Annotated in this window: 212 protein-coding genes and 3 pseudogenes (2 of these 215 cut by a window edge); 110 read left to right on the top strand and 105 right to left on the bottom strand. The window is 70.0% G+C overall.

Annotated features, from left to right (window positions below; genetic code table 11):
- Positions 1-300, bottom strand: the start of a protein-coding gene (hrcA, locus tag ABZX61_RS40420) for a heat-inducible transcriptional repressor HrcA (protein WP_350724927.1). Its footprint begins 714 nt before the window's first position; only the first 300 of its 1,014 coding nucleotides appear in the window; the start codon lies at positions 298-300; its stop codon lies off the left edge, out of view.
- Between the two features lie 158 nt (positions 301-458).
- Here hrcA and ABZX61_RS40415 point away from each other — a divergent pair, with 158 nt between their 5' ends.
- The 3 genes from ABZX61_RS40415 to ABZX61_RS40405 are packed head-to-tail and all read left to right on the top strand — an operon-like array spanning position 459 to position 2,880.
- Positions 459-1,289, top strand: a complete 831-nt coding sequence (locus ABZX61_RS40415) for a hypothetical protein (RefSeq protein ID WP_355201839.1) — start codon at positions 459-461, stop codon at positions 1,287-1,289.
- A gap of 17 nt (positions 1,290-1,306) precedes the next feature.
- Positions 1,307-2,113: a DUF3097 domain-containing protein gene (locus tag ABZX61_RS40410; protein ID WP_355201838.1), complete on the top strand. Its 807-nt coding sequence runs from the start codon at positions 1,307-1,309 to the stop codon at positions 2,111-2,113.
- Positions 2,110-2,880: a DUF4870 domain-containing protein gene (locus ABZX61_RS40405; RefSeq protein WP_355201836.1), complete on the top strand. Its 771-nt coding sequence runs from the start codon at positions 2,110-2,112 to the stop codon at positions 2,878-2,880. Before ABZX61_RS40410 ends, ABZX61_RS40405 begins: the two co-directional genes overlap by 4 nt.
- Here the strand turns inward: ABZX61_RS40405 and hemW are convergent.
- Entirely contained in the window at positions 2,877-4,097 is a 1,221-nt protein-coding gene (gene hemW / locus ABZX61_RS40400) for a radical SAM family heme chaperone HemW (protein ID WP_355201834.1), read from the bottom strand. The genes ABZX61_RS40405 and hemW overlap by 4 nt on opposite strands.
- Before the next feature lie 67 nt (positions 4,098-4,164).
- On the opposite strand from hemW, the gene ABZX61_RS40395 reads away from it, so the two are divergent.
- Positions 4,165-5,382, top strand: a complete 1,218-nt coding sequence (locus ABZX61_RS40395) for a styrene monooxygenase/indole monooxygenase family protein (RefSeq protein WP_355201833.1) — start codon at positions 4,165-4,167, stop codon at positions 5,380-5,382.
- A 38-nt stretch (positions 5,383-5,420) separates the two neighbouring features.
- The gene (locus ABZX61_RS40390) at positions 5,421-6,668 is read left to right on the top strand and encodes a glycoside hydrolase family 18 protein (protein WP_355201831.1); all 1,248 of its coding nucleotides are present in this window, start codon (positions 5,421-5,423) and stop codon (positions 6,666-6,668) included.
- A 139-nt stretch (positions 6,669-6,807) separates the two neighbouring features.
- On the opposite strand, the gene ABZX61_RS40385 is transcribed toward ABZX61_RS40390, so the two are convergent.
- On the bottom strand, positions 6,808-7,443 hold the full coding sequence (locus tag ABZX61_RS40385; RefSeq protein WP_355201829.1) for an MOSC domain-containing protein: 636 nt from the start codon (positions 7,441-7,443) through the stop codon (positions 6,808-6,810).
- A 137-nt stretch (positions 7,444-7,580) separates the two neighbouring features.
- Between ABZX61_RS40385 and ABZX61_RS40380 the strand changes: the two genes are divergently transcribed.
- From ABZX61_RS40380 to ABZX61_RS40370, 3 genes are all read left to right on the top strand, one after another.
- On the top strand, positions 7,581-8,069 hold the full coding sequence (locus ABZX61_RS40380; RefSeq protein WP_355201827.1) for a hypothetical protein: 489 nt from the start codon (positions 7,581-7,583) through the stop codon (positions 8,067-8,069).
- Between the two features lie 1,088 nt (positions 8,070-9,157).
- Entirely contained in the window at positions 9,158-10,051 is an 894-nt protein-coding gene (locus ABZX61_RS40375; protein ID WP_355201825.1) for a histidine kinase, read from the top strand.
- Complete coding sequence (locus tag ABZX61_RS40370; protein ID WP_355201824.1) at positions 10,048-10,755, top strand: response regulator transcription factor; 708 nt, start codon at positions 10,048-10,050, stop codon at positions 10,753-10,755. Before ABZX61_RS40375 ends, ABZX61_RS40370 begins: the two co-directional genes overlap by 4 nt.
- A 10-nt stretch (positions 10,756-10,765) precedes the next feature.
- Here the strand turns inward: ABZX61_RS40370 and ABZX61_RS40365 are convergent, their stop codons facing one another.
- Positions 10,766-11,014 carry a hypothetical protein gene (locus ABZX61_RS40365; RefSeq protein WP_355201822.1) on the bottom strand — a complete coding sequence of 83 codons (249 nt, stop codon included), beginning with the start codon at positions 11,012-11,014 and terminating at the stop codon, positions 10,766-10,768.
- Between the two features lie 145 nt (positions 11,015-11,159).
- Here ABZX61_RS40365 and ccmA point away from each other — a divergent pair, with 145 nt between their 5' ends.
- The gene (gene ccmA, locus ABZX61_RS40360; RefSeq protein ID WP_355201820.1) at positions 11,160-11,783 is read left to right on the top strand and encodes a heme ABC exporter ATP-binding protein CcmA; all 624 of its coding nucleotides are present in this window, start codon (positions 11,160-11,162) and stop codon (positions 11,781-11,783) included.
- A 31-nt stretch (positions 11,784-11,814) separates the two neighbouring features.
- Complete coding sequence (locus ABZX61_RS40355; RefSeq protein ID WP_355201818.1) at positions 11,815-13,296, top strand: DUF6297 family protein; 1,482 nt, start codon at positions 11,815-11,817, stop codon at positions 13,294-13,296.
- Between the two features lie 5 nt (positions 13,297-13,301).
- Here the strand turns inward: ABZX61_RS40355 and ABZX61_RS40350 are convergent, their stop codons facing one another.
- Both ABZX61_RS40350 and lepA read right to left on the bottom strand, forming a co-directional pair.
- Positions 13,302-13,793, bottom strand: a complete 492-nt coding sequence (locus ABZX61_RS40350) for a GNAT family N-acetyltransferase (protein ID WP_355201816.1) — start codon at positions 13,791-13,793, stop codon at positions 13,302-13,304.
- Between the two features lie 31 nt (positions 13,794-13,824).
- Positions 13,825-15,651, bottom strand: a complete 1,827-nt coding sequence (gene lepA, locus ABZX61_RS40345; protein ID WP_355201814.1) for a translation elongation factor 4 — start codon at positions 15,649-15,651, stop codon at positions 13,825-13,827.
- Between the two features lie 56 nt (positions 15,652-15,707).
- On the opposite strand from lepA, the gene ABZX61_RS40340 reads away from it, so the two are divergent.
- From ABZX61_RS40340 to ABZX61_RS40310, 7 genes are all read left to right on the top strand, one after another.
- The gene (locus ABZX61_RS40340) at positions 15,708-16,700 is read left to right on the top strand and encodes a hypothetical protein (protein ID WP_355201813.1); all 993 of its coding nucleotides are present in this window, start codon (positions 15,708-15,710) and stop codon (positions 16,698-16,700) included.
- Between the two features lie 172 nt (positions 16,701-16,872).
- Positions 16,873-17,145: a 30S ribosomal protein S20 gene (gene rpsT / locus ABZX61_RS40335; protein ID WP_350724895.1), complete on the top strand. Its 273-nt coding sequence runs from the start codon at positions 16,873-16,875 to the stop codon at positions 17,143-17,145.
- 197 nt (positions 17,146-17,342) lie between these two features.
- Positions 17,343-20,396 carry an ABC transporter permease gene (locus ABZX61_RS40330; RefSeq protein WP_355201811.1) on the top strand — a complete coding sequence of 1,018 codons (3,054 nt, stop codon included), beginning with the start codon at positions 17,343-17,345 and terminating at the stop codon, positions 20,394-20,396.
- Positions 20,393-22,957 carry an FtsX-like permease family protein gene (locus tag ABZX61_RS40325; protein ID WP_355201809.1) on the top strand — a complete coding sequence of 855 codons (2,565 nt, stop codon included), beginning with the start codon at positions 20,393-20,395 and terminating at the stop codon, positions 22,955-22,957. The genes ABZX61_RS40330 and ABZX61_RS40325 overlap by 4 nt, the downstream gene beginning before the upstream one ends.
- Positions 22,954-23,871, top strand: coding sequence for an ABC transporter ATP-binding protein (locus ABZX61_RS40320; protein ID WP_192791084.1), 918 nt, complete (start codon positions 22,954-22,956; stop codon positions 23,869-23,871). The genes ABZX61_RS40325 and ABZX61_RS40320 overlap by 4 nt, the downstream gene beginning before the upstream one ends.
- The gene (locus ABZX61_RS40315; protein WP_350724889.1) at positions 23,864-24,556 is read left to right on the top strand and encodes an ABC transporter ATP-binding protein; all 693 of its coding nucleotides are present in this window, start codon (positions 23,864-23,866) and stop codon (positions 24,554-24,556) included. Before ABZX61_RS40320 ends, ABZX61_RS40315 begins: the two co-directional genes overlap by 8 nt.
- A gap of 87 nt (positions 24,557-24,643) precedes the next feature.
- Positions 24,644-25,777: an epoxide hydrolase family protein gene (locus tag ABZX61_RS40310; protein WP_355201808.1), complete on the top strand. Its 1,134-nt coding sequence runs from the start codon at positions 24,644-24,646 to the stop codon at positions 25,775-25,777.
- Positions 25,778-25,794: 17 nt separating this feature from the next.
- Here ABZX61_RS40310 and ABZX61_RS40305 read toward each other — a convergent pair whose 3' ends face one another.
- From ABZX61_RS40305 to ABZX61_RS40235, 15 genes are all read right to left on the bottom strand, one after another.
- Positions 25,795-26,856, bottom strand: coding sequence for a zinc-dependent alcohol dehydrogenase family protein (locus ABZX61_RS40305; RefSeq protein ID WP_355201806.1), 1,062 nt, complete (start codon positions 26,854-26,856; stop codon positions 25,795-25,797).
- 468 nt (positions 26,857-27,324) lie between these two features.
- Positions 27,325-28,218, bottom strand: a complete 894-nt coding sequence (locus tag ABZX61_RS40300) for a helix-turn-helix transcriptional regulator (RefSeq protein ID WP_355201804.1) — start codon at positions 28,216-28,218, stop codon at positions 27,325-27,327.
- An 836-nt stretch (positions 28,219-29,054) separates the two neighbouring features.
- Positions 29,055-30,026, bottom strand: a complete 972-nt coding sequence (gene holA / locus ABZX61_RS40295; RefSeq protein WP_355201802.1) for a DNA polymerase III subunit delta — start codon at positions 30,024-30,026, stop codon at positions 29,055-29,057.
- 278 nt (positions 30,027-30,304) lie between these two features.
- Positions 30,305-32,713 (bottom strand): ComEC/Rec2 family competence protein, encoded by a 2,409-nt coding sequence (locus ABZX61_RS40290; RefSeq protein WP_355201800.1) that lies wholly within the window; start codon positions 32,711-32,713, stop codon positions 30,305-30,307.
- Positions 32,714-33,560: 847 nt separating this feature from the next.
- Positions 33,561-33,974 (bottom strand): ComEA family DNA-binding protein, encoded by a 414-nt coding sequence (locus ABZX61_RS40285; protein WP_350724881.1) that lies wholly within the window; start codon positions 33,972-33,974, stop codon positions 33,561-33,563.
- 759 nt (positions 33,975-34,733) lie between these two features.
- Positions 34,734-36,206 carry a site-specific integrase gene (locus tag ABZX61_RS40280; protein WP_355201798.1) on the bottom strand — a complete coding sequence of 491 codons (1,473 nt, stop codon included), beginning with the start codon at positions 36,204-36,206 and terminating at the stop codon, positions 34,734-34,736.
- 1 nt (position 36,207) lies between these two features.
- A complete protein-coding gene (locus ABZX61_RS40275; RefSeq protein ID WP_355201797.1) occupies positions 36,208-36,402 on the bottom strand; it encodes a helix-turn-helix domain-containing protein in 195 nt (64 codons plus the stop codon).
- 476 nt (positions 36,403-36,878) lie between these two features.
- Complete coding sequence (locus ABZX61_RS40270) at positions 36,879-38,318, bottom strand: replication initiator (RefSeq protein ID WP_355201796.1); 1,440 nt, start codon at positions 38,316-38,318, stop codon at positions 36,879-36,881.
- A 114-nt stretch (positions 38,319-38,432) separates the two neighbouring features.
- Positions 38,433-38,675 (bottom strand): hypothetical protein, encoded by a 243-nt coding sequence (locus tag ABZX61_RS40265; RefSeq protein WP_355201795.1) that lies wholly within the window; start codon positions 38,673-38,675, stop codon positions 38,433-38,435.
- A gap of 253 nt (positions 38,676-38,928) precedes the next feature.
- On the bottom strand, positions 38,929-39,300 hold the full coding sequence (locus tag ABZX61_RS40260; protein ID WP_355201793.1) for a hypothetical protein: 372 nt from the start codon (positions 39,298-39,300) through the stop codon (positions 38,929-38,931).
- Positions 39,301-39,372: 72 nt separating this feature from the next.
- A complete protein-coding gene (locus ABZX61_RS40255; RefSeq protein WP_355201791.1) occupies positions 39,373-39,792 on the bottom strand; it encodes a hypothetical protein in 420 nt (139 codons plus the stop codon).
- 2 nt (positions 39,793-39,794) lie between these two features.
- Complete coding sequence (locus ABZX61_RS40250; protein ID WP_355201789.1) at positions 39,795-40,514, bottom strand: FtsK/SpoIIIE domain-containing protein; 720 nt, start codon at positions 40,512-40,514, stop codon at positions 39,795-39,797.
- A complete protein-coding gene (locus ABZX61_RS40245) occupies positions 40,511-41,272 on the bottom strand; it encodes a hypothetical protein (RefSeq protein WP_355201787.1) in 762 nt (253 codons plus the stop codon). Before ABZX61_RS40245 ends, ABZX61_RS40250 begins: the two co-directional genes overlap by 4 nt.
- Positions 41,269-41,661: a hypothetical protein gene (locus ABZX61_RS40240; RefSeq protein WP_355201785.1), complete on the bottom strand. Its 393-nt coding sequence runs from the start codon at positions 41,659-41,661 to the stop codon at positions 41,269-41,271. Before ABZX61_RS40240 ends, ABZX61_RS40245 begins: the two co-directional genes overlap by 4 nt.
- Positions 41,661-42,092, bottom strand: coding sequence for a hypothetical protein (locus ABZX61_RS40235; RefSeq protein ID WP_355201783.1), 432 nt, complete (start codon positions 42,090-42,092; stop codon positions 41,661-41,663). The genes ABZX61_RS40240 and ABZX61_RS40235 overlap by 1 nt, the downstream gene beginning before the upstream one ends.
- 368 nt (positions 42,093-42,460) lie before the next feature.
- Here ABZX61_RS40235 and ABZX61_RS40230 point away from each other — a divergent pair, with 368 nt between their 5' ends.
- Complete coding sequence (locus ABZX61_RS40230) at positions 42,461-42,763, top strand: hypothetical protein (RefSeq protein WP_355201781.1); 303 nt, start codon at positions 42,461-42,463, stop codon at positions 42,761-42,763.
- A 601-nt stretch (positions 42,764-43,364) separates the two neighbouring features.
- Here the strand turns inward: ABZX61_RS40230 and ABZX61_RS40225 are convergent.
- From ABZX61_RS40225 to ABZX61_RS40210, 4 genes are read right to left on the bottom strand one after another with little or no spacing between them, the layout of a single operon-like run.
- Positions 43,365-44,009, bottom strand: a complete 645-nt coding sequence (locus ABZX61_RS40225; protein ID WP_355201779.1) for a TetR/AcrR family transcriptional regulator — start codon at positions 44,007-44,009, stop codon at positions 43,365-43,367.
- A complete protein-coding gene (locus tag ABZX61_RS40220) occupies positions 44,002-44,598 on the bottom strand; it encodes a hypothetical protein (RefSeq protein ID WP_355201778.1) in 597 nt (198 codons plus the stop codon). Before ABZX61_RS40220 ends, ABZX61_RS40225 begins: the two co-directional genes overlap by 8 nt.
- A gap of 44 nt (positions 44,599-44,642) precedes the next feature.
- Positions 44,643-44,981, bottom strand: a complete 339-nt coding sequence (locus tag ABZX61_RS40215; protein WP_355201776.1) for a hypothetical protein — start codon at positions 44,979-44,981, stop codon at positions 44,643-44,645.
- On the bottom strand, positions 44,978-45,853 hold the full coding sequence (locus tag ABZX61_RS40210; RefSeq protein ID WP_355201774.1) for an SAM-dependent methyltransferase: 876 nt from the start codon (positions 45,851-45,853) through the stop codon (positions 44,978-44,980). The genes ABZX61_RS40215 and ABZX61_RS40210 overlap by 4 nt, the downstream gene beginning before the upstream one ends.
- A gap of 148 nt (positions 45,854-46,001) precedes the next feature.
- Here ABZX61_RS40210 and ABZX61_RS40205 point away from each other — a divergent pair, with 148 nt between their 5' ends.
- Both ABZX61_RS40205 and ABZX61_RS40200 read left to right on the top strand, forming a co-directional pair.
- Positions 46,002-47,279 (top strand): helix-turn-helix transcriptional regulator, encoded by a 1,278-nt coding sequence (locus ABZX61_RS40205; RefSeq protein ID WP_355201772.1) that lies wholly within the window; start codon positions 46,002-46,004, stop codon positions 47,277-47,279.
- A gap of 1,160 nt (positions 47,280-48,439) precedes the next feature.
- Positions 48,440-48,691: a hypothetical protein gene (locus ABZX61_RS40200; protein WP_355201770.1), complete on the top strand. Its 252-nt coding sequence runs from the start codon at positions 48,440-48,442 to the stop codon at positions 48,689-48,691.
- Between the two features lie 95 nt (positions 48,692-48,786).
- On the opposite strand, the gene ABZX61_RS40195 is transcribed toward ABZX61_RS40200, so the two are convergent.
- From ABZX61_RS40195 to ABZX61_RS40180, 4 genes are all read right to left on the bottom strand, one after another.
- Positions 48,787-49,599: a DegV family protein gene (locus tag ABZX61_RS40195; RefSeq protein WP_355201769.1), complete on the bottom strand. Its 813-nt coding sequence runs from the start codon at positions 49,597-49,599 to the stop codon at positions 48,787-48,789.
- A gap of 14 nt (positions 49,600-49,613) precedes the next feature.
- Positions 49,614-50,822, bottom strand: a complete 1,209-nt coding sequence (gene hutI / locus ABZX61_RS40190; RefSeq protein ID WP_350724877.1) for an imidazolonepropionase — start codon at positions 50,820-50,822, stop codon at positions 49,614-49,616.
- A 626-nt stretch (positions 50,823-51,448) separates the two neighbouring features.
- Positions 51,449-52,876, bottom strand: a complete 1,428-nt coding sequence (gene hflX / locus ABZX61_RS40185) for a GTPase HflX (protein WP_355201766.1) — start codon at positions 52,874-52,876, stop codon at positions 51,449-51,451.
- 75 nt (positions 52,877-52,951) lie between these two features.
- The gene (locus ABZX61_RS40180) at positions 52,952-53,644 is read right to left on the bottom strand and encodes a DUF4097 family beta strand repeat-containing protein (protein ID WP_355201764.1); all 693 of its coding nucleotides are present in this window, start codon (positions 53,642-53,644) and stop codon (positions 52,952-52,954) included.
- A 153-nt stretch (positions 53,645-53,797) separates the two neighbouring features.
- On the opposite strand from ABZX61_RS40180, the gene aceB reads away from it, so the two are divergent.
- From aceB to ABZX61_RS40145, 7 genes are read left to right on the top strand one after another with little or no spacing between them, the layout of a single operon-like run.
- Positions 53,798-55,375 (top strand): malate synthase A, encoded by a 1,578-nt coding sequence (gene aceB, locus ABZX61_RS40175; protein WP_355201762.1) that lies wholly within the window; start codon positions 53,798-53,800, stop codon positions 55,373-55,375.
- A gap of 27 nt (positions 55,376-55,402) precedes the next feature.
- A complete protein-coding gene (locus ABZX61_RS40170; protein WP_355201996.1) occupies positions 55,403-56,839 on the top strand; it encodes an FAD-linked oxidase C-terminal domain-containing protein in 1,437 nt (478 codons plus the stop codon).
- The gene (locus tag ABZX61_RS40165; RefSeq protein ID WP_355201760.1) at positions 56,839-58,014 is read left to right on the top strand and encodes an FAD-binding oxidoreductase; all 1,176 of its coding nucleotides are present in this window, start codon (positions 56,839-56,841) and stop codon (positions 58,012-58,014) included. Before ABZX61_RS40170 ends, ABZX61_RS40165 begins: the two co-directional genes overlap by 1 nt.
- A gap of 1 nt (position 58,015) precedes the next feature.
- A complete protein-coding gene (locus ABZX61_RS40160; RefSeq protein ID WP_355201758.1) occupies positions 58,016-59,218 on the top strand; it encodes a heterodisulfide reductase-related iron-sulfur binding cluster in 1,203 nt (400 codons plus the stop codon).
- The gene (locus ABZX61_RS40155; RefSeq protein ID WP_355201756.1) at positions 59,215-59,967 is read left to right on the top strand and encodes an IclR family transcriptional regulator; all 753 of its coding nucleotides are present in this window, start codon (positions 59,215-59,217) and stop codon (positions 59,965-59,967) included. The genes ABZX61_RS40160 and ABZX61_RS40155 overlap by 4 nt, the downstream gene beginning before the upstream one ends.
- 19 nt (positions 59,968-59,986) lie before the next feature.
- Entirely contained in the window at positions 59,987-60,199 is a 213-nt protein-coding gene (locus ABZX61_RS40150) for a DUF2277 domain-containing protein (protein ID WP_350724864.1), read from the top strand.
- Between the two features lie 58 nt (positions 60,200-60,257).
- Positions 60,258-62,159: a hypothetical protein gene (locus ABZX61_RS40145; RefSeq protein WP_355201754.1), complete on the top strand. Its 1,902-nt coding sequence runs from the start codon at positions 60,258-60,260 to the stop codon at positions 62,157-62,159.
- A gap of 1 nt (position 62,160) precedes the next feature.
- Here the strand turns inward: ABZX61_RS40145 and ABZX61_RS40140 are convergent, their stop codons facing one another.
- Positions 62,161-63,147, bottom strand: a complete 987-nt coding sequence (locus ABZX61_RS40140; RefSeq protein ID WP_350724860.1) for a helix-turn-helix domain-containing protein — start codon at positions 63,145-63,147, stop codon at positions 62,161-62,163.
- A gap of 176 nt (positions 63,148-63,323) precedes the next feature.
- Here ABZX61_RS40140 and ABZX61_RS40135 point away from each other — a divergent pair, with 176 nt between their 5' ends.
- Positions 63,324-64,004: an HNH endonuclease family protein gene (locus ABZX61_RS40135; RefSeq protein ID WP_355201752.1), complete on the top strand. Its 681-nt coding sequence runs from the start codon at positions 63,324-63,326 to the stop codon at positions 64,002-64,004.
- Positions 64,005-64,046: 42 nt separating this feature from the next.
- Positions 64,047-64,835, top strand: a complete 789-nt coding sequence (locus ABZX61_RS40130; RefSeq protein ID WP_355201750.1) for an endonuclease/exonuclease/phosphatase family protein — start codon at positions 64,047-64,049, stop codon at positions 64,833-64,835.
- A 55-nt stretch (positions 64,836-64,890) separates the two neighbouring features.
- On the opposite strand, the gene ABZX61_RS40125 is transcribed toward ABZX61_RS40130, so the two are convergent.
- Genes ABZX61_RS40125 through ABZX61_RS40115 form a run of 3 tightly spaced genes read right to left on the bottom strand, consistent with a single transcriptional unit; the run spans position 64,891 to position 67,221 of the window.
- A complete protein-coding gene (locus tag ABZX61_RS40125) occupies positions 64,891-65,226 on the bottom strand; it encodes a PepSY domain-containing protein (protein ID WP_355201748.1) in 336 nt (111 codons plus the stop codon).
- Between the two features lie 35 nt (positions 65,227-65,261).
- Positions 65,262-66,500, bottom strand: a complete 1,239-nt coding sequence (locus tag ABZX61_RS40120) for a HAMP domain-containing sensor histidine kinase (protein ID WP_355201746.1) — start codon at positions 66,498-66,500, stop codon at positions 65,262-65,264.
- Positions 66,501-66,540: 40 nt separating this feature from the next.
- Complete coding sequence (locus ABZX61_RS40115) at positions 66,541-67,221, bottom strand: response regulator transcription factor (protein WP_355201744.1); 681 nt, start codon at positions 67,219-67,221, stop codon at positions 66,541-66,543.
- 94 nt (positions 67,222-67,315) lie between these two features.
- On the opposite strand from ABZX61_RS40115, the gene ABZX61_RS40110 reads away from it, so the two are divergent.
- Positions 67,316-67,759 carry a hypothetical protein gene (locus ABZX61_RS40110; protein ID WP_355201742.1) on the top strand — a complete coding sequence of 148 codons (444 nt, stop codon included), beginning with the start codon at positions 67,316-67,318 and terminating at the stop codon, positions 67,757-67,759.
- Between the two features lie 9 nt (positions 67,760-67,768).
- Here the strand turns inward: ABZX61_RS40110 and ABZX61_RS40105 are convergent, their stop codons facing one another.
- From ABZX61_RS40105 to ABZX61_RS40080, 6 genes are all read right to left on the bottom strand, one after another.
- On the bottom strand, positions 67,769-68,527 hold the full coding sequence (locus ABZX61_RS40105) for a glucose 1-dehydrogenase (RefSeq protein ID WP_355201740.1): 759 nt from the start codon (positions 68,525-68,527) through the stop codon (positions 67,769-67,771).
- A 94-nt stretch (positions 68,528-68,621) separates the two neighbouring features.
- Positions 68,622-70,898, bottom strand: a complete 2,277-nt coding sequence (locus tag ABZX61_RS40100; RefSeq protein WP_355201738.1) for a tetratricopeptide repeat protein — start codon at positions 70,896-70,898, stop codon at positions 68,622-68,624.
- Between the two features lie 19 nt (positions 70,899-70,917).
- Positions 70,918-71,673 (bottom strand): hypothetical protein, encoded by a 756-nt coding sequence (locus ABZX61_RS40095; protein WP_350724842.1) that lies wholly within the window; start codon positions 71,671-71,673, stop codon positions 70,918-70,920.
- Between the two features lie 49 nt (positions 71,674-71,722).
- Positions 71,723-72,535 carry a diaminopimelate epimerase gene (gene dapF / locus ABZX61_RS40090; protein WP_355201735.1) on the bottom strand — a complete coding sequence of 271 codons (813 nt, stop codon included), beginning with the start codon at positions 72,533-72,535 and terminating at the stop codon, positions 71,723-71,725.
- Positions 72,536-72,544: 9 nt separating this feature from the next.
- Positions 72,545-73,450: a tRNA (adenosine(37)-N6)-dimethylallyltransferase MiaA gene (gene miaA, locus ABZX61_RS40085; protein WP_355201733.1), complete on the bottom strand. Its 906-nt coding sequence runs from the start codon at positions 73,448-73,450 to the stop codon at positions 72,545-72,547.
- A 13-nt stretch (positions 73,451-73,463) separates the two neighbouring features.
- Positions 73,464-73,976, bottom strand: coding sequence for a methylated-DNA--[protein]-cysteine S-methyltransferase (locus tag ABZX61_RS40080; RefSeq protein WP_350724836.1), 513 nt, complete (start codon positions 73,974-73,976; stop codon positions 73,464-73,466).
- On the opposite strand from ABZX61_RS40080, the gene ABZX61_RS40075 reads away from it, so the two are divergent.
- Entirely contained in the window at positions 73,975-74,889 is a 915-nt protein-coding gene (locus tag ABZX61_RS40075) for a ribonuclease Z (protein ID WP_355201731.1), read from the top strand. The genes ABZX61_RS40080 and ABZX61_RS40075 overlap by 2 nt on opposite strands.
- Here ABZX61_RS40075 and ABZX61_RS40070 read toward each other — a convergent pair.
- From ABZX61_RS40070 to miaB, 5 genes are all read right to left on the bottom strand, one after another.
- Entirely contained in the window at positions 74,865-75,515 is a 651-nt protein-coding gene (locus tag ABZX61_RS40070) for a hypothetical protein (RefSeq protein WP_355201729.1), read from the bottom strand. The genes ABZX61_RS40075 and ABZX61_RS40070 overlap by 25 nt on opposite strands.
- A 25-nt stretch (positions 75,516-75,540) precedes the next feature.
- The gene (locus tag ABZX61_RS40065) at positions 75,541-76,275 is read right to left on the bottom strand and encodes an isocitrate lyase/phosphoenolpyruvate mutase family protein (RefSeq protein ID WP_355201727.1); all 735 of its coding nucleotides are present in this window, start codon (positions 76,273-76,275) and stop codon (positions 75,541-75,543) included.
- A gap of 81 nt (positions 76,276-76,356) precedes the next feature.
- Positions 76,357-76,893 (bottom strand): hypothetical protein, encoded by a 537-nt coding sequence (locus ABZX61_RS40060; protein WP_355201725.1) that lies wholly within the window; start codon positions 76,891-76,893, stop codon positions 76,357-76,359.
- A gap of 471 nt (positions 76,894-77,364) precedes the next feature.
- Positions 77,365-77,628 (bottom strand): hypothetical protein, encoded by a 264-nt coding sequence (locus ABZX61_RS40055; RefSeq protein WP_355201724.1) that lies wholly within the window; start codon positions 77,626-77,628, stop codon positions 77,365-77,367.
- A 76-nt stretch (positions 77,629-77,704) separates the two neighbouring features.
- Positions 77,705-79,201, bottom strand: coding sequence for a tRNA (N6-isopentenyl adenosine(37)-C2)-methylthiotransferase MiaB (miaB, locus tag ABZX61_RS40050; RefSeq protein ID WP_355201722.1), 1,497 nt, complete (start codon positions 79,199-79,201; stop codon positions 77,705-77,707).
- Between the two features lie 137 nt (positions 79,202-79,338).
- Here miaB and ABZX61_RS40045 point away from each other — a divergent pair, with 137 nt between their 5' ends.
- The 11 genes from ABZX61_RS40045 (at position 79,339) to ABZX61_RS39995 (ending at position 91,363) form a co-directional block, all read left to right on the top strand.
- Positions 79,339-80,094 (top strand): amino acid ABC transporter ATP-binding protein, encoded by a 756-nt coding sequence (locus ABZX61_RS40045; RefSeq protein ID WP_192791054.1) that lies wholly within the window; start codon positions 79,339-79,341, stop codon positions 80,092-80,094.
- A gap of 33 nt (positions 80,095-80,127) precedes the next feature.
- Entirely contained in the window at positions 80,128-80,973 is an 846-nt protein-coding gene (locus ABZX61_RS40040) for a glutamate ABC transporter substrate-binding protein (protein ID WP_350724822.1), read from the top strand.
- A gap of 58 nt (positions 80,974-81,031) precedes the next feature.
- Positions 81,032-81,700, top strand: coding sequence for an amino acid ABC transporter permease (locus ABZX61_RS40035; RefSeq protein ID WP_355201719.1), 669 nt, complete (start codon positions 81,032-81,034; stop codon positions 81,698-81,700).
- Complete coding sequence (locus ABZX61_RS40030) at positions 81,697-82,614, top strand: amino acid ABC transporter permease (protein WP_355201718.1); 918 nt, start codon at positions 81,697-81,699, stop codon at positions 82,612-82,614. Before ABZX61_RS40035 ends, ABZX61_RS40030 begins: the two co-directional genes overlap by 4 nt.
- A gap of 119 nt (positions 82,615-82,733) precedes the next feature.
- Positions 82,734-83,579, top strand: coding sequence for a glutamate ABC transporter substrate-binding protein (locus ABZX61_RS40025; protein WP_355201716.1), 846 nt, complete (start codon positions 82,734-82,736; stop codon positions 83,577-83,579).
- A 50-nt stretch (positions 83,580-83,629) separates the two neighbouring features.
- Entirely contained in the window at positions 83,630-85,438 is a 1,809-nt protein-coding gene (locus ABZX61_RS40020; protein WP_355201714.1) for a prolyl oligopeptidase family serine peptidase, read from the top strand.
- A 196-nt stretch (positions 85,439-85,634) separates the two neighbouring features.
- Positions 85,635-87,461, top strand: coding sequence for an ABC transporter substrate-binding protein (locus ABZX61_RS40015; RefSeq protein WP_355201712.1), 1,827 nt, complete (start codon positions 85,635-85,637; stop codon positions 87,459-87,461).
- A gap of 14 nt (positions 87,462-87,475) precedes the next feature.
- Positions 87,476-88,483 carry an ABC transporter ATP-binding protein gene (locus ABZX61_RS40010; RefSeq protein ID WP_355201710.1) on the top strand — a complete coding sequence of 336 codons (1,008 nt, stop codon included), beginning with the start codon at positions 87,476-87,478 and terminating at the stop codon, positions 88,481-88,483.
- Positions 88,483-89,448, top strand: coding sequence for a dipeptide ABC transporter ATP-binding protein (locus ABZX61_RS40005; RefSeq protein ID WP_355201709.1), 966 nt, complete (start codon positions 88,483-88,485; stop codon positions 89,446-89,448). Before ABZX61_RS40010 ends, ABZX61_RS40005 begins: the two co-directional genes overlap by 1 nt.
- Positions 89,445-90,401, top strand: a complete 957-nt coding sequence (locus tag ABZX61_RS40000; RefSeq protein ID WP_355201707.1) for an ABC transporter permease — start codon at positions 89,445-89,447, stop codon at positions 90,399-90,401. The genes ABZX61_RS40005 and ABZX61_RS40000 overlap by 4 nt, the downstream gene beginning before the upstream one ends.
- The gene (locus tag ABZX61_RS39995) at positions 90,401-91,363 is read left to right on the top strand and encodes an ABC transporter permease (protein WP_192791045.1); all 963 of its coding nucleotides are present in this window, start codon (positions 90,401-90,403) and stop codon (positions 91,361-91,363) included. The genes ABZX61_RS40000 and ABZX61_RS39995 overlap by 1 nt, the downstream gene beginning before the upstream one ends.
- Before the next feature lie 344 nt (positions 91,364-91,707).
- On the opposite strand, the gene rny is transcribed toward ABZX61_RS39995, so the two are convergent.
- The gene (gene rny, locus ABZX61_RS39990) at positions 91,708-93,324 is read right to left on the bottom strand and encodes a ribonuclease Y (protein WP_355201705.1); all 1,617 of its coding nucleotides are present in this window, start codon (positions 93,322-93,324) and stop codon (positions 91,708-91,710) included.
- Between the two features lie 729 nt (positions 93,325-94,053).
- Positions 94,054-94,497, bottom strand: a complete 444-nt coding sequence (locus ABZX61_RS39985; protein WP_355201703.1) for a regulatory protein RecX — start codon at positions 94,495-94,497, stop codon at positions 94,054-94,056.
- A gap of 852 nt (positions 94,498-95,349) precedes the next feature.
- On the opposite strand from ABZX61_RS39985, the gene ABZX61_RS39980 reads away from it, so the two are divergent.
- On the top strand, positions 95,350-95,511 hold the full coding sequence (locus ABZX61_RS39980; protein ID WP_355201702.1) for a hypothetical protein: 162 nt from the start codon (positions 95,350-95,352) through the stop codon (positions 95,509-95,511).
- Between the two features lie 753 nt (positions 95,512-96,264).
- On the opposite strand, the pseudogene recA reads toward ABZX61_RS39980, so the two are convergent.
- Positions 96,265-97,251, bottom strand: a pseudogene (gene recA / locus ABZX61_RS39975) (recombinase RecA); the annotation flags it as partial.
- 440 nt (positions 97,252-97,691) lie between these two features.
- Entirely contained in the window at positions 97,692-98,432 is a 741-nt protein-coding gene (locus ABZX61_RS39970; RefSeq protein ID WP_355201701.1) for an SDR family oxidoreductase, read from the bottom strand.
- Between the two features lie 98 nt (positions 98,433-98,530).
- On the opposite strand from ABZX61_RS39970, the gene ABZX61_RS39965 reads away from it, so the two are divergent.
- From ABZX61_RS39965 to ABZX61_RS39955, 3 genes are all read left to right on the top strand, one after another.
- Positions 98,531-99,082, top strand: a complete 552-nt coding sequence (locus tag ABZX61_RS39965) for a TetR/AcrR family transcriptional regulator (RefSeq protein WP_355201699.1) — start codon at positions 98,531-98,533, stop codon at positions 99,080-99,082.
- Between the two features lie 495 nt (positions 99,083-99,577).
- A complete protein-coding gene (locus ABZX61_RS39960) occupies positions 99,578-100,195 on the top strand; it encodes a hypothetical protein (RefSeq protein ID WP_355201697.1) in 618 nt (205 codons plus the stop codon).
- Positions 100,196-100,269: 74 nt separating this feature from the next.
- Positions 100,270-100,542 (top strand): hypothetical protein, encoded by a 273-nt coding sequence (locus ABZX61_RS39955; RefSeq protein WP_350724795.1) that lies wholly within the window; start codon positions 100,270-100,272, stop codon positions 100,540-100,542.
- An 11-nt stretch (positions 100,543-100,553) separates the two neighbouring features.
- Here ABZX61_RS39955 and ABZX61_RS39950 read toward each other — a convergent pair whose 3' ends face one another.
- Positions 100,554-100,748 (bottom strand): DUF3046 domain-containing protein, encoded by a 195-nt coding sequence (locus ABZX61_RS39950; protein ID WP_350724793.1) that lies wholly within the window; start codon positions 100,746-100,748, stop codon positions 100,554-100,556.
- A 247-nt stretch (positions 100,749-100,995) separates the two neighbouring features.
- Complete coding sequence (locus tag ABZX61_RS39945; protein WP_350724791.1) at positions 100,996-101,382, bottom strand: VOC family protein; 387 nt, start codon at positions 101,380-101,382, stop codon at positions 100,996-100,998.
- Between the two features lie 192 nt (positions 101,383-101,574).
- Here ABZX61_RS39945 and ABZX61_RS39940 point away from each other — a divergent pair, with 192 nt between their 5' ends.
- The 9 genes from ABZX61_RS39940 (at position 101,575) to ABZX61_RS39900 (ending at position 115,330) form a co-directional block, all read left to right on the top strand.
- Positions 101,575-106,317 carry an ATP-dependent helicase gene (locus ABZX61_RS39940; RefSeq protein ID WP_355201695.1) on the top strand — a complete coding sequence of 1,581 codons (4,743 nt, stop codon included), beginning with the start codon at positions 101,575-101,577 and terminating at the stop codon, positions 106,315-106,317.
- Positions 106,318-106,700: 383 nt separating this feature from the next.
- Complete coding sequence (locus tag ABZX61_RS39935; protein ID WP_355201693.1) at positions 106,701-107,375, top strand: GntR family transcriptional regulator; 675 nt, start codon at positions 106,701-106,703, stop codon at positions 107,373-107,375.
- 90 nt (positions 107,376-107,465) lie between these two features.
- A complete protein-coding gene (locus tag ABZX61_RS39930; RefSeq protein WP_355201691.1) occupies positions 107,466-109,082 on the top strand; it encodes an ABC transporter substrate-binding protein in 1,617 nt (538 codons plus the stop codon).
- Positions 109,082-110,041: an ABC transporter permease gene (locus ABZX61_RS39925; RefSeq protein ID WP_355201689.1), complete on the top strand. Its 960-nt coding sequence runs from the start codon at positions 109,082-109,084 to the stop codon at positions 110,039-110,041. The genes ABZX61_RS39930 and ABZX61_RS39925 overlap by 1 nt, the downstream gene beginning before the upstream one ends.
- On the top strand, positions 110,034-110,861 hold the full coding sequence (locus tag ABZX61_RS39920) for an ABC transporter permease (RefSeq protein ID WP_350724781.1): 828 nt from the start codon (positions 110,034-110,036) through the stop codon (positions 110,859-110,861). The genes ABZX61_RS39925 and ABZX61_RS39920 overlap by 8 nt, the downstream gene beginning before the upstream one ends.
- Positions 110,858-111,823, top strand: a complete 966-nt coding sequence (locus tag ABZX61_RS39915) for an ABC transporter ATP-binding protein (RefSeq protein ID WP_350724779.1) — start codon at positions 110,858-110,860, stop codon at positions 111,821-111,823. Before ABZX61_RS39920 ends, ABZX61_RS39915 begins: the two co-directional genes overlap by 4 nt.
- On the top strand, positions 111,820-112,788 hold the full coding sequence (locus tag ABZX61_RS39910) for an oligopeptide/dipeptide ABC transporter ATP-binding protein (RefSeq protein WP_350724777.1): 969 nt from the start codon (positions 111,820-111,822) through the stop codon (positions 112,786-112,788). The genes ABZX61_RS39915 and ABZX61_RS39910 overlap by 4 nt, the downstream gene beginning before the upstream one ends.
- 11 nt (positions 112,789-112,799) lie before the next feature.
- Complete coding sequence (locus ABZX61_RS39905; protein WP_355201686.1) at positions 112,800-114,593, top strand: gamma-glutamyltransferase family protein; 1,794 nt, start codon at positions 112,800-112,802, stop codon at positions 114,591-114,593.
- Positions 114,590-115,330, top strand: coding sequence for a sulfite exporter TauE/SafE family protein (locus ABZX61_RS39900; RefSeq protein WP_350724773.1), 741 nt, complete (start codon positions 114,590-114,592; stop codon positions 115,328-115,330). Before ABZX61_RS39905 ends, ABZX61_RS39900 begins: the two co-directional genes overlap by 4 nt.
- Positions 115,331-115,339: 9 nt before the next feature.
- On the opposite strand, the gene ABZX61_RS39895 is transcribed toward ABZX61_RS39900, so the two are convergent.
- The 3 genes from ABZX61_RS39895 to ABZX61_RS39885 all read right to left on the bottom strand — a co-directional run bounded on the left by ABZX61_RS39895 (position 115,340) and on the right by ABZX61_RS39885 (position 118,324).
- The gene (locus ABZX61_RS39895; protein ID WP_350724771.1) at positions 115,340-116,425 is read right to left on the bottom strand and encodes a glutamate--cysteine ligase; all 1,086 of its coding nucleotides are present in this window, start codon (positions 116,423-116,425) and stop codon (positions 115,340-115,342) included.
- Between the two features lie 87 nt (positions 116,426-116,512).
- On the bottom strand, positions 116,513-117,163 hold the full coding sequence (locus tag ABZX61_RS39890; RefSeq protein WP_355201684.1) for a M15 family metallopeptidase: 651 nt from the start codon (positions 117,161-117,163) through the stop codon (positions 116,513-116,515).
- A 12-nt stretch (positions 117,164-117,175) separates the two neighbouring features.
- Complete coding sequence (locus ABZX61_RS39885; protein ID WP_355201682.1) at positions 117,176-118,324, bottom strand: ROK family transcriptional regulator; 1,149 nt, start codon at positions 118,322-118,324, stop codon at positions 117,176-117,178.
- 137 nt (positions 118,325-118,461) lie between these two features.
- On the opposite strand from ABZX61_RS39885, the gene ABZX61_RS39880 reads away from it, so the two are divergent.
- From ABZX61_RS39880 to ABZX61_RS39865, 4 genes are all read left to right on the top strand, one after another.
- Entirely contained in the window at positions 118,462-119,787 is a 1,326-nt protein-coding gene (locus ABZX61_RS39880; protein WP_350724766.1) for an extracellular solute-binding protein, read from the top strand.
- 5 nt (positions 119,788-119,792) lie between these two features.
- The gene (locus ABZX61_RS39875; protein WP_355201680.1) at positions 119,793-120,800 is read left to right on the top strand and encodes a sugar ABC transporter permease; all 1,008 of its coding nucleotides are present in this window, start codon (positions 119,793-119,795) and stop codon (positions 120,798-120,800) included.
- Positions 120,797-121,651, top strand: a complete 855-nt coding sequence (locus ABZX61_RS39870) for a carbohydrate ABC transporter permease (RefSeq protein WP_350724762.1) — start codon at positions 120,797-120,799, stop codon at positions 121,649-121,651. The genes ABZX61_RS39875 and ABZX61_RS39870 overlap by 4 nt, the downstream gene beginning before the upstream one ends.
- A gap of 65 nt (positions 121,652-121,716) precedes the next feature.
- A complete protein-coding gene (locus ABZX61_RS39865; protein WP_355201679.1) occupies positions 121,717-123,156 on the top strand; it encodes a glycoside hydrolase family 3 protein in 1,440 nt (479 codons plus the stop codon).
- 79 nt (positions 123,157-123,235) lie between these two features.
- Here ABZX61_RS39865 and ABZX61_RS39860 read toward each other — a convergent pair whose 3' ends face one another.
- The 3 genes from ABZX61_RS39860 to ABZX61_RS39850 form a co-directional block, all read right to left on the bottom strand.
- Positions 123,236-124,417, bottom strand: a complete 1,182-nt coding sequence (locus ABZX61_RS39860; RefSeq protein ID WP_355201677.1) for an ROK family transcriptional regulator — start codon at positions 124,415-124,417, stop codon at positions 123,236-123,238.
- Between the two features lie 102 nt (positions 124,418-124,519).
- A complete protein-coding gene (locus ABZX61_RS39855; protein WP_350724756.1) occupies positions 124,520-124,744 on the bottom strand; it encodes a hypothetical protein in 225 nt (74 codons plus the stop codon).
- Positions 124,745-124,785: 41 nt separating this feature from the next.
- Entirely contained in the window at positions 124,786-125,019 is a 234-nt protein-coding gene (locus ABZX61_RS39850; RefSeq protein WP_355201675.1) for a hypothetical protein, read from the bottom strand.
- 222 nt (positions 125,020-125,241) lie between these two features.
- Between ABZX61_RS39850 and ABZX61_RS39845 the strand changes: the two genes are divergently transcribed.
- Positions 125,242-125,691 carry an Rrf2 family transcriptional regulator gene (locus ABZX61_RS39845; protein ID WP_185071836.1) on the top strand — a complete coding sequence of 150 codons (450 nt, stop codon included), beginning with the start codon at positions 125,242-125,244 and terminating at the stop codon, positions 125,689-125,691.
- Here ABZX61_RS39845 and ABZX61_RS39840 read toward each other — a convergent pair whose 3' ends face one another.
- The 3 genes from ABZX61_RS39840 to ABZX61_RS39830 form a co-directional block, all read right to left on the bottom strand.
- Positions 125,692-127,593, bottom strand: a complete 1,902-nt coding sequence (locus ABZX61_RS39840) for a serine/threonine-protein kinase (RefSeq protein WP_355201673.1) — start codon at positions 127,591-127,593, stop codon at positions 125,692-125,694.
- The gene (locus tag ABZX61_RS39835; protein ID WP_355201671.1) at positions 127,590-129,500 is read right to left on the bottom strand and encodes a protein kinase; all 1,911 of its coding nucleotides are present in this window, start codon (positions 129,498-129,500) and stop codon (positions 127,590-127,592) included. The genes ABZX61_RS39840 and ABZX61_RS39835 overlap by 4 nt, the downstream gene beginning before the upstream one ends.
- Positions 129,501-129,581: 81 nt before the next feature.
- The gene (locus ABZX61_RS39830) at positions 129,582-130,781 is read right to left on the bottom strand and encodes an MFS transporter (protein WP_355201669.1); all 1,200 of its coding nucleotides are present in this window, start codon (positions 130,779-130,781) and stop codon (positions 129,582-129,584) included.
- Between the two features lie 83 nt (positions 130,782-130,864).
- Here ABZX61_RS39830 and ABZX61_RS39825 point away from each other — a divergent pair, with 83 nt between their 5' ends.
- Positions 130,865-131,461, top strand: coding sequence for a TetR/AcrR family transcriptional regulator (locus ABZX61_RS39825; protein ID WP_355201667.1), 597 nt, complete (start codon positions 130,865-130,867; stop codon positions 131,459-131,461).
- 9 nt (positions 131,462-131,470) lie between these two features.
- Complete coding sequence (locus ABZX61_RS39820) at positions 131,471-132,250, top strand: DNA-formamidopyrimidine glycosylase family protein (RefSeq protein WP_350724744.1); 780 nt, start codon at positions 131,471-131,473, stop codon at positions 132,248-132,250.
- Here ABZX61_RS39820 and ABZX61_RS39815 read toward each other — a convergent pair.
- From ABZX61_RS39815 to ABZX61_RS39790, 6 genes are all read right to left on the bottom strand, one after another.
- A complete protein-coding gene (locus ABZX61_RS39815; protein WP_185071833.1) occupies positions 132,247-132,603 on the bottom strand; it encodes a helix-turn-helix transcriptional regulator in 357 nt (118 codons plus the stop codon). The genes ABZX61_RS39820 and ABZX61_RS39815 overlap by 4 nt on opposite strands.
- Positions 132,604-132,877: 274 nt before the next feature.
- Positions 132,878-133,369, bottom strand: a complete 492-nt coding sequence (locus ABZX61_RS39810; RefSeq protein WP_355201665.1) for a nicotinamide-nucleotide amidohydrolase family protein — start codon at positions 133,367-133,369, stop codon at positions 132,878-132,880.
- Positions 133,370-133,372: 3 nt separating this feature from the next.
- Positions 133,373-133,945, bottom strand: coding sequence for a CDP-diacylglycerol--glycerol-3-phosphate 3-phosphatidyltransferase (gene pgsA, locus ABZX61_RS39805; protein ID WP_355201663.1), 573 nt, complete (start codon positions 133,943-133,945; stop codon positions 133,373-133,375).
- Positions 133,942-135,351: a 30S ribosomal protein S12 methylthiotransferase RimO gene (gene rimO / locus ABZX61_RS39800; protein ID WP_350724739.1), complete on the bottom strand. Its 1,410-nt coding sequence runs from the start codon at positions 135,349-135,351 to the stop codon at positions 133,942-133,944. Before rimO ends, pgsA begins: the two co-directional genes overlap by 4 nt.
- A gap of 60 nt (positions 135,352-135,411) precedes the next feature.
- Positions 135,412-136,182, bottom strand: a complete 771-nt coding sequence (locus ABZX61_RS39795; protein ID WP_355201661.1) for a RodZ domain-containing protein — start codon at positions 136,180-136,182, stop codon at positions 135,412-135,414.
- Between the two features lie 75 nt (positions 136,183-136,257).
- Positions 136,258-138,756, bottom strand: a complete 2,499-nt coding sequence (locus tag ABZX61_RS39790) for a DNA translocase FtsK 4TM domain-containing protein (protein WP_350724735.1) — start codon at positions 138,754-138,756, stop codon at positions 136,258-136,260.
- Between the two features lie 146 nt (positions 138,757-138,902).
- Between ABZX61_RS39790 and ABZX61_RS39785 the strand changes: the two genes are divergently transcribed.
- Positions 138,903-139,571, top strand: coding sequence for a tyrosine-protein phosphatase (locus ABZX61_RS39785; protein WP_355201657.1), 669 nt, complete (start codon positions 138,903-138,905; stop codon positions 139,569-139,571).
- A gap of 108 nt (positions 139,572-139,679) precedes the next feature.
- Positions 139,680-142,109, top strand: coding sequence for a SpoIIE family protein phosphatase (locus ABZX61_RS39780; protein ID WP_355201655.1), 2,430 nt, complete (start codon positions 139,680-139,682; stop codon positions 142,107-142,109).
- On the opposite strand, the gene ABZX61_RS39775 is transcribed toward ABZX61_RS39780, so the two are convergent.
- The 3 genes from ABZX61_RS39775 to ABZX61_RS39765 all read right to left on the bottom strand — a co-directional run bounded on the left by ABZX61_RS39775 (position 142,099) and on the right by ABZX61_RS39765 (position 144,943).
- Entirely contained in the window at positions 142,099-143,037 is a 939-nt protein-coding gene (locus ABZX61_RS39775; protein WP_355201653.1) for an aldose epimerase family protein, read from the bottom strand. The genes ABZX61_RS39780 and ABZX61_RS39775 overlap by 11 nt on opposite strands.
- On the bottom strand, positions 143,034-143,996 hold the full coding sequence (locus tag ABZX61_RS39770; RefSeq protein WP_355201651.1) for a LacI family DNA-binding transcriptional regulator: 963 nt from the start codon (positions 143,994-143,996) through the stop codon (positions 143,034-143,036). The genes ABZX61_RS39775 and ABZX61_RS39770 overlap by 4 nt, the downstream gene beginning before the upstream one ends.
- Positions 143,997-144,148: 152 nt before the next feature.
- On the bottom strand, positions 144,149-144,943 hold the full coding sequence (locus tag ABZX61_RS39765; RefSeq protein WP_350724725.1) for an NAD(P)-dependent oxidoreductase: 795 nt from the start codon (positions 144,941-144,943) through the stop codon (positions 144,149-144,151).
- A 135-nt stretch (positions 144,944-145,078) separates the two neighbouring features.
- Between ABZX61_RS39765 and ABZX61_RS39760 the strand changes: the two genes are divergently transcribed.
- From ABZX61_RS39760 to ABZX61_RS39740, 5 genes are all read left to right on the top strand, one after another.
- Positions 145,079-146,386, top strand: a complete 1,308-nt coding sequence (locus ABZX61_RS39760) for a sugar ABC transporter substrate-binding protein (protein ID WP_355201649.1) — start codon at positions 145,079-145,081, stop codon at positions 146,384-146,386.
- Complete coding sequence (locus ABZX61_RS39755) at positions 146,383-147,312, top strand: sugar ABC transporter permease (protein ID WP_355201648.1); 930 nt, start codon at positions 146,383-146,385, stop codon at positions 147,310-147,312. Before ABZX61_RS39760 ends, ABZX61_RS39755 begins: the two co-directional genes overlap by 4 nt.
- A complete protein-coding gene (locus tag ABZX61_RS39750) occupies positions 147,309-148,169 on the top strand; it encodes a carbohydrate ABC transporter permease (RefSeq protein ID WP_350724719.1) in 861 nt (286 codons plus the stop codon). Before ABZX61_RS39755 ends, ABZX61_RS39750 begins: the two co-directional genes overlap by 4 nt.
- 67 nt (positions 148,170-148,236) lie before the next feature.
- Positions 148,237-148,998 (top strand): IclR family transcriptional regulator, encoded by a 762-nt coding sequence (locus ABZX61_RS39745; protein WP_350724718.1) that lies wholly within the window; start codon positions 148,237-148,239, stop codon positions 148,996-148,998.
- A gap of 12 nt (positions 148,999-149,010) precedes the next feature.
- A complete protein-coding gene (locus tag ABZX61_RS39740) occupies positions 149,011-149,913 on the top strand; it encodes a 5-dehydro-4-deoxyglucarate dehydratase (RefSeq protein ID WP_355201646.1) in 903 nt (300 codons plus the stop codon).
- A 1-nt stretch (position 149,914) separates the two neighbouring features.
- Here ABZX61_RS39740 and ABZX61_RS39735 read toward each other — a convergent pair whose 3' ends face one another.
- Complete coding sequence (locus ABZX61_RS39735; RefSeq protein ID WP_355201644.1) at positions 149,915-150,439, bottom strand: DUF402 domain-containing protein; 525 nt, start codon at positions 150,437-150,439, stop codon at positions 149,915-149,917.
- Positions 150,440-150,842: 403 nt separating this feature from the next.
- Complete coding sequence (locus ABZX61_RS39730; RefSeq protein ID WP_355201643.1) at positions 150,843-152,312, bottom strand: aldehyde dehydrogenase (NADP(+)); 1,470 nt, start codon at positions 152,310-152,312, stop codon at positions 150,843-150,845.
- A gap of 104 nt (positions 152,313-152,416) precedes the next feature.
- Between ABZX61_RS39730 and ABZX61_RS39725 the strand changes: the two genes are divergently transcribed.
- The 3 genes from ABZX61_RS39725 (at position 152,417) to ABZX61_RS39715 (ending at position 155,686) form a co-directional block, all read left to right on the top strand.
- Complete coding sequence (locus ABZX61_RS39725) at positions 152,417-153,673, top strand: glucarate dehydratase family protein (protein ID WP_355201641.1); 1,257 nt, start codon at positions 152,417-152,419, stop codon at positions 153,671-153,673.
- Positions 153,670-155,073 carry a hypothetical protein gene (locus ABZX61_RS39720; protein ID WP_355201639.1) on the top strand — a complete coding sequence of 468 codons (1,404 nt, stop codon included), beginning with the start codon at positions 153,670-153,672 and terminating at the stop codon, positions 155,071-155,073. The genes ABZX61_RS39725 and ABZX61_RS39720 overlap by 4 nt, the downstream gene beginning before the upstream one ends.
- 133 nt (positions 155,074-155,206) lie before the next feature.
- Positions 155,207-155,686 carry a DUF402 domain-containing protein gene (locus ABZX61_RS39715; RefSeq protein WP_355201637.1) on the top strand — a complete coding sequence of 160 codons (480 nt, stop codon included), beginning with the start codon at positions 155,207-155,209 and terminating at the stop codon, positions 155,684-155,686.
- 244 nt (positions 155,687-155,930) lie between these two features.
- On the opposite strand, the pseudogene ABZX61_RS39710 reads toward ABZX61_RS39715, so the two are convergent.
- Positions 155,931-156,105 (bottom strand): annotated as a pseudogene (locus ABZX61_RS39710) (IS5/IS1182 family transposase); the annotation flags it as partial.
- 266 nt (positions 156,106-156,371) lie between these two features.
- Here ABZX61_RS39710 and ABZX61_RS39705 point away from each other — a divergent pair.
- Entirely contained in the window at positions 156,372-157,127 is a 756-nt protein-coding gene (locus tag ABZX61_RS39705) for a phosphotransferase (protein ID WP_355201635.1), read from the top strand.
- Between the two features lie 610 nt (positions 157,128-157,737).
- Here ABZX61_RS39705 and ABZX61_RS39700 read toward each other — a convergent pair.
- Both ABZX61_RS39700 and ABZX61_RS39695 read right to left on the bottom strand, forming a co-directional pair.
- Positions 157,738-158,379 (bottom strand): response regulator transcription factor, encoded by a 642-nt coding sequence (locus ABZX61_RS39700; protein WP_350724704.1) that lies wholly within the window; start codon positions 158,377-158,379, stop codon positions 157,738-157,740.
- Positions 158,376-159,572, bottom strand: a complete 1,197-nt coding sequence (locus ABZX61_RS39695; protein WP_355201633.1) for a histidine kinase — start codon at positions 159,570-159,572, stop codon at positions 158,376-158,378. The genes ABZX61_RS39700 and ABZX61_RS39695 overlap by 4 nt, the downstream gene beginning before the upstream one ends.
- A 113-nt stretch (positions 159,573-159,685) precedes the next feature.
- On the opposite strand from ABZX61_RS39695, the gene ABZX61_RS39690 reads away from it, so the two are divergent.
- The 3 genes from ABZX61_RS39690 to ABZX61_RS39680 all read left to right on the top strand — a co-directional run bounded on the left by ABZX61_RS39690 (position 159,686) and on the right by ABZX61_RS39680 (position 162,699).
- A complete protein-coding gene (locus ABZX61_RS39690) occupies positions 159,686-160,405 on the top strand; it encodes an ATP-binding cassette domain-containing protein (RefSeq protein WP_355201631.1) in 720 nt (239 codons plus the stop codon).
- A complete protein-coding gene (locus ABZX61_RS39685; RefSeq protein ID WP_355201629.1) occupies positions 160,402-161,166 on the top strand; it encodes an ABC transporter permease subunit in 765 nt (254 codons plus the stop codon). Before ABZX61_RS39690 ends, ABZX61_RS39685 begins: the two co-directional genes overlap by 4 nt.
- A 756-nt stretch (positions 161,167-161,922) precedes the next feature.
- Complete coding sequence (locus ABZX61_RS39680; protein ID WP_355201627.1) at positions 161,923-162,699, top strand: ABC transporter permease subunit; 777 nt, start codon at positions 161,923-161,925, stop codon at positions 162,697-162,699.
- 1,162 nt (positions 162,700-163,861) lie between these two features.
- Here ABZX61_RS39680 and ABZX61_RS39675 read toward each other — a convergent pair.
- From ABZX61_RS39675 to ABZX61_RS39665, 3 genes are all read right to left on the bottom strand, one after another.
- Positions 163,862-165,547 (bottom strand): ribonuclease J, encoded by a 1,686-nt coding sequence (locus ABZX61_RS39675; RefSeq protein WP_350724694.1) that lies wholly within the window; start codon positions 165,545-165,547, stop codon positions 163,862-163,864.
- A 54-nt stretch (positions 165,548-165,601) separates the two neighbouring features.
- Positions 165,602-166,519, bottom strand: coding sequence for a 4-hydroxy-tetrahydrodipicolinate synthase (gene dapA, locus ABZX61_RS39670; RefSeq protein WP_355201625.1), 918 nt, complete (start codon positions 166,517-166,519; stop codon positions 165,602-165,604).
- A 1,014-nt stretch (positions 166,520-167,533) separates the two neighbouring features.
- A complete protein-coding gene (locus tag ABZX61_RS39665) occupies positions 167,534-167,977 on the bottom strand; it encodes a GNAT family N-acetyltransferase (protein WP_355201623.1) in 444 nt (147 codons plus the stop codon).
- Positions 167,978-169,177: 1,200 nt separating this feature from the next.
- On the opposite strand from ABZX61_RS39665, the gene ABZX61_RS39660 reads away from it, so the two are divergent.
- From ABZX61_RS39660 to ABZX61_RS39635, 6 genes and pseudogenes are all read left to right on the top strand, one after another.
- On the top strand, positions 169,178-169,894 hold the full coding sequence (locus tag ABZX61_RS39660) for a GntR family transcriptional regulator (protein ID WP_350724688.1): 717 nt from the start codon (positions 169,178-169,180) through the stop codon (positions 169,892-169,894).
- Between the two features lie 685 nt (positions 169,895-170,579).
- Entirely contained in the window at positions 170,580-170,753 is a 174-nt protein-coding gene (locus ABZX61_RS39655) for a hypothetical protein (RefSeq protein ID WP_355201621.1), read from the top strand.
- A 94-nt stretch (positions 170,754-170,847) separates the two neighbouring features.
- Positions 170,848-171,039 carry a hypothetical protein gene (locus tag ABZX61_RS39650; RefSeq protein ID WP_355201619.1) on the top strand — a complete coding sequence of 64 codons (192 nt, stop codon included), beginning with the start codon at positions 170,848-170,850 and terminating at the stop codon, positions 171,037-171,039.
- 99 nt (positions 171,040-171,138) lie between these two features.
- Positions 171,139-171,795, top strand: a complete 657-nt coding sequence (radC, locus tag ABZX61_RS39645) for a DNA repair protein RadC (protein WP_350724684.1) — start codon at positions 171,139-171,141, stop codon at positions 171,793-171,795.
- 415 nt (positions 171,796-172,210) lie between these two features.
- Positions 172,211-172,315: pseudogene (locus tag ABZX61_RS39640) on the top strand (hypothetical protein); the annotation flags it as partial.
- Between the two features lie 282 nt (positions 172,316-172,597).
- Complete coding sequence (locus ABZX61_RS39635; RefSeq protein ID WP_355201617.1) at positions 172,598-172,930, top strand: hypothetical protein; 333 nt, start codon at positions 172,598-172,600, stop codon at positions 172,928-172,930.
- A 100-nt stretch (positions 172,931-173,030) separates the two neighbouring features.
- Here the strand turns inward: ABZX61_RS39635 and ABZX61_RS39630 are convergent, their stop codons facing one another.
- A complete protein-coding gene (locus tag ABZX61_RS39630) occupies positions 173,031-173,330 on the bottom strand; it encodes a hypothetical protein (RefSeq protein ID WP_350724682.1) in 300 nt (99 codons plus the stop codon).
- 110 nt (positions 173,331-173,440) lie between these two features.
- Between ABZX61_RS39630 and ABZX61_RS39625 the strand changes: the two genes are divergently transcribed.
- From ABZX61_RS39625 to ABZX61_RS39610, 4 genes are all read left to right on the top strand, one after another.
- On the top strand, positions 173,441-173,917 hold the full coding sequence (locus ABZX61_RS39625) for a GntR family transcriptional regulator (protein WP_355201614.1): 477 nt from the start codon (positions 173,441-173,443) through the stop codon (positions 173,915-173,917).
- A 41-nt stretch (positions 173,918-173,958) separates the two neighbouring features.
- The gene (locus ABZX61_RS39620; RefSeq protein WP_355201612.1) at positions 173,959-174,450 is read left to right on the top strand and encodes a GntR family transcriptional regulator; all 492 of its coding nucleotides are present in this window, start codon (positions 173,959-173,961) and stop codon (positions 174,448-174,450) included.
- Positions 174,451-175,208: 758 nt separating this feature from the next.
- Positions 175,209-175,697, top strand: coding sequence for a GntR family transcriptional regulator (locus tag ABZX61_RS39615; protein WP_350724676.1), 489 nt, complete (start codon positions 175,209-175,211; stop codon positions 175,695-175,697).
- Positions 175,698-175,736: 39 nt separating this feature from the next.
- A complete protein-coding gene (locus ABZX61_RS39610; RefSeq protein WP_350724674.1) occupies positions 175,737-176,207 on the top strand; it encodes a GntR family transcriptional regulator in 471 nt (156 codons plus the stop codon).
- Here ABZX61_RS39610 and ABZX61_RS39605 read toward each other — a convergent pair.
- The 3 genes from ABZX61_RS39605 to ABZX61_RS39595 are packed head-to-tail and all read right to left on the bottom strand — an operon-like array spanning position 176,171 to position 178,602.
- Positions 176,171-176,599 (bottom strand): ASCH domain-containing protein, encoded by a 429-nt coding sequence (locus ABZX61_RS39605; protein ID WP_355201610.1) that lies wholly within the window; start codon positions 176,597-176,599, stop codon positions 176,171-176,173. The two genes, ABZX61_RS39610 and ABZX61_RS39605, sit on opposite strands and share 37 nt — an antisense overlap.
- Before the next feature lie 10 nt (positions 176,600-176,609).
- Positions 176,610-177,632 (bottom strand): hypothetical protein, encoded by a 1,023-nt coding sequence (locus ABZX61_RS39600; protein ID WP_350724671.1) that lies wholly within the window; start codon positions 177,630-177,632, stop codon positions 176,610-176,612.
- A gap of 46 nt (positions 177,633-177,678) precedes the next feature.
- Entirely contained in the window at positions 177,679-178,602 is a 924-nt protein-coding gene (locus tag ABZX61_RS39595; RefSeq protein ID WP_355201608.1) for a DMT family transporter, read from the bottom strand.
- Here ABZX61_RS39595 and ABZX61_RS39590 point away from each other — a divergent pair.
- The 5 genes from ABZX61_RS39590 to ABZX61_RS39570 all read left to right on the top strand — a co-directional run bounded on the left by ABZX61_RS39590 (position 178,601) and on the right by ABZX61_RS39570 (position 183,539).
- The gene (locus ABZX61_RS39590; protein ID WP_355201606.1) at positions 178,601-180,007 is read left to right on the top strand and encodes a PLP-dependent aminotransferase family protein; all 1,407 of its coding nucleotides are present in this window, start codon (positions 178,601-178,603) and stop codon (positions 180,005-180,007) included. The genes ABZX61_RS39595 and ABZX61_RS39590 overlap by 2 nt on opposite strands.
- Before the next feature lie 118 nt (positions 180,008-180,125).
- The gene (locus ABZX61_RS39585; protein ID WP_192790985.1) at positions 180,126-180,734 is read left to right on the top strand and encodes a GNAT family N-acetyltransferase; all 609 of its coding nucleotides are present in this window, start codon (positions 180,126-180,128) and stop codon (positions 180,732-180,734) included.
- A gap of 16 nt (positions 180,735-180,750) precedes the next feature.
- Complete coding sequence (locus ABZX61_RS39580) at positions 180,751-181,626, top strand: 1,4-dihydroxy-2-naphthoate polyprenyltransferase (RefSeq protein ID WP_355201604.1); 876 nt, start codon at positions 180,751-180,753, stop codon at positions 181,624-181,626.
- Positions 181,627-181,636: 10 nt separating this feature from the next.
- A complete protein-coding gene (locus ABZX61_RS39575) occupies positions 181,637-182,644 on the top strand; it encodes an adenosine deaminase (protein WP_350724663.1) in 1,008 nt (335 codons plus the stop codon).
- Between the two features lie 91 nt (positions 182,645-182,735).
- Positions 182,736-183,539: an AAC(3) family N-acetyltransferase gene (locus tag ABZX61_RS39570; protein WP_355201602.1), complete on the top strand. Its 804-nt coding sequence runs from the start codon at positions 182,736-182,738 to the stop codon at positions 183,537-183,539.
- A gap of 5 nt (positions 183,540-183,544) precedes the next feature.
- Here the strand turns inward: ABZX61_RS39570 and ABZX61_RS39565 are convergent, their stop codons facing one another.
- From ABZX61_RS39565 to ABZX61_RS39540, 6 genes are all read right to left on the bottom strand, one after another.
- Positions 183,545-184,018, bottom strand: a complete 474-nt coding sequence (locus ABZX61_RS39565) for a GNAT family N-acetyltransferase (RefSeq protein ID WP_355201601.1) — start codon at positions 184,016-184,018, stop codon at positions 183,545-183,547.
- Between the two features lie 173 nt (positions 184,019-184,191).
- The gene (gene dapB, locus ABZX61_RS39560; protein WP_350724657.1) at positions 184,192-184,929 is read right to left on the bottom strand and encodes a 4-hydroxy-tetrahydrodipicolinate reductase; all 738 of its coding nucleotides are present in this window, start codon (positions 184,927-184,929) and stop codon (positions 184,192-184,194) included.
- Between the two features lie 89 nt (positions 184,930-185,018).
- The gene (locus tag ABZX61_RS39555; protein ID WP_355201599.1) at positions 185,019-186,332 is read right to left on the bottom strand and encodes a pitrilysin family protein; all 1,314 of its coding nucleotides are present in this window, start codon (positions 186,330-186,332) and stop codon (positions 185,019-185,021) included.
- The gene (locus tag ABZX61_RS39550; protein WP_355201597.1) at positions 186,329-188,680 is read right to left on the bottom strand and encodes a polyribonucleotide nucleotidyltransferase; all 2,352 of its coding nucleotides are present in this window, start codon (positions 188,678-188,680) and stop codon (positions 186,329-186,331) included. The genes ABZX61_RS39555 and ABZX61_RS39550 overlap by 4 nt, the downstream gene beginning before the upstream one ends.
- A 299-nt stretch (positions 188,681-188,979) precedes the next feature.
- Entirely contained in the window at positions 188,980-189,249 is a 270-nt protein-coding gene (gene rpsO / locus ABZX61_RS39545) for a 30S ribosomal protein S15 (protein ID WP_185071789.1), read from the bottom strand.
- Between the two features lie 201 nt (positions 189,250-189,450).
- Complete coding sequence (locus ABZX61_RS39540; RefSeq protein ID WP_355201595.1) at positions 189,451-190,377, bottom strand: bifunctional riboflavin kinase/FAD synthetase; 927 nt, start codon at positions 190,375-190,377, stop codon at positions 189,451-189,453.
- 82 nt (positions 190,378-190,459) lie between these two features.
- On the opposite strand from ABZX61_RS39540, the gene ABZX61_RS39535 reads away from it, so the two are divergent.
- Entirely contained in the window at positions 190,460-191,479 is a 1,020-nt protein-coding gene (locus ABZX61_RS39535; protein ID WP_355201593.1) for an SAM-dependent methyltransferase, read from the top strand.
- Positions 191,480-191,504: 25 nt separating this feature from the next.
- On the opposite strand, the gene truB is transcribed toward ABZX61_RS39535, so the two are convergent.
- From truB to rimP, 8 genes are all read right to left on the bottom strand, one after another.
- The gene (truB, locus tag ABZX61_RS39530; protein ID WP_355201592.1) at positions 191,505-192,377 is read right to left on the bottom strand and encodes a tRNA pseudouridine(55) synthase TruB; all 873 of its coding nucleotides are present in this window, start codon (positions 192,375-192,377) and stop codon (positions 191,505-191,507) included.
- Positions 192,359-193,414, bottom strand: coding sequence for a bifunctional oligoribonuclease/PAP phosphatase NrnA (locus tag ABZX61_RS39525; protein ID WP_355201590.1), 1,056 nt, complete (start codon positions 193,412-193,414; stop codon positions 192,359-192,361). Before ABZX61_RS39525 ends, truB begins: the two co-directional genes overlap by 19 nt.
- Positions 193,411-193,866 carry a 30S ribosome-binding factor RbfA gene (gene rbfA, locus ABZX61_RS39520; protein ID WP_350724643.1) on the bottom strand — a complete coding sequence of 152 codons (456 nt, stop codon included), beginning with the start codon at positions 193,864-193,866 and terminating at the stop codon, positions 193,411-193,413. The genes ABZX61_RS39525 and rbfA overlap by 4 nt, the downstream gene beginning before the upstream one ends.
- 39 nt (positions 193,867-193,905) lie before the next feature.
- On the bottom strand, positions 193,906-194,202 hold the full coding sequence (locus ABZX61_RS39515) for a DUF503 domain-containing protein (protein WP_350724641.1): 297 nt from the start codon (positions 194,200-194,202) through the stop codon (positions 193,906-193,908).
- Positions 194,203-194,322: 120 nt separating this feature from the next.
- The gene (infB, locus tag ABZX61_RS39510) at positions 194,323-197,454 is read right to left on the bottom strand and encodes a translation initiation factor IF-2 (protein WP_355201587.1); all 3,132 of its coding nucleotides are present in this window, start codon (positions 197,452-197,454) and stop codon (positions 194,323-194,325) included.
- A 125-nt stretch (positions 197,455-197,579) separates the two neighbouring features.
- Entirely contained in the window at positions 197,580-197,879 is a 300-nt protein-coding gene (locus ABZX61_RS39505; RefSeq protein WP_185071781.1) for a YlxR family protein, read from the bottom strand.
- The gene (nusA, locus tag ABZX61_RS39500) at positions 197,863-198,867 is read right to left on the bottom strand and encodes a transcription termination factor NusA (RefSeq protein WP_355201585.1); all 1,005 of its coding nucleotides are present in this window, start codon (positions 198,865-198,867) and stop codon (positions 197,863-197,865) included. The genes ABZX61_RS39505 and nusA overlap by 17 nt, the downstream gene beginning before the upstream one ends.
- 12 nt (positions 198,868-198,879) lie before the next feature.
- Entirely contained in the window at positions 198,880-199,365 is a 486-nt protein-coding gene (gene rimP / locus ABZX61_RS39495) for a ribosome maturation factor RimP (protein WP_355201583.1), read from the bottom strand.
- A 299-nt stretch (positions 199,366-199,664) separates the two neighbouring features.
- On the opposite strand from rimP, the gene ABZX61_RS39490 reads away from it, so the two are divergent.
- Complete coding sequence (locus ABZX61_RS39490) at positions 199,665-200,126, top strand: hypothetical protein (RefSeq protein WP_355201581.1); 462 nt, start codon at positions 199,665-199,667, stop codon at positions 200,124-200,126.
- Positions 200,123-200,596 carry a ferritin-like domain-containing protein gene (locus ABZX61_RS39485; RefSeq protein ID WP_355201579.1) on the top strand — a complete coding sequence of 158 codons (474 nt, stop codon included), beginning with the start codon at positions 200,123-200,125 and terminating at the stop codon, positions 200,594-200,596. Before ABZX61_RS39490 ends, ABZX61_RS39485 begins: the two co-directional genes overlap by 4 nt.
- A 24-nt stretch (positions 200,597-200,620) precedes the next feature.
- Here ABZX61_RS39485 and ABZX61_RS39480 read toward each other — a convergent pair whose 3' ends face one another.
- On the bottom strand, positions 200,621-201,688 hold the full coding sequence (locus ABZX61_RS39480) for a DUF5937 family protein (RefSeq protein ID WP_355201577.1): 1,068 nt from the start codon (positions 201,686-201,688) through the stop codon (positions 200,621-200,623).
- Positions 201,689-201,756: 68 nt separating this feature from the next.
- Between ABZX61_RS39480 and ABZX61_RS39475 the strand changes: the two genes are divergently transcribed.
- Genes ABZX61_RS39475 through ABZX61_RS39460 form a run of 4 tightly spaced genes read left to right on the top strand, consistent with a single transcriptional unit; the run spans position 201,757 to position 205,565 of the window.
- Positions 201,757-202,605 (top strand): hypothetical protein, encoded by an 849-nt coding sequence (locus ABZX61_RS39475; protein ID WP_355201575.1) that lies wholly within the window; start codon positions 201,757-201,759, stop codon positions 202,603-202,605.
- On the top strand, positions 202,602-203,588 hold the full coding sequence (locus tag ABZX61_RS39470) for a tripartite tricarboxylate transporter substrate binding protein (protein WP_355201573.1): 987 nt from the start codon (positions 202,602-202,604) through the stop codon (positions 203,586-203,588). Before ABZX61_RS39475 ends, ABZX61_RS39470 begins: the two co-directional genes overlap by 4 nt.
- Positions 203,585-204,064 (top strand): tripartite tricarboxylate transporter TctB family protein, encoded by a 480-nt coding sequence (locus ABZX61_RS39465; RefSeq protein WP_355201571.1) that lies wholly within the window; start codon positions 203,585-203,587, stop codon positions 204,062-204,064. The genes ABZX61_RS39470 and ABZX61_RS39465 overlap by 4 nt, the downstream gene beginning before the upstream one ends.
- A gap of 1 nt (position 204,065) precedes the next feature.
- The gene (locus ABZX61_RS39460) at positions 204,066-205,565 is read left to right on the top strand and encodes a tripartite tricarboxylate transporter permease (RefSeq protein WP_355201569.1); all 1,500 of its coding nucleotides are present in this window, start codon (positions 204,066-204,068) and stop codon (positions 205,563-205,565) included.
- Between the two features lie 477 nt (positions 205,566-206,042).
- Here the strand turns inward: ABZX61_RS39460 and ABZX61_RS39455 are convergent, their stop codons facing one another.
- Positions 206,043-207,785 (bottom strand): proline--tRNA ligase, encoded by a 1,743-nt coding sequence (locus tag ABZX61_RS39455; protein ID WP_355201567.1) that lies wholly within the window; start codon positions 207,783-207,785, stop codon positions 206,043-206,045.
- Positions 207,786-207,878: 93 nt separating this feature from the next.
- Entirely contained in the window at positions 207,879-208,550 is a 672-nt protein-coding gene (locus ABZX61_RS39450) for a hypothetical protein (RefSeq protein WP_355201565.1), read from the bottom strand.
- 132 nt (positions 208,551-208,682) lie between these two features.
- Between ABZX61_RS39450 and ABZX61_RS39445 the strand changes: the two genes are divergently transcribed.
- Positions 208,683-209,618: an acyl-CoA dehydrogenase family protein gene (locus ABZX61_RS39445; RefSeq protein WP_355201563.1), complete on the top strand. Its 936-nt coding sequence runs from the start codon at positions 208,683-208,685 to the stop codon at positions 209,616-209,618.
- A 143-nt stretch (positions 209,619-209,761) separates the two neighbouring features.
- Here the strand turns inward: ABZX61_RS39445 and ABZX61_RS39440 are convergent, their stop codons facing one another.
- On the bottom strand, positions 209,762-210,247 hold the full coding sequence (locus tag ABZX61_RS39440; RefSeq protein WP_350724614.1) for a hypothetical protein: 486 nt from the start codon (positions 210,245-210,247) through the stop codon (positions 209,762-209,764).
- A 91-nt stretch (positions 210,248-210,338) separates the two neighbouring features.
- Here ABZX61_RS39440 and ABZX61_RS39435 point away from each other — a divergent pair, with 91 nt between their 5' ends.
- The 6 genes from ABZX61_RS39435 (at position 210,339) to ABZX61_RS39410 (ending at position 217,738) form a co-directional block, all read left to right on the top strand.
- Entirely contained in the window at positions 210,339-211,406 is a 1,068-nt protein-coding gene (locus ABZX61_RS39435) for an LLM class flavin-dependent oxidoreductase (RefSeq protein ID WP_350724612.1), read from the top strand.
- 73 nt (positions 211,407-211,479) lie between these two features.
- Positions 211,480-212,517, top strand: coding sequence for a hypothetical protein (locus ABZX61_RS39430; RefSeq protein WP_355201561.1), 1,038 nt, complete (start codon positions 211,480-211,482; stop codon positions 212,515-212,517).
- 16 nt (positions 212,518-212,533) lie between these two features.
- The gene (locus tag ABZX61_RS39425; RefSeq protein WP_355201559.1) at positions 212,534-214,060 is read left to right on the top strand and encodes an AMP-binding protein; all 1,527 of its coding nucleotides are present in this window, start codon (positions 212,534-212,536) and stop codon (positions 214,058-214,060) included.
- A gap of 85 nt (positions 214,061-214,145) precedes the next feature.
- The gene (locus ABZX61_RS39420; protein WP_355201557.1) at positions 214,146-215,291 is read left to right on the top strand and encodes an AMP-binding protein; all 1,146 of its coding nucleotides are present in this window, start codon (positions 214,146-214,148) and stop codon (positions 215,289-215,291) included.
- A gap of 19 nt (positions 215,292-215,310) precedes the next feature.
- A complete protein-coding gene (locus tag ABZX61_RS39415; protein ID WP_355201555.1) occupies positions 215,311-216,612 on the top strand; it encodes an FAD-dependent oxidoreductase in 1,302 nt (433 codons plus the stop codon).
- Complete coding sequence (locus ABZX61_RS39410; protein ID WP_355201553.1) at positions 216,596-217,738, top strand: aldolase; 1,143 nt, start codon at positions 216,596-216,598, stop codon at positions 217,736-217,738. The genes ABZX61_RS39415 and ABZX61_RS39410 overlap by 17 nt, the downstream gene beginning before the upstream one ends.
- A 14-nt stretch (positions 217,739-217,752) precedes the next feature.
- Here the strand turns inward: ABZX61_RS39410 and ABZX61_RS39405 are convergent, their stop codons facing one another.
- From ABZX61_RS39405 to ABZX61_RS39385, 5 genes are all read right to left on the bottom strand, one after another.
- Positions 217,753-218,433, bottom strand: coding sequence for a copper homeostasis protein CutC (locus tag ABZX61_RS39405; protein WP_350724601.1), 681 nt, complete (start codon positions 218,431-218,433; stop codon positions 217,753-217,755).
- A gap of 244 nt (positions 218,434-218,677) precedes the next feature.
- Positions 218,678-219,280, bottom strand: a complete 603-nt coding sequence (locus ABZX61_RS39400) for a GNAT family N-acetyltransferase (protein ID WP_355201551.1) — start codon at positions 219,278-219,280, stop codon at positions 218,678-218,680.
- 208 nt (positions 219,281-219,488) lie between these two features.
- Positions 219,489-220,226, bottom strand: a complete 738-nt coding sequence (locus ABZX61_RS39395; protein ID WP_355201549.1) for a GntR family transcriptional regulator — start codon at positions 220,224-220,226, stop codon at positions 219,489-219,491.
- 1,145 nt (positions 220,227-221,371) lie between these two features.
- The gene (locus ABZX61_RS39390) at positions 221,372-221,818 is read right to left on the bottom strand and encodes an OB-fold domain-containing protein (RefSeq protein ID WP_355201547.1); all 447 of its coding nucleotides are present in this window, start codon (positions 221,816-221,818) and stop codon (positions 221,372-221,374) included.
- Positions 221,815-222,984: an acetyl-CoA acetyltransferase gene (locus ABZX61_RS39385; RefSeq protein ID WP_355201545.1), complete on the bottom strand. Its 1,170-nt coding sequence runs from the start codon at positions 222,982-222,984 to the stop codon at positions 221,815-221,817. The genes ABZX61_RS39390 and ABZX61_RS39385 overlap by 4 nt, the downstream gene beginning before the upstream one ends.
- Before the next feature lie 299 nt (positions 222,985-223,283).
- Here ABZX61_RS39385 and ABZX61_RS39380 point away from each other — a divergent pair, with 299 nt between their 5' ends.
- The 5 genes from ABZX61_RS39380 (at position 223,284) to ABZX61_RS39360 (ending at position 228,504) form a co-directional block, all read left to right on the top strand.
- Entirely contained in the window at positions 223,284-223,805 is a 522-nt protein-coding gene (locus ABZX61_RS39380; protein ID WP_350725332.1) for a flavin reductase family protein, read from the top strand.
- Positions 223,806-223,872: 67 nt separating this feature from the next.
- Positions 223,873-225,081, top strand: a complete 1,209-nt coding sequence (locus ABZX61_RS39375) for an acyl-CoA dehydrogenase family protein (protein ID WP_355201993.1) — start codon at positions 223,873-223,875, stop codon at positions 225,079-225,081.
- Between the two features lie 11 nt (positions 225,082-225,092).
- Positions 225,093-225,863, top strand: a complete 771-nt coding sequence (locus tag ABZX61_RS39370) for an SDR family oxidoreductase (RefSeq protein WP_350724592.1) — start codon at positions 225,093-225,095, stop codon at positions 225,861-225,863.
- An 88-nt stretch (positions 225,864-225,951) separates the two neighbouring features.
- Positions 225,952-227,247 (top strand): DUF2252 domain-containing protein, encoded by a 1,296-nt coding sequence (locus ABZX61_RS39365; protein ID WP_350724591.1) that lies wholly within the window; start codon positions 225,952-225,954, stop codon positions 227,245-227,247.
- A gap of 39 nt (positions 227,248-227,286) precedes the next feature.
- On the top strand, positions 227,287-228,504 hold the full coding sequence (locus ABZX61_RS39360) for a hypothetical protein (RefSeq protein WP_355201543.1): 1,218 nt from the start codon (positions 227,287-227,289) through the stop codon (positions 228,502-228,504).
- Positions 228,505-228,605: 101 nt separating this feature from the next.
- On the opposite strand, the gene ABZX61_RS39355 is transcribed toward ABZX61_RS39360, so the two are convergent.
- Together ABZX61_RS39355 and ABZX61_RS39350 are read right to left on the bottom strand one after the other, a co-directional pair.
- Positions 228,606-228,872 carry a hypothetical protein gene (locus ABZX61_RS39355; RefSeq protein ID WP_350724587.1) on the bottom strand — a complete coding sequence of 89 codons (267 nt, stop codon included), beginning with the start codon at positions 228,870-228,872 and terminating at the stop codon, positions 228,606-228,608.
- A 44-nt stretch (positions 228,873-228,916) separates the two neighbouring features.
- A protein-coding gene (locus ABZX61_RS39350) for a hypothetical protein (protein ID WP_350724585.1) crosses the window boundary here: on the bottom strand, positions 228,917-229,177 show its 3' portion. 27 nt of this gene lie beyond the right edge of the window; the window shows 261 of its 288 coding nt (coding positions 28-288); its start codon lies beyond the right edge, outside the window; the stop codon is at positions 228,917-228,919.

Below are 229,177 nucleotides of genomic sequence, written 5' to 3'. Positions count from 1 at the left end.
GACCGCACCGGCCAGGAACGTCTCGATGGCCCTGCGCTCGGCCCCGGACAGGGGCTTGACCTGCGAGAGCCGGTCGACGAACAGCCGATAGCCCTTGTCGGTCGGCACGCGGCCGGCGCTGGTGTGGGGTTGGGTGATGTAGCCCTCCTCCTCCAGCGCGGCCATGTCGTTCCTGACCGTCGCCGGGGAGACTTTCAGGTTGTGGCGCTCGGCGAGCGCCTTGGAGCCCACCGGTTCGTTGGTGGACACGTAGTCTTCGACAATGGCGCGGAGCACCGCCAGCTTCCGATCGTCGAGCACGTGCTCACCTCCTGCCTCTGACATCCGAGGAACGCAACCATCTAGCACTCTGTGTTCCTGAGTGCCAAGTGTACGGCTCTCATCCACAAGGTGCGATAACACAAGGTCGCAACCAGGCTCCTAGCTTCTTACAAGCGGCAAGTACCACACTTGCCGACATGAGCGACAACTCCCCGCCTCCGCCGTACGGGCCCCAGCCCGGCTCCCAGCCGGGTTACGGCCCGCAGCCCGGGTCCCAGCCCGGCTATGGCCCGCAGCCCGGGTCCCAGCCCGGCTACGGCCCTCAGCCCGGATCGCCGCCCGGCTACGGCCAGCCACCGCCCCAGTACGGGCCGCCGCCGCAGTACGGGCCTCCTCCTCAGTACGGCCCGCCGCCCCAGTACGGCCCACCTCCTCAGTACGGACAGTACGGCCAGCAACCCCAATTCCCCGCACGAATCGACTCGAAAGCCATCAAACCGCGACTTTGGTGGATCGGGCTCGTCTGGGGCATCGCCGTGGTCTGCACCATCGCAGGCGTCGTCCTGTTCACCACGGGCATCGTCAGCAGCGTCAGCAACATAGCCCCCACCAGGACGTTCGCGTCCGGCGAAACCGTGACGGTGCCGATCGACCCGGCGACCAAACCCGCCGTCTACCTCTCCAGCGACACCGCCGTCCACTACGAGTGCCAGATCACCAACGGAGCCAGGCTCGCCAAGACCACCGGCACGCAGACGGTCACGGCCGGGTCCGTCAAGTGGGAGCAGATCCTCGTGATCAACGCGCCCACCAGGGGCGACTACCAGCTGTCCTGCACCACCCAGGAGCAGGCCGACGTCCGCTACGGCGTGGGCCGCGAGCTGACCTCGGCCGCGGGCGGCATCGCCGGCGGGGTGATGGCGCTCATCCTGATCCCCGGGGCGGGACTGCTCATCGCCATCGCCGGCACCATCATCGTGCTGGTCCGTCGCAGCGGCGCGCGCAAGCGCCTTGCGGTCGGCGGGTGATTTGCTACGGTCCCCGTGTGTACGAGGGCGATGTGCTGGCGGGGAATTGGCGGCGGCCGGGCAAGGGCAAGATCCCGAAAGTGCCGGCCGAGCCGGACCTCGTCGTGGAGGACGCCGACAGCGGCTTCTGCGGCGCGGTGGTGGCCTGTGACAAGGAGGCCGTCACGCTCGAAGACCGGTTCGGCAGACGCCGGCTGTTCCCGCTCGCGCCCGCCGCGTTCCTGCTGGAGGGCAAGCCCGTGACGCTGGTACGCCCGTCGGCGGCCCCCGCGGGGCCCAGGCGCAGCGCGTCGGGCTCGATCGCCGTGGAAGGGCTGCGGGCGAGGGTCGCCCGGGAGAGTCGCATCTACGTGGAGGGCGTGCACGACGCCGCCCTGGTGGAGAAGATCTGGGGCCATGACCTGCGGGTCGAGGGGGTCGTGGTCGAATACCTGGAGGGCGTGGACCATCTGCCGGCCATCGTGGCGGAGTTCGGCCCGGAGCCGGAGCGCCGGCTGGGGGTGCTGGTGGACCACCTCGTGCCCGGCTCCAAGGAGAGCAGGATCGCCGCCGAGATCACCTCGCCGGACGTGCTCGTCGTGGGGCACCCGTACATCGACATCTGGCAGGCGGTCAAGCCGTCCGTGCTGCGCATTCCCGCCTGGCCCGCGGTGCCGCGCGGAGTGCCGTGGAAAGAGGGCGTCATCGCCGCCCTGGGCTGGCGCATGGAGCCCGCGGAGGCGTGGCGGCGGATCCTCGGGGCCGTCTCCACGTACACAGACCTGGAGCCGGAACTGCTCGGCCGGGTCGAGGAACTGATCGACTTCGTTACGGAGGCATCATGAGCCAGGACCCGCCGCAACCGCCGCCGCCGGACGACGACGCCACCCGCTTCGTCCCCCCGTCGAGCATCCCGCCCAGCCAGGGCTCCGCCCCCCAGCAGCCCGGATACGGCCGGCAACCCGGGTCACAGCCTGGCGCTTACGGGCAGCAGCCCGGCTCCGAGCCCCATTACGGCCAGCCGGGGTACGGGCAGCAGCCAGGATCCCAGCCCGGTTACGGCCAACCGGCGTACGGTCAACCCGGCTACGGACAGCCCGGTCCCGGCCAGCCCGGCCACGGACAACCCGGTTATGGCCAACCTGGCTACGGCCAGCCCGGCTACGGCCAGCAGTCCCAGGGTTACGGCCCTCCCCCGCCCGGTTACGGCTCCGCGCCGCAGCCGCCCGGCTACGGCTACGGATACGGCGCGCCCGGCGAGCCGTACGTCCCCGGCAGGTTCGGCCCCCGCCCGGGCACCGACGACACCACCATGGCGATGCTCTCGCACCTGCTGGGCCTGCTGGTCTCCTGGGTCGGCCCGCTGATCATCTACCTGATGAAGAAGGACGAGTCCCCCTACGTCAGGGATCAGGCGGCGGAGGCGCTCAACTTCCAGATCACGATGTTCATCGGCTACGTCATCTCGGGCATCCTGACGATCATCTTCATCGGCCTGCTCCTGCTGCCGGTCGTCTGGATCCTGTCCCTGATCTTCCACATCCAGGCCGCCATGGCCACCAACAAGGGCGAGCCGTACCGCTACCCGTTCGCCGTCCGCCTGATCACCTAGACCAGCAGATCCCTGATCAGCGCGTCGGCCAGCAGCCGCCCCTGGAGCGTGAGCACCATGAGGCCCGACCTGAACGGCCCGGGCTCCAGCAGGCCGCGCGCCAGCGCGCTCGCCACGGCCGTGCGCGCGTCCGGGGCCACCTCGGCCAGCGGGTAGCCGGACGAAAGCCGCAGCTCCAGCATCAGCCGCTCGGCCGCCCGGTCGTCGTCGCCGAGCACCTCGCGCGCGTGGGCGGGCGACGTGCCCGCGGCCAGCCGCTGGGCGTAGGCGGCCGGGTGCTTGACGTTCCACCAGCGGGTGCCGCCGACGTGGCTGTGGCCGCCGGGCCCGGCGGCCCACCAGTCGCCGCCGGTCCAGTAGAGCAGGTTGTGGCGGCAGCGGGCCCGGTCGGACGTGGCCCAGTTGGACACCTCGTACCAGTCGAACCCGGCCTGGGACAGCAGCTCGTCGGCGATCAGGTAGCGGTCGGCGGCCACGTCGTCATCGGGCATGGGCAGCTCGCCGCGCCGGATCCTGGCCGCCAGCCTGGTGCCCTCCTCGACGATCAGCGAGTACGCCGACACGTGGTCGGGCCCGGCCTCGATCGCGGCGGCCAGCGAGGCCCGCCAGTCGTCGTCGGACTCACCGGGCGTGCTGTAGATCAGGTCGAGGTTGACGTGCTCGAACCCGGCCTGCCTCGCCTCCTTGACGGCCGCCGCCGCCCTGCCGGGGGTGTGCCGGCGGTCGAGCACCTGGAGCACGTGCTCGGCCACGCTCTGCATGCCGAAGCTGATCCGGTTGAAGCCGCCCTGGCGGAGCTTGTCGAGGTAGGCCGGGTCGACGGACTCGGGGTTGGCCTCCGTGGTCACCTCGGCACCCGCGCTCAACCCGAACTCCGAGTCGATCGCGGCCAGGACCCTGGCCAGGTCTTCCGGGGGGAGCAGCGTGGGCGTGCCACCGCCGAAGAACACCGTCTCCACCGGCAGCTCGGCCGGGCCCAGGACGCGGCGCGCGAGGCGGATCTCCTCGACGACCGTGTCCGCGTAGTCCCGGTGCGAGGCGCCGGGGCCCAGCTCGGCGGCGGTATAGGTGTTGAAGTCGCAGTAGCCGCAGCGGGTCACGCAGAACGGCACGTGCACGTAGAAGCCGAACGGACGCTCGCCGAGGCCCCTCAGGGCGCTGTCGGGCAGCTCGCCCGAGGTGGGCACGGGATCGCCGTCAGGCAGGGTGGATGGCACCCCTTCAGTTTGCCCGTTGTTCGAGGGTGCTATCGAACTGCAACCCCTGAGAGGTTCACTGCTGCACATGGCGGGCATCGGCATCGTGGGCGCGGGAATCTCGGGGCTGACCCTCGCTCTGCGCCTCCAGCAGCTCGGCATCGAGGCCACGCTCTACAGCGAGCAGGACGCCGGTTCCCTGCGCTCGGGGCGGCTGCCCAACACGGTGGGCAGGATGGGGCACACCCTGGCACGGGAGCGGGAGCTGGGCTGCGAGCACTACCGGGATCCCGCGTGCCTGATGGGATCCGCCAAGCTCTCGATCAAGGGGGATCCGCCGCTGGAGTTCCTGGCCAGGATCTCCGAGCCGTTCCACGCGGTCGACTTCCGGCTGCTGCTGCCCGCGTACCTGGACGACTTCACCGGCCGGGGCGGCGAGGTCGTCGTCACCGGCGCGCCGCCGGACGCGGCGCGGGTGGATCGATGGTCCCGGGAGCACGAGCTGATGGTCGTGACGGCCGGGCGGCGCTCGGTGGCGGAGCTGTTCCCGCGCGACCCGGCGCGCTCGCCGTTCGACCGGCCGCAGCGCGTCCTGACTGCCGGGTTGTACGGCGGTCTCGACCTCGGCCCCATGTTCGGCTACAACGTCTCGCCCGGGTGCGGGGAGATCCTCCGCATGCCGATGATGACCAGGCACGGCGTGGTCTCCAGCGTGCTGGTCGAGGCGGTTCCCGGCGGGCCGCTGGAGCCGCTCTCGCACCTGCCCGCGGCCGAGGTCGCCGGGGAGCTGGCCGGGCTGCTCGCCGAGCACGCGCCGCGACTGGCCGAGCGGGTGGACGGGGGCTTGGAGCTGCTGGGTGCGGACGACCTGCTGCAAGGGGCGATCACGCCGGTCGTTCGCGAGGCGGTGGCCGAGCTGCCCGGCGGGCGGATCGCGCTGGCCGTCGGCGACGCCTGGATCACCAACGACCCGCTGACCGGCCAGGGCGCGAACCTGGGTTCGGCCTGCGCCTGGATCGCGGCCGACGCCATCGCGGCGGGCGGCCCGTACGACGCCGCCTTCGGCCGCGCCACGGCGGAGCGGATGTGGGAGGCGGCGGCGCCGGTCACCGACTGGACCAACGCGTTCCTGCGGCCGCCGGCCGCGCACGTCGTGACCCTACTGCTGGCGGCCACGAGCAGGCAGGACGTGGCGGACCTGGTCCTCGGCCTGTTCGCGAACCCGGCGTACGCGTGGGCGGTGATCTCGAGCCCCGAGGAGGTGGCGCGGATCGTTGACGGCGGCGGGCCGTCGCCCTACTTTTAGGAAAGTTTCCTATAAGTGCACCCCTCGGGAGTCGCCCCGTGAAGAAGACGATCCTCCTCGCACTCTCGCTCTTACTCGGCTGTACGGCGATCTCCGCGCCGGCCGAGGCCCGCACCGGCTTCAAACGGGTCGCGTACTTCATCCAATGGGGCGTCTACGGGCGCAACTACCACGTCAAGGACGTGGACGCCACGGGTGCCGCGGCCAAGCTCACGCACCTGAACTACGCGTTCGGGTTCGTGAACGCCGGGGGCGCCTGCTACTCGGCCGACCCGTGGGCGGACTGGCAGCGGCCCGTGCCCGCGGAGCAGAGCGTGGACGGCGTGGCCGACGCGCCCGGCCAGGCCCTGAACGGCAACCTCAACCAGCTCCGCAAGCTCAAGGCCAAGCACCCGGGGCTCAAGGTGATGATCTCGCTGGGCGGCTGGACCGGTTCCAAGTACTTCTCCGACGCGGTCCTCACCGCCGAGTCCCGCGCCGCACTGGCCCGCTCGTGCATCGACCTGTGGCTGCGCGGCAACCTGCCGGACCTCCCCGCGGGCGCCGGAGCCGGGGTGTTCGACGGGATCGACCTGGACTGGGAGTGGCCGGGCTCCTCCGGCGCCGAGGGGAACGTCGTGCGGCCGGAGGACAGACGGAACTTCACGCTGTTCGCGGAGGAACTGCGGGCGCAGCTCACCGCCTTCTCCTCAGGCGCGCAGCTCACGGCCTTCCTCCCGGCCGCGGCCGCCAAGATCGACGCCGGGTTCGAGGTGCGGCGGGTGTTCAGGGCGCTCGACTTCGCCACCGTCCAGGGATATGACCTGCACGGGACGTGGGAGGCGCAGACCGGGCACAACGGCAACCTCCTCACCGATCGGCGGGATCCGAACCCGGTGCGGTACAGCGTGGACCAGACCGTACGCGACTACCTGTCCCGCGGGGCGCCCGGCCGCAAGATCGTGGTCGGCGTACCCGCGTACGGGCAGGGCTGGACGGGGGTCACCGGCGGCGGCGACGGCCTCTACAAGCCGGCCACCGGCCCCGCCGCCGGGAAGTGGGGACCCGGGACCGAGGACTACAAGGACCTGGTCACCAAGCCCGGCAAGCGCTACCGGGACCTGCGGACCGGGGCCCTGTGGCTGTATGACGGGAACGAGTTCTGGTCGTACGACGATCCGGCGGTGCTGCTGCAGAAGGCGGCGTACATCCGCCTCAAGGGGCTGGGCGGCTCGATGATGTGGTCCATCGACCAAGACGACACCCACGCCTCCCTCACCTCAGCCCTGTACTCAATCCTCCACTGACCCCACCCCAAATGGGCGGGCTAGGAGGTGGATGGGCAGCCTCGGACGGCTGCCCATCCGAGTGGGCCGGGCGGTTGGCCCGAACGGGCGGGCCGAACGGGCAGACCGGACGAGCGGACCGGACGAGCGGGCGGGCGGTCTAAGATCGTTGGCCGCTGAAAAGGCGCTCGGCCATGCGGTCCCACTCGGCGTCGTGCCCGGGAACGGCCAGGATGCGGCGCAGCGCCTCCTCGTCCCCGTGCCGAGCCCGGAACCAGTCCCCCACCGTCACCCCGATCTCGGGCCGCGAGACGACCTCCACCTCGTCCCCGACGCCCAGCTCCCCGAGTGAGACCACTCGCAGGTAGGCCCCGGGCCGCCCCGCCGCCGTGAACCGCTTGACCCACCCCGGCTCGTCCATCCAGTTGCGGAACACCACGCACGGAATCCGGGGCCCGCTCACCTCCAGCAAGGCGCTGCCCACCCGCCACCGCTCGCCGATCACAGCCCCCGTGACGTCGAGGCCGGACGTGGTGAGGTTCTCGCCGAACTGCCCGTTACGCAGCTCCCGCCCGAGCTCCTCCTCCCACCAGTCGTAGTCCTCTCTTGCGTACGAGTAGACAGCTTGGTCGGGCGAGCCGTGGTGCTTCTTGTCGGCCCGCTCGTCACCCGCGAGCCCGTTGGCCAGTACGGCCACCCGGTGCGTGACCGCCCGCTTGTCGATCGCCGTACGCCCCAGCTTCCCCGCCCACTCAGCCTCGACCGATTGGCCCACATTTACGGAGATAACGCCCATGCTTGGACGGTAACCGAGAGCCTGCTCCCCCAGCGACCCGATTACCTCTCACCTCGATCTCCACCCCAGGGTGGAGATCCGCGCACTCAACCCTCGGGCCGATCCGGTACGCCGTGCCGATCCCTACCGTCAAACCCGTGGAACCCATACTGATCTCTCTCCTCGTCCCCCTCGCCGTGGTGTTCGTGGTCTACCGCCAGATGCAGACCCGTCCCACCGCCAAGCGGGGCATCCTCTACACCGCCGCCTTCATGGTCATCGTCGGCATCGCATCAGGCGGGATCATCGATCCCCGACAGCTCGCACTCAGCCTCGGCCTGGCCCTGGTGGAGGCCGTCGTCGCCGTCGCCCTGGGCGTATGGCGGGGGACAACCGTACGGGTGTGGCTGGACGACTCCGGCGTCTCCTGGTCGAAGGCCACGGCCTGGACCATGCTGGTGTGGCTGGCCTCGGTCGCCATCCGCGTCGGCCTGTACTTCGCCGGGGGCGCCCTCGGCCTCGACCTCTCCAGCGGCGGGATCATGCTGTTCATCGGCCTCACCATCGGCGCCCAGTCGTACGTCGTCGCCCGTAGGGGGCGTGCGCTTTCGAGCATGGACAGGCGACCGGATACCGTCGTGGGGTGATGCGTGCGCCGTACGGAATCGCCCTCGCGCTGCAGCTCGGGGTGATCGCGCTGCTGATCGCGGCCCAGCTGGGAGCGACCCCCGCGCCGGGCCTGACCGGCATCGGACTGGCGGTCACCCTCCTGACCGCCGGACTGGGCCTCACCCTGCTCACCACCCTGTTCCTGTCACTACGCGACCGCCACACCCAGCCCCACCCCACTCACCGAGAAGCCCCACGGGAAGACTCATGGTCGGCCCTGACGGAAGCCCGACGGGAGGTCCCGCTGGAGACCCACCGGGAGACCCTGCGGGAAGTCTCACGGGCGGCCCGGCAGGAGGGCCGACTGGAGGCGCGGCCCGAGGGCCAGCGGGAGGTCCGGCCCGAAGGCCAGCGGGAGGTCCGGCCCGAAGGCCAGTGGGAGGTCCGGCGGGCAGGAGGCTCGCCGACGCAGCCGTCAGCGCAGGCCAACCCATCGCAGCCAGAAGCGCCGGTGCCGGTGCCGGTGCCGGTACCGGTGCCGGGCAGCCCACCAGAGCCGTCCGCGCCAGACAGCCCGACGGACCCAGGAGCACCGGCACCGGGCAACCGACCACAACCGGAAGCCCCGGCGCCAAGCGACCTACCGCAGTCCGCATCACCCGCGCTGGGCAACCGACGGCAGCCAGAGGCCTCGACGCCAGGCAGCCGACCGCAGCCCGAGGCCTCGACGCCAGGCAGCCGACCGCAGCCCGAGGCCTCGACGCCAGGCAGCCGACCGCAGCCAGAGCTCTCAGCGTCAAGCAGCCCGACGCCGTCAGGGCCGGCAGCACCCGGCAGCCCGCCATCATCGGGGCCGGCAGCACCCGGCGATCCGACACCGTCGGGGTCACCGGCACCCGGCAGCCCGCCACCATCGAGGCCAACAGCACCCGACAACCCGATGCCGTCGGGGTCGCCGACGCCCAACGGCCCGATGTCCTCAGGACCGCCTGGGTCAAGCAGGCTGAGGATGCCGGGTGGTGGCCTGGTGGGGGCCGAAGCGGAGGCGGGGTCAGGGTTGAGGGCGGGGCCGGGGTTGGGCGCGAGGTCAGGGTTGGGGGACTTGCGGGCCTTGCGGGTTTTCGGGGTGCCTGTCGCGCTGATCGCAGTCGCCCTTGCTGTGGTCCTCTCCATCGCCCTCAGCACCCTGACCGACGGCGGCGCCGCAATCGGGGCTCTGCTCATCTGCGTCAGCCTGGCCGTCACCCGCTTCACCCTGCGCCAGGCGCTGCCCATCGGCCTGCTGGCCGTCGGGGGCCTGGTCGTGGCGGGTGGGATCGTCGGCAACCCGGCCCGGGACCTTCCCCTCATCCTCAGCACCTGCCTGATCTTCCTGATCTCGTACGCGGCCAGACAGCGCAAGGCCACCAGGGCCGCCGAGGCGCGAGAGGCCGTGCTCGCGGAACGGGCCAGGATCGCCAGGGAGATCCACGACATCCTCGCCCACTCCCTCTCGGCCCAGCTCGTCCATCTGGAGGGCGCCAAGTTGCTGCTGCGCGCGGAGCGCACGGCCGAAGCGCTCGACCGGGTCACCCGGGCCCGCGACCTGGCCAAGTCGGGGCTCGATGAGGCCAGGCGCGCGGTGCAGGCGCTGCGCGAGGACCCGCCCGCGCTCCCCGTGGCGCTGCGCACGCTGGCGGACGACTTCGAGGGCGCCGCCCACCAGGCCTGCACGCTGCGCGTCTCCGGCCCCGAGCACCGCCTGTCGCCGGAGACGGAGCTCGCCCTGGTGCGCACCGCCCAGGAAGCCCTCACGAACGTACGCCGCCATGCCCCCGGCAGCCCGGCCACGGTCGAGCTCGAGTTTGACCGGCTCTGGTGCGAGCTGCGCATCACCAATCCGGCCTCCGCCGAGAAGGGCTCGCCCGGGGGCGGCTACGGCCTCGTGGGCATGCGCGAACGGGCCGAACTGCTCGGTGGGACACTGTCGGCAGGCGAACACGACGGCGGCTTCCAGGTGCGCCTGAAGGTGCCGGCATGACCGGGGGCGCCCGGATGACCAGGGTCATCGTGGTGGACGACCAGGCCGTGGTGCGCGAGGGCCTGGTGCTGCTGCTCGGGCTGCTGCCGGACATCGAGGTGGTCGGCTCGGCCGGGGACGGCGAGGCGGCGCTGCGGCTGGTCGAGGAACGGCGGCCCGACGTGGTGCTCATGGACCTGCGCATGCCGCGCATGGACGGCGTGGAGGCCACCGGCCGCATCCGTGCCGGGTTTCCGGACACCCAGGTCGTGGTGCTCACCACGTACTCCGACGACGAGTCCGTCTTCGCGGCGCTGCGAGCGGGTGCGCGCGGCTTCCTCACCAAGGACGCGGACGCCGACGACATCGCCAGGGCCGTCGCCACGGTGAAGCGCGGCGACGCCCAACTCGACCCCACCGTCCAGCGCCGCCTCCTGGACACCATGTCGGCGCCCACGAGGCAGACCCCGGCCACAACCGGAACCATCCCTCCTCCTCCTGGCATCGTCCGTGACGGGCTCCCCGACGGGCTGACCCCGCGCGAGGGCGAGGTGCTGGCTCTCATCGCCGACGGCCTCTCGAACACCGAGATCGCCGGCCGCCTCTACATCTCGGAGGCCACCGTCAAGACCCACATCAACAACCTCTTCGCCAAGGCGGGCCTGCGGGACCGAGCCCAGGCCGTCTCCTACGCCTTCCGGCACGGGGTGGCGCGCCCGCAGTGAGCCCGGCCGATCAGGCGCGCCTGAGCTGGGACTCGCCGTCGAACCCGGCCAGTTGTAACAACGTCTCCAACGCCGCCTGCCTGGTCTCCTCGACCGAGTCACCCCGTTCGCCGAAACACTCCGCCGCCACGTCGAGCAGCGCCGCCACCACGACCGCGTCGGGATAGGGCACGTCGACGAGCACGGTGCCGTCGCCTCCCTCCTCTCCCGAAACCAGGTGGAGCCTCAGCAGCCGTCGAGCCTCCTCAGCCACAGCCACCCCCAACACGGCGGCACGCTCGAATCGCTCAGAAGCAATCACGTCACCCTCCAGTCGCACTGGTGTTCGGAATAGAAGGTAGGCGATGGCCCCGACAGAAAATCGTCGCGATCGCCTGTGCGATCGGCTGGCTAGGCTCGGATCCGTGTACGACTCGATCATCAGCGTTCACGGCCTCACGGTCGAACTCGGCGGCAACCCCGTGCTGCGAGACATGGAGCTGACCGTGTCACCGGGCGAGATCATGGCGGTCGTCGGCCCGAACGGGAGCGGCAAGTCGACCCTCCTGCGCTGCCTGGCCGGGCTCCAGTCCGCGACCTCCGGCGAGGTCAGGGTGTTCGGGGAGCCGCCGGCCGACGACGCCGCCTTCTGGCGCCGGGTGGCGATGCTCGGCGACGAGCCCGCCTGGTATCCGGGGCTCACCGCCCGCGAGCACCTGGAGCTCATGGGAGCCGTGCACGCCGAGGCCCGTATGGAGGTGGAGGCGGCGCTGGAGGTGTTCGCGCTGGTGGAGCGGGCGGACGCGCCGCCGCTGAACCTGTCCACCGGGCAGCGCCAGCGCCTCTCCCTGGCCTCCGCGCTGCTCAGGCCGAGCACGTTGCTGCTGCTCGACGAGCCGGAACGCGGCCTGGACGCCGGTTTCCGGGCCCGGCTGGCCGATCTGCTCGAGGAGTACGCGGGCGAGGGAGGCACCGTGGTGATGGCCACGCATGATCACGACCTGGCCGGGCGCGCCCGCCAGGTCTCACCGTCAGGAGTGGACGCATGAGCGGAGCCGACGTAGCCCCTGGGGTGGACGCGTGAGCGGGGACGCAGGCAGTGTGCGGGTGGTGCGGGCGTATCTCCGCTCGCGTGGCCCGGCCCGCGGTGGCCTGCTCGATCGGTACGTCGCCGGGTTCGGGCTGGCGATGCTCGCCGCCGTGCTCGGCCACCCGCTCACCACCGTGCTCCAAGGGCTGGCCGGAACGGCTGATCCCGCCCGCGTGAGCGCGGGAGCGGCCCTGCTCGCGCTGGCGCTGGCCGGTTTCCTGGCCGCGGCCCGCGCGGCGGGACCCGTGATGCTGTCCGCCGCCGACGCCTCCTGGCTGCTGCCCTCGCCGCTGAACCGGCGGCACCTGCTCGGACGCACCGCCCGGGTGCTGTTCACGGTGGCGGTGGCGGCCGGGCTGCTGCTCGGGCTGGGGCTGGTCGCCGTGCTGGGCGCCCCCGACCAGCTCGTGTGGCGCCTGCTCGGCGCCATGGTGCTGGGCGTCTCGGCGACCGCGGGCGGGATGGCCCTGGCGGTGCTCGGTCAGGCGTCCCAGTCGTGGCAGGTCTGGCTGACGTCCGCGACGGTCGCGCTGCTGGTGGCCGCCGTCGTGACCGTCAGCGGGCAGCTGCGCACGGTGCTCGCCGTCGCCGCGAGCGCTCCCTTGTCGGCGGTGGCCGTCACCGCGGCCGTCGCGGCGGCCTCCTCCGCCCTGCTGGTACGCCACGCGTGGACGTCACTCGACCGGATCCCCACCCGTACCCTCGTCACCGCCTCGACCCGGGCGGGACGCGTCGCGAACGCGGCCGTCGGCCTCGACCCCGATGCGCTCACCTGGATAGCGGAGGACAACCACTGGCGGGCCAGGAAGCTCAGCTCGCGGCGGTGGCCGGCGCTGCCCGCGCCTTTCGCACTGGCCTGGCACGACTGGCGCCGGGTGGGCCGCAGGCCGGGGCGTCTGGGGGTCATGTTCGCGATGTCCGCGTTGCCCGCCGTGCTGGCGCAGGCGGGCGGCGCGCCGGTGACGCTCGGGGCGACCGTGCTGGTGGGTTCGCTGGCCGTGGCGGCGGTGAGCGTGTCGGGGGCGCGCAGGGACGGCGACAATCCGGCCCTGTCCAGGCTGCTCGGCGTGGACCGCCGCCAGGCGCTCGCGGCCCGCGCGGTGCTGCCCCTGCTGCTGAGCGGCGCGTGGGCGACCCTGGGGCTGGCCGCCCTGAGCGCGGGCGGCGCGCTGCCGGGGGCGTGGTGGCTGTTCGGGCCGCCGGCGGCCCCCGCGCTGGCCGCGGCCGCGCTGCGGATGGCCAGGAGGAGTCCGGTCGACCACTCCATGCCGATCATCGACACCCCGGGCGGCGCGATCCCGACCGGGCCCCTGCGCTGGGCGCTCACCGGGGTGGACCTGGCCGTGCTCGGGTGCCTGCCCGCCGTTGCCGCGCTGCTGTCCCCGCCGGGCCCCCTGGGCGGCTTCCTGGCGGCTCAGGCCGTCGCGGGCGCCCTGGTGCTGGTGGGGTACGTGGTCCGCAACCGCGGGTAGGGCGCTCAGGCCACGTACACGATGCTCTCGACGCCCCCGTACGGGATCGTCCGGTCCCTGCGCATGCCCGCCCGCTCCGCCACCTTCAGCGACGCCAGGTTGTCGGGCCGGATGACCGCGACGACGGTCCCGAGCCCCTTGCCGACCCGCAGCGCCGCCTCCACGAGCTCCCCCGCGTACCCGTGGCCCCAGGCGGACGGCCGGAACCGGTAGTAAAGGTTCAGCACCTCGTCCCCGCCGACGATCGCGCGGCGCAGCCCTCCGAACCCGAGCACCTCCGACCCGCCGATCGCCCGCGCAGCCCAGTAGCCGATGCCGCGCTCGGCCCAGTCGGCGAGCCACAGGTCCAGCATGGCGCGGCTGGACACCAGGTCAACGCTGGGGCCCCCGGGGTTGTACACGTTGGTACGGGGGTCGGAGTGAAGCTCATGGACAGCGGTCAGATCGTCGAGCGTGACCCGCGAAAGGACCATGCGCGCGGTTTGCACCACTTCCATGCTTTCAGGGTAGTCGCCTACCCCGAACGCCCTACTTCTTCTTGTCGGTGGACGACTCGGTGGACAGCGCGGCGACGAAGGCCTCCTGGGGCACCTCCACGCGCCCGACCATCTTCATCCGCTTCTTGCCTTCCTTCTGCTTCTCCAGCAGCTTCCGCTTACGGGAGATGTCACCGCCGTAGCACTTGGCCAGGACGTCCTTGCGGATGGCGCGGATGTTCTCGCGGGCGATGACCCGGGCCCCGATGGCGGCCTGGATCGGCACCTCGAACTGCTGCCTGGGGATCAGCTCGCGCAGCTTCTTCGCCATGTCGACGCCGTACGTGTAGGCCTTGTCCTTGTGGACGATGGCGCTGAACGCGTCGACCGGCTCACCCTGCAGCAGGATGTCCACCTTGACCAGCTCGGCCTCCTGCTCGCCGGCAGGCTCGTAGTCGAGCGAGGCGTAGCCACGGGTGCGCGACTTGAGCTGGTCGAAGAAGTCGAAGATGATCTCGCCCAGCGGCAGCGTGTAGCGGATCTCGACCCGGTCCTCGGAGAGGTAGTCCATGCCGAGGAGCTGGCCGCGCCGCCCCTGGCAGATCTCCATGATCGCCCCGATGAACTCGGACGGCGCCAGGATTGTCGACTTGGTGACCGGCTCGTAGACCTGCGCGATCTTCCCACCCGTGGGGAACTCCGACGGGTTGGTGACGGTGAGCTCCTTGCCGTCCTCCATGACCACGCGGTAGACCACGTTGGGCGCCGTGGAGATCAGCGACAGGCCGAACTCGCGCTCCAGCCGCTCCCGCACGATCTCCATGTGCAGCAGCCCCAGGAACCCGACCCGGAACCCGAACCCGAGCGCCGCCGACGTCTCCGGCTCGTAGACCAGCGCCGCGTCGTTGAGCTGCAGCTTGTCGAGGGCCTCGCGCAGCTCGGGGTATTCGTCGCCGTCGATCGGATAGAGCCCTGAGAACACCATCGGCTTGGGGTGCTCGTAGCCCGCCAGCATCTCCTGGGCCGGCTTGACCGACGAGGTGACCGTGTCACCCACGCGCGACTGGCGCACGTCCTTGACGCCCGTGATCAGGTAGCCCACCTCGCCGACGCCCAGCCCCCGCTCGGAGACCTTGGGCTCGGGCGAGATGACGCCGATCTCGAGCGTCTCGTGGGTGGCGGCGGTGGACATCATGAGGATGCGCTCGCGCTTGCTCAGGTGGCCGTCCACGACCCGCACGTACGTGACGACGCCGCGGTAGGTGTCGTAGACGGAGTCGAAGATCAGCGCCCGGGCCGCCGCTTCGGCGTTGCCCACGGGGGCGGGGATCTCGCGGACCACGTGGTCGAGCAGCTCGCGGACGCCCTCGCCGGTCTTGCCGGACACCCGGAGCACGTCGGACGGGTCGCAGCCGATCAGCCCCGCCAGCTCCTCGGCGAACTTCTCCGGCTGCGCCGCCGGCAGGTCGATCTTGTTGAGGACGGGGATGATGTGCAGGTCGGCGTTCATGGCCAGGTAGAGGTTGGCCAGCGTCTGCGCCTCGATGCCCTGGGCCGCGTCGACCAGCAGGATCGCGCCCTCGCACGCCTGCAGCGACCTGGACACCTCATAGGTGAAGTCGACGTGGCCGGGCGTGTCGATCATGTTGAGCACGTGGCCGTCCCACGGAAGCCGCACGGCCTGCGACTTGATCGTGATGCCCCGTTCGCGCTCGATGTCCATCCTGTCGAGGTACTGGGCACGCATGGAGCGCTCGTCGACCACGCCGGTGATCTGCAGCATCCGGTCGGCAAGGGTTGACTTGCCATGGTCGATGTGCGCGATGATGCAGAAGTTGCGGATCAACGCGGGGTCGGTCTGGCCAGGCTGAGTGCGCACCGAAGTCCGTTTCGACAGGGTTGAGGTCAAGCAGTCTTTCATGGTGACATGCCCGGGTGACTGCCCGAACCGTCATCCGCCGCGGCCTGCGCCTGCTCACGCTTGCCTTGGCCATCCTGGTCGCGCTGGTCGGCCTCCTCGCCGCCGCGCTCCGCCTCCAGTTTACCGGTGCACCGGCGGCCTGGGCGAAGAGCACGGGCAATGACGCGCTCTGGCTGGGCCACGCGTGGGTGGACGGCCGCCGCACGGAGCGCGACGTCGAGCAGCTGGCGGTACGGCTGCGCGCCACGGGGATCAAGGACGTGTACGTCCACTCCGGCCCTTTCAACTGGGACGGCACCCTAAGCCCAGACAAATACCCCAACGCCGGAAATTTCGTGAAGTGGTTACGCGAGCGCCTCCCCGCGGTCCGCATCTCCGCCTGGCTCGGCCAGTCCGTCAAGAACGGCCTCGACCTCGACGACCCCAAGTCCCGCGAGAACGTCCTGTCCGGCGTCGCCGCCATCATGAAACAGGGCTACGACGGCATCCACTACAACTTCGAGCCGATCGGCGACGGCGACACCGAGTTCCTGGAGCTGCTGGAACGCACCCGCCGGCACACCGGCCTGCTGTCCACCTCCACCCCGCAGATCGAGCCGTACCCGGGCCTGCGCCTGACCGCCAGGGCCCTGCTGTCGCACGACAAGTACTGGTCCCAGGGCTACTTCAAGCAGGTCGTGGACCGCGTGGACCAGGTCGCCGTCATGACGTACGACTCCTTCACCCCCCTGCAGTCCCTCTACGGCGGCCACGTCGCCCGCCAGGCCGGGCTGGCCCTGGACCTGGTGCCCGCCGACAAGGCCCTCTACATCGGCGCCCCGGCCTACCACGACCATGGCGTGCCCTGGCTCGACAACGCCGAGAGCGTCGCCATGGCCGCCGAGGGCGCCCGGCTCGCGCTGTCGGAGTACGGCCGCCGCGAGCGCTTCGGCCTGGCCCTCTACGTGGACTTCGCCGCCACGGAGGAGGACTGGCACGAGTACGCCACACGGTGGATGATCGGCTAACGTAGGGTTCCCGCGCCGAGCGAGCGCCGAGCATCCGAAACGCCGATGCTCAAGTACGCGTTGATTTGAGAGCCGACCTGAGTTATTGGTATCCTGTTCAACTGCGTGTGGCGCGCCCTCTCTCGAGCCCGCGCGCCCCATCCATCACTCAGACTTTCACCGAGGCTTCTTCGTGGCGAACATCAAGTCCCAGATCAAGCGCAACAAGCAGAACGAGAAGGCTCGCCTGCGCAACAAGGCGGTCAAGTCCTCTCTGAAGACGGCCGTCCGCAAGTTCCGCGAGGCCGCCGAGCAGGGCGACACCGCGCAGGCCGCCGTGCTGCAGCGGGCCGCTGCCCGCCAGCTCGACAAGGCCGTCAGCAAGGGCGTCATCCACAAGAACCAGGCCGCCAACCGCAAGTCCGCGATCGCCAAGCAGGCCGCGGCGCTGGCCGCCGCCAAGTAGGTCGGCCGCCAGGCAGAACGCCTGGCACAGGAAACGCCGCACTCCCTCCGGGGGGTGCGGCGTTCTCGTTTTCGCACCCTTTTGTCACAGTTTCGATATCACACGCCCGTATCGGGTGCGTCACCGTTCCAAAGATCGCCTTGCCCCGCTGCCCGAACCTGCCCGAAGGTGCACTAAAACGGGGCGAAGGGGGACACATGCGGGGGCCGTTGGTCGTCAAACGTGCGCTCAGCGAGCCGCTGCTCCTCCTGGCCGCCTTCGGCTCGATCCTCCTGGCCACGACCACGCTGGTCGCGCTGACCATGTACGCCTCCTCCATCGCGGACGCCGGTGTCCGCAGGACGATGGAGACGGCCTCGTACCGCCAGACCGCGGCCACCGTCAGCGCCCCCGTGACGGCCGAGACGTTCCCGAAGTTCGACCGGTCGGTACGCGCCGAGTTCGCCAAGGCCTACGCACGCCCGCCCGCCGTCACCACCAGCTTCCGCTCCGACTCCTACGTCATGCCGGGCCAGGACGCCCAGGAGCGGCCCGAGCTGCTCAGGTTCGGCAGTTACGACGGGCTCGACCAGCACGCCAGGCTCGTCTCGGGCTCCTGGCCGCACGCCGGCGGGGACCGGGTGGAGGCCGCGATCTCGCTGTCGGCGGCCTCGGCGACCGGGCTGAAGGCGGGGCAGGAGTTCACCACGAAGGGCCGCCTCGACCCGCGGCCGGTCACGGTCCGCATCGTGGGCGTGTTCCAGCTCAACGACCCGTTCGGCGAGCGGTGGGCGGGTGAGCAGCTGCTCAGCCGGGGTGTGGAGCGCGGCGAGTTCACCACGTACGGGCCGCTGATGGTGCCGCGCGAGACGTTCGTCGCCCGCTTCGCCACCAGCGTGAACGCGACCTGGACCGCCGTACCCGACCTGCGCACGCTCACCCCCGCCCAGCTGCGCCCGCTGGCCGGAGCGATCGACCGGCTGGGCGAGCGGCTGAAGGCGGACGGCTGCGGCAGTTGCGTGGCCGCCAGCCGCCTGCCCGAGATCCTGACCCAGCTCGACACCGCGTCCCTGGTGGCGCGCTCCACGATGCTGATCCCGGTGCTGCAGCTGCTGTTGCTGGCCGCGTACGCGCTGATGCTCACCGCCCGCCTGCTCGCCGACCACCGCCGCATGGAGGTGGCGCTGCTGCGCTCGCGCGGCGCGGGCACGGTGCGGCTGGCCGCGCTGGCGGGCGGCGAGGCGCTGCTGGTGGCGGTGCCATGCGCGGTGGTCGCGCCGTTCCTGGGCCCGCCGCTGCTCGCGCTGGTCAACCTGCTCCCCTGGATCAGGGCCTCAGGGGTACGGCTGGCGCCCTCGGCCGATCTGGGCACGTTCCTCGTGTCGTTCGGCGTGGCCCTGGCCGCGGCCGTCCTGCTGGTGCTGCCGGCGCTGGCGGGCGCGCGGCGCACGTACGTGGAGGAGCAGGCGGCGCGCGGGCGCGGCGGCGGGCGCGGGCTGATCGAGCGGGCGGGCGCCGACCTGGCGCTGCTGGTCGTGGCCGGGCTGGCGATCTGGCAGCTCCAGCGCTACGGCGCGCCGGTGACCGCGACGGCCGCGGGCGGGCTCGGCATCGACCCGCTGATCATCTCCGGGCCGGCCCTGGCCCTGCTCACGGGCGGCATGCTGGGGCTGCGGCTGGTGCCGCGCGTCTCGAAGCTGGCCGAGCGGGTGACGTCCAGGCGGCCGGCGCTCGCCCCGGCGCTGGGGGCCTGGCAGGTGAGCAGGCGGCCGCTCAAGTACGCGGGCCCGGCGCTGCTGCTGACCATGGCCGTCGCGATCGGCATCGTGTCCATGGCCACCGCGTCCACCTGGCGGGCCTCGCAGGTCGACCAGGCCCGCCACCAGGCCGGGGCCGACCTGCGGCTGTCCGGTCCCCCTGACGGGCCGGAGCTGGGGGCGCTCGGGCGCGGGACGGCGTTCACCGCGCTGCCCGGGGTCACGGCGTACTCGCCGGGATTTCGCGGTCAGACCGAGGTGAGCGGCGAGAGCGCGCTGCTGCTCGGCCTGGACGCGGGCAAGCTCGGCGAGCTGTTCCACCTGCGTGCCGACCTGTCCGCGCAACCGGTCGGGGAGATGTCGCGGGCGCTCGTGGGAGGCCTGGCGGGCAAGCTGGACCTTCCCGGGCAGCCGTCGGCGCTCACGCTGCGGGCGGAGGCGGACGGCGAGCTGCCGCTGCGGTTGGTGCTCTCCGACGCGCTCGGCGTGTGGCGCGACGTGTCGCTCGGCGTGCTGCGCAAGGGTGAGAACCGGATCGACGTCGACCTCCGGGCGCTGGCCGGGCGTACCGGGAAGATCACGTACCCGCTGTCGCTGCGCGGCCTCGTCGCGGGCACCCCCCAGAGCCCCGTGAACCTGACCCTGACCGGCCTCAGCGCCGACGGCCGCGAGGTGGCGACGCCGCCGGTGTCCATGAAGGTGACGCGGCCCGCGGTCGCCGGCCTCGCGCCGCTGCCGAAGCCCGGACCGCTGCCGGTGGTGCTCACCGCCGACCTGGCCGCCTCGCTCAAGCTGGCCGTCGGCCAGGTCGGGCCGGCCAGCATCGACCGCAGGGTGCTCCAGGTGAAGGTGGTGGGCGTCGTGGACAGCATGCCGACCACCCCCGCGGGGCAGAAGGCCGTGCTCGCCGACTGGGGGACGCTGCAGACGTACGAGCTGGCCGCGGCACAGCTGCCCAGGCCCGCCACCGAATGGTGGCTCGCGGCCGGTGACACCGCGCCTGCGGTGAAGGCGCTCCAGACGCGGCCCGAATGGGACGTGACCGCGCTCGACCAGCGCAGGCTGGCGGCCGAGCTGCGGGACGACCCCCTGGCCAGCGGGTTGCAGGGGGCGCTGATGCTCGGGTTCGCGGCGGCGCTGGTCTTCGCGACGCTCGGTTTCCTGGTGAACGCGACCGTCGCGGCCCGGGAGCGCATGGGCGAGTTCGCGATCCTGCGGGCGCTCGGGGTGAGCTCCCGGCAGGTGTTCGGGGTGCTGGCGGTCGAGCAGGCGTTCGTCATCGGGCTGTCGCTCGTCGCGGGCACCGGGCTCGCCGTGGTCGTCGGCGCGCTGGTCGTGCCGCACATCGTCCTGACCGGGCAGGCCTCGGCCGTCACCCCCGGCGTGGTGCTCGACATCCCGTGGGCGGCCACCGCGGCGATGCTGGCGCTGGTGGCCGCGGTGCTGATCGCCATCGTGGCCGGGCTGGCCCGCCGCCTGCGCGGGCAAAACGGGCAACTCGTGGAGGAACGGTGAGGATCGCCCTGCTCGCCCGCGTGCACCTGGGCGCGATGGCCGTGCTCTTCGTGCTGGCGCTGAGCGCCTGCCTGCTGGTCGCGGGGCTGCCCAGGGCGATGCAGGCGTCGTTCGACGAGGCGCTGCGCCGTTCGCTGGTCGCCGCCCCCGCGGTGCAGGCCGACCTGACGGTGTCCGTGGAGTCGCGTTCGTCCGAGGAGGACCTGCACGAACGCGGCCAGTTCGACGCCCGCGACCGCCGCTGGCGCAAGATCCTGCCGCCGGCGCTGCGCCCGCTGGCGACCGGCGCGGGCCACATGAGCGCCAAGACCACCTTGACGCCCGTGACCGGGACCCGCGGCCATACCCACATGAACCTCGGCTGGCTCTCCGACGCGGACCGGCGCGTGGACTGGGTCCAGGGGCGGGCGCCCGGCAAGCCCTCGACCATGCGGTACGAGGGCGCGACGATCCCGGTCTTCGAGGTGGGGATCGTCGCGGAAGCCCTGCCCGAGCTGGGCTACAAGGTGGGCCAGACCAAGATGGTCGGCGAGAACGACTACGCCGCCCTGAAGATCGTCGGCGCCTTCAAGGCCAAGGACCCCCGTGACCGCTACTGGTCCCACAACGTCGACCTCCTGCAGGTCATCAAGGCGCAGACGCCGGGCAGCGACGAGCTCGAGAAGCACGTCACGACGCTGATCCCCGACGAGGGGCTGGCCGCGCTCAGCGGCGAGGGGCGCAACCTGTCCTACCACTGGGTCCTGCCGATCGACGCCCGTGGCGCGAGCGCGCTGGCCGCGCCCGACCTCCAGGCGGCGGTCGCCGAGTTCGGGCGGGTGGCCGCGCTCCAGTCGACGGCCAGCCCGTACCACCTGGACACCGGGCTTTCCAAGCTGCTCGGCGACTTCCTCGCCGAGGTGGCCACCGCGCAGACCGTGATGTACCTGGTGCTCGGCGGGCTGCTGGCGGTGGCGCTCGGCGTGATCGCGCTGGTCGTGCTGCTGCTGGGCAACCGGCTCGATCACACGCTGTCCCTGGCGCGGGCGCGGGGCGGGTCGCTGCGGCAGGTGGCCGGGACGGGAGCGCTGCTGACCGGCGTCGCGGTGCTGCCCGCCGCGCTGGCCGGGTACGGGCTGTCGTTCCTGGTGCCCGGGCCCGCGCTGCCCATCGTGCACCTGGGGCCCTTGGTCGTGGTCGTGGCGGCCGTCGGGTTCGCCGGGGCGCGGCTGGCCCTGGCCCATCGGACGCCGCTGCACGAGCGCCGCGACGACGTGTCCGCCGGCCGGCCCTCCGCCCGGCGGGTCACGCTGGAGGTGCTGGTCGTGGTGCTCGCGCTGGTCGGTGCGTACCTGCTGCGGGCCCGTGGCGCCTCGCAGGATCCGTTCCTGCTCCTGGTACCCGTCGGCCTGACGCTGGCGGCGGCGTTGATCACCTTGCGCTGCTATCCGTACCCCTTGCGGCTGTTCGTACGGCTGGCCGCGCGCGGGCGGGCGGCCGTGCCGTTCCTGGGGCTGACCAGGGCGGCCAGGGCGCGCTCCGCCGGCGTGCTGCCCGTGCTGATCCTGCTGCCCGCGCTGGGCGTGTCGGTGTTCGCCGCAGTGATCTCCGGCGGGATCGCGGACACGCAGCGGCTGGCGTCCTGGCAGCAGGTGGGCGCGCCGATCAAGGTGACGTCGGACTTCGAGATCCCCGCCGCCTCGATCGACCGCGTGCGGGCGACGCCCGGCGTCGAGCAGGTGCTGATCGCGCAGACCGGGCGGGTGCAGGTCGGGTACGGCGCGGAGCGGGCCGAGGCGCTCGCCGTGGACGTGGCGCAGTGGCGCCGGATCCTGGACGGCGCCCCGATCAGCGTGCCCCCGCTGTCCGACGGCGCGCTCGTCTCCCCGGAGCTGCGGGGACGGGGGACGTTCGAGATCGGGTGGCAGTCGCGGGTGAAGCTCGCCACGCGGGGCGTGGTCGAGTCGGTGCCCAGTTTCTTCACCCACGGGAAGTTCATGGTGGTGCCGCTGGGCGTGCTGACCCGGCCCGCCCCGAACACCCTGCTGATCAAGGGCGACGTCTCCCCTGACGTGCTGGCGCGGCTGGTCCCGTCCGCGACCGTGGAGTCGCAGGAGGGGGCGCTGAGCGCCATCCAGGACGACCCGCTCACCAGCACCGTGCGCTGGACGCTGGTCGTGGTGACGGTGGCGCTCGGCTCGTACGCGCTCGTCGCCGTCGTGCTGGCGCTCGTCATCGGCGCCGCCGAGCGCGCCAGCGCGGTGTCGTTCCTGCGCACGCTCGGACTGTCGGACCGGCAGGCGCAGCGGCTGACCGTGCTGGAGATCCTGCCCATGATCCTCATCACCGCCCTGGTCGGGCTCGGCCTGGGCCTCGGTCTGCCGTACGCGCTCGGGGCCGGCGTGGATCTGTCGTCGTACGCCGGCGACCTGCCGGTCGGCGACTACTCGCTCGACCTGTTCGTTCCTGTGCTGCTGGCGGGCGGGCTCACCGCCGTCGCCGTGCTCGGCGCGTACGCGCACACCGCCATCAGCCGCCGCCGCAACCTCGGCGCCGTCCTTCGAGTGGGGGATCTCTCATGAACCCGACCCTGTCCGAGCTGGAAGCCAGGGCCACGCGGGAGAAGGCCGCGTTCGGCGGCGACGCGCACATCGTGTGCGACAACCTCGTACGCATCTACAAGACCGAGGGCGTGGAGGTCGTCGCGCTGCAGGGGCTCGACCTGGTGATCGACAAGGGCGAGCTGGTGGCCATCGTGGGCGCCTCGGGGTCGGGCAAGTCGACCCTGCTCAACGTGCTGTCCGGGCTGGACGTGCCGACGGCCGGGGTGGCCAGGGTGGCGGGGATGGACCTGCTGTCGATGAACGCCCGCGACCGGCTGCGGTACCGGCGGTCGGTGGTCGGCTTCATCTGGCAGCAGACCGCGCGGAACCTGCTGCCGTACCTCTCCGCCAGGGAGAACGTCGAGCTGCCGATGAAGCTGGCCGGTCGCCGCGGGGGTCGCGCGCTGGAGCTGCTGGAGTTGCTGGGCGTCGGGTACTGCGCAGACCGCAAGATTCCCGAAATGTCGGGCGGCGAGCAGCAGCGAGTCGCCATCGCCGTCGCGCTCGCCAACTCCCCACAGCTCATCCTCGCCGACGAACCCACCGGCGAGCTGGACAGCGAGACGTCGGAGCAGGTGTTCGACGCGCTGCGCAAGGCCAACAGGGAGCTGGGGGTGACCGTGGTCGTCGTGACGCACGACCCGCTGGTGTCGGAGCAGGTGGACCGTACAGTGGGCATTCGCGACGGGCGTACCAGCAGCGAGACGCTGCGGCGCGAGGGCGCCGAGGGGCAGATCGTCGCCGAGGAGTACGCCGTGCTGGACCGGGTCGGGCGGCTGCAACTGCCGCGCGACTTCATGAACGCGCTCGAGATGGAGCGGCGGGTGCGCCTCGAGCTCGAATCCGACCACATCGGCGTGTGGCCCGCCCGGGAGGAGCCCTCTGATGACTGACTCGCCCCTGGTCGTGGTGGAAGGGCTGCGCAAGGTCTACCGGACCGGGCCCAAGGAGGTCGTGGCGCTGCGGGAGGTGTCGTTCTCGGTGTTCCCGGGCGAGCTCGTCGCGGTCCGCGGGCGGTCGGGGTCCGGGAAGACGACCCTGCTCAACCAGATCGGCGGCCTGGACAAACCGGACGCCGGACGGGTGGTTGTCGCCGGGCACGAGGTCACCGCCATGTCCGAGGACGACCTGCTAGCCCTGCGCCGCGACGTGGTGGGATTCGTGTTCCAGTCGTTCGGGCTGATCCCGGTGCTGTCCGCGGCGGAGAACGTGGGGGTGCCGATGCGGCTGCTCCGGACACCGACGGAGGAGCGCGAGGCCCGCGTACGTCTTCTGCTGGCGTTGGTGGGGTTGGAGCAGCACGCCAACCAGCGGCCGTACGAGCTGTCCGGGGGGCAGCGGCAGCGGGTGGCCATCGCCAGGTCCCTGGCGAACCGGCCCCGGCTGCTGGTTGCCGACGAGCCCACGGGACAGCTGGACTCGCAGACCGGGCGGCAGATCATGGAGCTGCTGCGGGCAGTCGTACGGAGTGAGGGGGTCACGGCCCTGGTCGCCACCCACGACCCCAGCTTGATCACGCTGGCCGACCGGGTCCTGGAGATCAACGACGGCATCATCCACGAACCCGCCCTCACCTGACTCACTCCCCTGAGCCGATAATCCGGTTGGTCCGGATCGCCGACCGGTGGTAGACCGGTGGGACATTTCAGCTGATCGGAGATATGCGTGACTCTTTCGCCGTTCCGCATCGAGGTACCCGGCGACGTGCTGGACGACCTGCGGGCTCGCTTGCGTGCGACCAGATTCACCGGTCGCAGCGGGGCGCAGCCGTGGCAGGGCGGGGCCGATCCCACGTATCTGCGGGAACTGGTGACGTACTGGGCGGAGGACTTCGACTACCGCGCCCGGGAGGCCGAGCTCAACGCGCTGCCGCACCACCGCGAAGGGGGCCTGCATTTCGTCCGGATCGCCGGAGTCGGTCCCGCGCCCATGCCCATCCTCCTCTGCCACGGATGGCCGAGCAGCTTCCTGGAGATGCTCCCTCTGGCGGCCCGCCTCGCCGATCCCGCCCGCCACGGCGGCGACCCGGCCGACGCGTTCGACGTCGTCATCCCGTCCATGCCGGGCTTTCTCTACTCCGAGCTGCCGCCGGAGCCGCTCACGCGGGCCGCGATGGCGCGAATGCTGCACACGCTGATGACCGACACCCTGGGGTACGACCGGTACGCCGCCTTCGGCGGCGACATCGGCGGGGGGGCCACCCAATGGCTGGCCGCGCTTTACCCGGAGAAGGTGATCGGCATCCATCTGATCCATCCCCCGTTCCCCACGTCGTTCGACGACCCGCCGATGTCGGCGGAGGAGCAGGCGTTCGTGGCGGCCGAGGAGGCGTACGACGAGCTCGACGGCGGCTACAGCGCCATCATGGGAACCCGGCCCGACACCATCGCAGCCGCCCTGATGGACTCACCCGCCGGACTCGCCGCCTGGATAGTCGACAAATACCGGGATTGGAGCGACTGCCACGGCGACCTGGAGTCCCGCTTCGACCGCGACACCCTGCTCACGATCCTGACGCTGTACTGGGCAACCGGCTCGATCGGCACGTCGTTCAGGCAGTACTACGACTGGGCCCACAACACCCCCCGCCCGCCCATCACGGTGCCGACAGCCATCACCCTCAGCCACGAACCGGTCATGTCCGGCATCCCCCGCTCGATCGCCGAACGCGCCTGCACCGACCTGCGCCACTGGAGCGAACCCGGCCGCGGCGGCCATTTCCTGGCTCTGGAGGAGCCTGCGCTGATGCAGGAGGAGCTCACAACGTTCTTCCGCCCTCTCCGCCCAGCCGCGAAGTAGTCAGGTCGAGCGCGGCTCTACGGGTGGAGAAGCACCTTGATCGCGCGGCGTTCGTCCATCGCGGCGTAGGCGGCGGTGATGTCGGACAGGGGCATCTCCGCGTCGAACACGCGTCCCGGCTGGATGGTGCCGTCCAGGACGTCGGGCAGGAGCTCGTCGAGGTAGCTGCGAACGGGCGCGACGCCGCCGCGCACGCCGACGTTGGAGCTGAACATCGTGCCGACCTCCAGGGGGCCGCCGTAGGGCACGCCGACGAAGCCGACTTGACCGCCGGGCCGCGCCGAGCGCAGTGCCTGGTCCATCGACTCCTTCGTGCCGACGCACTCGAGAACGGCGTCCGGACCGATTCCGTCGAACATCTCCTTGAGTTCGGCGATACCCGCGTCGCCACGCTCGGGGACGATGTCGGTCGCGCCGAATTGGCGTGCGAGTTCCTGCCGGTCAGTGTGGCGTGACATGGCGACGATGCGCGATGCCCCGAGGCGTTTGGCCGCGATGACGGCGCAGAGTCCGACCGCGCCGTCGCCGACCACGGCGACGGTTGAGCCCTCGCTCACGCCGCCAGAGACGGCGGCGTGGTGGCCGGTGGGCATGACGTCGGACAGCGTCAGCAGGCCCGGGATGATCGAGAGGTCGGGCCGTCCGGGGACGACGACGAGCGTGCCGTCGGCGAGTGGGACGCGTACGCGCTCGCCCTGGCCGGCGTCCGCGGAGCCCCCGGTCCGGGGGTCGCTGCCCCAGAACCCGCCGTGGAGGCAGTGGACGCTCCAGCCGTTACGGCAGTTGATGCAGGTGTTGTCGCAGATGTGGAACGGCGCGATCACGAAGTCGCCGGTCCGAACATTCTCGACGTTCGCGCCGACCTCCTCGACCACGCCGACGAACTCATGTCCGATGCGCCGGGGCGCCTCGACCTTGTCGATACCGCGGTAGGGCCACAGGTCTGAGCCACAGACGCAGGAGGCGACGACGCGGACGATCGCATCCAGCCCGCCGCCCGGTCCGTCGGTCGCCAGGACCGGGTCGGGGACGTGCTCCAGACGAACGTCTCGGTCGCCGTGAATGATTGCGGCCTGCATATTTCCCCTTTAATAGTCATGCGGGTCATTTCCGCGTTGTCCACGCTAGGGGCGGGTTCGCGGCGGTGGGAGTCACTGTCAGTGACCCCCAAGCGCGTCACACCGGCGAGCGGCAAGACCCAGCGCCAGACGACGCAGGACCGAACTGCAGGACCGAACTGCAGGACCGAACAACGCAGGACCGAACAACGCAGGACCGAACAACGCAGGACCGAACAACGCAGGACCGAACGCGTGGCGGATCATCGCAGCTGCGGCCTCGTCCTCCTGAGACCGGCCGTCCCCGCGCCGGACCACCGGTCCCGGTAGACGTCATCGCTGTACTCAGGTCAGGCGGCCGTCCCCGCGCGCCGGGGCTGCCGGTAGCGATCTCGCGGTAGCGGTAGGCGTACGACGGCCCGCGACGCGCGCCTGTCGCGCAGACCGTGGCGGCCCGGAACCTGGCCTCCTCGGTCCCAGAGCTCCTGCTTACGCGCTACGGGCCGCACGCCACCGCGCGTGCTGGTCGTTCGCGTCATCATGCGCCCAGAGCGCCAGCAGTTTCAGCGAATCGTAGGCGGCCGTGCCGGGCTCGGGGTTGAAGACCAGGATCGACAGGTCCGGGTCGGCAGCCAGATAGAGGCTCTCGTACGGCAGGTCCATACGGCCGACGACCGGGTGGTCGACCGGCTTGATCCCACTCGAGTGGCGATGCACGTTCTGGGACGCCCATCGGGTGGCGAACTCGTCATTGTCGAGCAGGTCCTCGATGAGATCGGCGAGGTCGTGATCGTGCGGCTGCACGCCGAGCTCCGCGCGCAGGATCGCGGCGATGTTGTCAGCGACAGAACTCCAGTCGACCCACAGCGCACGGGCCGCCGCCTCGTTCCGGAAGTGGAACCAGGCGGCGTTCACCGGGTCGCGGGTACCGTCGTACATCGGCGCGTACAGGGCCCGGCCCACCAGATTGGCCGCGACGATGTCCAGGCGCTTGTTCAGCGCGAACGCCGGCACGTCACCGAGCGCGTCCAGCAGGTACTGCACCTGCGGCCGCACGTGCCGCACGATCCGCACAGGTGCGCCGCCCTCGCTCGAAGCCAGAAACAGCCGGCCAAGGTGCTCACGCTCGACGTCGTCGAGACGCAGCACCCGCGCGACGGCATTGATGACCGACGGCGACGCGCCCGCCGCGTCGCCACGCTCCAGGCGCGTGTAGTACTCAACGCTGATGCCCGCCAGCAGAGCAACCTCCTCCCGGCGCAGCCCCTTCACCCTGCGCCGCAGGTCGCGCCCGGGGACGCCGACGTCGCCGGGACTCACGCGGGCGCGACGAGTCACCAGGAAATCGCGGATCCGAGCGCGAATCTCTCTGTTGTCAGCCATACCTCCAGGTTATGAGCCTGAGCCTGGCCCGAGGACTCCCTTCTCAGTGCCCCTCACCGCCGCGAGATCCATGCCCCATTGACCCCGGACCCGCGTCCCGACAACGCCTGACCAAACAACACGGCCCGCCCCAGCCACCCAAGGCATCCAGCTGCCTATCCTCGCCCCCGGCACCCGGCCGCCTACCCTCACCACCAGCCACCCAGCCGCCTATCCTCACCACCAGCCACCCCCGCGAGCCCGGCAGCCCCGGCACCCGGTACTCGCCGCGCGAGCCCAGCGGCCCAGGACCGGGGCCTGGGCCGGGGCCGGGGCCGGAACCCTGCACCTCCGCCAGCCCAGCGGCCCGGCACCCAGCACCCAGCACCCAGCACCATCGCCTGGCCCAGCCCGCCTTCACCACCCCCAGCGGCCCAGGGCCGGGGCCCAGGGCCGGGGCCCGGGACCCTGCACCCGCGCCAGCCCAGCGACGCGGAACCCTGCACCCGGCCCGCTACCGCCTGACCCAGCCCGCCTTCACCACTCCCCAGCGGTTCCGTGACGCGTGGGCCGACCCCTCATCGCCTGACACTCGCCCACGCTTTTGCCATCGGCCCGATTATCGTTCGACGTGCCCTGCGAACGTCCGCTTCCGCACCTCAGCCCACGCTCAGCCGACGACCTACGCTGCCTCCGTACACGCGCTGCCGACCACACGCCCGACCAGCCCATTCACCGCACCACCCCATACGCCGAGCCGACGCCCAAGCCCGAGCTCGATGGCCCGGTACAGCCAGTCCGTATGGACCTCCCCGGCCTGGCACCTACCGGGACCAGGGTGGGGCATCGACCGCCGACTACCGCCCCGTGCGGCTGGCCACGATCACCTGCACCGCGTGCTCCAACGCGTACGCCGGGTCCGCTCCCCCACCCTTGACCTGCTCATCCGCACCCGCCACAGCCTGGATCGCTCTGGACAGCCCTTCAGGCCCCCACCCGTTCAGCTGCCGCTTCACCCGATCGACCTTCCACGGCGGCATACCGACATGGCTGGCCAACTGCCCGCCTCGGAGGTTGCGCGGTGCACTCCCGACCTTGGCCAGCGACCGCAGGCCCCCAGCCAGCGCACTCACCAGCAGTACGGGCGCGACCCCGGTGCCGAGAGCCCACCGCAGTTGCTCCAGCGCGTCGGCCAATCGCCCCTCGACAGCGGAGTCGGCCACGTTGAACCCGGTGACCTCGGCCCGGCCCTTGTGGTAGCGAGCCACGGCGGCCGCGCTGATCGTCTTGTCCTCCGTGTCGAACACCAGCTGGCTGCACGCCGCCGCCAGCTCCCGCAGGTCGTTGCCCACGGCGTCGAGCAACGCCTGGGCCGCATCCCCGGAGATGCCCCGCCCGCCCCGCTTGAACTCCCCCTTGATGAAGTCCAGCCGCTCCCCCGCCTTGGTGACCTTGTTGACCGTGACCACCGTGGCCCCGGCCTTCTTCACCCCGTCGACCAGCGCCTTCCCCTTCACCCCGCCCGGGTGCGACAGGACGAGCACGGTGTCGTCGGAGGGCTGCTTGGCATAGGTGACGACCTCGGTGATGACGTCCTTGGAAAGATCCTGAGCCGACCGGATCACCACCACGGAACGATCGCCGAAGAGCGACGGAGAGGTCAGCTGCGTCAAGTCACCGACCGCGATCTTCCCGCCCATGAGGTCTTGCACCTCGGCTTGCGGGTCGCCGGCCCGCGCCGCCGCGACGACACTGCTCACCGCCCGCTCGGCCAGCAGCTCCTCATCACCGAGGACCAGGGTCACAGGTGCTGGATCGGTTCCCGCCATGTCAGGCAGCATGCCATGCGTCACCGACAACCCGGTACTCGGAGCACACCCCGTACACGCCGCCGTGCCCTGACGCCCTTCGCAACTCCGGCCCGCACCGCAACCCTCAGATCCGATCCCCACAGGCTCGTCCCCGCCACGGGTGCCACGAGCTTGGGGCACGGGCTGAGGGGCACGGGCTGCGGGGCCACTGGCTGGGGGCCACGGGATGGGGAGCCACGGGTGCCGGGCCACGGGCCACGGGGACTACGGGCCGCGGGGACTACGGGCTGCGGGGACTATGGGCCGCGGGGAACCACTGCCATCCGCCCCTCCCGCTCCACGATGGCAAGGTCGCCGGACTGGTCGGTCCGGTAGACGCTGGCTCCCAGCCGACGCAGGATGGCAAGCGTGGACAAGGCGGGATGGCCGTAGTCGTTGTCGGCGCCCACGCTGATCAAGGCCGCCCGTGCGCCGACAGCCGACAAGAAGGCCGGGGATTGCCGGTTGGACCCATGGTGCGGGGTCTTGAGGATGTCGGCCCGTACCGCCGTCCGGCGCAACAGCTCATCCTGCGCCTCCGTCTCCAGATCACCGCTGAGCAGAACGGATCCGGACCGCCAGCGTACGTGGACGACCACGCTGGAGTTGTTGATCGCGCTACCCTCCCCCTGCCCGCTCATCTCGCCCAAGGTGGGATCAGGACCCAGCACGGTCAGCTCTGACGGGCCGAAGCGCCACCGGGTTCCGGGTGAGGCCGTCCATTCCGGTATCCCACGGCGTGCCAGCGCGGCCGAGAGATGCGCGATGGCTCGCGCGTTCGTGGGCTGCGGGCTGACGACCACGGCGCCGACGCGCCGGTCGCGGAGTACGCCGGGGAGGCCGTTCACATGGTCGGCGTGCGGATGGGTGAGGATCAGGAGGGGTACGTCGTCGACGCCGATCCTGCGCAGGCACCGATCCATGACGGTCGGATCAGGCCCGGTGTCGACCACGATCCCTCTTCCCGGTCCCGCCGCCACGACGAGCCCGTCCCCCTGCCCAACGTCACACATCACCATCAACCACCCCTTGGGCGGCCAGGAGCCGACGATGGGCCGGATCACCAGTACGGCGGCCAAGACCGCCCCGGCCACGGTCACCGCCACAGCTCTCCACGCCCTGCGCCGCAGGATCGGCACGGCGATCGCCACCGCGAGCAGCAGTAACCCCAATCCCGGGAGCCCGCCTGGCCACGGCACGGTGGCGAAAGGCAGGTTCACTGCCCAGCGGGCGACGATGATGATCCATCCGACTGCATAACCGGCCGGGACGACGAGAAGCTCCGCGCCGCCGGACCATACGGGCGCCACCAGGGCGGCGCCGAAACCGAGCAACGTCGCAGGAGCCACCGCCGGGGCGACGAGCAGGTTGGCGATCACGGCGACGGGCGTCAACTGCCCCGACATCAGCACCAGAATGGGCGTCACCGCCACCTGCGCGGCCACCGGCACGACAACCGCCTCAGCTATCCAGCGCGGCCACCGATACGGCACCCTGAAGCCGCCCCCCGGCGTCGACGGCAGAGCCCGCTCCGACTCGAGATCAGGATTCGGGCGCAGGCTGTGATCAGGCTGCACGCCGAGGTCAGGGCGCAGGCTTCGGTCGGAGCACAGGCTGTGGTCCCGATGCAGGTCGGGGTCAGGGCCAGGGCCCACGATTCGGTCTGGGTGCAGACTTCCATCCGCATGCAGGCTGTGGTCCGGATGCAGGCTGTGGTTCGGGCGGGGGGCGTGTTGTCGCCGCAGACCTGGCTCATCCTGTGGGTCACGATCAGGGTGCTTGGTGTGTCTTGTGTTGTTCTGATCGTCGGTGTCGTCCTCGGTTTTTGGGGGTGACAGGCGGTCGCGCCAGCGTGGGGCGAGGATGAGGATTCCGGCCGTGGCTGCTGCCGAGAGGGCGAAGCCGTACGAACGGGCTAGTTCTGGGGCGAACAGCACCAGGAGGAGGACCGTTGCCGACAGGGCCGCGAGGCCGTCCTTTGCTCGGCCTGTGCCCAGTGCAATGGCGGCGGCGAGGCCCATCAGGAGGGCGCGTAGAACGCTTGGCGAGGGGCGGGCGACCACGGCGAACGCGAGCATCGCGATGGCAGCGAAGACAGCTCTCACCGGGAGGGAGAGCCCGATGAGGCGGGAGAGGGCGAGGGCGGCGCCTGCCACGATTGCGAGGTTTGCTCCGCTCACGGCGTTCAAGTGGCTCAGGCCGGCCTCCTTGAGGTCGGACGACACTTGGGGATCCATGCGTGAGACGTCGCCGACGACCAAACCCGGCAGGAGGCCTTGCTGGTCGGCGGGGAGGATGGCGGCGGCCGCCCGTAGGCCCGATCTGAGGCTGCCCGCGGCTGTTTGGAGCATGGACGGGGGTGTCAGGACTCGTGGCGGACCTTGCACCAGGAGGATGGCTGCTACGAGGTCGCCTGGGGTTGGCTTGGCCAGGCGGCCGGTCACTTCCACGTGCTGGCTGGGGAGCAGTGCGCTCCAGTCGTGTCCGTTGGCGAAGACGGTGATGGGGACGTTGACGGCCTGGCGGTTGTCGGGTGTTTGGATGATCTCCAGGGTGGCCGGGGTTACGTAGCTCTCTTGGTTGAAGTGACCGCTTCTGCTTTGTCTGCGCTTGGGGTCGTCCGTTAGGGCGATCTGGGCCTTGATAGAGGTGTTCTTCTTGGCCAAGTCGGCTGTTGGGCCGGTGGTCAGGGCGTGGACCCTGAGGGCGATCGACGCTGAGGCAGCAGCCGCGCAGATGAGGGTGGCAATGGTGATGTTGCGCCAGGGGGTGGGGTGAGGTGGTCGCCGTGCATCTCGTTGGGGGTGCGGGCTCCGATGCTGGTCGGTCTGGTCGGAAGGGAGACAGGGTTCTCGCCACGTCCGCAGGGGCGGGGAGGGTGGATCCCATGCAGGGTGGTCGGTGTTGGTGGGTGGCTGTGAACGTCCAACCGTGGACCACGGATGCCGATTCGTCAGCTTGGCGAGCTTGCTGGCCAGACTCGTCAGCAAGATCGGGGAGTGGGTGGGCCAGGGCCAGGTGCGGCTGGCGAGGTGCTGGGCGGCCAAATCCTCGCACCGGGTGGCTGGATCCCTGTGTTGGGTGGTCCGGGTGGTGGGTGCTTGCTGGGATGGGAGGCGTGTGCGCCGCAGTATGGGTCGGGCGGGCCAGGCTACGGCTGCGGCGGTCAGGGCTGTGGACAGGGTGACGATCAGGGCTGTGCGGGCGGAGCAGCCGAGTAGGACCAAGGCACTTACCCAGGCGGCCAGTGCGGGGAGGATGAGGGGCCAGGTGTGTTCACGCTGGGCAGTGTCGGGATCGGGGTGAGTGGCTCCGGTGTTCGTGCTGGCTCCGTCCGAAGACCGGGCGCTGTCGGCAGGCCGGGCGTTGTCGGCAGGCCGGGCGTTGTCGGCAGGCCGGGCGTTGTCGGCAGGCCGGGCGTTGTCGGCAGGCCGGGCGTTGTCGAGTGGAGAGTTGGTGTTGTCTCGGCTTGGGGGTGTTGGGCGGGTGTCGTCGGTACGCGGGGTGGCCATGTCAGACGCGGACCTTTGGCTTGAGTTCGTCGTACTTTCGTGGGCCTATGCCGGTCACCTCGCGTAGTTGTTCGACGGTGGTGAAGCCGCCGTGAGTGTCTCGGAACTGGGCTATGCGGGCTGCCAGGACTTCGCCCACTCCCGGGAGTTGTTCGAGTTGGTCGGTTGTGGCGGAGTTGAGGTCGAGCACGGTGGTGGCCGGGTCTGTGATGGGTGAGGCTTGGGTTGCCTGGCCGGCGGGGGTGCCTACGACTATCTGTTCGCCGTCGATCAGGCGTCTGGCGAGGTTGAGTGCGCCTGTGGAGGCGCCGCGGGACACTCCTCCGGCTGCTGCCACCGCGTCCGTGACTCGGGCGCCTGTGGGGAGTAGGTAGACGCCCGGTTTGCGGATCTTGCCGGTGACGTGGACGGTCACCTTGGCAACGGCGGTCGGGGACGGCGACCTCGGTGGGTGGGAGATCGGGGTGGGAGGCGGCAATGGCTCCGGTGAAGGCTGGGAGCGCCAGAGGAAGAACGCTGCTACGGCTGCGGCGAGGGCTCCCAAGGCCAGCAGGACTCGGAGGCCGGGCTTGCCTGGGTCGAGGGCTGGGGCCTGGGAGGTGAGGGCTGCGCGGAATGCCTGGAAGGTGGGTGGTACGGGGGCGGGCCCGCGCTTTTGGTCGGGTGGTGGTGATGCGTTTGATCGTTGGTTGGGGATTTGGTGGGATACGCGTGAGGTGACGGCATCATCATGGTCGTGTCCCTCTGGAGGCGTTCTTGAGGGAGTGTCGTTCCAGCGGCTTTCCTCGCCCTCGCCTGATGCTGCGGGTGCAGGGTCCTCCCAGCGGCTTCCCTGGCGCAGGGTGGTGAGGGCGGCATCGTCCCAAACTTCTCCCTCACGGGGCTCGGTTGAAGGCTGTCCGGGTTGGTGTGCTGAGGCGTGGTTCCGCGCCTGGGCCCCGGCCGTTGGCTCGGCCATGGCGCCAGTGAGCCGACCGAGAGAGCGGCGGGAGCGGCGGGTCGGCGCGGTGATCGACCGTAGCCGGGACTCGGCTATGATCCGCTCCGCCGTGGGGTCGGGGGTTCGCACGGCTGAGAACGTAGATCCTCAGCGGTTCTCGGGGAGGTCCCGAACCGTGTTCTGGGGAGAACGTTGGGTTATCCACAATCAGGGGGTTGACCTGGGGTTTTACGGCTACGCTGCCCCGGATTCGTCCGGTTGGCCCGTGAGTGGCCCGTCGTTTCCATTTTCGCAGGTCAGGGCACTATCAGTGATCGTTTCGCCGGATAGGGCCGCTTCGATTCGGGCGTTCGCCGCGTCCTCACCACCCTTGATCCAGTGCGCGTACGTGGTCAGCAGGGTTCTGATGGAGTGTCCGAGCCGTCGCGCGATCTCGGCAGTGTCCACGCCCGCCGCTATCAGCATGCTGGCGTTGGCGTGCCGTAGGTCGTAGGGCCGTCTGGCGACCTCGGAGGCATGCTCATCCGGGTTGAGAGCGGCTTTGCGGGCACGTCGCCAGACGGACCGGTACACCCCGCCGGGCACCTTGCCCCGGTCGGGGCCGTCGTAGAACAACCGCCCGTCGAAGGCCGGGGGAAAGGTGAGCAGGTGGCCGCGCAGGATCACGACCAGTTCCGGGGGGATCGGGACGATGCGGACCGTCTTCCTGCTGCGATGCTTGAGCCCGCGTTCGTCGTGTCGTTCGCCGTCGTCCGTCCACAGTTCGCCGACCTCGGGGCAGGCCCCAATCAGGGTAACGCTGCCCCACCGTCCGCCCATCGGCAGTTGGCAGTGCTCCACCTTTAGGTGCAGTCCCTCAGAGGGGCGTACTCCCGCGTAGAAGATCAGGCAGAACAGGGCGAACAGGTGCGGCCCTCGATCGCGGTACTGGCCGTGGCCGCGCAGTTCTCGCACTCCCCACAGCAGCCGCCGGGTCTGGGCCAGGGTGGGCACGACCACAGGGGAGACCGCATCATCCATGTGGCGACGACGGGTCTTGATCGCTGATAGCGGGTTGAGGACGATCAGTTTGGCCGACACGGCGCGATCCAGGCACTTGAAGAGGATCGCCCGGCGGGTGCGTGCGGTCGTGGCCGCCGCCTGTTTGCCGTTTTGGAGTTTCTTGATCGCCGCCAGCAGGGCACGCAGGTGTTCATCATCGGCCAGCTCAGCTACCGGCCGGGTGTGGTCGCCGAGCCAGGCAAGCGCCGCCGCGATGTCGTCAGGCACGACCTCGGAGGCGATCCGGCCGGGCCGGTAGGCCCACTGACTGAGCGCCCTGCGCAGGACCTTGTCGGTAGGGCGGGTGCGTCGAGCGCGCGGGGAATCATCCAGCATGTTCATGGTGATCTCGGTCAGCGATTCGGCGAGCCGCCGCCGGCTACCGGCCGCCGCACCGTCCCATTCGGCCGCCGCCACGTCGCAGGAGTGGTCAAACCAGGTGCGTTGCTGGCGGGTCCAGGACAGGGGCTGCCCGGTACGTAAGTCCCATTCTTCGCCTACGGTCTCGGCCGCCCGGGTGAGCTTGCTCTGGAATTTCTGGGCTAGCGCTTTGGTCAGGAACGACAGAGAATAGGTGCCCGTGTTGATTCTCCACCGTAACTCCCAGGGCTTCTTTCGCCCCTCACGCTTGCGGATCTTCCAGAATTGGATGTCGATTGCCGACATGTCAGCCACCTTCCGTTTCCGCTTTTTGACTCTCTAACCATTTTAGCCAGTCGTCGTGCTTTATTCGTCTTTCACCATTAGGAATTCGATATGTTTCCGGACCGCGTCCAGTGGCCAGCCACCGGTAGAACGTTGAGCGAGGAACTTGCAGGATACGGCGGGCATCGGCGATCGTCAGAAAATCGTCTCGGCTCATCTCTCGTCACCTTTCATCAGAGGGTTCACGGGCCAGCCACGGGCCAGGAATCGAGAAGGACCAAGCCCGTCCGGGATCGCTTCGCGATTACACATTCAGCCCATACATGCCAATCTTTTGAGGCATTTCCAGGCAAAATAATGAGGAATGGCGTACCGCAATTGACCAATGGCGGGAAATGGTATTCGATAATTCGTCTTTCCCGTTTGGGGGGGCACGCCGACCATAGCCCGTCACCGGCCGGACCGTGCCCACGTCAAGATCATCTTAAATGCGTACGCACTGTAGTCGATCGTTACTGTGTGCGCTCGGGGGCGGCCCACCCACCCACCCACGGTGTGGGTTGCGCACCATAGATCAAGCACAGGATGCAGCCACCAAAGACCAACCCAACAGCAAAGATCAAAGGTGGTGCCTTCGGCGCGTTTTGCCTGATGGCGACTCTCATCTCAACTGCCGGCCGCCGCCGCGCCGATCTACTGCGCGAGCCCCAGCCGCAGCACTTCGCGGGCTTGCCGATGCTCACGGCCGAGCACTTCGGCCAGCACCCGATCGCCTAGCGTGCGGTAGCCGATCCCGGCGATCCGCCAGTCACCCACCAGGACCGTTCCCGCCCGGTCGTCATCGGGCAGGCCCGTGTCCCCTCCCGCCCACGGGTCCCGTTCGCGTGCTCGCTGCGACCGCCGCCAAGCCCGACGCGCCTCGCGCAGGGCCGCGAACGTCGTGGAGTAGCGGCGGCTCTTGGAGGTCACGTGCCCGCGAAAGCCGAGCGTGTGCACGTGCCGCGCCAGCCGCAGCGCCCGGCAGGCACCCAGCCGCGCCAACCTGCGCACTGTCGCCGTCAGGGCCGCCACGTGCGCCGGGATCCTGCCGCCCCCGTCCACGTCCAGTTCATCGGCACGCGGACGCGAGGAGGGCAGGCCGCTCACGCTGTCGCCAACCGTCTTGGTCGCGTACTTGGCCAGATAGCCCGCCACCCGTGCCCGGTCCACCTCGCGGGGTTGCACCGGCCGCACGTCCAGTTGAGCGCCCCAGCGTGCCACCGTCGCCGCGCGCCCGTCCACGACCGGAAGCGGGACACTGACCCGCGCCGCCGCGTGCGCCAAGGCTGCGGTCAGCAGGTTCACATCGGCCCACGCCGGGGGCGCGATCGTCTGTTCCGGGTCATCGGGGTTCACGCCGTCCAGCCGGGCGAGCACATGCAGGTGCACCACGCCACGCTTTTGGAATTCGGCCACCTTGGCGTACGAGATGCGCAGCACCTCCCGCACCCGCCGCACCGTCACCGGCCGCCCGTCCAGAGCTGGAGCCAGCGCCGCCAACGCGCGATAGACGTAGATCACCGTGCGCCGCCACAGTTCCCCGACACTGGCGTTCCACAGCACCAGCCCGGCCAGGTCCGCGCAGTCCTCACACAGCGGAGCCCCAACCATCCCATCAGACGCCTCATGGCGCGCATGGCACCACAGCGGCCTACCGTGCTCGCACGTCCTCTTGCCACGCCGGGCCGCCCGGCACACCTCGCCATCGCGGGCAGCATGCACGCGTCCGAAGCTGGGCGCGGTGAACGTGGCCAGCACCATCGGATGCCCCGCCTGATCACCGCCGTCATCCGGCGTCACGCCACCGGCGAACACGTGCCAGGCATCGGCGCGATAGCGGGCCGCGCACGGCGGGCAGACGCTCTCGCGGCGGTCCTTACACGCCACCAGCAGCACCCCGCCCGGCTCTTGCTCGCTGGCGTAGGTGGCTTCAATCTCGCCCGTCGCCGCGTTCACCGTCATCGCCGAGCCAACCAGCCGCACCGGCCGCACACAGTGCCCGGCCCGTTCCACCTGAGCCGTCCAACGCCGGTAGTCATCTTCATCAGCCATGCGGGCGATCATCTGCCCGAGTACTGTCTGACTCTTGATCATCTGACAATCTCCCCGTTCCTTCAGGCGATCCGCATCAGGAGCGGCCCCCACTTGCCGCCCCCAGTTGTGCGAACACCGCCCGCTCTAGACCCCCGCCCGCTCTAGAGCCGACGATCAGCCGCCCGCCCTGATCGGCTCCCACCGCTCCAGCACCGCGTCACGCAGCGCTTCCAGGTCCTTGTCATCGGCCAGCAGCCCCGCGCCGAGCCCGCCGTGTCCCCAGGGCGAGTGAACGAACTCCCGCAGGGTCCGCTCCAGTTCCTTCTCCCCGTACTTCTTCAGCCAGCTCACGAACCGTTCGGCCGCGTAAGCCTCCCCGACCTCCACCAGTTCCCCCTCCGTGACCCACATCCGCACTGTCTTCTCCTTGTCGTCGTCTCCCTTGTCGCGGCGATCCCCGCATCGCCCGCGACCCCATCCCCGGGGGAAGCCCCCGTCTTACGTTGCGACCGTCCGCCCGGACGGGATTGTCAGATACGGGTTGTACGCGCCGACCCGCCCCCGGGTTCAACGATTTCCCGTATTTCCGCAGGTAAGAGCTGTTTCCGGAAAGCTGCCCGGTCCGTAACGGATGCCGGGCAGCTCACCTACCGTGACCCTCAGTCGCAACTCAGGCGACGCTCACGCACGTGGCGGGCACGTACCCGAACGGACTCCCCGTGACGGTGGTCCGCCCGGAGCGGACCTTGTACCAGTCCGCGCCCCGCTTTCCGCACTTGTTCGGGTAGCTGTTCGCGCCCGTGCCCCGCACCAGCTCACACGTGGTCAAGCGGGTACCGGTCGCCAGGGTCCGCAGCACCAGGCCGTTGGTGAACGGGAAGTCACGGATGGCGACGTTGCCCCCGGTCACCCGGAGGCTACGGCACGCCTGTGCGCTGGTCTGGGCGGTGGTCTGTGCGCTGGCGGGACCGGCCGTCAGAGGCACGGCGGCCAGGGTCACGGCGAGGATGGCGGACGCGAAGACGGTGGACGGCTTGAACATGATCGTTTCTCCTTGGTGTTGTTGATCGGTTGAGTTGTTCGGACAGGGTGAGGGTGCTTGCCGGGGCGCGCGTCAGCGGTGCAGCCAGCGCGCGGTTTCCTCGTGGGCGAGGTAGCGCGTGGCGACCACCGCCAGCGTCAGGCCCACCGCCGTGCCCAGGTTCGGGCCGGTGATCATCGAGAGTCCGCCCTGGAGGATCATCAGGATCTCCAAGATCAGCGCCGTGACGCGGATCCAGCGGCGGCGCGAGTCCAGCAGGGCGGCCAGCACGCCGAGCCCGACGTAGAACGCGAAGCTGACGCCGATGTAGGCCCAGACCGCGCCCGGCAGCGGACCGTTCGGCACCAGCAGCGCCACCAGCAGGACGCTGGCGAGCATCCCCACGAAGGCTTGGACGAACATCCAGCCCTGGGCGATGCGCACCGGCCGAGGCGTGACGTACTCGGTGCTGTCGTGGATATCGCGCGCCTGGTCGTTGATCGTGTTCTGCATGGTCATCTCCAGGGGGTGAAGGTGGCGGACCGCAGTTCGGCCGCGTACGCCGCCAGGTGAGACAGTTGCCCGTCGGACAGGTAGAACCCCTTCTGACGGACCGGCCCCGCCGAGCCGGCCAGCAGGTAGCCGACCCCGGGCGAACCCAGGGGGATGGTCGAGGCGTCCACACCCCGCGCCGCCCAGCCCGACCCGAGCACCGTGTCCGAGGCTTCCCGCGTCGTGCAGCGCAGCGCCCACCGGGTATCGAACAGATCCCGGATATAGGTCGGCACCACATCCGAGCCGGGTTTCTGCGTGGCCGCGATCACGCGTACCGCCGCCGCGCGCCCCCGCGCACCCAGCTCATGCAGAGGCACCAGGAACGCCTCGCGCTTCTTCTTCTCAGGGTGGAGCGTGAACGTGGCCAGTTCGTCGATCACCACGGCCAGCACCCCATAGCCCATCCCGCGCGTGATCTTCCGCGCGCCGGACGCGGCCAGATAGCCGTAACGCTCCTCCATCTGATCCCGCGCCCATTGCAGGCCCGCCGTCGCGCTGTCGATGTCCGTGCGGATCCCGCCGTGCGCCACCCGCTCCCAGCAGGCCAGCTCCACGCCCCGCTTGCCGTCGATCAGCACGCCCACGGTCGCGGGGTCCAGCATCAGACCCGCGATCAGCGTGTGCAGGGAGACCGACTTGCCCGCATCCGGGCCGCCGCCGATGATCGTGTGCACACTCACCGGCCCGGCCTCCCCTCGATCTGGTCGAGGCCGCCGCCCGCGACCTGTTCAGGGCCGTCGCTGAGCAGCGAGACCGTGACCAGGTCTCCGGTCTCCGACACGCCGACCGGGATCGGATCCCACGCGCTGGTCACCCATCCCTGATCGGGCGCATCGGCCCACGGCCAGGCCAGCACGCCGAAGCCGTCGAGGGGATCACGCCGGATCACCTCCACGTGCGCGTACCGGGCGTTGCTCTCATCGGCCGCCACCCGCACGCCGGAGGCTTCCAGCGAGGCCGCCAGCCATGGCGCGCGATCTTCCACGTCGCAGGCCGCGCCACCCTTCGGCACCCGCACGAGCAGCCGTTCCCCGGCCGCCGTCCGCTCCGCCTCCATCACGCGGGGGATGCGGTCGTTGTGTGTGGCCAGTCCGGCGAAGCGGGCCGCCCGATCCCAGCGGCGGATCACGTGCGCCCGCCACAGCAGATCGACCAGCCAGCCCCGCACGGCAGGAACCCCGCCGAGCGCGCCCAGCAGGCAGACCGCCACCGCCACCGCGATCGGCCAGCCGCCGAACAGCCAGCCGCCGCCCACCGAGGCGACCACCGCAGTAGTCAGGGCGATCTCGCGGCGGGCCAGCCACGCCGGACGCAGCACGTACACGGTCAGCCGCGACCCCGGGGTGCTTTGCGCCCGGATCGGCACAGCGGGCATCTCGATCGCCGGGGGCAGCCCCGAGGGACGCCCGGGAACCTGCGGACCCATCAGCCCCGTCATGTCGCCACCTCGCCCGCATCCCCGTCCCCGTCGCCGGAGTAGGGGGGTTGGTGGACGATGGCGTGCAGCCGCGCGCCCGCCACGGCAGGCGGATCCCCGGCGAACACCGGAGCGGCGTCCCTCAGGTCCGGCCTGCCGTCCGGGCCGTGTCCGCGCAGCAGCCAGCCCGGCTCACCCTCGCCGAAGCAGCCCAGCACCTCCGAGGCGAACACCGCCGCCGAGCGCGACAGCGCCGAGGCGAACCACGCCGCGCCGGAGGGCGACAGGTGATCCACCCGCACCACCACGAGCTGACCCGTCATGCTGGCGAAGCTGAGCAGCGGCCAGCCGTGCGGTAAGCGCCAGGTGTGCACCCGCGCGTTCTCGCCCGGAGCGATGACCAGATCCATCAGCCCTCGCCCCCGGCCTCACCCGCCGCCGAAGCGGACGAGTGGCGCGCGGCCCCGATCGGGTTACGCCCCCGCGAACCCGCCATCGGCTCCCCGGCCGCCGAGGCGGCGGGGGCGGCGGAGGCGGTCGAAGCCCCGTTGATCGGGACCACGGCGCTCGCGCTCCACCAGCGCACCTCACCGTCCTTGGCCATGCCGTAGGACAGGCCCTCCACCCGCACCGGCATGCCCGGCACCAGGTGCAGTTGCTCGCCCGCCAGGTTGAACTTGATCATGGTGGAGTCGTTGCCGTCCATCGCCAGCAGCTTCACCACCATGACCGGCTGACCATCCTCGGTCACCTTGACTTTCTTGGTGGCGAAGTCCTTGGCCGCAGTGGGCGGGGACGTGACCGTGAACCCGAGACCGCTCGTGTCGATCGGGAATCGCATCCGTACCTCCCAGCATCTGGGGTGTCCCGGTGACACCCACGATGCCAGGCTGTACTCGAACACGCGTTCTAATAGTTCAACGCCATACCCGCATGGCATATCCGCACCCGCCAATGCGGCGCGCGTGCTACGGCCCCGAGCTGTCTGGAGCCTGTTTCATAATTGATCTTGCTGTGATCTTTGGCCGGGATGATCTGGACTCGGGCGTCATCGTGCGGTAGCACCACGCTGTGACAAGCTCGCCGTCCGTTACGAGACCACCGTTCACATCGCAGCGATCAACGAATGGCTTTAGCGGTCAAGGCCACCTCATTGGAGACTCGCTATTGGAACCGCGGATTAGCTCCGGCCCGCACGAGAGGAACGCGATGTCCGCCCAGCATTACTGCGCCGACACCGAGAATGGTCACTGTATCGAACACCCCTCACAGGAGGAGTTGGCGAGCCTGATCGGCGATTTGAACCAGACCGACAACACCTTCGTCATCATCGCGCCGGATGACGATGACCCGATCTGGTACGCCTCGGTGTCTCTAGTCGATCCAGACACCTATCTCGTCGAATACGGAGACCTTGGGCGCGATGAGCCCGAGCTCTCGACCCACTCCGATCGCCATGCCATCGCGCGCGACCTTAGCTCTTGGCTGGCCACCCGCAACCAGCCCAGCTAATCAGCCGGAAGGGCAGACGTTCTGAAACCGGCTACGGTCCCGAGCCTTGTGTGATGACCTTCCCTACTACATCAAGCCCGCCCGGCAGGGCCGGGCGGGACGCGGGCCACCGTCCCGCGGGATTGATCTTGATGTGTGGGCGCCTAAGGCGAGCGACGCGGCCACTCAGCCCTAGACGCCCCTGTGAGCAGCCATCCCCCTCCAGGCGGACAGCCACCCTGCATCTATACCAGCGATCAGTCGCTCGCTAGACGGAGTCACGCCGAGGGGTCCGGAGACGTAGCCCGCCCCCGGTACCGGCCCGGATGAGCACGGCATCGGGGCGCGCCGGCCGGACCGTCATCGGGACTGCGCGCGGCGCTGGCGCGCCGTGCTCGCCCTCGCCGTCCGGCAGGCCCGCCCTCGCCGCGCCCATCGAACCGCACCGGCACCCGCCGACGCCCCGACCCGCCCGACCGGCCGTCGCGCGCCCGGCGCGACCCATGCAAGCCCGCGCCCACGACCCATGCCCGGCGCGGTGTGCGTCAAGGCCGGGACTACCCAGCGCCCCGGGTCGGAGCGCAGGACAGGAACCTGATCCTCTCGCCGGATCGATGCACACTCACCCAGCGAACGGCGGACCCTCCGAGGGCTCCAAACGCCCCACCTCACTGATCAGCTCAGCAGAGGAGGCGATCGCCGAGCACAGCCACAGCACCGTCTCCCTCACCTGATTCGCGCTCACACCATCATCTCGGTGCCACTCGCCCAGCAGCGCGGCCGTCACCCCCGCCAACGCCGCCGCCATCAGCCGTACCTCGATCTCCGGCCAATCAAGGCGGCCCTTCAGCGTTCGCGCCAACACCATCACCAGTGGATCGCCCCATGCCTCCCGTCCCCGCAGGTGATGCATCTCCTCATGCAGCAGACGGTAAATGCGCCGGTTGCTGGTGACGTACTCGACATACGCCGCCACCGCCGCCTCCACCTGCGCGTACGCCTCCTGATCAGCCGTCTCAAGCCGCCTCATCACCGCCGTGACCGCATCATCCACGCAGCGGCTCACCACGGCCGCCAACACCTCTTCCTTCGCATGGAACAGCCGATAGAACACGCGCAGCGACATCTCCGCCCGCCAGCAGAGAACGTCAATGCCCGTATTCGCGAAACCCCGCTCCGAGAACACTCGGGACGCAACCGCGATCAGCCGTTCCCGCCGCTCCCGCTCTCGCTGATCGGCACTCTTGCCGCCATAGACCCTAGCCATCCCCTGTGCCGCTCCTTCCCAATTTCGCCAGGTCTACCGCTTGCACGTCGATCACCCGCATCAGCAGTTCCCGCGCCACGCAGTGCGGCAACTCCGCGTCATCGAAACGCACCACCCGGTTCACGGCGCACGGCAACAGCGGCGGTAGACCCGGCAGGAAAACGTCCCCCCGAACCCCGAACGGAGCACACTCCGCCACGGTGAACACCGCCGCATGACGGCGCAGATGCGAACACTGCGAGATCGCCTCAGGGATGCACGCCCGGCACGTCGGAGGCGCATTGGTGTAGCCGTCCCCGCCTTCACCCTGATCCGACGACAACAGCCACCAGATCCGCCCCGTCTCCGCGTCCACCGCCGACCCCGCGCACACCTGACACCACGCCCGGGTCATGCAGCGCCACTGCCGACGCGTGTTCACCGTCGTAAAGTCCGGCCGCCCCGCCCGCCTGCCGTTCTGCCGCAGACGGAGCACACCCAGCTCGTAATCACCCGGCCGCGAATCGACGTAGCACAACCGCATCCCGCCCTGCGGTCCAGGCACCCACATCAGGCGATGCCTCTCAGCCTCGCCCGTCCAGCCGATCACGTATGGATACCGAAACCCTGTCACCGCCGCGTTCCCGGGGCCGCTCACGACGGCACATCACCCGTGGCGAAGGGGTCCGTCCCGTACACCTGCATGTGCCGCATCTGGTAGCGGTGCACCAGCCGCCGCACCGCCGTCTCCATCGCCGAGCAGGGGCACGAGGTATACGTCCAGCGCGCACTCGTATCGTTCAGGCACCAGCGAAACCGCCAGCCCTGCGACCCCCACTCGCACCAGACCGCGAGCCGGACCGACCAGATCCCCACCAGCGCGACCCCCTGACACTCGGAGACCTGCGACGTGATCCCGTACCGCTCCAGCTCCTCAGCCAGCTTGCGAGCCAAGCTCTCCGCAGGGCTGACCACCCCCGCGCCCGCGTTCACGCCTTCCTCCCGACCCCGCCCAGAAAGTCCACCCTCGCGGCGTCCTCTTCAGCGAGCGCATGGTCCAGGTCTGGACGCCATGACGGCACCCGCACCAGCCCCGGCTCCACCAGTTCCACGCCCGCCGCTGTGAACATCCGGTCGATCTGTGTTTCCGTGCGCAGCACCACCGGCGCAGACGCGCCCCGGTAGGCAGCAGCAGCCGCGATCGTCTTAGGCGTCTTGATCACATGCGAGATGACCAGGTAGCTTCCCGGCGCTGTGGATCGCATCAGCCGTTTCACGATCCGGTACGGGTCTTCCCTCGCCGTGACGAAGTGCAGACACGCCACCAGCAGCACGCACACCGGCCTACCGAAGTCCAGCAGATCGGCCGCCTGCTCAAGGATCCGTCCCGGCTTGCGTAGGTCCTGCTCCACCATCGCGGTGTGTTCGTCCGTGGCCAGCATCGCCCGCCCGTGCTGAACCACGACCGGGTCATAGTCCACGTACACCGTCCGCGCGTCACCATGGACGCTCTGGGCTACCTCATGCACATTGCCCATCGAGGGGAAACCCGTCCCGACATCCAGGAACTGCCGCACCCCCGACTCAGCGACGAACCGCACCGCCCGACCCAGGAACGCCCGGTTCTCCCGCGCACACCGCGCCGCATCGGGATTCAGCCGCAAAGCCTCCGCAGCCGCCGCCCGGTCCGCCTCGTAATTGTCCTTGCCGCCGAGGAAACGGTCGTACATACGCGCCACATTCGGCACATTCGGATTAATCACCGGCCACGCCCCCCGCCGATGCCCGAGCAGATCGGCGTCCAACGCCGCTGGGCCGCCCTTGCTGCCGTCTCGCGCTTCCGCACTGGCCGTATGCTGTGCCATGGGTCAGGACCTCGATTCCTGATCAAGGGAGCCGTACGGCGTGTCAGCGCCTGCGGCTCCCGTCCTATTGACTGCTGTTCTTGCCGTTCCCTTGCCTGCCTGCGGTCAAGGATGTGGGATAGATATCGCCACACCGAGGGGTTGCCTCATGCAGGCAACCGGGCAACGGATAGAGGCAACCGTGCGATTTGGCGAAGCGCTTCGTAAGAGTCGCGAGCGTCAGAAGGTATCGCTCAATACGCTTCACGAGCTGACGTTCTTTTCAAAGAGCTACCTCAGCCGCGTTGAGCGGGGAGAACGCAACCCCGAGCGGGTACTGGCCGAGCTTGTCGATGAGGCTCTTGGCGCGAATGGACGGCTCATCAGGGCATGGGATAGCGACTACGCACCCAACCGGACTATCGTGGGTTCTTCGGGAGGTGAGGCAACGAAACGCCGTCAATTCATCACCAGTGCGGCGCTCTTGGCCGGAGGCGCGTTCGACGACCTCGCGGGGCAGCCTGAACCCAGCACGGCCGCCGTCGCACGACTTCGGGATGCTCTTATCCCGACTACGCCGACTTCTAGGGCAGCTACCCACACAGCGTCGCTTTCCCGCTCACTCATTCGTGCTCAGCGCGACTTCGCCGCTGCTCGCTACCTACCGCTGGCAGACGAACTCGCCGCGCTCCTCCCCGTTGCCTCAGCCGTCTCAACCCCTGCCGACATGGCCACCGCCGCACGCATCTACCACCTCACCACGCGCACCCTGATCAAGCTCAGTGCTTCGCCCTACGCTTGGATCTCCGCCCACAAAGGCGTCGAAGTCGCGCAAGCAAGCTCCGATCTCCAAGCCATAGGGGAATGTCGGCGCGACCTGATCAGCCTGTTCCATCGCGCCGCCGAGTACCGCAAGGCTCGCGACGTCGCTATCTCAGCCGCAGAATCCCTCCGGCCCCAACTCGCCGACGCAACACCTCACGCGTGGGGGGCCTACGGTGCTCTGCTCTCTACCGGCGCTATTGCCGCCGCTCGCCTTGAGGACCGACACTCAGCGCTCAACATGCTCACCGAAGCCGACGAGGCCGCCCATCACGCCCCCAATCTCACTCTGGGCTACGGACACGTACCCATCTACAAGATGGGCGTCTCCATCGTGCTGGGAGACGCAGGCACAGCCATCGAACACGCCAAGGCAGTCATCCCCAACCAAATCCCGACACTAGAGCGGCGAGGCAGCTACTACACCGGCATAGCTGAGGCATACGCCCTCTGGGGCAAGACCGACCGCGCCATCCGGGCCTTGCTCATCGCCGAGAAGATAGCGCCCTCCGAAGTACGGCGCTCTGGTAGCCGCCAAGTCATCACCGAGCTACTTCGCCGGGATCCTCACAGCAAGCTCTCCGGCTTGCGAGGACTCGCCCGCCGCGTCGGCGTCACCCTCTAAGCCCACAAACGCAACCAGAAAGCGTTTTGGGAACCCCCTCGGGCTTGGCCGCCACACTGCGTGCCTCTGGCCCGCTGGGCTCGCCGTAGCCCTGCGCAGAACATAAAAGGACCCGCCTCCGGCGGGGGCTCCGACTCCGGGATGGCCATGATCGGTTAGCGCTGGTAGCAGGTGGTTGCTGTAGGGCCGCCTCCCCGCCGGCCATCGCCCAGGCAAAGCCAAGCATGTCATGGCCCGGGGGGAAAGATCGTTCTTCCGGTGGGGAGCTCCATCTTTCCCCCCGGGCCATGACATGCTTCCTTGCGGTGGGCGACGACAGACGGGAAGGCTAGGAGGCGAACCCTTGTCGCCGGGATAACCCCTGCACACGCCCTCAATAGCTTGGCCCGTGTGTGGCCCGCGAACAGTCAGCGACAGTGAGCATCCGTGAGACTCTATGGGACCCCCTGATTTCACCTCTCCCGCCTTTCCGCAGGTCAGATAGCCGTCAACCCCCTGATCAGGGCCGCAACAGCCTCTTTCCAGCGTCCACAGACGACCTATGTTCTTCTGGGGATAGGCGGGAGATGGGCGAAGGGGGTGTGGACAACCAGGTCGACATGATCAGGGTGAGCGTGCACGTAAGCAAGTTGAGGATCGCGCTCAGGAGGATGCGGGCAGGGCGCGGGGGACTGAAGGACTGCGCAAGAGGCTGAAGGGTCATGCTGAGCGTCGCAGGGCTGGGGGGCTGTTGTACTGGGGGTTGCCGGGCTGGAGGGGCACGCTCGGCCGCCTCAGGGCCGAACGGCTCTGCTGGGCATCGCAGGGCTGGGAAGTTGTTGTGCTGGGGGTTGCCGGGCTGGAGGGGCACGCTCGGTCGCCTCAGGGCCGAACGGCTCTGCTGGGCATCGCAGGGCTGGGAAGTTGTTGTGCTGGGCGTCGCCGGACTGGAGGGGCACGCTCGGTCGCCTCAGGGCCGAACGGCTTTTCAAGGCGTCGCAGGGCTGAAGGTGCCGGGCGTTGCTGGGGTGAGGGCCATGGTGGGCGTCGCAGGGTGAGGGCCATGCTCGGCGTCGGAAGGCCGAGGGGCCTGCTGGTCGTCAGGGCCGAGGAGCCATGCCGGGCCACGGAGTAAGGGTCCTGCTGGGCCTCGGAGAGTTAAGGGGCCTGCTGGGCATCTGATGGCTGAGGGGGCTGCTGCGCCGCTGAAGGCCGAGGGCGCTGCTGCGCCGCTGAAGGCCAAGGGTGCTGCCGGGCCGCTGAAGGCCAAGGGTGCTGCTGCGCCGCTGAAGGCCAAGGGTGCTGCTGCGCCGCTGAAGGCCAAGGGTGCTGCTGCGCCGCTGAAGGCCAAGGGTGCTGCTGGGCCGCTGAAGGCCGAGGGCGCTGCTCAGGGATGCAGGCCGGAGAGGTCTGGGTGGATGGCGCAGGACTGAGGGTTCTGCTGGGCTTCAAGGGGTGAGGGGCCTGCTGGGCAACGGGGGTACCAGTCCCTCAGGCAAGGTGGTGTGCGTGCGGCCTCGGCAAAGGGTCAGGGGGTGCCGGATGTGACCGTGAGGCCCAGCATGCCGGGCCCCACGTGGACGCCGATCACCGCCCCCACCTCCACCACCCGCAGCTCCACCAGCCCGGCCAGCCGCTTCGTCAGGCGTTCTGCCAGAGCCTCGGCGCGGTCGCTCGCCCCCAGGTGCTGGACGGCCACCTCCACAGGCCCTTCGCCCGCAGCGTGGACGGCGAGGTCCTCCAGGCGGGCGATGGCGCGGGAGGACGTGCGGACCTTTTCCAGGAGCGAGATGCGGCCGTCCACGATGTGGAGCAGTGGCTTGATCATGAGGGCCGAGCCGACGAGGGAGGCGGCGGTGCCGATGCGGCCGCTGCGTCGTAAGGCGTCGAGGGTGTCCACGTAGAAGAACGTCCGCGTGGTCTCCATGCAGCGGCGGGCCGCCGAAGTCACCGTCTCCAGGGCGGCTCCGCGAGCGGCGGCGCGGGCGGCGGCCAGGACCGGGTAGCCGAGGCCCATGGCGATCGAGCGGCTGTCGATCACTTCCACGGGCACGGGCGCATCGGACGCGGCAGTCTGGGCGGAATCGGCGATGCCGGACATATCGCGGGAAACGTGGATCGAGATGATTCCTGTCGCGCCCGCGGCCGCCAGGGAGGCGTAGCAGGAGGCGAAGCTCTCCGGGGCGGGGCGGGAGGTGGTGGCGGTGGTGAGGTCGCCGCTGAACAGCGGCTCGTCGTACGAGACCCCGCCGGCGATCACCTGGACGGGGACGACCGTGACACCCGGCACGGCAGGCAGGTAGGCGGTCGAGTCGGTGACCACGGCGACCGAGGGCGGCATAACCCCGAGCGTAACTACTGGACCGGCGTCCCACCCCGCCACACGCGGCGCGGCTTGAGACCGAAGGACCAGGCGAAGGCGCCCTCGTGGTCGGCGTCCCACTGCACGATGTCGGCCAGCCGGCCCGGCGCCAGGACGCCGCGGTCGGGAGCGCCCAGGACGGTGGCGCCGCCGAGGGTGGCCGCGCGCAGGGCGTCGTTGACGCTCATCCCGAACGCCGACACCGCCATGGCGATGACCAGGGACATCGAGGTGATGCCGCAGAAGCCGGGGTTGTGGTCGCTGCCGAGGGCGATCTGGACGCCATGCTTGATCATCTGGCGGACCGGCGGGAGGTGGCCGCGCTGCAGGGCCGTGGCCGGGCAGACGACGGCGGGCACGCCGTAGCGGGACATGATCGCGATGTCCTCGTCCGACATGTGGTGCAGCCCGTCGGCGGAGGCGCAGCCGAGCTCGGCGGCCAGCTGGACGGCGCCGCGGCGGCTGAAGATGCCGGCGTGGATGCGCGGCAGGAGCCCGACGTTGCGCCCCGAGGCCAGCACCCAGCGGGACTCCTCGGTGGTGAAGTGGCCCTCGTCGCAGTAGACGTCGACGCTGTCGGCGCCCGCCGCGGCGGCGTCGGCGCACCAGGCGCCCACGGCCTCGACGTATTCGCGCTGACGGCCGAAGTATTCGGGTGGCACCACGTGCGCCGCCAGGAAGGTGACGTGCACCCGCGGCATCATCGGCTCCTTCTCCAGCTCGCGCAGGAGCCGCACGTCGGCCAGCTCGCCGTCGCGGGTGAGGTGGTAGCCGGTCTTGGCCTCGACCGTGGTGGTGCCGCTGAGCAGCCAGCCCCGCAGCCGCTCGCGCACGCCGTTGCACAGGGTCCACGGGTCGGTGCCGCGGGTCACGGTGACCGTGGAGCCCACGCCGCCGCCCGCCGCGGTGATCGAGGCGGCGCTGGAGCCGCCGGTGCGGATGGCCAGCTCGGCGTAGCGGTTGCCGGCGTAGACGGGGTGGGTGTGGGCGTCGATGAGACCGGGCGTGACGAGCGCGCCGCCGAGGTTTTCGACGTGGTCGACGTCGACGATGTCGTCGACGACTCCGGGGACGCTCTGCGGGAGGTCGGGCGCGCGCCCGACCCACGCGATGCGGTCGTTGTGCACGAGGATGGCGGCGTTGCTGAGGACCTCGTTACCGGTCCACAGGCGGCCGATGTTGGTCAGCAGTCGAACGGTCACCGCATCACCGCCCTGCGTGAGCCCCCGCCCGCGCACCGGCATGGGCGCAGCGCACAGCTCAGGGGCTGTGCCGCGCCCACTGAGTCCGCTCCGGGTCCGGACGACATGGGGGGTCTCCTGCTCTCATCCGCATCGAGTTGTGCGGTGACCGTATCGCCAGAGTCATGATCCGGCGATTTCAGTTCAGTTACGTTATTTCACAGCTGGGCTTGCTGTACAGGGTTATTCGGAAGAAAGACCACTGATCCCAACCGTCACCCAGCCCCACCTCGTCCCCAAGGCCCCCGTTGACGACTTTGATCACAAGAGTCATCATCCGAAACCTAGACCCAACCCTAGAAACCCGACCGCGTAAGGGGTCTGGCCGATTCTAGCAATCCCAGGGTTCGGGGACCACTGCCGCTTTTGGGTAGCCATGAGTGCTTTGCGGCGAGGGCCACCCCACAACGTAACGTTCGCCGCCGACGTTCCAGCCTGCCACACGCCGCCGTCGCGCCCGACCGGTGTCATCGTTCGCCGACTGTCACGGCAGTCCCGCCCGGACGTGCTCGGCCGGGCGACCCCACCGTACCGCTTGTGTGGGAGTCGCCCGGCCGCAACGACGGAACCGGGGGGTGACCGGAGGGTTAGAAGACCCGCTCCACGGGCTTGCCGACCCGCTCGAGCTCCTGCCACAGGCTGGGCAGCACCCGGGCGTGCAGGATCGTGCCGTCCTCCACGTGCTCCACGGAGAGCACCTCGCCCTCCTTGTGGGCCCGGGAGATCAGGTCTCCCCTGTTGTACGGCACCAGCAGCTGGATCTCGTGGTCCAGCCGGGGCAGCTCCCGCTCGATGACCGCCATCAGCTCGGGAATGCCACGGCCGGTCCGCGCCGACACCACGACGCAGTCGCGCTCGCGCCGCATGATCCGGTCGATCACGTCCTGCTCGGCCGCGTCGGCCTTGTTGATCACGACGATCTCGCGGATCTCGGAGGCGCCGTCGATGTCGGAGAGCACCTCGCGCACGGCGGCCAGCTGGCCCTCCGGGTCGGGGTGCGAGCCGTCCACCACGTGCAGGATCAGGTCGGCCTCGGCGACCTCCTCCAGCGTCGAACGGAACGCCTCGACGAGCTGGTGCGGCAGGTGCCGCACGAAGCCCACGGTGTCGGCGATCGTGAAGAGCCGGCCTTCGGCCGTGCGCGCCCGGCGTACGGTCGGGTCGAGGGTGGCGAACAGCGCGTCCTCCACCAGCACCCCGGCTCCCGTGACGCGGTTGAGCAGCGAGGACTTGCCCGCGTTGGTGTAGCCGGCGATGGCCACGGCGGGGACCTCGCGCCGCTGGCGCTGGTAGCGCATGGTGTCGCGCGAGGTGGACATGCCGCTGATCTGGCGGCGCAGCTTGGCCATGCGCTCGCGGATGCGGCGCCGGTCCAGCTCGATCTTGGTCTCACCGGGGCCACGGCCGCCGATGCCGACGCCGCCCGCGGCGCGACCGCCGACCTGCCTGGACAGGTTGCCACCCCAGCCGCGCAGGCGGGGCAGCAGGTATTGGAGCTGTGCCAGCTCGACCTGCGCCTTGCCCTCGCGGCTCTTGGCGTGCTGGGCGAAGATGTCGAGGATCAGCGCGGTGCGGTCGATGACCTTGACCTTGACCGTCTCCTCGAGCTGGCGGAGCTGGCCGGGGGTCAGCTCGCCGTCGCAGATCACGGTGTCGGCGCCGGTCGACTCGACCACGTCGCGCAGCTCGAGCGCCTTGCCCGAGCCGATGTAGGTGGCCGGATCCGGCTTCTGGCGGCGCTGGATGAGGCCGTCGAGCACCTGCGACCCAGCCGTCTCGGCCAGGAGCTTGAGCTCCAGCAGGGAGTTTTCCGCGTCGTCCACTGTGCCTGACGTCCAGACGCCGACGAGGACGACCCGCTCCAGCCGCAGCTGCCGGTACTCGACCTCGGAGACATCCTGGAGTTCGGTGGAGAGGCCCGCCACGCGGCGCAGCGCCTGGCGCTCCTCGAGGTCCATGTCGCCGGTCTCGAACTCGTCGAGGTCGAGCGCGGTGTAATCGTGCATTCGTGTCATCTCTATTAGGGAACGTCTGGACACCTCGGTGTCTTCCCACGATGGTGGCACGACACCCCCGCCACAATCACCCCCTTATCCGGCAGCCACCGTGACGTCGCCGGATCCGGCCTTGAGCGAGATCTTGTGGGGAGAGGAGCTGTCCTTCTTGACCGAGACGTTCGCGTCGCCGGACCCCACCTGGGTCTTCACGTCGTAGGCCCCGTCGGGCACGCGGAGCACGATGTCCCCCGAGCCGGCCTGCAGATCGGCGCTGCTGGGCACGGCGGTGTACTTGAGCTCGATGTTCCCGGACCCCGCGTCCGCGACGACCTTCTTGCCCGCCAGCTCCGCGGCGTCGAGGTCGCCGGAGCCGACGTGTACGGCGAGCTCCCCGGTCAGGCCCCTGAGCGTGATGTTGCCCGAGCCGTTGTCCAGGTCGACGGTCAGCCCCTTGGGGATCTCGATCTTGTAGTCGACGCTGCAGCTGCCCAGGCTCGACGGGCAGTCGTACGAGACGCGCAGCGCGTCGCCCTCGACGCTGTGCTCCGGCTTCGGCTTGTCGTCGCCGCGCCAGCGCAGCGTCTCGGTGACGCGTACGGCGCTGCCGCCGGTCTCGGTCACCTCGGTATCGCCCGCGCCACTCTTGACCTGCAACCTGGCGACCTTGTCCGTCACCTCGTACGACGCGGTCTCCTCGCTGCTCGGGCCGGCGATGCTCGCCATCCCGCACCCCGTCAACATCAGCGCGGAGGCCAGCAGCCCGCCCGCGATCACGATGGTCTTCATGCCCCCAATCCTGTCCGGGAAGAACCCCGGCCACATCGGGGATGCCCCCGACGACTCCCCGAAGGAACCCCAACCTTTGACCCGGGACTACCAGGGGAGTAACTTCACTTCCACAATCCAGAAGTCATTTTCCACGAAGCGGAAAGGAACCCCATGGAGATCACCGGCCCGATGCTCGACCGGTTCGACGAGATCCTCACTCCTGAGGCGCTCGATTTCGTGGCGACTCTCCAGCGGGAGTTCGGCGCCAGACGGCTGGAGCTGCTGGAGGCCCGTCAGGCGCGGCAGGCGGAGCTGTCCGCGGGCGGCCTGCTCGACTTCCTGCCGGAGACGAAGCAGGTCAGGGAGGCCGACTGGCAGGTCGCGCCGCCCGCGCCCGGTCTGGAGGACCGCCGGGTGGAGATCACCGGCCCGGTCGACAAGAAGATGACCATCAACGCGCTCAACTCCGGCGCCAAGGTCTGGCTGGCGGACTTCGAGGACGCCAACTCGCCGCTCTGGGAGAACTGCGTGAGCGGCCACCTCAACCTGCGCGACGCGCTCGACCGCGCGATCGACTTCGAGACCGGCGGCAAGTCGTACGCGCTCAGGCCCGACGACGAGCTGGCCACGGTCGTCGTGCGCCCGCGCGGCTGGCACCTGGACGAGAAGCACGCCCAGGTGGACGGGCAGCCGGTCTCGGGCTCGCTGTTCGACTTCGGGCTCTACTTCTTCCACTGCGCCCAGCGGCAGATCGACAAGGGCAAGGGGCCGTACTTCTACCTGCCCAAGATGGAGTCCCATCTGGAGGCGCGGCTCTGGAACGACGTGTTCACCAGGGCTCAGGAGCTCCTCGGCATCCCGCACGGCACGATCAGGGCGACCGTCCTCATCGAGACCTACCCGGCCGCGTTCGAGATGGAGGAGATCCTGTACGAGCTCCGCGACCACTCGGCGGGCCTCAACGCGGGCCGCTGGGACTACCTGTTCAGCGTGATCAAGAAGTTCCGGACCCGGGGCCGCGAGTTCCTGCTGCCCGAGCGGAATGCGGTCACGATGACGGCCCCGTTCATGCGCGCGTACACCGAGCTGCTGGTGCGCACCTGCCACAAGCGCGGCGCGCACGCCATCGGCGGGATGGCGGCCTTCATCCCCTCGCGGCGCGACGCCGAGGTGAACGCCGTGGCGCTGGAGAAGGTGCGGGCGGACAAGACGCGCGAGTCGGGCGACGGCTTCGACGGCTCGTGGGTGGCGCACCCCGACCTGGTGCCGGTGTGCCGTGAGGTGTTCGACGGCGTGCTGGGGTCGCGGCCCAACCAGCTCGACCGGCTGCGCGAGGACGTCAGCGTGACCGCGGCCGAGCTGCTGGCCGTCTCCGAGACGCCGGGCGAGATCACCGAGACCGGGCTGCGCAACAACGTGGACGTGGCGCTGCGCTACCTCGCCGCCTGGATGGGCGGCCTGGGCGCGGTGGCGATCCACAACCTCATGGAGGACGCCGCCACCGCCGAGATCTCGCGCTCGCAGATCTGGCAGTGGATCCACAACGACATCACGCTCGCCGACACGGGCGCCCAGGTAACGAAGGAACTGGTCGAGCAGATCATCGCGGAGGAGCTCGCCAGGATCGCCGAGGAGCCCGGCCACGACGACAAGCTGTACGGTCAGGCGACCGCGCTGTTCAAGCAGGTGGCGCTGGACGACGACTTCGCCGAGTTCCTGACGCTTCCCGCCTATGCTCAAATGCCGTAGAACTAGGAAAAAGAGGGGGATCGGGTGCTGGAAACGCTGACAGCGGCCCTGCGCTCGCTGCTGCCCCATGACTCGGTGATCACCGATCCGGTACGCCTGCGCACGTACGAGTGCGACGGCCTCACCTACCACCGGGCGACCCCCGGCGTGGTCGTGCTGCCCGACACGGCCGAGCAGGTCGCCCGCGTGGTACGCGTGTGCAACGACTTCGGCGTGCCCTTCGTGGCCAGGGGCTCGGGCACCGGCCTGTCGGGGGGCGCGCTCCCCCGCGAGGACGGCGTGCTCATCGTCACCTCCAAGATGCGCGGGATCCTGGAGATCGACCTGGACAACCGCCGGGCGGTCGTCGAGCCCGGCGTCACCAACCTGGCCATCACCGAGGCCGTGCGCGACCGGGGCTACTACTACGCGCCCGATCCGTCCAGCCAGCAGGTCTGCTCCATCGGCGGCAACGTCGCCGAGAACTCCGGCGGCGCCCACTGCCTCAAGTACGGCTTCACGGTCAACCACGTCGAGGCCTGCGAGATCGTCACCCCCGACGGCGACCTGGTCACGCTCGACCGCATGGACCCCGGCTACGACCTGCTGGGCGCGTTCATCGGCTCCGAGGGCACGCTGGGCATCGCCACCAAGATCACGGTACGCCTCAGCCGCGCGCCGGAGGCCGTGACCACGGTGCTGGCCGCGTTCGAGAGCATCGAGCAGGGCGGCCAGGCCGTCTCGGCGATCATCGGCGCGGGCATCGTGCCCGCCGCGATCGAGATGATGGACGCGCTGGCCATCGAGGCGGCCGAGGCTGCCGTCGCCTGCCGCTACCCCGAGGGCGCGGGCGCCGTGCTGATCGTGGAGCTGGACGGCCCGCGGGCGGAGGTGGACGAGCAGTTCGCCCGGCTCACGGAGATCTGCTCGGGCGCCTTCGAGCTGCGGGTGGCCGCCGGCCCGGACGAGCGGGCGGCGATCTGGAAGGGCCGCAAGTCGGCGTTCGCCGCCGTCGGGCGCATCAGCCCGGCCTACATCGTGCAGGACGGCGTGGTGCCGCGTACGTCCCTGCCCGGCGTGCTGGCGGCCATCGACCGGCTCTCGCACGAGCACGGCATCAGGGTCGCGAACGTCTTCCACGCGGGGGACGGCAACCTGCACCCGCTCGTGCTGTTCGACGACGCGGAGCCGGGGGCCGGCGAAAGGGCCGAGGTGGTCTCCGGGGCGATCCTCGACCTGTGCATCGAGCACGGCGGCTCGATCACGGGCGAGCACGGAGTCGGGGTGGATAAATCCCGCTATATGCCAAAGATGTTCAGCGCGGACGACCTGGACACCATGCAACTCGTCCGGTGCGCGTTCGACCCCCGCGGCCTGTCGAACCCGGGCAAGGTGTTCCCCACCCCGCGCCTGTGCGGCGAGGTGCCGGGCGTGCGCAAGGGCGTGCATCCGCTGGTGGAGTCGGGGAAGGCGGAGCAGTTCTGATGCTGGCCGACACGGGGGTGACCATCAGGCAGGCGGACGCCGACGACGCCGTCAACGGCGTGCTGCCCCGCTGGGTCGCCCTGCCCGAGACGGTCGAGGAGATCTCGGCCGTGCTGCGGGCCTGCGCCGAGCAGGACCTGGCGGCGGTGCCCGCGGGCGGCGGCACGAAGCTGCACTGGGGCGCCCCGCCCGAGCGCTGCGACGTGCTCATCGACCTGTGCTGCATGAACTCCCTCATCGAGCACGCCGCCGGCGACCTCGTCGTGCGCGCGCAGGCCGGGCTGACCATGGACGCGCTGGCCGCCGCGCTCGCCGAGCAGGGCCAGGAGCTGGCGCTCGACCCGCCGTTCAGGGAGCACACCACGGTCGGCGGCACGCTCGCCACCGCGACGGCGGGCCCGCGCGCCTTCCGGTACGGCACCGCCCGCGACCTGCTCATCGGCATCACGGTCGTGCTGCCCGACGGGACCGTCGCCAGGTCCGGCGGCCGGGTGGTCAAGAACGTCGCGGGCTACGACCTCGGCAAGCTCTTCACGGGCTCGCAAGGCACGCTCGGCGTGATCGCGGAGGCCACGTTCCGGCTGCACCCGCTGCCCGTGGAGCGGCGCTGGCTCGTGGCGACCACCGAACCTGCCGACGACGTGCTGCTCCGCCTGACCTCCTCCCAGGCCGAGCCGTCCGCCGTGGAGATCGACTGCCCGGACGGCAAGGAGGCGACGGTCGCGGTGCTCGTGGAGGGCTCGGCGGCCGAGCAGCGCGCGCTGGCGCTGCGCGAGGTGCTGGGCGAGGGCACGGTCACGGCCGAGGCGCCGGAGTGGTGGGGGCTGATCCTCAGGGACGACGTGCTGCTGGAGACCCGCTTCCCGCCCGCGCGCGCGGCCGGGGCGCTGGCCGCCGCCGGGGAGGCCGGGTTCGCCTTCCGCGGGTCGGCCGCGGCGGGGCGGGCGTACCTGGAGCTCTGGGGCGAGGTCTCGGAGGAGGAGCTGGCGGCGGCCGTCACCCGGCTGCGCGGGCGGATCGAGGCGCTGGGCGGGCGGCTGAACGTGCTGGCCACGCCGTACGAGGGCGTCGACAGGTGGGGGCAGGTGAGCGGGCTGCCGTTGATGCGGCGGGTCAAGGAACGGTTCGACCCCGGGCGCAGGATGTCTCCCGGCCGGTTCTTGGGAGGCATTTGACATGGACCCGGAGCTGATCAACGACTGCGTGCACTGCGGGTTCTGCCTCCCCACGTGCCCGACGTACGTGCTGTGGGGCGAGGAGATGGACTCGCCGCGCGGACGCATCCACCTGATGAAGCAGCACGTCGAGGGCACCCCGGTCACCCCGGAGATGGCCGGGCACTTCGACGCCTGCCTGGGGTGCATGGCGTGCGTCACGGCCTGCCCGTCCGGGGTCCGGTACGACCGCCTGATCGAGCAGACCAGGGCCGAGGTGGAGCGCACCCACGTGCGGGACCCGCAGGAGCGGGCCGTGCGCGGGATCGTGTTCAGCCTGTTCCCCTATCCGCGCAGGCTGCGGCTGCTGCGGCCGGGGATGTGGCTGGCCGAGCGCATGGCGCCGTTCCTCGCCAGGGCCAATCCGAGCCTCGGCGCCATGGCCGCGCTCGCGCCGCGCGTCGAGCACCGGCAGCGGATGCCGCGCGTCGTCAGGGCCAGGGGCGAGCGCCGGGCCGTGGTGGGCATGCTCACCGGATGCGTGCAGGGCGAGTTCTTCCCCCAGGTGAACGCGGCCACCGCCCGGGTGCTCTCCCTGGAGGGCTGCGACGTGGTCATCCCGCGCGGTCAGGGCTGCTGCGGGGCGCTCAGCGTGCACTCCGGGCGCGAGGACCAGGCCAGGCGGCTGGCGCACCGCACGGTCAGGACGTTCGAGCGGGCCGGGGTCGACACCGTCGTGGTGAACGCGGCCGGCTGCGGCTCGTCGATGAAGGAGTACGGCGAGCTGCTCGGGCGCGAGCCGGGATTCAGGGTGGTCGATCTGTCGGAGTACCTCGCCGAGCTGGGGCCCGTGGCCAAGCGGCATCCGCTGCCGCTCACCGTCGCCTACCACGACGCCTGCCACCTGGCCCACGCCCAGGGCGTGCGCGCCCAGCCGCGCGAGCTGCTGAGCGGCATCCCCGATCTGGTGGTCCGCGAGATCCCCGAGTCGGCCATCTGCTGCGGGTCGGCGGGCACGTACAACATCTTCCAGCCGGAGGCCGCCCGCGACCTCGGTGACAGGAAGGCCGGCGCGGTCGCCACGACCGGCGCCGAGCTGCTGGTCTCGGCCAACCCCGGCTGCACGATGCAGATCGCCGCGGCCATGCGGCGCGCCGGCTTGGACATCAGGGTGGCCCACACGGCCGAGGTGCTCGACGCCTCACTGCGCGGGGTCTCCCTATGAGCGTGCAATCGGTGGAGCGGGCGCTGGACGTGCTGGAGGCGCTGGCTGAGCACGGGGGTGAGGCGGGCCTGTCGGAGATCGCCGCCAGGACCGGCCTGCCGTACGGGACCATCCACCGGCTGCTGCGCACCCTGCTCGCCCGCGGCTACGTGCGCCAGGAATCCGACAAGAGGTACGCCCTGGGCGGCGGCCTCGTGCGGCTGGGCGGCATCGCCGAGAGCATGGTGGGCGTGTGGGCGCAGCCGTACCTGACCAAGATGGTCGAGCTGTCCGGCGAGACCGCCAACCTGGCCGTGCTCGAAGGCGACTTCGTCGTCTACGTGGCGCAGGTGCCCTCGCCGCGCAGGCTGCGGATGTTCGCCGAGGTGGGCCGGCGGGTGCTGCCGCACAGCACGGCCGTGGGCAAGGCGCTGCTGGCCGGGCGGCCCGCGGCCGAGGCGGTGGCCGTCTTCGAGCGCACCGGCATGCCCCGCCGCACCCCCAACACGATCACCGACCTGACGGCCATGCTGGCCGAGCTCGAGCTCGTCAGGGCGCAGGGTCACGCCATGGACCTGGGCGAGGAGGAGCTCGGCGTGCACTGCCTGGCCGTGCCCGTGTGGGACGGCGAGCGGGTGGTGGCCGCGATGTCGGTCTCCGGGCCCGCCGAGCGGATCGACGCGATCGACCGCGACGACCTGGCCGAGGGCATGCGCAAGATCGCGCTCGACTTCGGCAACGAGCTCGGCCCGGCGGTCGACGCACGCTGAACGAAGTTACGGTTAGGGCATGTGTAGAAGCATCAAAACCCTGCGCCCCCCGTTCACCGAGAGCGTCACCGAGGAGGACGTGCGGGCGGCGGCGTTGCAGTACGTCAGGAAGATCTCCGGCTTCCGCGCGCCCGCCGCGCACAACGCCGAGGCGTTCGAACGGGCGGTGGAGACGATCACCAAGGCGTCGGAGGAGTTGCTCGGAGCTCTCCAAGTTCGCGGATCGCGTTGACAGGCACCCGCGGTCGGTGAAGTGTTCCCTCGTGTAGGCCCCGAGCGAGGGAGCGCCCATGATCAGCGGGCTGTACCAGGGACAGGACGGCGACTCGCAGCTGGCGCTCCGGATCGACGTCGACGGGGCCAGGCCCACCGGGCGGGTGAGCGGCGACCTGTTCACCGTGGCGGGCGCGACGACCTCCTACGCGGGCTCGTTCGTGGTCAACGCGCCCACCGTGCAGGAGTCCCGGATCCAGGGGCGCGGGGTCTTCACGTTCGACACTCCGGTGAAGGACGTGAGCGTCACGATCGCCGACGGGTCGGGCACGGCCGAGGTCGCGGGGCGCACGTACCAGGTGGCCTTCGCCTCTCCGTACTTCCGCAGCGTGCTGCTGGAGCAGGACTCCGTGATCGGGACCGTGCCGTTCGTGTCGTACCGGACCGGCACGCTGCCGGGGCCGGGCGGCTCGCCGGCCAGGGAGCTGAGCGTGCCGGCGGCGTACGCGGAGGCGGGCATCGAGCTGACCTTCGCCCAGCCGGGGGTGATCCCGGTGGACGGGTCGGGCGCAGACCTGGCGTGGGACGACGCCGAGCTGCATCACGCGATGACGCAGCAGTTCAGCGGGTTCGGCGACGCGCCGGCCTGGCGCGTGTGGCTGCTGGTGGCCAGCAAGCACGTGGGCGGCTACCGGGGGATCATGTTCGACTACAACGACGCGCACCAGCGGCAGGGGTCCGCGGTGTTCTACGACGTGATCAAGGGGACCACGCCGCAGGCGCAGCGGGCGCAGCTGCGTACATACGTGCACGAGCTCGGGCACGCCTTCAACCTGCTGCACTCCTGGCAGAAGAACCTCGGCACCCCGCCCCAGCCGCTGGGCCCCGACGGCGGCTTCGGCGATCTGTCGTGGATGAACTACGTGCAGAACTACCGCCCGGGCGGCGAGCCAGGCTACTGGGCCGCCTTCCCGTTCCACTTCACGGACCCGGAGCTGATCCACCTGCGCCACGGCTTCTACCGCGACGTGGCCATGGGCGCGAACGCGTTCGGCACCGGCGCCGCCGAGATCGCGCCGTTCGAGCAGCCCGTCGAGGACCGCTCCGGGCTGCGGCTGGAGCTGCGCGCCAAGGAGTCGTTCGAGCTGGGCGAGCCCGTCGTGGTCGAGTTCAAGCTGTCCTGCGCCGGCGACCCCCGTGTCACGCACGGCCATCTGCACCCCGACACCGAGTTCACGCAGGTGTCGATCACGCAGCCGGGCGGCAGGACCGTGCTGTACCGGCCGATGATGCGGCACTGCGTGGACGCCTCGCCGGAGATCCGGCTGGACGAGGGCAACCCGGCCATGTACCGCAGCGCGTACATCGGGCACGGCCGCGACGGGCACTACTTCCAGCAGCCCGGCGAGTACCACGTGCGCGCCCAGTACATCGCCGCGGACGGCTCCCGCATCGTCTCCCCCGCGTGCCTGGTCAGGGTGCGCTTCCCGGTCAGCCGCGACGACCACCAGGTGGCCGAGCTGATGCTGGGCGAGGAGCAGGGGCAGCTGTTCTCGCTGCTCGGCTCCGACTCGCCCGCGCTGCGCTCGGGCAACGAGGCCCTGGACGAGGTCATCGACCGGTACGGCGCCCACCCGCTGGCCGTCTACGCCCGCATGGTCAAGGGGCTGAACGCCGAGCGCGGGTTCAAGGCGGTGACGGCGGGCAAGCGGCTGCGCGTCCGGCCGCCGGATCCCAAGCAGGGCATCGAGCACCTCAGCCAGGTCGCCCGCGACGCGAGCATCGACAACATCACCCTGAACCTGGTGATGCGCCGCCTGGCCAGGGCCGAGGCCCGGCAGGGGGACCTGGACCGGGCGAACGCGGTGATGGACCAGATGGTCGCCACGTTCCAGGCCAAGGGGGTGAACCCCATCGTCCTGGGGCAGATCCAGCGCCAGGCGGAGCTGACGAAGACAGCTCTGAGCGCGGAGGCCTAGATCATTCGAGCAGGCGGTGCTGGGCGGCGAGGAAGCCCGCGTGGAAGCGGGTCCTGGCGTCCAGGCGCTCGCACAGCATCTGGACCCGGCGCTGCACCGTACGCGGGCTGAGCCCCAGCTGCCGGGCGATGGCGTCGTCCTTCATCCCGGCCGCCAGCAGCGCCAGCACCTCCGTGTCGGGGGTGCGCGGCCACACCTCGGGCTCCAGGCCGTCCGCGGCGGTCAGGCGGAGCGGCACGGCGGCCCGCCACAGCGTCTCGAACAGCCCCACCAGCGCGTCCAGCAGCGCGGACGGGTGCACCACGAGCGCGCTCTCCACGGCCTGGTCCTCGTCGGAGACCAGGGGCAGGATGGCCGTGCGGGCGTCGGCGATGGCCAGCTTGACCGGCACCTGCCCGAGCCTGGCCTGCTCGCCGTCGGCGATGGCCCGCCGCGTGTGGGCCAGCATGCCGGGGTGCTCGAACGCCTGCGGACCGTAGATGCCGCGGATGGGCGCCCCCTGCCGGGCCGCCCGCCTGCGGTTCTCCCGGTCGTCGCTGACATCCACCGCGTACGGCGGATGCACCAGCACGAGCATCTCCCGCGTGGCGTTGCGCTCCAGCTGGAGATAGCGGCGGGCCACGGCGTCGCGCCCGCTCACCACCTCCAGCACCTCCTCCGGGTGCGGCCCGTTGCGCTCGGCGACCTCGGTGGCCAGCAGCGCGGCGGCGGCCCTGCTGTGCGCGATCTCCTCCTGGCGGCGCGCGACGAGGATGTCGATGGCGACGTTCGGCGGAGTGGCGATCAGCCGCAGCGGCCGGCCGGCCACCCGGGAGATGAGGCCGAGGTCCTCCAGCCTGGGCAGCATGCGGCGGATGGCCGCGGCGGACGAGCCGGTCTCGGCGGCGAGCTGGCTCAGCGTCGCCGGTCCGTGCCTGAGCAGCGCGCGGTAGGCGGTCTCCTCGGCGACGGTGACGCCGAGTCCCTCCAGCAAGCGCCGCTGCGCCATGTCCCCTCTTTCCGACATGCCATGATCCACGTTCAGACTAAGGCAGCCTTGCCCGGAGGTGCACAGGGCCCTATCCACAGCAAAACGGTGAAGTGGCACCCTGGACGCGTGATAGGGCCTTTTATGGGCACTTGACCTAGACTTTACGAAGGTTCGGCGAAGTCTGGGGAGTGGGCGTGGGGCGGCGGGTTCGGGCATTCATGGCCGGTGCGGCCACGGTGGCGGTGCTGGCGGGCTGTGGCGGGCTGCAGGGGCAGTCCTCGGCCGGCACCGACAAGGGGGGCAAGTCCGACTCGGTGTCCGTCTCGGACGCCCGCAAGAAGCTCGCCAAGTTAACCGTCAAGGGCCGCGCTCCGAAGACCGGGTTCGACCGGGACAAGTTCGGCCCGGCGTGGTCGGACGTGGACCACAACGGCTGCGACACCCGTAACGACATACTCAAGCGGGACCTGGTGGACGAGAAGTTCAAGGCCGGGACCCACGACTGCATCGTGCTGAGCGGCACGCTGCACGACCCGTACAGCGGCAAGACGATCAACTTCAAGCGCGGCCAGGACACCAGCACCGCCGTCCAGATCGACCACGTGATCCCGCTGTCGGACGCCTGGCAGAAGGGCGCGCAGCAGTGGGCGGCGGACAAGCGCAAGGAGTTCGCCAACGACCCGCTGAACCTCATGGCCGTCGACGGCCCGCTCAACGGCCAGAAGAGCGACTCCGACGCCGCCACCTGGCTGCCGCCGGTCAGGTCGTACCGGTGCACCTACATCGCCCGCCAGATCGACGTGAAGACGAAGTACGCCGTCTGGGTGACGTCGGCGGAGAAGGACGCCATGGAGAGCATCCTGTCGAGCTGCTGAAGATCTATACGAACAGTCACGCGGTCCGTAAGATCCGACGGCATGCATGCGACAAAACGGATCAAAGTGATGATGGCCGCGGCGGTCACGGTGCTCGCCTCCACCGCCCTGCCCGTCCCGGCGCACGCCACGACGAACCTCGTGGTCCTCGACTGGAACGTCGCGGGCGACACCGCCGACATGAAGGCCATCGCCGCAGTGATCCGCGGCAGCGGCGCCAACATCGTGACCGTGCAGGAGATCCATCGCAAGCCGGAGGCCGACCAGGTCAAGCAGTTAGCCGACGAGCTCGGCTGGGACATCACGGCCAACGCCCACTTCGGCGCGGGCGACAACCCCGGCCCCTGCGACGATCCGCAGCCCGGCAAGGCGGGCAACGCGATCCTGTCCTCGTTCAAGATCCTCGAGCGCGTGACGATCCCGATCAGCGACTTCGAGACCTGCCCGGTCAACCGCTCCATGGCCGGAGCCAAGCTCGACCTCGGCGGCGGCTCGACGATCACGGTGTTCACCACCCACCTGTCCCCCGGCCTGTCGGCCACCTCGGTGGCCCGCCGCGAGGCCCAGGCGGACAAGGTGCGTAATTACCTCGCCAACCGGTCCCCGCTGATCCTCACCGGCGACTTCAACGCGCCGCCCACGGACGCGCTGTCGAAGAAGTTCGTGAGCGCGGGCTGGGTGGACACCGGCGCCAGGTACGCCAACCAGCCGACCCACGGGGACGCCCGCATCGACTACATCTACACCAAGGGCGTCACCACCACGAGCGGCTCCGTCCTGTCGAGCACCCTGTCCGACCACCGTCCGGTCGTCATGAAGATGACCCGCTGACGGCCGGAAGGCCCACCGCCGCGCGCGGTGGGCCGGTGGCCGTTGGGAGATGCCGTTAGTCGTCGTCGTGGTCGTCGTGGCCGTGGTCGTCGTCCCTGTCCGTCTGGTGCTTGATGACCTTGCCGGTGGCCGCGTCCACGTCCAGTTCGTGCCGTTCCGTGCCCTTGGTCAGCTCGACCTCCCACGCGTCGGGCCGCGTACCCCTGCGCTGGTAGTCGATCTCGCTGACCCAGGCCCCGGCCACCTCCTTGTGCGCGATCTCCATGGCCTGCTCGGCCGTGACCTTGGGCGCGGCGGCCGTGGACGTGGTGGCGGCGAAGGCGACGCCCCCGCCCGCGACCAGCGTGACGATCCCGGCGCCGACGACGATGAACTTCTTCGTGATCTGCATGACACCACGAAATCGCGATCGCCGATAATCGCGCGCTAAGCACCGGTTAAGACCATCTCCACCCGCGCGCCACCCCCTTCTGGCGTGGAGACGGCCAGGTGGCCGCCCGAGGACTCGGCGGTACGGCGGGCGATGTCGAGGCCGAGGCCGGTCGAACCGCCTCCGCTGTTGCCCCTTTCCAGCAGCTCCGGGTCGAAGCCCGGCCCCGAGTCCTCGACCGCCAGCACGGCCCCCGACGGGTGCGGCGTGAGCCGTACCGCCATGGAGGCCCCTTCCGGAGTGTGCGCGAAGACATTGCCGAGCAGGGCGTCCACGCAGGCCGCGAGCTCCTCGGCGCTCACCGCGACGGGCAGCGGCCCGTCGGGCAGCGAGATCGACACCTCGCGGCACTGGTCCTCCGCCAGCACCGACCAGAACCGCACCCGCTCCCCCACGACCGCCGCCGCGTCGCACGACGCGCGCCCGGCCGAGCGGCGCCGCGCGTCCGTGATGACGGCGCTCACCGCCCGTTCCAGGGCGTCCACGCGGGCCTGCAGCCGCGCCGCCTCCTCCGGGTCCCGCAGCGACTCGGCGTCCAGCCTGAGGCCGGTCAAAGGGGTACGCAACCGGTGCGACAGGTCGGCCACCGACTCCCGCTCCGCCACCAGCAGCTCGTCGATCCGCCCCGCCAGATGGTTGAGCGCCAGCGCCACCGAACGCACCTCGGGCGGCCCGCCCGGCTCCGCCCGAGCCGTCAGGTCGCCCCCGGCCAGCCGGTGCGAGACCCGGGCCAGCCCGTCCACCGGCCGGGTGACGGCCAGCGCCAGCCGGTCCGCCAGCACGATCCCCAGCACCACCAGGACGATCCCCAGCACGAGCAGCCCGAGCCACGCCTCGCGCACGCCCTTCGTCAGCTCCGCGTCCGGCACGAACACCCTGATCACCGCCGTCCCCCCGGACGACTGCGCGGAGACCAGCACCTCCCTGCCGCCGGAGGCCACGGCGGTGACGCTGCGCCCGGTCGCGGCCAGGCGCACCGCGTCGGTACGGGCCGCCGCCACGCCCACCGAGCGCCCGCCCGGCAGGAACACCGTCACCGGTCGCGGCACCTGCGCCATCGCCAGCTCCAGGTCGGGCGTGCCCACCGCGACCGCCACGGACTCCGCTGCGGCGGTCGCCCTGCCCATCGCGCCGTTCTCGGCCACGGCCCGGATGAGCAGCGCCATCGGCACCAGCAACGCGATCAGCACGAGGGACGTCGTGGCCGCCACCAGCAACGCCAGCCACCGCCTCACGCCCGCCCCCTCCACGTCCCCGCGGCCGCCGTCATCTGCGTCATGACGGCTCGACCAGCTTGACGCCGACCCCGCGCACCGTGTGCAGGTAGCGGGGCTCCGCGGCCGTCTCGCCCAGCTTCCTGCGCAGCCACGACAGGTGCACGTCCACGGTCTTGTCCGCGCCCCCGTACGGCAGCTGCCACACCTCCGTCAGCAGCTCCCGCTTCGTCACCACCTCGCCGGGCCGCGCGGCCAGATAGTGCAGCACGTCGAACTCGCGCGGCGTCAGATCCAGCGCCGTCCCGTCGAGCGTGGCCGTACGGGCCCGCGGGTCCACCCGCAACGCCCCCACCGCCAGCGCCGGCTCCGGCGCCGACCCCCCGGCCCGCCGCAGGACGGCCCGCACCCGCGCGTCGAGCTGCGCCGCGCTGTACGGCTTGACCACGTAGTCGTCGGCCCCCGCGTCCAGCACCGGCACCATCTCGGCGTCCCCGTCACGCGCGGTCGCCACGATGACCGGCACCCTGCTGACCGCCCGCAACATCCGCAGCAGCTCCACCCCGTCCAGATCCGGCAGGCCCAGGTCGAGCACGATCAGGTCGGGACGGTCCTGCACGGCCAGCCGCAGCCCCTCCAGCGCCGTCGGGGACGAGGAGACGGCGTGACCGAGCTCGCGCAGGCCGCGGCTGAGCGCCGTACGGATCGCCACGTCGTCCTCGATGAGCAGGATGTCAGCCATATACAAGAACGTAGACGGTCGATGACGATGCCCCGAGCAGCCTTAGCACCGCCTTAACCTGGCGTTAGCCGTACATGGGGGATGGTTGTCGACCATGAAGAGACTCGTGCTGGCCTGGGCCGCCACCGCCGTCGCCGCGACCGGCGCGGCCGTGGCGGTGCTCACCCTGCTCGGCACCGGCCTCACCGGCGACTCCGGCCACGTGCTCAGCCCGGCCGAGGTCCGCGCCGCCCTGAACACCGCCACCCAGCGCGCCACCGGCACCCCGGCCGGCGACGCCACCCCGACGGCGGGGACGCCGCAGCAGACGGCCCAGGGCAAGCTGATCCGCACCGCGGGCGGCACCGTGATCGCCTCGTGCGAGGGCGACCTGGTCACGCTGCGCTCGTGGAGCCCGGCCCAGAACTACTCGGTGGACCAGGTCGAGCCGGGGCCCGCCCGCAAGGCCAAGGTGGAGTTCGAGCCGGAGGAGGGGGCGGAGGTCGAGCTCAAGATCGAGTGCTCGGCCGGCCGGCCGGTGACCAGCTTCGGCTCGTAGGCGCCCGCGTCAGGTGAGCAGCACTCCGCCGTCCACCGGAAGCGTCACCCCGGTGATGTACGAGGCCGCGTCGCCGGCCAGGAAGACCGCCGCGGCCACCAGCTCCGCCGGATCGCCCGGCCGCTTCATCACCACCCTGGACTCGACGACCGCCTCCACGTAGCCGGGCTTGAACTGCTCGGTCATCTCCGAGTGGAAGAACCCCGGCTCCAGGCAGTTGACCCGGATGCCGCGCCGGCCGGTCCACTGCTGCGCGAGGTCCCGGGTGAGGCCGATGATCGCCGCCTTCGAGGCGCTGTAGGCGGCCTGGGGCAGCCCGGCCGTGGTCTCGCCGAGGATGCTGCCGATGTTCACGATCGACGAGCCGGGCCGCATCACGCGTGCGCACGCCTGGGCCATCCAGTACGTGCCGAACAGGTTGACGTCGATGACCTGCCGGAACTCCTCGGGCGTCTCCCGCAGCGCGGGCACGGCGGTGCCGATGCCGGCGTTGTTGATCAGCACGTCCACGGCGCCCATGGCATCGACGGCGGCGGCCACCAGCGCGTCGCAGTCCTCCGGACGCGCCACGTCCGTCTGCACGGCCAGGCACCGGCGGCCGGTCTCCTCGACCAGCCGCTGCGTCTCCTCCAGGCGATCGGCACGCCGGGCCCCGATCACGACGTCGGCGCCGGCCTCCGCGAGACCGCGGGCGAACGCGACGCCCAGCCCCGAGGACGCGCCGGTGACGATGGCCACCTTGCCGTCGAGCGCGAACCGCTCCAGCACGTCACATCCCGCCTTCCCGCTCACCTACACGCGCCACTTCCCGGGAAGGGCACCACGCGCGGGTGATGCCCTTCCGGGGCCCGGGACGCAGCCGTCAGAGGCCGTATTCCTTGACGATCCGCTCGTGCCGCTCGACCTCGACGTCGATCTCGCGGGCCAGGTCGAGCCAGGCCAGCGGGTGCACCCACCGCTCCGTGGCGTCGTCGAGCAGCGCGTCGACCTCGGAGGGCGACACGTTCGGCGGGACCGCGACCCAGCCGAACACCCCGGGCAGCGCCTCACCCGAGCTCGGGTGGGTGATGGTGTAGTTCTCGTCGCTGTAGACCCACATGGGCCAGCCGCGCTCGGCCATGACCTCGGTGAACTCCGCCCAGTCCTCCTCGCTCGGCGCGGCGCCGTCGAAGAAGTAGCTGGTGTAGCCGCCGGGCCGCAGGATGCGCACCGCGGCGAACGGCGGCACGAAGTTCTGCTGCTCCTGCGGGTCGTCGGGCACCGGCTCCAGGAGCTGCGGGTCGAAGACGACCAGGTCGCCGGCGTTGTAGTCCATGCCGCGCGGCTGGGGCAGGGCGAGCCGGGCCGTGGCGGGGCCGGTGCGGATGGACAGCACCTGGCGCTGGCCTCCGTCGGGCGCGGGGAGGATGAGCCGGATGAGGCCCATCTCCTCCTCGATCGGGCCCTCCTTGGACTTGATCGGCATGCCGATCTTGGCCGCGCCCTTGCGTACGGTGTCCCAGTCCTCCGCCGAGGTGGCCATGACGATCATGCGCCAGACGTCCTCGTCGGCGAGCTCGTCGATCACCTCCAGCAGCACCTCCGCGGCCCTGGAGTTGGCGTCGAGCTGCTGGGCGGCGCCGGACAGCAGGCGGCGGGCCTCGATCCCGGCGCCGGCCGCGACGGCGTGCTCGGCGGCCTCGACCGTCTCCTCCCAGCGCTCGCGGGCGCTGTGCAGCCGGGCCAGCGTGAGGTGCTGGGCGGCGTGCGGCAGCATCGCGGCCATCTGCTCCAGCCGCTCGTCCTGGCGGGCCTCGACGAGCAGCGTGGTCAGGTAGGCCACGTCGTCGGAGTCGGCGCCGGCGATGTCGCCGGTGTCGACCAGCATCTTCCAGTAGATGTCGGCGCCGGTGGCGGGGTAGCCGAGGAAGCCGAGCGTGGTGGTGTGGCGGCGGGTGGCCTCCAGGTCCTCGCCGGACAGCGGCGCCAGCCAGCCGACCCACCGCTCCGGGTCGGCGTTGAAGCCGTCGGCGGCGTCGAAGAGGCCGACGCGCTCGTCGAGCGGGCCCGGGGCCTCGGGCTCGGAGGTGGCGTCGGCGGCGGCCCGCAGGGCGGCGACCCGGTCGGCGACACCCTCGGTCTCGCGCAGCTCGGCGGCGGCGGACTCGGTCAGGTCGGCCAGCAGCCTGGCCTGCCACACGCCCTGCCTGGCGATGGCCAGGTCGCCGGCGACCAGCGCGAGCTCGACGCGGGCGCGGTAGCCGCCCATCATGCCGAAGTAGTCGATCCACTGGCGCAGCACGCGGCCGAGCTGCCAGGTGTTGGTGATCTGGGACGAGCCGGCCAGCTTGCTGACCGCCTGCGACCACTCCACGAACACGCGCGGGTGCTCGCCGACCACGTCGAGGTCGGGCAGCGCGTCCACGGCCTCGGCGGTGCGGCCGAGCGTGGCGAGGATCAGGGCCCGGCGCACGCCGTCGCGGTGCTCCTTGGCCACCGGGTCGTCGGCCTGGAACTCGGCCCCGGCCTGCAGCGCGTTGAGGGCGTCCTCGGCGCGGCCCGCGGCGAGCAGCGCGCGGGCGCTCTCGGCGCCGAGCTCCCAGCTGGCCTCGCGGCCCGCGACCCGCAGCCGCTCGACGGCGGACTCGGCGTAGGTCACGGCCTCGCCCGCCTTGCCGGCGTCGATGAGCGCGGCGACGTATTCGGTGACGAGGCCCGTGAAGGCGGGCTTCTCCGGGCTCATGCCCTCGATGTGCGCCCCCAGCGCCTCCAGGCGCTCGCTCGCGTAGCCGGGGCCGTCGGTGTTGGCCCAGGCGATGGCGAGGGCCTCGACGGCCGCCGGGGCGGCCGGGCACTCGCGTACGTCTTCGCGCTGGGCGAACGCCAGCAGCTGCTGCGCGTCGTCGAGGGCGACCGCGCCCTGCGCCCGGTCGCCGATGCGGCCGATCAGGTGCCAGTAGCGGGCGTAGAACTCGAGCCAGGGCAGCTCAAGGGCCTCGGCCTGCTGCGCGATGGCCGGGGCCATGACGTCGAGCTGCGGATATCGGCCCTCATAGGCCTGTGCGGGGAGGTCTCCCAGCGCCATGGCGAGGCCAACGTTGCCCGCCTCGGAAAGCTGCTGCTGGGTTTCGCCGACCCAGGCCCAGATGTCCACGTCCATGGGGAGCCAGTCTGCCAGGTCAACGAGCGTCCCCAAAACGCAGAAGGCCGATCAGCTCGTCCGTTTCGCTGCTGTCAAGGACCGAAAATGCCGATGCCATCAGGTCGTCCGTCGTCTCCTCCACCGCGGCGCGGCGCGCCACGATCTCCGGACCCGGCGTGGCGTACGGCTCCGGCCACTGGAAGAACTTGGCGATCATCTCTCCCGTGGTGGCCCCGAACGGGGTCGCGTCGTGGCCGCTCGCGAGCGTGGCCTCCAGCGGGTGCAGGCCGGCCGCGATCACGGCGTTGGCGTGCAGTCCGCCGCGCAGCTCGCGTACGACGTGCATGAGCTGTACGGCCCGCGCGGGCGGGTCGTCGGGCAGCGGCACGGCCCGCCAGCCCGCGAACAGCGGGACGCCCGCGCACGGGGCGGCATCGACGACCGGCTGGAGCAGCTCCGCGAGCCGCGCGCAGCCCTCGTAGCCGCCAAGTTTGCGCCGCCCCCAGGCCCCGCAGACCTCGGCGTACAGCTCGACGGCCTGGTCGACGGGGAGCTTGCGGCCGCCGTTCCAGCTCTGCTCGACGTGGTCCGGCGGGAAGAAAACGACGACCGAATTGACGACGTCGGCGTCGCATTCGCCGAGCACGCCGCAGCGGCCCCGGAAATAGAACTCGCGGGCGCCGAGGCCGTACTCCTCGCAGACGGCCTTGGCCTCTCTGGAGATCATGAACCCGCCGCCGTACTGGCCGATCGCCGCTTTGACCTGCCTCGCGGTGGTGCGTGGGTCAGCCATGGTCCACCTCTCAGTTCGCGAAGTGGACCCAGCATCCCTCAAGAGAACATTATTCTGCAAGCATCAGCTCGCCCCGGGCCACGATGACCGCGGGGCCGGAAAGGTAGCTCGTCTCCTCGTCCAGGACGACGGTCAGCGTGCCGCCGGGCACCTCGATCGTCCAGGTGCCGGTGGTCTCGCCCGACAGGGCCGCGGCGGCGACCGCCGTGGCCACCGTGCCGGTGCCGCAGGAGCGGGTCTCGCCGCAGCCGCGCTCGTGGACGCGCATGACCGCACGGCTGATGCCGACGGGGTTGAACAGCTCGATGTTGACCCCGGCGGGGAAGACGCCGGGGTCGAAGCCCGGCTGGTAGTGGAGGTCGAGCTGGACGACGGGGTCGCCGATGGCGCAGGCCAGGTGGGGGTTGCCCATGTCAACGTGGAGCCCCGTGTATTCCTGGCCGCCGACGGTGGCCCAGCTCTCGCCGCGCACGACGGGCTTGCCCATGTCGACGGTGATGTCGCCGTTGGGCTCGACGCGGACCCTGCGTACGCCGCCCCTGGTGGCCAGCATGAACTCGCCGGGCTTCTCCAGACCCTCGTCGAGCAGGTAGCGGGCGAACACGCGCACGCCGTTGCCGCACATCTCGGCCACGCTGCCGTCGGCGTTGCGGTAGTCCATGAACCACTCGGCCACGGCGGCGTGCTCGGCCACCTCACTGCTCTCCTTGGTGCGCGTCACCACCAGCACGCCGTCAGCCCCAATGCCGGCTCTCCTGTCGCAGATCTTGGCGACGAGCGAGGCGGTCACGCCTGCCTCTCCGCCAGGGTCGGGAAGGATGACGAAGTCGTTCTCGGTGCCGTGCCCCTTAAGAAACCGCATCTTGCAAGCTTATGCGAACGGGTTTGCGGAGATCAGCGCCAGGGACCTCGCAAGCAGATCAGGCGCGTCGTACGGCAGCCAGCGCACCCGGGGATCGCGGCGGAACCACGACTCCTGGCGGCGGGCGAAGCGCCTGGTGGTCCTGACGGTCTCCTCGATCGCCTGCTCCTCGCTCCACTCCCCCTCCAGAAAGCGGATGACCTGGGCGTATCCGAGGGCACGGCTCGCCGTACGGCCCTCGGTCAGGCCCTGCCCGAGCAGCCCCCGCACCTCCTCGACCAGGCCCGCCCGCCACATGCGCTCGACCCTGAGCGCGATCCGCTCGTCCAGCTCCGGCCTGGGCACCTCGAGGCCGATCTGCACGCTCGGGTAGACGGCGTCGTAGCCGGGCATGGTGGCCGAGAACGGGCGGCCGGAGTGCTCGATCACCTCCAGCGCGCGGACGATGCGGCGGCCGTTGCTCGGCAGGATCGCCGCCGCGGCCACCGGGTCGAGGTCGCGCAGGCGCTCGTAGAGCGGGGCGGGGCCGCGCTCGGCCAGCTCGCCCTCCAGCCTGGCCCTGATCTCCGGGTCGGTGCCGGGGAACTCCAGCTCGTCGATGGCCGCCCGCACGTACAGGCCGCTGCCGCCGACCAGCACGGGCACCGCGACGGAGTCGATGACCTCCCTGGCCAGCTTCTGGTATTCGGCCACGCTGGCCGTGACCGTGACGTCCCAGACGTCCAGCAGGTGGTGCGGGACGCCGCGCTGCTCGGCGGGGGTGAGCTTGGCCGTGCCGATGTCCATGCCGCGGTAGAGCTGCATGGAGTCGGCGTTGACGCACTCGCCTCCGAGGCGGAGCGCGATGTCCACGGCGAGGTCGGACTTTCCGGCCGCCGTGGGGCCCACGACGGCGATGACTGGCTGCTGACGCACGAGAACAAGTTTGCTAGAGATCGAGGAGTGTCGGCTGCAGGTACCCCTCGTGGGTGAGCAGCCGGCGCTTGGTCTCCACGCCCTCGCCGCCGCTGAACCCGCCCAGGCCGTTGCCCGCGATCACGCGGTGGCAGGGCACGATGATGGGGATGGGGTTGGAGCCCATGATCGAGCCGATGCCGCGGGCGGGCACGCTGGAGCCGCTGCGCGTGGCCAGTTCGCCGTACGTGACGGCGGTGCCGTACGGGACCTTGTGCAGCGTCTGGAGCACCCGCAGCCGCGAGCCGGACATCAGCCGCCAGTCCACCGGCGTCTCGAAGGTCTTCAGCTCACCGGCGAAATAAGCATTCAGCTCGGAGACCACGAAGGCCGTACGATCCGAATCATGGACTTCAGCCAGGGCGAGCCGCTCGTCCAGCCGCGGCCGGGACCTCCAGCCCGACGCGACGAGCCCGACCTCGGTGACGGCCAGCACGAACGGCCCGACCGGCGTCGGCACTTCGGCGAACGCGACTGTGGTCATCATGTCCTCACGTGAGTTGGTGGTGCTGGGCACTTCCAGCGCGGTTCCTACCCGACACCGTAACCACAACGGTTACCTTCTGCGCTGGGATGGACAAGGCTTCCTTTTCGACCCAGGCGAGGGCACGCAGCGGCAGATGCTGCACGCCGGGGTGAGCGCGAACGACGTGCACTGGATCTGCGTCACGCACTTCCACGGCGACCACTGCCTGGGCGTGCCCGGGGTCGTGCAGCGCATCGCGCGTGACAGGGTCAGGCATCCGGTGCGCGCGGTCTTCCCCGGCTCCGGCACCGAGTACTGGCGAAGGCTCCGCCACGCCGCCGCCTTCGCCGACACCTCGGTGATCTCCGAGCACCCGCTCTCCGGCGACCTGGCCACCGTCGGCGCGCTGACCGCGCGCCGCCTGTCCCACCCGGTCGAGTCGTACGGCTACCGCGTCCAGGAGCCGGCCGGCCGCACGATGCTGCCCGACCGGCTGGCCGCGTACGGCATCCGCGGCCCGGAGGTCGGCGAGCTCCAGCGCACCGGCTCCGTGCGCGGGGTGACGCTCGACCAGTGCAGCGTGCCAAGGCCGGGGCAGAGCGCGGCGTTCGTCATGGACACGCGGCTCTGCGACACCGTGTTCGAGCTGGCCTCGGGCGTGGACCTGCTGGTGATCGAGTGCACGTTCCTGTCGTCGGAGAGCGCGCTGGCCAAGGAGTACGGGCATCTGACGGCGTTCGAGGCGGGGCTGGTGGCGGCGGACGCGGGGGTGCGGCGGCTGGTGCTGACGCACTTCTCCGAGCGCTACGGGTTCGCCGACGAGCCCGCCTTCGTGGCGGAGGTGCGCCGGCACTTCGACGGGGAGGTCGTGCTCGCCCGCGACCTGATGAAGATCCCGGTGCCGAAGCGTCAGGTCCACAGGCCGGCGACATAGCCCACGCCGTACGGGGCCGTCTCCATGAGCAGGCGGCCCTCGTACCTCTGCGTGCCGGCCGCGCCGGCCAGCACCTGCAGGGCGGCCCGCCCGCCGACCCACAGCCGGTCCGCCTGCGCGGGGTCGAGGGCGGCGAGGGCGCCGGAGTCGGCCTGGGCGACGGCGTTCGCGATCAGGTGGTTGTACGGGCCCGCGGCCTCGTCGTACTTGCCGGGAGCCCTCGGACTGAGACAGGCGGAGCCGTCGGCCATGACCAGCAACGCCACCTTTCCCGCGATTTTTCCTAGTTTTTCGCCCGACAGGAGGCATTCGGCGCTCGGCGCGTCGAGCGCGACGGACCGGAAGCCGTCTGGGGCACGGTCGCCCAGCAGCCAGCGGCCCACGGTCAGGGACAGCGGGAGCACGGGGTCCGCGCCTCCGGCCGTGACGTCGATCCCCCACGGACGGAGGGTGCCCGCCGCCTGCCCTCCGTACGCGGCCGCGGTGTCCGCGCCGCCCACCACGATCAGCGCGTCGGGACGGGCGTCATGGAGCGCGGCGATCGCCGTGTGACAGGCCGAGCGGAGCTCGTCGAGCTGGAGCGTGATCAGCGGGGTGGGCGGGCAGACGGCCGCGGCGACAAGCACGGGGCAAGCGTACGCGGCGGCCCGCTCAGTACGGACTACGACCTGCCCTGACCTTCGCGAACAGACCCTGGGCGTAGACGTGGACGGCCTGGTGCAGCCCGCTGCCGAAGCTGATCCGGGCCACGCCGAGTTCGGCCAGCCGGGCCGGCTCCGCGGCGCCGGGCCGGACGTAGACGTTCACCGGCCCGCCCAGCTCGCTCACCAGTGCCCGGATCTCGTCCTCGTCGGCCAGCCCGATCGGGTAGACGCAGTCGGCCCCCGCCGCCAGATACCGCCGCCCGCGCTCCAGCGCCGCCTCGCGCGTCTTCGGGCCGAGCAGGTAGGTGTCGACCCTCGCGTTGATCACCAGCGCCTGACCCGCCGCGGCGCGGACCTCGGCCAGGAAGTCGGCCTGCTCGCCGGGATCGATCAGCCCGCCGGCGCCGGAGTCCTCCAGGTTGCAGCCCACGGCTCCGGTGGCGAGCAGGCGTTCGACCAGCTCGGCGGGCTTGAGCCCGTAGCCGCGCTCGATGTCGGCGGTGACGGGCGCGTCCACCACCCTGGCGATGCGGGCGACGGCCGCCATCATCTCGCCGACCGGCGTCCGCTCGCCGTCCTCGTACCCCAGGACCCGGGCGACGGCGGCGCTGCTGGTGGCCACGGCGGGGAACCCGGCCTCCCGCACGGCCAGGGCGGAGGCGGCGTCCCAGACGTTGGGCAGGATCACGGGGTCTCCCGGCACGTGCAGCGCGCGCAGGGCGGAGGCTCTGTCAGTCGTCATGATGCGACTCTACGGACCGGGGCGGCTCCCGCCGTAGGTCCAATGCCACCGATAAACGCCGAGCCACTTGACCAGGCCGGATCAGCACCCGCTCTTGGAGCACTGGCCGCTGAGCTCGCCCGCCGGACCGTCGGCTGGGTTGTCGCCGTCCGACGGCTGCGCCGACTTGGTGGGGCCCGGCTTGGTGGGGCCCGGCTTGGCGGGGGACGTCGTGGCGGGCCGCTTGCCGCCTGTGGAGGAGTCCGTGCCGCCGTCGCTGCCAGTGGGCTCGTCGCCCGTGCCCAGGTCGGGGGCGGCGTCGCCCACGCTGCCATCGTCGGGGGCGCCGTCGGGGGCGTCGGTGGTGACGTCGCCCATGGTGGCGTCGTCGTCGCCACCGAGGTCGTCGTTCCCCGCGGTGCTCTGGGCAGGCGCGGGACGGGCGCCGCCCGGCTGGACGGTGCCGGCGGGGTTCGCGGCCAGCATGTAGCCGACGCCGCCCGCCGCGAGCACGGCGACGAGCGCCGAAGCGGCGATGGCGATGGTCTTCTTCGTGCTCTTCGGGGGTTTGTCCGCCGAGCGGGTGTCCCCGGGCCCGGACAGGATCTCGTGATGATCCGGCTCGATCGGATCTCGCATGGTGGTACAGCTCCCTGCGGTCGTATCGGCGAAAGCTAACCGGCTTCCGCGGGTGATGGACCACACTAGCCGCAACGGATGAATGCTCGCACACCAATCACAAAGGAATCACGACATGTCCCCCCGTGGATCCGTTTACCCAGGTCGCCGTGCCCACCTCGCACCGGTCGCCGGAGTCGCCGGGGTGCTCGCGACCGCGATCGCGGGCATATTCCTGGCATTTACCAACTCCGCCGAACCACCCGCGCAAAGCCCACCCGAATTCGATCAGAAAAGCCCGCTTACCCCAAGATCGAATTCTCCTTCCGCGACAGCAAGCCCGGATCAGGCGAGCCCGGATCAATCGCATGGATCGTTCCAGGAGCTCTCCTGGGTCCAGGTCGTTCCCTCACCCGGTGCGCCGGTCACGGCGGACCCCCTGGCCTCGCTCTACGCCGTACCGTCCCTCGACCCGGGCCCGCTGGCCTCGGTCTACGGCGACCCGCCGCTCCCTCCGGCGCCGGTCCCGGACCGGCCCGCCCCCACGACCCGGCCGCCCGCCTCGGTCGCCACGACGCCACCGCCCGCGAGGACGGCCCCGAAGCGCTCGGCGCCACCCCGGAACGAGGTGGCCGTGCCGCCACCGGCGAGCTCACCCACGCCCCAGGCACCGCCCGAGGTGCGCTCCGCCCCGGAGCCGGACCGGCGCGCGGAGCAGCCGCCGGCGATCTCGGGAGGGGCCGATCCCTGCGCCACGTTCCACGACTTCCGCCGCGAGCCCTGCTACGCCTACCTCAACCGCCTCGCCCACTGACCGGGCCTAGGGGGGCCTTCAGTGCGCCGAGCAGGCTCCGGAAGGGGCGGCGGGGGCAGGGGCCGGGCGGCCGATGGTGGGCATGCCCAGCAGAACCCCCGGTGCGGGCTTCGCGCCGCCCTGGCGGGCCTCCCAGGCGTCGCCGGCCCTCGTGCGCCGGACCGTCGCCGCCGGACCGTCGGCCACCAGGTGGTGCGGGGCCGCGTACGTGACCTCGACCGTGACCATGTCACCGGGCCGCGGCGTCTCGGCGCCGACCGCGAAGTGGACCAGGCGGTTGTCGGCGGCGCGGCCCGACAGGCGGCGGGTGGCGTCGTCCTTGCGGCCCTCGCCCTCGGCGACCAGCACCTCCAGCGTGCGCCCCACCTGCTTCTTGTTCTCCTCCCAGGAGATCTCCTCCTGCAGGGCCACGAGCCGCTCGTAGCGCTCCTGCACGACCTCCTTGGGCACCTGGTCTGGCATGGTGGCCGCCGGGGTGCCGGGGCGGATGGAGTACTGGAAGGTGAAGGCGTTGGCGAAGCGGCTCTCGCGGACCACGTCGAGCGTGCCCTGGAAGTCCTCTTCGGTCTCCCCCGGGAAGCCGACGATGATGTCGGTCGAGATGGCCGCGTCGGGCATGGCCGCGCGCACCCGCTCGATGATGCCGAGGTAGCGCTCCGCCCGGTAGGAGCGGCGCATCGCGCGCAGGAGGCGCGAGGAGCCCGACTGCAGGGGCATGTGGAGCTGGTGCATGACATTGGGCGTCTCGGCCATGGCGGCGATGACGTCGTCGGTGAAGGCCGCCGGGTGGGGCGAGGTGAAGCGCACGCGCTCCAGGCCGTCGATCGTGCCGCACGAGCGCAGGAGCTTGCCGAAGGCCAGGCGGTCGCCGAACTCGACGCCGTAGGTGTTGACGTTCTGGCCCAGCAGCGTGACCTCGAGCACACCCTGGTCGACCAGCGTCTGGACCTCGGCGAGGATGTCGCCGGGGCGGCGGTCCTTCTCCTTGCCGCGCAGCGCCGGCACGATGCAGAAGGTGCACGTGTTGTTGCAGCCGACCGAGATGGACACCCAGGCGGCGTAGGCGGACTCGCGCTTGGTGGGCAGCGTGGAGGGGAAGACCTCCAGCGACTCCTTCAGCTCGACCTGCGCCTCGCCCTCGATGCGGGCCCGCTCCAGCAGCACCGGCAGCGAGCCGATGTTGTGGGTGCCGAAGACCACGTCGACCCACGGCGCCTTGCGGACGATCTCGCCCTGGTCCTTCTGCGCCAGGCAGCCGCCCACCGCGATCTGCATGCGCGGGTTGCTCACCTTGGCGGGCCGGAGATGGCCGAGGTTGCCGTAGAGGCGGTTGTCGGCGTTCTCCCGCACGGCGCACGTGTTGAACACGACGACGTCGGCGGTCTCGCCCTCGGGGGCGGGCACGTAGCCGGCGTCCTCCAGCAGACCGGACAGCCGCTCGGAGTCGTGGACGTTCATCTGGCACCCGTATGTGCGCACTTCGTACGTGCGGGCGCCCTCCTGGGTCACAGTCATGGCACGTTCAAGGGTAGTCGCTGTCCGGCTCCACATAGTCCCGGCTGCGCTAAAAGGCCAGCTTGATGGCATGATGTGATCGGATCGGTACCGCTTGGTTAGTGACCAGCGTTCTGGAGACCCTTACGGTTTGACCCATGACGGAGAACGGTAACGACGCTCCACTCGTACGGTTGGAGAACGTCAACAAACACTTTGGGGCGTTGCACGTCCTGAAGGACATAAACCTGACCGTCTCCCGCGGCGAGGTGCTGGTCGTTATCGGTCCCTCGGGCGGCGGCAAGTCCACGCTCTGCCGCACGATCAACCGTCTGGAGACGATCAGCGAGGGGCAGATCATCTTTGACGGCCAGGTGCTCCCCCAGGAGGGCAAGGGGCTGGCGAAGCTTCGCTCCGAAGTCGGCATGGTCTTCCAGTCGTTCAACCTGTTCGCTCACAAGACCATCCGTGACAACGTCACGCTCGGCCCGCTCAAGGTGCGCGGCGTCTCGAAGGACGCGGCCAACAAGCGGGCGATGGAGCTGCTCGAGCGCGTGGGCATCGCGGCGCAGGCGGACAAGTATCCGGCCCAGCTCTCCGGCGGGCAGCAGCAGCGTGTCGCCATCGCCAGGGCACTGGCCATGGAGCCGAAGATGATCCTGTTCGACGAGCCGACCTCCGCTCTGGACCCCGAGATGGTGCAGGAGGTGCTCGATGTCATGATCGGGCTGGCTCGCGACGGGATGACCATGATGGTCGTCACCCACGAGATGGGCTTCGCCCGGAGGGCCGCCAATAGGGTGGTTTTCATGGCCGACGGCCAGATCGTGGAGGAGAACACCCCCGACGAGTTCTTCACCAACGCGCAGACCGACCGGGCGCGTGACTTTCTTTCCAAGATCCTCACGCACTGATCATTGAGGCAGGTATACATGCACATGCGTCACATGGGAGCAGTGCTCTCAATTGCGGCACTCGCCGCCGGTCTGACCGCTTGCGGCGGCGGGAGCAAGACTTACGCCAGCGTGGTGGACAAGGTCAAGGACGGCGGCACGATCGTCGTCGGCACCAAGTGGGACCAGCCGAGCCTGGGCCTGAAGGCGGCCAACGGGCCCGAGGGCTTCGACGTCGACGTGGCCAAGGCCGTGCTGAAGCAGATCAACGGCGGCAAGGACCCGCAGATCGACTGGAAGGAGTCGGCCTCGTCCAACCGCGAGCCGTTCCTCCAGAACGGCACGGTCGACATCATCTTCGCCACGTACTCCATCACCGAGGAGCGCAAGGGCAAGGTCACCTTCGGCGGCCCCTACGTCGTCGCCCACCAGGACGTGATGGTCCGCAAGGACGACACCGCGATCAACGCGCCGCAGGACCTCAAGGGCAAGAAGATCTGCAAGGCGGCCGGCTCCAACTCGTACAAGCGGATCACCGACCCGCCCCCGGACGGCAAGCTCGACATCGACGCCACCACCGTCGACGCGGCCAACTACTCCGAGTGCGTGCAGAAGCTGACCGGCAGCAACCTCGACGCCGTCACCACCGACGACCTGATCCTGGCGGGCTTCGCCAAGCAGGCCGGCGGCAACTTCAAGGTGCTCGGCCAGGGCTTCACGGACGAGAAGTACGGCGTCGGCCTGAAGAAGGGCGACACCAAGACGTGTGAGGCCGTCAACACCGCCGTGAAGGCGCTCTGGGACAACGGCACCATGAAGCAGCTGCTGGAGAAGTGGTTCGGCGGCATTCAGGGCCTGAAGTTGTCGGAGGCGGCACCGCCCGCCGAGGGTTGCAGCTGATCATGCCAGAGGCGGCGGCCGGTGACCCGGCCGCCGCTCCCCTATGCGGTGGAGCACGATGGAAGATCTGATTAGGTACGCGCCCGACCTCGCACTGGGGTTCCTGGAGAACATCAAGCTCTCCATCGTGGGCGCGATCGCCTCGCTCATTCTCGGCACCGTCCTGGTGGCGATGAGAGTTTCCCCCACGCCGGTGCTGCGCGCGGCCGGCACGATCTACGTCAACATAGTGCGCAACACCCCCCTCACGCTGGTGCTGGCCTTCTCCGCGCTCGGCCTCAGCGACCAGCTCGGGCTCGTCTTCTCCGACGTGCCCACCACCAACTCGTTCTGGATCGTCGCGATGGGCCTGTCGGCCTACACCGCGGCCTTCGTCTGCGAGGCGCTGCGCGCGGGCATCAACACGGTGCCGCTCGGGCAGGCCGAGGCGGCCAGGGCGATCGGGCTGACGTTCTTGCAGTCGCTGCGGATGATCATCCTCCCGCAGGCGTTCCGCGCGGTCATCGCCCCGCTCGGCAGCGTGATGATCGCCATGGTCAAGAACACGACCGTGGCGACCGCCGGCGGGTTCGCCATGGACTCCGCGAGCAAGATGAAGGAAGCCTTCGACCAGGTCGGCGCATCGATCCCGATCTTCCTCGGCATCGTGGTCGCCTTCATGGTCGTGACGCTGCCCATCGGCTTCCTCACCGGCCGGCTGGCCAGGCGTCTGGCGGTGGCGCGATGAGCACCACAGTCCTGTTCGACGCCCCCGGGCCGCGCGCTCGGGTGCGCAACGGCCTCCTCACGGCGATCAGCGTCGTGGCCGTGGCCGCCGCCCTGTACGGCGTCTACCGCGGCTTCGACGCCAAGGGCCAGTGGGAAGGCAAGATCTGGCAGCCGTTCCTGCAGTGGGAGACGTGGGAAGTCTTCATCTTCCCCGGCCTGCTCGGGACGCTGCAGGCCGCCGTGGTGGCCGCGGTGCTCGCGCTGGTGTTCGGCGCGGTCTTCGGCCTGGCCCGGCTCTCCGACCACGCCTGGATCCGCGTCCCCGCGGGCGTGGTGGTCGAGGTCTTCAGGGCCATCCCGCTGCTGCTGCTGATCTTCTTCATCTTCTACCTCGCACCGGCGGTGGCGGGGGGCGGCGACTACACCTTCATCGCGGTCGTGATCGGCCTGATGCTCTACAACGGCTCGGTGCTGGCCGAGGTGGTCAGGGCGGGCGTGCACGCGGTGCCGCGCGGCCAGTCGGAGGCGGCGTTCGCGGTGGGCATGCGCAAGAACCAGGTCATGCGCCTGGTGCTGCTGCCGCAGGCCGTCACGGCGATGATGCCGGCGATCGTCAGCCAGCTCGTGGTGCTGCTGAAGGACACCGCGCTCGGCTACATCATCGCCTACGTCGACCTGCTCAACACCGGCTTCAAGATCCTGCCGGCCCGGTTCTTCGGCTCGCTCATCCCGGCGGCGATCGTCATCGGGATCATCTACGTGGCGCTCAACATGGCGCTGAGCTTCCTGGCCACGTGGCTGGAGCGGCGCAGCAGGCGCAGCCGCAAGACGGCCGCCGCCCCGGTCGCGGCGCCCGGCTCGGCCGAGGTCAGCGTGGGCGCGGGTGAGGGCACCGACGACGCCGGGCTGGGTCCCGACCGTTCCGTGGAGTGATCGGAGGTACGGGCGCAATGGCGCCCGTACCTCCGCAAATCTCCAAGAAGGCCCCATTTCTCCGTTGAAACCGCCCCAAGTCCGGCCCGTCCGGTTTGCCCACCCACCAGACTGTCTCCATGCGTGGGGTGGCGCTCGCGGGGGCGGCCGTGGTGGCATTGGCCGCCGCGTGCGGAGGCTCGGGCTCCTACACCAGCGTCGTGGACAAGATCAGGAACGCCGGCAGGGTCGTCGTCGGCACCAAGTGGGACCAGCCGAGCCTGGGCCTGAAGACCAGCGACGGCCCTCCCGAGGGCTTCGACGTGGACGTGGCCAAGTACGTCGTCAGGTACCTCGCCCGCGGCCGGCACGTGCAGATCACCTGGCGCGAGTCGCCCTCGTCCGCCCGTGAGGTGCTGCTCCACAACGGCAGCGTGGACCTCATCGTCGCCACCTACAGCGTCATCCCGTCGCGCCGGCCCAAGGTGACCTTCGGCGGGCCCTACATCGTCACCCCGCAGGACACGATGGTCCGCGCGAGCGACACCAGCATCAAGAAGGTGACCGACCTGCGGGGCAAGCGGCTCTGCCTGGCGGAGGGCTCGAACGCGTACCGGCGGATCGTCGATCCCCCGCCCAACGGCAAGCTGAGCCTGCCCATGCGGCTGGTGCCCGCGGCCAACTACTCCGACTGCGTACGCAAGCTCGCCGCCGGCGAGCTCGACGCGGTCAGCACCGAGAACCTGGTCCTGGCGGGGTTCGCCGAGCAGGAGCCGGGCCGCTTCCGGCTGCTGAACGACCCCGTCAGCAACGAGTACTGGGGAGTCGGCATCAAGAAGGGCGACACCGCCACCTGCGAGGCCGTCGACCAGGCGGTCGCCGCGATGTGGCACGACGGCACGGCCACGCGGCTGCTGCGCAGGTGGTTCGGCAAGACGGGGCTCAAGCTGCCGTCGTCCCTCCCGGCGCCCGCGGGGTGCCCCTGAACTGTGGGGACCGCCCCACGCGCTTGCCGATCTTCCGGCAGGATGCGGGTATGCCTTTCTGGCCCTCCCCCATCTCGACCAGAGACGTGGCCGCCTCCGGCGTGCGCCCCGGCTGGCCCACGGCCCAGGACGGCCGGATCTGGTGGACCGAGGACCGTCCGGACGAAGGCGGGCGCACCACGATCGTGTGCCGCGCCGCCGACGGCACCCAGCGTGACCTGCTGCGGGCACCGTGGAGCGCGCACACCAGGGTCCACGAGTACGGCGGCAGACCGTACGCCATCACAACCGGGGGCGAAGTGGTCTTCGCCAACTTCAAAGACCAACGCCTGTACATTCTGGGCGATTACGGCGACCCGAAACCCATCACGGACGAGGGATGCCGCTACGCGGACCCGCTGGTGCGCGATGGCCAGGTCTGGTGCGTCCGCGAGCGCCACACCGAAGACGGCAAGGTCACCCGGGCGATCGTGTCGATCTCGCTGGACGGCGGCGAGATACACGAATGGGCCACCGGCTGCGACTTCTACGCCTCTCCCGCCCTCTCCCCCGACGGGCGGCACCTGGCCTACGTCTGCTGGAACCACCCGCGCATGCCCTGGGACGGCACCGAGCTGCGCGTCACCCGGCTGTCGGGCGGCGGCGCCTGGACGGTGAAGGGCGGCCCGGCCGAGTCGGTGCTGGCCCCGGCCTGGAAGGACGACTCCAGCCTCTACCTGGTCTCCGACTGCTCCGGCTGGTGGAACCTCTACGAGGTCGGCCTGCGCGGCGACGGGCTCCGGGCGCTCCACTCCGCCGAGGAGGAGTTCACGCTCCCGCCGTGGCGGCTGGGCGGGCAACCGTACACCGTGCTCGGCGACGGCCGCCTCGCGGTCCTGCACGGCCGCGGCGACCTGCGGCTGGGCGTGCTGGACCCCGGCTCGGGCACGCTCACCGACCTCGAGGTGCCCTACGACGGATGGGACGCGGCGCTGGCCGCCGAGGGCACGTCCGTGGTGGGCATCGGGTACGCCCCCACGCTCCCCCGGTCGGTCGTCAGCGTGGACGTCGCCTCCGGCGCGGCCGGCCCGCTCAAGAGCGACCTCTCGCGGCTGCCCGACCGGGCCCTCCTGCCCGTTCCCCGCGCGGTCGAGTCGCCCGCGCCCGCCTTCCTCTACCCGCCGTACGGTCCGGCGACCGAGGGGACGCCACCCTACGTGATCTTCGTGCACGGCGGGCCGACCGCGCACGCCGACACCGCGCTCGATCTGGAGAAGGCGTTCCTGACCTCGCGCGGCATCGGCGTGCTCGACGTCAACTACGGCGGCTCGACCGGCTACGGCAGGGCCTACCGCGAGCGGCTGAAGGGGCAGTGGGGGCTGGTGGACGTGGCCGACACGATCGCCGCCGCCCGGTGGCTGGCCGCGGAGGGGCTCGCCGACCCCCGCAGGATCGCGGTGCGTGGCGGCAGCGCGGGCGGGTGGACCGTGATGGCGGCCTGCTGCCGGTCCGACGTGTTCGCCGGCGGGGTGTCGTACTTCGGCGTCAGCGCGCTCGCGCCCCTCGCGGCGCACACCCACGACTTCGAGTCGCGATACGTGGAGTGGCTGGTGGGGCCGGAGGACCCGCAGGTGTACGCCTCCAGGGAGCCGCTCGCCCTCGTGAACGGGGTGAGCTGCCCCATGCTGCTCCTGCAGGGGCTCGACGATCCCGTGGTGCCGCCCGAGCAGTCGACGGCGTTCGCCGACGCGCTGTCGGAGCGGGGCGTGCCGTGCACGTATCTGGCGTTCGAGGGCGAGTCGCACGGCTTCCGCCGCACGGAGACGCGGGTGACCGCGCTGGCCGCCGAGTTGGCCTTCTACCAGCAGCTTTTTAGCTAATGTCGTAATTCTTTAACAGAATTCGCACCAAATCAGTATTACTTACCAGTCGCTAATCATCATCGGTTGTATAACCGGCTTTTCTCCTGCGCTTCCTTCGGCGTGACCATGCAAAGTGGGACGTGCTCCGCGGCCACGGCGCACGCCCCACACGGCCAGCCATGCACGCCCCGCATCTCGGCACGAGGGAGGCCAGATGGCCAGCATGCGCCATTTCAGCATTGCCGTGGCGGTCTTCGCAACTTTGTTCGCCACCGCCTGCCAGACAGACACCGGAGCCAGGAATTCCGCCCCGCCCACCTCCTCCGCCCCCGGCCAGCCGGTTTCCGGAGGCACGCTCAGGCTCGTGGGCGGCGGGGACGTCGATCACCTCGACCCCACGAGCTCGTACTACACGGTCACCAACGGAATCCTGCGCACGTACGCCCGCGGGCTCTTCGCGCTCAACGGGGTGGCGAAGGGGTCCGACACCACCAAGGGCTTCGCGCTCGTCCCCGACGTCGCCTCCGAGCTGCCCACGACGGGCAACGGCGGGCTGAGCGGCGACGGGCTCACGTACACGATCAAGCTCCGTGACGGCGTGCAGTGGGACACGCAGCCGCCGCGCGACGTGACGGCGGGCGACTTCGTGCGCGGCTTCAAGCGCATCTGCAACCCGGTGGCGGGCTCCGGCGCGCCCGGCTACTACACGAGCACGATCAAGGGCATGAAGGCGTACTGCGACGCGTACGCCAAGGCGTTCACCAAGGCCAAGCCCACCGCCGCGGCGCTGGCCGACTTCCAGAACTCCCACGAGATCGCGGGCGTCCAGGCCAAGGACGACAAGACGCTGGTGTTCACGCTGACCCAGGCCGCCAGCGACTTCCTCAACATCCTGTCGCTGAACTTCTCCGTGGCCGCGCCCAAGGAGTACGACCAGTACGTGCCGGACGACGCCACGTTCCGCCAGCACACGATCTCCGACGGCCCGTACCGGATCACCCAGTACGTGGCCACCAAGTCGATCAGGCTGGAGCGGAACCCGGCCTGGAAGCAGGATTCGGACCCGATCAGGCACCAGTACGTGAACGCCATCGAGGTCAAGATGGGCGTCAACGAGCCGGACGCGGTGCAGCAGCAACTCGAGGCCGGCAGCGCCGACCTGTCGTGGGACCTGCCGGTGCCGACCGCGCAGATCCCGCGGCTCAAGAGCTCCGGCGACGCCAACTTCACGATCTTCCCGGGCGCGGTGAGCAACCCGTACATCGTCTTCAACCTGCAGAGCAAGAACGCCGGCGGCGCCATGGGCAAGCTCAAGGTCCGCCAGGCCATCGAGTACGCGGTCAGCAAGGTCGCCATCGCCAAGGTCTACGGCGGCGCGGACGTGGCCACGCCGCTGCACACCGCGATCCCGCCGGGCAACATCGGATACCAGGAGTACAACCCGTACCCGAGCCCGGGTGACGCGGGCGACCCGGCCAAGTGCAAGCAGCTGCTCACCGAGGCCGGCTACCCGAACGGGCTGACCCTCATCGGCGCCTTCCGCAACGCGGGCAACCACCCGGCCAACTTCCAGTCGTACTCGGCGGACCTGCAGAAGTGCGGGATCACGGTGAAGGGGCTGCCGGTCCGGCAGGGCGACTACTACGGCGCCTTCCTGCAGAACACGTCCATCGCCAAGGCCAGCAAGTGGGACATCTCGGCGCCCGGCTGGGTCCCCGACTGGTACGGCAACAACGGCCGCGCGGTCGTCCAGCCGCTGTTCGAGACCAACTGCAACCCCGGCACCAGCAACTACGGCTGCTACAGCAACCCCAAGGTGGACTCGCTGATCAAGCAGGCGCTGGCCGAGCAGGACCAGACGAAGTCGGCCGCGCTGTGGCACCAGGTCGACACGACGGTGATGGGCGACGCGGTGATCGTGCCGCTCAACAACCAGAACACGCCGATCTACAAGAGCAAGCGCGTGCAGAACGCCCTGTACCTGCCGGCGTTCCAGCTCTACGACTTCACCAACCTCTGGCTCGACCCCAACAACCCGTGATGAGCCTGCTCGAGGTGACTGACCTCCGCGTGGCCTTCCCCACGTCCGACGGCGTGGTGCAGGCCGTGCGGGGGCTGTCGTTCCGCATCGAACGCGGCCGCACGCTGGCGATCGTCGGCGAGTCCGGCAGCGGCAAGACGGTGAGCACCCAGGCCATCCTGGGGCTCACCCCCGGGGCCGACATCTCGGGCAGCGCCGTGTTCGACGGCGTCGACCTGCTCGAGCTCGACGGCGAGCGGCTGCGCCACATCCGCGGCGCCGAGATCAGCGTGATCTTCCAGGACCCGCTGACCAGCCTGCACCCGCTCTACAAGGTCGGCTGGCAGATCGAGGAGCTGATCAGGGTGCACCGGCCGGACACCTCGCGCGCCGAGGCCAGGAGGCGGGCGGTCGAGCTGCTCGGCCTGGTCGGCATCCCCCGGCCGGATCGCCGGGTGGACGACTACCCCCACCAGTTCTCCGGCGGCATGCGGCAGCGGGCGATGATCGCGATGTCGCTCGCGCTCAACCCGAAGCTGATCGTGGCCGACGAGCCGACCACGGCGCTCGACGCGACCGTGCAGGCGCAGATCCTGGAGCTCATCACGCGGGTGCAGGCGGAGTTCGGGATCGCGCTCATCCTCATCACGCACGACCTCGGCGTGGTGGCGGGCATGGCCGACGAGGTGCTGGTCATGTACGCCGGGCTCGCCGTGGAGCGGGCCGACCGGCGCACGCTCTACTACCGGCCGCACCACCCGTACGCCAAGGGCCTGCTGGAGTCGATCCCCGGCAGCAGCGGGGACCGGGGCGGGCGGCTGCGGCCCATCCCCGGCTCGCCGCCGAGCCTGATCGCGCTGCCGTCCGGGTGCGCGTTCCACCCGCGCTGCCCGTACGCGATGCCGGTCTGCTCGGCCGAGCGGCCGCCCCTGGCCACGGTCACAGGTGAAGGCAGTCACGCCTCAGCTTGTTGGCTGCCGCACGAGGCGGTCGGGCTGGGCGCGGCGGCCGACGCGCTGCGGCTCAAGGCGAAGGAGTCGTGATGCTGCTCGAAGTCTCGAACCTGGTCAAGCACTACCCCATCACCACGGGCGCGCTGGTCAAGCACGTGGTCGGGCAGGTCAAGGCGGTCGACGGGGTCAGCTTCGCGCTCGCCCCCGGCGAGACGCTGGGCCTGGTCGGCGAGACCGGCTGCGGCAAGTCCACGCTCGCGCGCTGCATCGCGGGGCTGCATCCGGTCACCTCCGGCAGCGTGCGGTTCGACGGCGCGGACATCACGAACCTGCCCAGGAAGCGCATGCGGCCCTACCGCCGCGACATCCAGGTCATCTTCCAGGACCCGTACGGCTCGCTGAACCCGCGCCGGAGAGTCGGTTCGATCATCGCCGACCCGCTCGTGATCCACCGGGTCATGAGCGGCGAGCAGCTCCGCCGGACCGTGCAGGAGCTGATGGAGCGGGTCGGGCTCAATCCGGAGCACTACAACCGGTTCCCGGCGGAGTTCTCCGGCGGGCAGCGGCAGCGGATCGGGGTGGCCAGGGCGCTCGCGCTGCGGCCCCGGCTGATCATCTGCGACGAGCCGGTGTCGGCGCTCGACGTGTCCATCCAGGCGCAGATCCTCAACCTGCTGAAGGATCTGCAGGCCGAGTTCGGGCTGACGTACCTGTTCATCGCCCACGACCTGTCCGTGGTGCGGCACATCAGCGACCGGATCGCGGTCATGTACCTGGGCAAGGTGGTCGAGGTGGGGGACGCGGAGCCGGTGTACGACCGGCCGCGGCACCCGTACACGAACGCGCTGCTGTCGGCCACGGCGGTGGCCGACCCGGACGAGGCGGAGCGGCGGCAGCGGATCGTGCTGACCGGGGACGTGCCCTCGCCGATCGATCCGCCGTCCGGGTGCCGGTTCCATCCGCGCTGCCCGCGGGCCCAGGAGGTCTGCTCGTCCGTGGAGCCCCAGCTTGACGGGTCGGCGGCCTGCCACTTCCCCATTGAGGTGGTCGTATGACACTGACCGAGATCAGACCCGGCGCCGTCACCTCCCAGGGAATAGCCGGGCGCGGGCCCTGGCAGCTCGCCTGGCGCCGGATCAGGACCGACCGGGTCGCCATGGTGTCCGGCCTCGTCGTCATCCTCCTGTGCGCGCTGGCGCTGGCCGCGCCGCTCATCGCCGCCTGGAACGGCCACGGCCCCGACGACCAGTTCCGCGACACCGGCATCACGGCCCAGGGGCTGCCCGTGCCGCCGAACGGGGAGTTCTGGTTCGGCACCGACCGGCTCGGGCGCGACCTGTTCATCAGGGTCCTGTACGGGGCCCGGGTCTCGCTGCTCGTCGGCGTGGTCGCCACCGGCCTGGCGGCGTTGGTCGGGGTGGTCGTCGGGCTGCTGGCCGGATATTACGGCGGCGTCGTGGACACCGTGCTGTCGCGGCTCATGGACGTGGTGCTGTCGTTCCCGTACCTGATCTTCGCGATCGCGGTGGTGTCCATCGCCGGGCCCTCGCTGTCCGCCACGATCGGGGTGATCGCCTTCTACTCGTGGGCGGCCATCGCCCGCGTGGTGCGCGGGCAGACGTTGTCGGTGAAGGAGCGCGAGTACGTCGACGCGGCCCGGTCCATGGGGGCGGGCGACTTCCGGATCATGTTCGTGGACATCCTGCCGAACCTGCTCGCTCCCGTCATCGTGCTGACCACGCTGCTGGTGCCGGCGGCCATCGTGTTCGAGTCGACGCTGTCGTACCTGGGGCTGGGGATCGTCCCGCCCACCCCGTCGTGGGGGAACCTGCTGAGCGAGGCGCAGGGGTTCTACCGGGTGGCGTACTGGTACCTGGGGTTCCCGGCCGTCACGCTGCTGGTCACCACGCTCGCGTTCAACCTGGTGGGCGACGGGATCAGGGACGCCCTCGATCCGCGGATGGAGCGCCTGTTCAGCCGCCGCCGCCGTACTCGTAAGGGGGCGTGATGCTGCGCGCGTTCCTGTTGCGCCGGGCCCTGCTCGGCCTGCTCGTGCTCTGGCTGGTCACCCTCGGGACGTTCCTGCTGTTCTTCGTCGCGCCGAGCGATCCCGCCAGGACGCTGGCCGGGCGGCAGGCCACTCCCGAGCAGGTGGAGCTGATCCGCCACAACCTCGGCCTCGACCGGCCCACCCTCGTCCAGTATCTCGACTATCTGGGCAGGCTGCTCCACGGCGACCTCGGCCAGTCGTACTTCTCCGGTGAATCGGTCGGCAAGCTGCTGGCCGCCGACTTCCCGCCGACGTTCTCGCTGGTGCTGGGGGGCGCGGTGCTGTGGTTCACGCTCGGCGTCGGCGCGGGGGTGCTCAGCGCCACCCGGGCCCGGTCGCTGGTGGATCGCGGCCTGACGCTGCTGGCGCTGGCCGGGGTCTCCATGCCGACCTTCGTGGTGGGCCTGCTGCTGCTGTACTTCCTGTTCTTCCAGCTCACCATGGCTGGGGTGCCCATCCTGCCACCCGACTCGTACGTACCGTTCTCGCAGAACCCCGCCGAATGGGCCCGCCACCTGATCCTGCCGTGGATCACGCTGGCCACGGTCCAGGCGGCGTCGTACGCCCGGCTCACCCGCGGCTCCATGCTGGACGTGCTCGGCGAGGACTACATCCGCACGGCCCGGGCCAAGGGAGTGCCCGAGCGGCGCGTGATCTACCGGCACGGCCTGCGGGCGGCGCTCACGCCGGTGGTGACGCAGCTCGGGGTGGACGTGGGCACGCTGATCGGCGGGGTGGTGGTGACGGAGTCGGTCTTCGGCCTGGGCGGCGTGGGGCAGGCGGTGGTGCAGGCGTTCGTCAGCGGGGACCTGCCCGTGATCATGGGCGTGGTCACGCTGGCGACGACCGCGGTGGTGGTGGCGAACTTGCTGGTGGATGTGGCGTACGGGCTCCTCGACCCCCGCATCCGCCTTGCCTGACGCTCGTCCGGGGGGTGGACTCCGGCGGGCGTGCCCCGGCGCCTCAGCCTCCCTCAGGCACCGCCACGCCCGCCGGCCCTCCACGCTCATTGGCCCCTTTGCGCCCGCTGGCCCTCCCCGAACGCCGCCCCCCCGCGCCCACTGACCCGCCACGGCCGCCGGCCCTCCACGAACGCCGGCCGATCAGCGCGAACCCGGCCCCGGCCCCTCACCCTCCCGGACACCACCACACCCGGCATCCCACATGGACGATCGAGCACCGCCACACCCACGAACGCCGACCAACCCACCACACCCATCGCGGTGTTCCCCCACACCGCGGTGTTCCAGACCGGCGCCGAGACCTACCTCGCGAACTCGGTGGCCCGGGACTCCCTCACCACGGTGATGCGGATCTGTCCCGGATACGTCAGCTCCTCCTCCACCTGCTTGGCCACGTCACGGGCGATCACCTGCGCCTGGATGTCATCGATCGCATCCGGCTTGACCATGACCCGGATCTCCCGCCCGGCCTGCATGGCGAAGACCTTCTCCACGCCCTCGTACGACTGCGCGATCTCCTCCAGCCGCTCCAGCCGCTTGACGTACGCCTCCAGGGACTCGCGGCGCGCGCCGGGACGGCTGCCGCTGATCGCGTCGGCGGCCTGCGTGAGAACCGCTTCGACGGTGCGCACCTCGACCTCGTTGTGGTGCGCCTCGATGGCGTGCACCACGTCCTCCTCCTCGCCGTACCTGCGGGCGATCTCCGCCCCGATCAGCGCGTGGCTGCCCTCGACCTCGTGCGTGAGCGCCTTGCCGATGTCGTGGAGGAGCGCGCAGCGCTTCATCAGCGCCTGGTTCATCCTCAGCTCGGCGGCCATGATCCCGGCGATGTGCGCGGACTCGATCAGGTGCTTGAGCACGTTCTGCCCGTACGACGTCCGATACCTGAGCTGCCCGAGCAGCAGCGTCAGCTCGGGATGCATGTCGGTGATCCCCAGCTCGACCAGGGCGTCCTCGCCGGCCCGCGCGCACAGATCCTGCACCTCCTGGCGGCTGCGATCGTGCGCCTCCTCGATGCGCTGGGGGTGGATGCGCCCGTCCAGCACGAGCTTCTCCAGCGTCAGCCGAGCCGTCTCCCGGCGCACGGGATCAAAGCACGACAGCAGCACAGCCTCAGGGGTGTCGTCGATGATGAGATTCACGCCGGTCGTGGACTCGAAGGCCCGGATGTTCCGCCCTTCGCGCCCGATGATCCGGCCCTTCATCTCGTCTCCGGGCAGATGCAGCACGCTGACGACCGACTCCGCCGTCTGCTCCGCCGCCACCCGCTGCACGGCCAGCGTCACGATCTTGGTGGCCCGCTTCTCGCCCTCCTTGCGGGCATCGCCCTCGATCTCCCGGACGATCAGCGCGGCCTCGCGCTTGGCCTGGTTCTCGATCTCCTTGACCAGCTCGGCCTTGGCCTGGTCGCCGGTCAGCCCGGAGACCCGTTCGAGGATGGCCCGCCGTTCCCCCTCGACCTGGAGCAGTTCCTCGCGCCGGTCGGCCAGCTCGACCTCGGTCTCGCCCAGCTTCCTGTCGCGCTCGGACTGCCGCCTGGCCTCCTCGTCCAGCCGCTGCTCCCGCTCGGCCAGCCTGGACTCCCGGCGCTCCAGGTCGGCGCGCAGCTCCTTGAGCTCGGACTTGAGTATCCGGCCCTCCTCCTCGACCTCCCGCCGCATCTGCGCCGCGCTCTCGGCCGCGGCCTCCGACCTGCGCAGAATCTCCTGGGCGTCGGTCTCGGCCTTGTGCCGGATCTCCTGCGCCTCCTCGCGGGCCTGCTCAAGCTCCTCGTGTACGACTTGCTGCTGCTCGGGACCGGTTTTGGAAGCGCGTGGCAGACTGCTCGAGGTGCGCCTTATGACGACGAGAAGCGCGACGATCATCCCGAACGCGAGCACGAGCACCGCCACCATCAGCACTACGACAAGCGGCCCCATGTGCGCCCCGCCCTCCTCGCGTCGTCAACACCTCATAACGCGGCCACAAACGGGAGGGGTCACAAGCGCGCCACGAATAGCCCGGTCGGCGTCTGGATCGATATACAGCCAAGGCTGACCGGGCGTCGACTCGTAAAGCCGACACCTCGCCCGCCTAGATCAACCAGCCTCGTTCGTCCGTCGTTCACCGGTATGGCAATCCGCGCTGCGCGGAGTAACTCCTCACTGCCGTCGAGGTTATGCGTCGAACAGGTCACGAGCAAGCAAACGCGTCATCAAGCGTGTCTTACGGGCCTGCATCTCTACCGACACCTACAGGCAAGACAGGGGACGCGCATGGGCAAGGAACCATGTGCGAATGCAAGAGCACCCGCACCCGCATATGCACCCGCAATCACTGCCGCACTGGCAGATGCAGATGCAAGAGCACATGCAGACCGAGCAATCCACCAAAAGCCGCGACCCGAAGATCCCAAACGGACCACCCCCAGAACGAGACGAACCCCAAACCAGGACAGCCACACCCACGGAAGCCCGGAGAGAGCCGTGGAACCGCAGCGCGCCAGGCAAGCCGCAGAGAACTCAAAACGAGGCAGCCGTGAAGCCGGGGAACCCGCAGAACGCAGGAAGCAGCAGGGAGCCCCAGGACTCGGGGACCCCACGGAACCCCGGGCCCCGGAGAAGCCCGAGGACCCGAAAAACCCGGGGAGAGCCGTGGAGCAGGAGATGTTACGGGAAGTCCTCATCCATCTCGATCCCCTCCTGCTCAAGCGCCTCGCGGATGACGCGGAAAGCCAGCCCTGAGGCGTACCCCTTGCGTGCCAGCATGCCCGCCAGCCGCCGCGTGCGGGTCTGCGGGTCGAGCGACCGAGTGGACGCGAGCTTGCGCTCCACCAGCCGCCGCGCCGTCTCCGCCTCCTGGTCGGGATCCAGCCGCTCGACTGCCTCCTTGACCGTGTCGGTGTCCACACCGCGATGACGTAGCTCAGCGGCCAAGGCACGCTTGGCCAGCCCTCGGCCATGGTGCCGCGAGTCGACCCAAGCCGCAGCGAACGCCTCATCGTTGATCAGTCCCAGCTCGGAGAAGCGACTGAGGACCGCTTCGGCGGCTTCGTCGGGCACGTCACGTTTCCGGAGCGCCTCGGCAAGCTGGGCCCGCGTCTTGGGCGCCATGGTGAGCAAACGAAGACAAATAGCCCGCGCCACCGACTCCGGATCAGCGTCCTGTCCGCCCCCGCCGAAGCCCTCACCACTCAGCCCAGATCCGCGAGACCTTCCACCTCTCCGCCCGGATCCGGCAGAGCTCCCATCACCCTGCCCGCCCCCATCATCACGCTCGGCCCCGGTAAAGCCCTTGCCACGCCGCCTGGATCTGCCAGAACGCCCATCACCACGCCCCGTCCCGGCAAAGCCCCCGCCACTGCGCCCAGCTCCGCCAAGACGCTCGTCATCAGGCCAGGCCCCAGCAAACCCGTCACCGCCTCGCGCGCTTCCAGCGAAGCCGCCGTCTTGTCCGGCGTGGTCCTCGCTGTCACGCTTCAATCCGGCGGCGTCAGCGCCATCGCGTGCCGCTCCGGCGGGGCTCGCGTCATCCCACCTGGCCCCGGCGAAACCGCCGCCGTCGTCTGGCGCTCCGGCGAAGTGGTGGCCATGCTGCGCAGCTTCGGTGGTGGAGGGCTCACTGTCTTGTCGGCTTTCGGCAGGGCCTTCGGCGTCCGGCTCCTCGGATGGCCAGCCGCGCCCGCGGGTATTTCGCCCGGCCCGTCCGTTGGAGCGGGCAGACCGCCGCCCTCTGCTCGATCGTTTCCTCCCGGTCTCGCCGTCGTCCGACGGTTCGGCCGAGAACCAGCTGCTCCCCGCGAGCACCTCGGAGTGCCACCCACCATCCCCCCGGTTGGCAGGCTCGGCAGGCGCGGTCTCCTCGGTGGCACGCCATCCCTTGGCGGTGGCCCCTCCCCCGTCCGGGTCTCCCCGGTCGGCGCCGGCAGGACTCGGGTCAGCGTCAGCGGAGCCACCGTCGCCAGAGTGTCCGGCAGCCTCAGCGTCTGGGCTGGCCTGGGTATCGGTGCGCATATCGTGCTGATCGTCTGCGACGGCCTGGCCCTCGGCAGCGATCCGGGATGCGTGCTGATCATCCGCGCCGGCTTGGGTGTCGGCGGTTGTGCGAGATTCGTACTGGTCGGCTGATCGCGCTTGGGCCCCAGGGATGAAGCGGGGTCCGTCCTGATCGTCGGTGTCGTCCCCGAAGAAGGGGTGTCTGCCGGTGCGTTCCCGGTAGAGGTGGCCTGTGGCCTCCCGGATGCCGGTGGTCACGTGATCGTCGGTGTGGACGCCGTCCTGTCCGCCCAGGGCGGCACGGACATCGTCCGGCTCGCCCGTGGCGGCATGCACAACGCCCTGCCCGTCTGTAGCCGTGTGCTCGTCGTGCTGTTCGCCTGTTGCCGCGTGCTGGTCGGGCTGCCCGTCAGTAGCCGTGTGCTTGTCGGGCTGTTCGATTGTGACCGTGGGCTCGTCGGGCTGTTCGCTTGTGACCGTGGGCTCGTCGGGCTGTTCGCTTGTGACCGTGGGCTCGTCGGGCTGTTCGTCTGTGGCGGTGGGGTTGTTGGGGTGTCCTGCCTGGTCTGCCGCGGCCTCGCTCTCGGCCGAGGTGCGTTGGCGGGTGCGGTGCTCGCGCCACTCGTCGACCGATGGCCAGCCGTCCGCGGCCGAGCGGGCCAGGTCGCGGCCCCGGGAGGGGGAAGGGACGGGCCGGGCGCCCCCGGATTGGGGCGCCGGTGGCCGGTTCGGGTTACTCATGGGAGGGGGCACGATCGCTCATGGGGTGGACGATCAGACGTCACCCGGCTTCGGGGTGGACTTCGAGCCACGGCCGGAAGGAGCGGCGGCCGGGGCAGGGGCAGGGGCCGCGGCGGCTTCGGCCGGGGCGTCGAGGCGGGGGCCCACGCCCAGCTTGTCCTTGATCTTCTTCTCGATCTCGTTGGCCATGTCGGGGTGGTTCTTCAGGAAGTTGCGGGCGTTCTCCTTGCCCTGGCCGAGCTGGTCGCCCTCGTACGTGTACCAGGCGCCGGACTTGCGGACGAAGCCGTGCTCCACACCCATGTCGATGAGGCCGCCCTCGCGGGAGATGCCCACGCCGTAGAGGATGTCGAAGTCGGCCACGCGGAAGGGCGGGGCCATCTTGTTCTTCACGACCTTGATCCTGGTGCGGTTGCCGACCGCCTCCGTGCCGTCCTTGAGGGTCTCGATGCGGCGGATGTCCATCCGGACCGAGGCGTAGAACTTGAGCGCCTTACCACCGGTCGTGGTCTCGGGGCTGCCGAACATGACGCCGATCTTCTCGCGGAGCTGGTTGATGAAGATGGCGGTGGTGCCCGTGCTGTTGAGCGCGCCGGCGACCTTGCGCAGGGCCTGGGACATGAGGCGGGCCTGGAGGCCGACGTGGCTGTCGCCCATCTCGCCCTCGATCTCGGCCTTGGGCACCAGCGCGGCCACCGAGTCGATGACGATGATGTCGACGGCGCCGGACCTGATCAGCATGTCGGCGATCTCCAGCGCCTGCTCACCGGTGTCGGGCTGGGAGACCAGCAGGGCGTCGGTGTCGACCCCCAGCTTCTTGGCGTATTCGGGGTCGAGGGCGTGCTCGGCGTCGATGAACGCCGCGATGCCGCCTGCACGCTGGGCGTTGGCCACCGCGTGCAGGGCGATCGTGGTCTTACCGGAGGACTCGGGGCCGTAGATCTCGACGATGCGGCCGCGCGGCAGGCCGCCGATGCCGAGAGCCACGTCAAGGGAGATCGACCCGGTGGGGATCACCTCGATGGGAGCTCGGGCGTCATCGCCCAGGCGCATGACGGAGCCCTTGCCGAACTGTCGCTCGATCTGAGCGAGCGCGGTCTCGAGGGCCTTCTCGCGGTCGTTGATTGCCATGGGAACTCCCCCTGGAGGGTCGTGGTCCGATCAGTCGAGTGAAAGCTACGGCCTGCCACCGACATTTTTCATGCGACTGCCGGGGAAGACGTGGCTCGGGCGAAATCCATCGTAGCCGAACGGCTGTTCGATCACAGCAAGAACACGCAGGTCGCCTCAATCACCCGCCCTGGCGTCCCGTGTCACTGAAGGCTGATCATTGTCACCGAAGGTCGATCTCGGGGGCCGAGGGGTGCGCAAGCCTGCGGCGGAGCTGTTCGTCATCGCGGCCCGGCAATGCGGGGCCGGCGTGGACGAGGGCGGCTGGAAGATGGGCGCCACCTTCTCGCGGACATCGCTGACATCGCGGGCGCGTGGGAGGCGAGCCTGCGCGGCGTTTGGGTCGACCACGACACCTGGCCGCCTGCTGGAGGACATCGCCCTGATCGCGGGCGGCCGGCTCAGTTCTGGGTCGTCGGGCGGATGACGATCTCCCCGATCTCCACATCACGGGGCTGTTCGATGGCGAAGGCGACAGCGCGGGCGACGGCTTCCGGCGCGATGGCGTACTGGTTCATGTTGCGGCGGATCTCCTCGCGGACCTCGGGGTTGTCGATGGAGCCGGCGAGTTCGGTACGCACGTAGCCCGGCGAGACCGCCGTCGTCCGCAACACGCCGTCGGTCGACTCCTGCCGCAGCCCTTCCAGGAGGGTGCGTACGGCATTCTTGGTCGCGGCGTAGACCGCCATCGTGGGTGTGATCTTCAGCCCGGCCGTCGACACGGTGGTCACGAGGTGGCCCTGTCCCTGCTCGCGGAACACCGGCAGCGCGGCGGCGATGCCGTGCAGGACGCCGCGTAGGTTGACGTCGATCATCGCCGACCAGCCGGCCACGTCAAGGTCGGCCACGGGGCCGATCTTGCTGATGCCGGCGTTGCCGACCAACACGTCGAGCTGCCCGAACTCCGTCACGGCCAGGCCGACGAGTTGTTCGAGGTCCTCGCGGGCGGTGACGTCCACGGCTCGGGTGACGGCGCGCCCGCCGCGGTCGCGGATCTCACGGGCGATCTTGTCGAGCCGCTCCGTCCGCCGCGCGCCGAGCACGACGGCGGCGCCCCGCTCGGCGAGCAGGCGCGCGGTGGCCTCGCCTATCCCGCTGCTCGCCCCGGTGATGGCCACGACCTTGCCCCTGATGGCTGACATGGGGATTTCCTCCACAGTAAACTGGACACGTGTCCGTTTAAGAGCTCCCACCGTACCGGACACGTGTCCGCTTAGCCAACTCGCCATGAAGAGGACCGATGAACGCCCCCCGCCGCCGAGCCGACGCCACCGAGAACCGCGCACGGATCCTCAAGGCCGCACGAGAGGTCATCGTGAACGCGAACGAGGTGAAGCTCAATGAGATCGCCAAGCGGGCGGGCGTCGGTCAGGGCACCCTCTACCGCCACTTCCCGACTCGGGAGGCCCTGCTCGCCGAGGTCTATCGCAAGGACGTGGACGACCTCGTGGCCGCCGCGCCGAAACTGCTCGCCGAACACGAGCCGCTGGCCGCCCTGGTCGGCTGGCTGGACCGGGTGGCCGAGTACGCGAAGGTCAAGCGCGAGGTGTTCGCAGCCGTCGAGGCGGGGGTGTGGCAGGATCTTTCCGCGCACAGCCTCGGCCCGATCGGCGAGACGCTGACCACGCTCCTCGACGCGGGCAAAGCCGAGGGCGTCGTCCGCCCCGACGTGGACGCCCGCGACATCATCCTGCTGATCGGCTACCTGACCCGTCTGGAACCCGCCGAGTGGGATGCCCGCGCCCATCACCTCCTGCGCGTCATCGTCGACGGCCTGCGCCGTCACGCCTGAGCAGGTTCCACGGGACCAAGCGCCGACCGCCGAAGGTGAGCCGATCGACGATGGCGACGCGAAGGCGCGAGTCAAGAGTGAGTCACGCCAGGCGGGGCCTGACCGCTCAAACTTCGCTGTCACGGGACACCTGGGGGCGGTGAGGAGCTCGAGCGCCGTCCTGAACAGCTCCGGAGGGCACTGCTCAGGAGCGAGAAGGGTGAGCAGGCGCATGCCGATGTCCGGCGACGTCAGTATCGCGTCGGCCTGCTCGTACGGGAGCTCCCCCAGCCCGCTGCCGGGAGGCGCGAGAGGGTGGCGGCCGGGGTGCCCCGGCGGGAACAACAGCGCGACGAGCTGGTCACGGACGGCGGAATGGCGGGTCGCCGCCCGACACGGAGCAGGCGATCCGCCTGCGTCCGCGACTCGCTCTCGAGCCGGTGCCGCATGACCGCCGGCAGCAGGTCCTCCTTGCCGTCGAAGTTGGAGTAGTTCGAGATCTCCAGCCCGCGGACCGTGGAGATCCCGTTCGTGGCGGCCGATCCGCCGCCCCTGATCGAGGCGTCGGGCGTGGACCGGCTCGCTATGGGCGACCTCCGCATCGAGAACGTGCCCGTCCACACCATCCCGGACACGATCCGGCTCACCGCGCCCGACGGGCGGGTCACCCAGGGAGCGATCGGCACGAGCGTCCTGTCGCGGTTCCTGTCCACGATCGACTATCCGGCCGAGAAGATCGTCCTGCGCAGGAACGGCCGGGTCCGGCCGGAGCACAGCGTGCCCATGTCGTACGTGGGCGACCACTTCCTGCTGTCCCACGGCACCGTGAACGGCCTGGACCGGATGGTGTTCCTCGTCGACACCGGGGCGCCGACATCGGGTTCACCGCTCCCCGCGCCACCTTCGAGGCCGCCGGCACCCCGATCCCCCCGGGCGACGGCTTTCACCCGGCGACCGTGGACGAGGTCCGTCACCCGCCGCCGGGTGCCCGGGTTGTCCGGCGCGTTCCCCTCCTGGTTCGAGCACGGTTTCGGCTTCCGTATCGGGGGGCTGCCCACACACGAGTTCTTCAAGCCGTATGCGCTCACGTTCGACTTCGGACGCATGCGCATCCTCATGAACACACCCCGCTGATGTTGGCCGCCAATGTGTTGTCCGGGCAGTGAGCTGGGGAGACTCACTGCAGGGCCGAGGGTTGGAGGCGGCGAGTGTCGAGGGGCTACACCAGGGAACGGCGCACCCATCTGGAGGCACTCGCCGAGGTGCTCCCCCATCATGGTCTGGTCAGTCGCATGGTCGGCAACGACGATCCGGTGCTGTGGGTCTGGCACCCGCGTACGGGCCGTCAGACGATCATTTTCGCCACCCCGTCACACCACGGATGGACGTTCCTGTGGTCGCCCGGAGGGCAGGGCAGCGTGGACGAGCTGGAGCTCACGGCCGCCGCGTTGCAGCAGGCCCTGGACATGTCACAGCCCTGACGCCGCCGCGGCTAGCGGAGCTTGGGTGAGACGTCCTCCACCTGGCAGACCGCGCGCCAGACGGTCTTGGCGCTCTCCCCGTCGGCCAGCGCCTGTATGACGGTCCGCCCGCCCAACGGCGCGAGCACGTAGTCGCGGGCCCACGACTCGGCGTACGTGTCGCCGAAGTGAGCGTTCATCCGTCTCCAGAACTCCGTCAGGCGCATGGATTCAAGTATGGAATCGCCTGGGGGGTGGGTAGGACATCCCCATGCCAAAGACCCCCAAGTCTTCGCCACCGAAGACAGCCGAGACCAAGGCCCACAGGGCCAGGCGCCGCCGATTACTGCACACGCTGCGCCTCACCGTACAGAAGGAGAAGTCTGAGCGATCAGGAAGGCACGCGGGCGTCAGGCAGGAGCCCCGTGCGGGCAAGCCGCGTACGCGCAGGGCGTCGCGGCGCTAGACCCGCGGTCACAGCACACGCGAGCCGTACATCTCACCGAGATGGTCGGCGAGCAGCTCCAGCCGGGCGCCATCGGGGTCCTTGAAGTAGATGGAGGCGCCGCTCTCTATCTGGTGCGGCACGCCGGCCATCTCCAGCTTCCCGCGCAACCGCTCCCAGGTGGCGGGGTCGACGGAGATCGCGACGTGGTGCAGCCCGCCCAGCACCTCTTGGTACGGCCCGAGGTCGAGGCCGGGGAAGTCGAAGAACGCGAGCAGGTTGCCGTTGCCGATGTCGAAGAAGAAGTGGTTCGAGCCCTTGTAGTCGCGGTTCTCGATGATCTCCGTGAGCGGGAACTCCAGGAGTTCCTGGTAGAACTTGATGGTGCGTTCCACGTCCGACGAGAGCAGGGCCATGTGGTGCAGGCCCCGAGCGCTGCTCGATGGCCGGTGCGCTAAGACGTGGCGCCGTCTCATCTCCGCTCGGCGGGCTTCGATGGCCGCATAGTCAATGGTCACGGTCGCTCTATGTCCGCCAGGGCCCCCGCTCAACCGCTCGCCGGGGAGCCAAATGCGTTTTCTGTCGGTGGCGCGAGGCAATATGTGCTGGTGAGCTCGCTAGACCAGTTCAGCCAGGTGACCAGGCAATGGTTCACCGGGGCCTTCCAAGCTCCCACGGCCGCCCAGGAGGGGGCGTGGGAGTCGATCTCGCGCGGCGACAACACCCTGGTCGTCGCTCCCACCGGGTCGGGCAAGACGCTGGCGGCCTTCCTGTGGTCGCTCGACAGGCTGGCGTTCGAGCAGACCGGTCCCGCCGCCACACCCGAGGCCGGGCCCGCCGCCTCCGTGGCCGCCGCCGTGCGTAAAGGCGCCGCCGCGTCCGAGGGCGCCGACGCGCGCAAAGGCGCGCCGAAGGGGACGCGGGTGCTGTACGTGTCGCCGCTCAAGGCCCTGGCCGTGGACGTCGAGCGCAACCTGCGCGCGCCGCTGGCCGGGCTCAAGCAGACGGCGCGCCGGCTCGGGCTGCCGGTGCCGGAGATCTCGGTGGCGATCCGCTCGGGCGACACCCCCTCGGAAGACCGCAGGCGCTACGCCGCCAAGCCGTCCGACATCCTGATCACGACGCCGGAGTCGCTGTTCCTGCTGCTCACCAGCCAGGCGCGCGAGGCGTTGCGGGGCGTGGAGACGGTGATCGTGGACGAGGTCCACGCGGTCGCGGCCACCAAGCGCGGCGCTCATCTGGCGCTCAGCCTGGAGCGGCTCGACGCGCTGCTCGACAAGCCGGCGCAGCGGATCGGGCTGTCGGCGACGGTGCGGCCGGTGAGCGAGGTGGCGGCGTTCCTGGGCGGCACGCGAGCGGCCACGGTCGTGCAGCCGCCGTCGGAGAAGCGGATCGAGGTCGAGGTCGTCGTCCCGGTCGAGGACATGACGGAGATGGAGGGCCGGCCACAGCCGGAGGGCGGGGAGGAGTTCGCCCCCGAGCCGGGCAACCGGTCGATCTGGCCCCATGTGGAGGACCGGCTGTTCGACCTGATCGGGGCGCACAGCTCGACGATCGTCTTCGCCAACTCGCGGCGGCTGGCCGAGCGGCTGTGCACCCGCCTCAACGAGCTCGCGTACGAGCGGGAAGGCGGCGGGGTCGAGGCCATCGACCTCTCCATCTGGGAGACACCCCCATCATCGCAGAAGCCCCAGCGGATGCCCGCCGACATGATGGCGCAGGCCGGGGCGAGCAAGGGTGTCGTGACCGAGATCGTCCGCGCGCACCACGGCTCGGTCTCCAAGGAGGAGCGGGCGCAGATCGAGGAGGCCCTCAAGTCGGGCCGGCTGCCCGCCGTGGTCGCCACCTCCAGCCTGGAGCTGGGCATCGACATGGGCGCGGTCGACCTGGTCGCGTGCGTGGAAGCGCCGCCGAGCGTGGCCAGCGGGCTGCAGCGCATCGGCCGGGCGGGCCATCAGGTCGGCGCGGTGTCCAAGGGTGTGATCTTCCCGAAGTACCGGGGCGACCTGGTGCAGACGGCCGTGGTGGCCGAGCGGATGAAGAGCGGCCAGATCGAGGAGCTGCGCTATCCGCGTAACCCGCTCGACGTGCTGGCGCAGCAGATCGTGGCGATGACCGCGCTCGACGAGTGGACGGTCGACGAGCTGGAGTCCGTGGTCAAGCGGGCCGCCCCCTATGCCACGCTGCCCAGGACCGCACTGGAGGCCACGCTCGACATGCTGGCCGGGCGCTATCCGAGCGAGGAGTTCGCCGAGCTGCGGCCGCGCATCGTGTGGGACCGGGTCACCGGCACCCTCCAGGGCCGTCCGGGCGCGCAGCGGCTGGCGGTCACCAACGGCGGCACGATCCCCGACCGCGGCCTGTTCGGCGTCTTCCTGGTGGGTGAGAAGGCCTCCCGGGTGGGCGAGCTGGACGAGGAGATGGTCTACGAGTCGCGCGTGGGCGACGTGTTCGTGCTGGGCGCGACGTCCTGGCGGATCGAGGACATCACGACCGACCGGGTGCTCGTCTCGCCCGCGCCGGGCCAGCCGGGCAAGCTGCCGTTCTGGCACGGCGACGCGCCCGGGCGCCCGGCCGAGCTGGGCAAGGCGATCGGGCAGTTCCTGCGCGAGCAGGCCAAGAACGGCTCGACCGAACGCATGCGGGAGGCGGGGCTCGACGAGTTCGCCTCCGGAAACCTGCTGTCCTACCTCCACGAACAACGCGAGGCCACCGGCTACGTCCCCGACGACCGCACCCTCCTCGTCGAGCGTTTCCACGACGAGCTCGGCGACTGGCGCGTGGTCATCCACTCCCCCTACGGCGCGCGGGTGCACGCCCCGTGGGCGCTGGCGATCAACCGGCGCCTGCGCGAGCGCTACGGCATCGACGTGCAGGCGGTCCACTCCGACGACGGCATCGTGCTGCGCATCCCCGACACGCTGGCCGAGCCGCCGACCGACGTGGCCGCGTTCGACGCCGAGGAGATCGAGCAGATCGTCACGGAGGAGCTGGGCGGGTCGGCCATGTTCGCCTCCCGGTTCAGGGAGTGCGCGGGGCGGGCGTTGCTGCTGCCGCGCCGCACGCCGGGCAAGCGCAGCCCGCTGTGGCAGCAGCGCCAGCGCGCCGCCCACCTGCTGGGCGTGGCCTCGCAGTACGCCTCGTTCCCGATCGTGCTGGAGACCATGCGCGAGTGCCTGCAGGACGTCTTCGACGTGCCGGGGCTCGTCCAGCTCATGCGGGACATCGCCGCCCGCAGGGTGCGGCTGGTCGAGGTGGAGACCTCGCAGGCCTCGCCGTTCGCGGCGTCGCTGCTGTTCCATTACGTGGGCGCGTTCATGTACGAGGGCGACGCGCCCCTGGCCGAGCGGCGCGCCCAGGCGCTGGCGCTGGACACCACGCTGCTGGCCGAGCTGCTGGGCCAGGCCGACCTGCGCGAGCTGCTCGACCCCGACGTGATCTCCGATACCGAGCGCGAGCTGGCCAGGCTCGACCGGCCGCTGCGCGACCTGGAGGACCTCGCCGACCTGCTGCGCTCCCACGGGCCGCTGCTCGCGCCCGACGTGAGCGTGCGCGGCGGCGACCCGGCCTGGCTGGCGGAGCTCGAACGCTCGCGTCGCGCGATCCGCGTACGCATCGCCGGCGAGGAGCACTGGGCGGCCATCGAGGACGCGGCCCGCCTGCGTGACGCGCTGGGCGTGCCGCTGCCGGTCGGGGTGCCCCACGCGTTCCTGGAGCCGGTCGCCGATCCGCTGGCCGACCTGGTGGCGCGGCACGCCCGCACCCGCGGGCCCTTCCACGCGGGGTCGGCCGCGGCCCGGTTCGGGCTGGGCGTGGCCGTGGTGACGGACGCGTTGCGCCGGCTGGCCGCGTCCGGGCGGGTCGTGAACGGGGAGTTCCGGCCCGGCGGACGGGGCGAGGAGTGGTGCGACGCCGGGGTGCTGCGGATGCTGCGGCGCAGGTCGCTGGCCCGGCTGCGCAAGGAGGTCGAGCCGGTCGCGCCGGAGACCCTGGCCCGCTTCCTGCCCGCCTGGCACGGCATCACCGGCTCGGGGGCCGCGGGGGCGGCCGGCGGCCGGGGCGCGAGCGAGGCGGCCCGGGCCATGGACGCGCTGGTCCGCTCGATCGAACAGCTCCAAGGGGCCGCCGTGCCCGCGTCCGCGCTGGAGACGCTGGTGCTGCCCGCGCGGGTGCCCGGCTACCATCCGGCGCTGCTCGACGAGCTGACCTCGTCGGGCGAGGTGATGTGGGCGGGGCAGGGCTCGCTGCCCGGCGGCGACGGCTGGGTGTCGCTCTACTACGGCGACACCGCGCCGCTGCTGCTGCCCGAGCCCGCCGAGATCACGATGACCCCTCTGCACGAGCGCGTGCTGGAGCTGCTGGGCGGGGGCGGCGCGCTGTTCTTCCGCGGCATCTCCGACCAGCTCGGGTCCCTGGACGACGCCACCCTGGCGGCGGCGGTGTGGGATCTGGTGTGGGCGGGGCGGATCTCCGGCGACACGCTGGCGCCGCTGCGGGCCACGCTCGGCACCGGCCGTCCCGCGCACCGGCCCGCCACCACGCGGCGGCGCCGGGCCGTGCTGCCGAGCAGGAGCGGGCCGCCCACGGTGGGCGGCCGGTGGTGGCTGCTGCCCGCGCCCGCCGCCGACTCCACCCAGCGGGCGCACGCTCAGGCCGAGGTGTTGCTGGAACGGCACGGCGTGGTGACCCGGGGCGCGGTGACATCGGAACGGCTTCCTGGGGGATTTACGCCTGTATATCAGGTCTTGCGGGCGTACGAGGAGAGTGGGCGCTGCCGTCGGGGCTACTTCGTCGAGGGCCTCGGGGGCGCGCAGTTCTCCCTGCCGGGAGCGGTCGACCGGATGCGCGCCATGGCGCCCGGCCTCGCCCCGTCCGACGGTCCACGGCTCTCCCCAGGGGCCGGCGGTCCGGGGACCGGCTCGGGTGCTGGGAGTTTTGGGCCCGGCTCCGGGGCTGGGGGTGCGGGGTCCGGCTCTGGGGGCGGGCGGAGGGCCGTGGTGCTGGCCGCCGCCGACCCGGCCAGCCCGTACGGGGCCGCGCTCCCCTGGCCGCAGCACCCCGGCGAACTCGGGCACAAGCCTGGCCGGAAGGCCGGTTCGCTGGTCGTGCTCGTGGACGGGCACCTGGTGCTCTACGTCGAACGGGGCGGCAAGACGCTGCTGTCGTTCGCCGACGACGACCGGCTGCAGCCCGCCGTCGACGCCCTTGCGCTGGCCGTGCGGGACGGGGCGCTCGGGAAGCTGACCGTGGAACGGGCCGACGGCACGGCCATCGTCGAGTCGCCGCTGGCGGCGGCCCTGGAGGCGGCCGGTTTCCACCCCACCCCCCGCGGGCTGCGCCTACGCGCCTGAACCCCTGCGACGCGACGACCGAAGGGCGCGGAGGGGTGGCGAGGTCCCGAGGCACGGGGTCCCGAGGCACGGGGTCCCGAGGCGCGGAGGCCCGAGGCGCGGAGGCCCGAGGCGCGGAGGCCCGAGGCGCGGAGGCCCGCGCGCGGAGGCCCGAGGCGCGGAGGCGACAGGCAGGGCCGGGGCCGAAATGTGGGGCCGGCGGTGCGGGAGCCGGAGGCGCGGGGGCGAGGTTCCGAGGCGCGGGGACGACACGACAGGGCCCGGGCCGAAAGTGTGGGGCCGGCGGTGTGGGAGCCGGAGGTCGAGGGCCGGGGGCGAGGTGGTGTGGGAGTGGGGCGGGCTGGGTGGGGGAGTTGGTCCGGGCTGTATACGATTGTCGCCTCATGGCTGATTTGACGCTGGGCGCGGCCCATCCGACCTTGCGCGACGAGGTCACCAAGGAGCTGCGGCGACGCATACTCTCCGGCGAGCTCGCCCAGGGTGAGCGGCTGGTCGAGGACCGGCTGGCCGCGCTGCTCGGCGTGTCGCGCAACCCCGTGCGCGAGTCCATCCGGGTGCTGGCCGCCGAGGGGTTCGTCGAGGTCGTGCCCCGGTTCGGCGCCACCGTCGCGCGGCTGTCGGCGGCGGAGGGTGAGGAGCTCTTCGACGTGCGCATGGCGGTCGAGGGCCTGGCGGCGCGGCTGGCCGCGCGCAAGCGCACCCCCGAGTCCGCCGAGCGGCTGCGGCAGGTGCTGGAGCAGGCCAAGGAGGCCGTGGAGAACGGGCGGCTGGAGGAGGTGGCCGATCTCAACACGGCCTTCCACCTGGCCGTGGGTGAGGCGGCGGGCAACTCGTACCTGAGTCTGATGATGAAGCCCATGCTCCTGCGGGCGCAGTGGGTCTTCAGCCAGACCGCCGCCGCCCGCGGGCCGCACTCCTGGACCGAGCACCTGAGCCTGTGCGAGGCCATCGCGGCGGGTGACGAGGACGAGGCGCAGGCCAGGGCCATCGCGCACGTGGCCGCGGCCAGGCGGTCGTTCCTGACGGCGATCCGCAGGGCAAATCCCCCGAACGATTAGAAAACACTCAGATAACAACACAGGGTCAGGAAACACCAGTGAAATGTGAGGTCTTGTATACAGTCTCCTAAACCTTTCAACGGAGGCCCCATGAGACCGTCCCCCAGGCTCGTCGCGGCGCTCGCCGTTCTCCCCCTTGCCCTGACAGCTTGCGGCGGAGGCGGATCGAGCGGCACCCCCGCAGCCCCTCCATCCATAGCCGACGCCTCGGCCGACAACCGGCCGGTCAAGGCGGGCGGCACGCTCAACGTGGCGCTCAGCGCCGACCCCGACGCGCTCGACCCGAGCATCTCGACCACGCTGGTGGGTCGCGAGGTGTTCGCGAACATGTGCGAGAAGCTCTTCGACATCGACGCGCAGTCGAGCCTGGTCCCGCAACTGGCCAGTGCCTTGCCCGAGGTCTCCGGCGACGGCAAGGAGGTGACGATCAAGCTGCGCGAGGGCGTGAAGTTCAACGACGGCATGGCGTTCGACGCCGAGGCGGTCAAGAAGTCGCTGGACCGGCACCGCACCTGGGAGAAGTCCGCGCGCCAGGCCGACCTGGCGGCGGTGTCCAAGGTGACCGTGGTCGACCCCACGACGGTCAAGCTCACGCTGACGCAGGCGTTCACGCCGCTGACCGCGCAGCTCGCCGACCGCGCCGGCATGATCATGTCGCCCAAGGCCCTGGACGCGGGCAACGACAACTTCGGGGCGAGCCCGGTCTGCGTCGGGCCGTTCAAGTTCGCGAGCCGCACGTCCGGCAGCCAGATCGTGCTGGAGAAGGCTCCCGACTACTACGACGCGGCCAAGGTCAAGCTCGACAAGCTCGTATACAAAATCATCGTGGACCCGAACGTACGGGCCGCGAACCTGAAGTCCGGCGACGTCCAGGTGGGCGACAACCTCGCCACCACCACGGTCAAGGGCGTGCAGAGCGACCCCAACCTCAAGGTCGTGTCCGGCGGCGGCCTCGGCTACTACGGCATCACGATCAACACCGGCAACGCCAGCGGCTCCACCGAGAAGCCCGGCACGGTGAACACGGCGCTGGCCAAGAGCCCGCAGCTGCGCGAGGCGTTCGAGCTGGCCCTCGACCGCGACGTGATCAACAAGACCGTCTACAACGGCCTGCACGAGGTGGACTGCTTCCCCGTGCCGGTGGACAGCCCGTACCGCGCCAAGGACCTGCAGTGCCCGGCGCGCGACCTGGCCAAGGCCAAGCAACTGGTGCAGGCGTCCGGCGTGCAGACGCCGGTCCCGGTCACGCTCACCAGCCCGAACGACGCCACCAACGTGCGCCTGGCGCAGGTCATCCAGCAGATGACCAAGGAGGCGGGCTTCAACGTGAACGTGCAGACCGCCGAGTTCGTCAGCACGCTCGAGCAGGGCAAGTCCGGCAAGTTCGACGTCCTGCTGAACGGCTGGTCGGGCCGCGTCGACCCGGACGGCAACCTCACGAACCTCATCACCAGCCGCGGCAGCAACAACTACAGCGGCATGTCCGACCCGGGCATCGACGACCCGATCAAGCAGGCCGCCGCCGAGTCGGACCCGGTCAAGCGGGCCGAGCTCTACGCGGGCGCCCTGAAGAAGGCCGCCGAGGTGAGAGGCGTCCTGTACCTGTACCACAACAAGTACTACCTGGGCATGAGCAAGAACGTGGCCGGCGTCCAGTACTTCAAGGACGGCCTGCCGCGCTTCGTCACCGCCGGGTTCACCGCGTAATGCTCTGGTTCATCCTCCGGCGCTGCGGATCGGCCGTGATCGTGCTGTTCCTGGCCAGCGTCCTGATCTTCCTCGGGATCAGGGCGCTGCCCGGGGACCCGGCCACGGTCATGGCGGGCGAGGAGGCCTCGCCCGCCGTGATCGAGGCCATCCGGCACGAGTTCGGCCTGGACAAGCCGCTGCCCGCCCAGTACCTCGACTACGTCGGCCAGACCCTGACCGGCAACCTCGGCCGCTCCACGCAGGACCAGCTCCCGGTGATCGACATCATCGCCGAGCGGCTGCCGGTGACGCTGGAGCTGTCGGCCCTGGCCATGCTGGTCGCGATCGTCGTCGGGGTGGGCGCGGGCATCGTCGCGGCCGTCCGGCGCGGCCGGCTCGCCGACTACCTGGCCACCGGGTTCGGCCTGGCCGGGCTGTCGGTGCCGCACTTCTGGCTCGGTCTGCTCGGCATCCTGCTGTTCGCGGTCACCTGGCGGGTCCTGCCCGCCTCCGGGTACGTCCCCTTCACCCAGGACCCCGGCCAGAACCTCCAGCGCATGATCCTGCCCGCCCTCGTGCTCGGCACCGGCTTCGCCGCCATCCTCATGCGGCAGACCCGCTCGGCCATGCTCGGCGCGCTCTCGGCCGACTACGTCCGGACCGCCAGGTCGAAGGGCCTGTCCGAGATCAAGGTCGTGGGCGCGCACGCGCTGCGCAACAGCCTGACGACCGTGGTCACGGTGCTCGGCCTCCAACTCGGCGCGCTGATCAGCGGCGCGGTGGTGACCGAGCAGATCTTCGTGATCCCCGGGTTCGGCAAGCTGACCGTGGACGCGGTGCTGACCAGGAACTACCCCGTCATCCAGGCCGTCGTGCTGATCACGGTCATCGGCTACGTGCTGGTCAACCTGCTGGTCGACATCGTGTACGCGTTCCTCAACCCCCGGATCAGGCTGTCGGGGGGCGCGAATGACTAGGCTGTGGCGGCGTTTCAAGAGGCGCCCGATGCCGATGGCCGGGCTGGTGCTGGTGGTCGCGTTCGTGCTGCTGGCGCTGATCGGGCCGCTGGTGACCGGCGACCCCACCGCGCAGGACTACCTGGCCACGCTCGCGCCTCCGTCGGGCGCGCACCCGATGGGCACCGACGACCTGGGCCGCGACGCGTTCGCCAGGATCGCGCACGGCGCGCAGGTGTCGTTGCAGGCCGGCGTGCTCTCCACGCTGCTGGCGATGGTCGTGGGCATCCCGATCGGCCTGGTCGCCGGATTCTACCGGCGCTGGCTCGACCCGGTCGTGATGCGGCTGGTGGACGTGACGCTGGCGTTCCCGTTCCTGGTGTTCGCGGTGGGCCTGGCGGCGATCATCGGGCCCTCGCTGAAGGGTGTGGTGTTCGCGCTGGGCTTCTCGCAGCTGCCCGCCGTCATCAGGATCACCCGTGGCGAGGTGCTGGCGGTCAGGGAGATGGACTACGTGGCCGCGGCCGTCGCCGACGGCGCGGGCGACGGGCACCTCATCTTCCGTTACGTGCTCCCGAACTGCCTCAACCCGCTCATCGTGCAGGCCACCGTGGCGATCCCGGGGGCGATCATCGGCGAGGCCACGCTGTCGTTCCTGGGGTTGGGCGTGCAGCCGCCCACGCCCTCGTGGGGCGTGATGCTGACGACCGCGCAGCAGTATCTGAGCGACGCACCCTGGCTGGCCGTCTGGCCCGGGATCATGATCGCGCTGGCCACGCTCGGCTTCAACCTGCTGGGCGACGGGCTGCGGGACGTTCTGGACCCGAGGAGCGGCCGATGAGCCTGCTGGAGATCACCGACCTGAGGGTCGGCTTCGACACCGAGGACGGCCTGGTGCAGGCGGTCAGGGACATCTCGCTCACGCTGGACGAAGGCGAGATCCTGGCTTTGTGCGGCGAGTCCGGCTGCGGCAAGTCGGTCACCGCGATGTCGGTGCCCAGGCTGCTGCCGCCCGAGACGACCCGGCTGTCCGGCTCGGTCAAGCTGGACGGGCGCGAGCTCACCACGCTCCCCGAGGCGGACCTGCGGCACGTACGCGGCAAGGACGTCTCGGTCGTCTTCCAGGAGCCGATGACCTCGCTGAACCCGTCGTTCAGCGTCGGTTACCAGATCATCGAGGTGCTGCGCAGGCACGAGCGCCTCTCGCGCCAGGCCGCCAGGAGCCGCGCCGTCGAGCTGCTGGAGCTGGTCGGCATCCCGGCGCCGCAGCGCCGCATGAAGGAGTACCCGCACCAGCTCTCCGGCGGCATGCGCCAGCGCGTGATGATCGCGATCGCGGTGGCCTGCTCGCCCCGGGTACTGATCGCCGACGAGCCCACCACGGCGCTCGACGTGACGATCCAGGCGGGCGTGCTGGACGTCTTCCGCGACCTGCGCGACCGGCTCGGCACGGCGATCATCCTCATCACGCACGACCTGGGCGTGGTGGCCGACATCGCCGACCGGGCCGTGGTCATGTACGCCGGCCGCGCCGTCGAGCAGGCCCCGGTGGCCGAGTTGTTCGCGAACCCGCGGCACCCGTACACGCTGGGCCTGATGAACGCGCTCCCGTCCGCGGCGGTCAACGGCCGCCTGGCCGAGATCCCCGGCATGGTGCCCTCGCCGCTGTCGGATCCCGACGAGTGCGCGTTCCAGGCCCGCTGCCCGCGCGCCCAAGGCGACTGCCGCGCGGCCAGACCCCCGCTCGAACGGCACGCGGACGGCCATCTGGCGGCCTGTTTCCACCCGGGAGGCAAGCAGTGATCCTGCGGATCGACAACCTGGTCAAGCACTACGGCCAGGTACGCGCCGTGGACGGCCTGTCGCTGGAGCTCGCCCAGGGCGAGGTGCTCGGCCTGGTCGGCGAGTCGGGCAGCGGCAAGTCCACGGTCGGCAAGTGCGTGCTGCGCCTGACCGAGCCCACCTCGGGGGCCATCGAGCTGGACGGCCGCGACATCACCCACCTGTCGCGCCGGGCCATGCGCCCGCTGCGCAGGGACGTCCACATGGTCTTCCAGGACCCCTACTCCTCGCTCAACCCGCGTTTCACGATCGGGCAGATCGTCGCCGAGCCGCTGCTGCGGCACAAGGTGGCCGACCGGCGTGAGGTCTCCGGACGCGTGTCCGCCATGCTGGAGAAGGTGGGGCTGCGGCAGGAGATGCGTTCCCGGTTCCCGCACGAGCTGTCCGGGGGGCAGCGGCAGCGGGTCGGGCTGGCCAGGGCGCTGATCCTGGAGCCCAAGCTGGTCGTGGCGGACGAGCCGGTGTCGGCGCTGGACGTGTCGGTGCAGGCGTCGGTGCTCAACCTGATCACGGACCTGCAGCGGGACATGGGGTTCTCGTGCCTGTTCATCACGCATGACCTGTCGGTGGTGGAGTTTCTCGCCGACCGGATCGCCGTCATGTACCTGGGCAAGATCGTCGAGTCCGGCCCGACGGCCGAGATCTTCGCCGCGCCGCGGCACCCGTACACGCAGGCCCTGCTGTCGGCGGCGCCGGTGCCCGATCCGGTCCGGCAGCGGGAGCGGCGCAGGATCGTGCTCGGCGGGGACGTCCCCAGCCCGGTCGACCCGCCGTCCGGGTGCCGGTTCCACACGCGGTGCCCGCTGGCGTACGACGCCTGCCGTACCGAGGAGCCGCTGCTTCGGGATCCTCGCGGCAACGGCCATCCGGCCGCGTGTCATCTTGTCACGGTGGACCGCATTCCCGACGCGGCCGCCAATCTGTAGAAGGAGAGATCTTGTTCACCACCAGGCCCGAGCTGACGGGCGACTTCGGCATGGTCGCCAGCACGCACTGGCTGGCCTCGGCCACCGGCATGGGCGTGCTCGAACGCGGCGGCAACGCCTTCGACGCGGCGGTGGCCGCCGGGTTCGTGCTCCAGGTCGCCGAGCCGCACCTGAACGGCCCCGGCGGCGAGGTGCCGATCCTGCTGTGGAGCGAGGACGAGCAGAAGGTGTCCGTGGTGTGCGGGCAGGGCGTGGCGCCGGCCGCGGCCACCGTCGAGCGCTACACCGGGCTGGGCCTGGACATCGTGCCCGGCACGGGGCTGCTGGCGGCCACCGTGCCGGGAGCGTTCGGCGGCTGGATGCTCATGCTGGAGCGCTGGGGCACCTGGTCGCTGGCCGACGTGCTGGCCCCCGCGATCCACTACGCCGAACACGGGGTGCCGGTGCTGGAGCGCATCGCGGCCACGATCGAGTCGGTCGAAGGGCTGTTCAACGACGACTGGCCGACGTCGGCGGCGACCTGGCTGCCCGGCGGCCGGGTCCCGGCGGCGGGGTCGAAGCTGGCCAACCCGGTGCTGGCGGCCACCTACCGGCGGGTGGTCGCCGAGGCCGAGGCCGCGTCGAGCACCCGCGAAGGACAGCTCGACGCCGCCCGCCGCGCCTGGTACGAGGGGTTCGTGGCCGAGGCGATCGCCGAGTTCTGCGCCAAGACGGCCTGGCGGGACAGCAGCGGCGAGGCGCACGGCGGGCTGCTCACCGGCGACGACCTGGCCCGGTGGTCGGCCTCGGTCGAGGAGCCGCTCGCCTTCGACTACCGCGGCCACACCGTCTACAAGACGCGGCCGTGGGGGCAGGGGCCGGTGTTCCTGCAGCAACTCGCGCTCCTGCAGGGCTTCGACCTGGACGGGATGGAGTTCCTCGGCGCCGACTACGTGCACACGGTGACGGAGGCCGCCAAGCTCGCCTTCGCCGACCGCGAAGCCTGGTACGGCGACACCGACGTCCCCGTGTCCGACCTGCTCAGCGAGGCCTACAACGCCGAGCGGCGCAAGCTCATAGGCGCGCAGGCCAGCTTCGAGCTGCGGCCCGGCGCCCCGGGCGGCCGCGCCCCCAGGCTGCCCGACTACCCCGCGCCCGGCACGGCGAGCGACGCCCCCGGCATCTCCGGCGCGCGCTCCCCGCAGGGCGTCGGCGAGCCGACCGTGGCCCGCGACGGCACGGTGAAGGGTGACACCTGCCACCTCGACGTCGTGGACCGGTACGGCAACATGGTCTCCGCCACCCCCAGCGGCGGCTGGCTGCAGAGCTCCCCCACCATCCCCGAGCTGGGCTTCTGCCTGGGCACCAGGGCTCAGATGTTCTGGCTGCAGGACGGGCTGCCCGCCTCGCTGCGCCCCGGCACACGTCCGCGCACCACGCTGACGCCGTCGTTCGCGCTCAGGGACGGCAGGCCGTGGCTGGCGTTCGGCACCCCCGGCGGCGACCAGCAGGACCAGTGGAGCCTGAACTTCTTCCTCGCGGTCGTCCACGGCGGGCTGAACCTGCAGGAGGCCATCGACGCCCCCATGTTCCACTCCGAGCACTTCCCCAGCTCGTTCTTCCCGCGCGGCTCCCGTCCCGGCGTGCTGCACGTCGAGGATCGGGTGGACGCGGGCGTGATGGCGGAGCTGCGGCGGCGCGGGCACGAGGTCGAGGTGCAGGGCCCGTGGACGCTCGGCAGGCTCAGCGCCGTCGCCCGTGACGGCGAGTTCCTCAAGGCCGCCGCCAACCCGCGCGGCGCCCAGGGCTACGCAGTCGGCCGATGACGGATCTCCTGTTCATGCTGGGCGCCGGTCTGCTGGCCGGTGTGGTGAACGCGCTGGCGGGCGGCGGGACGCTCATCTCGTTCCCCGCGCTGCTGGCGCTGGGTTATCCGAGTCTGACCGCGTCCGTGACCAACGCGGTGGCGCTGTGGCCCGGCTACCTGGGCGGCGTGCTCGGCTACCGAGCCGAGCTGCGCGGCCAGCGGCGCCGGGCGGCGGCGTTGTCGATCACGACCGTGCTGGGCGCGGGCGTGGGCAGCGCGTTGCTGCTGCTCACGCCCGGCCGGCTGTTCGAGTCGCTGGTGCCGTGGCTGGTGGCCTTCGCCAGCCTGGCGCTGCTGGCCCAGCCGTGGTTGCGCAGGCTCTTCGGCGGTGAGGCCGACGGGCCGCCCAGCAAGCTGGTGTACGCCGGGGTCTTCCTGGGCGGCTGTTACGGCGCCTACTTCAACGGCGGAATGGGTGTACTGCTCCTGACGGTGCTCGGCATGTTCCTGCACGACAACCTGCACCGGGTGAACGCCGTGCGGGCCACGCTCGCGCTGGTGATCAGCACAGTGTCGGTCGTGGCGTTCTCCCTGTTCGGTCCCGTGCAGTGGCAGGCCGTGGCGGTGATCGCGCCGGCCAGCCTGGTCGGCGGGTTCCTGGGCACGCGTCTGGCCAAACTCATGTCGGCCAAGGTCCTGCGCGGCGTCGTTGTCGCGTTCGGCCTGGGTGTGGCCGTGGCGCTTGCCTTGCGTTAGGCGATATCGCTACGCGACGGTGGCCTCGATGAGGTCGTCCACCACGTCGGCCAGGTCGTGGCCCCTGGCGTGCACCCGGCGCTGGCGCATGGCTCCCGAGCCCTTGCGCAGCAACCGGTCCAGCCCCTCCTGGACGAACGTCAGGTCGCCGGCCTCCGCCAGCGCCGGGCGTACGTGCTCCAGGAGGCGGCCCGCCATCACCGGCGCGGGCACGAGGGCGCCGTGCCGCACGTCCATGCTGTCGCCCGTCAGCCCGTAGCGGGCCGCGCGCCAGTAGGCGGCGCGCAGCACCTCCGCCGGGATCGGCAGCCCACGGTCACCCCGCTCCACCGCGGCCAGCGCGGTCACCACCAGCGCGCGGATGAGCCCGATCAGGGTGAGACTGTCGCTCACGTCGAGCGGCACGTCGGCCACCCTGATCTCGACCGTGGGCAGCCGGGACGACGGCCTGGCGTCCCAGTAGACCGTCTTGGCGTCGAGCAGCACGCCCGAGTCCGTGAGCGCCCGCACCGCCAGCTCGTAGTCGCCGAACGAAGGGAAGTACGGCGGCGCGCCGGACACCGGCCAGCGACCCCAGCTGATCACCCGCCAGGACGCGTAGCCGGTGTCGCGGCCCACGAAGAACGGCGAGTTGGCGGCCAGCGCGATCAGCGTGGGCAGCCAGGGACGCAGGTGGTTGCCGACGTAGACGGCATGCTCCTCGTCGGGCACGTCCACGTGCACGTGCAGGGCGCAGATGCTGATCTCGTCATGAAGTGCGCGATAGAGCGTCCTCCCTTGGTGATAGCGATCGTCGTCGGCGAGCGGCGGCGGCATGACGTTCCCCAGCACGGGGATGCCGCTCGCGACGACGGCCAATCCGCACGAACGGGCGGCGAACGCCACCTCCTGCCGCGCGGAACGCAGTTGCGAGCCGAGCTCGCTGAGGTCGGCGGAGGGCGGCGTGCGAGCCTCCACCTGGAAACGCGTGATTTCTTGCACCACGTCGAGCACATCCGTCGCCGCGGCCAGGACATCGGCCGCTCGGGGAGCAACGTGGCGGGTGCGGGGATCGACTACGAGGTATTCCTCTTCGATCCCGATCAACGGAACCATACCCACACCTCGCTGGGAGTCCAAACCTCCGACTGAAGGTTGTGCCCGGCGCACGCCCAGGGGAAAACCCCTGGAGCAAACGATTGCTCAGATGGGCCCGTAGAGGGCGTGGGCAAATCCCGTGGACATGGCCCAATAACGGTCGCCGTACGACCAGTGCCACCACTCGGTGGGGTAGTTGACCAGGCCGGTGGGCTCCAGAGCGGCGGCGAGGAGCTTGCGGTGGGCGCGCGCGTCGGCGGTGATATTGGGGGCGGCCGTATAGCAGGCGCCGTCGCTCTGCTCCGGGTTGTCGTTGACCTGGGTGCCCATGTCGTACTCGACGCCGTCGGGGTCGCACAGGGTCAGGTCAACGGCGGCGCCGGCGGTGTGGGGGGCGACCTCGACCGGGGACACGTACCGACTCGCCGCGATATATGACTCGTCGGGGGAAATTTCGGGGAATGTGGTGTGGAGTTCTGCCCGGTACGTCTCGAAGATCCGCCGCTGGGTGGCGATGGGCCGGTAGCCCTCGACGATCAGCAGGTGGAACCCGTCGGGCAGCGAACGCTCGGCCCGCTCCAGCCGGTCGAGCAGGCCGGAGCGCAGGTGCGCGTACGCGCCTTCGTCGTCGGCCAGCCGCGTGTCGACCCGCAGCCGCCCGCGCACGTCGGCCAGCGGCTCGCCGCACTCGCGCACGGGAAGCGCGGTCACCCTGGGGTCGGAGATGAGCACGACATCGTTGGGGGACAGCCACATGAGCAGAAATTCTCACACAGTATCGGAGAAGACCTGCTCCCGGGCCTGCTCCAGAGCGGCCACCAGCGCCCCGCGCAGCACGGGGTTGCCCGCGACCCGGGTCGTGACCACGGTCGGCCGGCTGGGGCAGACGCGGGCCACCGCCTCCTGCACCTTGGCGGCCAGCCGCGCGCCACCCGCCCGGCCGATGTCGCCGCTGAGCACGATCAGCCCGGGATCGAGCACGACGGTCACCGCCGCCGCGCCCACGGCCAGCCGTCCCGCCACCTCGTCCAGATAGCCCTCGTCGCCGCCGCGCACCAGGTCGGGCACCGTCCTGCCGGTCACGCCGTGCCGGTCGGCCAGGCCGCGCAGCGCGTCGTGGCCCACCAGGCGCTGGAACGAGCCCGACTGCGGCTCCGAGACGTCGGTCGGCAGCGGCTCGCCGGGGACCGGCAGCCAGCCGATCTCGCCCGCTCCCCCGCTGATGCCCCGGTGCAGCCTGCCGCCCAGCATGACGCCGAGGCCCTGGCCGACGCCGGCCCAGATCACCACGAAGTCGTCGTGGCCGGCGGCCGCGCCGTACTTGTGCTCGGCGAGGGCGACCAGGTTGACGTCGTTCTCGATGGTGACGGACGCGCCGAGCGTCTCGCGCAGGCTGGCCAGCACGCCGACGTGCCAGTCCGGCAGGTCGTACGACCAGCGCACGTCACCCGTGATCGGGTCGACCACGCCCCTGGTGCCGATGACGAACGCGCGCAGCCGCGACAGGCTGACGTTCGCCGTGTCGCAGGCGCGCTGCACCGCCTCGTGGACCGCCTTGACCGGGTCGCGGCCGTCGGACGGGTTGAGCGTGATCTCCACGACCACCCTGCCTGTGATGTCCGCCACAGCGACCTTGAGGCTGTCGGGCAGGACCTCGAGCCCGGCGACGTACGCACTGGAGGGAACGACGGCGTACAGGGCGGCGTGCGGCCCCCTGCCCCCGGCGCGCTCCCCCGCGACCTCGACCAGCCCCCGCTCCTCCAGGCGAGCGAGCAGCTGACCTGCGGTTACCTTGGAGAGCCCGGTCCTTTCCCCCAGCTCGGCCCGGGTGAGCGGGCCGTCCATCAGGAGGAGTTCGAGTGCCGCGCGATCGTTCAACCTGCGCAGCAGCCGGGGGACTCCCGGGCTTCGACTCATTACCGCACCCCTCTCGTCACGAATGGCTAACGGGCGTTTCTTTTAAGAAAGTTTCTTGTTAGTTTAGCAGCGTTGTTCGACATTGACGATCAGCCTGGTGCGGACCGTGGGCCGGCACCCGGGAAGGGAGAAACCCTGTGAGGATCGCGAAGATCACAGCCGCTACGGTCAGCACGGCCGCGCTGGCCCTGGGTCTGGCCGCCTGTGGCTCGAGCGAGACCCCCTCGTCCTCACCCAGCGCCGCCGCGCCCGCCAGCAGCGGCCCCAAGTACGCGGGCAAGACGCTGACGTTCTGGCGCCTCGGGGACACCAACCCCGCCGCCCAGAAGTACACCGACGAGCTGGTCGCCGAGTTCGAGAAGGAGACCGGCGCCAAGGTGAACGTCGAGTGGATCCCTTGGCCGCAGGTCAACGACAAGTTCACGGCCGCGGCCGCCGGCGGCACCGGCCCTGACGTGACGGAGATCGGCAACGACCAGGTGCCGCTGTGGCAGAGCCAGGAGGCCCTGGAGCCGATCACCGACATCGTGGCGGGCGGCGACCAGGCCCAGATCCCCAAGAACCTCATGGGGCTGGAGACCATCGACGGCGAGACCTACGCCGTGCCGTGGGGCGGCGGCAGCCGGGCGGTGCTCTACCGCGCCGACTGGTTCAAGGAGCTCAAGATCGAGATCCCCAAGACCTGGGACGAGCTCGTGGCGGCCGCCAAGAAGATCCAGGCCAAGAAGGGCAAGGACGTGGACGGCTTCGCCTTCAACGGCGGCTCCGACGCCAACCACCTGCTCGGCGCCCTCGCCTGGACCGCCGGCGGCGACTACGCCGCCAAGGAGGGCGACAAGTGGGTCGGCAAGCTCACCGACCCCGGCTTCAAGGAGGGCTTCGCCCAGTACACCAGCCTGGTGACCGACGGCCTGTCCAGCAAGTCGCGACTCAACCAGAACACCACCGAGATCCGCACCCGCTTCGCCAACAACAAGGTCGGCATGTACCTGACCGCGTCGTGGGACCTGCCGGGGATCGCGGAGGACAGCAAGGGCAAGCTCAAGGGTGACAAGCTGGCCTTCTTCCCGCTCCCGTCCAAGGCGGGCGGCGAGGCGCAGTCCTTCCTCGGCGGCAACGACATCGCCGTCTGGGGCTCCGCGAAGGAGAAGGACGCGGCCAAGGAGTTCGTGAAGCTGGCCTCCAACAAGCAGTGGGGCGTCAAGTACGCCACCGACGGCGGCCTGCTCCCCGTCTACCCCGAGGCCCTGGCCGCCCTGTCCAGCGACCCGGCCCAGGCGCCGTTCGCCGCCGCCTTCGCCAAGGCCAAGGCCTTCCCCGCCGACCCGCAGTGGACGGAGGCCAACGAGACCAAGGCGGTGCTGCAGAACGCGGCCCGCAAGGTCATCGAGGGCAAGGCGAGCGCGGATGACGCGCTGGCCGCTGCCAACAAGGAACTCGAAGACATCCTCAACGCCTCCTGAGTCCTGTGACGAACACGTCAACGCTCGCCCCCCGGGGCGGAGGCAGTGCCTCCACCCCGGGGCGGCGCCGCTCACACCGGCCACCGCGGGCCAGCGGGCTGCCCGCCTGGTCGATCCCCTACGTCCTGCTGATCCCGGGACTGCTGGTCATCGGCGCGCTGCTGCTGTGGCCGCTGATCCAGATGGTGATCATCTCCTTCCAGAAGGTGGGACTCGTCCAGATCTCGGGCAAGAAGCCGGCCACCTGGGTCGGGCTCGAGAACTTCACCAAGGTCTTCGAGAACGACATCTTCTGGTCCTCGCTGCGCAACACCCTGGTGTTCGCGGTGATCGCGGTGCCGCTGACGCTGATCCTCGGCACCGCCGTCGGCGTCCTGCTGCACCGGCTCGGCAAGAAGATGTCGCTGTTCGTCATCATCGGCATCATGTTCGCCTGGGCGGTCCCGCCGGTGGCGCAGGGCATGATCTGGCGCTCGCTCTTCGACGCCGAGGCCGGCATCGTCAACTGGGCGCTCAACCTGCTGCCCGACGGGCTCTCCAAAGCCCTGTTCGGACGGGCCGACTGGACCGGTCAGCCGTGGCTCAACGACGCCTGGTCCATCTACATGGCGCTGATCGTCTGCGTCGTCTGGGCGGGCTTCCCGTTCATCGCGGTCTCGGTGCTGGCCGGCCTCAAGGGCATCCCGGCCGAGCTGTACGAGGCGGCCAAGGTGGACGGCTCCGGCGCCTGGCGCACGTTCAGGAAGATCACCTTCCCGCTGCTCAAGCCGGTGTTCGCGGTGCTGACCGTGCTCTCGATCATCTGGGACTTCAAGGTCTTCTCCCAGCTGTATGTGCTGGCCGGCACCACCAACCGGGAGGCCTACAACCTGTCGATGTACGCGGTGACCGAGGCGTTCAAGGCCCCGCCGAAGATGGGATCGGGCGCGGCCATCGCGGTGGTCCTGACCGTGATCCTGCTCATCGTCACCGCGGCCTACATCCGCCAGATGTTCAAGCAGGAGGAGCTGTGAAGAGCCCGCAGGCCCGCAGACGTCTGGGCAAGGCCACGCTCAACGCGGCAGGCGTGCTGGTCTTCCTGGTCGCCGTCTTCCCCGTCTACTGGATGGTCTCCACCGGCTTCAAGGCGAACGACCAGATCTTCACCACCGAATTCATCCCGTTCCCCACGCACTTCACCTTCGAGCACGTCACGCGGGTGCTCACCGACGGCGTGGCCGGGCACTCGATCTGGCTCTACATGCGCAACAGCGCCATCGTCGCGCTCGGGACGGTCCTGATCGGCGCGGTCTTCGCGCTGCTGTCGGCCACCGCGGTGGCCCGGTTCCGGTTCAAGGGGCGCACAGCGTTCCTGAGCCTGCTGCTCGTCGCGCAGATGATCCCGGCCGAGGCGCTGCTCATCCCGCTGTTCCTCGGCGTCAAGCGGCTGGGCCTCTATGACCAGTTGCTCGGTCTGATCGTGACGCAGGTCGCGCTGACGCTGCCGTTCGGGATCTGGATGCTGCGCACGTTCGTGGCCGCCGTGCCCAAGTCGCTGGAGGAGGCGGCCTGGATCGACGGCGCGAGTCGGTTCACCACCTTCTGGAAGGTGCTCTTCCCGCTGGTGGCCCCGGGTCTGGTCGCGACCAGCATCTTCTCGTTCATCACCGCGTGGAACGAGCTGATCATGGCGCTGTACCTGATCAACGACCCGACCAAGTACACGATGCCGGTGGCCCTGCAGTACTTCTTCGGACAGAAGGGCACCGACTGGGGCGCCATCATGGCCAGCTCCACGATGATGACCATCCCGGTCGTCATCTTCTTCCTTCTCGTACAACGCCGCATGGTCTCCGGCCTGGTCGCCGGGGCCGTGAAGGGCTGACATCCGCAGGGCGAATGCCTTATTCGACCCTGCCCATCTTTGGGCCTGAAATCCGATGAGGAGCTATGAGTCAGAGTGATCGGGGGCTGCGCCGTCTCGCGGCCGGCACGCTGCTCGTCGCCTTCCAGGGCACCGTGGCGCCCGAATGGGTGCTGCGCGAGCTGGAGCAGGGCCTGGGCGGCGTCACGCTCTTCGGCTTCAACGTGGCCGATCCCGGCCAGGTGAGCGACCTGACGTCCGCGCTACGGGGCGCCGGTGAGCCCGTCATCTCGCTGGACGAGGAGGGCGGCGACGTGACGCGGCTGGCGTACCACGTCGGCAGCCCGTACCCGGGGAACGCGGCGCTGGGCGCGGTGGACGACGTCGAGCTGACCCGCCGGGTCTACCGCGCGATCGGCTCGGAGCTGGCCGCCTGCGGCATCAACCTGGACATGGCGCCCAGCGCCGACGTCAACACCGAGGCCGACAACCCGGTGATCGGCACCAGGTCCTTCGGGCCCGACCCGGAGCTGGTCGCCAGGCACACGGTGGCGGCCGTGGAGGGCCTGCAGTCGGTGAACGTGGCCGCCTGCGTCAAGCACTTCCCCGGCCACGGCGCCACCCGGGTGGACTCCCACCTGGCGATCCCCGTCGTGGACGTGGACCTGGACGTGCTGCGGGAGCGGGAGCTGGCCCCGTTCCGCGCGGCGGTCGGCGCGGGGGCCAGGTCGGTGATGACCGCGCACGTCGCGGTGCCCGCGGTGACGGGCGAGACGCCCGCCACGCTGTCCAGCGCCGCGCTCACCGGGCTCCTCAGGGGCGAGCTCGGCTACGACGGCGTGGTCATCACCGACGCGCTCGACATGCGGGCGATCACCAGGAGCGTGGGCCTGGCCGGCGGCGCGGTGCTGACGCTCGCCGCCGGGGCCGACCTGCTGTGCCTCGGGCCGCTGCCGACCTACGACGACGTCCAGGCCATCATCGCGGAGATCGTCTCCGCGGTGCGCGAGGGGCGGCTGCCGCTCTCCCGGCTGGAGGAGGCGGCGGCGCGGGTGGCGGCGCTGCGGGCCTGGTTCGGGGCGCCCGCCCCCGTCGCCGCCGAGCAGAACGTGGTCGGCCTGCACGCCGCGCGCCGCGCCGTGCGGCTGACCGGAGCGACGGAGCCCCTGGTCGAGCCCCTGGTGATCGAGGTGGACACCCCGCCGACGATCGCCGTGGGCGACGTGCCGTGGGGCGTCGGCCCGTGGCTGCCGGACGCGGAGATCGTCCGGGTCAAGCCCGCGGCCGCCGACGTCCCTGGCCTGCTGGCCAAGGCCGTGAACCGGTCCCTGGTCGTGGTGGTCAAGGACGCGCACCGCCACCAGGCGAGCCAGGAACTGGTCTCCGCGCTGGTGGCGGCCCGTCCGGACGCGACGGTGATCGAGATGGGGCTGCCCGTGTGGCGCCCCGACAGCGCCGCCTACATCGCCACGTACGGGGCCGCCCGGGCCAACGCCCAGGCCGCGATCGAACTGCTCACGGCCTAGCTCCTCGCGGGCCCGGTCGAGCCGCCCACGGCCTAAGGCGCCAGCAGCTCCTCGCGGGCCTGGTCGAGCCGCTCACGGTCTAATGCGCCAGCAGCTCCTCGCGGGCCTGGTCGAGGGCGGCCAGCACGGCGCCGCGCAGCACCGGGTTGGGGTCGGTGATCTTCGTGGTGACGACCTGGGGGCGCACCGGGCAGATCCTGGCCACCGCCTCCTCCACCCGGGACGTGAGCGCGGGTCCGCCGGCGTGGCCGATCTCCCCGGCCAGCACGACCAGCCCGGGGTCGAGGATCACGCACACGGCGGCGACGCCCAGGGCGAGCCGGTTGGCGATCTCGTCGAGCAGCGGCTCGCCCTGGGCGCCCGCCGCCATCGCGACCTTGACGCACTCGCCTGCGCTGCCGGCCGCGAACCCGTACGTCTGGGCCAGCTCCGCCACCGCCTCGGCGCTGACCAGCGACTGCAGGCCGCCGGCCAGCGAGGGCAGCCGCCCGGGCTCGGTGCGGATGTCCTCGGGCAGTGGCACGCCGGGCACCGGCAGGTAGCCGATCTCGCCCGCGCTGCCGGAGCGGCCCCGGTGGAGCTTGCCGCCGAGCATGATCGCCAGGCCCAGGCCGCGGCTGGACCACAGCAGGACGAAGTCGTCGAGCCCCTTGGCCGCCCCGTCGGCCCGCTCGGCGATGGCGGCGAGGTTGACGTCGTTCTCGATGGTGACCGCGCGCCGCAGGTCGCCGGCCAGGGCCTCGTGGATGCCCTCGTGCCAGCCCGGCAGGTCGAACGAGAAGCGCACGTCGCCGCTGCGCGGATCGACCACGCCGGGGGTGCCGATCACGACGCCGCGCAGCTTGGAGAGGCTGATCTTGGCGCTGCGGCAGGCCTTGACGATCGCGCCGTGGACCACCGAGACGGGGTCGTCGTGGCCGCCGGGGTCGACCGTGACCTCGGCGATCGTGTGGCCGTGGATGTCGGCCACCGCGGTGGAGATCAGCTCGGGCCCGACCTCGAGACCGGCCACGTACGCGCTGGAGGGGATCACCGAGTAGAGCGCCGCGTTGGGCCCCCGCCCGCCGGCCTGGGCGCCGACCACCTCGACCAGGCCGCGCTCCTCCAGCCTGGCCAGCGTCTGCGAGGCCGTGACCTTGGACAGGCCGGTCAGATCGCCGATCTGGCCACGGGTCATGGGGCCTGTGGCGAGCAACAGGTCCAGCGCGGCCCGGTCGTTGATCTCCCTGAGCAGTCTGGGCACACCAGGGCGTCGCTCCACGCTGAATTCCGCCGTCTCATGAGAACCGCTGTTATCGAAAAGGTTGTTGGAAGTTTAGCGCTCTCACCATCGCGCGCATTCGGATCGGGTGCCCGCGGCCCACTACGGAAGCAGCGGCGGGAGTACACCGACCCCACGCAGAACCGCCACCACAGCCCACGCCGTCAAGAGGATCAAGATCGAGGCCGTGCGCACATTCCGGTAAAGCCGCTGCCATTTGCGCACCTCGCGCATCTCCCGCTCATGGGCCCGCGCAACGCGTAACTCCGCGATCTGCTGCCGGCTCGTGACCTTGAGCCTGCTCCAGTCGATCTCCTGCCGCACCATGACCCGATTCTGCCTCTCCCCGGCGCGAACCGCTGTTCCCGTCAGCGTTTCGACCGAGCCCGAATCGCGGCTTCGATGCGCAAGCCCACCCCGATCAACGCGATGCCGAAGGCCGCCGCGATCCACAGCCACGGCGGCCGCCCCAAGAAGGCGATGAAGACCAGCACGGCCAGCCCGGCACCCGCGTACAAGGCGTTGGTGCCAACACGCAGTGGGTCAAAGTCCAAGGGGCCGGGCGCGTCTGCGGGCTTGGAGGCGTGCTCTGAGTCAGTCACGCCGCAGAGCATCCCAGATCTCCTCCCGAACCTGGAAGCGTCCGCAGGCGACGACGTCCCCCGAGCCGTCCGGCCGGGGCTTCGTCGGCCACGGGAGGCACCATGTCCTGAGATTCCCTGAGACGCTGGCCGTTGTCCGCATGCAGGTCAAGCGCAACCTGCACCCCCACAACCAGCACACGAGCGCACCAACCATGTTGACCAGGGGGGATAATCGAGAACATGCGCCTTTCCGCTCGTGTCGACTACGCCCTCCGTGCCGCCGCCGAACTCGCCGCAGCCGGTGCAGGGCCGACTACCGTGGGCGAACTCGCCAAGGAACAGGACATGCCGCCCAAATACCTGGAGAACATCCTGTTGCAGATGCGGCGTGCCGGGCTCGTGCGCGGGCAGCGTGGGCCCGAGGGTGGCTACGTGCTGGCCAGGCCCGCCACCGACATCTCGCTGGCCGATGTGATCAGGGCCGTGGACGGCCCGCTGGCCAACGTGCGTGGCGAGCGGCCCGAGCATGTCGGCTACCGGGGGCCCGCCGAGTCGTTGCAGCAGGTGTGGATCGCGTTGCGTGCCACCGAGCGTTCCATCCTGGAGGAGGTCACACTCGACCAGGTCGCCTCCGGGGCGTTGCCCGAGCGGGTCCGCCAGCTCGCCGCCGACCCGGCCGCCTGGGACTGATCACTTCCGGGTGAACCAGAGCACCACCCGGGCGATCTCGGTCTTGGGCCCGGCAGCCAGCTTGCGCACGGTGCGGCCGGTGGCATCCGCGAGGACCACGTCGGTGTTCTTGCCGATGGGCGTGGTGGCCAGGAAGTGGGCGTCGTCGAGCCACCCGTGGTAGGCGCCGCCCTTCGGCAGTCGGGCCACGCCCTTTTTGGCGCCGCTCTCCGCATCCCAGAAACAGACATTTGCCGAAATATCGGGGCATTTAGTGGAGAAGATTGACCCGAGCGTGGTGCGGGCCACGCCGCCTTCGTAGAGCTCGCCCACCCCCATGAACGTCCGCAACGCCCTGCCTTCGAGATCCAGCACCCGCACGGCCCCGCCGGGCATCTCGTACAGCACGCTCTTGCCGTCCGCGCCCCACCCGAACCTGACGTCGTTCCCGCCGGCGACCTTGGTGATTTTGACGGTGCCCGCGACCGCGTCCACGACCGCGAAGCCCACCACGCGGTCCTGTTCCTGATCCTCGATGACGGTGGCCAGCCACCGGCGCCCGTCGGCCGACCAGTTCGGGCGGAACAGCGTGGCGGGTTTGTCGACGGTACGGATCTGCCGGTCCCGGCCGGTGACGCGGTCGCGTATCCGGACGGACTCGAAGTCCGGTGTGCGGAAGCGGGTGGCCGAGAGCGAGGCCACGTAGCCGCCGCCGGGCGAGACGATCGGCTCCTCGAAGCCCCCGAAGTAGCCGAAGGTCCCGTTCGACGGGTCCCGCACGTAGGACGGGTAGCCGCTGCCGTCGCGCTGGTCGTGGTACGACGAGACCCAGATCGGGTCGGCCGGGTTCTCGTACAGAGTGATCTTGGTGTCGGGGATCTTCACCTTCGCCGTCGAGGTGAGCTCCATCCGGCCCTCGCGCGGGGCGGGCAGGGGCGCGGCGATCAGCGTGGGGGTGCCCGTGCCGACAGGCGGCGGGGCGGGCCGGGTGAGCAGCACGGCCGCCGTAACGGCCACGGCGGCGGTCACGGCCCCCGCGACGAGCCACCACCGGCGGCCCGGCGCCCGGCCGGGAGGCGGTGCCGCCGACTGCTGCCCTTCGGCCAGGAGCCGCTGCTCCGGCACGTGGTGGCCGAGCAGGCCGAGCAGCGCCCGGGCCGCGGTGGGGCGGGCCTCCGGAGCCTTGACCAGGCACCGCGCCACCAGGTCCCGCAGCTCCTCGTCGAGACCGCCCAGGTCGGGCTCGGCGTACAGGATCCGGTTGATCAGCGCGGGCACGTCGCCCGCCCCGAACGGCGGGGTGCCCGTCGCGGCGGCCACCATGGTCGAGGCCCAGGCGAACATGTCGGCCGCCGGCCCCGCCGCCCGCCCGCCGAACTGCTCGGGAGCCATGTACGGCGGCGTCCCCACCAGGTGCTCCCCCGCCAGTTCCGACTCCTCCAGCGCCCTGGAGATGCCGAAGTCGATCACCCGCGGCCCGTCCCTGCTGAGCAGCACGTTGCCGGGCTTGAAGTCCCTGTGCACCACGCCCGCCTGGTGGATGGCCGACAGCGCGGTCAGCGTGCCGATGGCGAGCCTGCGCAGCTCCGCTCCGCGCAGCGCGCCGCGTTCGCGGATCATCTCCGCCAGCGAGGGCCCGTCGACGAACTCGCTCACCACGTACGGGCTGCCGTTCAGATCGCCGCTGGCCAGCACCTGGGCGGTGCAGAACGCCTTGACCCGGCGCGCGTACCCGATCTCCTGCTGGAAGCGCGTCCGCGCGTCGGGGTCGTCCAGCCCGGCCCCCAGCATCTTGACCGCGACCCGTCTTCCGCCGGGCGCCTCACCGAGGTAGACCACCCCCTGGCCGCCCTCGCCGAGCCGGCCCACGATGCGGTACCCGCCCACCTGGGCGGGGTCACCGGCGCTCAGCGTTCTCGTCATCGCGGCGCGGCGGCGAACTGCATGGAGGCTTTGAGCGGGAGCACGTCGGCGAGCACGCGGACGGTGGCACCGACCAGATCGATGACCTTGACCTGGGCCGTGCCCTTCTTCTTGCCCGGCTCCTGCACCAGCAGGTGCGACTCGCTGAACCAGCCGAGCAGGTTGCCCTCCGAGGTGGCGCGGGGCACCGTTTTCAGCCTGACGCCGGTCGCGGCGTTCCAGACGCACAGGTCCTTGCGACCGCCCGGGCAGACGGTGACGAACTGCTTGCCCGACGGCGAGTACCAGTCGCGGTCACGCGGCAGGCCCACCCAGTGCATCGACCTGGTCACCTCACCTGAGTCGCTGTAGAAGTCGATCCCGTTGGTCCTGCCGTCGAAGTAGGCCTTGGCGATCCTGCCGTCGGGGGTGAAGGTGAAGTTGAGCGAGGCGTTGTCGGTGAAGGCCGTCTCGACGTGCACGGCCTTCCTGGCGGCCACGTCGACCAGCACGAAGCCCACGATCCGCTGCGGCTTGCCGTCGTCGACGACCGAGAGCAGCAGCCTGCGCCCGTCGCGCGACCAGGCCGGGATCATGGTCCGCAAGGGCTTCTTGACCGTGGCGACGGTGAAGCTCTCGCCGGTGGACAGCCTGGTGAACTTCACCTGGTCCATCTCCGCGTTCTGGAACTTCAGCCACGGGTTGAGCGCGACCCAGTCGCCGTCGGGCGAGACCATCGGCTCCTCGGCCAGGCCGACGGCCTTGAAGGCGCCCGACCTGTCCCTGACGTAGCTGGTGAACTTGCCGGCGACCTCCAGGTAGGCCGTCAGCCTGACGGGGTCCTTGGGATTCTCGTGCAGGGTCGCGCCGACCGCCGGGAGCTTGGTGTCCGTGGCGGCCTTCGCCTCCACCTTCTCCACCGGCACCCGGTTCAGCGAGGAGGTGACCGTGGGCGTGGTGCTCGGCGTGGCACTGGTGGTCGCGGCCGCCTGCCTGACCGGTGCCGGTTCGTCGACCAGCACGTACACCCCGGCTCCTGAGACCAGCGCCCCGGCCGCGAACGCCGCGGCCAGTGCGGCCGGTCCTCTTCCCCCACGCCTCGGCCGGTCGGGCGGCGGTGGCTGCGGGGCGGGCGGCTCCGCCTGCCCGGTCAGGAACATCGTCTGGCCCACCAGCCGTAACAACACCGCGCTGGCGCTGGGCCGCCCCGCCGGATCCTTGTCCAGGCACGCCACGATCAGGCCGTGCAGCTCACCCAGGTTGCCGGGCAGCGTGGGCGCGTCGCGGACGATCCGATCGACCGTCGCGGCCATGGAGCCGCCGTCGAACGGAGCCGACCCGGTCGCGGCGAACACCATGGTGGCCGCCCAGGAGAACACGTCCGCGGGCGGCTCGGCCCCCGCGCCCCGCAGTCTCTCGGGCGCGGTGTACGCGGGCACGGCGACCTTGCGGGTGGAGATGGCCGCCTCCGCCATCGCCTGCTCGAGCCCGGCGTTGATCACCCGTGGCCCGTCCGGGCCGAGCAGCACGTTGCCGGGCCGGATGTCGCCGTGCACGAGCCCTGCCTGATGGATCGCGACCAGCGCCGTGATGGTCCCGACGGCGAGCCGGTGGAGCCCCACCTCGCCGAGGAAGCCTCCGGCCTCTTCGAGCGCGGGCCCTTCGACGTACTCGCTGACGACGTACGCCTGCTCGCCCAGCATGCCGGTGGCCAGGATCTGCGCGGTGGTGACCGCGGAGACGGCCTGCTGACGCTCCATGGCGAGGAGGAAGGGCTCGGGCTCCATCTCGGCCGGCAGCAGCCTGACGGCCACGGGTTCCCCGGAGCGGGAGCGTGCGGCGTACACGCTGGAGCCCAGGCGGCCGGTCAGCCGATATCCGCCGATCTCGGCGGGGTCGCCCCCGCGTAAACCTGTGATCTCCGGCATGCCGCGATCAGCCTTCCGCCAGGCCTACTCCTCGCCGTCATTATGATCCCCCCACCGCCCCGACGCAGCCGTTCTCGATCATCAACCGCCCGCCTCACCCTGCGGCGCCGCGCGATCCTCGACGGTAGCCGGGGGGCGTGCCCTGCCGGCCGCCCAGAAGAGCGCGAGGGCGGCCAGCTCGACGGCGGCCGCGGCCAAGGGCAGCCGGCCACTTCCGTGGCTCTCCAGAACGAGCCCGCCCACCGCGCCCCCGCCCGAGACCCCGACGTAGACGGCGCTGCTGTTGAGCGCCAGCGCCTGCGGCCCGGCCGGGCCGGCCAGGGCGAGCAGCCGGGTCTGCGCGGGCGGCGGGATCCACCACGACACGGCCGCCCACACCAGCAGCAGCGGCAGGAGCGCGGGCAGCGGCAGCGGCCGCAGCGCCCAGCAGACGGCGAACAGGCCCATCACCGCCGTGAACCCGGCGATGCCCACGATCAGCGCCCGGTCGGCGCCCCACCGGTCGGCGGCCCACCCGCCGAGCTGTCCGCCCGCCAGCCCGGCGAGCCCGGCCAGCGCGAACACCCACCCCAGCTCCGCCGGCCCGGCCCCGGCCAGGTCCCGCAGGAACGGCGCGAGATAGGTCATCAGCATCATGCTGCCCAGCACGATCCCCACGACCCCGAGCAGGCCGAGCAGCACCTGCGGCCGGGCCAGCGGCGCCAGCCGCTCCCTGACCGGCATGGCGGCCGCCGGGGGTGACTCGGGCAGCGTCGCCCTGATCGCGACCAGCGCGACGAGCCCCAGCAGGCCGCCGAGCCCGAACGTGGCCTGCCAGCCGAACGCGCCGCCCACCCACGTGCCGACGGGCACGCCGAGCATGAGCGAGCCGGTCATCCCGCCCATCACCAGAGCCAGGTAACGTCCCCGGCGCTCTTCGGGGGCCAGCGAGGTCGCGAGGGCGTACACGGCGGGCACGACGGCAGCCGCGGCCAGCGCCGCCAGCACGCGCAGCCCCATGAGGACGGCGTAGGAGGTCGTGAACGCGGCCGCCCAGTTCGCCGCGGTGAACAGTGCCAAGGCCCAGGTGAACAGCCCCCGCCGCGACCAGGTGGCGCTCACCACGGAGGCCACGGGCGCCCCCAGCGCGAACGCCAGCGAGAAGGCGGTGACGAGCTGCCCGCCCGCCGCCACGCTGACCCCGAGATCGGCGGAGACCTCGGGCAGCACGCCCGCGATCACGTAGTCGTCGGTGGCGAAGGTGAACATGGTGAAGACCAGGGCGAGCAGCCACGCGGGCATGGGTATCCCCTCGATAAGGGTAACAGTCGTTTCCCATATAAGGTAACAGTCGTAACCCCAATGACCGCAAAGGGATTTCGCCGATGGCCAGGACCGCCGACCCGCACCGCCGGGCCGAACTGCTCGACCAGATCGTCGATTACCTGGCCGGACATGGCCTCTCGACCCTGTCGATGCGCCCGCTCGCCGAGCACCTGGGCAAGTCCACCCGTGTGCTGACCCACCACTTCGCCGACAAGGAGGCGCTGCTCTCGGCCACCATGGAGCGCCTGGACGAGCGGCACCGCGCATGGCTGCGCGCGCTGCCGGGCTGGTCGGGCGCCGACAGCGTGGGCACGATCATCCGCCGCACCTGGGACTGGCAGGCACGGGAGGAGAATCTGCCGGTCGCCCGCCTGATCCGCGAGATCGAGGGGCTGGCGGCCGGTGGCCGGCTCATGGGGCACGTGCCCCGGCTGCTGGCGGACCGGTCGGAGTTCGTGGCGGGCCTGCTGCGCGATCGGGGCGTCCCGGAGGCGGCGGCGTTGCGGATCTCCACGCTGGTCAACTCGGCGTACTCGGGGCTGCAGATCGACTTCCTCACGACCGGCGAGCGCGAGCGTACGGAGGAGGCGCTGGATCAGTTGTGCGCGCTGGTGGACGGCTGGGTGGCCGCGCACGAGGCGGGTGCGCGTTCCTAGACTGGAGGGATGCCCGAAGGAGACGCCGTCTACCGCACGGCCGCGAAGCTGCGCGGCGCGCTGGACGGTCAGGTGCTCACCAGGTCGGACTTCCGCGTCCCCAGGCACGCCACGGCCGACCTGACCGGCCGTACGGTCATCACCACGGTCTCCAGGGGCAAGCACCTGCTCACCCGCGTCGAAGGCGACCTGACCGTGCACACCCATCTGCGCATGGACGGGAGCTGGCAGGTCATGGCGGCCGGACGCCGGACCGCGCCGGGCGACCAGGTCAGGCTGATCCTGGCCAACGAGCGGTGGCAGGCGGTGGGGGTCAGGCTGGGAATGGTGGATCTCGTCAGGACAGGCGAGGAGGCACGGCTGGTCGGCCATCTGGGGCCGGATCTGCTCGGCCCGGACTGGGACCCGGATGAGGCCGTGCGAAGGCTGCGAGGGGCGCCCGACAGGACCATCGGGGAGGCGCTGCTCGATCAGCGCAACCTGGCTGGGATCGGCACGATCTATCGCGCCGAGACCCTGTTCCTGCGCGGTGTCTGGCCGTGGAAGAAGGTCGGGGAGATCGAGGATCTCAACGGGCTCGTGTCACTGGCCCAGCGCTTGCTGGACGCGAACAAGGGGCATGCGGGCACGGTGACCACAGGTGATCGCCGCCCGGCGAACCAGACGTGGGTCTACGGCAGGGCAGGGAGGCCCTGTCGCCGATGCGGCACCCGCATCAGCCGTGGGGAGATGGGGGCGCAGCCACAGGAACGGCTGATCCTGTGGTGTGCTGGCTGCCAGCTGGGTTAGGCAGCCACCATGTCCTTGACTTCGGGGAACACGGAGTCGGAAATAGACCCGGGGACCGTCTCCGTAAGGGGCAGCCGTTCGCGATCGGGCACGTCGGCCAGCACAGGGGCAGCCTGGAGCTCCGCCAGCGCGAACTGGTCGGAAACCTCACGCAGCACCTGCGAAAGGGGCACTTCGAGTGCGCCGCAAATGGACGCCAGCAGCTCCGACGAGGCTTCCTTCTGGCCGCGCTCGACCTCGGACAAGTAGCCGAGCGAGACACGTGCCTGGGTGGACACCTCGCGTAGCGTGCGTCCCTGCCGCACCCTCAACCGCCTCAGCACGTCGCCGAGCAGCTGACGCAGCAGAATCATCTGTCGCTCCCTCCCCGGCGCGGATGACTTCACCACGCCCCGCGCGATCGGATCGTGCCGCACTGTGGTCTTCTTAGCTTCGTACATACTCCTCGCCGTCATCATGGGGCGTGGCCGCCCCTGGACCGCCGCTCGCGACGTTTCAGGCCCGCCTGCCGGGCGCTCGGTGCTTGCAGTTGGCTCACGGACCTCACTCACAGCTCCACCGTACCCGTATCCACCGACACCGCGTCAGACCGTGCTTCGCATGTTCGCTCGGGACGTAACACGGTAATCACCCGGAATGTTCCCCTATGTTCGCCTTCAGCACACCTGACAGTAGATCGACTGCCTCGTCCACCGTCTCTACCCTGATACGTTCGCGCGACCCGCCAAGTCTCAATTCACGCCCCCAAATTCTGCCGCCCGGCCCGCAGACGGCCGCGTACACGGTGCCGACGGGCTTGCCGTCCTGCGGCTCCGGCCCGGCCACACCCGTCACGGCCAGCCCGTACGTGGCCCCGCAGAGCCGCGCGACCCCCGCCGCCATGGCCGCGGCCACCTCAGGATGTACGGCCCCCTCGCGCCGCAGCAACTCCCCCGGCACCCCTAGCAGCTCCTGCTTGAGGTCGGTGGCGTACGAGATCACTCCGCCCCTGAACGCCTTCGACGACCCCGAGACCGACGTGATGGCGGCCCCGATGAGCCCGCCGGTCAGCGACTCGGCCACCGCCACCGTGGCGGACCGGCCCACCAGCATCGTCAGAACCTCGGCCACGTCGGCCATCGATCACTCCCCGCGCACCTGCTTCGCGACCTTGCGCAGCCGCACTGCCCTGATGACGTAGTCGGCCCCGGTGGCCACGGTGACCACCAGCGCCGCCCCCATGACCACCCACCGGACGGGCCCCGGCACCCCCGGCAGGAGGTAGAGCACGATCGCGGCGATCTGCAGCACGGTCTTGACCTTGCCGCCGTAGCTGGCCGGGATGACCGCGCGCCGCAGCAGCAGGAACCTGAGGGCCGTGATGCCGAGCTCCCTGCTGAGGATCGGGATCGTGACCCACCAGGGCAGCTCGTTGAGTATGGACAGGCTCACCAGCGCCGCGCCGGTGAGCGCCTTGTCCGCTATCGGGTCGGCGATCTTGCCGAAGTCGGTGATCAGGCCGTACCGCCTGGCCAGCTCACCGTCCAGGTGGTCGGTGATCGAGGCCACCGCGAAGACCGCCAGCGCGGCCACCCGCCAGCCCGTCCCCGGCAGGAACAGGCAGACGACGAAGAAGGGGACGAGCACCAACCGGAGAACCGTGAGGACGTTGGCGATGTTCCACGGGCTTACGACGCGGCGCTCGTCCCTTTTCATGGACTTGCCTTGATACGCGCGATCAGGTCGACCCCCTCGGAGTCGACCACGACCGCGCGCACGATCTGCCCCCTGACGAGGCCGATCCCCTGAACCGTGACGGAGCCGTCTACTTCGGGCCCCTGGTGGGCGGCCCGGCCTTCGTAGCCCCCGTCGCCCAGGTCGTCGTCGATCAGCACGTCGACCTCGGTGCCTATGCGCTCCTCCGCGCGCTGGGCGGTCAACTCCTCGGCCAGCTCGGTGAGCACGCGCACGCGCTCGTCGATGACCTCCTGGTCGAGCTTGCCCGGCAGATCGGCGGCCTCCGTGCCGTCCTCGTCGGAGTAGCCGAACACGCCGATCACGTCGAGCCTGGCCGCCTCCAGGAAGCCCACCAGCTCGCCGAACTCCTCCTCGGTCTCGCCGGGGAAGCCCACGATGAAGTTGGAGCGCACGCCCGCCTCGGGAGCGCGCTCGCGGATGGTCTCGAGCAGCCCCAGGAAGCGCTCAGGGTCGCCGAAGCGGCGCATCCTGCGCAGCACCGTGCCGCTCGCGTGCTGGAAGGACAGGTCGAAGTAGGGGGCGACGCCCTCGGTGCCCGTGAGCACGTCGATGAGCCCAGGACGCAACTCGGCGGGCTGCAGGTAGCTGACCCGCACCCGGGAGACGCCCTCGACGGCCGCCAGGTCGGGCAGCAGCTTCTCCAGCGCCCGGAGGTCGCCGAGATCCTTGCCGTAGGACGTGGAGTTCTCGCTGACCAGGACGAGCTCGCGCACGCCACGGTGGGCCAGCCAGTCGGCCTCGGCCAGCAGCTCGTCGGGCCGGCGCGAGACGTAGGAGCCGCGGAAGGCCGGGATGGCGCAGAACGTGCAGCGCCGGTCGCAGCCGGAGGCCAGCTTGAGCGAGGCCACCGGGCTCTCGTCCAGGCGCTTGCGCAGCACGCGCGGGCCGCTCGCGGGCGCCAGGCCCGCGGGCAGATCGCCGTGACCGGGGATGTTGGCCTTGGGGGCGCTGGCACGGTCCACCGGCGAGATGGGTAGCAGGGTGCGGCGGTCACGTGGCGTGTGGGGCTTCAGCGGCCGCCCGGCGAGGACGTCGTCGAGGCGGCCGCCGATCTCCGTGTAGTCGTCGAAGGAGATCACCGCGCTGGCTTCGGGCAGCGCCTCGGCCAGCTCGTTGCCGTAGCGCTCGGCCATACAGCCCGCTGCGACCACCTTTGCGCCGGTGTCGGCGGCGGCCAGCAGCGTGTCGATGGAGTCCTTCTTGGCCGAGTCGATGAAGCCACACGTGTTGACGACGACGACATCGGGGTCGTCGTCGCCCAGCTGCCAACCGGCAGCCTCAAGTCGCGCGGCCAGCTCCTCGGAGTCGACCTCGTTGCGCGCGCAGCCCAGAGTGATCAGCGATGCGGTTCGGCGGGATGACATGGTGAACACTACGGTATCGGGAGTTGGCCACCACCCGATGCACGGGCTCCCGCCAGATGGCTATCGCTCGGTCGTTTTGGGTGGCCCGAACGAGCGCCGCAGCATCTCCCCCCTGCCCGCGTCCAGCTTCACTTTCTTGCCGTTCACCTGCAGCGTAACGGCCGACGCATCTGCCAGCAGCACGCTGACCTTGTCGTCCGCACTCCACGTGTCGGACTTTCCGGCCTTCAGCGTGCCCGAGAACAGCTTGCGCCCCATCGCGTCGTGAGCCTGGACGTACGACGACCGCTTCGCCTTGATCTCGACGGTCACCGTGCGTTTGACCGCCTTGCCCGCCGCCGGCTTCGGCTGGACGGGCATGTTCGGCGGGACCTTGGGCCGGGCCGAGGCCACCTGCACGTCGGCCGTCCGCACCTGGTCGCTCGCGCCGCCCAGCACCCGCATCATGCCGAAGACGACCACGATCGCCAGCGCCACCCCGAGCGCCATCGTCCAGTTGGGCCCCCGCCGCTCCGGAACGTTGATCTTCTTGTCGGCCTGGAACACGGCCGAGGCCGCGACCGGCCTGGGCGCCCCGCCGTGCTGCTGGTCGTAGAGATGGACGGTGGCCTCCGGATCGAGCCCCACCGCCTTGGCCACGGCCTTGACGTGCCCCCTGGTGTAGAAGTCGCCACCGCACTGGCTGCCGTCATCCTGCTCCAGGCCATGGATGATCGCCTCGCGGATCCTGGTGGCCGCGCTGACCTGCTCGACGGTCAGCCCGGCAGCATGCCTGGCTGCCGCCAGCATGGCCCCGATGCTCTGCTCCTGCACAACGAACGCCTCCCCCACGGCACCTGCACCTGCTACCACAATGGGTAGTGATTTATATTCAATCAGTTACTACCCGGCAGGCACGCATTGGGGTCATTCGCCACGCAGGTCGGCCAGCAAACCCGGCAGATCGTCCGGTTTGACCAGCACCTCGCGGGCCTTGGAGCCCTCGCTCGGGCCGACCACGTTCCGGCTCTCCAGGAGATCCATCAGTCGTCCCGCCTTGGCGAACCCGACCCGCAGCTTGCGCTGCAGCATCGAGGTCGAGCCGAACTGGGTGGTCACGATCAGCTCGGCGGCCTGGATCAGCACGTCGAGGTCGTCGCCGATGTCCTCGTCGATCTCCCGCTTGACCGGCGCGGCGGCCACGTCCTCGCGGTATTCGGCCTGCATCTGCGCCTTGCAGTGCGTGACGATCTCGGCGATCTCCTTCTCGGAGACGAACGCGTTCTGGATGCGGATGGGCTTGCTCGCGCCCATCGGCAGGAACAGCGCGTCACCCTGGCCGACCAGCTTGTCGGCGCCCGGCTGGTCGAGGATGACCCGCGAGTCGGTGAGGCTCGACACGGCGAACGCCAGTCTGGACGGCACGTTCGCCTTGATCAGGCCGGTGACGACGTCCACGGAGGGCCGCTGGGTGGCGATCACCAGGTGGATGCCGGCCGCGCGGGCGAGCTGCGTGATGCGCACGATCGAGTCCTCGACGTCGCGCGGGGCCACCATCATGAGGTCGGCCAGCTCGTCCACGATCACCAGCAGGTACGGGTACGGCTGGTAGACCCGCTCGCTCCCGGGCGGCGGCTGCAGCTTGCCGGCCCGCACGGCCTTGTTGAACTCGTCGACGTGCCTGAACCCCGACGCCGCCAGGTCGTCGTAGCGCCGGTCCATCTCGCCCACGACCCATTCGAGGGCTTCGGCGGCCTTCTTCGGGCTGGTGATGATCGGCGTGATCAGGTGGGGGATGCCCTCGTACACGCTGAGCTCGACCCGCTTCGGGTCGACCAGCACCATCCGCACCTCGTCGGGCGTGGCCCGCATCAGGATGCTGGTGATCAGCCCGTTGACGCAGACCGACTTACCGGCGCCGGTGGCGCCCGCGATGAGCAGGTGGGGCATCTTGGCGAGGTTCGCGACGATGGTGCGGCCCTCGACGTCCTTGCCCAGGCCGACGATCATCGGGTGATGGTCGGCCTGCGCCACCTGCGCGCGCAGCACGTCGCCCAGGGCCACCAGGTCCTTGTCGGCGTTCGGGATCTCGACCCCGATCGCCGACTTGCCCGGGATGGGCGACAAGATCCGGACGTCGGCGGACTTGACGGCGTACGCGATGTTCTTCGTGAGCGCCGTGACCTTCTCCACCTTGACCGCGGGCCCCAGCTCGATCTCGTAGCGGGTCACCGTCGGCCCCCGGGTGAACCCGATCACCTGCGCGTCGATGGTGAACTGCTCGAGCACGCTGGTGAGCGCGTTGACCACGGTGGTGTTGGCCTTGGTCTGCGGCTTGGGCGCCGTGCCCTGCTTGAGGAACTGCAGGTCGGGCAGGCTGTACGGGCCCGCCTGCGGCGACAGCACGAGCTGCTCCACCTTGCGGGGCGCGGGCGTCGGCTGGGGCGGCTCCGGCCGCTTCTCGGGCTCGGCGGCGGGCGCCTCGTCCTCGTCCGTCAGACCGGGCACGATCTCGGGCGAGTGCTCGGGCCGCTTGTCGGTCTTGTCCGACAGGACCGGGGTGTCGTACGGCTTGACCGAGTCGCCGCCCTCCTCGGCCTTCTTGGAGGTCCTGACCCGCTTCTTGCCCGGCTGCCGCGGCGCGGGCTCGGCATGCCGCTCGAAGAGCATGTGCTTCAGCTCGGCCAGCCGCTCCGGGATCCGGTGCACGGGGGTCGCGGTGATCACCAGCACGCCGAACCCGGACAGGAGCAGCAGCAGCGGGATCGTGATCCACGGCGGCAGGATGCTCATCGGCGGCGCCGACACGATGAACCCGACCATGCCCCCGGCCTGCGACACCTTGTCCATGCCCTGGCCCTCGCCGGCCGGATAGGGGGTGCCGTTGGCCACGTGGATGACGCCCAGCACGCCGACCATCAGCGCGGCCCACCCGATCACCATGCGCCCGGTGTCGGCGTTCTGGTCGGGGTGGCGCAGGTAGCGCCAGGCCAGCAGCCCGAACAGCAGCGGCAGCGCCCACGCCAGCGAGCCGAACACGCCGTGCACGGTCGCGTTCACCACGCCGGAGACGGCCCCGTCGGCGTTGCGCCACGTCATGGCCGCCAGCACGATCGCTCCCGCGAGCACCGTCAGGCCCACCCCGTCGCGCCGGTGCGCGGGATCGAGCTCGCGGGCGTTCTTGCCCAGCGCGCGAGCCGTGCTGCCGATGCCGTTGGCGAGCAGCATCCACAGCCCGACGATCAGCTTGCCGATCATCGTGAAGACCCAGCTGATCGGGTCCGGGTGGGTCATCGAAGGCTTGCGACCGGAGGCCGCCCGGGGACGTCCCGTCGACGAGGCCCCGCGCTTGGCGGGGGTCGAGCGAGACGAGGTCGACCGCTTCGCCGGCCCCTTCGATGCGCTTTTCGGCGTACGGGTGGCCATGATGCCAAAGGTACGTCGGAGACACCGTGGATCGCGCGGAGGCTCGCCGACGACCCCGCCAAACGGGCACGAAGATCCCGGGAAGGTTCACCCGATGTCCACGTAAAAGCCGTACGGCCGCAGACAACTCCTTCCTGAATGGTCCTATGCCACTCCTCAACCTCCGGGACATCGCGACGGAGACCGCGCTGCGCCCCGGTGTGCTCTACCGCTCCGCGCAGCCGCACACCCTCACGGCCGAGGACGCGAAGCTGGTGGCCGGGCTGCGGCTCATCGCCGACCTGCGCGGCGACAACGAGCGGGGCCCCGGCGACTGGGCGCCCGTCCTCGGCGGCGCCGTCCGGCACGCGCTGCTCGGCGCGGGCTCCTCCGACGCCTCGCCCGCCCAGCTCGCGGCGCTGCCGCCCGACCTGACCCTCGGCGACCTGTACGTCGGCCTCCTGCGGCACCGGACGACCTGGTTCGCCGGCGTCGTCGCCGAGATCGCCGACGGCCTGCCCGCCCTCGTCCACTGCGCCGCCGGCAAGGACCGCACCGGCATCGTCGTCGCGCTGATCCTCGACCTGCTCGGCGTGGAGCACGAGGCCATCGTCCGCGACTATGCGCTCACCGCGAAGGCGCTGCCCGACGTCATAGTGATGCTCGACATGACGCCGTCGCGGGACGCGCCCGCCGCGCTGCTGGAGGCGCCGGAGAGCGCGATGCGGACGTTCCTGGTCGCGCTGGGCGAACTCGGCGGCGCGGAGCGGCTCCTGCTGGCCAACGGCCTCACCAAGGCGCACATGGACCGCCTCAGGGCCGCCCTCGTACCCTGAGCGCGCCGGTCCGGCCCACCTTCTTCACAACAGGAGGTATCAACGGCACCATTCTGACACTCTGAGAGTGACCGTACTGCCACATCGAGTGATGTTCTAGGACGCAGAGTGGACACGACCAGGGTGTCGAGCACGGCCTTCGACGGGACTCCCCATGCCCCGGCTCAGGCGCGCAAGTTCGTCCGCCAGGTGCTCGGCGAATGGCGCCTGAGCCATCTGGCGGAGGACGCCGTGCTGCTGACCAGCGAACTCGTCACGAACGCCGTCGTGCACGCGGGCACCGGCGTCGAGCTCACCTGCCGCCTGGACGTGACGGCCAGCCCCCCGAAGCTGGAGATCGAGGTCGACGACCGCCACCCCACGCGGACGATCCTGGCGGCCGGGCCCGCGCCCGAGCCGACGCGTGCGTCCGGGCGCGGCCTCGCGCTCGCGGGCATGCTGGCCGACGCCTGGGGCGTCACGTACACGAGGACCGCCAAGCGCGTCTGGGTGCGCATGGAGATCTCGGACGGCTGCGACGTCCAGGAGGCCGCGCCGCCGCCCACCGCGGCGCCCATCGAGACCCTGCACGTCGGCGTGATCGTCGCCGACCGCGACGGGGTCGTGCGGTCGTGGAACCCGGAGGCCGAGAAGCTGCTCGGCTGGCGGGCCGACCAGGCGGTCGGCCGATCCCTGGAGCGGTTAGTGGCCTGGCGCGGCCACGGGCCGTACGCGCTGTCGCTGGCCGACACCCTCGGCCTGGGCCGGTGGCGAGGCGAGGCGCGCATGCGGCACCGGGACGGCCGGCTCGTCCCCGTCTACGTCTCCCACCTGCGCTCCCGGCGGCAGCGCTGCTCGATCTGGATGGTGGTGGCCGCCGACCACGGCTACGTGCTGACGCCGCCGCCGGCGCCGCAGCTGGGCGGGGCAGGCCGGCGCATCAAGGACCTGCTCGGCCAGGACATGCCGTTCGCCGAGCTGCTCGACACGATCGCCCAGGTCGTGCAGATCTCCAGCGGGGGCGACGCCGCGTACGTGCTGCTCGCCGCGGAAGGCGGCAACAGGTTCGGCGTGGCGGCGGGCGCGGGGGCGACGGCGGGGCTGGTGGGGGTGCTGGCCACCGGCGTGTTCGGCGCGGAGCGCACGACCCCCACGATGATCGAGGACCTGCTCGCCGTGGACGTCGAGCTGGCCCAGCAGTTGCGCGCCAGGTCGCTGGCGTGCGCGCCGCTGCTGGTCGGCGGCGAGCTGGCCGGCTACATCGTGGTGACGGCCGCCCAGCCGGACCGCTTCGACCAGGAGCTCACGGTCAGCCTCCAGCACATCGCCGGCCAGGTGGCCGTGCCCGTGCAGCGCGAGCGGCTGGCCGAGCAGGACCGCGCGCACCGGGGGCGGCTGTCGTTCCTGGCGGAGGCGGGCGAGCTGCTCGCGGGCGTGCACGACGAGGAGCTGATCGCGGCGCTGACCGCGCAGCTCGTCGTACCCAAGATCGCCACCTGGGCGGCCGTCTACCTGACCGACCTCGCGGGCATGACCAGGCTCGCCCACGTCTGGCACAGCGAGGAGCGCCACAACGCCGACCTGCGCAAGTCGCTGCCGGCCATCCCGCGCACCGCCCTCAGCGAAGTGAGCTGGCCGGTCGGCCCCGAGACCGTGCTGTCGTTCCCGCTGCTCACGCAGGGCCGGTCGCACGGGGCGCTGGTGATCGGCCGCACCGAGCCGACCCTGCCGCTGGAGCTGGCCGACCTGCTGTCGGACCTGTGCCGCCTGGTGGCGCTCAACCTGCACACCGCCATGCTGTACGCCAGGCAGGCGACCACCTCCCGGGTGCTGCAGCGCAGCCTGCTGCCCATGCGCGTGGCGCCCATGCCCGGCCTGGAGTCCGCGGTCGTCTACGAGCCGGCCGAGGAGGGGGCGCACGTCGGGGGCGACTTCTACGACCTGTTCACGGTGGCCGACCACTGGTGCTTCGCGCTGGGCGACGTCTGCGGCAGCGGGCCCGAGGCGGCGGCCGTCACCGGGCTCGCCCGCCACGCCGTACGCCTGCTGGCCAAGGAGCACTACACGGTGGCCGACATCTTCGACCGGCTCAACCACGCGCTGCTGGAGGAGGGTGAGGAGGGCAGGTTCCTCAGCCTGCTGTGCGGCGAGCTGACCCCGCTGCCACAGGGCGGCGCGCTCTGCACGATCGCCTCCGCGGGCCACCCTCCCCCACTCCTGCTGCGGCGGGACGGCAAGGTCGAGCCCATGGCGAGCCCGCAGCTCCTGCTGGGCATCGAGTCCGGCGCCAGGTTCTACGTCGAGACGTTCGAGCTGGCGCCGGAGGAGCTGCTGCTGTGCGTCACCGACGGGGTGACCGAGCGGCGCAACGGCGGCCGGCTGCTCGACGACGGCGACGGGCTGGCCGAGCTGCTGTCCGGCTGCACGGGGCTGAGCGCCCACGCGGTGGCCGAACGCGTGCGGCACGCGGTCGAGACGTTCGCCGACGAGCCGTCGCAGGACGACGTGGCCCTGTTGGTGATCAAGGCCTCCGCCGCCCTGAATCCCATCAGGACGTGAATCTGTACGTGGTCGTCGAGGTGCGCCGCGTGCCCGGGCGGAGCACGGTGGAGGGGAACTGGGGCTTGTTGGGCGAGTCGGGGAAGTGCTGCGTCTCCAGGCACAGCCCGCCGAAGGGCCCGTACGGCGTCGCGTCCCCGTCCAGCATGTGGCCGGTGTAGAACTGCACGCCCGGCTCGGTCGTCGTGACCTCCATGGTCAGGCCGCCGGCCGTCACCGTGGCGCCGCCCCCGCCGAGGACGTAGCAGTGGTCGTAAGCGCCGTCGTTGCGCTCCCCCACCGCGTGCGGCTCGGTGAAGTCGAACGCCGTGCCCTTGACCGGCGCGAGCTCTCCCGTGGGGATCTTGGCGTCGTCCACCGGCAGGTAGTGGTCGGCGTCGATCCGCACGACGTGGTCGCGCACGTCGCCCTCGCCCGAGAGGTCGAAGTAGGAGTGGTTGGTCAGGTTGACCACGGTCGGGGCCTCGGTCTCCGTCTCGTAGTCGATGCGGAGCGCGTCGTCCTCGAGCGTGTACGTCACCCTGGCGGTCAGCGTGCCGGGGTAGCCCTCGTCGCCGTCGGGGCTGATCAGCCTGAGCGTCACCGACGTGGCGTCGTTGGACTCGATGGACCACACCTGCTTGTCGAAGCCCACGATGCCGCCGTGCAGGTGGGCGGTGCCGTTGTTGACGGCCAGCTCGTACTCGACGCCGTCCAGGGTGAAGCGGCCGTTCGCGATGCGGTTGCCGTACCTGCCGACGACCGCGCCGAAGTAGCGGCTGCGGGTCAGGTAGTCCTCCAGCGTGTCCAGGCCGAGGACCACGTTGCGGCCGGACACCTCCAGCGAGCGCACGATGGCGCCGTACGTGAGCACCTCGGCGCGCAGCCGTCCCGACGACAGCTCCACCAGCTCGACGCTCTCCCCTGACGGCAGCGTTCCGAAGTTCATGATTGGGCCCTTCCCGTGGACTCTCTGACAATGAGGGCGGTGTCGAGGGTCACTGTCGCGCCCTCGCCCCCCGACTGGAGCAGCAGGTCGACGGCCATCCTCCCGGCGGCCACGGCCGGCATGGCCACCGTGGTGAGCTTGGGCCGGTTGAGCCGTCCCGGCAGGATGTCGTCGAACCCGATCACACTTATCTGGTCTGGTACCCCTATCCCCATCTCCGACAGCCCCTCAATGAGGCCAAGCGCGACGAGATCGTTGTACGCCAGCACCGCCGTGGCCCCGCAGGCCGCCACGTCGGCGGCCACCGCCAGGCCGCCCGACTCCGTGGGCTGGTTGGGGCCGAAGAAGACGAGGTCGAGCCCGGGCGACTCGGCCGCGGCGCCCTGCATCTCGTTGCTGGTCCACGAGCCGATCGGGCCCGACACGAGCGCGATCCTGCGATGCCCCAGCCCGACCAGGTGCTCCAGTGCCAGCTTGGCGCCCTGGGCGACGTTCATCAGGACGGCGGGCATGCCCCGGATGCGCCGGTTGACCACCACGAACGGCACGTCCTCGGCCAGCCGTTCGATCATCTTGTTCGACAGGCGGGGGCTGCACAGCAGGACGCCGTCCACCTGCTTGGCGAACGTCCTGATCAGCTCCTCCTCGACGCGCGGATCCTCGTCGGTGTCGGCCACGAACACGTGGTAGTCGCGGCCCCTGGCCTGCGCCTGGGCGGCCTTGATGAGCGGCGGGAAGAACGGGTTGGCGATGTCCGCCACGATCAGGCCCATGTTGAACGTGCGGCCGGTCGTGAGCGCCCTGGCGGCGCGGTTGGGCCGGTAACCGAGGTCGTCGGCGGCGGCCAGCACGCGGCTTCTGGTGGCAGGATTGACCAGGTGGGGGGCGGAGAAGGTGCGGGACACGGTGGAGACGTGCACGCCGCAGGCGCGGGCCACGTCCTTGATCGTCGCCGCCATCGTCGTTCTCCCTTGCAAACGGTTGCCAGAATAAACCTTGACCTTCGCGCCTCCCGTCGTCAAGGTTCTTGCAACCGGTTGCCGGCCTCTCCGCTCTTCACCCCATGCGATGCGGCCGGCCCGGTACGGCAGCGGCCGCGAATCGACCAGGGTTACCAGCGACCCCCCAGCTCGTTGAGGGTGAACACCCCTCCGGCGCGGTTGTGGAGCGGCTCAGAAAGATCCGGCTCCCCCAGCTCGGCGATGAGCGCCGCCGCCTGGGAGTCGGAGGAGTCGCGGGACTCGTACCCGATGGCCTTGGCCTCCTCCAGCGACCACCACCGCCGCGCGTTGTCCGAGACCCCCCAGACCACGTGGTACCCGGGCGCGGTCAGCGCCGCCTCGACCAGCCGGGTCAGGTCGTCAGGTGAGATCCACGTGGCCAGCCCGCGCGTGTCGCCGGAGGCCTCGTTGCAGGTGCCGAGCCGGACCACGGTGACGTTCATGCCGAACCGGTCGTGGTACAGGCTCCCGAGCGCCTCCATGACGACCTTGCTCACTCCGTAGAAGGTGTCAGGCCGGGGAAAGGCGTAGTCGGGCAAATCGGAGCCGTCAGCGGGGCGGGTGTGGTAACCGGCCGCGTGATGGCTGCCCATGAGCACCAACTGCTGGACGCCCTCCTCGCGCGCCGCCTCCAACAGCACTTGCGTGCCGTTGATGTTGGCCTGCACGATGTCCGCCCAGGGATGTTCCCGGCTCTGGCCGCCAAGGTGGATCACCGCGTCCACGCCCTTCATCGCCTCGGCCACCGCGGCCGGGTCGGCGAGGTCGGCCGTCACCCACTCTTCACCGGGGCCCGGCTCGATCGGGTGAAGGTCGGAAAGCCGCAGAGTGCGGCCGTCACGGGCGAGCCGTGGGCGGAGCAGCGTGCCAACTTTTCCAGCGGCTCCGGTCATAAGAATGCGCATGTCTCATGGTGTACACGATTCTGGCTGAAATTCACATCCTTGAATATTGACCGTGAACCATGCAACTAGTTACGTTCACAGCCACGAGTTCAAGTCCACGACTCATGTCCACGTATGTGAACGGGAGGCGGTCTGATGTCACGTCGTCTGCTCGGGGTCGCGATGACAGCGACCCTGGCCGTAACGCTGACAGGCTGCGGTTCCGGGGGATCAAGCTCAGACAACGCTCTGGAGATCTGGATCAGGCAGGCGCCCGATTCGGACTCCGCCAAGACGGCGGTGAAACTCGCCGACGCATTCACGAAGGCCAGCGGGGTGAAGACGAAAGTCGTCGCGCTATTCGACGACTTCGAGACCAAGCTCAACCAGCAGGCCGCCCAGAAGAAGCTTCCCGACATTGTGATCAACGACACCGCCCAGCTCGGAAACATGCACTCGCAGGGCTGGCTGCGCGAGATCGACAAGGCCACGCTGGCCGGCGGCGACAAGCTGTCCGACCGCGCGTGGGTGGCCGCGACGGGCAGCGACGGCAAGCTCTACGCCGCCCCGTTCTCCGCCCAGGCCTTCGCGCTGATCGTACGGAAGGACTGGCGCGAGAAGGTCGGCATGGAGCCGCCGAAGACCTGGGAGGACCTGGCCAAGCTGGCGCAGGCGTTCACCGAGAAGGACCCCGACGGCAACGGCCAGGCCGACACGGCGGGCTTCGTCATCCCGGCGGGCACCAAACGCGGCTACGCCTCCTGGTACGCCTCGTCCCTCATCTACGCCAACGGCGGAGACTTCATCAAGAGCACCGGTGGCGGCCACTTCCAGTCCACGGTCAGCGACCCCAAGACCGTCGAGGCCGTCCAGTACCTGCAGGACCAGTTCTGCAAGACCAAGACCGTCAACCCCGGCGCCGTCAGCAACGACACGACCGTCACGCACGAGGTGTTCGAGAAGGGCCAGGGCGGCATCTACCTGGTCGGTCCGTACGTGCTGGCCAGGTTCGTCAAGAGTGTCGGCACCGACAAGATCGAGGTCCTGCCCCTGCCCAAGGGCCCGTCCGGCGGCCCCGGCACCCTCGGCGAGGGCGAGAACGTCTACCTGATGGCCGGCTCCGACCAGCAGGACGCGCAGAAGAAGTTCGCCGAGTTCGCGATCTCCCCTGACGGCCAGAGGATCGGCATGAACAAGGACGCCAACGGCGCCATCGTCCGCCTGCCCGTCAACACGCAGGTCGACATGGCCGCCGAGCGGCAGGATCCGCGCTGGAAGGTGTTCCAGGACGCGTACGCGAACGCCGTCTACGCCCCGCCCGTGCCGAACTGGGCGCCCATCCGCCAGGACTCGGCCGACTCCATCAACGCGGTCTGGGCCGACTGCTCCTCCAACGTCAAGGCGGCCATGGACCAGCTGAACACCAAACTCACCCAGGAACTCCAGAGCCAGAAAGCGTCATGACCTCGACACTGACCGAGGCGCGCAGCCGTACGGCGACCCCCCACCGCCGCACCAAGCGGGTGCGGTGGCGGGGGCCGCTGATCACCTGGCTGTTCCTGGCGCCCGCGCTGCTGCTGTTCCTGTACTTCAAGTTCATCCCGATGTTCGTGGGCCTGTGGAAGAGCTTCTTCAAGGTCCAGACGTTCCTCGGTGACGAGTGGCTGGGCCTGCAGAACTACCGGACGATCATCAGCGACGCCGACTTCGCCGCGGCCATCTGGCACAGCATCCTGCTGGCGCTGGGCACCACGGTCGGCTCGCTCGTCCTGGGTCTGGGGTTCGCGCTGCTCATCGAGGGGCCGGCGCGCTACCTGTGGTTCGTGCGCACCGCGGCCTTCCTGCCCGTCGTCACCACGATGGCGGCCGTGGCCGAGGTGTGGCGGATCATGTTCCACCCGGCCGACAGCGGGATGCTGAACGTCATCATCGGCTGGGCCGGCATCGATCCCCAGCCGTGGCTGGCCAGCGAGCACTCCTCCCTGTGGTCGATCATGCTGATGAGCATCTGGCGCGGCACCCCGTACGACATGATGATCTTCCTGGCCGGGCTGGTGGGCGTCGACCGCACGCTCTACGAGGCCGCGGCCGTTGACGGCGCCTCCACCTGGCACCGGCTGCGGCACATCACGCTGCCCGCCCTGCGGCCGGTGTTCTGGATCCTGTTCACGCTGGCCGCCATCCGCGGGCTGCGGGTCTTCGTCGAGGTGTACGTCCTGACGAACGGCGGTCCGAACGGGTCGTCCGAGGTGCTGATGACGCTGATCTACAAGCTCGGGTTCCAGAAGAACGACCTGGGCGTGGCCTCGGCGGGCGGGATCGTGCTGTTCCTGGCCACGCTGGTGCTCACCCTGGTCGCGCAGATGTTGCGCAGGAGGCAGGCGACATGAGGTTCGACAGCGCGCTGGGGCTGGAGTCGCGCAAGGGGCCTCTGGCCGTCGGCGGAAAAGTCCTGATTTATAGCTTTATGGTGGTGGTTTTCACCGGGCCGCTGGTCGGGCTGCTCGTCAGCGCGTTCAGCAAGACGCTCGACCCCACCTCCTTCTCCCTGTGGCCGGACGACTTCACGCTGGAGAACTTCGTCCAGGCCAAGGAGAAGAACGTCTACCTCTACCTGCTGAACTCCTTCATCGTCGTGGGCTTCGGCCTGCTGCTGCAGATGCTGGTGAGCGTCTTCGCCGCGTACTCGCTGGCCCGCAAGAAGTTTCGCGGCATGACGTTCGTGCTGCTGCTCATGCTCACCACGATGATGCTCCCCGAGGAGATCATCGCGATCCCCCTCTCGCTGGTGCTGGCCGACATGCCGCTGCTGCACGTGAACCTCATCGGCACGTACGCGGGCATGATCCTGCCGGTCGGCGCCTGGGGCTTCTCCATCCTGGTCATGACCGAGTTCATGAAGGAGGTGCCGGTCGAACTGGAGGAGGCCGCGCGCATCGACGGCGCGGGGGAAATGCGGATCTTCGCCACCATCATCCTGCCGCTGTGCCGTCCCGCGCTCGGCGTGATCGGGGTGTTCGGCTTCACGATGATCTGGGACCAGTACCTGCTGCCCCTGATCGTCGCGCCTGAGTCGAGCATGTGGACGCTGCCCATCGCGCTGCGTTCGCTCCGCTCCGACGAGGAGGTCGGGATCGGCGTGCTGCTGGCCGCCTCGCTGCTGGCGCTGCTGCCGTCGATCATCGCGTTCCTGGCCTTCCAGCGGCAGTTCATGCGCGGTCTGACAAGCGGCGCCATCAAGGGTTAAGTGTCCATGTATCTGGACGCTATCCCATATCCTGGATGTCAACCCGCAGCAGTAGAGGGGATTGAGTATGGAGCCTCAGCTGGTCAAGTCCGCGGAGCGGACGGTGCGCATCCTGGAGGCCCTGGCCGATTCGCACGACAGCCTGACGCTGTCGGAGCTCCAGCAGCGCACCGGGTTCCCGCGCAGCAGCCTTCATGCCCTCATGCGGACGCTGGTCGAGCTCAACTGGGTCGAGACCGACTCGGCCAGGTCCGCGTTCGGGATCGGGCCGCACGCGCTGCTCACCGGCACCGCGTACCTCGACAAGGATCCCGCGCTGCCGTTCGCGCAGGAGACCTTGGAGGACCTGCGGGCAGAGATCGGCCAGACCGCCCATTTCGCCCGCCGGGACGGCGCGCACGTGCTCTACCTGGCCACCCGCGAGTCACGCGAGGCCGACCACGTGATCCCCAGGGTGGGCCGGCGCCTGCCCGCCCACGTCACGGCGCTCGGCCAGGTGCTGCTCGCCCAGCTCACCGACGACGAGGTCATGGCCATCCTGCCCGACCCGCTGTCCTCGCTCACCGACCGCACCATCACCGACCTGAACAAACTGACCGGCGAGCTCGACCAGGTCCGCACCCGCGGCTGGGCGTACGAACGCGAGCAGGGCACCCCCGGCCTTGCCTGCGTGGCCGTGGCGGTCGACTACCGCATCCCGGCCACGGACGCGATCAGCTGCTCGATGCCCGCGAGGCTGGCGCCCGCCGAGGTCGAGCGGATCACCGAGGCGGCGATCAAACACACCCGCAAGCTGGCTGCCACCCTGCGCAGGGAGGGCATCCGCTAGAAAGGACCGTCGATGCGGCTGGATGGTGTTCTCTTCTTCCCGGTGACCCCCTTCGGATCCGATGGCGACCTCGCCGAACCCGTGCTGGCCCGGCACGTCGCCGACGGAGTCGCGGCGGGAGCGGGAGGAGTGTTCGCCGCGTGCGGCACCGGTGAGTTCAACGCCCTCGGCCTCGACGAGTACACCCGGGTGGTGGGCGTCTCCGTCGCCTCCACCGCGGGCCGCGTCCCCGTCTTCGCCGGCGCCGGCGGCCCGCTGCCCGCCGCCAGGGCCATCGCCCGCGCGGCCGCCGCCCAGGGCGCCGACGGGCTGCTGCTCATGCCTCCGTACCTGGTCAGCGGCCCGCCCGCGGGCCTGGTGCGGTACGTACGCGAGGTGGCCGCGACCGTCGACCTGCCGATCATCATCTACCAGCGCGGCACCGCCCGCTTCACCCCCTCAGCCGTCGCCGAACTCGCCGAGCTGCCCAACGTCGTCGGCTTCAAGGACGGCCTGGGGGACTTCGACCTGCTGCAACGGATCATCCTCACCGTCCGCCGGTCCACCGGCAAGGATTTCACCTTCTTCAACGGCCTCCCCACCGCCGAACTGACCGTCCCCGCCTACCGCGGCCTCGGCGTCAACCTGTACTCGAGCGCGGTGTTCGCCTTCGCGCCCGAGATCTCCCTGGCCTTCTACAAGGCGGTGACGGGCGGGGACGAGGTGCTGACGCAGCGGCTGCTGACCGACTTCTACCTCCCGCTGGTGGAGCTCCGCGATCTCGTACCCGGCTACGCGGTCTCGCTGGTGAAGGCGGGGGCGCGGTTGCGGGGGGCGGAGGTCGGAGGCGTACGCCCACCCCTGCTGGACCCGACCCCCGAGCACACGGCCTCCCTGGAGCGCATCATCACCACCGGCCTGGCCATAGCCGGTTGATTCAGCCTCGGCTGACGTCGAAGGGCGGCAGCTCAGCCAGGTTCAGAATGGCTGCCGGCGGGAAGTCCGGCCACGAGCTCGGCGGGTCCTGGTTCAGGTTGCGCAGGTGCTTGTCGATGAAGCGCTGGGCATTGCGCAGAACCCTGACCGCGGTGGCGGCATCGATGGCGCCGTCCTGCAGCGCGTCAGCGAGCTCGTCGAGGTCCAGGACTTCGTAGCGCCGGCTGATCGGGGGCACGACGATGTCCACGTAGAGGTCGTGGACCACCAGCCGCTTCGGGGCCGCCTCCTCCAGTTCGACCAGGTCGACGTACCAACCGCCTTCGAGGGCGTCGACGAAGGTGACCGGCCTTCGGAGCTGTATCCCTTCGTCGGCGATGACGAAGCAGCGATCGGTCGTGGGGCGGCCGGGAACCCGCCACGGGGGAAGGATCTCGACGTCGTAGGCCACGATGTTGTCGCCTGTCCGGACGCCGGGGCACCATTGCCCGGTGCGGTGGTGGACACGTACCTCTTGAAGGGTCACGGATCGCAGTATGACCGCGTCGGGACGCAGCGCCCGGCCCATGCCAACGCCTGACCTTCACTCCAGCACCGACGCTCAACCCCACCCAGGGCCGGCGCCCAACCCCACCCCCACCTCACCCCGAAGCCGACACCTGGCTCGCACCCGGGCCGACACCCGACCCCACCCGAGGCAACCGAGCCCAGCCCCATCGCCACGCCAGCCCCATTGCCAGCCCCATTGCCAGCCCCATTGCCAGCGCCATCGCCACGCCAGCGCCATCGCCACGCCAGCGCCAATGGCCGCCCCCTCGGCCCACGACCGACCAGCCAGCCTCACAGCCGGCCAGTCAGCCGCACGAACCCATCGCCACGAGCCCCGTCAGCCCGCGACCACCATCACGTCCGCTTCGGGAGTGACCCGCTCACGCCTCCAGACGACCGTCAACCCTCCGCGGAACGGACAGCGGGTTGTCGTCCTTGAGCTCGTCCGGCAGCAGCGCCTCCGGCCAGTCCTGGTACGCCGTGGGCGCCAGCCACCGATCGATCGCCGTCGCCCCGACAGAGGTGGACGTCGTGGTCGCGGCAGGCCAAGGACCGCCGTGCTGCATCGCCCAGCACACGGCCACCCCGGTCGGCCACCCGTTCCAGATGAGCCGGCCGGCCTTCCTCCCGAGCACCTCGACGACCTCGCCGGCCTCCTCAGGATCGGTGCCGTGGACGGTCGCGGTCAGCGACCCTTCCAGCCGCTCAAGCACGGGCCGCAAGTCGGAAATTTCCCGATACGTCACCACGATCGACGCCGGCCCGAAGCACTCCTCGGCGATCCGCGGCAGCTTCTCCTCGAACGTGTCCAGATCGGCGGTGAACACCTTGGGCGTGACCGCCCAGCTCCCCTCCCCGGGCTTGCCCTCGGCCAGCAGCTGCAGCTCGCCCAGCCGCTCGACACCGCCGACGTACCCGTCCCTGATCCGCTCGGCCAGCATGGGGCCACCGCTGGTCCCCTCGACCGCCTCGGCCAGGGCCTTGCGCAGCTCGTCGCCCTCGGGCACGAACATGAGCCCGGGGTTCGTGCAGAACTGCCCGACCCCCAGCGTCAGCGACCCGGCGAACCCCGTGGCCACGTCCTTGGCCGGCGCGGAGGGCAGCACGACGACGGGGTTGACGCTGCCCAGCTCGCCGTAGAACGGGATCGGCACCTCCCGCTCGTCGATCAGGCGCTGGATCGCCTTGCCCCCGGCCACGGACCCGGTGAACCCGGCCGCGACCACTCCGGGGTGCTGCACCAGATCGATCCCCGCCTGCATGCCCTGCACCAGACCCAGCAGGTCGGGGTACGGGAGCGCGTCACGAACGATCTTCGCCACCCGCTCGGAGGTGTTCGGGTGCCCGGGGTGCGCCTTGACGACCACCGGGCATCCCGCTGCCAGCGCGGACGCCGTGTCACCACCGGCCACCGAGAACGCGAACGGGAAGTTGCTGGCCGCGAACACGGCGACGACGCCAGGCAGCGCGTGCTTCATCCGCCGCACGTCGGGCCGCGGCGGCGCGAGCGAGGCATCCGCATGATCGATGATGGCCTCGACGTAACCGCCGTCCCTGAGGACCTGGGCGAAGAGCCGGAACTGTCCCGCCGTACGCGCGACCTCGCCGCGCAGCCGTACCTCGCCGAGCGCGGTCTCCTGGTCGGCGAGCTGCCACAGCTCGTCCACGTGCGCGGTGAGCGCGTCGGCGACGGCCTCGAGCGCGAGCGCCCGCTCAGCCGCCGGAGTCGCCCGCCAGGCAGAGCCGGCGGCGGCCGCGGCGGAAACGATCAAGTCGACCCCGGCACTGTCGGTCTCCGGCAGTGCGGCGCCAACGGTCCCGCCGGTCCTGGGGTCGTGTCCGTAGATCATCGAAAGGCCCTTCCGAGCTTGACACTTCTTCAGCTTGATTCTTACAGTTGCGGCAACTTGTCCACAAATCTGGCTATTGTTCACATATCTGGACGGCGGTCTAAATGATCATCAGACAGATCCACGTCACCCCTGTCGCCTTCCGGGATCCGCCGCTTCTGAACGCCGCCGGAGTCCACGAGCCGTGGGCCCTCCGTACCATTGTCGAGGTCGTCACCGATGAGGGCCTGACCGGGTTGGGAGAGACCTATGGAGACCTCGGGCACCTGGGCAAGATACGCGAGTGCGCGCAGGCCCTGATCGGCCTCGACGTGCACGCCACGAACACGATGTACGCCCGGATCAGCGCGATCGTTGGTCACACGGTGACCGACCTGCACGGACTGACCGGTGCCGCCACCAAGGAGAAGAGCATCGACCGGGTCTTCTCCCCCTTCGAGGTGGCCTGCCTCGACATCCGGGGCAAGGCGGCCGGTGTCCCGGTGAGCGACCTCTTGGGCGGCCGTGTCCGGGATGCGGTGCCGTACAGCGCGTACCTCTTCTACAAGTGGGCGGGCCACCCCGGCCAGGACCCCGACCGGTTCGGCGCAGCCTTGGACGAATCGGGTCTCGTAGAACAAGCTTCCCTCCTCATCAAGGAATACGGCTTCGAGTCCATCAAGCTCAAAGGCGGAGTTTTCCCTCCCGACCAGGAAATAGCCGCAACCCGCGCGCTTCACGAGGCATTCCCTGGGGTTCCCCTCCGCCTGGACCCGAATGCCGCCTGGACGGTCGAGACGTCGATCCGCGTGGGCCAGGAACTGGAAGGCACCCTCCAATACCTGGAGGACCCCACTCCCGGCATTTCCGGCATGGCGGAAGTGGCCGCCGCCGTCCCCATGCCGCTCGCCACGAACATGTGCGTGGTCACCCATGAACACCTCCCTCCCGCCATCGCATCCCGCGCGATCGGCGTACTCCTCCTGGACCACCACTACTGGGGCGGTCTCGTACGTTCCGCGCACGTCGCCACCTTGTGCGACACATTCGGCCTGGCGCTGTCCATGCACTCCAACTCCCATCTCGGGATCAGCCTGGCCGCCATGACCCATTTGGCCGCCGCCACACCGAACCTCACGTTCGCGTGCGACACGCACACCCCCTGGCAGGACGGCCAGGACGTGGTGGCGCCCGGCGTCCTGCGCTTCGTGAACGGCGCCGTCCCCGTGCCCACCGGCCCCGGCCTCGGCGTCGAGCTCGACCGTGACGCGCTGGCCGTCATGAACGAGCAGTACGAGAAGTGCGGGATCTCCGCCCGCGACGACACGAGTTACATGCAACGCTTCGAGCCCACCTTTTCCGCAAGGAGACCGCGCTGGTGAACGTGGCCTACGTCTACCCCTGGGACATCGTCGGCGACCCCTCCGCCCCCGACCGCCTGGCCGGCCTCGGGGTGGAGGCGGTAGCTCTGGCAGCGAGCTACCACTCGACGAGAGCGGCCACGCCTTACCACCCGTCCCATCGCGTACTCGACGTTCCCTATCCGGCCTTCTACCTGCCGATCCGCCCGGCGTCCTGGTCCCGCCTGGTCCCCGCGACCCCCACCTGGACCCCGGAGGACGCGTACCTCCAGGCCCGAGACGCTCTGAAAGCGGTCGGCCTCCAGGTGCACGCCTGGACCGTCCTGACTCACAACTCCCACCTGGGCACCGCGAATCCCGACCTGGTCGTACGCAACGCCTTCGGCGACCCGTACCCGTACGCGCTCTGCCCCGCCCACGAGGACGTCCTGGAGTACTGCGAACTCCTGGTCAAGGAGATCCTCACGGTAGGCGAGCCGGACGGCCTCATCCTGGAGGCCTGCGGCCCCATGGGCTTCGGCCACCAGAGCGTCCACGAGAAGACCTCCGGTGCGGACTGGACACCCGCCGACTCGGACCTCCTCTCCCTGTGCTTCTGTACTGCCTGCGCCGACCGCTACCCCGCAGGCACCCGAGACAGAGTCCGCGCCACCATCGACCGCGCCCACCCCGCGCAACCCACCCCAGCCCCCACGACCGGCACCACCACTGCCAGCACCAGCACCAGCACCAGCACCAGCACCAGCACCACGATCGGCAGCAGCACCACGATCGGCACCACCACGGCGGGCAACACCATGGCCAGCGCCACCACGGCCAGCACTAGCACCACGGCCGGCGCCACAACGACCGACACCACCACGGCCGGCACCACAACAGCCGGCACCAACACCACGGCCGGCGCCACAACGGCCGGCACCAACACCACAGCCGGCACCACGGCTCCCAGCACTCACCCACTCACGATCGAACAGGCTCTCGGCGAGCTGACCGACGAGGTCCGCGCCATCCGCGTAGACCTGTCCGGCTCTCTCCGCCACCGCCTGATCGCCGTCGCCCGCAGCACCGCCCCCAACACCCCCATCACCCTGCACGCCAACCCGAACCCCTGGGCAGCAGGCGCCTTCGCACCACTGCCGTCAGGCGAACCGGGAGCAGACGTGCTGGTGGCCAACTGCTGGGGCGACCCCGCCACGGACGCCGCCCGCCTCGCCCAGCTCAAGGACCTGTCCACCCCTGGCCAGCGAATCGGCGCCTATGTCCTGACCCTGCCCCCTCGTCCGGCCGACGCCGCGGCCCTGGCCGACCAACTCCGTACGTACGCCAAGGCAGGCGCGACCGAGTTTCACCTGTACCACGCCGGCCTGGCCTCCCCACAGCGCCTGGCCGCCATCACAGAGGCCCTACGTCAACACGCCTAACGCGACAACCCCAGCCACCCGAACGAACTCCCGCCGAGAACCGAACTCCAGGGTCCTGCGCAATACGTGGGGCCCTGAACGCTGAAGCCCTCGCACCGCAGATAAGTTGCCATACGTGACCAATGTGCGAATTGTGTACCGAAAGTACGGCGGAGCGCTGCACTGGAACCACCCCGGCCAACTGCTGGGCGAGGACGAACACGGAGTCTGGGCCGAAGTCCCCGGCGGAACGGTCGCCCGCAAGGGCGAGGGCCCACCGGTCACGTGGGAGACCACTGCGATCATGCTGTTCCCTCGAAACGCCTGGTGGACTGCGTCCTTCAACGCACCACCCCACCGAAGCGAGATCTACGTCGACGTCACGACCGTTCCCGAGTGGAGAGACGGCGAGGTGACGATGCTCGACCTCGACCTCGACGTGATCAGGATGCGAGACGGCCGGCTCATCCTCGACGACGAAGACGAGTTCGCCCAACATCAGGTCCTCCTGGGCTATCCCCCCGAGCTCATCACCCAGGCAGAAGCCACTGCCCGCTGGCTACTCGACGCAGTAGGCCACAGAAAGGGCCCATTCGGCGGCGCCCACCTCGAATGGCTCACCAGAACCACCTGACCAACTCACCACCAACTAAAAGAACCCGCACCGTCACGCCTTACAACCACCGAGAAAAACCACACCAAAATATCCACCAACACCCCTTTTCATCTCTATACGGCACAGGCAACGCGCCGATCGTGAAGACCGGCGACGACCTTGCCGAGATGCTCAACCTTGAACGGGCTACAGCAAAGCTTCTACAATCTGGGCCTTTCGCGCGCTTGTCGAGACCGCGGAGCTTGGCATCGACTCAGCCGCCCTGGGCGTAAGCGTCGCCGTTGCGCAGGTGGGCCAGCACCAGTAATGCCTGCTGGCCAGAGGTGAGATTGCGCCATCGTGAGCCGCCGGCGGTGCGGTGGCGGCGGCGGATGATGCCGGTGAGGTGGACCAGGGAGCGGCGTGAACACCGGTACTGCGGCGCGGTAGAACAGCACACGAAGCTCCTGAAATGGTGTTGCTCTTGGTCGAAAACGCATCTACCAGGGGCTTCGCTATTTGTGATCAAGCGGGGTGATCCGCAATCGGGTCATGACCTGCGCCTTCAGATGAGAAATACCTCCCTGCTCGATCCGTCAGCGGTTAGTGGCGTGCACAAGGCCGCCGGGCAGGCCCACGCCGCCGGCACCGGAGTGGATCAGCCGCGCAGTCACACGCGATAAACCCGGTGACGTCGATGGTCATCCCCGCGATAATCGCCAACGTGGAAGAGGTCGAGGTCGAGGTCGAGGTCGAGGTCGTCGTCGCCCATAACGAGCGCGCGACCCTGCGCGTCGGTGACGTGTTCCTGAAGATCGACTCCGATCAGACGCGCACCGACGTCGAGGTCGAGGCGATGGCTATGGCGCCGATCCCGACGCCGGAGGTCCTGTGGCGGAAACCGCCCGTGCTCGCGCTCGCCGCCCTCCCAGGCACGGCACTCGGCCGCCTCGGCGAGCCGTCGACCGCGTCGCCGGCGGCGTGGGCCGCGGCGGGTGCCGCCGCACGGATGCTGCATGACGCGCCACTGCCGCCATGGCCCGGTCGGAGCCTCGACGAGATCGCATCGCACCTCGACGTCGAATGCGAGTGGCTCGTCACGAACGGCGTCCTTCCCACCGACCTGGTCACGCGCAACCGCCAGGTCGCCGAGGCTGCGCTCCGGCCGTGGACACCGGTGTTCACGCACGGCGACCTGCAGATCACCCACGTGTTCGTCGACGGTGACGAGATCACCGGCGTGATCGACTGGTCCGAGGCGAGCCGGGGCGATGCCCTGTTCGACCTCGCCACCTTGACGCTCGGACACGAGGAGCACCTTGGCGACGTCGTCGCCGGCTACGGCACCGACGTCGACCTCGACGTGATCCGCGCGTGGTGGTCGCTGCGAAGCCTGCTGGTGATCCGCTGGCTGGTCGAGCACGGCTTCGACCCGTCCTCGCCAGGCTGCGAGGTCGACGTGCTGAGATCCCGGCTGTAAGGCTCCACGAGCCCGACGGCTACGAGTGCCGTTCTGCCGCATCAAGCGGGCCATCTCCTGAAGCGCGTCGCCTTCCGGACCAACGAGGTCACGATCCTCGAAGATCCCCGGCAGTCGGTCGGCGACTTCGGCAGCCGACGCACGACTCGAGTCGAAGCTGCGCCTCAGCTGAGGACCAGCAACTGCCTCAAATAGACCCAGGATGAAAAGCCTCACCACTGCGCCGCACCGCACCACCACGCCGCATCCCACCACCGCCCGGCACTCACCACCGCGCCGCACCGCACCACCACGCCGCATCCCACCACCGCCCGACACTCACCACCGCCCGCCACTCACCACCACGCCGCACCGCACCACCACGCCGCATCCCACCACCGCCCGGCACTCACCACCGCGCCGCGCCGCACCACCACGCCGCATCCCACCACCGCCCGGCACTCACCACCGCGCCGCATCCCACCACCGCGCCGCATCTCGCTATGACGTCACCCGAGACCCTGGCCCTCGAGACCTCGGCCAATTCCTCAAACAAGGCCGCCAATATCGCCCTAGCAAGCGCAGACAGCTCCGACTTCAGCTCCGTGACTCGGCGCCGACGCGCGCGAATTTAGCCCGCAGCGGAAACGAGCCCACTCTCATATGCCGCGATAACAAGCTGCGCCCGATCCCGAGCCTCCAATTTGGCCAGCAACCGAGTGATATGAGTCTTCACCGTAGCCAAGCTCACCTGAAGATATTCCGCGATCTCCCCATTGGACAAGCCGCGCGCGATCAACATCAGAACCTCGCGCTCCCGCTCCGTAACCCCGTCCAACCCCTTCACCCGAGGCAGAACCGGTGTACGCGTGAACTCCTCAATCAGCCTGCGCGTAACCGTAGGCGCCAACAAAGCTTCCCCACTCGCGACTACGCGGATAGCGGCGAGCAGATCCGCAGGCGGCGTGTCCTTCAGCAGGAATCCGCTAGCCCCAGCCCTCAGTGCATCATAGACATAAGAATCGAGGTCGAACATCGTCACGACAAGCACTCGGGAAACATCCCGGAGGCGCCGAGCGGCCTCGATCCCATCCATTTCGGGCATTCGAACATCCATAAGCACGACATCCGGCCGCTGTTCCAAAGCGACAGTAACAGCCTCCACCCCAGTGGCCGCCTCACCGACAACAGCCAGATCCGGCTCGGAGTCCACAAGCACGCGAAAACTTCCCCTGAGCAACGCCTGGTCGTCGGCGATAACGACTCGGATCACAAGACCTCCTCATAAGGCAGTTCGGCGAAAACACGAAACCCTCGGCCAGAAAGGCGCCCGGCTTCAAACGTCCCGCCGTACATCATGACCCGCTCCCGCATCCCGATCAGACCATGCCCGGTGCCGGCAGCAGACGACGTACGACTGCCAGTCCCGTCATCCACCACCTCGATCCTTACTTTCTTGCCATCGGCGACCACGGACACCCGGCAGCGAGCGCGCGCGGCATGCTTGGTGACATTCGTCAGCGCTTCCTGCACGATGCGATAAACCGACAGCCCCACGCCCTCAGGCATCCGTCCTCGCCTGCCGGGCTCCCCTTCTGCGCGTCCATCGCCGTCCCCGATCCGTACCTCGAGCCTGACCTCGACCCCGGCCAGCCGAGCCTGCGCCACCAGTCCTTCGATCCCCGCCAGACCAGGCGCGGGGACAAGGTCGGGCTTGGACGAAGAGCGAAGCACACCGAGCAAATAGCGCATCTCAACCAGCGCGCTCCGGCTGGCCGTCTCGATCACACGCAGCGCGTCATGCGCCTCGTCCGGCTTGGTCGCCATCACGTGATTGGCCACGCCGGCCTTGACGGCGATCAATCCCACGCTGTGTGTGACCACATCGTGCAGCTCGCGAGCGATCCGTAAACGCTCCTCCGTCACCGCCTGCGCCGCCAACCGCTCAGCGTCGCGGGCCGCGTAGAGCCGGCGCTCCTGGACGGCCCGGCCGACCGTCCAAGCGCCGCCCAGCGCTGCGATCCCCATGAGCGGCTGGTCGAGATGCAACAGCCATCCCGGAGCGGTGTCACGCGGCGCACCCGCTAGAGCCAGGCCAAGGACTGTGACCAGGCTCAACCCGCCGATGGCCGATGTCGGGACCACGGCCCCGAACCTGTCGGAGAGGGCGACTATATAAAGCGCGTACGCAGGCGCGAGGTAGGCGAACCCCACGGCGTCGACCAGCGCGGCGAAGACGGCGACCACAAGCGTGAAGCAGAAGACGGGCAGGGGCCACAGTCTTCGCAGCCCCAGCGGCAGCCCCAGCCAGAAGGGGATGGCGATCCTCATCCAGGGCGGCAGCGCAATGGCGTTCACCGCCACCGTGAAAGAGACAAAGGCAAAGCACATCCCCGCCGCCAGATCGAGCATGATCAGCTGGCCACGGCTCAATCGCCTGGCGAAGAAGGGATGGGTGTCGTCCACGCGTTGAACGGTAGCCGCTGCGGCGGTCTCTTCACGTCAACCCAGGGTCTGACCTTGAGATTCGAACCGTGGTCCGACGCGCGGGCGGCCCGGCGTCCCGCATCCTTTACCGCGTGATCGAACTCCAGCACCTCACGAAGCGCTACGGCGGCACTCTCGCCGTGGACGACCTGTCGTTCAGGGTCGAGCCGGGTCACGTAACCGGCTTCCTCGGCCCCAACGGCGCGGGCAAGTCCACCACGATGCGCCTGATCCTCGGCCTCGACGCCCCGACCTCCGGCCAAGCACTGGTCAACGGGCGCCGATACACGTCGATCGCCAAGCCGATGCACGAGGTGGGCGCCCTCCTCGATGCCAGTGCCGTCCACGGCGGTCGCAGCGCCTACAACCACCTGCTGTCCCTGGCCCGCACCAATGACATCGGCCCTCCACGAGTGGCCGAGGTGCTCGACCAGGTCGGCCTGGCAGGCGTGGCCCGAAAACGGGTGGGCGGGTTCTCACTCGGCATGAAACAGCGGCTCGGTATAGCGTCGGCGCTGCTCGGCGATCCGGCCGTGTTGATGTTCGACGAGCCAGTGAACGGCCTGGATCCAGATGGTGTGCGCTGGATCCGCGACCTCATGCGTTCTCTGGCCGTCGAAGGTCGCACGATCCTGCTCTCCAGCCATCTGATGAGCGAGATGGCCCTCACCGCCGAGCGCATCATCATCGTGGGCCGCGGCAGGCTGATCGCCGAGGCCACCGTCGCGGAGCTGACAGCGCGCTACCCCTCGCTAGAAGACGCCTACATGGCCCTGACCGCCGGAAGCGTGCAGTACGGAGCGTCCCGATGAAAGCGGTCCTCTCCGCCGAATGGCTGAAGCTGCGCTCAGTGACCTCCACCTACCAGACCCTGGGTACGGCGGCCCTCACAGCGCTCCTGGGCGTGGCCTGGACCCTCTATGTGAGCGGCTTGGCCGACGAGCGAGGTGAGCTGCGGGCAGCGGCCCCAGAGCAGGGCTTCCTTCCGCTCGTCCAGATCAGTCTGGCGGTGCTGGGCGTGCTCGCGATCACTTCCGAGTACGCCACGGGGACAATCAGCACCAGTCTGATCGCCGTCCCGAAACGCGGCACATTACTTCTGGCCAAGGCCGGCGTCGTCGGCCTGGCCACGTTGGCAACCGCGAACGCGGTCCTCCTGGTCACCTATTCGGCGAGCCGCTTGATAGCGAGCGGTCACGAGCTGGGCTTCAACAACACCTCGATCACCGACGACCTGCCCATGCTGCTCGCTTCCGGCCTGTCGGTGACCGCCCTGGCACTGGTAGGCCTCGGCCTTGGCACCGCGATCCGCTCAACAGCGGGAGCAATCGTCTCGATCGTGGCATTGCTGTTCGTGCTCCCAGGTGTCGTCAACTACTTGCCCCCACCCTGGAACACCCGCGTGGCCACGCTCCTCCTACCGAACCTCGTCCCCCAAATAGCCGACCAGCGCCTCTCCTCGCGCTTGGGCGACGGTCTTCTGCCTCCCTGGGCCGCACTTGCCGCCCTCCTCGCCTATCCCCTCGTCGCCCTCGCCATCGGCTACTACCAACTCAACCGCAGAGACGTCTGAGTCCTCGCTTCCCTTTCCAGGACGAACACCACAGACGCCGCCACACAAACGAGACCAGCTCCGACAGAGCGCCATCAGCCCCGAAAGGAGCGCCCATGCAGGCGCGCTCCCACGCGAACCGAAATACCCGTAGGGGCATCCGGCGCCAGAAGTGACACGAGCATCCCCTACGCCACCATCGAGCAACCGCAAACGCACTCTCACCACGGAAGCGCGGGCCGCGAAGCCGCCCTCACCGCTGGCGCGCGAAGGGCGAAGCCCACTCTAAGCACTGGAGCAAGGACACCAAAGCCCGCTCTCGCCAAATGAGCAGCCAGCGAAACGAACGCTCTCGACTGAAGAACGCACGAGCGTTCGAGCATCCCCCACCAAGGACCAACGACCATGAACGCCCCAACCGCGGCAACAACCCGGACGAGCACGCTTTCGCCCTACGAAGGGACGCTTGTATGAGCACTCCCAGCAGCAGGAAGAGCCATTTGCGTAAGCGTTTCCCGGCGGAGCGGCGGCACGCTCTCGCTCAAGCGTCTTCAGTAAGCGCTATAACGACGGCCGCACGAGCTTCCTCACCATCACCCGACCGAACGTTCCCACACCACAGCAATGGCTCTGGAACGCAAGGCCACACGAACGCTCCTGCCTCAGGAACAGGCATAACGGAGCATTTCCCTCACGAACGGACCAACCCCGCATGACCGCACTCATCCGAAGAATGGGTACCCGCATCGGCATCCTCTGCTCGGAGCGGACGGAAGCATGAGCGTTCTTACCTCGGAATGGCTGAAGGTACGTTCCCTCCGCTCCACGCACCTGATTCTCGGCCTCAGCCTAGGCACGGTTGCCTTGGGGTTCGCACTCGCCATGATGGCCGCCAACATGTACGACACCGCCCCCGCCGCCCGGCGACCCGGCGCTCGGATCGCGGATCTGGAGGAGGTGATCGTGATCGTGCCCCAACTGTGCATGGGCATCCTGGGCACGCTTGCCATCACTTCCGAATACGTGACCGGCTTGATCAGAACGAGCTTGACCATCGTCCCGCGTCGTTGGCCCGTCCTCGTCGCCAAATCCGCCATCGTCGGCACGCTGGGCCTGATCATCGGCTTGGTGACGGTCTTCAGCACTTACTTCGTCACCCGATGGGTGATAGGCGACCGCTTCTCCGGCGCATACACCGACGCCTTCATGGACCGACTGCCACTCCTCACTGCCATCAGCCTCACAGTGCCTACGTTCGCGTTGCTCGGCTTGGGCTTGGGCGCGCTCTTCCGTTCGACCGCCGCCTCGATCGCCACCTTGGCCGGCCTCGTCTACGTGATCCCCATAATCATCGGCAACATTCCGGAGCCATGGAGTGAACGCCTCGGCTCTGTGATGATCGGCGCACTTCCCCGCGAGATCACTGGCGACCTGATCACCACATCGGTATACGGCTCCCTCCTGTCTCCCGTAGCGGCCGCCGCAGTGCTGGTCGCGTACGCAGCGTGCCCGTTGGCAGTGGCCACGTGGTTGGTAGGCCGGAGGGACGCCTGAGATGTCCGCCCTGGGGCCTTTGACGCGACCACTCCATCACCACGTCAGGCCGAGCGCCACTTCTCGCCTCAGACGCGCCTGGCAACTCGCCCGCCGCATCATCGGTCTCCCAAGGACACGCCGCAACACCATCGCAGCGAGACCCACAGGGCAGGCAAGCGTGCCCGTTCACCAGGCACGGAGGCGCCGACAGGATCCATGGGCTCCCCATCTCCTGGCAAGGCGAGAAAGACCAGTCGTCCGCAACATCCGATCCGACCAGCGCACCATCGGTCTGCCGCGCACGAAAGCGCCAGAAGAGCTCAACCGTCTCCGACGGCCAGCAACGCCCAACGAATCGGGTCGCTCACAACACCGCCGACCCTTCGCAGCCAAGGTCCCTGGCGCTCCTTGGGGCACCCACCAGCACCAAGGCCACCATTCCCACTCACGAGCGGCAAGGTCGGCCGCAACAGCAGGGACAGCTGGGAACAGCAGGGGCTACAGGGACAGCAGGGACAGCGAATGCCTCAGCCCTCAGCAGCCACCCAGAACGGCGAACGACGCCGCACCATCCAAAGCACCTGCGCCCACTCAATGGACAGTGAGGACAACAAACCTTTCAGCTCTCAGCGGCCACCTGTACCGGCGATGGCACCGAACCATCAACACCGGCTGCGGCCGCTCAAAGGGGCAGCGGCGCCAAGTCCCCCAAATCGCTAGAGGCCGTTCCGGAAGGCGAGACCACCAAGCACCTCAGATGCCCGGCATCCACCCTGGAGGGCGAGAGCACCAAGCACCAGTGATGACCGGGCTCCACCCCGCAGGACAAGACCGCCAAACACCGGTAACAACCAGCACCCACCTCGAAGGACGAGACCACCAAACACCCGTAACAACCAGCACCCACCTCGAAGGACGAGACCACCAAACACCCGTAACAACCAGCACCCACGTCGAAGGGAAAGGTCGCTGGAACCCGCAGACCGCCAGCGCCCCGAAGAGGCAGCAGCACCGCATCGTCCGGGCCGGTAGTGCCGCCAACCCGGAGGGGCGAAGGCAGCGAATCGCCTGGCCTTCGGTCGGCCTCCCGAAGGAGCAGGCGATGTGGTCGGATACCCGTCCCACGCCTGCTCCCCCGGGGGTACGGCAGACGAACACGTCTGCCGTACCGTGGGAAAGCTCAGACCTCGAGGATCACAGGGATGATCATTGGGCGGCGGCGATAGGTGTCGCTTACCCAGCGTCCCACCGTACGGCGGACCACCCGTCGGATCTCCTGCATGTCGACCACCCCGTCTGCGGCCTTCTCCGCGAGGGCTCGCTCGATCTGCGGGATGAACTCCTCGAACTGGGCAGGGTCGATGCCGGAACCACGCGCGTGGATCTCGGGGCCGGCGGTGAGCTTGCCCGTGTTGGAGTCGACCACGACGACCACCGAGATGAACCCCTCGTCGCCGAGAATCCTGCGGTCCTTCAGCGAGGTGTCGGTGATCTCGCCCACCGACGAGCCGTCCACGTAGACGTACCCGGCGTGAACCGCACCGACGATCTTCGCTCGGCCGTCGACCAGGTCCACCACGACGCCGTCCTCGGCGATCACAATGTGGTCATCGGGCACGCCCGTGAGAGAGGCCAGCTTGGCGTGCGCACGCAAATGACGCCACTCACCGTGAACGGGCATGAAGTTCGACGGGCGGGTCAGGTTGAGCACGTACAGGAGCTCGCCAGCGGCCGCGTGGCCGGAGACGTGCACCTTGGCGTTGCCCTTGTGCACGACGCGGGCGCCCCACCTGGTCAGTCCGTTGATGACCTTGTTGACCGCGGTCTCGTTCCCCGGAACCAGCGACGAGGCCAGGAGTACGGTGTCGCCCTCGGCGATGCGGATCGGATGATCGCGGTTGGCCATCCTGGACAGCGCGGCCATGGGCTCGCCTTGAGAGCCGGTGCAGATGAGCACCACGTCCTGCGGCGGCCACTCCTCGATGTCGCGCGAGTCGACGATCAGCTCCGGCGGCACCTTGAGATATCCCAGGTCGCGGGCCACGCCCATGTTGCGCACCATCGAACGTCCGACCAGGGCCACCTTGCGGCGGTGCTTGGCGGCGGCGTCCATCACCTGCTGAATGCGGTGCACGTGCGAGGCGAAGCTGGCCACGATGACCCGCTGTTCGGAGGTGCGGATCACCTCCTCGATGACCGGCCCGATCTCGCGCTCGCTGGTGACGAACCCTGGCACTTCGGCGTTGGTGGAGTCGGACATCAGCAGGTCGACGCCCTCGGTCCCGAGCCTGGCGAAACCGCCGAGGTCGGTAAGGCGGCCGTCGCTCGGCAACTGGTCCATGCGGAAGTCGCCGGTGTGCAGGACTATGCCCGCAGGCGTCCTGATGGCGACGGCCAGTGCGTCGGGGATCGAGTGGTTGACCGCGAGGAACTCGCAGTCGAACGGCCCGAAGATGTGCCGTTCGCCCTCGACGACCTCGAGCTTGGTCGGTTGGATCCTGTGCTCGGTGAGCTTGGCCTCGATCAGGGCAAGCGTGAGCCTCGATCCGATGAGCGGGATATCGCGCCGCTCGCGCAGCAGGTACGGCACCGCCCCGATGTGGTCTTCGTGAGCGTGCGTGAGCACCACGGCTTCGACGTCGTCGAGCCGGTCTCTGATGTATTCGAAGTCGGGCAGGATGAGGTCGACACCCGGCTGATCGGGCTCGGGGAACAGCACCCCGCAGTCGACGATCAGCAGACGGCCGTCATATTCGAAGACGGCCATGTTCCGGCCGATCTCCCCCAACCCGCCGAGCGCGACGATGCGCAAGCCGCCGTCAGGCAGCACCGGCGGGGGACCAAGCTCAGGATGCGGATGGCTCATGCCTGGCCCCCACGGTCAGTTCGTGTTCTCAAAACTCCCGGTTCCTCCCCGTTCCTATGCGTCTGTCAACTTCACCCCGCCGGCTACCAGGCAAGCACGCAGCTCGGCGATTTGCGTCTCTGTCGCGTCCACGAGCGGCAGCCGTACCGAACCCACCGGTACGCCCACCATGCCCAGTGCCGCCTTTGCCATGATCGCGCCACCGGCGCGCAGCATGATCCCGTCTACCACGGGGGTCACCTGGCTGTGTACGGCCAGGGCCTGGGAGACCTCACCGTTCTTGTGCAGGTGGATCATGCGCGCCAGCTCGGCGCCCACTACATGCCCGACGACGCTGACGAACCCGGCCGCCCCCAGGGAGAGCCAGGCCAGGTTGAGCAGGTCGTCGCCGGAGTAGAAGGCCAGCTCGGTCGCGCTCATCACCTGGCTGGCGGCGAACAGATCACCCTTGGCGTCCTTGACGGCCACGATGCGTTCGTGCTGCGCCAGCCTCAGCAGAGTTTCGGTCTTGATCGGCACGCCACTGCGCCCCGGAATGTCGTACAACATCACCGGAAGGTCGGTCGCGTCGGCGACGGCGGTGAAGTGCTGGTACAGCCCCTCCTGAGGGGGCTTGTTGTAGTAAGGCGTCACCACCAGCAGACCGTGCGCGCCCGCACGTGCCGCCTGCTTCGCGAGCTCGACACTGTGGCGGGTGTCGTTGGTGCCCGCCCCTGCGACCACAGTCGCGCGATCGCCGACCGCCTCGAGGACGGCGCTGACGATGCGCTGCTTCTCCTCGTCCGACGTGGTGGGCGACTCACCGGTCGTCCCGTTGACGATCAAGCCGTCGTTGCGCTGCTCGTCCACCAGATAGATGGCAAGACGTCGCACAGCCACATAATCGACCTCGCCGTCAGGAGTGAACGGCGTGACCATGGCGGTCAGCATGCGGCCGAAGGGCGCGTCTGTGGTTCCAGTTGGCGATGCCATAGTGCGAACGCTACCTGGATTCAGAAATCCATTGGACGCCGCCACCCCGCTTTGCCTGCCTGGAGCCGCTTTTTGTCCCCTTTCGCGGGCATCTCAGAGGCTTCCCTGACGACGACAACCATCTCACCTGACATCGGAACCCGTCCACTGGTCGTCAAGTCACAGCGACGCACCCAGCAGGCCACGCTCCACACACACCTGCCCACCACCCCCGCCAGGCGGGGCACCATGCCTGCCCACCGTGCCCGCCAGGCGGGGCACCATGCCTGGCGGGCACGCCCGTCTGGCGGCCAGGCGGAGCGCCGGACCTGGCCGCAGTATCCAAAGCACCTGTCAGGCCGCAAAGAGCGCTATGTCTGACCGTCGCCGCCGAAATCAGTACGGCTTACCGGATCTTCCCTCTGCAACCGAAACACCCATCGGGCCGCATAGCGTGCCGATCCCACCGCCACAGCCGACAGCAGCGGCGGCTACTCGATCTTCCCGCGGCAGCCGAAACGCCCGTCGGATCGCATAGTGCGCCGCATCCGGTTGCGTCCACGAGAGCGGTGTACGAGTTTGGCCTGGTCATGGGCGTGGCGTCGTAGAAGAGCGACGGCTACCCGACCTCCCCAGCGCGGCCAAGGCGCCCGTCAGGCCGTATAGCGTTCCGCATCCCGCCGCCGCAGCCGACAGCAGCACCGGGTACTCGACCTTCCCACCGCGGCCAGAGCACCTGTCAGGCCGCATAGCGTGCCGCATCCGACGGCCGAAGCCACACCAGGCCGCGGCGGGCAGGTGAATGTTGGGTCCGCAGTACCCAGCTGGCTGAGCGGCCGCCGGCTTCGGTGATCCCGACGCGTATCCCCGTCCGCCCACGACCCTCGTCCGAAGGGAAGCCGCCGATGGAAGTTGCGAGCGACTTTCCTGCCCTGGCGGCCACCTCAGAGGAGTGCGGCGCCCGTTACGCTCGCCCAGCTTCCAAAGGTGAGCCCGGCTGCGCTCGGTTGCCCCGGTCATGTTGCAAGGCTTCTACTAGGGCAGTTCGATCTGGTATCTGATGAAACCTCGGTTCTCAGCCACCTTGTCGTACAAGCGGCGTGCTGTCGCGTTGGACTCATGCGTGTTCCAGTACACGCGGGAGCAGCCGCGCTCCCGGGCCCAAGCGGTCACAGCCTCGATCAGCGCGCGAGCCACGCCTCTACCTCGGGCTTCTGGAGCGGTGAACAGGTCCTGCAGGTAGCAGACGTCGGTGTCAGGCGCCGAGGTGTTCGCGTGGGTGAAGAAGTGCGTGATGCCGACGAGCCTGCCGTCCAGCCTCGCGCCGAAGGCGTGCAGATGGGTGTCCGCCTGGAACTCCTGCCATGCGCGGTTGTACATCTTGTCCGGTTCGGCACGCTGATAGAAGTCGATGTACGCGCGGAACAAGTCCTCCCAGACATCCCGGTCGGATGGAAGGAGCTTGCCTATGTCGATCATGAAGCTTCCTCATGCTTGGACATCTCCGAGGAGCACAGGCCTGCTGTGGCTTGGCGCGGCAGTGCGGGATATGTCCTGGAGAGTGATTGATGTCGGAGTCAGTGCCACCAACTTAGGGAAAAGTGGCCCAGTGAGGTACGGCCACTCGGCGGTGATATCAGAAGACCACTTGCGCCTGATGGCCGGTCGCCACGCGCACTGACGTGGATGGCAATGCGCGGTACAACAGTGCGCCCCATCGCACCGCAGCGAACAGCAGTGCATCCGTCGCGCGCCTCGAATGGCAGCGCACCCATCGCACGCGGCCGGTCGAAAACTGCAGTCCACTGCACGGCTCGAACGGCAAGGCGCCTGTTGCACGCCTGCAAGGTGAAGGGTCAGTGCACGTCCCGAACGGCGACGCATCCACCCGCTCTCAAAGACCACGCCGCTATCAGGCCTCTGTAAAGCATCGTGGCCGGCCAGGCCGCCTCAACCAGGCAACGCGGCCATCCCGCCTCCAAAGCTCACGTTGACCGCAAGCCTCGCACGGCAGCGCGCCGATCAGGCTCCACCTCACTAGCAAGGCTGCCGTGAGAGCCGTCGCGGCCACCGCGGACCTCGACAGCCCGTCCATCGCATGCCTCACAAGAGAGCCTTCCAGCCGACTCAGCCGCCGACCAGCCAGGCCGTTTCACGCACGCAGCGCAGCCACCGCAGCTCCAAGGCCGCATCCACCGCCGGACTCGACCGACTGCGTACCCGAGCGACAGCGCAAGCCCCGCTCGTTGCGAAATCCCACGTCCATCACGGGCCTCACGAGGTAACGTGCGACCAGGAGTCTCACTGATCAGGACCGCTCAAGGGCCAGCGCACTCACCGGACTTCCGAGGTCTGTGCCCATCGCAGACGCCGGACGGTGCGGATGCGTCCAAGGGACCGGGCCAGCAGCTGCGTTCGGCCAGGTCAAACCACTGGTCAGGGCGCTGCTGCAGCCCCAAGTACGCGAATTGGAAGAGGTCGCCGATATGTGCTCGGGGGTACACACATCGACGACCTCTATCGGAGAATCGGCCCCTCTTACACCGGCGTTACAGGGTTTCTCCGATAATTTTCTGCCATCGCAAAGTTGGGGCTCCAACGACCATCGATGACGGTCGGTTACCTGCCGAATACGGCAACATGGGGCAACGCCTCACACGAACCCCCAGGGATGGACTAGTGGCCACCTCAGATCCGGTCTACCTGCGTGTCGTCGAAGACATTCGGCGGCAGATCACCGACGGCACCCTTCCCCCCGGCGCGCCGATCCCATCACGAGCGCAGCTGACCCGTAAATATCAGGTCGGAGAGACCGCCGCCCGGCACGCGCTACGCGTGCTCGCGGGTGAAGGCCTCATCATCGGCCGCGTGGGCTCGGGCCATTACGTCAGAGAACGCCCCGACCTCACCCCGCTCTACCGATGGCGCTTTCTCGATCACCCCGCCCCGTTCGCGGCCGATCTGCAGTCACAGGGCAGACGCGTGACATGGGACTGGCACAGCGAACCAACCGAAGCGGGGCCCGACATCGCCAAACGCCTGCGCCTCAGCGAGTCGACCACGCTGACCAGAACTCACTACATCTTTCGCGGCGAGGGCAAACCGCTGCAGCTCGCGACGTCGTACGAGCCGCTGGAGTTCACCCCCCACTCCGAGGAGGAGCGGCGGAGCCTGGTCGCCAGGATGTACGCGCACGGCATAAAGATCACTGAAGTCGTCGAGAGCGTGCACACCCGGGTTCCGCGCCCCGCGGAGAGTGACGCGCTCGATCTGGCGGCTGGCGTCCACGTGCTGCACATCGAGCGCACCCACTGGGCAGGTGACCGTCCCGTCGAGACGAGCGACATCGTCGTTCCAGGCGACCGGTTCAGAGTCACGTACAGCATGCCCGTCTGAGCTCTCGGACGCGGGCGTCTCCGGGCGAAGCCCCTTCTCGCCCGGAGCCCCTCAGCCTGGGGATGGCGCGACCATCTCCTTTCGGACTGGCGGACCGGTTCCGATGGGGCGGTGAGCCTCCTCGAGGCTCGCCAGCGGGTCAAGCTGGCCCACAATCGGGCGCATCTGCCCTGATCTATGAATTCCGCGAGCACGGTGAGAGCGGGCGCACACGCTGGGTTCGTCGGCAGCTCGAACCTCATCCCGTCCGCAGACCTGGTCACGCTCCGGCCTCCGCGAGGGAGCAAGTGACGAAGGTACGCACCCAGCGAACCGCCGAAAGCGTTGAGGATCGCATCGAAGTCCTCGTCCGGCCCTGCCGCGAGCCGCATCGTCACTCAGGTAGGCGGCGCCGAGATCGCGGCGGCACTGCGCGTTTACGGCGCCGGCGGTGACCTTGGTGCCCGTGACCTGGCTGAGTTAGCGCGGAAGACTGCCCACACCGTCGCCGACGAGCAGCGGACCGCAGGCGTACGGCGCTGATGCGCCCACGGCAACGGTGGGCTGGGCGGCGCCGACCAGGATGAGACCAATCCATGGCGGAGGCCTCGCTGGGGTGACGGTGACGTAGCCGGGGCGGCGGTGCCCGCTGCTACGGGACGCGCTGGTCGATCTCATCGAGGAACGCGGGTTCGAACGCCCCACCGTGGGCGAGATCACCGAGCGAGCGATGGCGAGCCGTGTCGCTTTTTATCGGAATTATCGCGGTAAATACCACCTCGTGGAGCAAATCTTCGACGAGGCCATTGCGGCGCTGCTGGGCAGTACGGGCGATGACGGCGAGCGGCCCCTCGATCGAGCACTGGGCCGCGTTCTTTGAATATGTCGGCGAATATCCGCCTTTGTGCGGCGCATTATTCGGCAAAAAAGGCGGCCCGTGGTTCGCGGCGAAGAAGCGGTCCTCGCTCTCGAACATGGTCGCCCAGCACCTGGTCCCGCTCCCCACGTCGAGCGGCCTGGTCGCGACGCTGGCCGGCGGGATGTTCGTACAGGCGATCACGTGGTGGCCGGAGAACGGGCGGCCGATGTCACCGTACGAGATCGCCACGCAGGCGGGGCGGCTCGCCTCCACCTTGATCACCGAGGCCGACCGCGTGCTGGGCTGACACATTTTTCCCATCCGGGCGACGAACGCTGGATTCTCGGCAAAAGCGCAGGTCAGAGATTGTCGGTGCGCGCTGATACAACGGACGCGGAGGTTGCCGATGCGAGTCAAAGACCTGCCCAAGAGCGACCGGCCACGCGAACGGCTCATGTCCAGCGGCGCCGCCGCGCTGGCGGACCGCGAGCTGCTGGCCGTGCTGCTCGGCTCGGGGTTTCGCGGGTCGAGTGCCCTGGATCTCGCCAGCCAGGTGATCAAGCACTGCGGAGATCTCGATGGCCTCCGCCGTTCGGACCCGCATCGGTTACTCGCCGTGCCCGGAGTGGGCCCCGCCAAGGCCGCGCGAGTCGCCGCGGCCTTCCATCTCGTACGCCGTGCGGACGCGTGGCCGGAGCGCGAGCGGATCACCAGCACATCCGACCTCGCCAACCACTGCGCCCCGCTGCTCCGGGGCCGCAAGCAGGAGCGGCTCGTCCTGGTGGTGTGCGACACCCGTGGCAGGGTGCTGAAGCATTCGATCCTGACCGAAGGCGCGTCCGACCACACGGCGGTGCCGATCCGGGAGGTGATCACGGAGGTGCTCACCGCGAGCGGGGCCATGTTCGGCCTCGCCCACAACCACCCGGCCGGCTCCCTCGAACCGAGCCAATCCGACCTCGAGGCCACCGCCCAACTCATCCGAGCCGCCGAGACGGTGGGGCTACGGCTCCTCGACCACCTGATCATCACGGATGCCGCCTGGCGGCGAATCCCTACATAAATCAATTCCTCTAGGGACCATGAACCCACCGAACACCAAAGGGAATCATCCTGTGTATAGCGCCGAACTGCAGTTTTCCAAGGGACGGCCATGAGAATCTAATACCGCGGGTAGGCCGTTACGGACGTCAGCCGGCCATTACTCGCAGCGGCATGGTCCCTTGCCTCCGGAGGGCTCGGGACCATGCCCGACACTCGCACCGATCCCAGGCGAAGCCCGGCGCTCTTCGGCGGGCGTTCGGGCAGGCGCGTCGCCTGGGATCGCAAGGTGCGCCCCCGATGGCACCTGCGTTGTGCCATCACCTAGGGTGTCCGGTTCGCGCGCTCGGCGGCCAAAGCGCGAACCGGACACCTGTCCATCCTCTCCAGGCCCGCGGCAAGCGGTGAGAGCCCTATCCGCCGGGTGTGGCGTGACGGGCAAGGCCATCCCGTACGGCATTTACGACCTGACCTCCGGCAGCGGCCAGGTCGACGTCGGCGCTGATCACGACACCGCCGCGTCCACCATGGAGTCCATCCGCCACACCGCCGATGTCCTAGATGCCTGGCTGCGCGCTCACCCGACGTGCAGGTCGTCCGCCCGGGACAGCTCGGACGCCTACGCCGAAGCGATCCGCCGCACTGTCGGATGCCATCCAGGTCGCTGATCGGTGGCACCTGCGGCACAACTTCGGCGAGGCGGTTCTGAAAGAAGTCACCGCCCCAAGCGCCTGCTGCGGCCAAGACTGGACCGCCCCTGCAGAACGGGTAAGCACCTCTCTACCGCTACATTCACCCAAGGCCGCAGCGTCGAAGTCGACCGCTTGCCCATCTCCCCGCGCCGCTTTGCCCGGTTGCTGCTCATCCGGCCCGGCACCCTCAGCGAAGAGCACCGGAGCCTGCTGGACGGCCCCACCGTCGCCTGCCCGGAGATGATCGACCTGGCGGGACTCATCCGCAGTTTCGCCGACCTGCTCCGGCCACGCGAAGGCAATGCTGACCGTCTCGATGCGTGGATCCCCGCAGCCGACGCCACCCGTCTGCCTCACCTGCACGCCTTCATCCGCGGCCTTGACCAGGACCACGATGCCGTCACCTTGCCCTTTCACAACGGTGCGCCCGAGAGTGTGAACACCAAGACCAAGAGCATCATGTGACAGATGCACGGCCGTGGCGGGTTCGACCTTCTGCGCCACCGCTTCCTGCTGCAATGGATCACCCAACGCCACCACCGATTACGGGACAGAACCGTTGTTCTTACCGTCCCGTGCCGTCCAGCAGGCTGGTCCAGATAGCCAGCACGCTTGCCTGGGTGTTCCAGAGGCTTTCCTCGATCACCACCTTTTGACGAAAGCGACGAGTTCTGCGGATGAAGTACTGGCCGCCGCTCTGGCACAGCTCGTAGAACGTCGGCTTACAAGCGCACGTGTAATCCCGGACTCTCACACGTACGGCGCGCGGCGACGAGGGATACCACTTGATGACGGCGTGATCGGGCTGTGGGTCCGGCACGTGGACCGAAATCTGGCAGCAGGGCCAGTCGAGGGGCTTGGGCACGGGTGAACAGTACGTCTGGTCGTCTCCTCTTGTCTAGCGAGTAGGCACGCTCTGTCTATATAGACAGCACAATATGGGAGGTCTTGCACCTGTTGGTCTAAGTTGCAGGCGTGCTCGACTATGACGGGGACACCCACATCTACCTCCAGATCGCCGAGATCCTTCGGCGACGAGTCTCCGGGCTCGCGTCCGGACACCCGGTGCCGAGCGAGGCGGACATCCAGCAGGAGTTCGGCGTCGCCAGGACCACTGCCAGGCGGGCGGTGCACGTACTTCGCGAGGAAGGGCTCATCTACACCGTTCAGGGCGAAGGGACCTTTGTCGGCGGACCAGAGGAAGCGCCTCGTAAGCAGCGGAAAGTCCCTCTATACCAACAGATCGCGACGGACATCGCCGAGCAGATCAAGGAGGGACATTTCTTGCCTCGGCGCTCCATACCGGGTGAGTCGGCGCTGGTGGAGCAGTACGACGTGGCTCGGGAGACTGTGCGGCGCGCGATGGCGCTCCTGCGGGAGCAAGGGTGGATCTATACCGTTGCGCAGCGGGGCAGTTACGTGTCGCCGAAGGAGTCGTGGCCCCAGGGCTGACTGTGCTCGCCTGCTTGTATCCAGACGTCTACGCTGTGAGCATGCTCGACCGCGACGGGCCGGTCCCGATCTACGTACAGATTGCCGACGCGATCCAGGAGCAGATCGTCGGCGGGCGGTTGCGAGCCGGCGAGGCCGTGCCGAGTGAGGCAGCGTTGGAGGCGGGGTTCGGTGTCGCGCGATCGACCGCACGCAACGTGGTCCGGGAGCTGCGCGAGCGTCGTCTTGTCCACACCGTGCAAGGCGAAGGCACCTTTGTTGGGCCTATCGGTATTCCTCGGATAAGGGCGAAGAGGGCCCTCTATCTGGATATCGCTCATGATATCGCTGCGAAAATCAGGCGCGGTAAGCTCCGGCCGAACTGTTCGATAGCGAGTGATGCGACCTTGATGCTGCGGCATGGGGTTGCCAGGGTCACGGTCCGGAAGGCCATTGCGCATCTCAGGGAGCAGGGTTGGGTGTTCACTGTTCCTTATAGAGGGACTTATGTGAATGAGCCCGGAAAGTGGCCCTCGCACGAGAGCGTCCGATAGCCCCACTGCGCCTTGTGCCCCCCAGCGTCTGGTGCCCCCACAGGGCCTTGTGCCCTACTGCGCCTTGTGCCTCGCTGCGTCCTTGGGTAAGTGCGGCGCCTCACTGGGCGAGGGAGGTCGCCGGGGGCATGTTGCCGGCGTCATGGAGGAGGGGCGCCTTGTGACTGGACCCAGTGAGCGATGTCGGGGACGGGGGACGGGCTCATACGGCGGCGAGCGAGGGAACCGATCTCCGCTCATACGACAGTGGACGGGGGAAGGGATCTTCGTCGCGGCTGGCCCAGCGAGTCGCCGGGGGCGCGTTGCCGACGGAATGGAAGAGGGTCGCGCTGCGGCGGGCCCAGCGAGTCGCCGTGGATGCCCCGCGAGTCGCCGTGGATGCCCCGCGAGTCGCCGCAGCTGCCAGCAAGAGTGCTCATGTCCAGCAAGTGCCTGCGTCCGGTGAGTGCCTGCGTCCGGTGAGTGCCCACGTCCCGTGAGTGCCTACTGCCGGCGAATGCCCGGTGCCGGCGAGTCGCCACCCAGCTGAGTTGCTTCGATTTCGTGATGCGCGATCCGGAGTCGCCGGTTTTCTGTTGCTTGGTGGTAAGGCCGGGCGTGGCGATCGAGGAGGCATCGGCTGGAGTCACCGATAGTGCTTCCCGGATAGCCGTCGGTTCTCGCGTCATGCAGGGTCCGTATGTTTAGAGCACGTATCCACCCTTCCACCAGACGTTTTCCTTGTGCAGGTCTGTACGGTTTCGTCTACGATCCGTACCGTGTTAGATCGCGAAGGTCCCGTGCCTATCTACAAGCAGGTCGCTGACCTGGTCCGCGATCAGATCGAGCGGGGTGAGCTCAAAGCCGGCGATCCGGTGCCCAGCGAGGCGACGCTCGAGAAGGACTACGACATCGCGCGCACCACAGCCCGGCGGGTGGCTCGTGAACTGCGGGAGCAGGGGCTGGCGCACACCATTCAGGGTGAGGGGACGTTCGTCGGCCGGCCGGGGACGCCGCGCTCACCCAGGAAGGTGCCGCTGTATCAGCAGATCTCCACGGAGGTCTCCACGCGTATCGTCCAGGGCGAGCTCTCGCCGAACCGGGCTATTCCCGGCGAGAAAGTGATGATGCGGCAATACGGCGTAGCCAAGGTGACGGTGCGGCAGGCGGTCGCGCATCTCAGGGAGCAGGGATGGGTGTTCACCGTCCCTTATAGGGGCACTTTTGTGAATGAGCCGGAAAAGTGGCCCAGGAATAGGGATTCTTAATCCCCCTCCCATGTCAGGCCGCTTGTATATCATTGAGACGTGCTGGATCGCTCGGGGGACACGTACCTCTATCTTCAGATCAGCGAAGTCCTCAAGTCACGCATAACCGGCAAGCTCTCCCCAGGGGATCTCGTGATCAGCGAGGCGGGGATCCAGCGGGAGTTCCGGGTGGCCCGGACCACGGCGCGCCGGGCGATTCGGGTGCTGCGCAACCAAGGGCTGGTCCACACTCGCCAAGGCGAGGGCACATTCGTCAGCTCCCCCGGCGAAGGGGCCGAGCAGATTCCGCTCTACCAGCAGATCGCCGACGAAATCAGGAAACGCATCAAGGCCGGCGAGCTGGCCGCGCACCGGCCGCTGCCGCGCGAGGTGACGCTGGTGCGCCAGTACGGCGCCGCCCGCGAGACCGTACGGCGGGCCATAGCGCTGCTGCGGGAGCAGGGATGGGTGTTCACCGTCCCGCACCGCGGCAGTTACGTCGCGCCCGAGGAGCGCCGGCCGCCTTCCTGATCCACGACGCGAAACCACAGGCACACCACCATGGTCGAGTCGTCCACCTCATAGCCCTGGCTCTTCCAGTAGCGGCGGTGCCCCTCGCGCCAGTGCTCCACCGAGCGGAAGCCCTCGCCTTCGGCCTGGGCGAACTCCCAAGTGACCGCCGCGAACGGGGTCAGCTCCACCCGCGTCATCTCTATCTCGGCCACCCGCGCACCCGCGTCGTCCACGAGGACCAGGCGCTCGCCGACGTGCTCCACCTCCTCCCCCTCGGCGTGGTAGTCAAGGGGCAGCAGACCGGCCGTGGCCGTTTTCTCGCCCGCCAAAGTAAGGTCGGTCAACTGGGTACGGAACTCGCCGGGCGTGCCCAACTCCAGAACCCTGAGTCCGTCGATGCGTGGCCACATAGGACGCATGTTAGAAGACCGGGATGATGTCCTCCGGATCGATGAAGTCCACTTCTACGCCTTCCAGGTCCAGCTCGGGAATGGCGGGGAAGGCGATGCCCCAGCGTTCCACGATCGCGCGGATCCTGGCCATGGCCACGCGCCAGTTCTCCGCCTGTTCCTCGTAGGACAGCACGCCCAGGCCCGCCTGCCTGGCGTGGTCCATGAGAACGCGGTGGTTGGGCAGGAAGTACGGCGGCAACTCCCAGAAACCCCCGGGCGGCTCCCACAGAATCATGCTGAGGAACACGAAGCCCGCTCTGAGCTGGCGGGTGATGAGGGTGCGGGTCTCGTCGGTGAGCCCCGGCCATTCGTTCTCCAGAATGGTCATGCAGATTTGCAGATGGCGGGACTCGTCCCTGCCTATTCGCTGGAACATCTCGCTGAAGACCGGATGTTGCGTGCCCGACGACATTCCTCTGAACAGCGTCGAGGCGGCCATTTCCCCCATCATGAAGCTGGTGAAGAGGACCGGCAGCGAATATTTGCCGACGGCGGAGGTGTAGCCGGTCCAGTAGCGGCCGCCGTTGTGGTAGAGCCAGCCGATGTTGTTGTGGGCGGCCCTTTCGAGATCATCCGACGGGGTCCAGTCGAGCGGGCCGCCGGGCCACAGTTTGGCGATGGTGCGCTGGCAGCATTCCTCGTGGTTCATCTCGTCACGGGTGATCGAGAAGAAGCACTTCCTGACCGGGTCCTCTTCGTGCTTTTCGAAGGCCTGGATCGTGGCGCGGGCGAACACCGCCGGCCCCGAAGCGTCGAAGTTCGCCAGGACCGCGAACCAGTACATGATTCCCAGCCGCTGCTCCCGGGTGAAGTCGTCCGGGTCCAGGCCGTCCCAGGGCAGGTCGGCCGGGTTCCAGACCACGCGCTTGGACTTCTCGTAGATCGCAGCGAGCTTCTCGGTCTCTACCCGCCACTCCATGGGATAGATGTTGGGCTGCGGGATCTCCGGCGCGGGCCAGAAGCCGCCCTCTGGAATCGTGAGGTCCGCCATTGTTGTGACACCTCCTCTCCCATCCTGCGTGCAGGCGTCACGCCTTTCAAGTACGGGCGCGCTGGGTGACGGCCACGCACACGAGCACGGCCAGCGCGGTGGCCACCGTGGCCGGGCCGAACCGCTCCCCCATCAGGAACCAGGCCCAGAGCAGGGTGAGGAGGGGCTGGGTGAGCTGGGTCTGCCCGGCCCGGGCGATGCCGCCCCGCGCCAGACCCGCGTACCAGGGGATGAAGCCGAGGAACATCGAGATCAGGGACACGTACGCGAAGCCCGCTATCGCGTGGGGAGTCGGCGTGATGGGGGTGAGGAGGGCCAGCGCCACGGTCACGGGGACGGTGAGGGGGAGCGAGAGGACGAGGGTGTGGGAGATGACCTGCCAGCCCGGGGTCCGCCTGGACAGCCGCCCGCCCTCCGTGTAGCCGATCGCGGCCGACAGCAGCGCGCCCACCAGGAGCAGGTCGGGCCAGGTGGGCGTGCCCTGGTGCTGGGTGAGGGTGAAGGCCGTGATGGCCAGGGCGCCCGCCGCGCAGGCCACCCAGAAGAGCGGACGGGGGCGTTCCGCCGCCCTGACGACGGCGCAGGCGGCGGTGGCGGCCGAGAGGAGGGCTATCACGACGGCGGCGTGCGACGTGCTGGCGCCCAAGGCCAGGGCCAGGCCGCTGAAGACGGGGAAGCCGAAGACCACACCCAGCGAGATGAGCGCGTACGACGGCCAATCACGCTTTTGCGGAATTATCGGGATTTTTGCAAATTTAAGGCAAATCAGCGCGATAAATCCGGCTACGCCTGCGCGGCCGATCGCCACCAGCCACGGATGGAAGCCCTCCATGGCAAAAACGGTGGCGGGGAAGGAGCCGGAGAAAGCCAGAACGCCCAGGAAAGCCAGAGAGGTGCCCTGCGCGGCGCGATCCAGAACGGGAGGGAGTGCTACTCCATCGGGAGCAGTAGCGCTATTCTGTCTCTTCATGGACAACGATAGCAGTATCGCCCAGATCGCCGCGATACTGCGCGAAGAGGCCGGCCGGGCGGGACCCGGGGCGCGGCTGCCGTCCAGCCGGGAGATCATGCGGCGGCACAACGTCTCCCCTGTCACCGTGTCCAGGGCCATCGGGCAGCTGGCCGCCGAGGGCAGGGTGGTCGCGCGGCCCGGCAGCGGGGTGTTCGTGACCCCTCAGGTGGCCGCCGCGCAGGAGCCGGTCGATCTCTCGTGGCAGACCGTGGCGCTCGGGGACCGGGTGGTCGACGAGGAGCCCGTGGCGACGCTGCTGGGGGCGGCGGCCGAAGGGGTCGTACCCCTCACCGGCGGGTATCTGCCGGCGGGCCTGCGGCCGGACAGGCAGCTGGGGGCCGCGGCGGCGCGGGCGGTGCGCAGGCCGGACGCGTGGGCCATGCCGCCCCTGGCGGGGCTTCAGGAGCTGCGCAGGTGGTTCGCGAGGCAGACCGGGGGCGACGTGACCGCCGCCGACGCGCTGATCGTGAGCGGGGGGCAGGCGGCGCTCACCCATGCGTTCCGGGCGCTGGCGGCTCCGGGCACGCCGGTGCTGGTCGAGACGCCCACCTACCCGGGCGCGCTCGCGGCGGCCAGGGCGGCCGGGCTGCGGCCCACGGCCGTGCCCGTCGACCGGGACGGCGTACGTCCTGAGCTGCTGGCCGAGGCGTTCGCCGTCACGGGCGCGAGGGTCTTCTTCTGCCAGCCCACCCTGCAGAACCCGACGGGGGCCACCCTGCCGGTGGAGCGCAGGGAGCAGGTGTTGCAGGTGGCCAGGGCGGCGGGGGCGTTCGTGGTCGAGGACGACTTCGCGCGGTACCTGACCGAGCAGGCGCCGGCGTCCCTGGCCTCCATGGACCAGCACGGCACCGTCGTCCACGTGAGATCGCTGACGAAGATCCTGTCGCCGAGCATGCGGGTGGCGGCCGTGATCGCCAGGGGGCCGGCCGCGCGCCGGTTGCGGGCCAGCCAGCTCGTGGAGTCGTTCTTCGTGGCGCGGCCGCTGCAGGAGACGGCGCTGGAGTTCGTGGGGTCGCCGGCCTGGCAGCGGCATCTGGCGGCCGTGCACAGCGAGATCAGGACCAGGCGCGACGCCCTCGCGGCGGCGCTCGCCACCCACATGCCGCGGGCGGAGGTGCACCTGCTGCCCATCGGCGGGATGCACCTGTGGGTGCGCCTGCCCGCCGAGGTCGACGAGAACGCGCTGGTCGAGGCCGCCAGGCGGAACGGCGCGCTGGTGAGTCCGGGCAGGCTGTACTACCCGTCGGAGCCGCCGGGGCCAAGGATCCGGGTGACGCACATCGCCGCCGCCCATCTGACCGAGTTGCACGAGGGGGTGCGGCGACTCGCCGGGGCGTTGGCTGAGGTGACTCGAACCGGCTGAGGAAGCTCTGGGCGAGATCGGCGGCGAAGAGGGGTTCGCGTCGTCTCCAAGGGTCAAACACCGATACGGTGTAACTCGTGCCTTGTGGCATGGACGGCAGGCGAAGGAGCGGGCCGAGATGGCAGACGTAGGCGTCCGGGCGGCCCGGCGCGAGGATGTGCTCCAGGTTGCGAATTGTCAGATCCGCGCCTGGCGCTATGGCTATCGGGATTTCCTTCCCGAGGGGCCACTCGAGCAGATGACAGGCGCGGCGGCCGAGAAGATGTGGCTGCGCCAGTGGGACGAGGCGATCGTGGCCCCGCCCACCCCCAGGCACCGGGTGCTGGTGGCGGTGGAGACCATCCTCGACACCGAGGGCTTCCCCGCCCTGGGCGCGGGCGGCAGCGCCGCCCTGACCACCCCCCGGGGCGGCGAACGCGTGGTGGGGCTGGCCTCACACGCTCCCGCCGAGGACCCCGACCTGGATCCCACCGTGGTGGCCGAGATGCTGACGCTGCTGGTCGACCCCGATTTCGTACGCCGGGGCCACGGCAGCCGGCTGCTCAACGCGACCGTCGACTACCTGCGTGAGGACGGCTTCCGGCAGATCGTCACCTGGGTGTTCGCCGACAACTACGCGGTGCTGGGCTTCCTGGAGTCGGCCGGCTGGGGCGAGGACATGGCCGAACGCGTGCTCGACATGGGCCGTCCGATCCGGATGATCAGGCTCACGACGGACATCAGCTAGAGGACGAACGACAGACATGGCAACCCCTGGCCAGTGGATCGCGGGCGCCCGCCCGCGCACCCTCCCGAACGCCGTCGTGCCCGTCATGGTGGGCACGGGCGTGGCGATCGGCGAGGGCGGCTTCGTGTGGTGGAGGGCGGTCCTGGCGCTGTTCGTGGCGCTGTCGCTGCAGATCGGCGTCAACTACGCCAACGACTACAGCGACGGCGTCCGCGGCACCGACGACCAGCGGGTCGGCCCGATGCGGCTGGTGGGCTCGCGGGCGGCGAGCCCGCGTGACGTGCTGGTCGCCGCGCTGGGCTGCTTCGCGGTCGCGGCGGTGCTGGGGCTGATCCTGGTCGTCGTCACGCGGGCGTGGTGGATCCTGCTGGTGGGAGCGGCGTGCATCGCGGCCGCCTGGTTCTACACCGGCGGCAAGCGCCCGTACGGCTACCGCGGGCTCGGCGAGATAGCCGTGTTCGTGTTCTTCGGGATCGTCCCCGTGGTGGGCACGGCATATGTGCAGACCGAGTCGCTGAGCTGGCCGGCGTTCTTCGCCTCGATCCCGGTGGGGCTGCTCTCGTGCTCGATGCTCGTGGTCAACAACCTGCGCGACGTCGGTACGGACGGCCAGGCCGGCAAGCGCACGCTGGCCGTGGTGCTGGGGGCCGAGCGCACCCGGGCGCTCTATGTGGCCTGCCAGGTGGTGCCGTTCGTGGTGGCGCTGGCGATGGTCCCGGTGACGCCGTGGGCCGCGCTCGTGCTGCTGGCCGCGCCGCTGGCGATCCCCCCGATCAGGACCGTGCTGGGCAAGGCCGTCGGCCCCGCGCTGATCGCGGTGCTGCAGCAGACGGGCAAGCTGCAGCTGGCGTACGGGCTCCTGTTCGCCGTGGGGCTGGCGATCGTCTTCTAAGCTTGGGCGTGTGAAGGACTTCATCGCGGGACTGCCCAAGTGCGAGCTGCATCTGCATATCGAGGGCACACTGGAGCCCGAGCTCAAGTTCGAGCTGGCCGGGCGCAACGGCCTGGAGCTGCCGTACTCGTCCGTCGAGGAGATGCGGGCCGCCTACGCCTTCGACAGCCTGCCGTCCTTCCTCACGGTCTACTACGAGGGCATGCAGGTCCTGCGGACCGAGCCCGACTTCTACGACCTGGCCATGGCCTACCTGCGCAAGGCCGCCGAGCAGAACGTCCGCTACGCCGAGATCTTCTTCGACCCGCAGGCGCACACCTCGCGCGGCGTGCCGTTCGACGTGGTGATCCGCGGGCTGCGGCGGGCGCTGATGGACGCGGAGGCGCGTCTCGGGGTGCGGGCGCAGCTCATCATGTGCTTCCTGCGTGACTTCCAGGCCGAATACGCGATGGCGACGCTGCTGGAGTCGCTGCCGTACAAGGAGTGGATCGCGGGCGTGGGGCTCGACTCCGACGAGAAGGGCAACCCGCCGGTCAAGTTCGCGGCCGTGTACGAGCGCGCCAGGCAGGAGGGCTACCTCCTGACCATGCACTGCGACGTCGACCAGGAAAACTCGATCGAGCACATCCGCCAGGCCGTCGAGGACATCGGCGTCAACCGCATCGACCACGGCGTCAACATCCTGGAGGACCAGCGGCTCGTGGAGGTCGTCCTGGAGCGGGGCATGGGGCTGACCTGCTGCCCGATCTCCAACGGCTACGTCACCGACTCGATGAAGGCCGAGGGCATCCGCAAGCTGATGGACCTGGGCGTGCGCGTGACGATCAACTCCGACGATCCCGCCTATTTCGCGGGTTACGTGGGGGAAAACCTCGAGGCGCTGCAGGGCGCGCTCCAGCTCAACCGCGAGGAGCTGGCCCAGCTCGAACGGAACGCCTTCGAGATCACCTGGCTCCCCCGGCACCTCAAGGACGCCTACCTGGCCGAGGTGGACGCGTACGTCGCCGCGACCGGCTGACCCACAATTGGGGAAAGCAGGAAATGGTCACGGCGCACGAAAGTTAAGCTGACGCGGTGCCCGATCGGTGTGCTCCCCAAAAGGGAATGTCATGGTGAATTATGCCCGCATAAGTCGGGATTTCTCCGCTCTGGGCATCGAGCCGGGGCAGGTTGTGCTGCTGCATTCCTCACTCAGCAGCATCGGCCGGGTCGAGGGCGGGGAGCACACGGTGGTCGCGGCGCTCAGGGAGTCGCTGGGTCCGGACGGCACGCTCACAGTGCCCACCGGCACCTCGGCCAACTCCGACACCTCCCCGGTCTACCGCGCCGCCGTGGCCGGGATGACGACGGAGGAGATCGAGGCCTTCCGGTCGAGGATGCCCGCCTACGACCCCGGCTCCACCCCGTCCGTACGGATGGGCCGGATCCCCGAGTGCGTCCGCACCGCACCGGACGCCCGCCGCAGCGCGCATCCGCAGACGTCCTTCGCCGCCGTGGGCCCGCGGGCAGCGCACATCATCGGGGACCATGCCCGCGACTGCCTCCTGGGCGAGCGATCCCCGCTGGCCAGGCTCTACGAGGCCGGCGCCCTCGTCCTGCTGCTCGGCGTCGGCTACGACAGGTGCACCGCGTTCCACCTGGCCGAATACCGCTACCACCCGGCCCCGCCGCGCCGCAGCTACCGCGCCGTGGTGGACGACGGGGAGGGGCGGGCGTGGTGCGAGTTCGAGGACGTGCGGGTGGACGACAGCGACTTCGCGCGCCTGGGGACCGACTTCGAGCGGACCGTTGACGTACGGTGTGGGCCGGTCGGCGCGGCGCAGGCCCGGTTGTTCCCGCTGGCCGCCGCCGTCGACTACGCCGCCGCCTGGTTCGCCGCCAACCGCGCGCCGCACCCCTGGTGGCGCCCGTAGCCTGCCTAGTGGCGCATCACCACGCGGGGCGCGATCTCGATGCCCAGCTCCCGCTCGTGCTCCACCAGCGCGCGCAGCTCCGGGCCCCACTCCTCCTCGGGCAGCACCGAGAAGCCGTGCCGCGTGTACCACGGCGCATTCCAGGGCACGTCGCGGTAGGTCGTCAGCGTCACTGCAGGCGCCCCGGCGGCCCGCGCGTGGTCGAGCACCGCCGCGACCAGCCGCCCGCCGATGCCCTGGCGCATGTGACCGGGATCCACGGCCAGCTGCTCCAGGTGCAGGTTGCCGTCCACCCACCCGATCAGCGCGAACCCCGTGGGAGGCGTCCCCTCGACCAGGACCCTGAGGGGGTCGTCCACCTCTTCGATCATGGTGGTGCCGGGCGGGAAAACGATGTCGACCTGCTCGAAGAGCTTGTCCGCCGCCAGCTCGATCGCGGTCAGTCCGGGGAGCTCACCCGCTTCGGCCCATCGCACCATGCCGACACGATCTCATGGTGGAGCCGGATCCCGCCGCTCATATTTTAATGTTGATGATCGTAAGGCCCGGCTGTGCGGAGCCGGAACCCTCTCCTCACGACGTGCCCGCGACCGTACGGTTGTGGGCACGTCGTGTGCGGCCCCTGCCGAGGTCGCTGCCGAGGCCAGGAAGGTCAGAGGTCGAGGAGCGGCTCGAGGCCCACGGTGAGGCCTGGGAGCTCGCGTACGCGGCGCACCCCGAGCAGCACGCCCGGCGTGAACGACGCCCTGGTCATCGAGTCGTGCCGGATCGTGAGGATCTCGCCCTCACCGCCCAGCAGCACCTCCTGGTGCGCGATGAGCCCGGACAGCCGCACGGAGTGCACGGGGACACCGCCGACGTCGGCCCCGCGGGCGCCGTCGAGCGCGGTGCTCGTGGCGTCGGGCATCTGGCCGAGCCCCGCCTTGGCGCGCGCCTCGGACACCAGCTCCGCCGTGCGGCGGGCCGTGCCGGACGGCGCGTCGGCCTTGTTGGGGTGGTGCAGCTCGACGATCTCGACCGACTCGAAGTAGCGGGCCGCCTGCTGGGCGAAGTGCATCATGAGCACGGCCGCGATGCCGAAGTTGGGCGCGATCAGGCAGTGGGTGCCCGGCGACTCGGCCAGCCAGCCGCGCACGGTCTCCAGCCGCCCCTCGTCGAACCCGGTCGTGCCCACCACCGGGTGGATGCCGTGCCGGATCGCCCATTCGAGGTTGCCCATGACGACATCGGGATGAGTGAAGTCGACCACCACCTCGGCGCCTTCGAGGCCCTCGATGGGGTCGTCCTTGTCGATCGCGGCCACCAGCTCCATGTCGGAGGCCGCCTCGACCGCCTTGCACACTTCGACGCCGACGCGCCCGCGGGCGCCCAGCACACCTACCCTGATCACAGGCCAACCCTATACCAGCGGGAAAACCCGCCCATGGGACCGCCGGCTCACTGTCGTGGCCGTTCAGGACCCATGTGGCGGGTTCGTCCTTACGGGCGGACGGCCTCGGTGAAGTCCTTGTCACCGTACGGGCCGATCACGGCGAGCGTGAGCGGCCGCTTGAGCACGTCCCGCGCCACCTCGTCGATCTCGTCGGGAGTGACCGCCTCGATGCGGGCCAGCACCTCGTCCACCGACATCAGCTCGTCGTAGACGAGCTCGTTCTTGCCGATGCGCGACATGCGCGAGCCGGTGTCCTCCAGGCCGAGCACGAGCCCGCCGCGCATCTGGCCCTTGCCGCGCATGATCTCGTCGGCACTCAGGCCGTCGGCCACCACCCTGGACACCTCGTCCCGGCAGATCTTGAGCACGTCGTCGATCTTCGACGGCAGACAGCCCACGTAGATCCCGAACTGGCCGGTGTCGGCGTAGGCGGAGGTGTAGCTGTAGGCGGAGTAGGCCAGGCCGCGCTTCTCCCTGATCTCCTGGAAGAGCCTGGACGACATGCCGCCGCCCAGCGCCGCGTTGAGCACGCCCAGCGCGAACCTGCGGTCGTCCGTACGGGACAGGCCGGTCGTGCCGAGCACCAGGTTGGCCTGCTCGGTCGGCCGGTCGAGCACCCGCACGCCGGAACGCATCTCGGCCCCGGGACCGCTGGTGCGCGGGGCCGCGAACTCGGCCGGCCCGCCCAGCGCGCCCGCCCGCTCGTACGCCCTGGTGACCAGCTCGACGACCTCTTCGTGCCGGATGTTGCCCGCGACGGACACGACCGTGCGCCGGGGCCGGTAGTAGCGGTGGTAGTACTCGGCGATCCGCTCGCGCCCGAGGGCGTTGATCGACTCGACCGTGCCCAGGATGGGCCGGCCGATGGCCGAGTCGCCGTAGAGCGCGGCGGCGAACTGCTCGTGCACCACGTCAGAGGGGTCGTCGTCGTGCATGGCGATCTCTTCGAGGATCACGCCGCGCTCGGACTCGACGTCCTCCTCGGTCACCAGCGAGCTGGTCACCACGTCGGCCAGCACGTCGACCGCGACCGGCAGGTCCTCGTCGAGCACGCGTGCGTAGTAGCACGTGTACTCCTTGGCGGTGAAGGCGTTGATCTCACCGCCGATGCCCTCGATGGAGGCGGAGATCTCCATGGCGTCGCGCGTCGGGGTGCCCTTGAACAGCAGGTGTTCGAGGAAGTGGGTGGCCCCCGTGTGCTCGGGGGCCTCGTCACGCGAGCCGATGCCGACCCACATGCCGACCGCGACGCTACGCACGGTCGGCATGGTCTCGGTCACCACGCGCAGCCCACCTGGGAGGACGGTGCGCCTCACCACCCCGGCTCCGTCCCGGCCGGGGTGCAGCGTGGTCGTCGTCACGAGTTCCGGTCGTCCCCGTCGGAGCTGCCGCGCGTGCGGACGCGGGTGCGGGTGCGGCGGGGCCGCTCCGCCTTCTCCTCGGCGGGCGCGGCGGCCTCGTCGGCCTGCGGGGCCTCGGCGTCGTCGTCGCCCTCGGCGGCGGGCGCGGCGGCGGCCTTCGCCTCCTTCTCCGCGGCCTCCTTCTCGATGACCTCGACAGGCACCAGCGAGAGCTTGCCCCGGGCGTCGATCTCGGCGATCTCGACCTGGATCTTCTCGCCGACGCTCATGACGTCCTCGACGTTCTCGATGCGCTTGCCGCCGTGCAGCTTGCGGATCTGGGAGACGTGCAGCAGGCCGTCCTTGCCGGGCAGGAGCGAGATGAACGCGCCGAAGGCCGCGATCTTGACGACCGTGCCGATGTAGCGCTCACCGACCTCCGGCATGTGCGGGTTGGCGATGGCGTTGATCGCCGAACGGGCCGCCTCGGCCGACGGGCCGTCGGTGGCGCCGATGTAGATCGTGCCGTCGTCCTCGATGGTGATCTCGGCGCCCGTGTCGTCCTGGATCTGGTTGATCATCTTGCCCTTCGGGCCGATGACCTCGCCGATCTTGTCGACCGGGACCTTGATGGTGATGATGCGCGGCGCGGTCGGGTTCATCTCCGCCGGAGAGTTGATCGCCTCCTGCATCACGTCGAGGATCGCCAGGCGCGCGCCCTTGGCCTGCTTGAGGGCGGCCGCGAGCACGCTCGCGGGGATGCCGTCGAGCTTGGTGTCGAGCTGCAGGGCGGTGATGACGTCCTTGGTGCCGGCGACCTTGAAGTCCATGTCGCCCATGGCGTCCTCGGCGCCGAGGATGTCGGTCAGGGTGACGTACGTGTCGCCCTCACCGATCAGGCCCATCGCGATGCCCGCGACCATCTCCTTGAGCGGCACACCCGCGTCCAGCAGCGCCATCGTGGACGCGCAGACCGAGCCCATCGAGGTGGAGCCGTTGGAGCCGAGCGCCTCGGAGACCTGGCGGATGGCGTACGGGAACTCCTCGCGGGTCGGGAGCACCGGGATCAGCGCCCGCTCGGCCAGCGCGCCGTGACCGATCTCGCGGCGCTTGGGCGAGCCCACCCGGCCGGTCTCACCGGTGGAGTAGGGCGGGAAGTTGTAGTTGTGCATGTAGCGCTTGGTCCGCTCAGGGTTGAGCGTGTCGATGACCTGCTCCATGCGCAGCATGTTGAGCGTGGTGATGCCCAGGATCTGGGTCTCGCCGCGCTCGAACAGCGCCGAGCCGTGCACCCGGGGCACCACGTGGACCTCGGCAGAAAGGGCGCGGATGTCCTTGGTGCCGCGGCCGTCGATGCGGATGCCCTCCTTGACGACCCGCTCGCGCATGAGCTTCTTCATCACCGAGCGGAACGCGGCGGAGATCTCCTTCTCGCGCCCCTCGAACTCGGGCAGGAGCTTCTCGGCGGCCAGCGCCTTGACCTTCTCCAGCTCGTTCTCGCGCTCCTGCTTGCCCGCGATGGTCAGCGCGGCGGTCAGCTCGGTCTTCACCGCGGCCTCGACCGCGGCGTAGACGTCCTCCTGGTAGTCGAGGAAGACCGGGTATTCGGCCGTCTCCTTGGCCGCGACCTGCGCGATGCGCGACTGGGCCTCGCACAGCACCTTGATGAACGGCTTGGCGGCGTCCAGGCCCTGGGCGACGGTCTCCTCGGTGGGCGCGACGGCCCCGTCGGCGACCAGCTTCAGCGTGTCCTTGGTGGACTCGGCCTCGACCATCATGATCGCGACGTCGCCGTCCTCGAGCACGCGGCCCGCGACGACCATGTCGAACGTGGCCCGCTCCAGCTCGTGGTGCGTCGGGAAGGCCACCCACTGGCCGTCGATCAGGGCGACGCGCACGCCGCCGATCGGGCCGGAGAACGGCAGCCCGGCGAGCTGGGTGGACAGCGACGCGGCGTTGATCGCCACCACGTCGTAGAGGTGGTCGGGGTTGAGCGCCATCACCGTGGCGACGACCTGGATCTCGTTGCGCAGACCCTTGACGAACGACGGGCGCAGCGGCCGGTCGATCAGGCGGCAGGTGAGGATCGCGTCCTCGGAGGGACGGCCCTCACGCCGGAAGAACGAACCGGGGATGCGGCCCGCGGCGTACATGCGCTCTTCGACGTCGACGGTGAGCGGGAAGAAGTCGAAGTTCTCCTTCGGGGACTTCGACGCGGTGGTGGCTGAGAGCACCATCGTGTCGTTGTCGAGGTAGGCGACGGCGGAGCCAGCCGCCTGGCGCGCGAGACGACCGGTTTCGAACCGGATCGTGCGCGTGCCGAATGAGCCGTTGTCTATGACGGCTTCAGCGGTGTGGACACCCTCCACGGGGGACCTCCTTGTGGTCGGTCTCCCGCGCCCTTTTTCTCACCGGCACCCTCGTTAGGTGCAGCGCCGGTCTTCGATCGAAGCGCCCGGTCTCACTGTCAAATTCCTACCGGAAGCCACTACCGAGGACCGGCCCGCAGGCGTCGCGGGTCGCATGGTGCTGAACGGACGCGGGGGCTGTGTGTCTCGGATCTTCAGTTGTAGGTCAGAAGTGACAACGTATCCACATCGCCACATATCCGACCATATGGCTGTACCCATATGAGAAGGGAGCGGCGCGTTCGCCGCTCCCTTTCATGCTATCGGCGCAGGCCCAGCCGCTCGATGAGCGAGCGGTAGCGCTGGATGTCGACCTTCTGCAGGTACTTCAGCAGGCGGCGCCGGCGACCGACGAGCAGAAGCAGGCCACGACGGCTGTGGTGGTCGTGCTTGTGCGTCTTCAGGTGCTCGGTGAGCTCGCTGATGCGCTTGCTCAGCAGCGCGATCTGCACCTCGGGCGACCCGGTGTCGCCTTCGGCCGTCGCGTATTCGCCGATGATGGACTTCTTGGCAGCGGTGTCGAGGGACACGGCTCTCCTTTGAGCTACGGGCACGCGTGAACGATGATGAAAGATGCGAACGACCGTGCGTGCCTACAGTCGCCGCGTGAAGGCCGTCATGGGCAGCGCGCAGCGGCGCCGCTACTGAGCCGACATGCAAGGTTACCACTTCACGCGCAGTGCTCGGGCGCTCCTTTCCCGGGCTTTAACCGCGTCGCAATTTCGCGGATTTCAGCTCGTGAGGCGGCGGGCGGCGTCGACATCGGCGTGAATCTGCTCGATCAACGCGTCGATGGAGTCGAATCGCGTGTTGCCACGTAGCCGGGCGTGGAATTCGACCGCCACATGCACCCCGTAAAGCTCTAGATCATCCCGATCAAGCGCATAAGCCTCGACCGTCCGCGGCACTCCCTCGAAGGTCGGATTCGTACCGACCGAGATCGCCGCCGGCCACCGCTCCCCCTGGTAGAGCGCGGGCAGATTGGCCATCGGCACGCACTCCAGCCACCCCGCGTAGACCCCGTCGGCCGGGATGGCGGTGTGCTGGGCGGTCTCGACGTTCGCCGTCGGGAAGCCGAGCTGGCGTCCGCGCTGGTAGCCGCGTACGACCACGCCCTCCACCCGGTGCGGCCGCCCGAGCTGCTCGCCGGCGCCCTCGACGTCGCCTGTGACGATCCGCGCGCGGATCGAGGCCGAGGAGACGGCGTCGAGCAGGGGCACAGCCTCCACCTCGAAGTCGTACTTGTCGCCCAGCGTCCGCAAAGTCTCGACGTCCCCGCTGGCCTCGTGGCCGAACAGGAAGTCCTCTCCCACCACGACGACGGCCGCCGCCAGCCGCTCGGCCAGCACGGCCTGGACGAAGTCGTCCGGGCTCGTCCGCGACAGGTCGAGCGTGAACTCCACCACGTCGATCTCGTCCACCCCCAGCCCGGCCAGCAGTTCGGCCCTGCGCCGCGGGCTGGTGAGCCGCAGCGGATGCGTCCCGGGCCGCACGACCTCGTCGGGGTGCGGCTCGAACGTGACGGCCACGCTGCGCAGCCCCCGCTCGCGGGCGATGGCGACAGCGCGTTCGACCACCCGCCGGTGCCCGCGGTGGACCCCGTCGTACACGCCGATGGTGACGACAGACCTTCCCGAACCCTGCACGCTAGGCCCCATTCGCTTGTGGCGGATCAATCCCCCACAAGCCTGCCACGCGCGTCACCGTTCGCTCCAATCGAGGGCGATAGGATCGGGCATCATGCCTCGTTACGCGCTTCTGATCCTGCCTGCCTTCAACCGGGTCTACGGGGAGAGCTCCATCCGGCTGACCAGGAGTGAGCTGGCGGTCTTCAGCAGGTACGGCTTGGACGGGAAGGTCCTCGCCAGCGAGGAGACCACCGTCGGCGGTGTGCCGTATGTGACTTTCGAGACATCCGAGCCGTTGACGCAGCCGGATATTTCTCTTTTGTCGAATCTTTCCTCTGTTTATGCGATTTTCGGGGTTGAAGGGGAGCTGCTCCGGCCGCTCTCCATGTCGTCGCTCGACCGGCTGAGCAGCGACCTGATCACCATCCAGAAATACGCCGGCAAGACCAACGAGCACTTCACCAAGCTGCTGCTCAACGTCACCCTGCTGGCCGGGGCCAAGGGGCTGGGCGAGCGGCTCTCGGTCTTCGACCCGCTGTGCGGGCGCGGCACGACGCTCAACCAGGCCCTCATGTACGGCTACGACGCGTACGGGCTCGACGTCGACGGCAAGGACTTCGAGGCATACTCCGGGTTCATCAAGACCTGGCTGCGCAACAAGCGGCTCAAGCACACCGCCGAGACCGTGCCGGTGCGGCGCGAGCGGGCCCTGGCCGGGCGGCGGCTCAACGTCACCTTCGGGCTGTCGAAGGAGGCGGTCAAGGCCGGCGACGTGCAGCATCTGGCCGTGGTCAACGCCGACACCCTCAAGAGCAGGGACTTCTTCAAGCCGCGTTCGTTCGACGCCCTGGTGACCGACACCCCGTACGGGGTCCAGCACGGCAGCAAGGGCGGCGGCGGGCTGTCGCGCAGCCCGATGGAGCTGCTGCGACAGGCCGTGCCCGGCTGGGCCGAGCTGCTGCGGCCCGGCGGGGCCATGGGGATCTCGTGGAACACCTACGGCGGCAAGAGCTCGGAGCTGGCCCAGATCCTCGAGGGGGCGGGGCTCCAGGTGATGGACTACCCCGACTTCGAGCACTGGGTCGACCAGGCGATCGTCCGCGACATCATCGTCGCCCACAAACCCGTATAACCCCTTACGAAGCCCTCAGAGCGGTCTAGGAGACGAAGACGGCGAGGGGTTTGGCCACTCGGCCCTGCTCCTCCACCAGCGCCAGCAGCTCGCCCTCAGGCCCGAACACGCCGATCGGCCCCTTGCCCAGCCCGGCGGCCGCCAGCCGTCCCCCGTGCCCGATGACGCGTGCCTCCTCGGCCGTCACGTCCCGGCGCGGGAACGCCGCCGCCACCGCCTCGCCGATGGGCAGGATCACGCACTCCTCGGCGAGCTGGTCGATGGTCCTGGCCAGCGACAGGCCGTAGGGCCCCACGCGGGTGCGCCGCAGCGCCGTCAGATGCCCTCCGACCCCGAGCGCCGCGCCCAGATCACGGGCCAGCGCGCGGATGTAGGTGCCGCTGGAGCAGGTCACGACCGCGTCCACGTCCACGACGTCGTCGTGCGCCCGGATGTCGAGCACGTCGAACGTCCGCACGGTGACGGGCCGGGCCCGCAGCTCGACCTCTTCGCCCGCGCGGGCCATCTTGTAGGCGCGCTGCCCGTTCACCTTGATGGCGCTCACCTGCGGCGGGATCTGCATGATCTCCCCGGTGAGCGCCGCGACGCCCTTGTGGATCTCGGCCGCCGTGACGCCGGACGCCGGGGCCGTGGCGGTGACCTCGCCCTCGGCGTCGTCGGTGTTCGTGCTCACGCCGAGCCTGATCGTGGCCTCGTACACCTTCTCGGTCAGCGTCAGGTGGCCGAGCAGCCTGGTGGCCTTCTCCACGCCGACCACCAGCACGCCCGTCGCCATCGGGTCGAGCGTGCCCGCGTGTCCCACACGGCGGGTGCCCGCGATGCGCCGCATCTTGGCCACCACGTCGTGGGACGTCCACTCGCCCGGCTTGTCGACGATGATCAGCCCGCTCTCGACCATCCAACCTTCCCAAGTTCGCGCCGGAAGGCGTCCATGGTCGCCTCCACGGTCTCGTGCGAGGTGTAACCGGCCGCGTTATGGTGCCCGCCGCCGCCCAGGGCCGCGCACGCGGCCCCCACGTCGGCCTTGCCCTTGGATCGGGTGGACACCTGCCAGTCGCCCTGGTCGTCCTCCTTGAGCACGACCGCGACCTCGGCCTCGTCCGTGCGCCGGACGATGTCGATGATGCCTTCCAGCTCCGCGTACGGGAGCCCGTGCGCGGCCCGGTCGACCCGCGTCACGTACGTCCAGACCAGCCCGTCCTCCAGCGTCGCCCGGTCGAGGGCGGCGGCCAGCACCTTGAGGTAGCCGAACGGGGAACGGTCCCACAGCTCACGGGCGATCTCGTCGGTGCGCAGCCCGGTCGCCACGAGCCTGGCCGCCATCTGGTGCACGGCGGGCGTGGTCGAGGAGTGCCGGAACGACCCCGTGTCGGTCACCAGCCCGGTGTAGAGGCAGACGGCGATGTCGCGGTCGAGCCCTCCGCCGAGCCGGTACATCAGCTGCTCGGCCAGCACGGCCGTCGCGGCTGCCGTGGAGTCGATGAGGCTGAGCGTGCCGAACCCCTCGTTCGAGGGGTGGTGGTCGACGACGATGACCTCTCGGGCCCTGGCGGTGTTCTCGCGCAGGAGCCCGAGGCGTTCGAACGTCGAGACGTCGAAGGTGATCATCAGCTCCGGTGCCGCCGGATAGTCCGCCGGCGGCACCAGCATGTCCTGGCCGGGCAGGAAGCGCAGCAGCCGCGGCACCACGAAGTGGTGGTCGCCGAACGACGCGACGACCCGCTTGCCCAGCGACCGCAGCACGAACCCCACGGCCAGCATCGACCCGAGGGCGTCGCCGTCGGGCGTCACGTGACAGGCCAGCGCGATCTCGTCGGCCCGGCCGATCAGCCGCAGGGCCCGGTCCCATGCGGCCTCGGGGACCGCGCCGCCGGTGACCGTGTGGGAGTCCGCACGGAACGGGCGATCCGCTCTGTCGCGCACGTCGGGCGTCACGCCTGGTCGTCCTCGCTCAGATCCGCTTCGCCCTCCTCGGGCTTGCGGTAGGGGTCGGACTCGCCGGCGTAGGAGGCGTTCTCGGCCCGGCGCGCCACCTCCGCGTCCCGGGACCGGGCGGCGGTGATCAGGTCGTCGAGGTGACGCGCGGAGTCGGGCAGCGGGTCGTGCTTGAACGTCAGCGTCGGGGCGAAGCGCACGCCGGTCTGGCGGCCCACCTCGGAGCGGATGATCCCCTTGGCGCTCTCGAGGGCGGCCGCGCTGTCGGACCGCTCGGCCTCGGAGCCGTACACGGTGTAGAACACGGTCGCCTCGCGCAGGTCGGCGGTGACGCGCGTGTCGGTCACGGTGACGAAGCCCAGGCGCGGGTCCTTGATCCGGCGCTCCAGCATCTCGGCGACGATCTGCTGGATGCGGTCGGCGAGCTTCCGCGCTCGTGCGGCATCCACCATGTTCGCTCCCCCTCACGCACGATCTGGCCGTGCAGTCGTTCAATCTTCGTCGTTGTAGAGCCGGTGCCTGGCCGACAGCAGCTCGATCTCCGGGCGGAAGGCCACCATCCGCTCGCAGGCGTCCATGATCTCGTTGCAGTTACCCGCGGAGGAGGAGACCACCGCGACGCCGACCTCGGCTCTGCGGTGCAGGTCGAGATGGCCGACCTCGGCCACCGCGATGCTGGGATAACGGCGCTGCAGCTCGGCGATCAGCGGCCGTACGACAGAGCGCTTCTGCTTCAGCGACCTGACGTCGCCGAGCAGGATGTCCAGGGTCAGAGCACCCACATACATCGTTGGTAACCACCGCTTGATCTGGTGTGGTGAACGCACGCCCGGCCTGCTGCGGTGGGGACCAGGCCAGGACGTGCGAGAGGCGCCCGGCGGATCTCCCGCCGGGCGCCGCGCCGCGCGTTAGTCTCGCGGCTTCTCCCGCATCTCGAAGGTTTCGATGACGTCGCCTTCCTTGAGATCGTTGTAGCCGATGCCGATACCGCACTCGAAGCCCTCGCGGACCTCGGTGACATCGTCCTTCTCCCGCCGCAGCGAGGAGACGGTGAGGTTGTCGGTCACGACGACACCGTCGCGGATGAGGCGGGCCTTGCTGTTGCGCACGATCCGGCCCGAGCGGACCAGCGAACCGGCGATGTTGCCGATCTTCGGCACCTTGAAGATCGCGCGGATCTCCGCCGTGCCGAGCTGGACCTCTTCGAACTCGGGCTTGAGCATGCCCTTGAGCGCCGCTTCGATTTCCTCGATCGCCTGGTAGATGACCGAGTAGTAGCGGATGTCGACGCCCTCGCGCTCGGCCAGGTCGCGCGCCCGGGGCTCGGGGCGGACATTGAAGCCGATGATGACCGCGTTGTCGTCGGCCACGGCCAGGTTGACGTCGTACTCGGTGATCGCGCCGACCGCGCGGTGCAGGACACGGAGCCTGACCTCGTCGCCGACGTCGATCTTGAGCAGGGCGTCTTCCAGGGCCTCGACCGAACCGGACACGTCACCCTTGATGATGAGCTTGAGCTCGTCGACGCTGCCCTTCTCGAGGTCCTTGAAGATGTCCTCGAGGCTGCGGCGACGGCTCGACTTCGCCATGTCGGCGGTGCGCTTGCGCGCCGCGCGCTGCTGGGCGATCTGGCGGGCCATCCGGTCGTCGGTGACGACGATGAAGTTGTCACCGGCGCTCGGCACGGCCGTCAGACCCATCACCAGGACGGGACGGGACGGCGTGGCCTCATCGACCGGCTCGCCGTTGTCGTCGAGCAGCGCCCGGACGCGGCCGAAGGCCTCGCCACAGACGATGGAGTCGCCGACGCGCAGCGTGCCGCGCTGGACCAGGACGGTCGCGACGGGGCCGCGGCCACGGTCGAGGTGAGCCTCGATCGCGATGCCCTGGGCGTCCATCGTCGGGTTGGCCCGCAGGTCGAGCTCGGCGTCCGCGGTCAGCAGGATGGCCTCGAGCAGGTTGTCGATGCCCGTGCCGTTCTTCGCCGAGATGTCGACGAACAGCGTGGAACCGCCGTACTCCTCCGCCACCAGACCGTACTCGGTGAGCTGGGCCCGCACCTTGTTGGGGTCGGCGCCCTCCTTGTCGATCTTGTTGACCGCGACCACGATCGGCACGTCGGCCGCCTGGGCGTGGTTGAGAGCCTCGATCGTCTGCGGCTTCACACCGTCGTCGGCCGCGACCACCAGCACCGCGATGTCGGTGGACTTGGCGCCTCGGGCACGCATGGCGGTGAACGCCTCGTGACCCGGGGTGTCGATGAAGGTGATCTTCCGGTCGATGCCCTCGTGCTCGGCGGCGACCTGGTAAGCACCGATGTGCTGGGTGATGCCACCCGCCTCGCGCGCCACCACGTTGGTCTTGCGGATGGCGTCGAGCAGCTTGGTCTTACCGTGGTCGACGTGACCCATGACGGTCACGACCGGCGGACGCGCGGCGAGGTCGTCCTCGTCGCCCTCGTCCTCGCCGAACTCGATGTCGAAGGCCTCGAGAAGCTCGCGGTCCTCCTCCTCCGGGCTGACGACCTGGATGTTGTAGTCCAGCTCGGTGCCGAGGATCTGCAGCGTGTCCTCGCTCACCGACTGCGTCGCGGTCACCATCTCGCCGAGGTGCAGCATGATCTGCACGAGCGAGGCGGGGTTCGCGCCGATGCGGTCGGCGAAGTCGGACAGCGACGCGCCGCGCGGAAGGCGGATCGTCGCGCCGTTGCCGCGAGCGACCTGCACACCGCCGATCGCCGGCGCCGACATGTTGTCGAACTCCTGGCGCCTCTGCCGCTTCGACTTGCGCCCGCGGGCCGGACGGCCGCCGGGACGCCCGAAGGCTCCCGCGGTGCCGCCGCCGCGACCGCGACCGCCGCCACCGGGACGACCGGCGAAACCACCGCCGCCGCCACCGGGACCACCGGTGCCGGTGCGCTGGCCGGTGCCACCGCCGCCGCCGGGACGACCGGCGAAGCCGCCGCCGCCACCGGGACGACCGCCGCCGCCCCCACCGGGACGGCCACCGCCGCCACCGCCGGGACGACCGCCACCGCCGCCACCACCGGGACGGCCACCGCCGCCACCGCCGGGACCGGCAGGACGACCCTGCGGCATCATCATCGGGTTGGGACGCGGACCGCCGGGACGGGGACCACCCGCACCGGGACCCGGACGCGGACCGCCCGCACCGGGCGGGCCCGGACGCGGACCGGGACGGGGACCGGCGTCACCGGTGCCACCGCGGCCCTGCGGCGGACGCGGCATCGCGCCGTCGCGCGGCGGGCCGTCGCGGCGCTCGCGGCGGTCGGGACCGCCGCCGTCGCGCTGGCCGCCGGGACGCGGCGGACGGGACTGGCCCATGCCGCTGGCGGTCGAGGAGAACGGGTTGTTACCGGGACGCGGACCACGCGGGCCCGGCTTGGGACCCGGACCGGGGCGGGGACCGCCACCGGTGGGCGCGCCGGGACGCGGCGCCTGCCGGTCGCCCCGATCGCCGCCGCCGTCCCTGGGGCCCGGACGGGGCGCGGGACCCGGCTTGGGGCCGGGACGGCCACCGCCGCCGCCACCACCAGGGCCGGGACGCGGACCCGGAGTCGGGCGCGCGGGCGCGCCGCTCTCGAACCGTGCCTGAGGAGCCCCGGACGTCTCACCGCGAGCAGCCTCGGGCTGCTGCGGCTGCTGGTGAGGCATGGGCACCGGCGGGCGCGGCTGACCGCCGCCCGCGGGGCCCGGACGCGGACCCGGACCGGGCCTGGGGCCCGGCCCCGGACGCGGGGCTGAGGGGACAGGCGCCTGTGCGGCGCCGTTACCGGCCTGGCCTTCTGCCGGCCGGGGAGCAGCCTTGGGCGGCTGCGGCCTGTTGGACGGCTGTCCGCCGCCTCTGGAGGGCCCACCCTTCGATGCGCCCAGAGCTTCGGTGAGCCTGCGGACCACCGGCGCCTCGATGGTCGAGGACGCCGAGCGGACGAACTCTCCCATCTCCTGGAGCTTGGCCATGACGACCTTGCTCTCTACGCCGAACTCCTTAGCGAGCTCGTATACCCGGACCTTCGCCACTGCACTCCCTTACTCGGCCCGGGAGGCTGGCTATGCCGTCCGGACCGTCGCTAACTTGACGTCTTCATCGCCGCGTGCTCATCAGGCGCTCATAGCAATCTGACTCCGCCCATCAACTCGGCGTCCTACATGACATTTGCGTGGTCTCCCTCCAGTTGCGCCCGCACGCGCGAGACGTCAAGCGGCCCCGCCACGCGGAAAGCGCGCGGAAACGCTCGGCGACGCTCGGCAAGCTCCAGACAGCTCAAGGACGGATGCAGCGATGCACCGCGGCCAGGAAGCCGTCCTCGCAGGTCAGGGACCACATGGTCCTCGACCCGCACCAGACGGAGCAGCTCGGACTTAGCCGTACGAACCCTGCAGCCCACACAGGTGCGCTGTGGGGTCGCTTGGCCACCATATTCCAGCTTACCGTGTTGACGCATCTACGGAACCGGCGGCATCTTCGGCCTGAGTATCCGGCCGGATGTCGATCCGCCATCCGGTGAGTCTCGCGGCAAGCCGGGCGTTCTGGCCCTCTTTCCCGATGGCCAGCGAAAGCTGGTAGTCGGGCACGGTCACCCGTGCGACGCGCCCCTCGAGATCGAGCACCTCGACATGGGAAACGCGCGCTGGTGACAGAGCATTCCCCACGAACTCGGCCGGATCTTCCGACCAGTCGATGATGTCGATCTTCTCGCCGTGCAGCTCGGTCATCACGTTGCGCACCCGCGAGCCCATCGGCCCGATGCAGGCGCCCTTGGCGTTGACGCCGGGCTTGCGCGACCTGACCGCGATCTTCGTCCGGTGGCCCGCCTCGCGCGCCACCGCGGCGATCTCCACGGTGCCGTCGGCGATCTCGGGCACCTCCAGCGCGAACAGCTTCTTCACCAGCCCGGGATGCGTGCGCGACAAGGTGACGGAGGGGCCCTTGTGGCCCTTCTTCACCTGCACGACGTAGACGCGGATGCGCTCTCCGTGCACGTAGTCCTCGCCGGGGACCTGCTCGGGGTGCGGCAGCACGGCCTCGATCTTGCCGAGGTCGACCAGCACCACCCGCGGGTCCTTGCCCTGCTGGATGACGCCGGAGACCAGCTCGCCCTCGCGGCTGGCGAACTCGCCGAAGTTGATCTCGTCCTCGGCGTCGCGCAGCTGCTGCAGGATGACCTGCTTGGCGGTGGTGGCGGCGATCCGGCTGAAGTTGCTGGGCGTGTCGTCGTACTCCCTGACGACCTCGCCGTCCTCGTCCAGCTCGGCGGCCCAGATCGTGACGTGACCGCTGCTGCGGTCGAGCTCGGCGCGCGCCTTGGAGGCGGCGCCGTCGGTGCGGAAGTAGGCGATCAGCAGCGCGTCCTCGATCGCCTTGACGACCAGGTCGAAGGAGATGTCCTTTTCTCGCTCGAGGCTGCGCAGGACGCTCATGTCGATGTCCACGACGGCTCCCCCTTAGCCTTCGTCGCCGTCGACGTCGTCGATCCGGCGGAACTCCACCTGTACCCGTCCCCGGGTCAGGTCCTCGTAATCAAGTCTGCGTGCGGCGCCCTCGACGTCGAGGTCGACACCGGCCTCGTCGGCGGCCAGAATGCGGCCCTCCACCACGGTGCCGTCTCGCATCTCGGCCTTCACCAGGCGTTTCGCGGCGCGGCGCCAGTGGCGTGGCTCGGTGAGCGGGCGGTCGACGCCCGGCGAGGAGACTTCCAGCGTGTAGGCCGCCTGGCCCATCGAGTCGTCGTCGTCGAGGGCCGTGGAGACCGCCTGGCTCACGTCGGCCACGTCGTCGAGGCTCACGCCGCCGTCGCGATCGACGATCACGCGCAGCAGCCGTCTCTTGCCGGCCTGGGTGACCGTGATGTCCTCAAGATCGAGGCCCTCCGCGCTGACCACAGGCTCAAGGAGCTTCATCAGGTGGTCGCGGGGTGATGCGCTGCCCATATCGACCTCCCCTATTGTCATGTCTCAGCCGGGCGGACCTCGCCTCTGGCTCTCCGCCGTCTGGCGGCTCAGCCAGCGACGACAGTTGACACCCTATCTGTATGGGGGCACGGAAAGAGCGCCACTCGTCATGGTCGAATGGCGGAGCGTCGCCTGACAGCGATCGCGGGCACCAGCCCGTACGATGCTACCGACGAGAAAGCCCCCGAAGGGCCCGCCGCCGCGGCGTCGATCGGGTGCGCCTGCCCATGGGCGGCTTTCCCGTCGGTCGGCTCCACCGTCACTGGAGGTTCTAGCCCGTGCGCCCGCGTCACCTCTCCCGGCGAGCCTTGCTGGCGGGCGGAGCGGCCGCTCTCACCGCCTGCAGCACCACCGGCCCGCCGCAGCCGTCCGTCCGGGCCTCCGACTCCCCTGAGACCACGCTGCTGAAGGACCTGATCGCGGAGAAGGAGCGGACGATCGCGCTCTATTCGGCGCTGATCTCCGGCGGGGCGCAGAAACTGGTGCCGTTCCGTGATCGTCACCAGGCCCACGTGAACGAGCTTCGCAAATACGTCACCGTGGCCTCGGCCCCGCCTGTCACCTCCACCCCGACCTCCGCCCCCAAGCCGTCCCTGTCGCGCCTGCGCGATCTGGAGCGCAAGGCGGCAGCCCTGCGGATCCGCCAGCTCGACCGCGTCTCACCGGGCGTGGCCCAGCTCATCGCCAGCATCGGGGCCTGCGAGGCCGCCCACGTACTCGCCCTGCCGAGGTCGCTGTGAACCCCGACGACGTCGAGAAACTCCGCAAGGCGCTGGCCGCCGAGCATGCCGTGCTGTTCGCGTACGGGCTGCTGGGGGCGCGGACGTCGGGGTCGCTGCGGGCCAGGATGAGCGCGGCCTTCGACGCCCACCGGACGCAGCGCGACCAGCTCCGCACGTTGATCACGGCGCGGGGCGGGCGGCCGGCCGAGCCCGACGCGTCCTATGCGCTGCCGTTCTTCCCCTCCGGGCCGGCGCTGGCGGTCAAGCTGGCGGTGCACCTGGAGACCGGCGTCACGGCCGCCTACCTCGAGCTGGCCGCCGCGCAGGACGTCTCGCTGCGCCGCTACGCCGCGCAGGCCATGCAGGAGGCGACGACCCGCTCGTACGCCTTCCGCCCCGCCCAGCCCCCGGCCTTCCCCGGCATGCCCGCTACGGCGCCGCCCCCGTCCCCGCCCTCGTCGCCCTCGGCGTCGCAGGAGGGCGGCTGACCCCCCGCGCACTGCGCGGGCTCTTCACCGGTACAGGACGGAGAGCAGGTCGGGGCCGAGGCGTTCGACGGCGTCGGCGTCGAGCTGGTAGTAGACGACCGAGCCGCGCCGGTGGGTGTGCACGAGCTGAGCCTCCCTGAGCCTGCGCAGGTGCCTGGAGACCTGGGGAGCGGTCATGCCGAGCTGGATGGCCAGCTCGGAGGTGGCGACGGGGTTGCGCAGGATCGCGTACGCCAGCCGCAGCCTGGTCGGATCCTGGAGCGCGGCGAGCCGGCGCCTGGCCGTCTCCAGCGTCGGCGTGGTGGCGCCGTCGGCGCTGTACTGGATGACGACCGGGTAGCCGGGATAGTGCTTGATCACGAAGTGCGGCCGGCCGTGGACGGTCGGGACGAGCAGGCAGGGCCGCCCCTCGTCCACGCGGGCGGTGGCGTTGTAGAGCTTGTCGAACACGATGCGCAGCGGCCTCCGCGCGCCGGACGACGTGGACGCGGTCGGGAGGTCGGCCAGGACCAGGGCGCCACGCCGGTGCAGGTCGCGTACGCGTTCGGCGCGGTCGCGGTCGAGGGCCGGCCGCAGCGACGGCCATTCGGCGTCGAAGGCCGCGGCGGCGAAGTCGGCGAGGAAGCCGAGCAGCTCGCCGCGGAACGCCTCGGGGTCGGCGCGCAGCCGGGCGCCGATCTCCATGCGGCTGGTGGAGATCAGCCGCAGCCGCTGCAGCACCTCGTCGCTGAGCCTGGGCGCCAGCTCGGTGTCGTTCTTGCCGATGAGGGCCTGCACGGTCATCGCCACGAAGTCGCCGATGGGCAGCCCGGCCACCTCCCGCAGCTCGCCGGCCAGCGTACGCGCCGGCCCCGCCGACAGCGGCAGCAGGTAGCGGGCGCGGAAGGCGCTCCAGAGCGGCGCCCAGGCGGCGGCCGTGGCCAGCAGCTCGCTGTCCAGCCCGGCGTGCGCCCTGGCCACCCAGCTCGCGCTGCCGGGGTGGTGGCCGGGCTCGTCGAGGACGTGGAGGCAGGCGCACAGCTCGGCCAGCGGCGACCGCTGGACGGCGACGGATCCGGTGCCGGGGGAGTCGAGGAGGAGCGTGACGGCCACCCTGCACATTACCGCGTTGACGACAATCTGCTTGAGAGTCACCCGGCGTTTGCCCAGGCTGTGGCGTCATGGCTGAGGAACTGCACGTGGTCAAGCATCCGACCGGCTTCTATTCGGCGGGTGCGACGACCGTATTCGCGTCGAGGTACGACCAGAGGCTCTCCTACTGCTTGTACGTCCCGTCGGCGCACGACCAGGACGGCGCTCCCCTGCCGCTGGCGGTTCTGCAGCACGGCACGGGACGGCGCGGCCCGCAGTACCGGGACAACTTCGCCGAGTGGGCCGAGAAGCACGGCTGCCTCGTCCTGGCCCCGCTCTTCCCCGCCGGCATCGGCGACGACCCTTACGACCTGCACAGCTTCAAGTTCCTCAAGTACGGCGACATCCGCTTCGACCACGCGCTGCTGGCCATGGTCGAGGAGATCGGCGAGCGCTTCAACGTACGGACCGAGCGGTTCCTCCTGCACGGGTTCTCGGGCGGCGGCCAGTTCGTGCACCGCTTCGCCTACCTGCACCCCGACCGGCTCACCGGATTGTCAATCGGTGCACCAGGGCGGATAACGTACATCGATCACAGCAGCCCGTGGTGGATCGGGCTGGAGGGGTTCGAGGAGGAGTTCGGCAGCGCTCCCAGATTCGAGGAGCTTCGTGACGTGCCGGTGCAGATGGTCGTGGGCAGTGCGGACGTGGAGACCTGGGAGATCAACAACCAGGGCGACTCCAACTGGATGGACGGCGCCGACGCCCACGGGGTCACCCGCATCGAACGGCTCAAGGCGCTGCGCGACAACTTCGAGGCCCATGGCATCGACGTGCGGTTCGACGTCGTGCCTGGCGTGGGTCACGACCCTATGTCGGTGCTCGAGCCGGTCAAGGACTTCTTCGCATCGATCCTCACCCCCCGGGAGTCATCATGAAGATCAAGCTGTTGGCCGCCGCCGCGGTGGCCGTGACGCTCAGCGGCTGCGCCGTGGGCGAGGCCACCGACTCGGGTGGCGGCTATCCCAGCAAGCCCTTGGCGATCATGGCGCCGGGCAGCCCCGGCGGCGGCTGGGACACACGGGCGCGCGGCATCGCCAGCTCGCTCAGCGAGTGCAAGGTGGCCGACGTGGACACCACGGTCACGAACGTGCCCGGCGCGGGCGGCACCATCGGGCTGGCCCAGTTCGCCAAGAAGAAGGGCGACCCGTACCAGCTCATGGTCATGGACAGCGTGACCATGCTGGGCGGCATCGTGAACAACAAGTCGCCGGTCGACCTGGCCACCCTCACCCCCGTGGCCGGGCTGAGCCGGGGGCCGACCGCGATCGTGGTGGCGGCGAAGTCGCCGTACAAGGACCTGAAGTCGCTGCTGGACGCCATGGAGGCCAAGCCCCACAGCGTCAAGTGGACGGGCGGCTCGCTCGGCGGGCCCGGCCAGATGACGGTGGCGGGCCTCGCCAAGGAGCGGAACGTCGCCGCCAAGGACGTCAACTTCGTGCCCACGGCGGGCGGCGGCGAGTCCCTGAACCTGCTGCTCAGCGGCGCCGCCACGGCCGGCATCGACACCGTCGCCGAGCTGCGCGCGCAGATCACCGCGGGCGAGCTGCGGGTGCTGTCGGTGGACTCCGAGCAGCGGGTCGCGGGCATCGACGCGCCCACGATGAAGGAGCTCGGCCTGGCCAACGCGGCGATCTCCACGCTGGCCGGCGTACTCGCTCCCGCCGGGCTGACCAAGGAGCAGCAGCAGGACGTCGTCGGACTGCTGGACAAGGTGCGCCAGACCCCCTGCTGGAAGAAGGTGCTCGAGCGCAACAACTGGGTCGAGGACTGGCAGCCGGGCGACCAGTTCGGCCAGGTGCTGGCCCAGCAGCGAACCCAGGTCACCACCATCCTGGGCGAACTGGGGCTCGGCAAGTGACCCAGCGGATCGTCTCGCTCGGCTTCCTGGCGGCGGCCGTGGTGGTGCTGGCCCAGGCGTTCGCGATCCCGCAGGGCGAGGGCTACCAGGCGGTGGGGCCGCGCGCGTTCCCGCTGCTGGTGGGGGTCGGGCTGGCGGTGGTGTCGGTCATCGGGGTCGTCCAGGCCTTCAGACCGGGTACGCGGGAGCCGGCCCCCGCCACCACCGATGCCGGCGGTGAGGTGGCGGAGAAGCCGCACTGGCCCTCCGTCCTCCTCCTGATCGGCAGCCTGGCCGGCTACGCGCTCCTCCTGGTCCCGGCCGGCTACTGGCAGGCGACCACCGCCTTCTTCGTCGCCGTCGCCAGGGTGCTGGGCAGCAGGAGGCTGGTGCGCGACGTGCTCGTGGGGCTGGCGCTGGCGCTGGCCACGTACTTCCTGTTCGACCGGCTCCTCGGCATCTCGCTGCCGCCGGGCCTGGTCAGATTGGCGATCTGAGATGGACGTGCTCGGCAACCTGCTGGACGGCTTCGGCCACGCGCTGAGCCTGCAGAACCTGCTGCTCGCCATGCTCGGCGTCACCGTCGGCACGCTGGTCGGCGTGCTTCCCGGGCTCGGGCCCGCCACGACGATCGCGTTGCTGCTGCCGCTGACGTTCGTGTTCGATCCGGTGGGGGCGTTCGTGATGTTCGCCGGGATCTACTACGGCGGCATGTACGGCGGCTCGACGACCGCGATCCTGCTCAACATCCCGGGCGAGACGGCCTCGATCCCCACGACGCTCGAGGGTTATCCGATGGCCAGGCGCGGCCGGGCGGGGGCGGCTCTGGCCACGGCGGCGATCGGGTCGTTCGTGGCGGGCACGATCTCGACGGTCGTCATCACGTTCCTGGCCCCCGGCATGTCGAACATCGCCAAGCTGATCCAGCCGGCCGAGTACTTCTCGATCATGGTGCTCGCGTTCGTGACGGTGACCTCGCTCATGGGGGACTCGATCGTACGAGGGCTGTCGAGCCTGTTCCTCGGCCTGACGATCGGGATGGTCGGGATCGACCAGATGACCGGGCAGCCGCGGTTCGCGTTCGGCGTGCCGGACCTCTACGAGGGGCTGTCGGTGGTGGCGGTCGCCGTGGGGCTGTTCGCGGTGGCGGAGGCGATCTCCACGGCCGCCTCCCGGCACCAGCCGGCGCAACCTCCGGTCGCGGTCTCCGGGAAAGTGGGGATGACCCGCGAGGACTGGCGCAGGTCGTGGAAGCCCTGGCTGCGCGGGACCCTGTTCGGCCTGCCGATCGGGTCGCTGCCCGCCGGAGGCGCCGAGCTTCCCACGTTCCTGAGCTACAACGTCGAGAAGCGGCTGTCCAAGCACAAGGAGGAGTTCGGCCAGGGTGCGATCGAGGGCGTGGCCGGGCCCGAGGCGGCCAACAACGCGGCGTTCTCCGGGGTCCTGGTGCCGCTGCTGACGCTGGGCATCCCGACGTCGGCCACGGCGAGCATGCTGCTGATCGCGTTCCAGATCTACAACGTGCAGCCCGGGCCACAGCTCTTCGACCAGCAACCGGTGCTGGTGTGGACGCTGATCGCCAGCCTCTACATCGGGAACGTGATGCTGCTGGTGCTCAACCTGCCGCTGATCCGGGTCTGGGTGAAGCTCCTCACCGTCCCCGCCGCCCTCCTCACGGCCGCCATCCTGACCTTCGCCACGCTGGGGGTCTACTCGATCTCCCAGAGCATCTTCGAGGTGCTGGTGGCGTACGGGTTCGGGCTGCTGGGCTGGATCCTGCACCGGGCCCGGTACCCGGTGGCGCCGCTGATCCTGGGAGCGGTGCTGGGGCCGCTGATGGAGGTCCAGTTCCGCCGCGCCCTGGCCTTCAGCGAGGGCGACCCCTCGATCTTCGTCACCCGCCCGGTCTCCCTGGCCATCCTGCTCATCGCAGCCGCCTGCCTCATCGGCCCACCCCTGCTCCGCCGCCGCACCAAAACCCCCATGCCCATCGCCTGATACCTCGAGCCCGTCACTCGCGTGCCTCCCCCGCATCACCTCGTCGGAACGGCACGCGACGACGTCCGACCACAGCGCCGTTCAAGGGAAGCGCCGTCCACCGGAAGCGGAGCGGGACGGCGCAACGGGGTGGGGCGGCGGCGCGATGGGGCGGTGGTCGGTATGACGCAACGCGGCATCGCAGTGGGAGACGTCCCCAATCGCCACAACCGTGGGGAGACCCCCCGAACGCGCCGCGTCGGTGGGACGGCGTGCGGCGGAGCCCGGCGCACATGGACGGCGGCCAACCACGTGAGCGGTGCTCAAGCGCCCGGCACGTCGTGGTGGCGGGAGGTGGGCGCGGCGTCGCCCCCAAGAAGCGGCGTCGCCTCCCGGGCCCCGGAGCCCCACGAGAGGGTGCCCCACCTCCAAGGGTGCGTTACCCCCGGAGGCGGGTTGATGCGCCGGGCCCCGTGGGGCCCGGCGCGAAGGCGTAGGTCAGGCGAGGGCGGCGATGATGCGGTCGGCGGCCTCGGACAGGGGGATCTCCGACTTCTCACCGGAGACCCGGTCCCGAAGCTCCACGACCCCCTGCGACAGCCCGCGCCCGACCACCACGATGGTCGGCAGTCCCAGCAGCTCGGCGTCCTTGAACTTCACCCCCGGCGAAACCGAAGGCCGGTCGTCCACGAGCACCCGCACCCCGCGCGACTCCAGCTCGGCTCCCAGCTCCAGGGCCGCCTCCACCTGGTTTTCCTTGCCGGTCCCGACGATGTGCACATCCGCGGGAGCGACCTCGCGGGGCCACACGAGCCCGAGCGCGTCGTGGGCCTGCTCGGCGATGACCGCCACGGCCCGGGAGACGCCGATGCCGTAGGAGCCCATCGTGATGCGGATCGGCTTGCCGTCGGGGCCCAGGGCGTCGAGGCCGGCGGCGTCGGCGTACTTGCGGCCGAGCTGGAAGATGTGGCCGATCTCGATGCCGCGGTCGATGGACAGGCCGGAGCCGCACCGGGGGCAGGGGTCGCCGGCGCGTACCTCGGCGGCCTCGATCGTGCCGTCGGGGGTGAAGTCGCGCCCGGCCACCACGTTGGCGGCGTGCTTGCCCGGCTCGTTGGCGCCGGTCACCCAGGACGTGCCGGTGACGACCCGGGGGTCGACGAGGTAGCGGATGCCGAGCGAGCTCAGGACCTGCGGCCCGATGTAGCCGCGTACGAGCCCGGGGTGCTTGGCGAAGTCGGCGGCCTCGAAGATGGCGGGCTCGCCGGGCGCCAGCGCCGCCTCCAGGCGCTTGAAGTCGACCTCGCGGTCTCCGGGCACGCCGATGATCAGGGTCTCGACCTTGTCGGAGCCCGGCGTGGTGACCTTGACCACGACGTTCTTGAGCGTGTCGGCGGCGGTGACGGACAGGCCATGGTGCTCGTTGACGTACGACACCAGCGTCTCGATGGTCGGGGTGTCGGGCGTGTCCATGACCTGCAGCGGCGCCGCGTCCTCGACCGGACGGGCGGCGGGCGCGGTCGTGACGACGGCCTCGGCGTTGGCCGCGTAGCCGCACGAGTGGCAGGCCACGAACGTGTCCTCGCCCGTGGGCGTGGGCGCCAGGAACTCCTCCGACGCCGACCCGCCCATCGCCCCCGACTGGGCGAACACGATCTTGTAGTCGATGCCGAGCCGGTCGAACGTGCGGATGTAGGTGTCGCGATGCTGCTCGTAGGAGTGCTTGAGCCCGTCGTCGTCGAGGTCGAACGAGTACGAGTCCTTCATCAGGAACTCGCGCCCGCGCAGGATGCCCGCCCTGGGCCGGGCCTCGTCGCGGTATTTGGTCTGGATTTGGTAGAGGGTGACCGGATAGTCCTTGTACGAGGAGTATTCGCCCTTGACCATGTCGGTGAAGAGCTCCTCGTGCGTGGGACCGAGGAGGTAGTCGGCGCCCTTGCGGTCCTGGAGCCGGAAGAGCGTGTCACCGTATTCGGTCCACCGGCCGGTGGCCTCGTAGTATTCGCGGGGCAGCAGGGCGGGGAAGAGCACCTCCTGGCCGCCCATCCGGTTCATCTCCTCGCGGACGATCCTGGCGACGTTCTCCAGCACCATCTTGCCGAGGGGCAGCCAGGAGTAGATGCCGGGTGCCACCCGGCGAACGTAGCCGGCGCGGACCAGGAGCTTGTGGCTCGGCACTTCCGCGTCTGCCGGGTCGTCCCGCAGGGTGCGAAGAAACAACGACGACATGCGCAGCAACACGGCTACTCCTTGCTCGAACCTGGATGTGAAGGCTTACAGGCTATCGACTCCGGGTGGCGCCGCGCGCGAGCTTATCCACAGGTGCCGCAGGACTCAGACCGTCAACGGGCTCCAGCCGGACACGAAGGCGGCCAGAAACGCCGTGAACAGAGCGGAGAACACCGCCGACAGCGCCAGCGCGCGTACCCGGCCCCAGGCGTTCCTGCGCAGCATGAACACCAGCGCGACGGACAGCAACCCGATCAACAGCGCCGGGACCGGCCAGAAGGACCGCTCACTGTCGATGAACCCCGGCGTCGCCCGGTCCACCACGTCCGCGATCAGCGCCGCGCCGACCGCGCCCGCCGCGAGGTCGCCCCAGACGTCCTCCCTGCGGGTGGTGAACGCCAGCAGGCCCAAGGCGACGAGCAGGGCGAGCGTCCAGTTGAGCCCGGCGGCGCTGCCTCCGACGACGTCGAAGGCCATACTGCCGCTCAGCGCGCTCGTGCCCATGGCCGCGACCAGCGTGGACGCGACGGCCAGGAACGTCGTCAGCAACGCCCACCCGAACCCCGACGCCGTGGCGCCCACGGCCAGCGACAGGCCGAGGTAGACGTACGGGTCATAGATCTGACCGACCCACGCGGGACCCTTGCCGGCGAGGAGCATGCCGACGAGCCCGACGGCGAGTCCTCCGAAGAAAGCCGACAGAAGGTGACGTTCGATGCCGCGCTGTCGCCGGTCGTACTCGGCGAGGTCGGCGTAGTCGATGCTGGTGTCGTCCATATCCATTTCCCTGGTCAACCCTCCCCCGGGTAACCCTTGGGATGACCATTGCCAGATTATGTGACTGTACAAAAAAGGCAAATTTCGGTCACCCGAATGCCAAACAAGCAATCGCTTGGTTAATATTTCCTCGTGGCACTCCCCGATGAGCTCCGCGCCGTCGTCCGCGACTACCTCGCCGACCGGCCGGACGCACAGTGGCAGGCTTTCGCGCACGACGTGGGGATCGCGGGGCTGCTCGTCCCCGAAGAACACGGCGGCGCGGGATGCGGTCCGGCCGAAATGGCCGCCGTGAGCGAGGAACTGGGCCGGGCGCTGTCGCCCCACCCCTTCCTGCAGACGGCGGTGATGGCCGTCGAGGCGCTCACGGCGAGCGGGGCGTACGACCTCCTCCCGGCGCTGGCCGACGGCGCCACGACCGCGACCGTGGTGCCGCCGGGCGAGGGTGCCCTCCGGCTGGAGTCCGGCCTGCTCACGGGCGTGGTCCCGTACGCGTTGGCGGGCGAGCTGGCGCTGGTCTACGTGGATGGGCTGCTGGTGGCGGCCGTGCCCGTCCGGGCGAGGACGTACCGGACCATGGACGAGAGCCGGCCGCTGCAGGAGCTCTCCTTCCAGGACACCCCGGTACGGCGGCTCGGCGACGGCTCGTCGTGGCCCCGCGTACGCGACCTCGGGATCGCGGCGCTGGCCGCCGAGCAGGTGGGCGGGGCTCAGCGGTGCCTGGAGATGGCGGTGGAGCACGCGAAGCGGCGGCGGCAGTTCGGGCGGCCGATCGGGTCGTTCCAGGCGATCAAGCACAAGCTCGCCGATCTGCTGCTGGTGGTGGAGTCGGCCAGGTCGGCGGCGGGGGCGGCGGCGGTCGACGAGGTGTACGCGGCGATCGCGGGGTCGTACTGCACGGAGGCGTATCTGACGGCGGCGGGCGAGAACATCCAGGTGCACGGCGGGATCGGGATCACCTGGGAGCATCCTGCGCACCGCTACCTCAAGCGGGCCACCTCGGACGCTCAGCTTTTCGGGCCGCCGCAAGCCCATCGCGCCCGCCTGGCGGCCCACGCCCTCGCCTAGCGCTCCCGCATCCCGCCGCACTCCGGCGGAGGCCCCTTTGGAGGAGGAGGGAAGTGGGGGTGGCGGAGGTCCCGTAGGAGGCGGGACACGGCGGTGGCGGTGCTGGGCGCGGGAACCTACAAAAAGTGCCGTCGGGGGCGGGGTCAGCCGCCGAGCAGTTCTTCCCAGGGGTGGCGGGTGTTGGTGCGGCGGGTGGTGTCGAGGGCTTCGGCCAGGCGCCAGAAGCCGGGCCGCTCCCGTACGGTGGCCCGCCCGATCGGGTCGATGGCGCGCAGCTCGAACCGCACGCCCATCACGTCGAGCACGGCCGAACCGCTGCTCCCCGGGCCGGCCTCGGTGACGAGCGGGCCGTCGTAGTCGGGGTCACGCACCTGCTGGACCAGCAGTGAGGCCACCTCGGACGCGTACGGCCCGTCGCGCCACTCGATGTGCCAGCTGTGATCGGCCCCTCGCCACCACGTCAGGTCGCGGCACGACTCGATGAACTCGGCCTCGGTCGCCAGCGCGGCCATCACCCGGCCGAACGCCTCATACCTGCGGGCGCTGGTGAGCGAGAGGTCGTCGTCGGCGGAATCGGGGTACGGGCCGTCCTTAGGCCGCCGCAGCGCGCGCTTTCGCTTCACAGCCATCCACTCTGATCGGGCACGCGCCCTTCCCGCAAGTCTTCGCTGCTGATACGCTCTACCAAGCGAGCGCTTGGTTTCCTACTTCGGAGGCGCGATGACGTCCCTACGGATCAGCCTGGGGTATGAGCTGGAGGTCCGCGGTCGCACCCGCGAAGTGGAGCAGCAGACGTTCCAGAACGTGGTCGACCAGGTCGTGCTGGGCGACCGGCTGGGGTTCGACACGGCCTGGTTCGTGGAGCACCACTTCACCAGGGGCTTCTCCCACTCCTCCGCACCCGACCTGGTCCTGGCCGCCATTTCGCAGCGCACCGAGCGCATCCATCTGGGGCTCGGCGTGGTGCTGCTGCCGTTCCAGTCCCCGATCCGCACGGCGGAGCGCGTCGCCACGCTGGACGTGCTGAGCGGCGGCCGGGTGGAGTTCGGCACGGGACGGGGGGCCTCGCCCCTGGAGTACCAGGCGTTCCAGCGGCCGTTCGAGAAGTCGCGGCAGATCTGGGAGGACTCGCTGGAGGCGACGCTGGCCATCTGGCAGGCCGACGGCGAGCCGATCAGCCGGTCGAACGAGTTCTTCGAGATCCCCGACGTGGCCGTCTACCCGCGCCCGGCCCAGCGGCCGCACCCGCCGGTGTGGGTGGCGTCGACCTCGCTGGAGGGCTATCTGGCGGCGGCCAAGCACGGGTACAACCTGCTCGGTATGACGATGCTCAAGGGCATCGACGACGTGGCCTCCGACATCACGAAATATCGGGAATGTCTGGCGGAGCACGGCTTCGACCCCGCGAGCCGCCGCGTCGCCCTGATGATCCCCTGGTACGTCGCCCCCACCCGCGACGAGGCGACCGCCTCGGCCGCCGACGCCGTCCTGTGGTACATCCGCCGCCAGGTCAACCTCGTCACCCCGCCCGACTACTACGACGCCCGCCACGCCACCCACCGGGTGCTGGGGCAGCTCGCGGCCGGGATGCCGCCCGACGAGTCCATGGCCACGCTGCGCGAGCACCTGATGGTGGTGGTCGACGACGTGGAGGGCTCGCGCAAGGCTCTGGCCAGGATCGCCGAGGCGGGCGCGACGGACCTCATCATCCAGGCGCAGGTGGGCGGGCTGGCGCATGACCGGGTCTGCGACTCGATGACGCTGTTCATGACCGAGGTGGCGCGTTGACGGCCCGCCCTCGCCCGACGCCCCGGACGCCCCGGACGCCCCGGATGCCCGACCGTACGGAGGTGGTGCTTTGATGGCCCGCTGGCTCACCCGTGACGACCTCGGCGCCGCCGCGCGGTCCGCCACCGGGCTCCTGCTCGTCTCCCCCGACCTGTCGAGCGTCGTCCCGCTGGACCCCCGCGACCACGTGCTGACCGCGAAGGCCCTGCGTGAGTGCGGGGTCGGCGAGCGCGAGCGCGTCGTGGTGGCACTCGCCGAACCCGCCGGCGCGCTCTGGACGGCCGCCGCGGCCGACGTGGCCGAGGCCGCCGCCGACGTGGGCCCGCGCGGCCGGATGCGCCTGCACCATGCGCTGACCGCCCTCAAGGCCTCCACCCTGGTCAGCACCCCGACGGGCGCGATGGACTTCCTGGCCCGCCTGCATCTGGAGTTCCTGCTGGACCCGCTGGACCTCGGGATCAGGAACATCGTCCTCACCGGCGAGATCGCCTCCAAGCGGACGATCGCCCACCTGGCGGGAGAGTTCGAGGCCAGGGTGACGGAGGTGTTCGCGAGCCCGTTCACCGGCGGCGCCCTGGCGTGGCGGGCGTCGGAGGACGAGCCGCTCACCCCGCTCGCCGACGACGTGCTGGGCCTGGCGGCGCTGACCAAGGACGACTCCCCCGACCCTGCGGCCGAGCTCGCCGAGCTGGTCGTCACCTCCGCGGCCGGCGACACCGTGTTCAGGACCGGCCAGGTCGCCCGGCTGGACAGTGCGGGCATACCCGCACCGGCCCACACGGTGGGCGACCACGTGCTGGTCAGAGGCGTGTGGCTGGCGCTGCCACGCATCGAGAAGGCGCTGTCCAAGGTCGACGGCGTGTCCGGCTGGGACCTGTCGATCAGCCGCCAGGGGACGCTGGACGCGGCCGTGCTCACGGTCACGTTCAGCCGGGAGAGCCTGGTCCGCAACCCCATGTGGAAGTCGCGGATCCAGCAGGCCGTCCGGGCGCTGACGCCCATCTCGATCGACGTGGAGATCGCCCAGGACGTCTCCGAGAGCCCCGCGCCGGGCACGGTGAACGACCTGCGCGGCCACCACCTCGGAAGGGACCGCGCTCTCATCACCTAGGGGCAACATGGCACCGATGCCGGACTGGGGAACGCTCCCCCGCATGCTTCGCGACCAGGCAGAGAACCACCCCGGCGCCGTCGTGGTCGCCGAGGGCGGCACGCGGACGACACTGTCCGAGCTGCGGGCCTCGGCGGCCGAGATCGCCCGCGGCCTCATCGCCCTCGGTGTCGGACCCGGTGACCGGGTGGCGATGTGGGGGGTGAACTCGGCGTTCTGGGTGCGGCACGCGTTCGGGATCTGGGACGCGGGGGCGGTCATCGTGCCGCTCTCGTCCCGTTTCAAGGGCATCGAGGCCGCCCAGCTGATCGAGAAGACCGGCGCCAAGGTGCTCATCACCGGAGCGGGCCCGTCGGCCGCCCCCCTCGCCGACCTGCTGCCGCCCCTTTCCGGCCTGCACCGCCCGGACGACTTACGCGCCCTGGGCACGCGGGTCTCCGCCCGGGAGGCCGAGGGGCGGGCGCTCGCCGTACGCCCTGACGACCTGTGCGAGATCATGTCCACGTCGGGCACCACGGGCGTGCCCAAGGGCGTCATGATCGACCACGCCCAGGTCCTGCGCGGCTACTGGGACTGGTCCGAGATCGTCACCCTCGACGAGCGCGACCGCTATCCGATCGTCGCCCCGTTCAGCCACGGGTTCGGGCTGAACGCGGGGCTCATCGCCTGTGTCCTGCGCCGGGCCACGATGATGCCGATCCCCGTCTTCACGCCCGACGCCGTGATGTCGTTGATCTCCTCCGAGCGGATCACGGTGCTGGCCGGCCCGCCGACGCTCTTCCACCGGATACTGGACGAGCTGGACAGCGGGTCCTGGGACGTGTCCTCGCTGCGCGTGGCCATCTGCGGCGCCGCCGCCGTCCCCGCCCGCCTGATCACGCGGCTGGTGGAACGGGTCGGGCTGGAGCGGATGATCAACGCGTACGGGCTGATGGAGGGCACGGTCGTCTCCATGACCCGCGCCGGGGACCCCATCGACGTCATCGCCAACACCACCGGCCGGACCGTGCCCGGGATCGAGGTGCGGATCGTGGACGACGACGGCAAGGAGGTCGCGGCCGGCGAGCGCGGGGAGATCCTGCAGCGGGGCTACGGGGTGATGCGGGGGTACTGGGGCGAGCCCGCGCGGACGGCGGAGGTCGTGGACGGCGACGGGTGGCTGCACACGGGGGACGTGGGGGTGCTGGACCCGGCGGGCAACCTGGCCATCGTGGACCGCAAGAAGGAGCTCTACATCGTCAACGGGTTCAACGTCTCGCCGGCCGAGGTGGAGTCGCTGCTGCTGCGGGAGGGTTCGCTGGCGCAGGCGGCGGTCGTGGGCGTGCCGGACCCGGCCAGGGGGGAGGCGGGGGTGGCGTACGTCGTTCCGCGGCCCGGGGCCGCTGTCGATCCGGCGGGGCTGATCGGCTGGGCCAGGGACAACATGTCCAACTACAAGGTGCCCAGGCGGGTCGTGGTGGTGGACTCGCTGCCGGTGAACGTGAACGGCAAGGTGGACAAGCTGACGCTCCGCACGTCGGCCGAGGCTCTCTTGAGGGAGTGAACTCCCTTTCCGGCAAGGTGAGAACGTCTGCCGGGGCTCCAGGGCGGGTAGGGTCAAATTAGCGCCATCTGCCCCAGGAGCTGCCATGTTGCGCCTGTTGGCCGGGGAGGCCGCACGTAGATTCGGGGGGCGCGCCGCTGTCGTCACCGGCTCCGCCGTGCTGACTTTCGCCGACCTGGACCGGCTCTCCGACCAGGTGGCCGCCGGGCTGGCCCATCGGGGGACGCGCGTCGGCGACGTCGTGGCGCTGGCACTCCCGGACGGGCCCGAGTTCGTGATCTGTTACGTGGCGGCCGCGAAGATCGACGCGGTGACGGCCGGCATCGGGACCGAGCGGCCGGAACTGCTGGCCCGGCTGGACCCGGCCATCGTCATCACCGCCCCCGGGGTGCTCCCGCCGCTGCCCGGGCTCGACGTGGTGACGCTGCCCATCGAGCGCGGCGGCCCCGTCCGGCTCGGGAGCCTGTGCAGGCGGGAGCCGCCACCGCCGCCGTTCCCGCCGGACCCCGCACGACCGGTCGTGATCACGTTCACCTCGGGCAGGACGGGACCGCCCAAAGGGGTCGTGTTCGGCAACAAGCAGCTGGAGGCGATCAGAGCCCACGGGGCGGGGACGCGCTGGGGGACGGGCGACGCGCGCCTGGTGCCGCATCCGCTGGGCCGGCTCGGGTTCGTCACGCGGCTGCCGATGTTCCTGCAGACCGGGCGGACCTCTCACGTCCTGCCCGAATGGAGCCCGGACGCCGCGATCAAGGTGATCCGCGAGCACGGGATCGACGTGCTCCATGGCACCCCGTACCAGCTCTCGCGCATCCTGGCCTGCGGCGGGGACCTGCCGGACCTGGCCCTCGTCCTGTCCGCCGGCGCGCCCGCCCCGCCCAAGCTGATCAGGGCGTTGCGGGACAGATACCGCGTGCCCGTGTGCAACCGCTACATCTGCCCCGAAGCCGGGCTGGGGCTCGGCACCCGGCCGGACGATCCGCCCGAGGACGCCGAGGTCTGTGTCGGCAGGCCACGAGGCGGTGTGGACGTGTCGATCAGGAGCGCCGACGGACGCGTACTGTCAGATGAGGACGAAGGCGAGGTACTCCTCCGCTCCGAGGCTGTGATGAGCGGCTACGTTGGCAAGAACACCGATCATGCGGTGTTCGCGAGAGACGGGTTCATCCGGACCGGCGATCGGGGATACCTGGATCACACCGACCGGTTACATCTGGTGGGACGCGTGTAACCGAGTCTTAGGAGGCAGCGTGGCGTTGCACGTGGCGGTCATCGGGTCGGGCCCCGCCGGGATCTACACGGCCGAGGCTCTGGTGAAGCAGTCGGCCGAGCCCGTCGAGGTCGATGTCCTCGAACGCCTGCCGACCCCGTACGGGCTGGTCAGGTACGGCGTCGCGCCCGACCACACGTCGATCAAGTCGATCGCGAACTACCTGCGGAAAGTGCTCGAACTGCCCGAGGTCCGCTTCCTCGGCGGCGTCACGCTGGGCGCGCACGTCTCCGTCGAGGACCTGCTGGGCGCCTACGACGCGGTCGTCTACTGCACGGGCGCGATGGTCGACAGGAAGCTCGGCATCCCCGGCGAGGACCTGCCCGGCAGCGTGGCGGCGACCGACTTCGTCAACTGGTACTGCGGGCACCCCGACGTCGATCCTGGGCGGTTCACGCTCGACAGCTCCGAGGTCGCGGTGATCGGCGTCGGCAACGTGGCGGTCGACGTCGTACGCGTCCTGGCCAAGACCCACGAGGAGCTGCGCTCCACGGACGTGCCCCACGACGTGCTCGAACGCCTCGAGGCGAGCCAGGTCAAGGCCATCCACATGATCGGCCGCCGCGGCCCCGAGCACGCCAAGTTCACCCTGAAGGAGCTGCGCGAGCTGGGCGAGCTGGCCAACGCCGACGTCTGCGTCCGCCCCGACGAGGCCGTCGTCCTGGGCGTCGACTTCCCGCGCCAGGTCCAGGGCAACATCAAGGTCCTGCAGTCGTGGGCCGCCCGCAACCCGGTGGGCCGCCCGCGCCGCCTCGACGTGCGCTTCTGGCTGCGGCCCGTGGAGATCCTCGGCACCGAGCGGGTCGAGGGCCTCAAGCTCGAACGCACCCGCCTGTCGGAGGAGGGGCGCGTGGTCGGCACGGGCGAGTTCGAGACGCTGCCGGTCGGCATGGTGCTGCGTTCGGTGGGCTACCAGAGCGTGCCGCTGCCCGGGGTGCCGTTCTCGGAGAAGACCATGACCGTGCCGAACGAGGCCGGGCGGGTGCGCGACCGCGAATACGTGGCAGGCTGGCTCAAACGCGGTCCCACCGGGGTGATCGGCACCAACAAGTCCGACGCGGCGGAAACGGTCCGCACGCTCCTCGCCGACCTCTCGGATCGCCCGCGGGTGAGCGGCGGGGCCATCGACGCGCTGCTGACCGCGCGCGGGGTGCGTCCCGTGACGTACGAGGACTGGCTGGCGATCGAGGCGGCCGAGGCCGAGCTGGCCAGGTCGCTGGGCCGGGGCGAACGCGTCAAGCTGGTCGGCCTGGAGGCAATGCTCCGTGCGTTCCGTTCCTGAGGGGTTCGGCGAGGCCTACCGGGTCCAGCAGGCCCGCTATCCCTCCGCCGGCGCGGGCCGGCAGCCGGTCCACACCGTCTACGTCCCGGCCGACCGCTTCTCGATCCGCACACTCTCCGAGTGGCGCGATCAGGCGTTGTCCCTGGTCAAGGCACATCTTCCCGATCCCGCCGCGCTGGCGGAGGTCTTCGGGGTGCCCGGCGGGCTGGCCGCCGCCGTGCACCCCAAGGTGATCCAGAAGCTCTCCTCGGAGCCGATCGAGGACCTGCGCATCGACTTCGAGGACGGGTACGGCGTACGTCCCGACCTGGTGGAGGACGATCACGTGGCGCAGGCCGTCGAGGCGGTGGCCACGATGCACGCGGCGGGCACGCTGCCGCGGCGGTGGGGGCCTCGGGTGAAGTCGTTCGCCGACGGGGATCCCGCGCGGTCGGTGCGCACGCTCGACCTGTTCCTCTCGGGGCTGATGGGGCGGGCCGGCGAGCTGCCGCCGGGTTTCACGGTGACCTTTCCCAAGATCCTCATGGAGGCCTACCTCGGTCAGTTCACGGAGGTGCTGGCCCGGCTGGAGGAGGAGCTGGAGGTGCGGCTGCGGTTCGAGATGCAGGTGGAGGCGCCGCAGACGCTGCACTTCCTGCGCGGGGACCTGGCGGAGTCGCTGGGCGGACGGCTCGCGGCGGCGCATTTCGGGGTCTTCGACTACACGGCCGCGATCGGGCTGCCGCCGCACGAGCAGCGGCTGGACCATCCGGCGTGCGACCATGCCCGGCACGTGATGCAGACGGCGTTCGCGGGCACGAGGGTGGAGCTGTCGGACGGGTCGCTGGCCGCCTCTCCGGCCTCCGGGCTCACCCGTGACGTGCACGCGCTGTGGCGGCGGCACGCCGAGCTGGTCAGGCATTCGCTGGGGCACGGCTTCTACCAGGGGTGGGACATGCATCCTTCCCATCTGGTGAGCCGCTTCGCCACCGTTTACGCCTTCCATCTGGAGCGCTATGACGCGTACCAGGAGCGGGTGAGAGCGTGGGAGGAGCAGCGGGAGGCGGGGGGCGGCGTCATGGACGAGCCCGCCACGATCCGCACGCTGGTGGCCGCTCTCAGGCGCGCGGACGCGGCCCTGCCCTGACGTGAGGGGCGGGGTCAGTCGCGTTCGACCAGGGACCGCCACTGGCGTACCAGGCGCCACTCCACCGGGTCGGACCAGCTCGCCCGCACGGCGGAGCCCACGTGGAAGGCGCGGATGCCGTAGTCGAGCAGCGCCGGCACGTGCGCCGGCTTCAGCCCGCCCCCGGCCAGGATGATCGAGCCGTCACCGGCGTCGGCGCGCGCCCTCAACACCGGCAGCCCTTCCCCCACCCCGTTGGGCGAGCCCGAGGTGAGCACGGTGGCCAGGTTGGGCAGCAGCCGCACGGCCCGCCAGGACGCCTGGACGTCGGCGGCGTGATCGACCGCCCGGTGGAACGTCCACGGGAGCGGCGAGACGGCGTGGATGAGCGCCTCGGTCGCCGTGAGGTCGACCTTCCCCGAGCCGTCGAGGAACCCGAACACGAACCCCGCCGCCCCCGCCTGCGCCAACGCCTTGGCGTCCCGCCTCAGGCGGTCGAGCACGTCGGGGTCGGCGATGAAGTTGGCGTCACAGCGGAGCATCACCATCTGAGGGAGGGGGCACTCCGCGGCGATCGCGGCAACCGTGTCCGGGGAGGGGGTCAGCCCGTCGGCCGCCATGTCGGCGACGACCTCCAGCCGGTCGGCTCCACCCTGTTCAGCTGCCACGGCGTCACGCACGTTGAGGGCGATCACCTCGAGCAGGGATCCGGTCATGGAGGAGAGGTTATATGGTGCTCTGCACCGTTCCGCCGCTGATCACACCAAAAAGTCCCCGCCAACGGCCTCCCCCGCCGCCGCAGGGCCCGTTTCAGGCCCTCAAACGCTCCCACAGCGCCCGCGCGACCGGAACCCCCTGCCAGGCTCACCGGACAAGCCCGCAGCCCGCCACGTGCCCTGTGGGCCGCCCCCGGGCGCTTGGCCCCGATCCCGGTGGGACCGGGGCCATGAGTGCGGGGTGTCAGGCGGAGATGAGTTCGGCCATGGTCAGGTCACGGAAGGCCGTTGTGGTCTGGTCCCGCGACGCGCGCTCGAAGAGGGCGCCGGACGCGCGGTGGGGAAGGTCCACCGTACGGACGTGGCGGAACCCGCGCCTGCGGTAGTACTCCTGCAGCCGCCAGTTCCCCTTGGCGCAGTCCAGGCGCAGCCACGGCAGGCCGGCCGCGTGGGCGTAGGTGCAGGCCCAGTCCAGGAGGGCGTCCCCGAGGCCGCTGCCGGACCAGGGACGGGCCACGGCGAGCTTGTGGACATAAAGGGCAGCCCCGGGGTCGTCGTCGAGTGTCCAGAACTCGGGGTCGGCGTTGTCGTCGACGGCTATCGTGGCCACCGGCGGGGCCGATTCGTCGGGGTCCAGGTATCTGAGCTCGTCTTCGAGCAGGAACAGCACCCGCTCCTCGATGAGCGGCACGATGCGCTCGGGGCCGAAGCCCCCGCGCGGCCACTGCCGCACTCCTTGCGAGTAGAGCCACTCGGAGGCGTCCGCGAGCAGCGTGAGCACGCCGGGAAGGTCCTCGGGCTCAGCTCTGCGGAGCGCGAGCGGGTGAAGAAGCGTGTTGGTGTGCATAATACAACTCCCGTTGCGTAGGGTTTACGCGCATACGCAAAGCGTGATGAAGCAATGGTGCGCGTAGCCGAAAATGGGGCCTCAACCCGATATATATGGATAAATGGCGATTTAGGGGAGTATGCACGACTCCCCTAGGCCAGCGAGGCGGCTAATTTCTCGCTGCGCCCGGCCCCAGCCGGCGGGATCACCCCTTCAATCGAGCTCGTTAGCGGCCATCGAGCTCGTATCTGATCAAATGTTTGTCGGCGGGCAGCACCGACACCGCGACACGCACTGGCATGTCGGCCCCGTCGTATCCAACTCGGACATACACCATGACTGGTGTGCCGAGCTCGAGCTGGAGGCGCTCGGCCTCCTCCTGGTTGGGCATACGGGCCCAGATGTCGTCGGTGACGCGCACCTGCGCATGCCCCAGCTCCTCCAGCACCCGGTTCGCCCCTCGCGCGATGTCTCCGGGTCTGGCGATTTCGGAGTCGGCAACCAGATCACGGGGGAAGTAGGAATCGTTGGTGTTGTACGGCTGGCCGTCCACGAAACGCAGCCGGCGTCGCACCACCGCCAATTCCCCGTCCGCCAGCTCCAGTCTGCTGGCGATCTCCTCGACGGGAGAAACCGTCAGCACCTCGATGTACTGGCTTGGCTCGCGGCCTTCCTGCGCCACGGCATAGGCGAAGGCTTCCCGCAGTTCCCCAGAAGGTTGTGGCTCCAGCTCCCGCTGCGGATAGATCAGCAGCGGTCGGCGGTCTCTGACCACGGTTCCGCGCCGCGGCGTGCGCGTAACGAGCCCCTCATTGACGAGCTCTCCCAGGGCCAGCCTTACGGTGTTCCTGCTCACCCCATGGTCTTCCATGAGCTGCGCCTCGGTCGGCAGCTGTGATCCCGGGCCGAGGACGCCCGAGTAGATGGCCCGACGCAACTCCGCAGCCACCTGCTGATACAGCACCGACCTTGCCACTTTCACCCCTTTTGTTCCAACAATTTAGACGATCTGGTTCTAGCAGGCCACAACCCCTTGACCGAACCGCCTCCACCGGCCCATCATCCATTCGTTGGTACAAATCCATCTAAAGGCCGGTGAGGGGGTGAAGGCCAGTGTTGCCGGTCCGCACGGGTACGCCGTACCTGCCCTGGCATTCTCCTTGCGAAGCAACACGTTTACTGCGTTACGGGTTGCGTCGCCAGGGGTTCACCCACACCTACCAGAGCATGGGCATCGGTGTGCGCGAGCTATCGGTGTTGACTGAGCTGACCGTGTGGTGCAATGACGGATCCTTTGTCTGGAATGAGGAGGGTGGCGCCCCCGTCACGCACCCCATTGATGACCCGGTTGGTGCAGCTCAACGCATCGCCGCACGTTACCGGCAACGGGAGCTTTCACACTCCCCCATCGACTCCGTGCGCGAACCAACGGTCTAGGACTCCATCCCTCGCCGGAGTCCTGGCGCCGTCGCGCACGGGACAGGAAGCGCGTCCTGGCGGGTCCCCCACGCCCGCCAGGGCGCGTTTTCCTCCAAGGGACCAACGCAGGGCCTCGCGCCTTCCCGCCATGGGCGGGGGCCGCGCCCTTCCAGGCGGATCCCGCGCCCCAGGCGCGTGGGTGACCGCCGTCCGCGCCGATTCCCGGGCGCTCGCCGGCCTTCGGGTCCTCGCCGATCCCCAGGTGCCCGCCGCCCTCCGGATGCGCACGTCACCAAGGTTCCTCGCCGACCCCGAAGCACTCGCCGCCGCCCAGAACGGCGCACCCCATCTTTTACGGTCGCCACGGGCGACCCCACCCGCCGACCACGGCCGGGCCCCGTCCAGGGAGACGCTTCTCCGGTGTGCGGGGCCGGGCGCCGTCACGGCACGGCACGACCGGCTGGGTGGTTCCGTCGAGGACCGGCGGGCAGGCGGGATCGCGACTCGTGACCCGCAGGTCACGCGTGTCACCGAGATCCCATCAGTCATCGTTCGCCGCCAGTCCGAGCCGTCCGCGTCGACGCCTTCTGACATCATCATCAACCCTCGGAGCCGAACCTGTGGGCCCCTTCGTGATGGTGGGACTGGTGGGATTTTCCGGTACCAATCCAATTTCCGGAGCAAGGTCAACTAGCGGGAGAATTTGCGCTGGACCGGATGATCATCCAGATTCCCGTCATCCTCCACCGGCGCCCAGTCCACCAGGGTCAAGCGCTCGTCGACCCGGCGGTAGGCGGCCCGCACCCGCCGGCCGCGCTCCGGAGAGCCGTCGCCGCACCAGTTCCCGTACACGAAGCACCCCGGCACCGCCGCCAGCCGGACCATCACCACCACGTACGGCACCCCGAACCCCGGCATGAACGGCTGATGGTTGACGATCCAGCTCTCGACCACCCCCTGGGGCTCCACGTCCCGCCAGTGCCACGCCTCCGTGCGGCACTCGGGACAGAACGCCCGCGCCGGGAAACGCACCGCCCCGCACCCGTCGCACTCCTGCACGGCGAACTCCTGCCCGGCGACCCGCTCCCACCAGTGCCTGGAGTCCCGGTCGGGTTCGGGCCGGTAGGCCGTCATCATGATCTCCTCAAGATCAGGGCGGAGGTGGCCGGCAGGATGTAGCCGGGCTGGGCCGTGGACAGCGCGACCTCGGCCCCGGGCACCTGGCGGTCCCCGGCGTCACCTCGGAGCTGGGAGACCGCCTCGGCGATGTGGTTGATGCCGTGGACGTAGCCCTCGGACAGGAAGCCGCCGTGGGTGTTGACCGGGAGCGGACCGTCCGGCGCCGTCGCGCCCGAGGCCACGTAGGGGCCGCCCTCGCCCTTCTCGCAGAAGCCGTAGTCCTCGAGCTGGACGATCACCGAGTACGTGAAGCAGTCGTACAGCTCGGCCACGTCGATGTCCGCCGGCCCCAGCCCGGCCTGCGCGTAGAGGCGCGGGGCCAGGGCGGCGGCCGCGGTCACCGTGGGGTCGGCGGACGGGCCCGAAAGGTGGGACGTGCCGCCGCCCCAGGCCGCGGCCGAGATCAGCACCGGGGGGCGGCGGAGAGCGCGGGCGCGTTCGGCCGTGGTGACGACCACGGCGCAGGCTCCGTCCGTCTCCAGGCAGCAGTCCAGCAGCCGGAACGGCTCCGCGATCCACCTGCTCGCCAGGTAGTCGTCCAGCGTGATGGGGGTGCGCATCAGGGCACGCGGGTTCTTGGCCGCGTTGGCGCGCTGGGTGACGGCTAGTTGCCCGAAATGCTCCGCTTGAGTGCCATATTTCAGCATGTGTGCTCGGGCGTACATGGCGTACTGCTGCGGCGGCGCCACATACCCGTACGGCGCTTGATACTGCACCTCCGGGCTCGCCGGCACGCCCCGGCCGGTGCCGCCCATGCGGAACTCGGAACGGGCGTTGATGGCCCGGTAGCACACCACCGTCTCGGCCACCCCGGCCGCCACCGCCAGGACCGCCTGACCGACGACCGCGTGCGAGACACTGCCGCCGCCGAACTGGTCGAGATGCCAGGCGAGGTCGGTCAGTCCCAGCGCGGGGGCCACCAGCGTGGGGGCGGCGGAGTCACCGACGCGGTGCGTGGCCAGCCCGTCCACCTCGTCCACCGACAGCCCCGCGTCCTCCAGCGCGGCCAGCACGGCACGGCAGGCCAGCGTGAGGGTGCTGACGCCCGAGTCCTTCGTGAAGGGGGTGTAGCCGACCCCGGCTATCGCGGTGCGGTCACGGATGTCAAGCAAGCGCTTGGGCACAAACGTCACGTTAGGCCTGAAATTTCCCCCATGTCAACGCACCCACCCACCGGTCGCCCAGGTGGGGGCGGGCGGGGTGCGCGACCGGGTGCCAGCGGCTCGTTACGCGCCGTGGGGCAGGCGAACTTGACATGGTTTCCCGGTTCGCCCTACCGTCCAAGCAAGCGCTTGGTATGATAGAGCGCAGACGGTGGACTAGGAGGCGGACCATGAGCACACACGCTGCCCGGCTCATCGCGCCGGACGGCTGTCGCGGCCTTCCGACGCCCCCTCAGCGCAGGATTCGCAACGGAGCCGCCATGCCGACCGGCCCTTCACCTCACAGCGCGAACGGTCACCTCGACAGCCGCCGCTTCCGGCAGGTGCTCGGGAGGTTCGCGACCGGTGTGGTGGCGATCACGGCGGTCGATCCGATGAACGGCCTCCCGTCCGGCCTGGCGGCCAACTCCTTCACCTCGGTCTCGCTCGACCCGCCCCTGGTGGCGTTCTGCGTCGCCTACACCAGCACCAGCTGGCCCAAGGTGCGCGGCGCGAAGGTCATCACCGTGAACGTGCTGGCCGAGGATCAGCAGGCGGTGTGCGCCCAGATGGCGACCAAAGGCGGCGACAAGTTCGCGGGCCTGGAGTGGACCGGCTCCCCCGGTGGCAACCCGGTGCTCGAAGGCGCGCTGGCCTGGCTCGACTGCGCGATCGAGGCCGAGCACCCGGCGGGTGACCACATGATCGTGGTGGCCCGGGTGCTCCAGCTCGACACCCACTCCGAAGGTGGCCCGCTGCTGTTCTTCCGCGGGGGCTACGGAGGCTTCGTTGAGCGTCTCTGACGGGCGCGCAGGATCGTCAGGACACAGCGAGCACGTTCCTCCAGGCGTGACGGGCGTGACGGGCACGATGAGCTCGACGGGCGCGACAGGGCCGGCGGGTGCGGTGCCGGGGCTGCGGGGAGAGGCGCGGGCCTGGTTGGAGGAGGCGCTGAGCGGCGAGTTCGCGCACGTCAAAGGCCTCGGCGGGCCCGGGCGCGAGCACGAGGGCCACGAACTGCGGCAGGCGTGGGAGCGCCACCTCGGCAAGGCCGGCTGGACCTGCCTGGGCTGGCCCGAGCGGTACGGCGGCCGCGCCGCGTCCCTGGAGGACCAGGTCGCCTTCTACGAGGAGTACGCCAGGGCCGACGCCCCCGCCAGGGTGGGCCACATCGGCGAGGGGCTGATCGGCCCGACCATCCTCGAGTTCGGCACCGACGAGCAGAAGGACCGCTTCCTGCCGCCGATCCAGCGCGGCGACGAGCTCTGGTGCCAGGGCTACTCCGAGCCCGAGGCGGGCTCCGACCTGGCCAACGTGCAGACGAAGGCGCACCTGGAAGGCGGCGAGTGGGTCGTCACCGGGCAGAAGGTGTGGACGTCGCTGGCGCACGTGGCCGACTGGTCCTTCGTGCTGTGCCGTACCGAGCCCGGCTCGCAGCGGCACAAGGGGCTGTCGTACCTGCTCGTCCCCATGGACCGGGCGGGCGTGGACGTGCGGCCGATCGTGCAGCTCACCGGTACGTCGGAGTTCAACGAGGTGTTCTTCGACGGCGCGCGCACGGCGGCGGGGAACATTCTCGGAGCGCCGGGCGACGGCTGGCGGGTCGCGATGGCCACGCTCGGCTACGAGCGGGGGGCCTCGACGCTCGGGCAGCAGATCGGGTTCAGGCGGGAGCTGGCCAAGGTCGTCGAGACCGCCGGACGGACGGGCGCGATCGACGATCCGGTGCTGCGTGACAGGCTCGTCCAGTCGTGGCTGGAGCTGGAGATCATGCGGCTGAACGCGCTCCGGATGCTGCGGCGGCCGAACCCGGGGCCCGAGGTGTCGATCGCCAAGCTCTACTGGTCGGAGTGGCACCGGAGGCTGGGCGAGTTGGCGCAGGCCGTGCAGGGGAAGGCAGGGCTGGTGACCGAGCCCACCCAGGACGCCCAGGACGGCCGGGCCGGTGAGGCCGGGCAGGGCGAGTTCAATGAGTTGCAGCGGCTCTACCTGTTCAGCCGCGCCGACACGATCTATGCCGGATCCAGCGAGATCCAGCGGAACATCATCGCCGAGCGCACCCTGGGACTCCCCCGCTGATTGGAGCACGGATGCCCCCGTACCCGAAGGCGCACGGACTGCTCGACGGCAAGGTGACGCTCGTGACGGCCGCCGCAGGGGCGGGCATCGGCTACGCGACCGCGAGGCGCTGTGCCGAGGAGGGCGCCACGATCGTCGTCTCGGACCGGCACGAGCGCCGCCTGGCCGCCGCCGCCGACGCGCTGACCGAGCTCACCGGCGTCAAGCCGCTGGCCGTGCCGTGCGACGTGACGTCAGAGGCGCAGGTGCTGGCGCTGTTCGACGCGGTGGTGGAGGCGCACGGCAGGCTCGACGTGGTGGTCAACAACGCGGGACTCGGCGGTACGGCGTCGCTGGCGGAGATGTCCGACGAGCAGTGGCACACGGTCATCGACGTCACCCTCAACGGCACCATGCGCTGCACCAGGGCCGCGCTGAGGCAGATGATCGCCCAGGGCTCCGGCGTCATCGTGAACAACGCCTCGGTGATCGGCTGGCGGGCCCAGCGCGGGCAGTCGCACTACGCCGCCGCCAAGGCCGGGGTGATGGCGCTGACCAGGTGCGTCGCGCTGGAGGCCGCCGAGCACGGCGTGCGGGTGAACGCGGTGGCGCCCTCGCTGGCGGTGCACCCTTTCCTGGCGAAGGTGACCAGCGAGGAGCTGCTGGCGGAGCTGGCGGCCAAGGAGGCGTTCGGGCGGTCGGCGGAGCCGTGGGAGGTGGCGAACGTGATCGTCTTCCTGGCCAGCGACTACTCGTCGTACATGACGGGCGAGGTGGTCTCGGTCTCCTCGCAGCACCCCTGACGAGGGACGTCCGCGCCTACCCTGACGCGGGCCTGTCAGGGAAAGATCAGGGTGGTCGGCAGGGTCCCGGGGATCTAGTGTCCGAGGCATGGGCGCACGCTCCTCCTTCCTGCTCGATGTCCTCATGGCAGAGTTCGGCGAGTCAATCAAGCGAGACCCCGCCGCTTTTAGGCGGAAATTTCGGAAGATGGCGGCCTCTCCGTTCGCGTTCTACCGGGGCAGTGCCTGCCTGTTCTACGCGGACATGGCCGAGTCCTACGCGGACCGTTCCTACCTGGACGAACCCACCAGCCGGGTCTGGATCCACGGCGACCTGCACGCCGAGAACTTCGGCACGTACATGAACGCCTCCGGCGTCCTCGTCTTCAACGTCAACGACTTCGACGAGGCCTACGTGGGCCCGTACGTCTGGGACCTCAAGCGCTTCGCCGCCAGCGTGGCGCTCATCGGTTACGCCAAGGCGCTGTCCGACGACTCGATCAGCGTGCTCGTCACCGACTTCGCCGCCGCGTACCTGGTCGAGCTGGGGGCCCTCGCCGCAGGCGGGGACGACGCGATCGGCTCGCTCACCCTGGAGACCACCAGCGGCGTGCTGCACCGGGTGCTCCAGACGGCGCGGCTCAGCACGCGGGTGGCGCTGCTGGACGTGGAGACCGTGATCGACGACTACGACCGGCGGTTCGCGCTCATGGAGGGGCGGGAGCCGGTGGACGCGGCGACCAGGAAGGCGGTGCTGGCCGCGTTCGAGGAGTACCTGACCACGCTGCCCGCGCAGGCCAACCCGGTCGAGCACGTGATCAAGGACGTGGCGCTGCGCAAGGGCGTGGGCATCGGGTCGGCGGGGCTGCCCTCGTACAACCTGCTGCTCGAAGGGCGCTCGCAGGCGCTGGAGAACGACGTCATCCTCTACATGAAGCAGGCGGCCGTGCCCGCGGTGGCCCGTCACGTCACCGACGAGAAGGTGGCCTCGTACTTCCTGCACCAGGGGCATCGCACGGCGGAGTCGCAGCGGGCGCTGCAGGCGTACGCCGATCCCTGGCTGGGATACACCACGCTCAACGGGGTGGGGCAACTCGTGGCCGAGGTGTCGCCGTACTCGGCGGACCTGGGCTGGGACGACGTGAACGAGCCGGCCGAGCTGCGCTCGATCGTGCAGGACCTGGGGCGGGCGGTGGCGCGCATGCACTCGGTGGCCGACGACGAGTCCAGTCACGACCTGGTCGACTTCTCGACGGAGGAGGCGATCGTGGCGGTCATCGGCAACGACAAACCCGGATTTATCGGGATGCTGGTGGATTTCGCCCACCGGTACGGGGCACAGGCCCGGGAAGACCATCAACGGTTCGTCGACCTGTTCCGCAACGGCAGGCTCCCTGGCGTCTGACCCCGGCCGCCGAGCGGGCGGTCAGGCAGGAGGGGCGTCGTGCGACATCTGATCGGGCTGCTGCTGGGGACCGAGGAGGACTGGCCGTCGGCGTTCGAGACGGTGCTGCGGCGGCTCGGGCCCATCAAGGGGGTGGGCGGGTTCGACGTGGAGCGTCTCACGATCGAGCCGTTCGACCTGCGCGCGAAGCCGCGTCACGAGCTGGTGATCGACCGGCTGGCGTACTGGTACTACCACCCGCGCGAGTGGCTCAAGAAGGTCGCCATGATGGACGACGTCTACCTCCTGAACAGCCCGTTCACGTTCCAGTCGATGGAGAAGCACACGGCGTACTGCGCGATGATGCGGCTCGGGCTCAAGGTGCCGGAGACGGTGCTGGTCCCGTTCAAGAACCCGGTCGACAACGCGCGGTACGCCTACACCGCGACCCGCTACAACGAGCCCTTCGACCTGGACGAGGTCGCGGAGCGGATCGGCTACCCGCTGTTCATGAAGCCCTACGACGGCGGGGCCTGGCGCGGCGTCTCACTCGTGCGCGACCGGGACGAGCTGCACCGGGCCTACGACCAGAGCGGCGAGATGCTCATGCACCTCCAGCAGGCCATCGACGGGTACGACGCGTTCGCCAGGTCGCTGTCGATCGGCGCGGAGACCATGGTCATGCGCTTCAGGCCCGAGGAGCCGATGCACGCCCGCTACGTCGTCGACCACGCGTTCCTGTCGCCGTCCGTGGGCGAGGAGGTGGTGACGATCGGGAAGCTGGTGAACGCGTTCTTCCGGTGGGAGTTCAACTCCTGCGAGACCCTGGTCAAGGGCTCTGACGTGCACCCGATCGACTACGCCAACGCCTGCCCCGACGTGGCGCTGACCAGCCTGCACTACTACTTCCCCTGGGCGATCAAGACGCTGGTGAAGTGGAGCGTGTTCTGCGTGGCCACCCGGCGCAGGCCGCGCATCGACCTGGAGACGCACGACTACTTCTCCGTGGCGGGGACGTACGAGGAGCGGCTGGCCGAATACCGCCGGCTGGCCGACGCGTACTTCGAGACCGAGCGCTATCACGAGTTCTGTCAGGACCGCCTGCCGCACCTCGACGAGGTGGTGCTGGAGTGGGTGGCCGGGGCCGAGTTCGACCGGTTACTGGTGGACACCGTGACCGCCACGTACCCGGCCCATGAGCGTGACCGCTTCGTCGAGCACTTCAGGGGGCTGCTGCGCCTGTGGGTGAAGGACTCGGCCGGGCTCGCCCCCGGATAGCCGGACCAGGTCGACCCTGGCGTGGAGAAGGGGCTGAGGTACGGCGGCGAGCGCCTTCTCCACGAGATCGACCTGGTCCGGGGCTGGTGTGCGCCTCTCGGCTAGTCGATCTCGACCATGTCCTCGATGCCCACGATGCTGCGGTTGGCGGCGGTCGCGGCGTTGCCGTTGACGTTGTTGACGCTGGTCGCGCCGCGGCCGCTCACATTGCTGCTGACGACGTTGCCGAAGTTGTTGCCCGACTGCGAGGAGCTGCGGTTGGAGCTGGAGTTACCCGCGTTGACGTCCGCGTACGCGGGGGCCGCCAGCAGGGTCACCCCGGCAGCGGCGGCGGCGACGAGACCGGTCACGCAGAGCTTCTTCACCATGGTCATGGTCCTTTCAGATCGTGTTGGCTTTGGACGTCAGCCGGTCAGTAGAAGATGTAGGTCACCGTGATGCCGCCGTTGGTGGCGGTGGGCGCGATGCCGTTGACGTTGTTGACGTTGGTCGAGAACTCTCTGCCGCGGTTGACGCCGGTGACGTTCCCGAAGTTGTTTCCGGACTGGGACGAGTCGCTGTTGCCGCTCCAGTTGCCGGCGCGGGTGTCGCCGCTCAGCGGCCCCAACCAGTCGTCGTCGGCGTGAGCCGGGGCAGCCAGGAGTGCGCCGCCGACGGCCACGGCCAGCACGGC

It is taken from the genome of Nonomuraea sp. NPDC003709 (assembly GCF_040610775.1).
Classification (GTDB): domain Bacteria; phylum Actinomycetota; class Actinomycetes; order Streptosporangiales; family Streptosporangiaceae; genus Nonomuraea; species Nonomuraea angiospora_A.
The sequence above is the reverse complement of the archived record's forward strand: the minus strand, read 5'-3'. Positions and strand labels throughout refer to the sequence as shown.

Bases quoted from the DNA above. Each gene is read 5' to 3' on its own strand.
- ABZX61_RS40415 (WP_355201839.1), top strand. From the start codon at position 459: ATGAGCGACAACTCCCCGCCTCCGCCGTACGGGCCCCAGCCCGGCTCC.
- ABZX61_RS40405 (WP_355201836.1), top strand. From the start codon at position 2,110: ATGAGCCAGGACCCGCCGCAACCGCCGCCGCCGGACGACGACGCCACC.
- ABZX61_RS40395 (WP_355201833.1), top strand. From the start codon at position 4,165: ATGGCGGGCATCGGCATCGTGGGCGCGGGAATCTCGGGGCTGACCCTC.
- ABZX61_RS40385 (WP_355201829.1), bottom strand. From the start codon at position 7,443: ATGGGCGTTATCTCCGTAAATGTGGGCCAATCGGTCGAGGCTGAGTGG.
- ABZX61_RS40370 (WP_355201824.1), top strand. From the start codon at position 10,048: ATGACCGGGGGCGCCCGGATGACCAGGGTCATCGTGGTGGACGACCAG.
- ABZX61_RS40350 (WP_355201816.1), bottom strand. From the start codon at position 13,793: ATGGAAGTGGTGCAAACCGCGCGCATGGTCCTTTCGCGGGTCACGCTC.
- ABZX61_RS40330 (WP_355201811.1), top strand. From the start codon at position 17,343: ATGCGGGGGCCGTTGGTCGTCAAACGTGCGCTCAGCGAGCCGCTGCTC.
- ABZX61_RS40320 (WP_192791084.1), top strand. From the start codon at position 22,954: ATGAACCCGACCCTGTCCGAGCTGGAAGCCAGGGCCACGCGGGAGAAG.
- ABZX61_RS40315 (WP_350724889.1), top strand. From the start codon at position 23,864: ATGACTGACTCGCCCCTGGTCGTGGTGGAAGGGCTGCGCAAGGTCTAC.
- ABZX61_RS40305 (WP_355201806.1), bottom strand. From the start codon at position 26,856: ATGCAGGCCGCAATCATTCACGGCGACCGAGACGTTCGTCTGGAGCAC.
- ABZX61_RS40300 (WP_355201804.1), bottom strand. From the start codon at position 28,218: ATGGCTGACAACAGAGAGATTCGCGCTCGGATCCGCGATTTCCTGGTG.
- holA (WP_355201802.1), bottom strand. From the start codon at position 30,026: ATGGCGGGAACCGATCCAGCACCTGTGACCCTGGTCCTCGGTGATGAG.
- ABZX61_RS40280 (WP_355201798.1), bottom strand. From the start codon at position 36,206: ATGTCGGCAATCGACATCCAATTCTGGAAGATCCGCAAGCGTGAGGGG.
- ABZX61_RS40275 (WP_355201797.1), bottom strand. From the start codon at position 36,402: ATGAGCCGAGACGATTTTCTGACGATCGCCGATGCCCGCCGTATCCTG.
- ABZX61_RS40270 (WP_355201796.1), bottom strand. From the start codon at position 38,318: ATGATCAAGAGTCAGACAGTACTCGGGCAGATGATCGCCCGCATGGCT.
- ABZX61_RS40260 (WP_355201793.1), bottom strand. From the start codon at position 39,300: ATGTTCAAGCCGTCCACCGTCTTCGCGTCCGCCATCCTCGCCGTGACC.
- ABZX61_RS40255 (WP_355201791.1), bottom strand. From the start codon at position 39,792: ATGCAGAACACGATCAACGACCAGGCGCGCGATATCCACGACAGCACC.
- ABZX61_RS40245 (WP_355201787.1), bottom strand. From the start codon at position 41,272: ATGACGGGGCTGATGGGTCCGCAGGTTCCCGGGCGTCCCTCGGGGCTG.
- ABZX61_RS40240 (WP_355201785.1), bottom strand. From the start codon at position 41,661: ATGGATCTGGTCATCGCTCCGGGCGAGAACGCGCGGGTGCACACCTGG.
- ABZX61_RS40235 (WP_355201783.1), bottom strand. From the start codon at position 42,092: ATGCGATTCCCGATCGACACGAGCGGTCTCGGGTTCACGGTCACGTCC.
- ABZX61_RS40230 (WP_355201781.1), top strand. From the start codon at position 42,461: ATGTCCGCCCAGCATTACTGCGCCGACACCGAGAATGGTCACTGTATC.
- ABZX61_RS40225 (WP_355201779.1), bottom strand. From the start codon at position 44,009: ATGGCTAGGGTCTATGGCGGCAAGAGTGCCGATCAGCGAGAGCGGGAG.
- ABZX61_RS40210 (WP_355201774.1), bottom strand. From the start codon at position 45,853: ATGGCACAGCATACGGCCAGTGCGGAAGCGCGAGACGGCAGCAAGGGC.
- ABZX61_RS40205 (WP_355201772.1), top strand. From the start codon at position 46,002: ATGCAGGCAACCGGGCAACGGATAGAGGCAACCGTGCGATTTGGCGAA.
- ABZX61_RS40200 (WP_355201770.1), top strand. From the start codon at position 48,440: ATGGCTGAGGGGGCTGCTGCGCCGCTGAAGGCCGAGGGCGCTGCTGCG.
- ABZX61_RS40195 (WP_355201769.1), bottom strand. From the start codon at position 49,599: ATGCCGCCCTCGGTCGCCGTGGTCACCGACTCGACCGCCTACCTGCCT.
- hflX (WP_355201766.1), bottom strand. From the start codon at position 52,876: ATGACACGAATGCACGATTACACCGCGCTCGACCTCGACGAGTTCGAG.
- ABZX61_RS40180 (WP_355201764.1), bottom strand. From the start codon at position 53,644: ATGAAGACCATCGTGATCGCGGGCGGGCTGCTGGCCTCCGCGCTGATG.
- aceB (WP_355201762.1), top strand. From the start codon at position 53,798: ATGGAGATCACCGGCCCGATGCTCGACCGGTTCGACGAGATCCTCACT.
- ABZX61_RS40165 (WP_355201760.1), top strand. From the start codon at position 56,839: ATGCTGGCCGACACGGGGGTGACCATCAGGCAGGCGGACGCCGACGAC.
- ABZX61_RS40160 (WP_355201758.1), top strand. From the start codon at position 58,016: ATGGACCCGGAGCTGATCAACGACTGCGTGCACTGCGGGTTCTGCCTC.
- ABZX61_RS40155 (WP_355201756.1), top strand. From the start codon at position 59,215: ATGAGCGTGCAATCGGTGGAGCGGGCGCTGGACGTGCTGGAGGCGCTG.
- ABZX61_RS40150 (WP_350724864.1), top strand. From the start codon at position 59,987: ATGTGTAGAAGCATCAAAACCCTGCGCCCCCCGTTCACCGAGAGCGTC.
- ABZX61_RS40145 (WP_355201754.1), top strand. From the start codon at position 60,258: ATGATCAGCGGGCTGTACCAGGGACAGGACGGCGACTCGCAGCTGGCG.
- ABZX61_RS40140 (WP_350724860.1), bottom strand. From the start codon at position 63,147: ATGGCGCAGCGGCGCTTGCTGGAGGGACTCGGCGTCACCGTCGCCGAG.
- ABZX61_RS40130 (WP_355201750.1), top strand. From the start codon at position 64,047: ATGCATGCGACAAAACGGATCAAAGTGATGATGGCCGCGGCGGTCACG.
- ABZX61_RS40125 (WP_355201748.1), bottom strand. From the start codon at position 65,226: ATGCAGATCACGAAGAAGTTCATCGTCGTCGGCGCCGGGATCGTCACG.
- ABZX61_RS40115 (WP_355201744.1), bottom strand. From the start codon at position 67,221: ATGGCTGACATCCTGCTCATCGAGGACGACGTGGCGATCCGTACGGCG.
- ABZX61_RS40110 (WP_355201742.1), top strand. From the start codon at position 67,316: ATGAAGAGACTCGTGCTGGCCTGGGCCGCCACCGCCGTCGCCGCGACC.
- ABZX61_RS40100 (WP_355201738.1), bottom strand. From the start codon at position 70,898: ATGGACGTGGACATCTGGGCCTGGGTCGGCGAAACCCAGCAGCAGCTT.
- ABZX61_RS40095 (WP_350724842.1), bottom strand. From the start codon at position 71,673: ATGGCTGACCCACGCACCACCGCGAGGCAGGTCAAAGCGGCGATCGGC.
- dapF (WP_355201735.1), bottom strand. From the start codon at position 72,535: ATGCGGTTTCTTAAGGGGCACGGCACCGAGAACGACTTCGTCATCCTT.
- ABZX61_RS40075 (WP_355201731.1), top strand. From the start codon at position 73,975: ATGTCCTCACGTGAGTTGGTGGTGCTGGGCACTTCCAGCGCGGTTCCT.
- ABZX61_RS40080 (WP_350724836.1), bottom strand. From the start codon at position 73,976: ATGATGACCACAGTCGCGTTCGCCGAAGTGCCGACGCCGGTCGGGCCG.
- ABZX61_RS40065 (WP_355201727.1), bottom strand. From the start codon at position 76,275: ATGACGACTGACAGAGCCTCCGCCCTGCGCGCGCTGCACGTGCCGGGA.
- ABZX61_RS40060 (WP_355201725.1), bottom strand. From the start codon at position 76,893: ATGCGAGATCCGATCGAGCCGGATCATCACGAGATCCTGTCCGGGCCC.
- miaB (WP_355201722.1), bottom strand. From the start codon at position 79,201: ATGACTGTGACCCAGGAGGGCGCCCGCACGTACGAAGTGCGCACATAC.
- ABZX61_RS40045 (WP_192791054.1), top strand. From the start codon at position 79,339: ATGACGGAGAACGGTAACGACGCTCCACTCGTACGGTTGGAGAACGTC.
- ABZX61_RS40040 (WP_350724822.1), top strand. From the start codon at position 80,128: ATGGGAGCAGTGCTCTCAATTGCGGCACTCGCCGCCGGTCTGACCGCT.
- ABZX61_RS40035 (WP_355201719.1), top strand. From the start codon at position 81,032: ATGGAAGATCTGATTAGGTACGCGCCCGACCTCGCACTGGGGTTCCTG.
- ABZX61_RS40030 (WP_355201718.1), top strand. From the start codon at position 81,697: ATGAGCACCACAGTCCTGTTCGACGCCCCCGGGCCGCGCGCTCGGGTG.
- ABZX61_RS40025 (WP_355201716.1), top strand. From the start codon at position 82,734: ATGCGTGGGGTGGCGCTCGCGGGGGCGGCCGTGGTGGCATTGGCCGCC.
- ABZX61_RS40020 (WP_355201714.1), top strand. From the start codon at position 83,630: ATGCCTTTCTGGCCCTCCCCCATCTCGACCAGAGACGTGGCCGCCTCC.
- ABZX61_RS40015 (WP_355201712.1), top strand. From the start codon at position 85,635: ATGGCCAGCATGCGCCATTTCAGCATTGCCGTGGCGGTCTTCGCAACT.
- ABZX61_RS40005 (WP_355201709.1), top strand. From the start codon at position 88,483: ATGCTGCTCGAAGTCTCGAACCTGGTCAAGCACTACCCCATCACCACG.
- ABZX61_RS40000 (WP_355201707.1), top strand. From the start codon at position 89,445: ATGACACTGACCGAGATCAGACCCGGCGCCGTCACCTCCCAGGGAATA.
- ABZX61_RS39995 (WP_192791045.1), top strand. From the start codon at position 90,401: ATGCTGCGCGCGTTCCTGTTGCGCCGGGCCCTGCTCGGCCTGCTCGTG.
- rny (WP_355201705.1), bottom strand. From the start codon at position 93,324: ATGGGGCCGCTTGTCGTAGTGCTGATGGTGGCGGTGCTCGTGCTCGCG.
- ABZX61_RS39985 (WP_355201703.1), bottom strand. From the start codon at position 94,497: ATGGCGCCCAAGACGCGGGCCCAGCTTGCCGAGGCGCTCCGGAAACGT.
- ABZX61_RS39970 (WP_355201701.1), bottom strand. From the start codon at position 98,432: ATGTCAGCCATCAGGGGCAAGGTCGTGGCCATCACCGGGGCGAGCAGC.
- ABZX61_RS39965 (WP_355201699.1), top strand. From the start codon at position 98,531: ATGAACGCCCCCCGCCGCCGAGCCGACGCCACCGAGAACCGCGCACGG.
- ABZX61_RS39950 (WP_350724793.1), bottom strand. From the start codon at position 100,748: ATGCGCCTGACGGAGTTCTGGAGACGGATGAACGCTCACTTCGGCGAC.
- ABZX61_RS39945 (WP_350724791.1), bottom strand. From the start codon at position 101,382: ATGGCCCTGCTCTCGTCGGACGTGGAACGCACCATCAAGTTCTACCAG.
- ABZX61_RS39935 (WP_355201693.1), top strand. From the start codon at position 106,701: ATGGCTGATTTGACGCTGGGCGCGGCCCATCCGACCTTGCGCGACGAG.
- ABZX61_RS39930 (WP_355201691.1), top strand. From the start codon at position 107,466: ATGAGACCGTCCCCCAGGCTCGTCGCGGCGCTCGCCGTTCTCCCCCTT.
- ABZX61_RS39925 (WP_355201689.1), top strand. From the start codon at position 109,082: ATGCTCTGGTTCATCCTCCGGCGCTGCGGATCGGCCGTGATCGTGCTG.
- ABZX61_RS39920 (WP_350724781.1), top strand. From the start codon at position 110,034: ATGACTAGGCTGTGGCGGCGTTTCAAGAGGCGCCCGATGCCGATGGCC.
- ABZX61_RS39915 (WP_350724779.1), top strand. From the start codon at position 110,858: ATGAGCCTGCTGGAGATCACCGACCTGAGGGTCGGCTTCGACACCGAG.
- ABZX61_RS39900 (WP_350724773.1), top strand. From the start codon at position 114,590: ATGACGGATCTCCTGTTCATGCTGGGCGCCGGTCTGCTGGCCGGTGTG.
- ABZX61_RS39895 (WP_350724771.1), bottom strand. From the start codon at position 116,425: ATGGTTCCGTTGATCGGGATCGAAGAGGAATACCTCGTAGTCGATCCC.
- ABZX61_RS39890 (WP_355201684.1), bottom strand. From the start codon at position 117,163: ATGTGGCTGTCCCCCAACGATGTCGTGCTCATCTCCGACCCCAGGGTG.
- ABZX61_RS39885 (WP_355201682.1), bottom strand. From the start codon at position 118,324: ATGAGTCGAAGCCCGGGAGTCCCCCGGCTGCTGCGCAGGTTGAACGAT.
- ABZX61_RS39865 (WP_355201679.1), top strand. From the start codon at position 121,717: ATGAGTCAGAGTGATCGGGGGCTGCGCCGTCTCGCGGCCGGCACGCTG.
- ABZX61_RS39855 (WP_350724756.1), bottom strand. From the start codon at position 124,744: ATGGTGCGGCAGGAGATCGACTGGAGCAGGCTCAAGGTCACGAGCCGG.
- ABZX61_RS39845 (WP_185071836.1), top strand. From the start codon at position 125,242: ATGCGCCTTTCCGCTCGTGTCGACTACGCCCTCCGTGCCGCCGCCGAA.
- ABZX61_RS39840 (WP_355201673.1), bottom strand. From the start codon at position 127,593: ATGACGAGAACGCTGAGCGCCGGTGACCCCGCCCAGGTGGGCGGGTAC.
- ABZX61_RS39835 (WP_355201671.1), bottom strand. From the start codon at position 129,500: ATGCCGGAGATCACAGGTTTACGCGGGGGCGACCCCGCCGAGATCGGC.
- ABZX61_RS39830 (WP_355201669.1), bottom strand. From the start codon at position 130,781: ATGCCCGCGTGGCTGCTCGCCCTGGTCTTCACCATGTTCACCTTCGCC.
- ABZX61_RS39825 (WP_355201667.1), top strand. From the start codon at position 130,865: ATGGCCAGGACCGCCGACCCGCACCGCCGGGCCGAACTGCTCGACCAG.
- ABZX61_RS39820 (WP_350724744.1), top strand. From the start codon at position 131,471: ATGCCCGAAGGAGACGCCGTCTACCGCACGGCCGCGAAGCTGCGCGGC.
- ABZX61_RS39815 (WP_185071833.1), bottom strand. From the start codon at position 132,603: ATGATTCTGCTGCGTCAGCTGCTCGGCGACGTGCTGAGGCGGTTGAGG.
- ABZX61_RS39810 (WP_355201665.1), bottom strand. From the start codon at position 133,369: ATGGCCGACGTGGCCGAGGTTCTGACGATGCTGGTGGGCCGGTCCGCC.
- pgsA (WP_355201663.1), bottom strand. From the start codon at position 133,945: ATGAAAAGGGACGAGCGCCGCGTCGTAAGCCCGTGGAACATCGCCAAC.
- rimO (WP_350724739.1), bottom strand. From the start codon at position 135,351: ATGTCATCCCGCCGAACCGCATCGCTGATCACTCTGGGCTGCGCGCGC.
- ABZX61_RS39790 (WP_350724735.1), bottom strand. From the start codon at position 138,756: ATGGCCACCCGTACGCCGAAAAGCGCATCGAAGGGGCCGGCGAAGCGG.
- ABZX61_RS39785 (WP_355201657.1), top strand. From the start codon at position 138,903: ATGCCACTCCTCAACCTCCGGGACATCGCGACGGAGACCGCGCTGCGC.
- ABZX61_RS39775 (WP_355201653.1), bottom strand. From the start codon at position 143,037: ATGAACTTCGGAACGCTGCCGTCAGGGGAGAGCGTCGAGCTGGTGGAG.
- ABZX61_RS39770 (WP_355201651.1), bottom strand. From the start codon at position 143,996: ATGGCGGCGACGATCAAGGACGTGGCCCGCGCCTGCGGCGTGCACGTC.
- ABZX61_RS39765 (WP_350724725.1), bottom strand. From the start codon at position 144,943: ATGCGCATTCTTATGACCGGAGCCGCTGGAAAAGTTGGCACGCTGCTC.
- ABZX61_RS39760 (WP_355201649.1), top strand. From the start codon at position 145,079: ATGTCACGTCGTCTGCTCGGGGTCGCGATGACAGCGACCCTGGCCGTA.
- ABZX61_RS39755 (WP_355201648.1), top strand. From the start codon at position 146,383: ATGACCTCGACACTGACCGAGGCGCGCAGCCGTACGGCGACCCCCCAC.
- ABZX61_RS39750 (WP_350724719.1), top strand. From the start codon at position 147,309: ATGAGGTTCGACAGCGCGCTGGGGCTGGAGTCGCGCAAGGGGCCTCTG.
- ABZX61_RS39745 (WP_350724718.1), top strand. From the start codon at position 148,237: ATGGAGCCTCAGCTGGTCAAGTCCGCGGAGCGGACGGTGCGCATCCTG.
- ABZX61_RS39740 (WP_355201646.1), top strand. From the start codon at position 149,011: ATGCGGCTGGATGGTGTTCTCTTCTTCCCGGTGACCCCCTTCGGATCC.
- ABZX61_RS39730 (WP_355201643.1), bottom strand. From the start codon at position 152,312: ATGATCTACGGACACGACCCCAGGACCGGCGGGACCGTTGGCGCCGCA.
- ABZX61_RS39725 (WP_355201641.1), top strand. From the start codon at position 152,417: ATGATCATCAGACAGATCCACGTCACCCCTGTCGCCTTCCGGGATCCG.
- ABZX61_RS39685 (WP_355201629.1), top strand. From the start codon at position 160,402: ATGAAAGCGGTCCTCTCCGCCGAATGGCTGAAGCTGCGCTCAGTGACC.
- ABZX61_RS39680 (WP_355201627.1), top strand. From the start codon at position 161,923: ATGAGCGTTCTTACCTCGGAATGGCTGAAGGTACGTTCCCTCCGCTCC.
- ABZX61_RS39675 (WP_350724694.1), bottom strand. From the start codon at position 165,547: ATGAGCCATCCGCATCCTGAGCTTGGTCCCCCGCCGGTGCTGCCTGAC.
- dapA (WP_355201625.1), bottom strand. From the start codon at position 166,519: ATGGCATCGCCAACTGGAACCACAGACGCGCCCTTCGGCCGCATGCTG.
- ABZX61_RS39665 (WP_355201623.1), bottom strand. From the start codon at position 167,977: ATGATCGACATAGGCAAGCTCCTTCCATCCGACCGGGATGTCTGGGAG.
- ABZX61_RS39650 (WP_355201619.1), top strand. From the start codon at position 170,848: ATGGTCGCCCAGCACCTGGTCCCGCTCCCCACGTCGAGCGGCCTGGTC.
- radC (WP_350724684.1), top strand. From the start codon at position 171,139: ATGCGAGTCAAAGACCTGCCCAAGAGCGACCGGCCACGCGAACGGCTC.
- ABZX61_RS39620 (WP_355201612.1), top strand. From the start codon at position 173,959: ATGCTCGACCGCGACGGGCCGGTCCCGATCTACGTACAGATTGCCGAC.
- ABZX61_RS39605 (WP_355201610.1), bottom strand. From the start codon at position 176,599: ATGTGGCCACGCATCGACGGACTCAGGGTTCTGGAGTTGGGCACGCCC.
- ABZX61_RS39600 (WP_350724671.1), bottom strand. From the start codon at position 177,632: ATGGCGGACCTCACGATTCCAGAGGGCGGCTTCTGGCCCGCGCCGGAG.
- ABZX61_RS39590 (WP_355201606.1), top strand. From the start codon at position 178,601: ATGGACAACGATAGCAGTATCGCCCAGATCGCCGCGATACTGCGCGAA.
- ABZX61_RS39595 (WP_355201608.1), bottom strand. From the start codon at position 178,602: ATGAAGAGACAGAATAGCGCTACTGCTCCCGATGGAGTAGCACTCCCT.
- ABZX61_RS39585 (WP_192790985.1), top strand. From the start codon at position 180,126: ATGGCAGACGTAGGCGTCCGGGCGGCCCGGCGCGAGGATGTGCTCCAG.
- ABZX61_RS39580 (WP_355201604.1), top strand. From the start codon at position 180,751: ATGGCAACCCCTGGCCAGTGGATCGCGGGCGCCCGCCCGCGCACCCTC.
- ABZX61_RS39570 (WP_355201602.1), top strand. From the start codon at position 182,736: ATGGTGAATTATGCCCGCATAAGTCGGGATTTCTCCGCTCTGGGCATC.
- ABZX61_RS39565 (WP_355201601.1), bottom strand. From the start codon at position 184,018: ATGGTGCGATGGGCCGAAGCGGGTGAGCTCCCCGGACTGACCGCGATC.
- ABZX61_RS39540 (WP_355201595.1), bottom strand. From the start codon at position 190,377: ATGGGGCCTAGCGTGCAGGGTTCGGGAAGGTCTGTCGTCACCATCGGC.
- ABZX61_RS39535 (WP_355201593.1), top strand. From the start codon at position 190,460: ATGCCTCGTTACGCGCTTCTGATCCTGCCTGCCTTCAACCGGGTCTAC.
- truB (WP_355201592.1), bottom strand. From the start codon at position 192,377: ATGGTCGAGAGCGGGCTGATCATCGTCGACAAGCCGGGCGAGTGGACG.
- rbfA (WP_350724643.1), bottom strand. From the start codon at position 193,866: ATGGTGGATGCCGCACGAGCGCGGAAGCTCGCCGACCGCATCCAGCAG.
- ABZX61_RS39515 (WP_350724641.1), bottom strand. From the start codon at position 194,202: ATGTATGTGGGTGCTCTGACCCTGGACATCCTGCTCGGCGACGTCAGG.
- ABZX61_RS39505 (WP_185071781.1), bottom strand. From the start codon at position 197,879: ATGCGTCAACACGGTAAGCTGGAATATGGTGGCCAAGCGACCCCACAG.
- rimP (WP_355201583.1), bottom strand. From the start codon at position 199,365: ATGGGCAGCGCATCACCCCGCGACCACCTGATGAAGCTCCTTGAGCCT.
- ABZX61_RS39475 (WP_355201575.1), top strand. From the start codon at position 201,757: ATGGCTGAGGAACTGCACGTGGTCAAGCATCCGACCGGCTTCTATTCG.
- ABZX61_RS39470 (WP_355201573.1), top strand. From the start codon at position 202,602: ATGAAGATCAAGCTGTTGGCCGCCGCCGCGGTGGCCGTGACGCTCAGC.
- ABZX61_RS39460 (WP_355201569.1), top strand. From the start codon at position 204,066: ATGGACGTGCTCGGCAACCTGCTGGACGGCTTCGGCCACGCGCTGAGC.
- ABZX61_RS39450 (WP_355201565.1), bottom strand. From the start codon at position 208,550: ATGGACGACACCAGCATCGACTACGCCGACCTCGCCGAGTACGACCGG.
- ABZX61_RS39440 (WP_350724614.1), bottom strand. From the start codon at position 210,247: ATGGCTGTGAAGCGAAAGCGCGCGCTGCGGCGGCCTAAGGACGGCCCG.
- ABZX61_RS39435 (WP_350724612.1), top strand. From the start codon at position 210,339: ATGACGTCCCTACGGATCAGCCTGGGGTATGAGCTGGAGGTCCGCGGT.
- ABZX61_RS39430 (WP_355201561.1), top strand. From the start codon at position 211,480: ATGGCCCGCTGGCTCACCCGTGACGACCTCGGCGCCGCCGCGCGGTCC.
- ABZX61_RS39425 (WP_355201559.1), top strand. From the start codon at position 212,534: ATGCCGGACTGGGGAACGCTCCCCCGCATGCTTCGCGACCAGGCAGAG.
- ABZX61_RS39420 (WP_355201557.1), top strand. From the start codon at position 214,146: ATGTTGCGCCTGTTGGCCGGGGAGGCCGCACGTAGATTCGGGGGGCGC.
- ABZX61_RS39405 (WP_350724601.1), bottom strand. From the start codon at position 218,433: ATGACCGGATCCCTGCTCGAGGTGATCGCCCTCAACGTGCGTGACGCC.
- ABZX61_RS39400 (WP_355201551.1), bottom strand. From the start codon at position 219,280: ATGCACACCAACACGCTTCTTCACCCGCTCGCGCTCCGCAGAGCTGAG.
- ABZX61_RS39390 (WP_355201547.1), bottom strand. From the start codon at position 221,818: ATGATGACGGCCTACCGGCCCGAACCCGACCGGGACTCCAGGCACTGG.
- ABZX61_RS39380 (WP_350725332.1), top strand. From the start codon at position 223,284: ATGCCGACCGGCCCTTCACCTCACAGCGCGAACGGTCACCTCGACAGC.
- ABZX61_RS39375 (WP_355201993.1), top strand. From the start codon at position 223,873: ATGAGCTCGACGGGCGCGACAGGGCCGGCGGGTGCGGTGCCGGGGCTG.
- ABZX61_RS39370 (WP_350724592.1), top strand. From the start codon at position 225,093: ATGCCCCCGTACCCGAAGGCGCACGGACTGCTCGACGGCAAGGTGACG.
- ABZX61_RS39365 (WP_350724591.1), top strand. From the start codon at position 225,952: ATGGGCGCACGCTCCTCCTTCCTGCTCGATGTCCTCATGGCAGAGTTC.
- ABZX61_RS39355 (WP_350724587.1), bottom strand. From the start codon at position 228,872: ATGGTGAAGAAGCTCTGCGTGACCGGTCTCGTCGCCGCCGCCGCTGCC.